This window comes from Vibrio spartinae (assembly GCF_024347135.1).
In the GTDB taxonomy this organism is placed as follows: Bacteria; Pseudomonadota; Gammaproteobacteria; order Enterobacterales; family Vibrionaceae; genus Vibrio; species Vibrio spartinae.
In genome coordinates, this window is the sequence record NZ_AP024907.1 from 1,035,046 (window position 1) to 1,265,731 (window position 230,686).

Here is a 230,686-nt window from a genome sequence, read left to right on the forward strand (position 1 = left end):
CCAATGGCTACTTTGCTCCGTGACGCTGAGTTCTCTTGAAGCGCTGGTCGCCATCAGCAGGATATCCAGTAACTCCTTCTCATTGATGGCAGTGTACGCTTTCGGCAAAAACGGGTAATCAGCGATACCGATTCGAATAATCCGATTCAAGTGACCGGAAGGCTGGAACTCATTCACCCAAGTTTGAATTTTTTCGAACAATGCCTGCGGAGACGCTTCATCGCTCTCATCGGTTTGCATGTAGTTGTGTTCCACATAGACAAGGTTGGCATCCGTAAAATGAAACAGGCGCGTGTGTTGGTTTAGTTTGTCTTTCAGGTATTCGCCAAACGCTAACTCAAGCTTGAGACCTTCCGTGTAACCATGCTCAAGATACATATTCCGCAAGAAAGGAATATCGATCATCGCGAACCGTAAACGATCACTGAGCGGTTCGTGGATTAATTCACCGATATGCCATTGCTCATAGGTATGGCTGCTCTTTTGTAAAGAAGAAGAGAGGTCTTCATTTAGCATTCGCAGATTATTCAAACGAGAGCGAGAGTGCATGAACAAGTGATTATTGAGATATTCGATCTCTTCGTTCTGTTGCCGAATGATGTGGCCACGTCGTAAAATGAGTAGAAAGAAGATGAATCCGGCCGTAAAAAGACCGTAAGCGATATTTTGTAAATACCGATAATGTTTTTCTTGCTGTTTCAGCGCCCGATCCTGACCTGCCAAATGTAATGTTTGTTCGACAAACATTTTTTGCTGTTTGAAAGCTTCTTCACTGATGTGATTCAACTGATTTTGCTGTCTTTGGCTCAATTGGTTGTACTGACGTGAGTAGTTGAGCGCCTCTAAATAGTGCCCTTGTTTCTCTGATGCCTCGGAGAGTAGCTTAAACGCCTGCATCAATGTCTGATCGTCCTGAGTCTTGTCTGCCAGCACAGTGGACTGACGTGCCAGTGCAATCGCCCGGGATGTCTCTTTTTGATAAAAAGCGATCCCGGCTTTCAGGAGAAAGGTCTGTCCTTGGAGGCGGGGAAAGTTAAATTGTTCCAGCAATGGCTCGATTGCTGACAGATAATCCTCGGCCAGCGGGTAGTTATAAAGCTGCATATAGGTTGATGCCAGACGAATCCGCACCGCGATGAAAAGCTGCATGTTGTGCTGTGTGACTGAGTGATCCAGCACATTGAGATAATAGACGAGTGCCAGATTGAACTTACTTTGCTGATAATAGATATCGCCCATTCGTTTCAGGATATTGACCAGTACGGGAGACTCCTCATAGGCGTCATAAAAGTCAGCGGCCTGAGACAGATAAAGCAGCGCTCTATCAAGGACCTTACGTTCATAAAACAGTTGTGCCAGAAGCGAGTTCGTCATCGCCAGTAATGCACTATCATTGGATTCCAATGCACTCCAATAAGCGGTCAGTAGCTCTGACAGTGCTTTATTGTAACGCTTGTGACTCAGATAGTGTTTGCCGACCTGAATATGATACTCGATCTGTCTTTTGACGGATTGCGTTTGGCTGATGTAGGCTTTGGCTGCTTCATAATGGTTTACTGCCAGTTCATTCTCATTGGATTTTGAGGCAATTTCAGCCAGAAGCATCAAAATATTATAGTGAATTCTTTTGCCAAGCTGTTCCGCATTTTTAAGCTGAGCCAATTCGGCTGCAAGTTTTTTGAGCTGAGCCCGTGCCAGTTGTGCGTCATGATTGAGGAGCCAGTTGAGACGGATTTCCAACTGACGGACTTCGATTTCCAGATAAGGTAACTGGTATTTTTGGGTTAATGCGATGGCACTTTTCAGATAGCGCAGTGCTTTATCATAATACCCTTGACGAAAGAGCGCCTGAGCCAGAATTTCCATAGCTTCAACACTCGAATTCGGTGTGCGGATGAGATTGTCAGAACTTTCATTGGTGATCTTTGACGGTGATTTCTCGTTTGTATCTGATAAGGTTCTTTTGGTCAGGTAAGCTGACGTGAGTGACTGTGCTTCCTTCGGCGAAATATCCAGAAGTAGGTTGGCTTCTTCCAGTGTGGGAGAGGTATAAACACTAGCAAACACCACATGGCAGCTACTGAGAAGCAACCATAGAGATAGCGCATTCCGGATTGTTTTGAGCATTTGAACGGTCACTCCCAGCCTGTTTACTGACGAGCCATACGTAAGACGCTGGCCGGCTGGTTGTCTTCCGTTGAACGATAAGGATTAATATCCAGTCCGCCTCGACGGGTATACCGGGCATAAACGGTCAATGACTGTGGTGCGCAATATTTCATCAAATCGGTGAAGATTCGTTCCACACACTGTTCATGAAACTCATTGTGTTCACGGAAAGAGATCAGATAACGGAGTAGTGCTTCGCGATTGATCTGTCTGCCACGATAATGGATTTCAACGCTGCCCCAGTCCGGTTGATTGGTGATCAGACAATTGGATTTCAACAGATGACTGTGCAGGGTTTCTTCAACAAAGGTCTCTGTGGTTGCCTGTTCCAGATAGGCCGCGTTGAATGCATATTGGTCGATTTCAATATCCTGCTCGTCAATACATTCACCTTCCATTGTGATGATGTGCTGATGAGTAAAATCATTGACATGTCTGAGGTTCACGGTGACGTCTTCACCGGCACAGTGAGATAAATCAGCACTGAGTCTGGCATGAACCGTCTGCCAATCGTCAAATTTTGTTTGATTCAAACTGTTTAGATAGAGTTTAAATGACTTAGATTCGATCAGATTCGGGCTGGTAGCCGGGATTGAAACGTATCCAATCGCGACCTGTGGTAACCCTTTAGTATTGAGCCATGAAAGCTCGTAAAGCGTCCAGAGATCACATCCCTGAAACGGCAGGGCTTCCGACAAATGCAGGTCATCTCGGTTCAGGCTTCGGGGGACTGCTTGCAGCAGTGAAGGATCATAATGACTTGCATAGATAGTATCTTGGCCTAACTTAAGGTCAGCCAAGGCCTCAGTATCGGAATATTTGCTCATGTTCAGGACTAAATTCGTTTAGAATACGGGGAATTTTACGCAATCCACCCGCCAATGTCATTAGGCGTGGGCTGTCTTCGTGAAATGATCGGTAAATTACCGGAGAAAACCTATCATCAACGGAGCACGATTGCTTTCCTTGGCACGGACTGAAGAAACTTTGGCACGGGCTGAAGAAAACAGCGGTATCACAGTGATAATTCGGAGAATAACATGAGTGAAATGGTTCTATCATCATCCCTGACGAAGTTTTGTCAGCGTTATTTATTGGCCTATCAACAAGAACATGGTTCTTTGCCGATTAATACCGAATTAGCGGACTGGCCGTCGCCTTGTATTGATGATAAACAAGGTGACATTGTGTATTGGCAGCCAGTCAGTCGAAGTGAACCTGCTGATTTTGCAAATGCAGAGCAGGCGATTGAGCTGAATTTTCATGAGGCGATCAAGGCATTTTATGGCACGCAGTTTTGTGCTGATATGGCGGCGCGCTGGCAAGGCGAGTCATTAACATTACTTCAAGTCTGGAGTGACGCTGATTTTGACCGATTACAGGAGAATATTTTAGGGCATTTGGTCACCCAGCGTCGTTTGAAAATCAAACCCACTGTGTTTATCGCTTCCACTGATGCGGAACTCGATGTGATTTCGATTTGTAATCAGAGTGGTGAAGTCATTCTGGAGCGTCTTGGCACATCAAAACGCGACATCCTGGCACCGACACTCGATGCTTTTTTAGAACAATTAGAACCCATGGTGTAAGTGATGTACGTTGTTGAACTCCAGTTTGAATGTTTTGATAACACAACGGTTGCTGCCGTTGAAGGGGTGATTTCCGGTTTACTGGAAGCATTACGGTTTAACGGCCAGATTCTGGGCCGGGAATTTCCCGTTGTCATGGGAGACGGTGAGTTCTTTGTCCGGGCGGTATGTGCTGAAAAACAGAGTTTGCATCCGAATTATCACTCCGCTTTTGTACGCAGATGTATTGCAAGGCTGACTGAGGCGAGTTTGCTCGCGCCGAAAGTTCGTATTCTGGGGCAAGATATTCACTCCGAGCAAACGGATCCCGATGAGCCACGTGAGTGGCAGGTGCTTTATACGACCTATGTTCATACTTGCTCACCCTTACGGAATGGTGAAACGCTCCTGCCGATACCTTTATACCGCATTCCTGCGACATTTAATGGGGATCATAAAGCGGTGATTAAATGGCAGACGGAATGGCAAGCTTGTGATGAACTTCAGATGGCCGGTGGCTGCCAGGCTGAACATGCGGCTTTAAAAGAGATGATGATGCCGGATAGTGATTTGTTTAGGCGTGGCTGGGATTTACGTGGGCGTATTGAGTATTTGACGAAAATCCCTACTTACTTTTATCAGTACCGTGTCGGTGGGACCAGTTTAGAAAGTGAACAGCATCGTTGTTGTCCGAAATGTGGCGGTGAATGGCGGTTAGCCGAACCCCTGCATGATATTTTCCATTTCAAATGTGATACATGCCGGATTGTTTCGAATCTGTCGTGGGATTACCTGAAGTAAGTCATCAGAAAAAATGAAGCAATAAAAAAGGGCATGAAAATGCCCTTGTTTGCTTGATACAAATGTTGTTATCGCGTTGACGGCAAAACTTGGTTTTACCAGCCTTTGACAACACCGTCATTGAAGATTTTCATCGCAGCATTATAGACTTCATCGGTCTGATAAGCTTTCACAAAGTTTTGTACATTTTCGTTGTTGACGTTGTTTTCACGCGCGACGATCAGATTGACGTACGGTGATTCTTTGTCTTCGACAAACAGACCATCTTTTTCCGGAGAAAGGTGTAACTGGCTGGCAAAGGTGGTATTGATAACCGCAATGGCCACATCATCCAGTGAACGAGGCAGTTGTGCTGCGTCTAATTCCAGGATTTCTAACTGCTTCGGATTTTTCACAATATCTTGTACGGTTGCTTTCAAACCAACGCCATCGCGTAAGGTAATCAGACCTTGCTGCTGAAGGAGGATCAGTGAGCGACCGAGGTTGGTTGGATCATTTGGTACAGCAATCCGATCACCTTCTTTCAGCGCATCAACTGATTTGATTCTTTTGGAGTATCCTGCAATCGGATAAACAAATGTATTACCAGCAATCTTTAATTTGTAACCCCGATCGGCAATTTGCTGATCCAGATACGGTTTGTGCTGGAATGCGTTGACATCAACAGAACCATCATCCAGTGCTGCATTGGGCGTCACATAATCGGTGAATGTGACCAGTTCTACATCAAGATTGTATTTATCTTTTGCCACTTTTTTAGCGACTTCGGCAACTTGTGCTTCTGCACCGGCAATGACACCCACTTTGATTTTGTTATTATCGGCAGTTTTATCACCACAGCCGGCCAGCACCAGTGCGGAAGCTGCCGTAGCAATCGTGAGTAACCCCTTTAGACTTAATTTCATAAACTTCTCCTTGGCTTAATCCTGAGTGATGATCATCGATCATCGATGTTTTTATTGTTTAGCTATGGTTGCTTATCTATGGTCAACCCTGCGTACGATGGCATCACCAATGGACTGAATAATCTGAACAAGAACAATGAGCATCACGACAGTCACAGCCATGACAGTAATATCATAACGGTAGAAACCATAACGAATCGCCACATCACCGAGGCCACCACCACCAACGGTTCCTGCCATTGCTGAGTAACTCACCAGTGTCACCAGCGTAATGGTGACGGCGTTAAGAATCGTTGGCATCGCTTCCGGTAACAGAACTTTGGCGATAATTTGCAGCGGTTTCGCTCCCATGGCTTGGGCTGCTTCAACGAGACCGGCAGGGACTTCCAGCAGGGCACCTTCAATCAGTCGGGCAACAAATGGAATCGCGCCGATGGTCAATGGCACGATTGCTGCTGTTGTGCCGATAAACGTGCCGATCAATAGTTTGGTTAACGGGATAATCGCGACCATCAAGACCAAAAACGGCACCGAGCGGCCAATGTTGACCACTGCGCCTAAAACACGGTTAAAGCGTCGGTTTTCCATTAATCCCCTCGGTTTCGTGATATGCAGGATAACACCGAGTGGAATGCCGACGAGAAAGCCGACCAAACCTGAGATCGCAACCATATAGACCGTTTGCCAAGTTGCATTCAAAATCAGATGACTGTTTTGACTGACCCAGTCAACGATGAGGTTAATTGACATATCCAAGGACCTCTACTTTTACATGCTGTGAACGGAGATATTCGATTGCGGCTTGAGTGAGTGCATCTTCTCCAAAGAGTTCTGCGACCAACATGCCGAATTTAACACCGCCGGCATAATCGAGATCAGAACTGAGAATATTCACATCCACATTAAAATCCCGTGAGATATGTGAAACCAACGGGGCATCAACCGTGGCACCGGTAAACTCCATTCGAACGAGTGGATAGCCACTCGGAATGCGTTCCGGATGAAGACGACTTTCATAATCTTCCGGAATCGATAAATCCAGTGTTGAACGAATAAACTGGTGAGCGAGTTCTGTTTTCGGATGGGCAAAAATATCGCTGATACTGCCTTTTTCAACCAACTCACCGTCGCCGATGATTGCGACTTCGTGACAGATACTTTTAACGACATCCATTTCATGCGTAATCAGCAAAATCGTGATATCTAACTGGCGATTAATCTGTTTGAGCAGTTGTAAAATCGATTGGGTCGTGGCCGGATCCAGTGCACTGGTGGCTTCATCACATAGCAGCACTTTGGGGTCACTCGCCAATGCGCGCGCAATGGCGACGCGCTGTTTTTGCCCGCCACTGAGGTTGGATGGATAGGCTTGTTTCTTGTCGTCAAGGCCGACAAGTGTCAGCAATTTATCCACTTTATTATGGATATATTGCTGATTATGACCCGCAAGTTCTAGCGGCAGGGCAATATTGTCAAATACAGTTCGGGATGATAACAGATTAAAATGCTGGAAGATCATACCGATATTGCGTCTGGCCTGACAGAGCTGAGCTGCGCTCAATTTGGTCAGGTCAACACCGTCAACAATGACTTCACCACTTGTGGGGGATTCCAGCATATTGACACAGCGTATCAGCGTACTTTTCCCTGCACCGGAAGAGCCGATTACCCCAAAAATAGCCCCTTGCCGGATATGGAGATTAATGTCTTTCAGAGCGAGTATTTGATTATCGCCTTGACCGAACATTTTATTGACGTGATTTATTTCAATCATTAGAAACCCTGACTAGGACGTACTTTAGTTTATTAATTGAATTCCGCCTCAGATGACGAATTGCATGCTAAGGCATGGTGTGTTGAGAGATGATATCGTATTCAACCAGAACAACACCTGCGATTTGGTAGTGGATGCTATGGCTTCATGATAATGAAGTCAATCATTTTCGACGTCTAGACGTCTAAAAGGACCATTGTCGTCATTTGTGCGGAAAAAAGCAATCAAAAAACTGAAACGCGATACAAAGGGGATTTGGGTGTATCTCCGGCAGTGAGTTTGAGTATAATAACCCACATTAATTAGTCGGATGGGGTAAAGCTTTGGCTAAACCAGCAGTGTTTCTGGATCGCGATGGTGTGATCAATATTGATAGTGATTATGTTCATGATGAACATGATTTCCACTTCATTGATGGGATTTTTGAGGCAACAAAACGCTTGAAGGATATGGGATATCTTTTAGTGGTCGTCACCAATCAAGCGGGGATCGCGCGAGGTTTGTTTAGCGAAGATCGCTTTTTGAGCCTGACTCAGTGGATGGATTGGAATTTCATTGATCACGCGGTCGAGTTGGATGGGATTTATTATTGTCCTCACCATCCAGAACATGGTCTCGGTAAATATAAGCAGGACTGCGATTGCCGAAAACCCCAGCCCGGTATGTTTATCTCGGCGCGTGATTTTCTCGACATCGATATGGCAAATTCGGTGATGGTTGGTGATAAACCATCAGACTTGATTGCCGCTCAGGCCGCAGGAGTTGGCACTTCAATTTTGGTTCGCACCGGAAAACCAGTGACTGAAGATGGGGAATCACTTGCCGATGTGGTTCTTGATAGCATCAAAGATGTACCAGCCTATCTGGCGTGATGGCTTGTTATCCGGACGCGGGACAGAAAAATTGAGTTGATATCATATTGAATGTCATAAAGCGGGGAGGCGATTGATTCGTTCGTGTCTCTTTGCTGGCATTTATCGCAGTATGAGGTCGGTATTGAATCTGGCATCGCCACAGTCATTCAATCCGATGTGGGTGAATTGCCTGAATAAAGATAGAAAAAAAGCCAGCGATATGCTGGCTTTTCTATATGGTGGAGGGGGACGGATTCGAACCATCGAAGGCGGAGCCGGCAGATTTACAGTCTGCTCCCTTTGGCCACTCGGGAACCCCTCCAGAGTTTTGTTCATGCCTGAATCAGATCAACAATGATTCAAACATTTTGAATATGGTGGAGGGGGACGGATTCGAACCATCGAAGGCGGAGCCGGCAGATTTACAGTCTGCTCCCTTTGGCCACTCGGGAACCCCTCCAGGGTGTGCACTTTGTATTGAAGACATATTCCCGAAACATCTCTTCGGTGCGGGGCGCATCATAGCAAACCTATGCAGTCTGTAAAGACTTTTCTAATAATTTATGACTGAGTGATGTCTTTTTGGACAAATGTGCTATTTCTTATTCAACATCAGGATATATAAGGCAAAATCTACGCACTTTATTGTTTATGATGAACCGTAAGTGACAGAATATCGGGATGGTTTATGATTCATCGCCAGCACAATATTGAGTACAGCCGCGCTGAGTATTGAGACGGCAATTATTGCTGGGGACAGGTAAAATAAGGATGCACAGACAATTGATGCATCAATGCATAGTTGTGTTTTTCCCACAGAAATCCCGAATTTATCCTGAATCAATAAGCAGAAGACATTGAATCCGCCTAAGCTTGAACGATGGCGGAAAAGAATCAACATTCCCAGCCCCATCAAAAGTCCTCCTGTGATAGCACAGTAAATGACATTGACATCTGTTAACCGAATGAAGTGTGAAAATAGGTCGGTAAACAAGGAGACCAGTAGTCCGGAAATCAAACTGTTTAGCGTAAACCTGCGACCAAACCGTTTCCAGGCGAGCAAATAGAAAGGCGCATTGCATAACAGATACAGCACACCAAAAGAGTAGGGCGTTAGCTGGTTGAATAATAATGCTAATCCGGCAGTCCCCCCGGTAATGGCATGTGCTGCCTGCAGAAACATAATTCCCTGAGCAACCAAAAAGCTCCCGGTCATCATGGCAATGATATCTTCCTGAAATGTGTGTTTTTCCATTGAGGGTCAAAAGTATTGGGATAATTGCGGAGAATACTAAAGAAAAGGTGATGCTTTCGGTAGCTAGCAGCAGTAAATTCAGGTAAACCTATGTCTTTGGTTCTTTACATCATGTAAACCTGAAAGTTGACACGCGTGATGCGATCATGGTGTGACTTTTCGGTATCATGAAAAAACTGCATGATAATTTGTCTATTTGGGCTTTATGACATAAATCAATTTAGGTAGAATACGCGCCAAATTAAGTGACGAAAACGTTTGCGTTAAGTCAGAATGTCGTTTTATTAAACTTTCCAGTCAATCTGAGTCAGGAGATACAGATGCTTAAGCGTGATATGAATATCGCTGATTATGATGCGGATCTTTTCGCAGCCATTCAAGAAGAAACTCTTCGTCAGGAAGAGCACATTGAACTTATTGCTTCAGAAAATTACACCAGTCCACGCGTCATGGAAGCTCAGGGTTCTCAGCTGACCAATAAGTATGCAGAAGGCTATCCAAGTAAGCGCTATTATGGTGGTTGCGAGTATGTCGATAAAGTTGAAACATTAGCGATTGAACGTGCATGTCAACTGTTTAACTGTGAATATGCAAACGTCCAGCCTCACTCCGGGTCTCAGGCGAACAGCGCTGTATACATGGCATTATTGAATCCCGGCGATACGGTTTTAGGGATGAGTCTGGCTCATGGGGGGCACTTAACACATGGGTCTCCGGTTAACTTCTCCGGTAAACACTACCATGTGATTCCTTATGGCATTGATGAAAGTGGTCAGATTAACTACGACGAAATGGAATCGCTGGCTGTTGAACACAAGCCGAAAATGATTATCGGTGGTTTTTCTGCTTATTCACAGATTGTTGATTGGGCTCGGATGCGTGAAATTGCTGATAAAGTTGATGCTTACTTGTTTGTCGATATGGCTCATGTGGCCGGTCTGGTAGCTGCTGGTGCTTATCCAACGCCGGTTCCTCATGCTCACGTTGTGACAACCACAACACATAAAACTCTGGCGGGTCCTCGTGGTGGTTTGATTCTGTCAAGCGCTGGTGAGGACATGTACAAAAAACTGAACTCTGCTGTATTCCCCGGTGGTCAGGGTGGTCCTCTGATGCATGTGATTGCGGCAAAAGCCGTTGCGTTCAAAGAAGCAATGGAACCAGAATTTAAAGCGTATCAGGAACGTGTCGTTCAAAATGCCAAAGCGATGGTTGCTCAGTTCCAAGCTCGCGGCTATAAAATCGTCTCAAATAGTACCGAAAACCACCTGTTCTTAGTTGATTTAATCGATAAAGATATCACGGGTAAAGAAGCGGATGCAGCGCTCGGTGCCGCGAATATGACAGTGAATAAAAACTCTGTGCCAAATGACCCGCGTAGTCCATTTGTAACGTCTGGTATTCGTGTCGGCACACCTGCAATTACCCGACGCGGCTTTACTGTCGATGATGCGAAAGAGTTGGCAAACTGGATGTGTGATGTTCTGGATAACATCAATGATCCAAGTGTGATTGATGCGACGAAAGCAAAAGTGCTTGAAATTTGTAAGCGTCTCCCTGTTTACGCATAAGTCGTCTTTGCATGCTGATGATAAAAATAAACCCGCTTAAAGCGGGTTTATTGTTTTCAAATAAAGTCGATTCACAACCAAGCAATAGATTCAAAAGTGTCAGTGAAAGGACAATCGCTTGAGAATCTCACCTCACCGTGAGATTAATCTTTAGAGATGCTCAGTGTTGTGCCTGACTTACATTTGAATAGGTAGTAATTTTCACTTTCAGTAAATTTGCCTAACCCTTCGCCATCACAGTAATCAATATTGATCCCGCGCATGACTTCAAGTGTGTCTTCTGATTTGAGCGCAAATTTAGAGCCGTCGGCACAGACGATGCGAACGCGTCCCGCATTATCCAGCGAGTAGACTTTCACGTCGGTATTACAAAGCTCAAAAGACGCTTCACGGTAGTTGTCTTCTTTGGTATTTGAAGCACAACCAGCGAGTGTGAGCGCGAGTCCGACAATGCCCCAGATCGTGGCCGTTTTCATCATATATATCCTTACATCGACAGTGAATTCAAGTTGTTCTCTAGACTATAGAACAATGCTTATAGATTCAATCTCATGACACAAATTATGGCAATCGTTTCACATTTGCTATGGTGGTGTTTCTGAGTGAATCAAGCATTGATGTGAGAGAGCGTGTAACGGAGAGTCATCAGGCCGATGCAATACACCGACCTGATTGGGGGGTTATTTGACTTCAACGCCTTTGGCTTGCAGATCGGCATGATAGGATGAACGAACAAATGGACCACATGCAGCATGAGTAAAGCCCAGCTCAAGCGCAATGTCTTTCAGTTCATCAAACTCTTCTGGTGGCACATACCGTTCAACAGGCAGATGATGGCGGCTCGGTGCCAGATATTGACCCAGAGTCAGCATGGTCACACCATGTGCGCGCAGATCTTTCAGCACTTCGACGATCTCTTCTTTTGTTTCACCCAGTCCCATCATCAAACCGGATTTAGTTGGGATGTCCGGGTGTTGCTGTTTGAATTTTTGTAATAACTCAAGAGACCATTTGTAATTTGCACCGGGTCTGACCTTGCGGTACAAGCGGGGCGCTGTTTCCAGATTGTGATTGAATACATCTGGCGGATTATCTTGCAGGATGGTCAGTGCTGTATCCATCCGACCTCTAAAATCGGGTACCAACGTTTCGATACGAATGTCGGGGCTGAGTGCTCGGATTTCTCGGTTACAGTCAACAAAATGTTGAGCGCCACCATCACGTAAGTCATCCCGGTCAACCGAGGTGATTACAACATATCTGAGTTTCATATCCCGGATTGTTTGCGCGAGTTTATGTGGTTCTTGTGCATCCGGTGTTAAAGGACGCCCATGCGCGACGTCACAGAAAGGACAGCGACGCGTACAAATTGCCCCCAGAATCATAAAGGTCGCGGTACCATGATTAAAGCATTCTGCCAGATTAGGACAAGAAGCCTCTTCACAAACCGAATGCAGATTATTCTTGCGCATGGCAGATTTAATATCCTGAATGCGCTGACTATCTGTCGGTAGCTTAATCTTCATCCACTCGGGTTTACGCAGTTGTTCTTTCTGTTCGGTCGGCATGTTTTTGACCGGAATCAGTGCCATTTTGTCAGCGTCGCGGTATTTGACGCCTTTTTCCATTTGAATTGGTTTGCTCATGATATTGCTTCTGTTTTGAATTCTACATGCTCGTAACCCAGTGTTGTTACAAGCGTTGTGATGAGTTGTTCTTCGACGGAGTGCATGTCGGATGGACCACCGAGTTCACTAATCTGAACCATTTCCATACCTTGATAACCACAAGGGTTGATTCTTAAAAACGGCGATAAATCCATATTGACATTCAGAGCCAGTCCATGGAAGGAGCAGCCTTTGCGAATCCGTAGCCCTAAAGAGCAGATCTTTTTATTGCCGACATACACACCGGGCGCATCGGCTCTGGCTTGGGAGTGAATATGAAATGCATTCAGGGTCTCGATGACCATATTTTCAATATGTGTGACGAGTTCTCTGACACCAAGCTTCTTACGTTTTAGATCGAGTAGAAAATAAACGACCAATTGTCCGGGGCCATGATAAGTGACTTGCCCACCGCGATCACTCTGGACGACGGGGATGTCTCCCGGGTTAAGAATGTGTTCTGCTTTTCCGGCTTGACCCTGAGTAAACACAGGATGATGTTCAACCAGCCAGACTTCATCACAGGTTGTATTCGTTCGCTGGTCGGTAAAATCGTGCATCGCTTGCCAGATAGGCTGATAGTCCTGTTGACCGAGTCGTTTAATAACGAGTTGGTTCTCCATAGTATGACTCATCCGCGATAAATAAAGTGTTTGGATTATAAACTGCTTCGAGCAATGGAACTACTCAATGATGATAAAAAAATGGCCACATCTTTAGATGAGCCATTCTAACGATTTGATTAATCAGGAAAGATTATCATTGTTATTTTTCAAAAAAAATTGAATCTTTCAACAAATAATAGCGTTTTTCGGCTGTGTATGCCGTTTTCTGTCTGCTTACAGAACCATACGTACAATATCAATCTCACCTAACTCTTTGTAGAGTGTTTCAACCTGTTCGATTGATGTCGCGGTGATATTGACGGAAACTGAATGATAGTTTCCCTTCGCGCTCGGCTTGACGCTTGGGCTGTAATCACCGGGTGCATGACGCTGTATGACCTCAAGAACCAGTTCTGGTAACTCCGGTTTTGCATGGCCCATAACCTTGTAGGTAAATGAACAAGGAAATTCAAGCAAATCTTTCAGTTTTGCATCTGAGTTTATTGTTAACATAAGTGCAACTCCGGCTGAGGTCGACAGATATAGATAAGGAGGGGAATGATACTGATTAATGACATGGATCTCAAGATGCACTTTTATGCTCGAATTGTGTGGTTTCACGCAAACTTTATCGGTTTATTGAACGATTTTAGTTATATAAAGTTAGTTGATATTATTAATGTGAATTTACTCGGATGCTGCTTCAGTGAAAGAAGTCGAGCTAAGTAAAAAATAAAGGTATAAAGATTAAGATGTTAGTAAAATACTATGCAGGTGAGTGTGTTCGACAGCGACAAGCTTTATATTGAGCGTATCGTATATGCAATCAATTGGTATGTGCTGAAACTGCATCTTGGGGTTATTCTGATAGAGATGACATTGATTTTGTCGTGAGTTTAGTAGGTTAAGAAATAATGCAGCAGATTGCTAAAAGCGCTCATCGTAGAAGGTTTCGTATTCAAGAAACATGGAAGTTTGTCCTGTTCTGTTGTGTGTATGTCATTTCCTGTGTTTCTTTTGTGGCATATCTGTATGTACAGGCGAAGCAGTCGATTGAAGATGATCTGAATAATCGGCTCTATCATGGTGCTTTGGTTGCCTCGGCAGTTCTGGGAGAGCATTACCATGATGGATTAGTTGATAAAAATTCGAAAACTGAAGCGGAAGATTGGCATGCGATTGAGCGATTGACCGAGTATAGCAGAAAGATGGATCTGACTTATATTTATACGGTGATTGAGCGGGGTGGGCAGGCGGTTCTCGTTTCATCCAGCGCGTCTGAAGATGAGTTGAAAAATAATACTTATGTCCGTTTTTTCGATCCCTATCCTGATGCCAGTCACAAATTACTCACCGCATTACATGAAAACCGTATTATCTGGGCGGATTATGATGACCATTGGGGCGACTTTCGTGCGGTTTTTGTCCCGATGCGTTCTGCAGATGGCTCGCGCTACATTGCTGCGGCTGAGATGTCGATGAGAGAGTATTACGCACACCAAAAGGCAGAGGAAGGTGAGACTCGCCTTCGATTGGCAGGGTTTTCTATTTTTCTCTTTATTAATTTCAGTATTTTGGTCGGGGTTTATTTAACGTATATCCGACATAACTTGATGCAGTTGCGCCGCAGTACAGCCGCGCTACAAGCGGCCAGAAAAGCCGCTGAGTCTGCCAACCGGGCCAAAAGTAAGTTTGTCGCGGTGATGAGTCATGAAATCCGAACACCGTTGAATGGTATTCTTGGGGCGACCGAACTTCTGAGCCATTCTCGTCTGGATGCTAAGCAACAGGAGTTTCTCAATATTATTGAGTCTGGCGGGAGTTCATTACTGGCGATTGTGAATGACATCCTTGATCTGTCGAAAATTGAGGCAGATAAAATTACTTTTGAGCCTGGCAACTTCGAGCTGCGCCCACTCATATCGACTGTGGTTGATTTAATTCGTCCACAACTGAAATCTCCAGAGATTCAACTGAGTTACGAAATCAGCGACGTTGTACCTCAATACATCCGAAGCGACCCTAAAAAACTGCAACAGATTTTGATTAATTTATTAGGAAATGCCGCCAAGTTTACTTATCACGGTGAGATTCACCTTCGCGTGAATTTAACCCGCGGTGATCGTGAGCCTCGTCTTGTATTTAAGATTAAGGATTCAGGTATAGGCATTGAACAAGAACACCTGAAACGTCTGTTCCAGCCTTTCATGCAAGTCGGCTCTCACATGGGAGGAACGGGGTTAGGTCTCTCGATTTGTAAGAGTTTTGTTGAAATGATGGGGGGAGACATTCAGGTCGAAAGTATGCCCGGACTCGGTGCGACATTTTGGTTTGATATTCCCTATCAGGTGGTCGGGCTGGGCGGTGACCAATCCGTTAAACACAGACAATCGATTCAGCACTGTACGCCGCTGAATATTCTGGTGGTCGATGATAGTTCACTGAATCAGTCATTAGCACGATTGATGTTGGAAAAATTAGGTCACCGGGTTTATACCATCGGAGATGGTACCCAAGTGCTGAAGACCGTGCAAAACAGCAATTATGATGTGATTTTAATGGATATCTACATGAGCAAGATGAACGGGATGGAAGCCACACGTGAAATTCGCCGTCAGATTGATATGAAGCAGCCTTATATTGTCGCTTACACGGCCAACGCCAGTGAAGAAGATATTGAGCAGTATAAGACCTGTGGGATGGATGACGTACTTCCCAAACCCGCACAGCTTAAAGATATCGAAAGAGTTTTACGTCGTGAGTCGCGCCTTTGGCCAAAACGGACAGTAGAGCGGGATACGTAATCGACAACCCGGGTATGAGATGGGATGGATTGTTCGATCGCTCGAAGCGCTTCACAACAAAAAAAGCCTGACATCGTATCAGGCTTTTTTCTTGAGAGTGATTGGTACATCACACGATGGTTTGGATTAGAATAACCCTTTAAATAACAAAATGATGTAATCCCATAGGCGACTGAAAATACCACCTTTGTTGACATCTTCCAGTGCGATTAATGGATATTGAGCAACATCTTTACCTTCGAGCTGATAGTACAGCTTACCGACGACATCCCCTTTTTTAATCGGTGCTTCCAGCTCTTTCTCTAAGACAAAACTGGCTTTCAGGTTTTTCGCTTGTCCTCTTGGTAACGTGACATAGGTATCTTTATCCACACCAAGTGCAACGGTGTCTTGGCTACCCATCCAGATACGCTCGTTAATAAACGTTTCTCCGGCTTTATGCGGTGCGACAGTTTCAAAGAAGCGGAAGCCATAGCTGAGCAGTTTTTTACTTTCTGACTTCCGAGCATTTGCACTTTTCGTACCCATCACGACAGCGATCAAACGCATGTTGCCTTCAGTCGCTGAGCTGACCAGGCTATAACCCGCATGGCTCGTGTGACCCGTCTTGATACCATCAACGTTCATGCTCTTATCCCAGAGCAGACCGTTACGGTTATATTGGGTAATGCCGTTATAAGTAAATTTCTTTTCAGAATAGAGTTTATACTCGTTCGGCACATCGCGAATCAGTGCTTGCGCCAAAATCGCCATATCATAAGGCGTTGAATAGTGATTGCCGTGGTCCAGTCCGTGTACGTTCTCAAAATGAGTATTCTTCATACCGATGGTGTTGGCCCAGGCATTCATCAAATCAACAAACGCATCTTCGGAACCCGCGACATGCTCAGCCATCGCCACACACGCATCATTACCCGATTGGATGATGATACCGCGGTTTAACTCTTTCACTTTCACGGTCGTTCCGACTTCGATGAACATTTTGGAGGAGTCCGGAAAGTTTTTCGCCCATGCGTTTTTACTGATAACCACATCGTCATCTGGAGAGATGTTGCCACGAGCCAGTTCTTGACCGATGACATAGCTGGTCATCATTTTGGTCAAACTGGCTGGGGGCAGTTTGGTGTTCATCTCTTTTTCTGCAAGGATTTTACCTGAATGATAATCCATCAGAACATAGCCTCTGGCTGCAATTTGAGGTGCATCCGGAACCACTATCGGAGAGGCTGAAGCAGTGAATGTGAATATTGCCGCTAAAGCAATAAAAGGGGTAGAAATCGACTTCAAAAATATTTTTTTATTCATGATAAATGCAGAATTTTACGATTAGTTATACGTATCTTAACAGAAACTCATTTTCTCAAGCCAGACCCAAAGGGCGATTCGGCCAGATTTTCCGGTATTTATTGTATCTGCCGGTGCTTCCTGATAAAGGCGGTGCTGTAGCCCAGCTGTTTCACCTGTTCCAGTGTCTGTTGTGTCTGGGAGTAGTCATGAAACGGGCCGAGAAAAACTCGGTGACTACCATTTAGGCTATCGATATAGCTGGTCACAGATAACTTCTGACTCAAATCTTGCGATAAAGTTCGGGTTCTTCCCAAATGTGTTGAAGAAGAAACTTGAATGATATAGTCAGATTGGTGTTTTTTAGGGGGAGCCGCCGCTGTCACAGTTGGGCGGTCATAAGTCAGTACCTCTATTTTGACGGGGGCGGTGCCGGTTCGGATGACGTCAAGCTTGTATGCTGCTGCATAGCTTAAATCGATAATTCTTCCGGTGTGGAAAGGTCCGCGATCATTGACGCGAACAATCGCCGTTTTCCCATTATTCGTGTTTGTAACCCTGACATAGCTGGGAATCGGCAACGTTTTATGGGCTGCGGTCATGGAGTACATGTCATAAATCTCACCATTGGAGGTTTGATGACCATGGAATTTTTTACCATACCAGGAGGCAAGTCCTTGCTCCTTAAATCCCTTTGGATTTTTGATGATATGGTATCTCTTCCCCCGAACAGTATAGTCCTTGTTTCCGCCAAGACTATAAGATTCGTATTTGGGGTGAGCATCCTCAATATTATCAACGGAGATGGGTTGTTTGGGGGCCACATCATCACGGATGTCATAACGGCCGGAAGAGCTACAGCCAGCCATAAACAGAAGGATTGCGCTATAATATAGAAGCAGTCGAATGCTCATCAGATTGCCTTTGAAAATGCTTTTCGGTGAGTATGAATTGACATCAGGATGCCAAAGCCTGCCATGAGCGTTACCATGGACGTCCCACCATAACTGATTAATGGCAGTGGAACGCCAACAACAGGTAAAATTCCACTCACCATACCAATATTGACAAACACATAGACAAAAAAGCTGAGTACAATACTCCCCCCCATCATTTTTCCGAAAGCAGTCTGGGCATTACTGGCCAGATAAAGACCTCGTCCGATGATAAACAGGTAAACGGATAGCAAAGCAACAATACCAATCAGCCCCCATTCTTCGGCAATCACGGCAAAAATAAAATCAGTATGACGCTCTGGCAGAAATTCAAGTTGTGACTGAGTCCCGTGTAGCCAGCCTTTCCCTAAAATACCACCGGAGCCAATGGCGATCTTACTCTGGATTATATGATATCCGGCGCCTAATGGGTCGGATTCGGGATTGAATAGAGTTCGCACTCGTACTTTCTGGTATTCACGCATTAAAAAGAACCACAGAATCGGCACAAAAGCCCCTGCGGAAAAGAGTGCCGCAAAGATGATCCGCCAGCTGATGCCCGCGAGGAAAATGACAAAGACACCGGAAGCCGCAATCAGAATCGAAGTCCCTAAGTCGGGCTGCTTTGCGATGAGAATCGTCGGGACAAAGACCATCACCAGAGAAACACCGAGGGTCTTGAATGACGGTGGGAGCGGGCGTTTACTGATATATCGGGCGACCATTAGCGGGACGGCTAATTTGAGTAATTCTGAAGGCTGAAAACGGATCACGCCGATATCGAGCCAGCGTTGCGCACCTTTCGATACTTCTCCTGCAATCAGAACACCGACAAGGAGTAGCACACCACAGGAGAACAGAAACGGTGCCAAAGATTCATAACTTCGGGGCGATAACTGAGCAAGGGCAACCATGATGGCAACAGCTAAGACCATCCGCATCGCTTGGCGCTCCATCATTGCCATATTTTGGCCGCTGGCACTATACATCACAACCAGCCCAAACCCCATGACCAGAAGTAGACCGAGTAACAGAGGAAGATCAATGTGTAAACGTTCAAAAAATGCCCGGCTTTGGCCTGTAGATGGATCGAATTCCATTAGTTTTTCTTCTCTTGTTGGTCTTCATCTAGAATAACGTGATCGAAGATTTTTCGCACGACGGGAGCACCATGACTGGAGCCGCCTCCCGCATTTTCCAAGACGATAGTGACAATGGCTTTCGGATGATCGACGGGGGCAAATCCAGTGAATAGTGCATGGTCGCGTAAGTGTTCTGCAAGATCGTCTGCATTATATTCTTCCCCTTCCGCGAGACCGAATACCTGAGCCGTCCCTGACTTACCGGCACTTTTATATTTGAGATGCTTGAATGCATGACGTGCCGTTCCGCGAGGACCATGATTGACCAGATACATACCATTGATTGCGATGTCCCAGTATTTTTCCGGTACGCCAGTAATGGGTGGATAGGTTTCAACTTCTGCTTTCTGCCGCTTGCTAAAGGGTTCTCCATTTTCAATGGTTGCCCGAAGGAAATGTGGCGCGAGGACCTTACCATGGTGGACTAAGACCGATATTGCTTTCGTGATTTGCATCGGTGTTGCTGTCCAATAGCCCTGACCGATCCCAACAGGAATGGTGTCTCCCTGATACCAAGGGGTTCGGTGACGAGCCATCTTCCACTCTCTGGTCGGCATATTGGCTTTACTTTCTTCGAAGATATCAATGCCGGTATATTCTCCGTAACCGAATTTTTTCATCCAGCGAGACAGCCGATCGATGCCCATATCGTAAGCGACTTGATAAAAGAATGTATCAACGGACTCTTCCAATGCTTTGGTGATGTTGACTTTACCATGTCCCCATCTGAGCCAATCTCGGAAAGGTTTAGTTTTTGAATTGGGAATTCGCCAGTATCCCGGATCATTGCGAGTAGAGGTTGGGGTGATGACCCCTTCTTGCAATGCAGACACGGCAATTAACGGTTTGACAGTGGATGCCGGTGGATAGATCCCTAACGTGGCACGATTGACCAAAGGACGATCTTTATTACTCAACAGTGCCCGATAAGCTTTGCTGGTGATGCCGTGGACAAAGGCATTGGGGTCATAGCTTGGGCTGGAAACCATTGCGAGTACACCATTGTCTTTTGGATCAAGGACGACCGCTGAGCCTCTTTTTCCATCAAGCAAATGATAGACGTAACGCTGTAAGTTGATGTCAATATTCAGTACCAGATCTTTACCCGGCACCGGCGGCACATATTTGAGGGTGCGGATGACGCGTCCACGACTGTTGACTTCAACCTCCTGATATCCCGGCATGCCATGTAGAATATCTTCGTAATAGCGTTCGATACCCAACTTACCGATGTCACGGGATGCCTGATAGTTTGCCTCTTTTGCTTCTCGTTTCAGGCGTTCAATATCGCGGTCATTGATCCGGGAGACATAGCCGATCACGTGGGTCAGCATTTTACCAAAAGGGTAGTAACGTTTCAGACGAGCCGTAACTGCAACACCCGGATATTTGTATTGATTCACCGAAAATTTAGCGACTTCTTCTGGTGTCAATTGCGTCAGAATCGGCACCGAGTTAAAGCGTCGGGTTTGACGTAATTCTTTGTGGAAAGCGGCGACTTGTTCTGGGGTAATATCAATGATTTGTCTTAATCGCTGAATGGTCGCATTCATATCATCGACTTGTTCCGGTGTAATTTCCAAATCGAAAATAGGACGATTTTCTGCCAGTAAGACCCCATTGCGATCATAAATTAGCCCGCGGTTCGGGGCGATAGGGACAATTTTAATCCGGTTATCGTTAGAGCGGGTTCTGTAATCCTGAAATTGCACCACCTGAAGGGTATACAAGTTTGCGATTAACACACCAACCAGAATGATAATCGCTAAAAACGAAATGATAGCTCTGTTCCGAAACAGATTGTCTTCTGACTTGTAGTCTCGGATCTGACTGCGTTTGAGAAGCATCTGGTATTATTCTCGATGATAAGGATGGTTGGTTGTGACGCTCCAGGCACGGTACAAACTTTCAGCCATCACAATACGGACTAAAGGATGAGGGAGTGTGAGTGGCGATAAAGACCAGCTTTGTTCTGCGGCTTGTTTGCAGGCCGGTGATAACCCTTCGGGCCCACCAATTAAGATTGAGACATTACGTCCATCTAATTTCCAGCTTTCCATCTGTTGTGCCAGTTGATGGGTATCCCAGCGTTTTCCCGGAATATCGAGCGTGACAATACGATGTCCTTTCGGAATCGCAGCGAGCATCGCTTCCCCTTCTTTATCCAGTATTCTGGGGATATCTGCGTTTTTACCACGCTTTCCGGCGGGGATTTCAATGAGCTCTAAAGGCATATCATGCGGGAAGCGGCGTTGATATTCATTGAATCCCTGTTCAACCCATTGGGGCATTTTTGTGCCCACGGCAACTAGCTGAATCTTCACGCTTTAGCTCCAGAGTTTTTCAAGCTGATAGAGCGATCTCTGTTCTTCCTGCATGACGTGTAACATCGATGTTCCCATATCCAGCACGACCCATTCTCCTTCTGAGTCACCTTCCATCCCCAGAGGGGACATGCCTAATTTTTTGGCTTCGCTGGCAACATGATTGGCAATCGATGACACATGACGTTTTGATGTTCCGGTGCAGATCACCATGTAGTCGGTGACACTTGATTTTCCGGTTACATGGAGTGCTGTGATATTTTCAGCTTTCATATCATCTGCTTTATCCACTAAAAATTTTTTCAGTTCTTCGTGTTGCAATGAAATTTCCTCTAACTTTGTCTCTACTTTCCAACGACTCATTTTTATCAGCAGATTTGAATCTCTCACGTCTTTCAAATCTGTTTAAAGTATATCATGCTTTTAATCAGGCACAGCGGGCGTCAAACCGGCTTGGGTAAATTGTAAGCTAAACGCTTGCAGCAGTGGCCATGGATTGATGTCGTAGCGCGTTTTGACCGAGAGTTCAATATGACTCAAGGCCTGAATCAGCATGTATAGTTTATCCGTACTGAGTCGGTTGAGTGCATTCACATAAAGTGAACGCTTATTTTTCCAGATGCGATGTTTGTCCATCAGTGTATGCAGCGATGCGTCTTGCTGTTGTGCATGAAGGGTGGTCAGTAAGCGCAATTCTTTCTGGACGGAACGTAACAGTAATACGGGTTCAGTACCTTCGGCTTCGAGCTGACGCAGAATGCGCTGGCAACGGTTGGATTTTCCGTCCAGCAAAGCATCTGTCCAGTTGTAGACGGTAAAATGATTATGTCGGGACAGTGAGGCTTCGACTCGGATCAGTGTCAGTTGACCATCAGGATAGAGTAGCGCGAGTTTCTCCAGACTCTGAGCAAGAGCCAGTAGGTTTCCCTCATGCCATTGTGCCAACATTTGTAACGCTTCCGGGTCGGGAACGAGTTTCAGTTTCCGGCAACGTTGCATGACAAATTGTGGCAGACGGTTGAGATCCGGTGTCAGGCAGTTCACCAAACAGCCATGTGTGGCTAAGGCTTTAAACCATTTGGTATTTTCCTGCGCTTTGGTGAGTTTATTACCGATCACAACCAGAATCGTATCCGGATGTAACATGTCTCCCAGCGCGAGTAGCTGTCCCGTTAACTGAGCATTCATATTCCCGTCAGGGAGTGTTAACTCGACCAATTGTTGGCTTGAAAACAAACTAAAAGCCTGAAAATGGTCGAAGACTTGGTGCCAATCCAGTGTACTGTCCGCCTGATAACGGTAGATTTCAGTAAAACCTTGCGCTTTGGCTTTCTGGGCAATCGAGAGCCGGGACTCTTGCAATAATAACGGTTCATTTCCGAAGAGGAGATAAACTGACATCAACTGATGTTGAAGATGTTCCGGCAATTTTTCCGCAAATATACGCATCAAAATCTCTGTCAAACTCTATTGGCTTATGGTGTGTTGATCCGTTGAAACCTCAGTGGTTGACACATGACCATGGCTCTCCCCCTGTTCAGACATGTTACGCTGGCGTGAACGCTCTGAACGTTCAGATAAAGTCAGGTCCGGTTTTAAACGAGCCATGAGACGAATAATCTGAGATGAAGCCAGTTGACGCATCTCATCAACGAGCATGGCACTTTCCATCGACTTCGCCAAAGCCGTGAGCGGGTTGTCCAGATAACTACGGGTGACCGTCGTCGTGAACGTTTTGGTACCAACATCGGGAACCGTCACTCGGAACGTCGCATTGAGTGTCAACTCTTTTTCCGCTGCGATCGTATTCTGATAAATAGACAGTGTTCTTGATGAGATAGTTTCGCTGACAAGATGTAAATTAGGAATGTCTTCCGCCGGTTCAACGATCTCAATCTCATTCAGTCTCAGCCGGTTTTTGACGATTCGGGTAAACTGACTGTATTGGTCGTAACTGGTCACCGATAGCTTATCTAACGCTTCAGGAACATCATAATCTCCCCGTAAATGAAAACCGCAGGCCGTCAACGATATCGTCAACAATGTCAGGAAGATATGTCGTAGTAATGAGGGATGAAGTGAACGCATTCGAGTCCTATTTTAATCAATTGAACAGAGATAGTTCCAGACCATCACACCGTGTGATAAACCATCGATGATGGGAAATATTCTGTCCTGAAATCACTAGAGTCAGTAAACATGATCAACATTTGTCTACTGACTCCTATTCAGTGATTGAGTTCATCACAATTCAAGATATAACGTGATGCTTTGCACCACAGACAATCTTGTTGGTACGATCTTGTTAGTCACATACCATTCGCTGTTAAAATACAATCTAATTAGTTTGCCACAATGCTCAGTAGCTTACCCGGAACATAGATCACTTTCCGGATCGTTAGACCATCGGTGAATTTCTGAACATTTTCGTCTTGCAATCCCAAACTTTCCACTTGTTCTTGGGTGGCATCTGCGGCAACGGTTAGTTTACCACGCACCTTACCATTGACTTGCAAAACAATCAGTTTTTCATCTTCGATCAGCGCTTTTTCGTCGTAGGTTGGCCAAGGGGCATGATCGAGATCCGTGCACCCTAAAGCTTGCCACATTTCGCAGCAGATATGCGGTGTAATTGGCGACAGCATCACCACAATCGCTTTGAGAGCTTCATCCAGTATGGCGCGATCCTGAGGATTTTCCTGAGGCGCTTTGCCCAATTTGTTCATCAATTCCATAATCGCGGCTATCGCGGTGTTGAACGTCTGACGGCGCTCAATATCGTCGGTGACTTTCGCGATGGTTTTATGAACCTCTCGACGGCGTGCTTTTTGTTCGTTAGTCAGTGATTGTGCTTCAACGGCAGTCGCTTCGCCTTGAGTCGTGTGTTCAAGTACCAGCTTCCAGACACGTTTCAAAAAGCGGTTTGCGCCTTCAACGCCTGATTCTTGCCATTCCAAAGTCATATCCGCAGGGGAGGCAAACATCATAAACAGTCGGACCGTATCCGCACCGTATTTATCGACCATTTCTTGGGGATCGATACCGTTATTCTTCGATTTCGACATTTTGACCATGCCGGAATGCGCCACCTGATGCCCTTTTGCATCGATAGCTGAGGTGATCCGTCCTTTGCCGTCACGCTCAATTTTTACTTCAGTTGGTGAAACCCACTCTTTGCCACCTTTTTCATTCTGGTAGCTGAATGCGTCAGCCAGAACCATACCTTGGCACAATAACTTCTTGAATGGCTCATCTGAAGAGAGATAACCGGCATCACGAAGGAGTTTATGGAAGAAACGTGAATAAAGCAGGTGCATACATGCGTGTTCAATGCCACCCACATATTGATCGACAGGGAGCCAATAGTTGGCTTGTTCAGTGTCTACGATTTGTTCTGCTTGCGGTGAACAGTAGCGAGCGTAATACCATGATGATTCCATAAACGTATCGAAAGTATCGGTTTCACGCAGTGCAGGTTGACCGTTATAAGTCGTTTCAGCCCATGTTTTGTCTGCTTTAATCGGGCTGGTAACCCCATCCATTACGACATCTTCCGGGAGCCGTACGGGTAATTGGTCGGCGGGTACCGGATGAACTTCACCGTCTTGCGTGGTGACCATTGGAATTGGCGCGCCCCAGTAACGTTGACGGGAAACCCCCCAGTCACGCAAACGGAAGTTGACGGTCTTGTGTCCTTTGCCTTCTGATTCGAGTTTGGCGGCAATGGCATCCAGCGCTTGGTCGAAGTTCAAACCATCAAACTCACCGGAATTGAATACAATGCCTTTTTCCGTATAGGCTGCTTCAGCCATATCAAGAGGGCTTCCGTCTGCTGGTTGAATGACCGGTTTAATCTCTAGCCCATATTTGGTCGCAAATTCAAAGTCTCGTTGATCATGTGCAGGGACAGCCATGACAGCACCGGTGCCGTAATCCATCAGGACGAAATTGGCAATGTAGACTGGCACTTCACGCCCATTGAGTGGGTGAATCGCCGTCAAACCCGTATCGATGCCTTTCTTCTCCATGGTTGCCAGTTCGGCTTCAGCGACTTTGGTGTTTTTACACTCTTCAATAAATTGCTCGACTGCCGGGTTATTCTGCGCCGCAATGGCTGCCAGCGGATGGCCTGCTGCGATACCGACATAAGTCACTCCCATCAATGTATCCGGACGAGTGGTGTAGACTTCCAGTGCACCATAGTTCGGTACGTCAAACTGCAACTCAACCCCTTCGGAACGACCAATCCAGTTACGCTGCATGGTTTTAACCATTTCCGGCCAGCCGTCCAGTGTATCCAGATCGTCCAGCAGCTCCTGAGCGTAAGCGGTGATTTTAACAAACCATTGCGGGATTTCTTTCTGTTCGACAGGGGTATCACAACGCCAGCAACAGCCGTTCTCTACCTGTTCGTTTGCCAGAACCGTTTGGTCGGTCGGGCACCAGTTCACGGAAGAGGTCTTTTTGTAGACTAAGCCTTTTTCATATAATTTGGTAAAGAACTCTTGTTCCCAGCGGTAGTATTCAGGGCGGCAGGTTGCAAACTCCCGGTTCCAGTCATAACCGAATCCCAGCAGTTTCAACTGGTTTTTCATGTATTCGATATTTTCATAGGTCCATGGTGCCGGCGCAGTTTTATTTTTGACTGCTGCATTTTCAGCCGGAAGACCGAATGCATCCCATCCGATGGGCTGCATGACATTTTTACCTTGCAGGCGTTGAAAGCGGGAAATTACATCACCGATCGTGTAATTACGTACATGTCCCATGTGTAGTCGGCCACTTGGGTACGGAAACATAGATAAACAGTAAAATTTTTCTTTACTAGGATCTTCTGTAACAGTAAAGGTTTTGCTACTTTCCCAATACGCTTGAACTTTGGGCTCAATTTCTTGTGGATTATATTGTTCTTGCATCGATGATGTCCGATTATCTTGGAATTTGTGAGTTCAGTTAGAACAGGTACGAATAGATCGACATAGAATACCTAAAGCGAGAGTACACAACAATAGTCAATCTAGTTTGGAAGAGGTTTGTCATGTCAAAACATAAATCGGGATATGAAACTCTGTTAAAAGAGGTGGTGGAAACCGTACAACAGAGCCCGGAAAGGCTGCAGAATGCAATCGAAACATCGGAAAAAGTGGTTCAGGCTGCGTCTGATATGACCAAAGATGAATTGGCATTGATCTCTGCCTATATGAAAGCCGATTTGCATGAATTTGCTGAACATTATGAGGAAAGTAAAAGTGGTCCTTTTTCAGTGATGATTTCTAATTCGATCTGGGAGGCTTTGGCATCGATTACGGATAGAACGGCTTTAGAATGGGCGGAACTGCAACATGAACTGGGTCATCAAGGGACGTACAAAGCAGGCGATGTGATCGGCCTTGGTGTTCTGGTTTGTGAACGATGTGGTCATAAAATGGAATATAACCACCCGACAGAAGTTATCCCTTGTATGAACTGTGGCCATGAGCAGTTCAGCCGGGTTTCTGTTCACTTAAAGTCGTGAACGGAAGGCTGAACTATGGTCACCCGCTTATGTCATATTGTCACTTATCACGAGAGCGGGTGAGGATGAATCCGAAGCATAAACTGAACGCTATCCAGCCATAAAGCGGCCACGAGCCCAACATGCGATAAGGCGTTTCTCCTTGGGTTGGCGTCAGTGTGGCTTTGAGAACACCCGCTTCAAATTGCGGCAACCGATGGGTAATTTTCCCCCGATAGTCAGTGATAGCGGTCACGCCATTATTGGTTGAACGAATCAGGGGGATTCCCAGTTCCAGTGCCCGCATTCTCGCTATTTCCATATGCTGGAGCGGGCCGATTGAGCGCCCAAACCAAGCATCGTTTGACAAGGTCAGCAGAAAATCAGTCTGATCGGTGACATTTTCTCGGATCTGTTCGTTAAATACGATTTCATAGCAAAGTGCAGCCACGAAGAAGTGACCGTTTGCTTGAATGTTCGGCTGAATATAGGGTCCCGGAGAAAATGAAGACATCGGGAGATTGAACAGTGGCGCCAGTGGTCGTAGCCACTGTTCAAACGGAACAAACTCGCCAAATGGCAGCAGATGATGTTTTTTATATTTGGGCCGGTTTGCACTTTGATATACGGGGGTGCCCTGACCAAGTGCAAGAATACTGTTATAGAATGTATGATTATCGGGTCTGGTTAATATTCCCGTGAGCAGTGCTGAGTGATTTTTTCTGGCGAGTTCATCCAGAGAGCTCAGATACGTCGGTAATTCATGTTCAAAGGCTGGAATCGCGGCTTCCGGCCAAATGATAATATCTGCATCCCAATTTTCTTGCGTGTAATCTGCATATTTCATCAGCGTTGGCCAGCGCTCACTGGGACGCCATTTGAGCGCTTGATCAATATTGCCTTGAACAAGCGCCACGGTGGTCTGACGCTCTGGTTGTGGTGATACCCAGTGAACAGCATTGAGGGCAGCTGCAATCCCATAAATACCGAATGGAACGAGTAGGGCGAGCCATTGCCGCTGCAAAGTGAGGTATGCCATTGCCGCTGAGATCAAGGCTATCGCGAGTGTGATCAGTTCGACGCCTCCGATGGGGGCATAATTTGCCAAAGGCGTATCGATTTGGCTATATCCGAGCCAGAGCCACGGAAAGCCGGTAAAGACCCATCCGCGTAACCATTCGTTCACCAGCCAAAGCGCAGGAGCGGCCAATAGGTAGCGAATTGCGGACTCTCGAGGAAAATATCGGTTCAGGGCGTAACCGAACAAAGCCGGATAAAGAGCCAGATAAGCGGAGAGCAACCCCATCAGTAGGATACTGACCACTTTAGGCACACCGCCAAACGTATCAATGCTGACGTGAATCCAGTATACCCCGTGACCGAAGAATCCGAGTCCCCAAAGCAGCCCTAGCAAGAAAGCTTGTTTCGCTGAGCGGCGGTATAACAGAAGAAATAAAAAATACAGGGAGAGGAATGCTAACGGCCACCATGCGTAGGGCGCGAAAGCAAATGAGCCGATGACACCAGAAAAAACGGCCATCAATGGCCGCATAAAACGAGAATAGTTTGGATTAGACATCAGTGATTATTGTTTAACTCGATAGGGAGTGGTTGCCGACTATATTACTATTCCTGAAACGCTTCTGAAACGGTTTCAACGTCAGGAATTGTCACTTGTAGTTGAATCACGCGTCGGTTATCTGCACTGGTTACTTTAAACTGATAGTCAGTCAATTGAACCACTTCACCCCGTTCAGGGAGATGGCCGAATGCTGTCATTACCAGCCCGCCAACGGTGTCCACCTCTTCATCACTGAAGTTGGTACCGAATGTCTGATTAAAGTCTTCAATCGTCGTCAGCGCATTGACGGCGAAAGTGTGTTTGCTGAGTTTTCGGATATCCTGTTGTTCTTCATCATCGGTTTCATCTTCGATATTTCCGACGATTTCTTCCAGTATATCCTCGATGGTAACAAGCCCGGACACACCACCAAATTCATCGACAACAATCGCCATATGGTAGCGTTCTTCCCGGAACTCTTTCAATAACCGATCGACTCGCTTACTTTCGGGAACAACAACAGCAGGACGAATAACTTCATCGATATGAAATGGTGTACATGTTGAACCGAGATATTTGAGCAGATCTTTTGCCAGCAAGATACCATCAACATGGTCTTTATCTTCACTGATGATGGGATATCGTGAGTGTTGGGCATCTGTGATGAGGGTGATGAGTTTGTCGAGGGATGCCTCTCTGTCAATCGTCACCATCTGATAGCGGGGGATCATAATATCCCGAACTCGCATTTCAGAAATTTGAATGACCCCTTCCAACATATCTTTCGTATCGTGATCGATCAGGTCATTGATTTCCGAATCCCGGATAACTTCTACCAATTCCTGTCGATCTTTGGGGTCGCCCTGAAAAAGCTGACCTAAACGTCCGAAAAAGGACTTCTTACTCGGACCTTCAGAATTCTGCGAATTGTCTTCGTTCATTGTTACTCTATTCAGTCACGCTATCAGACGTGTGATAGCACACATCGTAGAACAAGGGGGTGTTGATTCTCTGCTCTACTATTTCTCTGTTAAATATGGGTCTTGATAGCCCAATTTCAACATAATTTCTGTTTCGAGTGACTCCATTTCTACAGCTTCGTCATCGTCGATATGATCATAACCTAACAGATGAAGGCTACCATGTACAACCATATGCGCCCAATGCGCGGGCAACGGTTTATGCTGCTCATCGGATTCCTGTTCGACAACTTCGCGGCAAATCACTAGATCGCCTAACAGATCCAGTGTAACTCCCGGTGGTAATTCAAACGGAAATGACAATACATTGGTCGGTTTGTCTTTTCCGCGATATTGAGAGTTTAGTTGCTGACTTTCCACATGGTCAACAATTCGAATTGTGACTTCTGCTTGTGTCTGAAAAGGGGAGACCGCGGCTGTGAGCCAGTGAGCAAAATTCTCTTCAGAGGGAATATTTTCCGGGTGTTCTACTGCAACTTGTAAATCGAGCACAATACTCATGATTGATCAGACTCCGGTACGGTTGGAGAAGCGTCTTGTTGCTCTTCAGTCGCACGGTTTTGTTGCGTTTCCCGGCGTCTTTTCTCGTACTCTTTGCGCTCTCTTTGATCTTGTGCTTCCCATTTTTCATAAGCATTGATAATCCGGGCAACAACCGGATGACGAACGACATCATCTGCTTGGAAGAAATTGAAGCTGATTTCATTGACTTCATTCAGAACTTCTACTGCGTGACGGAGTCCTGATCTTGCACCACGAGGCAAGTCAATCTGAGTGACATCGCCTGTGATGACCGCTCTTGAATTGAAACCGATACGGGTCAGAAACATTTTCATCTGCTCGACCGTGGTATTCTGACTTTCATCTAAGATAATAAATGCATCGTTGAGTGTCCGGCCTCGCATATAGGCGAGAGGCGCTACTTCAATCACATTTCTCTCAATCAGCTTTTCAACCCGTTCAAAGCCAAGCATTTCAAACAGCGCATCGTACAGTGGACGAAGGTAAGGATCGACTTTTTGACTGAGGTCGCCCGGGAGAAATCCGAGTTTCTCACCCGCTTCAACGGCTGGACGTGTTAACAGAATACGACGAATTTCTTGTCGTTCGAGCGCATCAACGGCAGCGGCTACGGCAAGATATGTTTTTCCTGTTCCGGCAGGTCCGACTCCGAAAGTAATGTCATGAGTCACCATGTTCATCAGATATTGCGCCTGATTCGGTGTTCTGGGTTTGATCATTCCTTTCTTCGTTTTGACGAAGACTTCTTTTCCGTGCTCAAAGGAAGGTTCAGCATTCTGTTCCAGAATACCGGATTCTTTGATAGCAAGGTGAATTTGTTCAGGCTCAATATCCGGAATTTGTCCCCTGACCGGTGCCGTATTCACATAAAGCGTTTTGAGAATATCGATGGCTGCCGTTGTGGTATGTGGTTTACCGACGACGGTGAACAGGTGGTTACGGTAATTGATTTCAACGCCCAGACGACGTTCAAGCTGTTTGATATTATCGTCAAACGGCCCGCACAGACTTGCAAGGCGACGGTTATCGGATGGTTCCAGGCTGATTTCCAGTGTGATAATTTTATTACTCAATGTGACCTCTCATGATGCCATCCTCGGGTTTCCGATTTTGACCGGAAACCAGATGGGGAATTGTTCGAGACTAAGGGGTAAATGTAGCAACTCCCAACTCATTTTCTCGACGTGTCTTTTGGATCATCTCCAGCGGGGAAGTAACCACGCGTAGATCCATTTCCTGCTCGGTACGAATCAGTTCACCGCGCAGAGAGTTCGGGAAAACATCCACAATCTTGACATCAACAAACTGACCGATCAGGTCTGCTGAACCTTCAAAATTCACAACACGATTGTTTTCTGTTCTACCGCGTAATTCCATCAAATTCTTTTTCGATGGTCCTTCAACCAGAATACGTTGCTCGGTATCTAACATCAGACGCGAGTAGCGCATTGCCTGACTATTAATGGTTTGCTGTAATTCATACAGCCGCTCTTTCTTCACGGTTTCGCTCAGATCACAAGGGTAATCGGCTGCCGGTGTGCCCGGGCGAGGAGAGAAGACAAAGCTGAAACTCATATCAAAGTCTACATCTCGAATCAGTTGCATCGTGTCTTGAAAGTCTTTATCTGACTCTCCGGGGAAACCGACAATAAAATCAGAGCTGATTTGAATATCCGGACGTGCTTTGCGTAGTTTGCGAATGATGGATTTATATTCAATGGCCGTATGCGGACGTTTCATCATTGTCAAAATCCGATCAGAACCACTTTGTACCGGAAGGTGCAGGAAACTCACCAATTCCGGAGTATCTTCGTAAACCGTAATAATATCGTCGGTGAATTCCAACGGATGGCTGGTAGTGAAACGGATCCGGTCAATACCATCGATCGATGCGACTAAACGCAATAGATCTGCAAATGAGCAAATCTCACCATCATATGTGGCACCGCGGTACGCATTGACGTTCTGGCCAAGCAGATTGACTTCACGAACGCCTTGTTCGGCAAGTTGAGCAATTTCATACAGCACATCATCCATTGGACGGCTGACTTCTTCACCACGCGTATATGGCACCACACAATAAGTGCAGTATTTTGAACAGCCTTCCATGATGGAAACATAAGCTGTTGCACCATCAGCCCGAGGTTCAGGCAGACGGTCGAATTTTTCAATTTCCGGGAATGAAATGTCCATGACGGGCGCTTCGGCAGATTGAGACTGCTTAATCATTTCCGGCAGGCGATGCAGGGTTTGTGGCCCAAATATGACATCAACGAATGGTGCCCGTTCACGGATATGATCACCTTCTTGAGTGGCGACGCAACCACCGACGCCAATAACAACGCCCGGCTTATGATCCTTTAAATTTTTCCAGCGACCTAATTGATGGAATACCTTTTCTTGCGCTTTTTCTCGGATTGAACAGGTATTCAATAGTAGGACATCTGCTTCCTCTGGTTCTTCTGTTAACTCATAGCCACTTGCCGCGTTGAGTAGGTCGGCCATTTTGGATGAATCATATTCATTCATTTGGCAACCCCAGGTTTTAATTAGCAGTTTCTTACTCATCTCACTTTCGCTCGTTTTGTCTGTCTGAATGCTTTGGGGCTCATGCCCTTAGTATATACTGAAAATTACCGTACTGACGGTAAGCGGCGTATTGTACTGTTTTCAAAACCTGCTGACCAGTGTTTAACACTGATCACAATATACAAGGAAAATGGCAACCAGAGGTTTGATGTTATTTATTGTTAAATCATTCGCAATATCTTTGTCTTACTGAGTGAATGAGACAAAATCAGTTCTCAAGATGACAGTGAGTCCGTACAATCACAGGGTCAAAATTAGTCATAAGTAGTCAGCATTATGGAAACATATCAAGTTGCTGTTGTCGGGGGTGGCATGGTCGGTGCCGCTTTAGCTTTGGGGCTGGCACAGCAGGGTAAAAAAGTTGTTTTACTGGAAAGTCATCAGCCGCAGCCTTTTGATGCGACTCAGCCCATGGACGTTCGGGTGTCAGCTATCTCGATGGCCTCGGTCAAACTGCTTAAATCATTGGGGGTGTGGCAACACATTGAGTCGATGCGAGTGTGTCCCTACCGCCGTCTTGAAACATGGGAATCTGTGGAATGTAGGACCTGCTTTGATGCTCATGATATTGGGTTGGAGCAGTTGGGATATATGGTTGAGAACCGTGTTATCCAGCTTGGCATATGGCAAGCATTTCAGCAATATCCTAACTTAACGGTGAAGTGCCCGAGCCGCTTGCAAAAAATTGAGTTCGGTGAGCAGGAGAATTGTTTACATCTGGATGAAGAGCCGATGATTCATGCTCAATGGGTCGTTGGTGCGGATGGTGCTCATTCTCAGGTGCGTGATTTCGCTCGTATCGGGGTAACCGCGTGGGATTATCGTCAACACTGTATGTTGATTCATGTGAAGACCGAGCAGCCACAACAGGACGTGACTTGGCAACGCTTTTATCCATCAGGTCCGCGTTCATTTTTACCATTAAGTGGTCATCAGGCTTCACTCGTCTGGTACGATACACCCCAAAAAATTCGCCAATTGAGTCAGTTACCTTCCACTCGACTGGCGCAGGAAATTCAAGCGCATTTTCCCTCAGAACTTGGTGAGATCGATGTCGTCCAGCATGGCTCATTTGCTTTGACCCGGCGCCATGCCCATCAATATGTTGCCAAGCGCTGCGTTTTGATTGGTGATGCCGCGCATACGATTCATCCGCTGGCAGGACAAGGTGTGAATCTCGGTTTGAAAGATGTGAAATGTTTGCTCAAGCAGCTTTCAGAATCGAGTACGCTCGACGAAAGTGCGTTTGTGCGTTACGAACAACGTAGAAGGCCGGATAATTTACTGATGCAAACAGGAATGGACGTATTTTATAAAACCTTCAGCAACAACCATACACCAGTAAAAATCGTTAGAAATGTTGCCTTAAAATTGGCAAATCATTCTGGGATGCTGAAAAAACAAGTGCTACGTTATGCAATTGGCCTGTCATGAAGGGGTAATGAGATATAAAAAACGCTGCCTTGGGCAGCGTTTAACGAATGAGTATTCTCATAATGAGGTTGAATTTATTTAGTGACACGTAGTACAGGTGTTTCACCAACAACAACCGAACCAGAGAGCTTATTCAGTTCTTTGATTTCATCCATATTCGAGATCACAACAGGCGTTAGCGTTGATTTTGCTTTTTCTTCTAGAAGTGCAAGATCAAATTCAATCACAGTGTCACCTGCTTTAACAGGTTGGCCTTCTTCTGCAATACGCTTGAAACCTTCGCCTTTCAGCTCAACAGTATCGATACCGAAGTGGACGAACAACTCGACACCGTCTTCTGATTCAATAGAAAATGCATGATTTGTTTCGAAGATTTTACCAATTGTGCCGTTTACAGGAGCAACCATCTTGTCTCCAGATGGTTTGATAGCAATGCCATCTCCAACGATTTTTTCAGCAAAAACGACATCAGGCACATCTTCAATATTGACGATTTCACCAGATAACGGTGCAATAATATCAATTGCGCCTGTGTCAGCACTGTCGTCAGATACTAACTTTTTAAGTTTGTCAAACAGCCCCATTGTGTCAGCTCCTAAAGTTTGAATTTATTCTTTCGGGTTATAGTATACTAATGATATGCAGTAGGCGACCACTTTTATGCACCCACTGCAAATGCTTATATCATTATTGTGACTTTTCTGAGATAAACTTCTCTACACAAGCATCAATTTCTTCTGCGGTAGGGAAAGATAGTGCTTCTTCCGCCATCGCTTTGACTGCTTGAAAGTCTACTTCTCGAATCACTTTTTTCACTTTCGGGATAGAGATTCCGCTCATCGAGAATTCATCAAGTCCCATACCCAAAAGAAGTAGGGTTGCCCGCTCATCACCGGCAAGTTCACCACACATCCCGGTCCATTTACCTTCTGCGTGAGAAGCATCAATCACTTGCTTAATCACATTCAGCACTGCTGGAGAGAGTGGGTTATATAAGTGGGAAATCATTTCATTACCACGGTCAACCGCCAGCGTATATTGGGTCAGGTCGTTTGTACCGATAGAGAAAAATGACACTTCTTTTGCCAGATGGTGAGCAATCGCTGCTGCTGCTGGTGTTTCTACCATGACACCGACTTCAATCGATTCATCGAAATCATGACCATCTTCACGCAGTTCAGCTTTGTATGTTTCAAGCGCATCTTTTAATTCACGAATTTCTTCGACAGAAATAATCATCGGGAACATGATGCGTAGCTTACCATGAGCTGATGCGCGCAGGATCGCACGAAGCTGGTCACGCAAAATCTCGCGACGGTCCAGACTGATTCGAATTGCACGCCAGCCGAGGAATGGGTTCATCTCTTTTGGCAAGTCCATATATGGCAAATCTTTATCGCCGCCGATATCCATGGTACGGATAATGACTGACTTGCCCTGCATCGCTTCTGCCACTTCTTTATAAGCTTCGTACTGTTCTTGCTCAGTCGGCAGAGATGTACGATCCATAAACAGGAATTCAGTACGGTACAGACCGACACCTTCACCACCGTTACGCGTCACACCATCACAATCTTTCACCGTCCCGATGTTACCGCAGACTTCAACACGGTGTCCGTCAAGGGTTTCTGCAGGTAAATCTTTCAGTTTGGTCAGTTCTTCTTTTTCGGCAAAGAACGTCTCACGAACGCTTTTTGCTTCAGCGAGTTCATCTTCTGAAGGATTAATGATGATTTTATTGTTGATCGCGTCTAAAACGAGCGTGTCACCATTTTTTACATGGTTGGTAATATCATTGGTACCAACAACCGCAGGCAACTCAAGAGAGCGGGCCATAATTGATGTATGGGATGTCCGGCCACCGATGTCTGTTGCAAAACCCAACACATAATCGAGGTTGATTTGTGCTGTTTCTGAAGGCGTCAGATCATAGGCAACAAGAATGACTTGCTCATTGATTGCACTCAGATTGACAATATGGATACCTAATGCATTTTTTACAAAGCGGTTACCGATATCGCGAATGTCTGTCGCACGCTCTTTCAAGTATTCGTCATCTAATGATTCCAGAGCCGCAGCCTGCTCTTCGATGACAGTATGAATTGCGTTGTCAGCATGGAGCTTATCGTCTTTGATGAGGGCTAAAATTTCGTCTTCCAGCTCTTCATCTTCCAGCAGCATGATGTGGCCTTCGAAAATAGCTTCTTTTTCTTCGCCAAATGTCTCAAGCGCTTTTTGTTTAATGAGTTCTAACTGCGTTTTTGATTTATCACGTGCGTCGTAGAACCGTTGTACCTCAGTTTCTATTTGCGCATCTGAGATAGTGTTGGTGTTAAGGACGATTTCGTCTTCTTGAAGTAGTAATGCTTTACCGATAGCAATACCAGGAGATGCTAGGATGCCTGAAATCATAGCCATACCTTAAACTGGTCAAATTTATTGAGAGATTACAAAACTAAATGCTAACGATATTGTTAGCATTTGTCATATATCATGAACAAAAGCCATTCTACAATGATAGTAGAATGGCTTCAAAATTCAGTGCTTCGAATTATTCAAGGTGATCCATCAAAGCAACTAGGTGATCAACCGCTTGTTTCGCTTGAGCGCCTTCGGCAGCGATGGTAACAACAGTACCTTTGACAAGGCCGAGTGTTTGTAGTTTGAATAGGCTTTTCGCACTGGCACTTTTTCCGTTTGAAGTGACGGTGATTTCAGCATCAAATGTTTTTGCTTCTTTCACGAACTGTGCAGCAGGACGAGTGTGAAGGCCGTTTTCAGCAGTGATTTCTACTTGCTTCTCGTACATTGTGTATACCCCAATTTAATTTATTTTTTTCTTAGTTTAGAACCAAATGAAGCTTAGCTGTTGTCACCTTATTACGCTAGTTTGCGATATAGGTGATGATGCAGTGCTTCTTGTGTTCTTTATTTCGAACCTAAAAATAAAGCAAGTCTGATATTACCAAAGGTTGGGCAAGGATCAACAAAAAAGCCCCAATTAGGGGCTTTTTTCATAGAAAATTTGATTTCAACACATATTATTGTTGGTTCTCTTTCTCGGTAAATATCCCTGCAAATAGTGCGGTACTGAGGTAACGTTCACCGGAGCTCGGCAGAACCACGACGATTGTTTTACCTTTAAATTCAGGGAGTTCAGCCAGACGGTTTGCGGCTACAACAGCTGCACCAGAAGATATTCCAGCGAGAATGCCTTCCTCTTCCATCAGGCGACGCGCCATGTCAATTGCATCTTCAGAAGTGACGCGTTCAACACGGTCAATGAGCGATAAATCGAGGTTGCCCGGGATAAAACCTGCACCGATGCCCTGAATTTTATGCGGAGCCGGTTTGATTTCTTCGCCAGCTAAAGCCTGAGTGATGACTGGTGACTCTTCAGGTTCAACTGCAACAGAAATAATCGCTTTACCTTTCTCATCTTTAAGGTAGCGGCTGGTTCCTGTCAGTGTGCCACCGGTACCGACACCTGCGACGAATACGTCAACTTCACCTTCAGTTGCGTCCCAAATTTCAGGTCCTGTCGTTTTTTCATGAATTTCCGGGTTAGCCGGGTTATCAAATTGTTGAAGTAGCAAATATTTGTCCGGGTTACTGGCAACAATCTCTTCTGCTTTATTGATTGCACCTTTCATCCCTTTTGCCGCTTCTGTCAACTCGAGGTTAGCCCCCAGCGCTTTGAGCAGTTTACGACGCTCTAAACTCATTGACTCCGGCATCGTCAGGGTCAGTTTGTAGCCACGGGCCGCAGCAACAAACGCGAGTGCAATACCGGTATTACCGCTGGTTGGTTCAACAAGTTCAACACCCGGTTTGAGTTTGCCGGATTTTTCAGCTTCCCAGATCATGTTGGCACCAATACGACACTTCACACTGAAACTTGGGTTACGGGATTCTATCTTAGCGAGTACGTTACCCTGACTAACTTTGTTCAGACGGACGATAGGGGTGTTACCGATGGTCAGGGAGTTGTCTTCAAAAATCTTACTCATTGTTATATTCCTTTATTGCACATCTTCGTGTTGTTTTATTGAGCGAAAACACGTTTTTTGTGGGGACCCGTAGAGCATAGGATGTCCGCTAATATGATGAAAGGATTAAAAAGTTATATCTTATAGGGGTTATTGAACTTACGGTTCAAGCCATACCGCTCCGTTTGATGGTGTGGCTGGATGGTGTGGCTGAAAGTTCAATGTACCGTTCTGTTTTTTCTTGTACTCATCATCAATTTTTGCGGACTCCCATTGGCCTTAATTCTGTGCTTTAAGTGTTTCGGCTTTAAACTCATTGACCCACATGGCCGTCGCGCCACAGACGGCAGCCGGCATCACAATTAAGTTGATGATTGGGATGGTTGTAAATAGCGTGACCAGCATACCGAAGCCATAAGCACGTCCTTGTTTGCCTTTCAGTTGCATACGCATGGTATCAAAGTTGACTTTGTGATTATCAAAAGGATAGTCACAATATTGGATTGCGAGCATCCAAGCCGTGAAAATGAACCAGACCAATGGGCCAATGGTTTGTCCGATTCCGGGGATCAGCAGCAAAATAAATAAGCCAATCATCTTCGGAATAGTGTAGCGTAGTTTGCGCCATTCCCGGGCAAAGACGCGGGGGATATCTTTGAAAAAACTCCAGAGGCCTTCATTGTCGATAGCATGACCATCGAGCAGTTTTTCAACTTTCTCAGCCAACAAGCCATTGAAGGGAGACGCAATAATGTTGGCAATTGCACTGAAGAAATACATCGTTACAAAAAGTATTGACAGGACAGCCAGTGGCCAAATGATGTAGTTCAGCCATGACAGAAAGTCAGGCACATAAGACATTATGTTATCGAGCCAGTTGCTCATTTGCGTAAATACATAATAGAGTGCGCCCCCGAGCAGCAGCACATTGGCCAGCAGAGGAAGTATCACAAATCTTCTGATCCCGGGGGTGACCGCCAGTTTGATACCGAAGAAGAAATAGCCGAATCCTGAACGTTTTTTTAACGTCATTCTGTTTCCCTGTGTTGTTGTTGAAAAGAAAGTGAGGCGTTTGCATGTATTCTAACTGACCCAATATAGAATGAAAGTCAGAAAAATCCCGCAGTTCTAACATTAATTTGTTCAAATGTAGGGGTGACTTTTGCTAAAGTGTGTGGATCAGTGGAGAGAATCTCTGAGCATGACATGCTTACTTAAGCGATTCTGTTCAGAAGCAAGTTATCGGGAAGACTGAGAGTTAAAGATGCAAGAATTGCGATTCGTACTCATCATCGTTGGCGCACTCGCCATCGCCGCATTACTTTTTCATGGACTGTGGACCAGCCGGAAAGAGAGTAAATCGAAATTTGGAGATAAGCCATTAGGCAGAATAGAGGAAGCAGCATCATCGATAAAAAATACCCGAGCTTTTCCGCAGAAGAGTGAGCATAAAAAATCCCGGAAGGAGCCGGACTTTTCACTGGACGATAACACGACTGACTCATTCATGGATGACGACACGCAGTATGATAAAGTCGATCCGCTATTTTCTGGATATATGCCTGAAGAAGAGAATCGGTCATATGATTTGGAACATCAGACTATCGCTGATATTGAAGCTGAGAATGAAGCGGACATGAGTGTCGAATTGAATATTCGCCAACCGGTTGGACAAGGCGAAGATATTCCCCAAGCCGAACCAGAACAACAGACTGACAGTGGTAGGAATGAGCCGGATTATCAGGTCATTGTACTCAATGTACATTGTGCCGGCGGCGAGTCTTTTGTTGGCACCAAACTGTTTGACAGCTTGCAACAAAACGGTTTGCTCTATGGCGAGATGGATATTTACCATCGACACGCTGATTTATCAGGAACGGGCAAAGTGTTGTTTAGTGTTGCCAATATCATGCAACCCGGTACGTTGAAACATGATGACCCGGACGCATTCACCACCAAAGGCATTTCATTTTTTATGACACTGCCTTGTTACGGTGATCCGGAACAGAATTTTAAGTTAATGTTGAAAACAGCGCAGCAAATTGCGGATGATTTAGGGGGCAACGTCCTTGATGATCAACGCTTGTTGATGACCCCGGATAAACTTGCTGATTATCGGCGTCAAATTCAGGCCTTTAAAGCCCAAGCTGTTTAATTGTATAGAGATACCCAAACAACAACTTGGCTCAGTTGTTTAGGTATCTGGTGAGGAGGCTCCGGCATGGAGCCTTTTTTCATGAATCCGAGAAGTAAAACATGCAGACCATAGAACAAAAAATTCAAGAATTGCGGGACTCGCTCCACCATCACTCGATCTTATATTACGTTGAAGATAATCCATCGATTCCTGATGCAGAATATGATCGCCTGATGAGAGAACTGATCGCGCTGGAGGAAGCAAATCCCGAGTTCATTGCTCCGGATTCTCCTTCACAGCGTGTCGGTGGGATGCCACTTGATGGTTTTGAAACCGTCCAACATGAGATCCCGATGCTGTCATTAGATAATGCTTTTGACGATCAGGAGTTGGACAGCTTTTCGCGACGCATGAATGAACGTTTAGCCGGACAGCGTATTGCTCTGTTCTGTTGTGAACCCAAACTGGACGGTCTGGCCGTCAGCTTGCTTTATGAGAATGGTGTTTTGGTACGGGCTGCAACGCGTGGCGATGGTACTACCGGGGAAAATATCACCGAGAATGTGAAAACGATCCGCGCAATTCCATTAAAACTCAGAGGGGATGATTGGCCGGTTCGCATTGAAGTTCGGGGAGAGGTCTTTATGCCCAAAGCCGGATTTGAAGCACTCAATGAAGCTGCAATCAAGAAAGGTGAAAAAACGTTTGTTAACCCGAGAAATGCGGCAGCGGGTAGCTTAAGACAGCTTGACTCACGGATTACAGCAAAACGCCGGCTCAGTTTTTACGCCTATGGTATTGGTGTGGTTGAAGGTACAACACTGGCATCTTCACATTATGAACGTCTGACACAGTTAAAGCAGTGGGGGCTGCCAATGTGCCCTGAAACCAGTCAGGTTGCGAATCTGGATATGGTGAAGATGTATTATCAGGACATATTACAGCGTCGGGATAATCTGGCTTATGAGATTGATGGTGTGGTGATTAAGGTTGATGATCTGGCGCTGCAAGAACAGCTCGGATTTATCTCAAAAGCGCCACGTTGGGCCATCGCCTACAAGTTTCCTGCACAAGAAGAAATGACCCGTTTGAAAGATGTTGAATTTCAGGTCGGCAGAACGGGGGCGATCACACCTGTCGCGAAACTGGAACCGGTATTTGTCGGTGGTGTGACGGTGAGTAATGCCACATTACATAATGTCGATGAAATTGCCCGATTAGGTGTCCGTATCGGGGATACGGTGGTGATTCGTCGTGCCGGTGACGTCATTCCACAAATTGTTTCTGTTGTCATCGAGCAGCGGCCTGACGATGGTCAGGAGATAGTCTTCCCGTCACATTGTCCGATTTGTCATTCTGATGTTGAACGGATTGAAGGGGAAGCCGTTACACGGTGTACCGGAGGTTTGGTGTGTCAGGCGCAGCGAAAAGAAGCGCTGAAGCACTTTGTCTCTCGTAAAGCCATGGATGTTGATGGTTTGGGTGATAAAGTCATTGAACAGCTGGTGGATAAAGAGATGATCAAAACACCGGCTGATTTATATCGTCTTTCCGCAGGTCAATTAACCGTGCTCGACCGAATGGGCCCGAAATCCGCACAAAATGTGGTGCAAGCGTTACAACAATCGAAGTCAACTACCTTGCCTCGCTTTTTATATTCACTTGGTATTCGGGAAGTCGGGGAGGCGACAGCCAATAATTTAGCGCGGTATTTCCTTACTTTGGAGAATGTCCGCCATGCGACGCACGAGGCGTTGATTGAAGTGAATGATATTGGAGCGATTGTCGCGAGTCATATTATTGCTTTTTTCTCAGAAGAGAAGAATCAGCACGTCGTTGATGATTTGTTGTCGAGGGGGATTACATGGCCTGACATGGTTGCTGCTGAAGCGCCGGAAGCTTTACCGTTGGCTGGGAAAACGGTGGTCTTGACCGGTACGCTGACCGAGTTATCGCGTCAGGATGCCAAAGCGGCTCTGGAAGCGATGGGAGCAAAGGTTACGGGGAGCGTGTCTAAAAATACCGATATGTTATTTGCAGGTGACAATGCGGGCTCTAAACTAACCAAAGCGCAGGCGCTCGGCATCGAGGTACAATCGGAGCAAGATATGATGGCTTTGATCGCATCACTCTCCTGATCACGCCAATACACATATTGTTTCTTGGATGTGACTTGTTTATTGAATACGACTGTTTATTGAATACGACTGTTTATTGAATGTTACGGCATCGGGAGGTCTCGGTGAATATCAGTGAAGTGTCAAAGCTGACTGGCTTGACTGCCAAATCAATCCGACTTTATGAAGAAAAAGGTATATTGTCACCGCCGCTACGTGGGGAGAACGGCTATCGGGTTTATCAGCAGTCACACATTGATGATTTACTGTTGATCGCCCGGGCAAAACGGGTTGGCTTTAATCTTGAAGAATGTAAGTTACTGGTTCATTTGGCAAATGATCCAAGTCGTAAAAGTTGTGCAGTGAAAGCTGAAGCTCGAAAGAAACTGACACAAGTCACCCGCAAGCTGAATGAGTTACAGCTCATTCAGTCTCAGTTGGAACAATGGATTGCTGAATGTCCCGGTGATGATAACAGCGACTGCCCCATTATTGATGATTTAAAGGGGCAGTCCTCTCATCAGCAACCCTGAGCGTCATCATTGAGAGTTCACTCACCGGTCAGCTGTGTGAAATCAGTAGAGCATCGAATAGAGTTTGCGACGATACTGACTTGCCAATGGATTTCCTTGTCCCAATGCACTCAGAATATCCATAAACATTTTTTTCATCTCCCCATCATACGCATTGAGATCTGTGCTCAAAAATGACCAGAGAAGTGTCAGGGCTTCTTCGTCTCGCTTAACCTGATGGTATTGTGCGGCTAATTCGCAGGCGAGTTTCATATCTTGTGGAGAACGCTGCAATGCATCTTCTAGCGCAACAATTTCCGGACTATTGGCGGCTTGATGGTGTAATTCCAATTGAGCGAGCAAGCGCTTGTACTCATTATCCTGAAATTCTAAAGGAATATGTTGTAAGAGCGTTTCTGCCGCTTCAAACTGCTGGGTTTCCAATAGGCAATTGGCTAAGGCAAGTTTTACTTCACCTTTATTTTTCAGTGTTTCAGGAAGTGCTTGTAATAAAGTCAGCGCCTGAACATATTCTTGCTGTTCTATCATCGCCAGCGCTTGTTGCAAATTCATTTCGTCTTGGCTGGGAAGATGTTTCTCAAGCATTGCGGTAACTGACTCAATGCTTTGCGGACCACCCAATCCATCCACTGGACGCCCTTGAGAGAAGAGAGCCAGTGTCGGGATTGACTGGATGCCAAACTGTGCCGCGATGGCTTGTTCTTCCTGGCAATTCAGTAAAGCGAGTGTAAAAGCCCCCTGATATTTTTGTGCTAATCCTTGCAAAGGCTGGATCAGCGCTGCACTGGATTCGTCCATCGGTGCCCAAAAATAAAATAGGATCGGCGCAGAAAAAGAGCCCTCTAGTAGTTCTCTGATATTTTCTTGGGTGACATCAACGTGAAGTGGTGTATGCATACGGTGAACTTCCTGAATTCAATGGGCAATAGCATATAAGTGTGGGCGGGTTGTTAAAAATCAAGTAAAACCGACGATATCCATTGATAAATCTGCGTCAGTCGGTACTGATCCTGATGTGTATCGATTGATTTTACCAGACAGGCTCGCGATTAAAACATGATGAGAAATATCACGACAACACAAATGCTTAGCCAGTTTAGCTGATTGAGACTCATTTTTACCGATTCCAGAAATGTGGCATTCTCGGTCGAGAACAATGAGCATATTAGAAGGTGATTATGAAATAATCATGACAGCCTTCCGCGATGCTTTTTTCTCGGTCTTCTAAGCGGCTTTGTTGAGAATGTCATCAAGCCAGCGGGTTGGCAGCAGGCGTTTAAGCACGGCAAAAACTTGTGTGGGTCTGGTAATTCGATATCGGATTTTGGGCGTGGGGCTTTCTAAGGCATGAAGAATTGAAGGCAGACAGTCTTCCGGTGGCAATGTGAACCGATTGTTGGACTTTTCTTGATTCAGGCGCTCAATCTGTTGTTGATATGCTTGGGCGTGAACACTGTTTTGTGGTGTCACCCAACGTAAGAATGCCGCCAGTGCATTTTCGCGAAATTGTGTCTCGATTGGCCCGGGCTCAAGAATACTGATATGAATGTCAGTTTGTTTGAGTTCGAGACGCAGCGTATCACTCCAGCCTTCGAGTGCAAATTTTGAGGCATTATAGGCACCGCGATATTTCATCGCAGCAAATCCCAGAACCGAACTATTCTGAATGATCCTGCCATGACCTTGTCGGCGAAAGTGTGGTAGCAGTTTGGTGGTGAGATCGTGCCAACCAAAAAAATTGGTTTCGAATTGCGCTCTCATTGCCTGAGTGGGGAGGTCTTCAAGCGCACCGGGTTGACCATAAGCACCGTTATTGAACAGCGCATCGAGACGGTGATTGGTTCGTGCCATCACGTCTTCGATCGCGGCGTCAATGGTTGCCGGATTGGTTACATCAAGATGGATCGCTGTCAGGCCTTCATCTTGAAGTCGTTGTACATCTGCAATGTGTCTGCATGAGGCAATGACGTGATAGCCTTGTTGATGTAAAGCATGAGCAGTGACGTAGCCGATACCCGATGAGCATCCGGTGATGAGTATTGTTTTAGACATAGTTTCCTCGTGGGGATGCCGTCATTGCCACACCACCGATTGATGTTATGGCAATGTCTGCAAAATCTGTTTGAGTGCTGGTTCCAGATGAGAGTACTGAAATTTAAATCCGAGTTCTGTTAATTTTTTCGGCTTCGCGTGAGTGCTATCGAGCAGTAGTGTCGCTGATTCTCCCATGATCAGCCGAATTGCCCACGCAGGAACCGACATCACATGGGGTCTGTGCAGTGTTTTTGCCAGTGTTTTACTGAAGATTTTGTTCGAAACCGGATGGGGGGCGCAGAGGTTGAATGGCCCGTGAGCATAGGTGGTCGCTAATAAAAAAAGAATGCCCTGAACCATATCATAAATATGAATCCAAGGCAGATACTGATTGCCCGAGCCTATCCGGCCCCCGCAACCGAACCGATAGGGCAGCAGCATTTTTTGTAATGCGCCACCGTCTGCTGATAGAACGACCCCTGTTCTGAGTAGGCAAACCCGGGTACTTTCAGACTCAGCTTTTTTGGCGATATTTTCCCAGGTGACACACACTGAGTGAGAGAACTCATTACTTTGAACTTGCAGGCTTTCATCAATCGGATGATCTTGTTGATCACCGTAGAAACCGACAGCAGAGCCACTGATGAACACGGATGGTGGAGATGAACTGGCATGAATGAGCTCAACAAGTTTTTCAGTGATTTGCCAGCGACTCTGACAAATGGCTTGTTTCTGCGTATCCGTCCATCGCCGATCAGCAATTGGTTCTCCGGCGAGGTTAATCACAGCATCGACATGGTTGAGATCATGGAGGTTGTCTAAGCTGGCGATCAATTCAAGGGGATAATGGGTAAGATGACTGAGCTTTTCCCGAGTTTGTTTCTCTGAACGAGTCAATACAACAATTTCATGTTCATGGGTGATAAGCTGCTTGATTAATTCACTGCCGATGAGTCCTGAACCGCCGGTAATCAATATTTTCATATCCTATCCATTTCATGTTGTTCGAATATACCTGTGATGGTTTGAGGTGATTCTATCCGTTGGTTTTATTCATTACATTTCATTATATATAGAGTAATCATAAATGATTTCAGAAAGTAGAGCCGCGGAGCCGCGGAGGTGTTCGTGTTATATTTTTGTGATTGGTTCTTGGTTTTAGCCGATGAATTTAGCAAAGTCACACGCAATCTTATACGGATCTGTCATCATATAATCAAGTTGTTCCATACCATGCAGCTCGTCAAAGATGCTCGCCACAAAGACCTTTTCCTCTCGGGATGGGGGTGTCAGTTTGGCTCAAGTGAGGAGAAATGAAAGCATTCATCGCGTTACTCAGAGTCATGCTGGGAAGTTTTAAAGATCTACTCCCGATTATTTTGGTTATTGCATTTTTCCAGTTAATCATTTTGCAACAACCTCTCCCGGATTTGATTTCAATTTTGGGGGGATTGTTATTTGTTGTTCTCGGCTTGACGTTTTTTATTTTTGGTTTGGAAATGGGGTTGTTTCCGATCGGTGAAAGTATGGCTCAGGCACTTGCTAAGAAAGGGAGTTTGTTCGGGTTATTAGGGTTCGCTTTTTGTTTGGGGTTTGGAACCACGATTGCAGAGCCGGCATTGACAGCGGTTGCTGCTGAGGCTGCAAAGATCGCAGCCTCGGGTGGTGTGATTGAGATGACTGCGCAATCGATGAATGACTATACCATGGGATTACGATTAACAGTGGCCTTGTCAGTCGGTCTTGCCATTGTTTTAGGGGTCTTGAGAATTCTGAAGGGGTGGTCGATTCACTTGATGATTATCTGTGGTTATTCGTGTGTCATGATCCTGACCGTTTTCGCACCTGAAACCATTATCGGGATTGCTTATGACTCAGGCGGTGTAACAACATCGACGATTACGGTTCCTTTGGTGACCGCGTTAGGGGTTGGACTGGCCTCTTCGATTAAAGGGCGCAATCCAATGGTGGATGGGTTTGGACTGATCGCGTTTGCATCGCTGCTCCCGATGATTTTTGTGATGATTTTTGGGATGGCGATAGCATGATAACCATGACACATTTCTTTCAAGTTTTATGGACCACAATTCTGGATGTGTTACCGATTGCTGTCATTTTGTTTGTATTTCAGTTGGTCATATTGCGTAAGCCTGTTGCCCGTTTACCCCATGTGATTCTAGGGTTTGGGTACGTCATTCTGGGACTGTCTCTTTTCTTAATGGGGTTAGATGCCGCATTGTTTCCGCTGGGGGAGATGATGGCCCAGCAGTTGACCGCGCCCTCATTTCTTGCTCAAGTCCGTTTGAATGATGCAGAACTGTACCATTGGATCAATTACTATTGGGTTTATCTGTTTGCATTTTGTATCGGGTTTAGTACGACGATCGCTGAACCATCTTTGATTGCTGTTGCGATTAAAGCCAATAAAGTGTCTGGTGGTTCGATTGGTGTGAATGGTTTGAGGATTGCAGTCGCTTTAGGTGTGGCATTCGGTATTACGTTGGGGAGTTACCGCATTGTCGTGGGTGACCCGTTGCATTATTACATCATTATTGGTTATTTGCTGGTGGTGATTCAGACATTTTATGCCCCCAAGATGATCGTGCCTTTAGCTTATGATTCCGGCGGCGTCACCACATCAACGGTCACTGTACCCGTTGTTACGGCGCTGGGGTTAGGACTTGCATCAACGGTTCCGGGGCGGAGTCCGTTGATCGATGGATTTGGTTTGATCGCATTCGCTAGCCTTTTTCCCATGATATCTGTGATGGGATATGCGCAAGTGACACAGTGGTTGAATCGTAAACGCTCTCTGATGGAGAAAAAAGACAATGCGCTTTAAATTAATCGTTGCCTTTGTTGAAGATGGCAAAACAGACAAAGTATTAGACGCCGCCAGACAAGCAGGAGCGACAGGCGCAACTGTGATCAATAATGCCAGAGGAGAAGGTCTCAATCAGAAAACCACCTTCTTTGGTCTGACATTGGAGGTACAGAAGGATATGGTGCTCTTTGTCGTTGAAGAGCATTTGTCTCGTCAGATTTTGGAGACAATTAATGAAGTCGGGGAGTTTGAAACGGAGTCGGGGCAGGGAATCGCCTTTCAAATTGATATTGAAGATGTCGTTGGCATCTCTCATCAGGTTGAAAAGTTAACCAAATATGTTGAGGACGAATTATGAATAGACACGATAGTGTGAGAGTCCGTGATGTGATGACCGAGACCTATGCCCTTGTTGATGGTTTGATGACGGTCTATGAAGCGATTCGAATTGCCAAACAGCAGCAGCTCAAAGCTTTGATTGTCAATAAACGCCAAGATGATGATGAGTTCGGTATTGTACTGATGAATGACATTGCTAAAAAAGTGCTCGCCAGTAACCGTTCCTCAAAGCGGACGAATATTTATGAGATCATGACGAAACCTGCATTGTCAGTGAACCCTGATATGAAGGTTAAATATTGTGCGCGTTTATTTGAGCGGTTTGGTATCAGCCGAGCGCCTGTGATTGAACATGGCAAAGTGATCGGTATGGTTAGCTACAATAATATTGTCGTCAATGGAATGCTTGAAGAAGACGATCTTGAGTAAGAAGAGGCTCACCGGGCATGAGAGATGGATGAGATTGCCCAGAAGAGCCGTTTATCGATCAATATGACCTAAATTGCGTTCGGGATCGAATACATCCCGAACGCGTTGCTTCAGCGTCTTGGCGTCGGGAAAACCTTGGTCTTTCTGCCGTTCCCAAATCTGAATCTCATTACAGAAAATCTCGAAACGCCCGCCTGTATCCGGACAGAGCGAAACTTGCTCGATCTCTTCACTGAATGTATGGAGTAACTCTTGTGCTAACCAAGAGGCGCGCAACATCCAATTACATTGACGGCAGTAGAAAATACGAATATTAATTTTTTGCATGAATACTGTTCTCAAGTAGGGACCGTTGGGGTGACGTGATCATATAAAAATACATCTAAAAAAAGCAAAAAATCCACCCAATTTCTTTTTCTGGCTGAGCTAACGAGTCCGCGTGAATGTTTATTTCGTGATGTCTGTTACATCATTTAGGGGGCTGATTTAATCAAGCCCCCCGACTGTAACAAACTGACTTTCTTCAACAGAATTAGTTTTTAAAGAGGATGGTTGAGTCGTGATTGAGACTGGTCAGCAGCAGCGTTTTACTGTCAATGATATCAACTCGTCTGCTTTGTTGGGCATCCATTTTAAAAAACTGCTTGATCAGATTTAATTGCTTTGGCGTAAAATCTTTACTCTCGCTGGAAGAAACATCTTTAAACTCGGTCGGAGAGATCAGTAGATAGTTTTCACTGAGTTCCCAAGTTCCGGTTTCTGATATATCTATTTTACTCTCTGGTTCTTTCCCATTGGCATATAACTGAATCACGGAGACACGGATATATGTTTTGTTGGGGAGATATTTGACGTTCGAGACAACGTCAACCCGACGGAGCGGACCAACCGAGGCGACTTCATTTTTACTTTCGATCAGGGTGACGACTTTGGACTGCCATTCACTTGATATCAGCACTTGCTTGAGTTTCAGGTCACTCCCCCAGTATAGCCAAGCACTTAAAGCAATGGATGCAAGTAGCGTAAGCGTCGCGATGCGTTGGTTCATCTTTTTCACTGGCATACCTTCGAGAGATCCTCTTGATTAACAACAATATTCAAGGTGGCATTTTTGTCACTGTGTTCTATTGGGTAGATATAGTTCAGTATCATTTTGTTGTCTTGGCCACTGGTGGCAATGACCTGACTCGGTGGTGTGTCCATCGAATGCGCAGCCCGGTATTTTTTGACACAGAGTTCAATGGACGGCAGCCATGAATTTAACTCAGGATGACTTTTTGGCGTATTAATCGGAATGTCATCAATGACTGTTAAATTACGAAACTGAGAGTGAGTGGGTCCGTTATACGTGACTGCAATAATTGGTAAAATGAATGCGATCAGGAAAGTCAGTTTGGTTTTCCAACTCGTTTTTTGAGAAGCCGATTGCGTCATCGGTACAGTCTCTTGATCGGACGTGATATCGAGCGAACTTTTTTCAGATTCCGTGACAGTGCTATGTGCCGAGACAGTGCTATGTGCCGATTCGACCAAGGCACCTTCCTGAAGTGGCAGTAACGCCTCCGACTGATCTTGAGACCCATCTTTGTCTGATGTGTTCGGATTAACAGCAGGAAGTGGCTCTACGCTAGCGATCAACTGATAGCCACGTTTGGGAACCGTTTTGATATAGCGCGGTGACTTGGTGGAGTCATTGAGCATTTTTCTCAGTGTCGAAATCGCTTGGGTGAGACTTGAGTCATCGACTTCGAAACCTTGTTTACGCCACACAAAATCATGGAGCTCATTACGACGAATGACCTCATTGGGATGCTGGGCAAGCATCAATAGAATTCTACTTTCGTTACTCCCTAGCCGAATAGTCTCATTATCATTTTCTTTATCGACCAACGAGTTATTGTTGGGAACGAAAGTAAAACGTTCAGCCAGAATGAACTTTGAGCTTATGGTATTCATCAATGTCTTCTTTTTATGTGTTGAATACTGACGATTTGTTTTGTGATTATCTCAATGTCTGAGTTAAGGGCGAGTTAAGTTTTCTTGATGCCATTTAGGTATATTGAGATTTCTTGAGCACAGGATAATAAAAATTTTAGAAAAAAACACTGTTTTTAGATTGTCTAACCTTGAATTCACTTTCATGACCCACATTTTACTAGCAAGTAAGAATATTTGTATACCTTATGAATCAGTATGAGTGTATTAAGTCATGGAGCTAGTATGAGCGAAACGGTTACGAACAACAAAGAAACGCGTGGTTTTCAGTCAGAAGTAAAGCAGTTGCTGAACCTGATGATTCATTCTCTCTATTCAAATAAAGAGATATTTTTACGGGAATTGATCTCCAATGCATCTGATGCGGCTGATAAATTACGCTTTCAGGCGTTGTCAAATTCAGAACTATATCAAGGCGATGCTGACCTTGCCGTTCGTCTGTCTTTCGATAAAGAAGCGAAGACGCTAACGATTTCAGACAATGGTGTCGGTATGAGCCGGGACAGTGTGATCGATAACCTCGGGACGATTGCTAAATCTGGTACAAAAGAGTTTTTTACCAAGCTATCTGATGATCAGGTCAAAGATTCACAGTTAATTGGTCAATTTGGTGTCGGTTTCTATTCAGCTTTTATTGTCGCCGATGCTGTGACTGTCCGGACTCGTGATGCCAACCTTTCCGCTGATGAAGGGGTTTTATGGCACTCTCAAGGTGAAGGGGAATATACGCTGGAAACGATTCACAAAGAGAGTCGTGGTACGGATATTATCCTGCACTTACGTGAAGAGGGTGAAGAGTTCTTATCTGAATGGCGTTTGAAAGAGCTGGTTTCCAAGTATTCTGATCATATTGGGATTCCTGTTTATATCCAAACGGTCAAAACCGATGAAGAAGGCAAGGAAACCGGCGAAACCGAGTGGGAAAAAGTCAACAAAGCAGAAGCGCTATGGACACAACCTAAATCCGAAATCAGTGAGGAAGAGTACAAAGCGTTTTACAAACATGTGTCTCATGACTTTACTGATCCATTAGTCTGGAGCCACAACAAAGTCGAAGGGAAAAATGATTATACAAGTTTATTGTATATCCCTTCTAAAGCACCGTGGGACATGATGAACCGTGAGCATAAAAGTGGTCTGAAACTTTATGTACAGCGTGTTTTCATTATGGATGATGCTGCCCAGTTTATGCCTTCTTATCTGCGGTTTGTTCGCGGCTTGATTGATTCAAATGACTTGCCGTTGAACGTATCTCGTGAAATTTTGCAGGATAATAAAGTGACTCAGTCACTCCGTAATGCATGTACCAAGCGCGTGTTATCGATGCTGGAGCGGATGTCCAGCGATGAAGAAAAATATCAGACATTCTGGAAAGAATTTGGTCTGGTCATGAAAGAAGGTCCTGCTGAAGATTTCTCAAATCGTGAAAAAATCGCCGGATTGCTACGATTTGCCTCCACACACACCGAAAGTTCTGAGCAGAATGTCGGGCTGAAAGCGTATGTTGAACGCATGAAAGAAGGTCAGGATAAGATCTTCTATCTGACGGCGGACAGCTATGCGGCAGCGAAGAACAGTCCTCACTTAGAACAGTTCAAGTCTAAAGGCATTGAAGTTGTTCTGATGTATGACCGCATCGATGAATGGCTAATGAATTATCTCACCGAGTTTGATGGGAAGCAGTTCCAATCCATCACCAAAGCCGGACTTGATTTGAGCCAGTTCGAGGACGAAGCTGAGAAAGAAAAACATAAAGAGACTGAAGAGGCGTTTAAAACAGTCGTCGAAAGAACGCAATCTTATCTTGGTGAGCGTGTTAAGGAAGTTCGTACAACATTCAAACTTGCCTCGACGCCAGCCGTCGTGGTTACCGATGATGATGAGATCGGTACACAAATGGCGAAGTTATTAGAAGCTGCGGGGCAGGCTGCACCGGAAGTGAAATATATTCTGGAGTTAAATCCGGAGCATGATTTGGTTAAAAAAATGGCGGATGAGCCGGATGAAGAGCAGTTTGGTCGTTGGGTTGAGATTCTGTTAGGTCAGTCGATGCTGGCAGAAAGAGGTTCAATGGAAGATCCTGCTCAATTCCTGAGCGCTGTGAACCGACTCTTGACGAAGGTCCAATAAGCTTTTTAGTATTCAATAAGCCCGCACAGCGGGCTTATTTTTTTGAGTTATGTAACCTCATGAAAATAATTGATATTTTGTATCATGTTTGTCACAGAACGTCAGATATCTATTAATCTTTAGTCGTACCTAACGTTAAAAAACGAATCCTTATGGTAGAATTTCAGACTTGAATGTCTTAGGGAAGGCGTGTATTTTGCTCGCCTATTGAATGGTCTGATGACTTGAATAACACGCTTATACCGAAACTTTCCGTGACAACGTGAATGCAGTGAGTTTCGGTATAATTCATCATTTTCTAAAGAGGATTAAACATGCGCATCATTCTTCTGGGTGCTCCAGGTGCAGGTAAAGGAACACAAGCTCAGTTCATTATGGAGAAATATGGTATTCCACAGATTTCTACCGGTGACATGCTTCGTGCTGCAATCAAAGCCGGCACTGAATTAGGTAAGCAAGCCAAAGCAGTTATCGATGCTGGTCAGTTAGTTTCTGATGATATTATTCTGGGATTGATTCAAGAACGAATTGCTCAGCCTGATTGTGAGAAAGGCTTCTTGCTGGATGGTTTTCCTCGGACAATTCCGCAAGCGGATGGTCTGAAAGCTATGGGGATTGAGATCGACGATGTGATTGAGTTCGATGTCGCGGATAAAGTGATTGTTGAGCGTATGGCTGGTCGTCGTGCTCATCTACCATCCGGGCGGACTTATCATGTGGTATATAACCCACCGAAAGTTGAAGGTAAAGATGATGTCACAGGTGAAGCGCTTGTGATTCGTGATGACGACAAAGAAGAAACGGTTCTTTCACGTCTGGCGGTGTATCATGAACAGACAGCACCACTGATTGAGTACTATAGCAAAGAAGCGGCAGCAGGAAAGACCCAATATCTGAAATTGGATGGGACGAAACAAGTTGCTGAAGTCAGTGCAGATATTGAAAAAGCATTAGGATAATCCCTTCAGTTCGATGACTATCAGTCATCGATAACGGGATATTTTGACGGATTAAAATCCAGAGTCTTTTGAGGCTCTGGATTTTTTTTATTCAGCCGCTGCTCTCACTTAAAATCGTGATAGAGTGTAACTCATAGCATTTTGAAGATTATTTTACTGAATAGGTGAAATCTGACGTGATGTATCAAGCAAAAAAACAAGGTGTACTGTTAGTTAATTTGGGAACACCGGCAGCAGCAACGCCTGCTGCGGTGAAAGCGTTTTTGGCTGAGTTTCTTTCTGACCCGCGTGTTATTGATCTTTCTCCTTGGGTCTGGCGTCCGTTATTACATGGTGTGATTCTACCCATTCGTGCGCCTAAAGTTGCCCGTTTATACCAACAGATTTGGATGGATGGTGGCTCACCATTGATGGTGTACTCAATGCGTCAGCGTGACAAATTAGCGAAATTGCTTGATATGCCGGTTGAGATTGGGATGACCTATGGTCAGCCAAGTGTTCGGGATGGATTGCAACGTTTAATGGCACAGCAGGTTGAGTCTGTCACCATATTACCGCTTTATCCTCAATATTCAGGCACAACTACAGCCGCGGTTTATGATGCCGTAGCCAATGCATTGAAGTCATTTACGGTTGTCCCTGAACTTCATATCATTCGCGATCATTATCATCATCCCCTCTATATTCAAGCATTGGCGGAGCAAGTTCGGCATTCTTGGGAAAATCATGGTCGGGGAGATTACCTGCTCTGTTCCTATCATGGTATCCCGCAGCGATATGCAGATAACGGTGATGTCTATCCACAACATTGTATTGAGACGACTCGGCTACTTGCCGCTGAGTTGGGGTTAGAGACACACCAAATCGGTACGACTTATCAGTCTCGTTTTGGCAAAGAAGTGTGGTTGCAACCTTATACCGATAAGACCTTGGAAAATCTCCCCCAGAACGGTATCAAGAGTCTGGATATCATTTCTCCGGCATTCTCTGTGGACTGTTTGGAAACGTTGGAAGAAATTGCGCAAGAGGGTAAAGAGACTTTTCTGCAAGCTGGTGGCGCGGTTTATAACTTCATTGGGTGCCTGAACGATTCAGATACTTATGTGTCTTTATTTGCCGAACTGGTGAAACATTCAGCAAACAAACATGAATAATTTTTTATTCATGTACCTTCAGTAAAACTGTTGCTAGGGTTTATGTATGGGGGATCAAAGAGGTTGTCAGGATATGAAGCAATGGTATTTACTGTATTGTAAGCGAGGAGAACAACAGCGGGCCAAATGCCATTTGGAAAATCAGGGGGTTGAATGCTATTACCCAGAGATAAAAGTCGAGAAGATTTTTCGGGGGAAAAAGCAAACCTTACTTGAGCCACTGTTTCCTTCTTATATGTTTGTTTGTTTTGACTATGAGAACGGTCCTAGTTTTGTTTCAGTCCGCTCGACGAGAGGGGTAGCTGATTTTATCCGTTTCGGACAGCACCCTAAAGAAGTGAGTGCAGCGTTGGTCGAGCACTTAAAAATATTAGAATCCGACCCTCAGGCTCTTCAGCAGAGTATGCCACAGCGAGGGCAGGTCATTCGGGTGAAAGGGGGCCAATTTGCCGGGATTGACGCTATTTATCAGGAATCGGATGGAGAAACGCGTTCGATTATGTTGGTGAAAATGATTAGTCAGACCATTGCAATGAGCTTTGATAATCGAGATCTAGAGCTGTCTTAGCCAGATTTTCTTGTTGAGGCTGTCAAAGTGTCATGACCATCATCATAAAAAACAGCAGGAGAAAATCCTGCTGTTTTTTTGTGACTGCTTACTGAGCGTCGAAACTCAGTAAGCTTCCTGGTGAACGTTTTTGATAGCGCGTCCGGATGGATCAATACAGTTTTTAAACGATTCGTCCCATTCAATGGCTTTGGCCGATGAACAGGCAACAGATGGGCCTCCCGGAACACATCTTGCCGCGGATTCGAGTGGGAAGAGTTCTTCAAAAATTTCCCGGTATACATAACCTTCTTTGGTCGTCGGCGTATTATAAGGGAAACGGAACTGCGCTGTTTCCATCTGTTGGTCGGTGACTTTTTCTTCTGCGACTGATTTGAGGGTATCAATCCAGCCGTAGCCGACACCATCTGAAAACTGTTCTTTCTGCCGCCAAGCAATTGAATCTGGCAGATAATGCTCAAAGCATTCACGCAAGATGTGTTTTTCCATTTTTCCGTTACCACACATCTTATCTTTCGGGTTTAAACGCATGGCAACATCAATAAACTCTTTATCCAAGAACGGGACACGTCCTTCGACACCCCACGCTGCCAGAGATTTGTTGGCCCGTGCGCAGTCGAACATGTTCAGCGCCAGTAGTTTGCGGACGGTTTCCTCATGGAATTCGCGAGCGTTCGGTGCTTTGTGGAAATAAAGATATCCCCCGAAAATTTCATCAGCGCCTTCACCGGAAAGTACCATTTTGATGCCCATCGCTTTGATTTTGCGTCCCATCAAAAACATCGGTGTCGATGCCCGAATGGTTGTTACATCGTATGTTTCAATATGGTAAATCACATCACGGATAGCATCCAAGCCTTCTTGAATGGTATAGGTCATTTCATGGTGAACTGTACCTATTTTTTCAGCAACTTCCCGGGCGGCTTTGAGATCCGGTGCACCTTCCAGACCAATTGCAAATGAGTGCAACTGAGGCCACCAAGCTGCCGACTGCTCATCGTCTTCAATCCGCATTGCAGCGAAGCGTTTCGCGACTGCGGAAGTAATGGATGAATCCAGTCCACCGGACAGCAGGACCCCGTAAGGAACGTCGGTCATGAGCTGGCGTTTGACCGCTGCTTCCAAAGCTTGAGCCAGCTGCTCTTTATCTGTCACATTATCTTCAACGGCACTATAGTCGTTCCAGTCGCGTATGTAGTAGCGGATCGGTTCTTGATCGGATGAACCGTAATAACAACCCGGAGGGAACTCGCTAATGGTTTTACAAACCGGAACCAATGCTTTCATTTCTGAGGCAACATAGTAGTTCCCATGCTCATCAACACCTTGATAGAGCGGAATAATACCAATGTGGTCACGACCGACTAAATACTGGTCTTTTTCCTCATCGTACAGGATGAAAGCGAAGATACCGTTGAGTTCTTCGAGTAAATCAGCCCCCATATCCTGATAAAGTGCCAGAATGACTTCACAATCTGAATCAGTCTGAAAATCATATTTGTCTTCGTAACGGGCTCTGATTTCTTTGTGGTTATAGATTTCACCGTTGACGGCAAGTATATGTTTTTTATTCGGGCTGTAGATTGGCTGAGCACCACTATTCAGACCAACGATTGCCAGTCTTTCATGTGCCAGAATTGCGTGATCTGATGTATAAATACCAGACCAGTCCGGACCACGGTGACGAAGTTTTTTGGACATTTCCAATGCCAGCGGACGTAGCTTCGATGCATCGCTTTTTATATCTAAGATGCCAAATATAGAACACATACTCATTCCCTTATGATTTTTGCTTTGATTGTTAATGTGCCACTTTTTTTAGAAAAGACAACCCTTGGTTGTATGGATTTTTATTAAAAATGGATTTGATGTGTATATTTTTTAATTTATATCTGCATTTATTAGATAATATTTAATTTTGAATACAATTTGGTTGATATTTGTTCAATGGCGAACGATTGATTTAGGGGATAACTTGCTGGGGGGAGGATAGAATAAGGTAACCCAACCAGATGGGTTACCTTGATCAATGAATGTTGTGATTACTCTTCGAGAAGTTTTTGGAGTAAAACCCCATTCAGCATTGCCCGTTTTATCATGGCAAATGCGGCAATCGATGGTTGCTTATAAACCTGCGAGGCCACAATAGGCAGGTTTTTATAGAATGCTTTCAGAGATTGATTCTGTACGTTGCGCTCGATAGCCGGAAAAATCAAATCTTGTGCCGTTGTGATATCCCCTGCAATGATAATTTTTTGCGGATTAAACAAGTTGACGGTGATAGCAACAGCCTTACCTAAATGATCACCCACTTTTAGCAAAGTTTGGCGTGCCAGTTCATCCCCCTGATTGGCATGATCACAGATCTCTTTAATTGTAATCTGCTCCAATTCAGAAAGTGTTGATTGATAGCCTTGGTTCAGAAACTGTCTGACCCGTTTAACGATTGCTGGGTTGGATGCCACGGTTTCCAGACATCCGAAATTCCCGCATTGACATTGTGCTCCCAATGGATCGATCTGGATATGACCAATTTCTCCGACATTTCGGTTGAATCCGAGAAAAATTCGACCATTGACGATCATCCCGGCCCCTGTTCCCCGACCGACACTGATCAAAATCGAATCCTGACAGTCCTGACTTGAGCCGAAATAGTGTTCTGCGAGGGCGAGCCCGCGGATATCATTGCCGATAAAACACTCGACGCCAAAGTGATTTTTGATGATATCTCCCATCGCGAGTTCATCAACATCGACATTGTGCATATATTCAACCACGCCCGTTTCTGGGTTAACCAGTCCGGGGAGAACGACACCAATAGCAATTAATTGTTGAATATAAGCTTGTTTCTCTCGGATGAAATGTCGAATATAGTGCAGCAACCCTTCAATGAGTTCTTTTTGATGCAGATATTGAAACTCATGATAATCGGAAACCATTTCGTTTCCGCCCAGATCATAAAGACTGATCTGAATGTAGTCGCGGCCTAGCCTGACAGCGACGGAATGAAAAGGAAGCACTTCAGTTTCAAGAGAGATAGCCCGGCGTCCTCCGGTCGATGCCTGTTGTGCGACTTCTTTAATGAGCCCTTTTTCCAACAGTTGACGGGTGATTTTAGTGACACTGGCAGGTGCTAACTGACTGATATCTGCAACCTGAATTCGAGAGATCGGGCCCTGTTGATCGATGAGCCGATACACAGCGGCACTATTAAGTTGTTTGACTAAATCTACATTACCTTTTTGCGTATCATTCATTTGCTTATGCTGCTCGTATTGCCCATTTTTTAATCTTGTCATCGGATTGTAAAAATTTTCATCGATGATAGCCTAACCACATACTCACGGTGTTTATTGTGTCGATTTGGTTGCGTGATGTCTATGGTACTTTTCTCTATACCGGCAGACAACGGCATATTCACTGAGTTTACTTGTACGATGATGGCTGGTGTTCAAGGCAGTTCGTTGTCTGAGACCAGAATTTCCTGCCAAAATGGTAATATACTGTCTTATCGCTAAAAATAAAGTCCTCTCCGGCTCGAAGCTGCGGGAGCTGTGGCATTGGTCACTAATCTTTCGCTATCGAAGTTTACTTTTTCGCAATATTGAGCGTATGTAAATGCACATTGTGATTGAACTTCTTGCGGTAACATCCAGAGTCAAAAACCAAAAATACCGCTTTATCAATGTAAAATGATCGATCTCAGGAAATAATCTTAAGAATATCCCGGAATCATATTGTGTAATCACAAAGAATTGTGGATCATTAGGGGTGTTAATTTTTATATCCTAACAGCAAAATTATTCGCGGTGTACTTGTCTGCATTCAAACAGATGAGTCACGCTCTTGAGAATACAAAATTATTGAGGTGTTATAGATGAGTGAAGCTGAGGCTCGTCCATCGAACTTTATCCGTCAGATTATTGATAAAGATTTGGCGGAAGGCAAACATACCAGTGTGCATACCCGATTCCCACCAGAGCCGAATGGCTATATTCATATCGGACATGCTAAGTCAATTTGTTTGAATTTCGGTATTGCTCAGGATTATCAGGGCCAGTGTAACTTACGTTTTGATGATACAAACCCGGAAAAAGAGAACATCGAATATGTTGAATCGATTAAGAAAGACGTCAACTGGTTAGGGTTCCGATGGGCTGGCGAGGTGTGCTATTCATCTAATTATTTTGATCAATTGTATCATTATGCTATTGAATTAATTGAGAAAGGACTGGCTTATGTTGAAGAGCTGACGCCAGAGCAAATCCGTGAGTATCGGGGAAACTTGACTCATCCGGGAAAAGAAAGTCCTTATCGTGATCGCAGTGCTGAAGAAAACCTCGCGTTGTTTGAAAAAATGCGCACCGGTGGATTTCAGGAAGGTGAAGCTTGTTTGCGTGCCAAAATCGATATGGCTTCTCCTTTTATCGTTTTACGTGATCCGGTTTTATACCGAGTTCGTTTTGCTGATCATCACCAGACCGGTGATCAATGGTGCATCTATCCGATGTACGACTTTACTCACTGTATTTCGGATGCATTGGAAGGCATTACTCACTCTCTGTGCACCCTGGAGTTTCAAGATAACCGACGTTTGTATGATTGGGTATTGGATAACATCACCATTTCCTGCCGTCCGAGACAGTATGAGTTCAGTCGCTTAAACCTTGAATATACTGTGATGTCGAAACGGAAGTTGAATCAATTAGTGTCTGAGAAGTTCGTTTCAGGGTGGGATGATCCACGGATGCCAACCATTTCCGGTTTGCGTCGTCGCGGATTTACCCCCACATCAATTCGTGAATTCTGTAAACGTATCGGTGTGACGAAACAAGACAATATGATTGAATTTAGTTCGTTAGAGTCTTGTATTCGTGATGACCTGAATGAAAATTCGCCCAGAGCCATGGCGGTGTTGGATCCTGTCAAAGTTGTGATTGAAAATTATGACGCTGACTCCGTGGAGATGCTGGACGTCGCCAACCATCCGAATAAGCCTGAGATGGGGAGTCGCCAAGTTGCTTTTAGTCGGGAAATCTGGATTGAACGTGAAGATTTTCGTGAAGAAGCAAATAAGAAATATAAACGTCTTGTTCTTGGTAAAGAAGTCCGTTTACGTGGTGCTTATGTGATTAAAGCTGAGCGGATTGAGAAAGATAGCGCGGGTGACATTACCACGATTTACTGTACTTACGATGCCGATACTCTGGGGAAAAACCCAGCGGATGGCCGAAAAGTCAAAGGTGTCATTCACTGGGTTTCCGTCAATCAAGGTGTTCCTGCTGAATTTCGGTTGTATGATCGGCTCTTCTCGGTTGCCAACCCAGCAGCAGCAGATGATTTTACGCAAGTTCTGAATCCTGAATCTCTGATTCGCCAGCAAGGTTTTGTGGAAGCGAGTTTAGCTGCAGCTCAACCGGAATTTGGTTATCAGTTTGAACGCATCGGTTATTTTTGTGCAGATAATCGCGATTCTTCAGTCGAATCATTGGTTTTTAACCGAACTGTCGGTTTGAGAGACACTTGGGCGAAGATTGAAGCAGCCTGATATGCTTTGATGAATAAGGGAAAGCCAGCAATTTGCTGGCTTTTTACTGTTCAAATCATGCCGTTGTGACGACTTCAACTACTTCTGTCTCATGCCATTTGAGTGCGGGTGGGGAACCCGTAGTGAATTAGAAAAGTGGAAAATGTGTGAGATGCGCGCAATTATTGTAGGGAAAACAGTTTTTTTCCGGATAACCTATAGTTTTGCTGGTGTAATCCGATATATTTAACAGATTATTAAATTTACTATTACCTAAGCACATAGCTGAGCTTTATATGCGTCAATTTTTAAAACGTCTGTTGTTACCATTTGCAATAGCAGTCGTGGGTCAGGTTTTTCTTGTTCATGCAGAAGGTATTCGTCTGCTTGGGCCAACAGGTCAGGTGCAGTCATCACCCCAATATAGTGAAGCGGTGAGGTCTTCTGCTGCGCAATCAAATAATGAGCCTTCAAAATTTTATGGTCCCACTTCCGCAACAGAAACATTATGGTCTATTGCCTCAAAGCTCAGACCATCAAATCAAGTTACCGTTCAGCAAACGCTGCTTGCTCTCTATCAGTTAAATCCAGAATCATTTGAACAGCAGAATATTCACAGCTTAATGCCGGGAAGTCGGTTACGCATTCCATCTCTCGCTCAGATTCGGAGTGTGACAACTGAAGAAGCGACACGGGTCATGCAGGCTCATCAGCAACGGTTAGATCAGGCTAGTCGTCTCGCAGCAACCGCTTCATCGTCAGCGGCAAGAGCTCGCCCTGTGAAACCACCGGAGCCTGCATCTGTCAAAGCAGACACGCCACCGGCAGCACAACCTGATACGAAGCCAGCGCAGCAGACCGGTACTCAGCAAGTGAGTCCGGCGACAGAGAATATCATCCCGTCAGAACAGCCAGCTCAGACAGAAGCGCCTCAGAGCGTGCTGTCATTTTCTTCATCAGATGCGACAGGAACAGGCTCAGAAATTCTGGCCCTTGAAGAGAAAAACCACCGTTTAACACTCATGTTGTCAAAAGTGCAGTCAGAAGTGAGTGATCTGAAGAATGAACTGGGCGATGAAAATAAAGTTCGGACTGAAGTTGAAAAACTGCTGGCTGAAGAGCGCAGAAAACGTGCGGAAGCGGAGCGGATGGCTCCCACATCACTAGACAAACTATTGTCAAATTGGTGGACGGTCGGTGCGCTCGCGCTTATTCCCGGATTATTGATTGCGTTACTGGTCATGTGGTTAGTCGGTCGGAGAAGAAAATCGGATACGACGGCTGATGCATCAACTGAAATGAAGGATGTGAGTGATAAACCGATTAGTATCGGGGATGCTGCCGAAGGCAGTGATCAAGATGATGAACTTGATGACCTGTCACTTGACGATGATCTGTTTAGCACGACCAACCTTGAAGTAGAAGAGAATGAGGCTCAGGACGAAGCCGATGTTGATGATGTCTTTGCTGAACTCGACGATGTCGATCTTGATTTGGATCTGGGGGATGAAAGTGAGGAAGATCTGTTTGCCAGCATCGATGATGATGGTGACTTAGTTGATACGGACCTCGATAGTGATTTCTCTGCGAGTGCAAACGGCATTAGCGTCAACAGCGAAGATAAAGCGGTCGGTTTGGAAGAAATGGAGCGTGCGCTTGAGGATGCGTCTCTTGGTGCGGATGATGAAGAACAGGATGAGGATTTTGATCTTTCCAGTGACGATCAAGTCGGGATGTCCCAAGACGAAATTGAGACGTTGTTGGATGGTGACGCACTTGAAGATGATTTGGATACAGAGCTTGATCAATCCATGCTCGATGATTTATTGGCAGAAGAGCAAGATGATGAGTTCGATCTAGGCGATGTCGGTGTTGCCTCTGATAGCGATCTGGAAGCTTTATTTGACAGTATTGAGCAACAGGCTGATCTGGAGCAATTAGAAGCAAATAGTCAGGATGATTCATTCTTAGATGAAGCATTTGATACTGGCGCATTTGACACACTCGATACGTCCGAAGATGAATCAGAAAATGTGACAGATGAAACGACCGCGCTGCTGGATGAGTTACTGGATGAATCGGATGGCACAGACGACGAACTGAATTGGGATAAAGAGTTAGAAGATCTCGGGGGCTCAGACTTAGACGATGAGAGTGATGATGACCCGTTTGATTTTGATACGCTCGAGCTTGATGAAGATTTGGAAGCCGATACTGAACTCGGTGAAGCCGATACGACTCCGATTGATGATGGGACTGAGTTATTTGATGAATTACTAGAAATTGAACAGCACGGTATCGAGGAAGATGATGATTTTAACCGTGAAGGGTTTATTGATGATCTGATTAGTTCCGCACCGGATAAAGACCCGTTATTAGATGCAGTCGATTTTGAAGCATCTGTCTCAGCAGAAGCACCGGAAGAAGACTCGAACGATTTTGATTTCAATCCTGAAATTGAAGGAAGTGAACAGGTTGATGAAGATGATTCTGTTGCGGCGAATGAATTTGGGGTTCCGCAAGATACTGATTGGGATATTGAGGAAGAACAAGAACCGTCTTCAGCATTGACATCGGATGATGAGGAAGTCACTGAGTCTGAGTTCCCTGAATTTGATGAAACGGCCACATTGAGTGAATCCGATACATCGCCCGCTGATACGGAAGATTCAGGGCTGAGTGACTCAGCGATGACCTCTGAGATTGATTCTGACATTGATTCCGATATCGACCAGCCAAGTGAGATGCCTGAATCATCGGCAGATGCGCCAGTCATCGAAGCAGATGATGTCGCTGAAGCGGGCATCGAGACAGAGCAAGATATTGAGCCGGAAGCAACGCAAGCTGAAGCCACAGCGGAGCAACCGGAGAGCGATGATCTATCCGATTTTATCGATGATGACGTATTCCCTGAGCTCGATGAAACGGCCTTACTGAGTGAATCCGATACATCGCCCGCTGATACAGAAGATTCAGTGCTGAGTGACTCAGAAATGACCTCTGAGATTGATTCTGACATTGATTCCGATATCGACCAGCCAAGTGAGATGCCTGAATCATCGGCAGATGTGCCAGTCATCGAAGCAGATGATGTCGCTGAAGCGGGCATCGAGACAGAGCAAGATATTGAGCCGGAAGCAACGCAAGCTGAAACCACAGTGGAGCAACCGGAGAGTGATGACCTATCCGATTTTATCGATGATGACGTATTCCCTGAGCTCGATGAAACGGCCGTACTGAGTGAATCCGATACATCGCCCGCTGATACAGAAGATTCAGTGCTGAGTGACTCAGAAATGACCTCTGAGATTGATTCTGACATTGATTCCGATATCGACCAGCCAAGTGAGATGCCTGAATCATCGGCAGATGTGCCAGTCATCGAAGCAGATGATGTCACTGAAGCGGGCATCGAGACAGAGCAAGATATTGAGCCGGAAGCAACGCAAGCTGAAGCCACAGTGGAGCAACCGGAGAGTGATGACTTATCCGGTTTTATCGATGATGACGTATTCCCTGAGCTCGATGAAACGGCCACATTGAGTGAATCCGATACATCGCCCGCTGATACAGAAGATTCAGTGCTGAGTGACTCAGAAATGACCTCTGAGATTGATTCTGACATTGATTCCGATATCGACCAGCCAAGTGAGATGCCTGAATCATCGGCAGATGTGCCAGTCATCGAAGCAGATGATGTCACTGAAGCGGGCATCGAGACAGAGCAAGATATTGAGCCGGAAGCAACGCAAGCTGAAGCCACAGTGGAGCAACCGGAGAGTGATGACTTATCCGGTTTTATCGATGATGACGTATTCCCTGAGCTCGATGAAACGGCCACATTGAGTGAATCCGATACATCGCCCGCTGATACAGAAGATTCAGTGCTGAGTGACTCAGAAATGACCTCTGAGATTGATTCTGACATTGATTCCGATATCGACCAGCCAAGTGAGATGCCTGAATCATCGGCAGATGTGCCAGTCATCGAAGCAGATGATGTCGCTGAAGCGGGCATCGAGACAGAGCAAGATATTGAGCCGGAAGCAACGCAAGCTGAAGCCGCTGTGAAGCAACCGGAGAGTGATGACCTATCCGATTTTATCGATGATGACGTATTCCCTGAGCTCGATGAAACGGCCACATTGAGTGAATCCGATACATCGCCCGCTGATACAGAAGGTTCAGTGCTGAGTGACTCAGAAATGACCTCTGAGATTGATTCTGACATTGATTCCGATATCGACCAGCCAAGTGAGATGCCTGAATCATCGGCAGATGTGCCAGTCATCGAAGCAGATGATGTCGCTGAAGCGGGCATCGAGACAGAGCAAGAAATTGAGCCGGAAGCAACGCAAGCTGAAGCCGCTGTGGAGCAACCGGAGAGTGATGACTTATCCGATTTTATCGATGATGACGCGTTACCAGAATTCGACGAAACGGCCGCATTGGGTGAATCTGACACATCGCCCGCTGACGCGGATGAGTTAGTATCCGAGCAACCGGAGAGTGATGACTTATCCGAGTTTATCGATGATGACGCGTTACCAGAATTCGACGAAACGGCCGCATTGGGTGAATCTGACACATCGCCCGCCGACGCGGATGAGTTAGTATCCGAGCAACCGGAGAGTGATGACTTATCCGATTTTATCGATGATGACGCGTTACCAGAATTCGACGAAACGGCCGCATTGGGTGAATCTGACACATCGCCCGCCGACGCGGATGAGTTAGTATCCGAGCAACCGGAGAGTGATGACTTATCCGAGTTTATCGATGATGACGCGTTACCAGAATTCGACGAAACGGCCGCATTGGGTGAATCTGACACATCGCCCGCCGACGCGGATGAGTTAGTATCCGAGCAACCGGAGAGTGATGACCTATCCGAGTTTATCGATGATGACGCGTTACCAGAATTCGACGAAACGGCCGCATTGGGTGAATTTGATATATCGCCCGCCGACGCGGATGAGTTAGTATCCGAGCAACCGGAGAGTGATGACCTATCCGAGTTTATCGATGATGACGCGTTACCAGAATTCGACGAAACGGCCGCATTGGGTGAATCTGACACATCGCCCGCCGACGCGGATGAGTTAGTATCCGAGCAACCGGAGAGTGATGACTTATCCGATTTTATCGATGATGACGCGTTACCAGAATTCGACGAAACGGCCGCATTGGGTGAATCTGACACATCGCCCGCCGACGCGGATGCATCCGAAATGGCATCAGACGTTGCTCCAGAAACTGATTTAACCACCGAGTCTTCTGATTTTGTGGATGAAGAGGCTGGTCTTAAGTCTTTCCCGAAAGCTTCTCTTGATGAAGATGCACTGGGTGCGCTGTTGGATGAAAATGCTGAGCCGGAGCAGTATGTTTTTGAGCCAAGTCTAGATGCAGATCGGATTGCCAGCGCGGGGATGGATTTTGAGTCGATGCTGAGTATGGGAGGAGAAGATTGGAATGGCTTCAAGCTTTCTCCGGAACAACAGGCGTCGATTCCTGATGAAGTACCGGAAGAGGAGCTGGATGTTTGGCGAAGTGAAAATCAAACACACGAACCTCAGGCTGATTCGGAAGATTGGGAAGTTCAGGATGACTTATTCTATAACGAGTCTGGACAGCCGCGTCATTTAACAATTGATGAGCTGATGTCTCAAGTTGAAGGAAATGCACATCCTTTTGAAGACGTCGACCTTAAACTGGATGTCGGGTTAAATGAGTTCCCGGATGTTATCGGAGATATCACGAATGTTGATGTTGACAGCAATGCGGAAGCCGCAGGAAAGCTGGATCTCGCGAAGATTTATATCGAAATGAATGATGAAGCAGGCGCGGTGAAGTTGCTGGAAGAAGCAATTGTTGATGGGAATGATGATATTCGTCAGGCTGCAAAACGCTTGATTGACGAGCTGAGTCGCAGAAGTTAATTGGTGGGGCTGCGAATGACTCCCATATTGTTCTCTATAGAGATCCAAGCGATATCGCTTGTTGTTGATTAGAATTTTTTCTAATTTGCGATTATACTGCCGACCCTGTTTGACAAGAGAAGTAGATGATGAGAATCGCTTTAGGTGTTGAGTATCATGGCGCTCATTATTATGGCTGGCAGCGGCAGCGAGAAGTTCCTAGTGTTCAGGAAGCTTTGGAAAAAGCACTGAGCCAAGTCGCGAATCATCCGATAGCGGTTCAGTGTGCCGGGCGAACTGATGCAGGTGTTCACGGTACGGGACAAGTTGTCCATTTTGATACCGAGGCTCAGCGAAAAACGGCAGCATGGACGATGGGTACGAATGCGAATTTACCCCAAGATATTGCTGTACGATGGGCACAGGAAGTTCCGGATTCGTTTCATGCGCGTTTTTCAGCGACAGCGCGGCGTTATCGGTATGTGATATACAATGATAATTTGCGACCCGGCATTTTGTCGGCTGGTGTCAGTCATTATCATGGTGATTTATGTGTCGAAAGGATGCACCAAGCCGGGCAGTTGTTACTGGGGGAAAATGATTTTACCTCCTTCAGAGCCGTACATTGCCAATCTCGCAGCCCGTGGCGGAATGTTATGCATTTGCAAGTTACTCGCCACAATCGTTATGTTGTGATTGACATTAAGGCCAATGCGTTTGTACACCATATGGTCAGAAATATCGCGGGGAGCTTAATTGCTGTCGGCAGAGGAGAGCAGGAGCCTGAATGGATTCAATGGCTATTGGCAGCTAAAGATCGGAAACTTGCGGCTGCAACAGCAAAAGCAGAGGGACTTTATTTGGTTGAAGTCGAGTACCCACAAGCATTCAATCTACCGGAGCAACCTGTTGGTCCGTTATTTTTACCTGATACATTGAACGAATCGCGTTAGTCAGATTCGAATCATGAGATCAGATTGTTGTAACGTCGTTTCACGAAGGTACAACCAGTTTTTTATCAACATGCAGAGGTTTATGTGATTTAATCCTTTGGGTGTTTATTGTCGAATAATTTTCTCTTGCTGTTGCAAGGGAGGGGAGTAAGGGTCTTCCACATGAGTTGGCTTGAAAGAATTTTAGAGAAAAGCAATATTGTCAGTTCGCGAAAAGCATCGATTCCTGAAGGTGTTTGGACAAAATGTACGTCTTGTGAACAAGTCCTTTATTATGCTGAGTTAGAACGTAATTTAGAGGTTTGTCCAAAGTGTAATCATCATATGCGGATGAGTGCTCGTCGTCGTCTGGGAAAGTTTCTTGATGAAAATAACCGTCAAGAAATCGGTGAGACGCTGGAGCCACAGGACAAATTAAAATTTAAAGATTCAAAACGTTATAAAGATCGGCTTGCCGCAGCGCAGAAAGCGAGTGGTGAGAAAGATGCCTTGGTCGTCATGAAAGGTGAGCTTTACGGCTATCCTCTCGTCGCTTGTGCATTCGAGTTTTCCTTTATGGCGGGTTCAATGGGATCAGTCGTTGGAGCACGCTTTGTGAAAGCTGTAGAAGCCGCGATCGAAGCCAAGTGTGGTTTGATCTGTTTCTCTGCCAGTGGTGGTGCCCGAATGCAAGAGGCGTTAATGTCTCTGATGCAAATGGCGAAAACCAGTGCTGCGTTGGAACGTCTATCCGTAAATGGCTTACCGTTTATCTCGGTGATGACTGACCCGACCATGGGCGGCGTCTCTGCAAGCTTGGCGATGCTCGGTGATATTAATATTGGCGAGCCGAAAGCGGTCATTGGTTTTGCCGGTCGTCGAGTCATTGAACAGACGGTACGTGAAGATCTGCCTGAGGGCTTCCAGCGTAGTGAGTTTCTATTGGAGCACGGCGCGATTGATATGATTGTTGATCGTCGTGAAATGCGGTCTCAGATTGCGAGCTTGTTGGGTAAGATGATGAATTACCCAGCACAGGCAACAGAATCCGGAAATGAGAGCACTTATGCGGTACCAGAAGCCGAGAAAAAAGAGTAAAGTAGTTCTCCCATATCTCAATACTATGCTTGTTTAATGAGTCAGAACGCTATGCCACAAGCCACATCTTCGTTATCGATGTGGCTTGATTATTTATCCAGTATCCATCATTCATCCATAGATTTAGGCCTTGATCGTGTTCAGGTCGTGGCTCAGAGAGCCAACCTTTTAAAACCTGCACCAACCATCATTACGGTTGCTGGCACGAATGGTAAAGGTTCTACCTGCGCGATTCTTGAAGCTATCCTGCTTGCAGCAGGGTACTCGGTGGGCGTCTATAGTTCTCCACATCTTATCTGTTATAACGAACGTGTCCGGATCAACGGCAAAGTATTAGCCGATGACAACCATACGCGCGCGTTTGATTTCATCGAAAAACAGCGAGGCACAACGAGTCTGAGCTTTTTTGAGTTCGGGACTCTGGCTGCATTACGGTTACTGCAAGAAGCGCAAGTCGATGTCGCGATCCTCGAAGTCGGCTTGGGGGGGCGGTTAGATGCGACCAATGTTGTTGAGCATGATGTTTCGGTCGTCACGAGTCTGGCCATCGACCATATTGACTGGTTGGGGGATGATTTGGGGCAGATCGGGCACGAGAAAGCGGGGATTTTTCGTGCTGGTCAGCCAGCGGTATGCGGTGAGCCGCATCCACCAGCGACCGTTGCCGCCTATGCTGATGAAATCGGTGCGGAATTCTTTCAGATCGGTATTCAATTTAATTATCAGGTTGCAGAAGATGTATGGCATTGGCAGCATGGTGCTTTTGATCTCCGTGACTTACCGAAGCCGCAATTACCGTTACCCAATGCTGCAACTGCTTTGATGGCGCTTGGATGTGCAGGACTCGATATCAGCGATATGGATATTGTTGAGGGATTAAAGAGTGCCTCTCTGCCTGGCAGAATGCAACTGATTAGCCAGCAGCCAGTGATTATGCTTGATGTTGCTCATAATCCACATTCTGCCCAATATTTGACATCACATATGAAGCAGCGTTTCTCGGACAAGAAAATTCATCTGGTCATTGGCATGTTACATGATAAAGATATTCAGGAAACGATCACTGCTTTATCATCGGTTGTTGATCATTGGTATCCTGCTTCTCTGACAGGGCCTCGGGCGGCTTTTGCCAGCGAGTTAAATCGCTATATTCCCGTTCCGAGCCAAACCTATGAATCACCCGTTCAGGCTTTTAAAGCTGCGATGACACGAGCCAATGAAAATGATGCCATTATCGTCGCGGGGTCGTTCCACACGGTTGGAGAAGTTTTGGATTTTTGGAATAAACGAGGGGTGTAAACAGAGATGGCAAGTCGATTCCAAAGTCGTTTAGTTGGAACCGTTATATTGGTTGCACTTGGTGTCATTATTCTTCCGGATATTCTGGATGGACAAAAATCACACTACAAAGAAGATGTTGCCAGTATTCCACTGAAGCCCGATGTTGATCAAAACACGGAACAGTACCAAATTTTAGAGCCGGAAACCGATCAACTTTCCTTACCTGATTCACCAGTTACTGTGAATGAAAACGCGAATAAGGCATCATCGAATGATGCTGTTCCGGTTCAAGTTCAGGCATCATCTGAGTCAGAGGACTTTCAGAGCAGTGGTTGGATTATTCAATTGATGGCACTCAAGAATAGCGACAATGCGAAAAAGCTTGTGGCAGATTTGCAAAAACGGGGTTACCAAGCACACACCAAACAAGAAAATGGTTATACACGCGTGATTATCGGACCTGATGTGTCAAAAAGCAAAATGGAAAGACAACTGGCTGAATTGAAAAAAATTACCGGAGCAAAGGGTCAATTGCTCAAATTTAAGCCGTTAAATCCGTAAGAAAACGTTTGCGTCGTCATTTTTTCTGTTAAAATGCGCGCCATCTTAGAATGAGTGAATGTATGAACTGGTTAGATATTGTCATTTTAAGTGTGATTGCCCTGTCGGCATTGATCAGCCTGATTCGTGGTTTTGCGAAAGAGGCATTGTCGCTGGCGACTTGGCTGCTTGCATTTTTTATTGCAAGTCACTACTACCCAAAGTTGGCTGTTTATTATTCGAATATTCAGGATGACATGTTCCGTAATGGTGCCGCGATTGCGACGTTGTTTATTGCAACATTAATCGTTGGGGCGTTGGTGAATTATGTTATTGCCCAGCTTGTACAAAAAACAGGGCTTTCAGGGACTGATCGGGTTCTTGGTGTGGTGTTTGGCGGACTCCGAGGTGTTCTGATCATTGCCGCAGTCCTGTTTTTTATGGATGCGTTTACCGCGTTTCCAAGTTCAAAATGGTGGGAAAACTCACAATTGGTGCCACAGTTTCGGTGGATTATTGTGCAGTTTTTCGAACATTTGAAAACATCATCTAGTTTTCTGACCGGTACGGTCTAAACCGGCCGGTATAATGTCGCAAATCGAGGATTAAGACATGTGTGGTATTGTTGGAATTGTTGGTTCAACGCCTGTCAACCAGTCCATCTATGATGCTTTGACCGTGTTACAGCATCGCGGCCAAGATGCCGCGGGTATTTGTACCATAGATAGCAATCGTTTTCGTCTGCGTAAGGCAAACGGATTGGTTACAGATGTATTTGCTGCAAAGCATATGCAACGCCTTCAAGGAACGGTTGGCATCGGACATGCCCGTTATCCGACAGCGGGGAGTTCAAGTGCATCCGAGGCGCAGCCTTTTTATGTCAATTCCCCCTTTGGTATCACACTGGCTCATAACGGTAATCTAACCAATGCCCAGTATGTTCGAGATAAGCTGTTTGAGAAAGATCGTCGCCATGTCAACACGACGTCTGACTCTGAGGTGCTGTTGAATGTTCTGGCACATGAAATAGATACGGTTAAAGGGAATGTAACCGCAGAAGATGTCTTCAGAGCGGTTACCAGGGTGCATCGTTCGATTAAAGGGGCTTATGCTGTTGTTGCGATGATTATCGGTCATGGCATGATTGCGTTCCGGGATCCAAATGGTATTCGTCCACTGTGTTTGGGTAAACGCGATGTCGGTGGCCGAACTGAGTATATGGTTGCATCTGAGTCTGTTGCATTGGATACGATTGGATTTGAGTTTATGCGGGATGTCGCCCCGGGTGAGGCAATCTACATCACCTTTGAAGGTGAGCTTTACACACATCAGTGTGCTGATAATCCTCAACTGAACCCATGTATTTTTGAATTCGTTTATTTTGCTCGTCCTGATTCTTTCATCGACCAAATTTCTGTCTATAGTGCACGGGTCGAAATGGGCAAAAAACTGGGTGAGCGAATTCAACAGGATTATGCAGATCTTGATATTGATGTTGTGATTCCGATTCCTGAAACCTCTTGTGATATTGCCCTGCAAATCGCCCAGGCATTAGATAAGCCATATCGTCAGGGATTTGTCAAAAACCGCTATGTCGGCCGGACATTTATTATGCCGGGTCAACAACAACGTCGCAAGTCAGTGCGCAGAAAGCTCAATGCGATTCGTTCTGAATTTAAAGATAAGAATGTATTGTTGGTCGATGATTCGATTGTCCGAGGTACAACATCAGAACAGATTATCGAAATGGCTCGTGATTCCGGCGCCAAAAAAGTCTATATGGTTTCTGCTGCTCCGGAAATTCGTTTCCCGAATGTTTACGGGATCGATATGCCAAGTGCCAATGAGCTCATTGCTCACGGCCGGGATAATGAATCCATCTGCCGTCAAATCGGTGCGGATGCATTGATTTTCCAGACGATTGAAGATCTTGTCAGTGCTGTTGGTATCGGGAATCCGAATATCAGTCGCTTTGAAACCTCGGTCTTTAATGGTGAGTACGTAACCGGTGATATTGATCAAGCTTATCTGGACTATCTGGACGCGATGAGAAACGATGACACCAAAGAGCAGAGAGAGATTCAACAAGAGTTGGCAAGTCTTGAACTCTATAATGAAGAAAATTGAGCATCTCACGCTTTGTTAATCGTGACTTGTTAACAGTAACGACATTCTGTCAACAGTCACGACATCCGGTTCAGAATAAGAATTGAGTCATAAGCGTTGGTCTGTTGACCCAATGATTAAAAAAGGCTTCCGTGAGGAAGCCTTTTTTATGGGATTTATATTGAATCATTCAGTGCGATAGCGTTGATGATGTCATTACAGAACCATCGCGGCAATCCAGCCGAAGATAATTAGAGGGATATTATAGTGAATAAACGTGGGAACAACGGTTTCCCAGATGTGTTCGTGCTGTCCGTCTGCATTGAGACCGGATGTCGGACCAAGTGTTGAATCAGACGCCGGAGAGCCAGCATCGCCTAATGCTGCGGCCGTACCAACTAATGCGATTGTTGCCATCGGTGAGAAACCGAAAGCTGCCGCCAGTGGGACATAGATCGTTGCAATAATGGGAATCGTCGAAAATGAAGAGCCGATCCCCATGGTGACTAATAGGCCGACAATCAGCATCAGTAAGGCTGCTAACGGCTTATTGTCCCCAATACTATGAGAGAGTGAGGCGACGAGCGATTCGACACCGCCTGTCTGTTTCATCACTGCGGCAAAGCCAGCGGCTGCAATCATGATGAAACCGATCATTGCCATCATATGAACCCCTTTGGTAAAGACATCATGAGTCTCTTTCCAAGCGATAACCCCACCAAAAGTAAACACCATAAAGCCGGTGAGTGCACCAATAATCATCGAGCCAGTGAACAACTGCACGCTGAGGGCTGCAATAATGCCGATAGCTGCCGTCAGAATATATCGACCATTAATTTTATGCTCTGGATTGTGATGAACCTCAGTCAGTTCAGTTTTACGGTATTCTCTGGGTTTGCGATAACTAAAGAAAATTGCAATTAAAAGTCCAAAGATCATGCCTGTACCGGGGAGTAACATCGCGGTTGGGATCTGGCTTGCTGTGATATTGGCCAAACCATTCTCTTGGATATTTCTCAGGAGAATATCTTTTAAGAAAATCCCCCCGAAACCAATAGGAAGAACCATATAAGGTGTTATGAGGCCAAATGTGAGAATACAGGCAATCAGACGGCGATCTAATTTGAGTTTGGCAAAAACTCCCAATAGCGGCGGAATCAGAATAGGAATAAATGCAATATGGACCGGAATGATGTTCTGGGAAGACATGGTGACCAGAATAAGTGCGAGCAGAATGGCATATTTCAAGCCGGTTTGCGTTTCCTGTTGTTCTTTGCCATGAATTTTTCGAATGACAGTATGAGCGACTAGATCGGTCAGGCCGGATTTAGAGATGGCGACAGCAAATGCACCGAGCATGGCATAACTGAGTGCGATAGTCGCACCACCACCAAGACCACTTTCAAACGCAGCGACTGACTCGTTCAGACTCATGCCTGAAACGAGTCCACCAATGATTGCACTAAATGTCAGTGCGACGACAACGTTCACACGAAGCAGTGCCAGTATCAGCATGATACAGACTGAAATAACGACAGGGTTCATACAATTCTCGTGTTGTAGTATTTTGAATTAAGATTCGCTTTCTTCCGATGTGGTATCGGGGAGCGGCCAGCCGCCTAATGCCTGCCATTTATTGACAATCCCACAGAAGAGATCCGCTGTTTTCTGGGTGTCATAAAGGGCTGAATGGGCTTCTTTATTATCAAATGAAATCCCAGCGGTACGGCAGGCTTTTGCGAGCACGGTTTGCCCATAGGCCAGACCGCTTAAAGCCGCGGTATCAAATGTGGCAAAGGGATGAAAAGGAACACGTTTGAGATGACTGCGTTCACTGGCTGCCATGACGAAGCGATGATCGAACGTTGCATTATGAGCAACAATGATCGCCCGGCTGCATTCGGCTTCCTTTTGTTCTTTCCGCACCTGTTTATAGATTTCTTTCAGGGCTTCCATTTCACTGACTGCCCCGCGAAGTGGGCTGAATGGGTCATGAATGCCATTGAATTCCAGTGCTTCTTTTTCCAGATTGGCACCTTCGAATGGTTCGATGTGAAAATGGAGCGTGGTTGCCGGCTGAAGCTGTCCTTCATCATCCATCTTGAGTGTGATTGCACAAATCTCAAGAAGTGCATCTGTTTCCGCATTAAACCCTGCGGTCTCGACATCGATGACAACGGGCAGATATCCCCGAAAGCGATTTTTTAAACGCTGTGTGTTGTTTACTTCCGTCATTTTGACCATAACCTATATATCAGGGCTGGCATTATTGCAGATTATACGCCTGATAAAAACCGCAGATATTGATTAAAATGTTGAGAGTCATGGATTGTCACGCAGATTGGCGAGGTTTTTGCATTTCCTTTCATGTTCCAACATGATGTGGCAAGAGGTTGCCACATCGGTTGTCTGTTTAGGAACCAGATGTTTGAGAGAATAGCATGTCTATAAAGTATGGGTTGATTGCCAGTTTGGGGACGATTTTGAGTCTCTGGGGGAATGTCGGATATGCGATGCAAAAGCATTATGTGGCAACGCCCCAACAGTCAAAATGGGAGATGGTGTCCGATACACCGCTTGAGTGCCGGCTTGTGCATCCGATCCCGTCTTACGGTAATGCTGAGTTTTCTTCTCGGGCAAGTAAAAAGTTGAATCTCGATTTTGAATTGAAGATGCTGCGTCCGATGGGGGAAACCCGCAACGTATCTCTGGTGTCGATGCCACCGGCATGGCGTCCGGGAGACAGAGCGAAATCTATCTCGCATTTGAAATTTTTTAAACAGTTTGACGGTTATATCGGTGGCCAGTTAGCTTGGAATTTACTCAGTGAATTGGAGAAGGGCCGGAATCCGACATTCAGTTATCAGGAGTGGCAAGATCGGGATGATATGATTGAGGTCTCGTTGTCTTCGGTGTTATTCCACAGTAAGTTCAATGACTTTAGTAACTGCCTCAGCCGTTTGCTGCCGTATAGTTTCGAAGATATTTCATTTACGATTTTGCATTATAATCGAGACAGTGTTCAGGTGAATAAAGCGTCACAGAAGCGTTTGGCGCAGATTGCTGAATATATTCGTTATAATCAGGACATCGATCTGATTTTAGTTTCCACCTATACCGATGGTTCCCGCTCAAAGAATGAGAGTCAGAGTCTGTCGGAGAAACGCGCAGAAGTGCTGCGTGACTATTTCAAATCGCTGGGACTGCCGGAGAAGCGGATTCAGGTCGAAGGGTATGGTAAACGTCGGGTGATTGCCAATGACATGACACCGATTGGTAAAGAAAAGAATCGCCGCGTGGTGATTTCGTTAGGCCGGACACAAGTATAATTCATGAGATAAAAGAACAGGCAGCGTAATGAGCTGCCTGTTGTATGATTGACTTGTTCGTCTTGGTGAGGAGAACAATCTTTTCCTGTGAGTGGATTAACCCTGAAGACCAGCGCCCGCCTGTTTATTCTGAATTAATTCCACCATGTAACCATCCGGGTCTTTGATAAAGGCGATATGGGTTGTGCCTCCTTTTACCGGACCCGGTTCGCGAGTGACATCACCGCCTGCATCTTTGATCATCTGACAGGTCTGATAAATATCATCGACACCGATAGCAATATGTCCGTAGGCATTGCCTAAATCATACTGCTCAACGCCCCAGTTGTAAGTCAGTTCAATGACTGCACCTTCTGACTCATCGCTGTAGCCGACAAACGCGAGTGTATATTTGTATTCCGCATTTTCATTTTTACGTAGCAATTTCATTCCCATGATGTCGGTATAAAATTTGATTGAGCGTTCTAAATCTCCGACACGTAACATAGTATGTAAAACTCGATTGTTGGACATTGCTTACTCCTGAAATGACTGGATATTATTTTTTGAGTTGCCCACCTGATAATGAGCAATTGTATCAGTTTAAAGAACCTGACCGATAAGCGCAAATGGCACCCATGTTCCGGTAAAGATGTTTGTGGCGAATTGGGCGTTGAACGGACCAATGCGCTGATTTACCGGAAAAGAAACCCGTCGAATTGCGGATCGTCGGCATCAGACAAATGAAATAAAGTCTGTTTGACATGTTCGAGATGTTGCCACATTGCTTCTCTTGCAGCTTCCGGAGAACGCCTCTGTAGGGCAAACAGGATTTTCTCGTGGTCTTCCAGCCAGGCACTCCGATAATTTTCATTGGTGATACGGACATGAAGCTGACGCCACATCGGGCTTTCATCTCGCCGTTGCCAAAGCTCCCGGACAACATCGTATAGCACACTATTTTGTGAGGCATGAGCAATAGCCAAATGGAATTGTTCATCGCCATCATAATCACCATGACCGGTTTCCAGCTGCTTACGTTCAATAGCCAAGGCTTCGCGCAATGTGGAAAAATCATTTTTAGTCAGATTTGTTGCCGCAAAACTGGCAATCTGGCTTTCAATGATCTGACGGGCTTGTAACAGCTCAAACGGTCCGATATCCGAGCGCGTTTTGGGCATCGATGGCTGAGGATGTGGGGGATCTTGATGAGAGAGAGCAATGACATAAACCCCAGAGCCTTTACGCACTTCCACCAATCCTTGCAGTTCCAGCATGATAATCGCTTCTCTGACGACGGAACGGCTGACCTGCATGGCTTCGGCGATATCTCTTTCCGGAGGTAAGCGTCCACCGATGTCAAATTCTCCGGAAAAGATACGTTGTTGAAGAACCAGACCGATTTCCTGATAAAGTCGTTTCGGGGGGATAACTGAGATATTCATAGCGCCATCTCTTTGGTTATTCGGTTTTTTGTTTATATTCACACAGATCTTCAATAATACAACTGCCACAGCGGGGTTTACGGGCGATGCAAGTGTAGCGGCCGTGCAGAATCAGCCAGTGGTGAACATCGATTTTGAACGCTTTAGGCACCACTTTCAGGAGCTTTTGTTCGACTTCATCGACATTTTTTCCTGAGGCAAATCGAGTTCGGTTGGACACGCGGAAGATATGGGTATCGACAGCAATGGTTGGCCAGCCGAAAGCCGTATTGAGGACGACATTGGCGGTTTTACGTCCGACACCGGGCAGTGATTCCAAAGCCTCCCGGTTTTCCGGGACTTCCCCTTGATACTTTTCAAGTAAAATTCGGCAGGTTTTAATCACGTTTTCAGCTTTAGAATTAAATAAGCCGATGGTTTTGATATAGCTCTTCAACCCATCGACACCCAGCGCCAGAATTGCTTGCGGTGTATTGGCGACCGGATATAACTTATCGGTGGCTTTATTGACGCTGACATCTGTTGCCTGAGCGGAAAGCAGCACTGCAATCAGGAGTTCGAAGGGAGTATCCCAATTGAGTTCAGTTTGTGGTTTGGGATTATTCTCCCGTAATCGTTCGAGAATCTCGATCCGCTTTTGCTTATTCATGACGCTGTTGCTTCCAGTTGAAATGAGTATGACTGAGATGTCACGGTCATCATTCAGTTGTTATCATTATTGAGTCACTTTCGTAACCCGGGCTCTCTCAATTTGTGGTTTGGTTTGTTTGGGCTGCCGAGACGCCAGATATTTATCAATACAGCTTTTGAGGGCAATCAAAAAACCGACACAGATAAATGCACCCGGTGGGAGTAGGGCGAGCAAAAAGCTATTGTCCAGATGTAATACATCGATCCGGAGAACTTTGGCCCATTCCCCCAGTAAAAGGTCTGCACCGTTAAACAGTGTCCCGTTGCCGAGTAACTCTCGGATTGCTCCTAACACAACCAGTACGCAGGTCATGCCCGCTCCCATCCAGAATCCATCTAATGCGGAGGGTAGCACATCATTTTTAGACGCGAATGCTTCAGCGCGACCAATAATAATACAGTTGGTGACGATGAGCGGAATAAAAATCCCTAATGACAAGTACAAGCCAAACGCAAATGCATTCATCAGCAGTTGGACGCAAGTCACCAGTGCTGCGATGATCATCACGAATATGGGAATCCGGACTTCTTTCGGCACATGGTTTCTGACCAGAGAAACGGTAACATTTGAACTGACCAGCACTGCGAGAGTGGCAATTCCCAGCCCCAGCGCGTTGGTGATTGTTGAAGAGACCGCGAGAAGCGGGCACAACCCGAGCAACTGGACTAAGGCAGGGTTATTGTTCCACAAACCATTTTTCATCAAAACTTGTGATTGGCTCATGACTGGCCTCCGTGACAATTGTAAGGTTGACGATAAAGCTGCTCGCGGTTTTGATCAACAAATTGCGTGATTTTCTTGACGGCTTTGACCACAGCTCTTGGTGTGATGGTTGCGCCAGTGAACTGATCGAACTGACCGCCATCTTTACGCACTTTCCACTGCGATTCATTTTCAGCGGTCACTTGTTGACCGGTAAACGACAGGATCCAGTCACTGATACGGCGATCAATTCTATCTCCGAGACCCGGGGTTTCATGATGAACAAGAACGCGTGTCCCAGTGATCACACCTTGATTATTCACCCCGACAATCAGTTTAATCGCACCGTTGTAACCATCAGGAGCAATGGTTTCAATCGCTATCCCCGTCGGCACACCATTTTGTTTGGCGATGTAGGCATGCAGTGTCGGTTGTCCTGTTAAATAGGGAATATCTACGACAGTACACGACCCGGAAAGGACGTTATCGTGAGTTTGGGGGGGAATGACTTGAGCCAAAATGGTGAGCAGTTGTTGTTGCTCCTGTTGCTCTATTTTGTTTTGGGTCAAGTAATGGGTGATCGCTACCACACCTGTGGATACACAGGCAAAAACAGCGAGGATCACTCCGTTTTTTCGTATTGCAGTTAGCATCGTGCCCTCAGTGTCCGTAGGTTCTTGGTTGTGTGTAATAGTCGATCAACGGTACACACATATTGGCGAGAATGACCGCGAAAGCAACTCCGTCAGGGTAGCCCCCCCAGCTGCGAATAATAAAGATCATCACACCGATGAATGCGCCATAGAACAAGCGGCCTTTGACGGTGGTTGACGCCGTCACTGGGTCGGTGGCAATAAAAAATGCGCCGAGCATGGTGGCTCCGGAAAAGAGATGAATCAATGGCGATGTCGTTGTCTCGACACCAAACAGTTGACACAGACTACTGATGACAACCAGTCCGGTGAGATAAGCAACCGGGATATGCCATTGGATCACGCGAACCCGAATCAGTAACAGGCCGCCGAGCAGATAAGCGACGTTGACCCATTCCCAGCCAATCCCGGCAATCGTACCGAATTGCTTATGCGTTAAAACTTCAGCCATTGAATGACCAGTCCGAAACCCATTCTTGATGGCATCGAGCGGGGTTGCCATGGTGACACCATCGACGCTGAGCCGCAGTTGTTGTAGGGAAAGACCGTGGTCATTAAATCCGCTAAAAATAACCGAAAGAGCATCAGATAATGAGGTACTTTCCGCAGACAGTGAGTGTGGGGGAAGCCAACTGGTCATCTGGACAGGGAAAGAGATCAATAACACCACATAGCCAATCATGGCCGGATTAAACGGATTCTGTCCCAGACCGCCATAAAGCTGTTTGGCAATCACAATGGCAAAAATTAAGCCGATGACCATAATCCACCACGGTGCCAAAGGCGGAATTGCAACCGCGAGTAACCAAGCTGTGACCAATGCACTGTAATCCCTGAGAGCGTTGACGGGAGAGCGCTGACGTATTTTCATGATCAGGCTTTCCAGCCCGACTGCGACCATGATACCGAAAATGAGCTGAATGAAAGTGCCCCAACCAAAGAAATAGGTTTGTGCGATGAGTCCGGGAAAAGCCGCGATCGCAACCCACTTCATTAAGTCTGAAGTGCTACGTTTTTGATGCGTGTGTGGAGAACTTGCGATAAAAAATGCCACTACTCTTTTTCCTCCGAATCAGACGCGGATGATGATTGTGATTGTTGTTGTGCCTTTTTGGCTTTGGCTCGCGCAACGGCTGCGGCAACCGCTGCTTTTTTCGGATCCTGCGGCGTTACGGCAGCTTCAGGCTCCGAGTCGGTTGCATCGGATGGTGTTTCATCCGGCACCGGTTGCGCCTGCTGCTGCGCTTTTCTGGCTTTGGCTCGCGCAACGGCTGCGGCAACCGCTGCTTTTTTCGGATCCTGCGGCGTTACGGCAGCTTCAGGCTCTGAGTCGGTTGCATCGGATGGTGTTTCGTCCGGTGCCGGTTGCGTCTGCTGCTGTGCTTTTCTGGCTTTGGCTCGCGCAACGGCCGCGGCAACCGCTGCTTTTTGAGTGCCGTCGCTGTCTTGCTCCGTTGCCACCGAAGTGTCAGGGTTTTGCTCGGCTTCTTTTTCTGCTTGACGTGCTCTGGCTTGACGTTTGCGCGCTTCGCGGAGCTTCATCATTTCACGATTATCTGGTTCATCCGCCCCTGATTGAAGGGCGGCTTCTTGTTTCGCTTTGGCTCGGGCAATTGCTGCTGCAACCGCTGGTTTCGCCTCGGATTTCGCCTGGGTATTTTTAGACTTCACCCGTTCAATCGCAGCCGCGACAGCATCCTGTCCGCCACTTTCTTTCACCATGGCCTGACGACGGTTATCCGCCGCTTTTTTGAAGCGATTTTCTCTTTCTTGTTTCTCCCGTTCCATTCGGGCTTTTTTCTCTTCGAAACGAATTTTGGCTCGTTCAGCCGCTTCGGCTTCTTGTCTCCGTGTTCGGATTTCAGCTTTGGCCTGACGATAATATTGGACGAGTGGTATCTCACTCGGGCAGACATAAGCACATGCGCCACATTCGATGCAGTCTTTTAGGTTGAGTGTTTCGCATTTATCATATTCTTCAGCTTTTGCATGCCACTGTAATTGCTGTGGAAGCAAAGATGCGGGACAAACGTCAGCACACTGACCGCAGCGGATACAGGCTATTTCTTGCTGGTTCGGCGCAATTTCCTTTCGCGTCGGTGCAAGAATACAGTTAGTGGTTTTGGTGATCGGCACATCGGTATGAGGGAGCGTAAAGCCCATCATTGGCCCGCCCATAATCAGGCGAGGTAACCGTTTATCGGGGTGATAATGGTGTGTTTCCAACAGGTGGCGGATCGGGGTGCCTATCAATGCCCAAACGTTACGGGGGTGTTCAAATGCCGCCCCTGTCAGCGTCACGACGCGCTGAATCAGAGGTTCTCCGTGAATAATCGCTCGTTGAATTGCATAGACGGACCCAATATTTTGCACCATCAGCCCGATATCAGCCGGCAGCTTGTCTGCCGGGACTTCAAGATTGGTCAGGATCTTGATGAGCTGTTTTTCTCCCCCGGACGGGTATTTGGTCGGGATGACACGAATGACAATGTTTGTGTCGGTTGCCGCTGTTTCCAGGGCGCGAATTGCTTCCGGTTTATTGTCTTCGACACCAATGATAATGAGTTTGGGCGACAAAATATGGGCGAGGATCGCTATCCCCTGAATAATTTCCCGCGCATAGTGCTGCATCAGCACATCATCTGCGGTGATATAAGGTTCACATTCCGCGGCATTGATGATTAAGATGTCGGTTCGGGCCAGTCCGGAAAGGATTTTTTTAGCGGTAGGAAAACCTGCGCCACCCATACCCGAGATTCCAGCCTGACGAATAATGTCGATTAAGGCTTCCGGCGCGTGTAAATGATAATCAGGGTAGGCGCTATGTTGGTACCATGTTTCTTGACCGTCTGGTTGGATGACGACTGCGAGTTCCGGTAAACCGGAAGGATGAGCGGTTGTCCGCTGCTCGATGGCGGTGACGGTGCCGGATGTCGGAGCGTGCACGGGCAGATGAAACACGGACATCGATTGAGTCAGCGGTTGTCCTTTTAAGACGGTATCACCGACTGATACCAGTAGGTCTCCGGGTTTTCCGATATGCTGCTTCAGGGGAAGCACCAACTCTGCCGGGAGCGTTGCTGGCGCTGGTGGCGTTTGGTTGGATTGATGTTTATTTTCCGGTGGATGGACACCCCCCGGGAAATCCCATAACCGGCCTGATTTAATTTGTTCGATTAATGACAGCATATCAGTCTCTAGTTGTGATTATGGTTAGATAAGGAAGCGTCTTCGGTCGTTTTTGTGTCGGTCACATTGACGACAGGAATTGCATTCATTTGCCATTTCCATGTTTCAGGTGTGGTCTGAACCGGGATCATTTCAATACAATCAGTCGGGCAGGGCGCTACGCAAAGATCGCAGCCAGTACATTCGTCTTTAATCACGGTATGGAGTGCTTTGGTTCCACCAACAATCGCATCCACCGGACAGGCTTGAATACATTTGGTACAGCCGATACACATATCTTCATGAATAAAAGCGACACGCTTGACCGCATCGCTCAAATCATGGGCAGATTCAGGCACATCTACACCCATCAAATCAGCGAGCTTTTCAATCGTCGCCTGACCTCCGGGAGGGCATTTATTGACCTCATCACCGTTGGCGATAGCTTGTGCGTAAGGACGACAGCCCGGATACCCACACTGACCGCACTGGGTTTGCGGTAGAATTGAATCAATTTGATCAACGATCGGATCGCTTTCAACTTTAAAGCGAATCGATGCATAACCAAGAATTGCGCCAAAAATCGCAGCGAGCACAGCCAGTGCAATGATGGCAATAAGAATGACGTTCATTACAGTTTAACCAGTCCAGTAAAGCCCATAAAAGCAAGCGACATCAGTCCTGCGGTAATCATTGCGATGGATGCCCCTTTAAATGGCGTCGGGACATCAGAGACATTGATTCGCTCACGCATTGATGCGAACAGAATCAAGACCAGAGAAAAGCCGACCGCAGCACCGAATCCATAAATGACCGACTCGATAAAGTTGTGATTTTCGTTAATGTTTAGCAGGGCGACGCCCAATACCGCGCAGTTGGTCGTAATTAAAGGTAAAAAGATACCTAACAGACGATAAAGTGTCGGGCTGGTTTTATGCACAACCAACTCTGTAAACTGAACGACCACCGCAATCACCAGAATGAAACTCATCGTGCGTAGGTAGCCGATTCCCAATGGTGTGAGAATGTAACTTTCGACTAAGTAGGAACAAACCGACGCCAGAGTTAACACAAAGGTCGTGGCCAAGCCCATGCCGATTGCCGTTTCCAGTTTTTTGGACACGCCCATAAACGGGCATAAGCCCAAAAATTTAACCAGTACGAAGTTATTTACCAGTACCGTGCCGATGAGCAACAAAAGGTATTCGGTCATAGTTTGCCGCTTGTGATTTTAATGATCCTGTTATTATCCAGTTTTATATACGGAATAACAACCAAGGAAGTCTATGGTTTTTTCGGATGCTGTGTCTTTTGGTTATTGAGTGGCAGATTCAACCGCGGGGTTTGTTTTCGAATCAAGTGTTCACGAGGAGGCTGCATGGTAGGGACAGGACTGTGCGAAGAGCCCGGCGGCGGCGTGGAATATGTTGACCACGTTTAGTCGCACTGGACAAAAAGACTGGAGGCGCAGCGTTATGAGGTGGGGTTCTCTGCCTTCGACGAGGTCGGTAGACGACAGTTCAGTGAGGTGTAATGTCTTTCACTGAACTGTCGGTTTTAGGTTTACACGATTTTGGGCTGGCCGTCAGATGCGGTTGCACCACCGTCTACCGGGAGGTTTACACCATTGATGAAAGAGGCGTCATCGCTCGCGAGAAATGTGACCACAGACGCAATTTCTTCTGGCTCAGCAGCCCGGCCCAACGCAATCCGCTCATTGAATTTATCGCGAATATCCTGTGTCCAGCCGTTGGTCATGTTGGTTTTCACCAGACTAGGACAGACGGCATTGATCCGAACACCATCAGCACCGTGATCCAGTGCCATCGCGCGAGTCAGGTTCACAACTGCCCCTTTGCTGGCACAGTAGAATGCAGCACCCCAGTCACCGCCTAAGCCGGAAACGGAGGCTGTATTAATCATGCAGCCTTTGGTTTTCAGCAGTTCAGGTAGGGCAAATTTGGCGCAATAGACCACACCGTCAATATTGACTGAAGAAATTTTCTTCCAGTCATCGACACTGCCTTCAATGACAGACCCCGGAACATGCACACCGGCATTGTTCACCAGAATATCCAGTTTTCCGAAACGGGCGACCACACCGGCAATCAGTGCTTCCACTTTGTCTGGATCGGAGACATCAATGGTGTGAGCAGAGACACGTTGTTTATCAAAACCTTCAACGGCTTGAGCGAGCTGCTCTTCATTCCAGTCCGCCAGAGCAATGTTAACCCCTTCTGCGTAGAGGCGTTTCGCAATAGCCAGACCAATACCATTGGCAGCTCCGGTGACGAGGGCAACTTTATTGTTTAAGCCTCTCATGCTATTTCTCCTTCCAAATGATGAGTAAAAACAGGATCTTGGTTATTTTCTGTACGCGGCATCATCAGTTTGTAGTTATCGCTGTAATCGACAGGAATGGCTAAGACCGACGGGCCTTCAACGTCCATTGCTTGTTTCAGTGTCGTAACCAGTTCATGTGGGCTGGTTACAGCGAACCCTTTGGCACCGAATGATTCGGCATACGCTTTGAAATCGATCGGGCCGAATTTCACGCCAGAGAAGCGCTGGTATTTTTTCAGTTCCTGCATTTCAACCATATTGTAGGCGTTGTCGACCCACACAATATGAAGAATATTACATTTCAGCCTGACAGCCGTTTCCAGCTCCATGCTTGATTGCATGAAGCCGCCATCGCCTGAAACGGAAACCACTTTACTGCCGGGGTTCAGCAAACTGGCGCCAATCGCCCATGGCAGTGCCACGCCCATGGTTTGTTGTCCGTTGGAGACCAGCATCTGACGAGCGCGGAAACAACTCAGGTATCGGGCAATCCAGATGTGGAAACTGCCCATGTCGAGACAGAGTGTGGTATCGGGCGTAATGATCGATTGCATCGTTTTGATGAGTGTCAGTGGATGAAAACCTTGCTGGTTGTATACAGTTGGATAGGCCTTGATGATCTGGCGTTGCTGAGCCACATCTTCCAATACTGACAGCGCCATCGGAGAGAGGCGGACATAGTCAGAGATACGATTCGCCATCTGATCCAATGACTGGGCGATGTTGCCGACGATTTCCACACATGGTTGGTAGTTGTGCTGATACTCGGCCGGTTCAATGTCAAGGTGAATTACCGGACAGCGTTTACTGTTCCATAACTCGGGATCATATTCTATCGGATTAAAACCAATGGTGAGGATCAGATCTGCATCGCGGAGCAGGATGTCACCGGGCTGATTGTTGAATAAACCGACGCGACCGGCAAAGTGATGATAGTAGTTGATATCAACGGTGCCCGCTGCCTGATAGGTTCCGACGACCGGTAAATACGTTTTTTGCAGAAAACGTGTAATCGAGGCTGCGTTTTCTCTGCGGCTGGCGTGGAGGCCGAGCAAAACGACGCAGCGTTTGGCTTTACCGATTCGGTGAACGGCTTCTTCAATCGCCGTTATATCAGCACAACCGGGTTGAACGTACGCAGCAGGAATTATCGTGTCGGTCTGAGTCTGTTCGGACAAAATATCCTGAGGGAGGCTGAGGAAGCAAGATCCGGGGCGCCCTGACTCGGCAATGCGAAATGCATTGGCGATGATTTCACTGGCAGCGTCAACATGTTGTATTTCAGCACTGAACTTCGTGATCGAACGAAAAATACTGACCGTATCCATACTTTGGTGGGTTTGTTTCTGTTGGTCAGCTCGCTTGACTGCGCCACCAATAGCAATCAGTGGATCGCCTTCTGAATTTGCGGTGGCGACACCGGAGACTAAGTTGCCGCAGCCGGGACCGGAGGTCACCAGAGCCACACCGGCTTTGCCCGTTAGTCGGCCGACGACACCCGCCATAAAGGCAGCGTTGGCTTCGTGACGGACCGGGACCATTTGAATATGGGTGTCTTCGATTGCATCAAACAACCGATCGATTTTGGCTCCGGGTATCCCGAAAATATATTTGATACCGAGGGACTCCAGTTGTTGAGCAATCAACTGAGCTCCGATTTTGGTTGAAGGTTTGGATTGCATGGTTTAGTCCTTATTATTTTGCCTGACATTGTTATTTTTCCGCCTTATCGATGGCGGTACGAATATCTTCCGGAGCCAGATTCGCTTTGAGAAACTCCGTAGAAGCCGGCGTGTCGATCACTAGACGTGACACTTTGCCGATCTGGAGGAATCCGGATGAAATTCTGTAATCTTGAATGTGACCGCCTCCTTGATAGTCATCGGTTATGAAATGTTCGTGATAGCCGGGAACATTGATACCTGTGGTGTATTTGGGGCTGCGAAATCCGGCGATAACGCCTTTTCTTTGTGTGAAACGGAATGTGGGTTGTTCTTTGACGACCTCAAGCATCGGCCGGTAGGGGCGGGTTTGTTTTGGCACTGTACGGGTGCGGACAAAGTCGAAAATGCCATCAATGCGTAATGCACAGAACACATTGTCACTTGGGATCATGTCATCGATCAGTTGATGAACGGCTTCGCGGGACATCCGTGATGTCAGGGGGAGCTCGACACTTGCTTTAAAAAAGGTCATCACGGCAAAAGGGGTCTTTTGCGTCATGTCCGCTGGATTGGCTGAGCCATCAGATTTGAGCTGAAAAACGTTCTTATCAAAAGCAATGAGCTCTCCATCCAGTTGGTTGAATGTTCCCAAACCAAAATCGCCGTGTTCCAGTAACTGTTCCACGGTTGTCGAGCCTTCGTAAACGCCGGCAATCAGGGCGCTCATCAACGAAGTCTGAAAAATTTCACCATCATTGGTCACGTGATGATATTCAGTAAATTCTTTCGCAATATCGAGTGAACAGTCACACTGAGGGGTATAGAATCCGCGCATGAGTTTATCCAGTTGTGCAATCAAGTGTATATTTAGATTGACTTCTTTACCGTACTAAATCCAATATAAAAAAGATTTATTTTGATATGGAAAAGATATGGAATTCCGTTACCTGAAGTATTTCGTCGCTGTTGCCCAGACGCGCCATTTTACAAGAGCGGCTGAGCAACTCGGGATCGCCCAGCCGCCACTCAGTCAGCAGATTAAAAAGCTGGAACATGAACTAGGCGTAGACTTGTTTAAGCGTTTATCCAGAGGGGTCGAGCTGACCAAGGCCGGGGAAGTATTTTATACCGATGCTATGAGTCTTCTTGCTGATGCGGAGCGGGCAATGGCAAAAGTCAGGCAGATTGCCCGTGGTGAAAATACAGAAGTAAAAATTGGCTTCGCAACTTCCACTTCAACCAGCATTCAGGTGCTGGAAAAAATGGGTGCGCTTCAGAATGAGGGGGTCAACCTGAAGACGGCGGAACTGCCGATGTCGGAGTTGGCTGAGCAATTGAAGAACAAACAGCTCGATATTGCGATTATGCGGCTGCCCTGCTACGCCAGTGAATCTTTTGAGCGTCTAACGCTGTTTGATGACCCGTTTGTGGCGGTGATTCCTACGGGCCATCCCTTAGCGCAATTCAAGCGTATCCAGATGAAGCAGCTCCGAGAGCAGCGAATTTTACTGTTTCCGCGTGAAACCGGGCCAGCGTTGTTTGATGGTATGAATACACTGTTCGCCGATGCCGGCATACGGCTTGAGCCACAATTCTCCGCACCGCAGCTACGTACAACGATTGCGATGGCGCAGGCCGGGTTGGGCATTGCGATTGTCCCGTATTCACTGGCCGAGCATTTGGATGATTCCGCTGTTGTGGCAAGTATTGAGGATATACCGTTGATCAGCCGGATCGTGGTCGCTTGGGAAGCATCCAACCTGAATAGGCAAATGCTAAAAGTGGTGGCAAAGATCAGTAAAACAGACGGGTGAATGCAGGAAGCGAGAAAGGTTTGGGACGAATGAGCGTTCGCTGGCTGAGTGTTGGTCTCGCACATTCACCGCACTCCGCAGAGAGCTTATTGGATGTTTTGCGTCCTGTAGGAATCAAAGCCGAGCGCGCGATGTTGGTTGCTACTGGTGGCGTAAACACCCAAGGGCATGATTTTTGGGGTTGGGCTAGTATGTGGTACGATTGGATGGTTAAAAGGTAAGGAAATTGCGGTCGATTCACTACATATTAGCCAAATTATTAAGCGCAGTTGTGCATTAATAGTTTTCCAAGAGCTGATAAATACAGATCCTAAAACGGAAACTCACGGTGAACGACTGTATCGAAGAATTTGGTTTAACTGGTGCAAGAGGTGAGACGGCTTCTGGCTATCAAACCATCATGACATACAGCTTACCAGCAGCGCTGTTTGAAGGTGCGTCCGCAGAGCAAGCGTTGTGGCAAGTGTCACTGACCTTAATGGTGTATAACCAAGATACGCATGTGGCATGACCCGATGGCTGAAGTTGATGATTTGATGAGGTTTCTCATCTCCAATAACGATTAATAATTGATTAGGAACAAGTAAACGTATGAATAATTTTGAAGATGCGGTGATCTTAGGCGTTGCGGGAAACTTCGCTGGCCACTTACAGCAAGCAGGTGAGGCAGATGATTTTGCCCTCTACGGTGATGTGAACGCCAACAAACCCCAAGCATTGTTTCCCATTTATGTGCCTCGTATTGAACATCCGTATTTGTCTGCTTATCCATTAAACGCGAACACGACCAAATTGCCCAATGACATCCTGAACTTACAAATTGAGCCAGAGCTGGCGCTGGTCTGTGATGTTACTTATGAAGATAGTCAAGTCTCGCAGTTAACGCCTACGCATTTTGGCGCATTTAATGATTGTTCGATACGACGTCCGGACGCGAACAAAATCAGTGAAAAGAAAAACTGGGGCGCAGCATCAAAAGGCTTGGCGACTCAACTTATTGCGTTGAAGCAACTCACACCGAATAGTGATATCGACAGATTTAGAATCGCGAGTTTTCACAAGAGAGGGGAGCAACTGTTCGCTTATGGTGAAGATTGTGCGGTACACGAATACTCCTATTTCTATAATGATCTGTTGGAGTGGATTCGTGACCAGATGAACCATCAAGTGGATCGTGGTCCGATGGAAAATATTCACGCACTGCTTAAACAAGCAAACTTTCCTAGTCAGTTAGTGGTAGCCGTGGGAGCAACGCGTTACACCGATTATGGTGAGCAGCACTTTTTGGAAAGAGGTGATGAAAGCATTGTTGTTGTGTATGACAGTAGCCTATACCAACCACACGATGTATTCGGCATGGTACAGAAGGCGCAGTTTGGTACTATTGGTTTATCTTACGTTTGCCAAAAAGTTGTTTAAAAGAGTTGTTTAATCGTTGTAATTACATATCACGTTGATGTGTAATTCCGAACAATTAATATCAATAAACAGTATTATCTCGTCTAGGGCTTGCTGAAAGGCAAGTCTTTTTTTGCACAAAAAAAGACGTCCCAGGACGTCTTTCTTCTTGAATTTAGCTCCTCCCTATATCTAAGCCCTCACTGATCATGATGATGGGTGATGTGTCATCGTTCGTGTTTTTGTAACGTCGTTATTCCAATCAGTGCAACAACGGAAAGTAGAATGATTAAACGTCACGAGAAGCAACAACAATTTGAGGAAAGTGATGCTAATTTGATCGTTGGTAACATTGAAAAATGTCCAATATCACCTCAACAACTAGCGCTAACCACCAGCGATTCACCATACGTCGTTCAAACATTCAACAGTGGTCTGACGGCAGAAGTCTACCGTATCCGTCTTAACGGAAAGGACTACACATTAAAGAAAAAGCGTCCCGTTGCTCGAGTACAAAACCTTGATGGTCAGTTCTCTTTTCTTAATGAAGTGCAACGCCGCTCATATTTTCAACAAATTAAAGATGCGCCTCAAACATCAGACGCATTCAGATGCATCGTTGAGACGATTTACGCAGATTATCGCCTTGGTATTATTTTGTCCGATTGGATTGAGGGAGAACCAGTCACAAAGCTTACGCCATCACTTCTGTCACAGCTTTTTTCTACATTAACTGAATGTGAAAAAGTCGGTTTGTTCGAGTGGGATTTATGCGCCGGTAACCTATTAGTCGATAGCAACCAGAAATTATGGCTATTTGATTTCGGCTATATGTATGAATTTGATCCGCTCACGGAGTTTAACAGTGATGGAACAAACGCGCCTCTGTTCCAATTTTGTGAACGCTTTGAAACCCGTTTCTTCTCTGGTTGGTTACTAGAGCAAGGTTGTTCACACCGCCAGTCCATCGAGGTATTTCGTAACGTCAAACAAGCGGCAGTCAATGTTTTGGCAGAAAAGAAGTCATGGCTTCAACGCCATCGTGCCGATCGTGCTATCTCACATTTTGCAGAGGCATTAAGAGAGCAATATCTAACCGCTCTTGAAAGTGATGCGTCCTTAGAGAACTTATTTACAGTCGAGATGTTCCGCTCACATGTTTTGGATATAGAAGATGACCTCGATGGTAAAAGCTGTACGTCAACCACGATCAAACGAGTCAATACCGTTCTTGAGATGATAGAGAATTTCTATCCGCTACTTCAAGAGCAAGATGCGTTGTTTTTCCATAATGAAGGTAAAAGCAAAGAACAACTGATTAACTCATATCAGAAAAAATTAAGCTTGGTAAAACAATATCAGTTACAGCCGGATGAATGCCCGCGAGATCATGGTTAGCATCAGTCAGGATAAAATATGAAGAGAACACTATCCCTGGATATAACTAGGTTAAGATACAAAAAAAGACGTCCTAGGACGTCTTTTTTCTTGAATTTGGCTCCCTCAGCGGACGCCTAACCCAAACACTTTTGTCACAGTTTGACCTACTTGAGCTAATCAGTCATGTCGTTAATTTTTCTTCAAAGTCATTGCTTGGAAATTAATTGCAGTAAAAATTTTGCATTCATTGGTCGTTTTTTTCTAATTGGCAAAATTCATTGTAAATATCTGCAATGAGATTGAGAGTGCGCCGCTACTATCAACCATAAAATGAATCCAACTTAAGTCAATGAATGATTAATAGAGGGTTCGAAACATGAGTAATAAGTTGAAAGTAGCGATCATTGGTTGTGGTGGTATTGCAAATCAAAAACATCTACCTGCTTTGAAAAATCAATCTGAATTATGCGAAATCGTTGCTTTTTGTGATGTTGTTGAAGAACGTGCTCGTGAGGCGGCAGAACAGTTTGGTGCGGAAGGCGCAGAAGTTTACACCGACTATAAAGAGCTATTAAAAGACACCTCTATTGATGTAGTGCACGTTTGTACTCCAAACGTTTCTCACTGCCCAATCACAGTTGCTGCATTTGAAGCTGATAAGCACGTTTTATGTGAAAAGCCTATGGCAGCGACTACGTCTGATGCTGAAAAAATGATGGCTGCTTGGAAAAAGTCTAGCAAGAAATTCACTATCGGATACCAGAACCGTTTCCGCACCGATGCTCAAGCACTAAAAAAATCTTGTGAAGATGGCGATTTGGGCGAAATTTACTTTGCTAAAGCACATGCTATTCGTCGCCGTGCAGTCCCCACTTGGGGGGTTTTCCCAGATAAAGCGCAGCAAGGTGGTGGTCCGCTTATTGATATCGGTACTCACGCATTAGATATCACTCTTTGGTGTATGGAAAACTACAAGCCTGTATCAGTAATGGGTTCTGTTTTCGAAAAATTAGGTCACCTGCCAGAAGCGGCAGAAGGCAACTTATTTGGTCCTTGGGATCCAAAAGCATACGAAGTTGAAGACTCAGCATTCGGTTTTATCAAAATGGAAAACGGCGCAACTATCTTCCTTGAGTCATCTTGGGCACTGAATGTAAAAGAATCACGTGAAGCTGCTACAACGCTGTGTGGTACTAAATCCGGTGCTGAGATGATCGGTGGTATGAGCCAACAAGGTTACGACCTGATCTTTAATGAAACCACGGGTGGTATTTTGATGGAAAAAAATATCTCCGATTCAGGTGCTATTGCATTCTTCGAAAGCCAAAACGGTGGTTCGGATGCTGACAAAGAGTGTAAACAGTGGCTAGACGCGATTGTTAATGACAAAGATCCATTAGTTAAGCCAGAGCAAGCATTTGTTGTGACTCAAGTTCTTGATGCCATCTACCAGTCTGCCGCTCAAGGTAAAGAAGTTAAGTTAGGTTAAGGAGGAAGCAATGAAATTAGGATTTGTTTCTGCAATCTTAGATCAAAACAATTACGAAGAGATGATCGATATTGCTGCAACATTTGGCTACGAATGTGTCGAAGTTGCATGTTGGCCCGTAGGTAAGTCAGAGCGCCGATATGCTGGTGTAACACATATCGACGTGGAGAAAGTACTGGAAGATGATGCTTATGCATCGACAGTACTGGAGTACGCACAAAGTCGAAATATCGAGATCTCATCTTTAGCTTACTATCCGAATGCATTAGATGCTGATGAAGCTAAACGCACTGCGACGATTGAACATATCGAAAAGCTCATTAAAGCGAGCGCGAAATTGAACATCAATATGGTAACTACGTTTATCGGCCGAGACCAGTATAAAGCGGTCGATGAAAACCTAGAAATTATGGTTGATGTATGGAAACCACTGCTAGAGCTAGCGAAAGCGGAAAACGTAAAGGTCGCGATTGAAAACTGTCCAATGCTGTTTGGCAAAGACCAGTGGCCTGGTGGTCAGAATCTGATGACGACTCCAGACATTTGGCGCAAAGTGTTCGATTTGCTTCCGTACGACAACTTCGGTTTGAATTACGATCCATCACATTTTGTGTGGCAGAGCATTGATTACATCAAGCCAATCTATGAGTTCAAAGACAAGATTTTCCATGTTCATTACAAAGACATTAAAGTGTTTAAAGACAAGCTTGATCGTGTTGGAAGCATGGCTTATCCGCTGGAGTACATGTCACCGAAACTACCTGGTTTAGGTGACGTGGATTGGGGCAAATATGTAAGCGCTCTTACTGATATTGGCTATGAAGGCTTCACTTGTATTGAAGTTGAAGATAAAGCATTCGAAGGCACGACTGAAAAAGTATTGGATAGCTTGAGAATCAGCCGTCTATACATGAAACAGTTTGTAATTTAATAGGGGCAAATATGAAAAATATTAATGTTGCCATCATCGGTTTTGGTTTCATGGGACATGAACATTTATCAATGCTTAAGACAATTGATGGCCTTAATGTAATCGGTATTTCTGATATCGATAAGTCTCAATATGAAGATGTTAAAGCATCCGTTAAATATTACGAATCGAATGAAGTGCTATTCAAAGACCCTGAGGTTGACGTTGTTCTGATTTCAGCAAATAACAATCAACACTTACAGTTAGTAAAAGAAGCAGCAAAAGCCGGCAAAGATATTATTTGTGAAAAGCCTGTCGCGATGACAGTTGTTGAACTTGACGAAATGATAGCAGTAACTAAAGAACATGATGTTCGATTTACTGTTCACCACCAACGTCGTCTTGATAAAGACTACCAAATCACAAAAACAATCTTTGAAGAAGGCTTACTCGGTGATGTCTACCTTCTGAAAAATAGCCTCTACGGCTTCAATGGCAATATGCATGATTGGCATATTTGTCCAAGTGAAGGCGGTGGCATGCTTTATGACTGGGGAGTGCACTTAATCGACCAGATTCTTTGGATGATGCCTGATGCAAAAATCCAATCTGTTTACGCGGATATGCGAAATGTCATTAATGCTGAAGTCGATGATTACTTCAAAATTCTATTGAAATTCGACAACAAAGTTACGGCAGAAATCGAGTTGGGTACATACTTGTTAACGGATAAAAACCACGATAAATGGTTTGAAAGACATTGGTTAATCAGTGGTAACGAAGGTACGGCTTACGTCGATGGCTTCAACCCTCAAGGTAAGATTGTTCGTACGACTCGACTGCTTAAGAACGTTTCGAGTCGCCGAACAATGACAGCCGCTGGACCTACACGATCTTTCGGTCCTCCTGGTGAAGGTGTACTGGTTACTGAGCCGTTACCAGTGGTTGAAACAGAGCATCGCCATTATTTTGAAAACTATGTGCGAGCGTATCATGGTCAGGAAGAGTTCCTTGTTGACGTTTATGAGGCCCGCCGCGTGTTGCATCTAATGGAAATCATCCGTGTTGCAGCATCAACTGGTCATTCACAGCCATTCGAATAAACATAGAGGTTAATATGGGAATTAAAACTGCTGTAAGCCTATATAGCTTACAAGACGAATACATGAATAAAAGAATGTCTTTAGAAGACATGTTTATTTACTTAAATGAAAACAGTGTCGATGGATTTGAAATTATCCCTGACCAAATGTTGCACAACGCGCCATATTTATCTGAAGAAACGCTAGAAAATTGGCACGAACTCGTTAAGAAACATAATGTTAAACCAATTTGTGCAGACGTTTTCTTAAACACAAACTTATACAACAACCGTGAGTTAACAGAAGCGGAATGCGTGAACATTTTAATCGATGAAATTAAAATGGCGCACAAACTAGGAATTAAACTGATTCGCTTAGTTTCGGCGATTCCTGGGTTTGTTATTGAACCTTTATTGCCATATGCAGAAAAATACGATGTTCAACTAGCGTTAGAAATCCACGCAGGTATGAGCTTAGATAGTCCTGCAACGCAAGATTTCATTAAAGAGATGCAACGTGTTGATTCACCATACATAGGTTTGGTTATTGATGCGGGTATTTTCTGTCGCAGAATGCCACGTGTGTTCAATGAATACAATAAACAAGTACTTGGCGTTAACCCTAAGATTGTTGACCAGTTCAACAGCTACTTTGATAAAGGATTAGATGGCCGCCAAGCCTTCGGCGCTAATCATCAAATTAAACCTGAAATTGCAACAATTGCTACTCAGAAAGATATGCCATATATCATGTTGGCTGATGGCTATGAAAACTCACCGTATTCAATTATGGATCAATATTGGAAATACATTAAACACTTCCACTTTAAACTATGGGAGATGGTTGATGGCGAAGAGTACTCAATTGATTACTACGGTCTGTTGAAGTATCTGCATGACAAAGGATTTGATGGTTATGTAGCAACGGAATATGAAGGTAACCGTTGGACACTACCTGGTAACTCTATTCAGGAAAAAGAACAAGTTGCAGCGCACCAGGACATGCTACGTCGCCATATAAACAATATTGAGTCAGGGGATAGCCAAAATGTTTGATAACAATATCTATATCGAAGGAACATGCAAAAACATCTCAAAAGATGGTGAGGTGACTGGTTTCGAACTTCAAACTCATATTCCATATTACCGTGGAATTCCACTATCTATGGTGAATGACGTATTAGTTAAAGCACAAGGTTGTCAGATTGAACGCTCTACAATCCATTGTAGTTTAGACCAAAAACAATGGTTTACGTTAGACGAAATGCCAACAGTTACTACATATAAGTGGGAATACGGCGAGCCATTGTACATCCATGTTGTAAAATCAGGTGGTTTGGAAGTGGGTGAAAATACTGTAGAACTAACAGTCAGTGTTAGAACCGCATACATTCCAGTTCCTTTAGTCGGTGTTAAAGCATTTACACAGGTTATTCGTTAATATTTTTAGCCCTGAAGCTTTACTTTCAGGGCTTTACTAATTTTATGGTAAGACTATGTATTACGGTTTAGATATTGGTGGTACAAAAATAGAGTTCGGTGCATTTGACGAAGATATGAACCGAATTGCCACAAAAAGAGTATCCACGCCGTCTGATAATTATGATGCGCTTGTTCAGGCGATATTGGATTTGGTCGTTGAAACAGATGCAGCTTTTAATATCAAAGGTAAATTAGGTATCGGTATTCCTGGTATCGAATGTCCAAAGTCTGGTGAACTGCTGACTTCGAACATTCCGGGTGCAACTGGAAAAAATCTTAGAAAAACCTTAGAAGAAAAACTGGATAGAACCATCGCTATTGATAACGATGCGAACTGTTTTGCTCTGTCAGAAGCTTGGTCTGTCAATTCAACAGGAAATGCTTCAGTTTTAGGTCTCATTCACGGTACAGGTTTTGGCGGTGGTATTGTTGTCAAAGGTGTTATCCACAAGGGTAAAAACCATTCAGCCGGAGAACTTGGTCATACGACTATTCCACTTTCTGCCTGGAAGTTACTTGGAGAAGATGCGCCTTTGTTCACTTGCGGTTGCGGTAAACAAGGTTGTTTGGACGAGTACTTGTCTGGTCGAGGTTTTGAGCAGTTGTATAAGCACTACTACAAAGATGAAAAAAGTGCAGTCGAAATTATCGAGTTGTATAACGAAGGCAGTGTCATCGAAACTGAATTTGTAGAGATGTTTTTTGAGCTTGTTTCAATTTGCTATGCGAATCTATTCAGTATTTTAGATCCTAATATTGTTGTATTAGGTGGTGGGCTTTCGAATTTTGATGCTATTTATAAAGAAGTGCCAAAACGAATTTCTAAATACCTGTTAAGTGTTGCAAATGCACCAATTATTATGCCAGCAAAATTTGGTGATAGTGGCGGAGTAAGAGGTGCAGCATTATTGAACTATAACTAAAAAATATAGAGATTGTTGTTTTCATATAAGCGCCATTTTGCTTATATTTTCAGAAGGTAATATATTTCCTTAATCCATTGATATTAGTATTAATATCAATAATGGGTGTTGCTTTAGTTGAAATTATAATCGTAATTATATTTCATGGAATTATATTGATGTGAAGATATTCACGATTTCACTAGCTGCTTATTGAATTGGTTGTCAAAAAGGATATGATTAATAAAACAATATGTAGAGCCTGATGAAATGAATGATAGTGATTTTTTAGATTTCAAAGTGGCAGTAGAATCAAACTTATGTGAGAAAACTAGTTTCCATTCAGAAATCGAATTAGTTTATGTTATTGAAGGACACTGTACTATAACGATAGGTACAGAGAAGTTCATTTTAGCTAAAGATGATCTTATTCTAATTAATTCAAATTCATATCATTCAATTAACACCCCTAATTCTTCTTTATTAGTAAAGATAACTATAGATTATTTTAAGATCAGCAAGATACTAGAAGACAACTACCTTCTATTTTGGTGTAACAGTAAGGTGGAAAATAATTTTCGTTATAACGAAATAAAAAAAATAATCAATGAGATTGTTTTGAATTTAATAGAGGATTCTAGTAAAAATAAATTCAAATACTACTCTTTACAGTGTGAATTTATTCAAAACTTAGTTGACAACTTTAAGGTCAACACAAAAAACGCTAACAGTAATATCACAAAAGAAGAACGAAGATTATCTTTTATGCTTAATTATGTTCAGATGAACTATATGCATAAAATAACTTTATCTGATATATCTGAAAAAATTTATATGTCAGTGTCATCATTGTCTCGATTTTTTGTTAAAAATACAGGCGTGTCATTTGTTGTTTATTTGAGAGAAGTTCGGTTACAAAAATTAATTACCAGTCTTATTTATACCGATGAGCCGATTACAAGATTATCTGTAGACCATGGATTCTCTAATCCCTCTATTATGAATAAAGTTTTTATTGAATCTTATGAATTGACACCATCTGAATATCGTAAAAAATTCAGAAATAAGACAAATAATAACCTTAAAAAGGATCTAAGTTTAATTCTCCCTAAGCCAAAGGAAGAACTAAAAAAAATATTAACATCTGGTTATACCTATGAGTCAAGCGATGACCTGATTTATGTTGACGGAAAAAAACAAGTCCATCATAAAGAATGTACTACTGACATTATTAATGTTGGTAGTGCATATAACCTTTCACTGTCAGATGTTCAAAATCACACGCTGTATATTAAAAAGACACTTAATAATAAATATATACGAGTTTGGAATATCTTCTCTGATAGATTCATGATTAAAGATGATAGCCATCCAAACAGTGTCAACTTTGACAACCTTACTCGTGTACTCGATTTTTGTGTAAAAAATGATATATTTGTTTTCATTGATCTTGGTTCTCGTAGTGAAACCGCGAAAACAGGTAAAGATTCAAGTCTCTACAAAACTAATGAAACGCTAGTTTTTAATTCTCGAAGTGAATGGACAGATTTTCTAAGTCAATTTCTAAAGCATATTTTAAAACGATATGGTTCATCGATTGTTAATAAATGGGTCTTTGAAATATCATTTTATCTAAATGATCAAGTGCCATATTATATTGAAAACTATAATAAGCTAGAAGCTTGGTCTTATGGATATGAAGTGATTAAAAGTAATATACCAGACTGTCGAGTCGCAGGACCTGGTATCATACCATCGGATAATTTAATTTCTCTAGAAAAAGAAATAAAATCCATAATAAATACTGGTTGTATACCTGATATATTTACGATGATGGCATTTCCTTATACCGACTATAAGGAATCCGAAGATATCTATAGCACTCGACTTGTTAACCAGAATTTTATTAATGAAGAAGTAGAGATAATCAGAAATATATTGGATAAGTTAGAATTTGTTAACGAATTGTGGTTGACAGAATGGAGTTATAGCTTATCAAATCGAAACTGGATCAATGATAGTTGTCATAGAGCTTCCTATACAATAAAGAACATATTATCCACATATAATAATGTTGATGCATTAGGATTTTGGTATGCATCGGATTTAATAAATGTATACTATGATTCAAAATTTATTTTAGATGGTGGCGCTGGATTAATTACAAAAAATGAAATATCGAAGCCAGTATTTTATGCGTTGAGTTTTTTAACTCGTTTAGGTAAATATTTGGTCAATAAGTCTAATAACTGCATTGTTACAACAAATAATGGCCGTTCGTTTCATATAATATTACACAATAATATCGATCTTGGTCCCACCTCCTTTATAAAAGATGAAGGGAGTTATGATATAACTGATATTGAAAATTTATTTGAGCATAATGGCAATAAAAATATTTCAATAGAAATTGATAACTTGGTTGACGGTCAAAAATATCTAGTTCATCAAAAAATAGTTAATCAGAGTGAAGGCAGTGTTCTTGATAAGTGGAAAGAATTAAACTTCGATCAGGAGCTGTCTTTAGAAGAAATAAATTATTTGAAACAGGTATGTATACCAAAAGTTATAAAGTCAAGATCTTCCGTTAAGTCAAAAAAATTATCGTTAACATTTTCGCTTGGTCCTCATGAGATAAGGTACGTAAATATTAGATTGGATGACTGACTTATATTTACAAGGTTGTTTACTACGAAAATATCAACTCGACCAAGATCAGTGTTTTCAGCGTTGTTGCCTAAATCAGTTGAACCTTTTCCAAGACCTGCTATCTGATCCTTTGTGATGATTAAGGGGCTCTTCTCTCTACCATTACGTGCTCTTCAAGGTTTTATAGACGCTATCTTCGAGCTATTAGATGTTCCGCTGACACCCCCTGATTACACCTGTATCAGTAAACGCTCAAAGACGGTTAAGGTTAAATATCGTAATAAATCTAGAGGGGCGATTCGCCATATAGCCATTGATTCGACTGGCCTCAAAGTCTTTGGCGAAGGTGAGTGGAAAGTGAAAAAGCATAGGGCAGAAAAGCGTAGAACATGGCGCAAACTGCACTTAGCTGTAGATGTGGATACTCACGAAGCGATTAGTGCGGAAGTCAGTCTGGTTAATGTTGGTGATAGTGAAGTACTACCGACGTTGCTCAACCCATTGCGCAGAAAGGTCATTGCCGTCATATATGGCGTCGTTGAACTTGAAGCTGATTTGATCAACAACGCCATTTTTTCGTGAAAGTTTCGCTGAAGATGCAAGATAAATGTGACTGATATAGGTAAATAAAAATTCAGTGATAAGTATCTTGCTAATAATATTGAAGTGGTTTTAATATGCAATAAAAAGATAGGTAATGTGAAAATTACTAATTAGTATTAAAAGTGAATATATCTAATATGTTAATCATGGCTTGAATTTAAGTTATACGAGAATATAACAATTAAATTGTGTGAAAGGTTAACTATGAACTCTAATGATAGATTAGCTTCTAAGAAATCTGTGATATTTTACGGGGCTGGAGATTTTGCTTCTCAGTTAGTTTGGACATATATAGGAGCGTATTTAACGGTATTTTATACTGATATTGTAGGTTTAACCCCTTCTATTATTGCTGCGATTATGCTGGGTGCTAGAATATGGGATGCTTTTAATGATCCAGTAATGGGAAATATTGCTGAAAATACTCGTACAAAATTTGGTAGATTTAGACCTTATATTGCATTTGGATCACCACTTTTGGCTGTTTTCTCAGTATTAACTTTTACCAATCCGTTTGCAGATAATTCTACAATTCAGATAATATGGGCAACAGTAACGTATGCTGTTACTGGAATGCTATATACATTGGTTAATATACCTTATGCAGCTTTATCTGGTGTAATGACAACTAATACATATCAAAGAAATCAGATAAACTCGTCCCGTAACATTGGTATGAATTTAGGGATGATCTTTGTAAACGCACTCTCAATTCCTATTGCTATATTTTTTTCCGGGGAAGGTGCAACTGCTACAACGCAAGATGGGTATGCAATGACAGCTTTATTGTATTCAACATTGTCAGTTCCATTATTCCTCTTAGTTTTTTTTACAGCCAAGGAAAAAATTCAACCTAAAAATGAACATAAAAATAATAGTGTAAAAGTAACATTTAATAACTTGGTTTCTAATAAGTATTTAATGATAGTTACTGCAATAATGCTAATTCAAATGACTGCATTTATGGGGAGGATATCAGTTTCAATATATTATGTTATATATTGTTTAGGGTCATATTCTCTAATTGCTGTTTTCTTTACAATTCCTTCAATTGGTGCTGTGATTGGTTCTATATTTGTTCCATTTTTAGCTGAAAAATACGGAAAACGTAATGTGCTAATGTGTTCAATGTTAATTCAGGCATTAGGTTTGATTATTATATATTTATCACCATTTAATAATTTAACATATGTTTTTATTGGTTGTGTGATATTTGGTTTGTTTAATGTTGGGTTCCCGATGACTCTTTCCATGGTTGCTGATTCTGTTGATTATATGGAATCTAAAACTGGAATAAGGACTGATGGTACTGCTTATGCCACGTACGGATTAGCAACGAAAATGGGTTCTGCTATTGGAGGATCTGTTGGGATACTAATTATTGGATCTTTTGGTTATGTTGCAAATCAAAATCAAACCATGGAAGCTATTAATGGTATTAATTTAGTGGTTAATCTTATACCAGCATTATTATTTGTTCTAGCATCTGCTTTTTGCTTGATGTGGGATATAGATGATGTAGATGTGAAAGGGTTTAAGAAAGACACTAGAAACAACAAAATTGACACATTGATCAATTCGACAAAATTATAACAATAAAATAAATTTTATATTTAATCCTCTGATAAGTGAAATAGATATGAACTCAATAAATAATAAGTCAAAAATTATTTTTTTGGCAGTTACCTTTATATCGTGTAGTAATGGATTTGCCTCGGAACAATTGGAAACTTGGTCAACTAGAAACCCTGTTTCATTTTGGATTGATAGAGCTAAAGAAGATTGGAGGTATGTAGATAATCTGGATGATAACCAAAAAACACTATCTGAAAAGTTGAAGAGAATTGATATTACCGATTCTGGTGATTTTAAATATTCTTTTAATGGTACTTATAGAATACATTTTGTTAATCGATGGAATCAAAATTTTGTTGAGGGAGACCGTCAAAAAGATGAGTATCTTTCCAGGATTTTCTTAGGTTCAGAGCTGAATTATAAAGATCGGGCCAGGGTTTATGGTGAGTTAAGAATTAATAATACTAACTTCACAGATAATAGTCCGGTAGACGATGGTGGTACAGATATTCATCAACTCTTTTTAGAATACTCAAATTCTAACCTTTTCGATAAAGACTGGACTGTAAAACTTGGCCGCCAAGAGTTTCTTTTAACCAGAATGCAATTTGGTAACCGCGAACTAAGTGGTGTTCAAGCCTCTTGGGATGCTATTAGTACTCGCTTTTATGTTTCCGATGTCGAGATAGGTGCATATTGGGGAGAAGAGGTATTGCCCGTATACAAAGATGGTAGTTGGGCCGGAAATTTTGACGATAAGGGTACAGGCAATAAATCGAAAGGTATTTATGGCATTGTAGCTGGTGATTACGGGCAACTTACAGGGTATGTCTTAGATACTAAAATCTATAATTGGTCCTTCATTCATGCAAATCCTGGCTGGGAAAATATAACATCTTTGGGGTTAAATGCATTTAAATATACTCGTTCTGGTTTTGGCTATAGTGGTGATCTTATATATCAATTTGGTGATCAGGAAGGTAAGAACGTCTCTGCATATATGGGGTTTGGGACAATTAACTATAATTGGGACCTTGATTGGAAATGGCAGTTAGGAATGGTTGGCCATTATGCTTCAGGTACGAAATCTGATGACTCATCGTTACATACTTTTAATCCTCTTTGGACTGATGACATTTTAGATGCAGCGAATACCGCGGCATACAGTAATGTCATCCAAGGAGGGCCTTATTTAAGTGTTGATTATGCTCCTGCTCAAACCGTTTATTTCGGGTTTATGTCAACGTGGCGAGTATCTAAAGACGATGCGATTTATACCAAAGATCAGTCTCTGCTTTATGGTGCTGATTCAGACGAAAAGTACGCATATACACAAGCCGCTATACGTTTTCATAATTTAATAACGACAAACTTGAAATTTGACGCAGCGTTACTTTATGCTTTTGATAGCAAGTATTTGGAGGACGTAATCGATAGCAAGGTAGCCGACTCTAGACGCTGGGACATGCAGATCACATATAATTTTTGAATTATTTGGTGTTTGATTTTGTCACTTGTAGTCACATGAAGCCAGCAACAGTGTGTCGATTTACAGGCAAGTAAGAAAATTGGTTTTTGTCCACGTGAGCTAGTGCTAGTTCAATGACGTCATTATGAAAGAGTTTAGTTTCATTTAGCGTAGTGCGAGCTAGAGCTCTTAGACCATGGGAGACTATACGGCCTTTAAAGCCCTAAGGGCGATGTTAGCTGTTTGGCTGTTACTCGGCCTCATAGGTTTTTTATAGGAAGCGAATACATATTCGCTTCCACCATTTATTTTTTTCATCTCATTCAACAGATTTAAAGTCTACGGAGTTAGAGGCACTAGGTGATCCCTTCGTTTCTTCATTCTATCTGCTGGAATAACCCATAGATTTTCATCCCAATCAAGGGTTCTACCCATATTTTACGGACACATCTATAAAGAGGCATACTATGCCTAAAAGGAGTGTCTATGACCAAGCGAAGAAAATATTCTGCAGAATTCAAACGCGAAGCCGTTGCGCTGACTCAGCAACCGGGTGTGAGTTGTCGTCAGATAGCATTAGATATCGGCATCAATCCTAACTTATTAAACCGTTGGAAACGAGAGGCGGAGCAGTCACAAGATAAAGCATTTCAAGGCAGTGGCTCTCCTCGTGATGAAGAAATGGCGAGGCTAAAACGCGAATTAGCGAAAGTGAAAAAGGAACGAGATTTTTTGCGAGAAGCGGCAACGTTCTTCGCCAAAGAGTTACCGTAAGGTATCTTGCGATATCGCGTTGCCGCGATGTGTTTTCTATTCGCCTCATGTGCCGTTGTTTGCGCGTCTCTCCTAGTGGTTATTACGCTTGGGTGGAACGTCAGCCAAGTGCGCGTGCTCTTGCTAACGCAACGTTATTAAAACGAATGCGCGAGATCCATGATGATAGCGGTGGTATTATCGGCGCACCACGTATGCACGAAGATCTGCAAGCCGAAGGGTTGCAAGCGAGCTTAAATCGTGTCGCCAGGCTGATGTCAGCGAATGGACTTTATGGCAGGCCGCGTAAAAAAGGTCGAGGGGCAAAGCGACAGTCCGCACGTCCTGACGGTTTAAAGAATCATCTTGAGCGGGACTTTCATGCTTTGGAGCCGGAAACCAAATGGGTCACAGACATTACAGAAATTGGGACACTTGAAGGGAAGCTTTATCTGTGTGTGGTGCTTGACCTGTTTAACAAGCTCATCGTTGGCTGGTCGATGCATCATCGACAAGACCGTCATATGGTGATTCGAGCCGTCGAAATGGCGGTTTGGCAGCGACAGGAAAGACATCATGTTATCTTACATTCAGATCGTGGCACACAATTTACCAGCGGAGATTATCAGCGCTTTCTCAAGCAAAAGAACCTAACCAGCAGCATGAGTGCTGTAGGCCATTGTGCAGATAACGCGGCTTGTGAAGGGTTCTTCGGTGTGATGAAACGGGAACGAATCAATTATCGACAATACCGGACAAGAAATGAAGCCAGAGCAGATATTTTTGATTATATCGAACGGTTCCATAATCCAAGAATGCGACGTAGACTGGCGAATCAAGACAGCAAGTTTACGTCTTTACTAAACCGTCCGTGAAAACGGGGTAGAACCCCAATCTCATCCCAATCAATCTCATCCCAACGAGCTTGTGCTGCCTCAATAGGGCGGGTTATGGTATGTAGTTGCCATTCAATCATACATCGAGTGGTTTAGCGTTAGAGATTTGTTTATCTGTTAAAGGTTTAGTTGTTCTTGCCATGATTGGTACACCGTAAATTGGAACATACGGACAATGTACCTATTTGTGTACCTAAACTTCTAAGTGAGTACGAGTCAGGAAAAGACGTTAAGAGAATGCAATCCCTTGAAATAGCTAGGTTTAGATACAAAAAAAGACGTCCTAGGACGTCTTTTTTCTGGAATTTGGCTCCCCCTGCGGGACTCGAACCTGCGACATACGGATTAACAGTCCGCCGTTCTACCAACTGAACTAAGGGGGAATGATGAAACGGAATGGATGGTACTTATCCTGATTGAGTGTGTCAATGTTTGTACGCCAAAAAAAGGTCAGAAAACAGCAGAAAAAATACTTTACTTTCTTGTACCCCTTACGGCTCTAAGGCTTTATTTACTTATCCACTAATTTTGTGGATAAGTGTGTTGATGAAAGTTGATTAAATCTAAAGGTGTACTTTTATCGAGCAAGTTTGGATTTGGATTTGGATTATTTTTCTTTGTAACGCATTGTAATTAAATGATTTTTATATTTATTCACAGTATTAATGAATGTAATGCGAATGATAATCAAATGCGTGAAATGTTAATTTATGTGCTGATATTGGGGAAAAGTAGTGGATTGTTTTTGGGGTGAAAATGTAGGTTTTCGCGCGAGGGTAGGCAATATATCAAAACATTTTTCAGATAGCCAGATCATTTTAGGACAGTGTGATTTGTTTTGTAAAATAACTGCTTGCTACTTCGTTGGGAAGGCAGCGACAATAAGAGATATTTCTTTCCACATATCCTGTCGTGGAAGGAGCAAAGAATGACTTAATGAGATGATGCAGAGGGAAAGATGAGTAAAGCATTTGAACTGGTTTCTGCGTATCAACCTTCCGGAGATCAGCCGGCAGCGATTCAGCAACTATTAGAAGGATTGGATGCCGGTCTGGCACATCAAACATTACTTGGTGTGACGGGGTCGGGAAAGACATTTACCTTAGCGAATGTGATTGCTCAGGCGCAGCGCCCGACCATTGTACTGGCGCCAAACAAAACTTTGGCCGCCCAGTTGTTTGGTGAGATGAAGGCGTTTTTCCCGAACAATGCTGTTGAGTATTTCGTCTCTTATTATGATTATTACCAACCAGAAGCTTATGTGCCAACCACAGATACATTCATTGAGAAAGATGCTTCTGTCAATGCCCATATTGAACAAATGCGGTTATCTGCCACCAAAGCTTTACTGGAAAGGAAAGATGCCATTATTGTTGCCTCTGTCTCGGCTATCTATGGTCTGGGCGATCCCGATTCCTATTTGAAAATGATGCTCCACTTACGCCGGGGAGATGTGATTGATCAGCGGGCAATGCTTAGACGCTTAGCAGAATTACAGTATTCCCGGAACGAGGTGGGGTTTGAACGGGGTCAATTTCGGGTGCGTGGTGAAGTGATCGACATTTTCCCGGCTGAATCGGAAAGTGAAGCCGTGCGGGTAGAGATGTTTGATGATGAAATTGAACACATCAGCTTGTTTGATCCTCTGACCGGTGCCGTGATCCAGAAAGATTTGCCCCGTTATACGATCTATCCGAAAACCCATTACGTTACGCCAAGAGAGCGGATTCTTGATGCCATCGAACAGATCAAAGTCGAACTGAAAACCCGACAAGCCTACTTTATTGAGCATAATAAATTGCTGGAAGAGCAACGGATTTCCCAACGTACGCAATTTGATGTCGAAATGATGAATGAATTGGGGTTTTGCTCCGGGATTGAAAACTACTCCCGTTATCTGAGTGGGAGAAATGAGGGCGAGCCGCCACCCACATTATTCGATTATCTACCTCACGATGGGGTTCTCATTATTGATGAATCGCATGTGACGGTGCCGCAAATCGGCGCGATGTATAAAGGCGACCGATCCAGAAAAGAGACATTGGTTGAATTTGGATTTCGCTTGCCTTCCGCTTTGGATAACCGACCTTTAAAATTTGAAGAGTTTGAAGCGTTAGCGCCCCAGACAATTTTTGTATCAGCCACGCCCAGTGCTTATGAAGTGGATAAATCCGGTGGAGATATTGCGGAGCAGGTGGTTCGACCCACTGGATTGTTGGATCCGGAGCTGGAAATTCGTCCGGTTACCACTCAGGTTGATGATTTATTGTCTGAAATTCATCTTCGAAGTGCTCAAAATGAGCGGGTGTTGGTCACAACGTTAACCAAGCGGATGGCTGAAGATTTAACCGAGTATCTGCAAGAACACCATGTCAAAGTGCGTTATTTGCATTCCGATATCGATACTGTTGAGCGGGTCGAAATTATTCGCGATCTCCGCTTGGGAGAATTTGATGTGCTGGTAGGAATTAACTTGTTGCGAGAAGGGTTGGATATGCCGGAAGTCTCTTTGGTTGCGATTCTTGATGCAGACAAAGAAGGATTTTTACGGTCTGAACGCTCTTTGATCCAAACCATCGGACGTGCAGCCCGAAATCTTCGTGGTAAAGCGATTTTGTATGCCGATCGGGTCACTGGTTCGATGAGACGGGCGATAGATGAAACCAACCGCCGTCGTGAAAAACAACAGCGTTATAATGAAGAGATGGGGGTTGAGCCTCAAGCATTGCGCAAAGATGTCAAAGATATTCTGGAAATTGGCGATATCGCCAAATCAAGACATAAGCGTAAAGCTCCGCAGCGGCCGTTGTCTCAAGTTGCAGAGCCAGATTCTGCATACGGTGCTCTCACGCCACAACAGCTTGAAAAAGAGATCAGTAAGCTGGAATCCCAAATGTACCAATATGCGCAGAATCTTGAATTTGAACAGGCAGCGCAAAAACGGGATGAAATCGAAAAACTTCGCGAACAATTTATCATCAACAGCTAAACTGCATATATAGGTAAAAAATAGTAGATAAAAAAATAGCCAATAGAAAGGTATCTATTGGCTGTCAGAATGTGAATAACTTTATTCACTAACAACGTCAGTTGGCTAGGTGACCCCTGAGGGTCAATATAACTATAAGCATATACTATGCCAATTATAGACTGTCAAAATGCTTGTTTTGAGAGGTTCTTTCAAGGTTTTTTGGAAAAATATTTGCAATATGCAATTCTCGATGCGATCATTGTGCAAAATGCAATTTAAGTTGGCTAAGTTATGCAATCTGAACAATTACCACAAAAAAGTAGATATCTGCTGATGGTTGAAGATACAGCGTCTGTTGCCGTGCTGTATCGAACCTATCTTGAGCCTCTGGATATTGACATCAATATTGTCGGTACGGGGAAAGAGGCGTTAGAGAGTCTTGAAAAAAGAGAACCTGATCTGATTCTGCTCGATTTACGGCTTCCGGATATGACAGGCATGGATGTGTTACATGAGGTGAAACGGAAATACCCGGATGTTCCCGTCATTTTCATGACCGCTCATGGCTCAATTGATACGGCCGTCGAAGCCATGCGCTATGGTGCTCAGGATTTTCTAATTAAACCATGCGAAGCAGACCGATTACGAGTTACTGTAAATAATGCGATTCGTAAAGCTTCAAAAATTAAGAGTGATTCCGATGACCCGCGTAGCCAAAACTATCAGGGATTCATCGGCAGTAGTCAAACCATGCAGGCCGTTTATCGAACCATTGACTCTGCGGCAGCGAGTAAAGCCAGTATTTTTATCACCGGAGAAAGCGGTACCGGGAAAGAAGTGTGTGCTGAAGCTATTCATGCTGCAAGTCGGCGAGGTGATAAACCTTTCATTGCGATTAACTGTGCAGCCATTCCGAAAGATTTAATTGAAAGTGAACTATTCGGTCATGTTAAAGGTGCTTTTACGGGAGCAGCAACTGATCGACAAGGTGCTGCGGAGCTCGCTGATGGCGGGACTCTATTTCTGGATGAGCTCTGTGAGATGGATTTAGACTTACAGACTAAATTGTTGCGGTTTATCCAAACCGGTACGTTCCAGAAAGTCGGTTCATCAAAAATGAAAAGTGTTGATGTTCGCTTTGTCTGTGCGACAAACCGTGACCCGTGGAAAGAGGTTCAGGAAGGTCGTTTCCGGGAAGATTTGTACTATCGTTTATATGTGATCCCACTTCACCTGCCACCGCTTCGGGAGCGTGGTGATGATGTCATCGAAATTGCTTATTCTTTGCTCGGTTATATGTCCAAAGAAGAAGAGAAAGATTTTGTTCGCCTTGCCGCTGAAGTCGTGGAACGTTTTAGACAGTACGAATGGCCGGGCAATGTCCGTCAATTGCAGAATGTTTTACGTAATGTGGTTGTGCTGAATCAGGGTAAAGAAATCACGCTGAGTATGTTACCACCCCCATTGAATCAACCGAAAGAAAGTTATCTCCGTTTGGTTCAACCGATGATGGAAGAAAGGAAACCTTCAGTCCATGAAATATTTCCATTATGGATGACAGAAAAAATGGCAATCGAAAATGCCATTGACGCCTGTGAAGGAAATATTCCGAAAGCCGCAGGCTATCTGGAAGTGAGCCCTTCAACCATTTACCGCAAGTTACAGTCTTGGAATTCAGAAGAGAAAGCATAGATATGAGTGAAATCATGAATCAAGAAACGATTTCGTCATTGTCACGGGAAATAGGAGAGGAGAATATTCCTGTGCTACTGGATATTTTCCTCGGTGAATTAGAAAACTATCAGGCGACGTTATCGGAAAGTGAAGGACCAGAACAGCTTGAGCTGTTGAAAGAGATCAGTCATGCACTCAAAAGCAGTGCTGCGAGTTTTGGCGCTGATCGTTTATGTGCGATGGCGATTGACATCGATACCCGCGGGAAACAAGGATTACTGCTCAATACCAAACAGGAAAAGCAGAACTTGATCAAACAGCTCCGCGAGACATATACATCCTATATGAGTTTAGTTGAGCATGAGTCTTAGCTAACCCAATGAGCAATGATGAGTGTGATCGCTCATCATTGCGCGCTGCTGATATTATTTGTGATACAGCTCGTTGATGAGTTGTTCTTCTATGACCTGTTTTAGTTTTTCCCGTTCGTGACGCCATCCTTTATCCGGGGAGGCAAGGTTACGAGTGATAATCCGACAATCTGTGGGATGTTGGTCTGGTGGTGTCTCACATAAAATCAGATCAGCCAGTCGTCCGCCACAAGCCCGTTGGCACCAAATGAGTTTGCGGTTGAGATCCATCTTTTGAGCCGGCCCGTATTCCGGGGCGAGGTTGTCAATATAAATCAGGATGGCCCGGCGGTTTTTCGCAATGGCTTTGCCCAATTCAGGCAGTAGTAATGGCGGCATAATGCTGGTCAAGAAACTACCGGGGCCAAGCAGAATTGCATCCGCATGATCAATCGCTTCGATCGCTTCATGAGTTGCCGGTACTTGTGGAGAAAGCTCTAGCCGTATGAGTTCTTCGGTCATTTCATCCACACTGGTTTCTCCAGTGACGATGTTGCCATCTATGGTATGAGCGGAGAGATCGGCCGGGTGTTCTGACATTGGCAGAATATTGATTGATACATTCAGCAGGGTGCGAACCAAATTAATCGCTTCAAGCGGCCGGACGGATAAGTCACCTAACGCTGTTAGCATCAGATTACCTAAATTATGCCCATCAAGTTCACCTTGTCCTCGAAACCGATATTCAAACATCATCGAAGCGGTTGAGGGTTCGGTAATCAACTGGTTGATACAATTCCGGGTGTCCCCCCAGGCAATACCGCCCTGACAGTGGCGAATCCGACCTGTCGATCCCCCGTTGTCCGTTGTCGCAACAATGCCGGTTGCATTGGGACCAAAATCACGAATGGCAGCCAATACACGCCCGAGTCCATGTCCTCCGCCAATCGCAACAACTTTTTTCTCTTGATAGAGTCTTTTTTGATAAGAATTCATAGTTGTCATTATCTATAAGTGAATCGCGGTTAAGGGTAGTCGAATTTTTTGATCCAGAATACTTCTTCTGTGAAAATTTGGCTGGAATACTCAAATTTTTTGATAAGGAAGTAGGATCTGTTCAAAAAAATTTGTAAACTGAAAAACATGTTAATTGTGATGACACATGTCTCATAGTTGCCATAGCTCCGAGTTTGACGGGCTAAGTTCCGGATGGAATAGGCTTGTTAAACCTGTGGTCGATGTTGATGACCCGAGGGTGGGATTGGAAATGATCTTGCCTCCCGTGTTTGGAAAGGTGTTCCATGGCTCAATTTGAAGATAGCTTTCAGCGTAAATTTTACTATTTACGTCTGTCGTTGACGGACGTATGCAATTTTAAATGTACCTACTGTTTGCCGGACGGATATCAGGCAGAGGCTCAGCGGCCTCAGTTTTTATCGTTACCGGAAATTCAGCGGGTTGTCACCGCATTCGCAAGTTGCGGGACCTCTAAGGTGCGGCTAACCGGTGGTGAGCCGACACTCCGTCGGGATTTTACCGATATCATCAATCTCGTCTCTTCTACACCCGGCATTGAACAAGTGGCAATGACCACCAACGGGTTCCGTCTGGCAAAATCAGCAGCGGAATGGCGTCAGGCTGGGTTGACCAATATTAATGTCAGTGTTGATAGCCTCGATCCGAGGATGTTCTATCAGATTACCGGTGAAAATAAATATCGGCAGGTCATGGACGGTATAGAACAGGCGTTGGCGGTCGGTTTTTCTCAAGTCAAAGTGAACGTCGTCTTATTGAAGGGGCTAAATGACCGTCAGTTGCCCGCATTTCTGGATTGGATTCGTGATTTGCCCATCCAGCTCCGTTTTATTGAATTGATGCAGACCGGAACGATGGATGACCTCTTCCAGCGGCATCATGTTTCGGGGCAGGCCGTTTATCAGCAACTACTCGGTGAAGGATGGATCCCGAGGGTGCGCGCTTGTCATGATGGACCCGCTAAAGTTTTAACGCATCCCGACTATCAGGGAGAACTCGGTTTCATCATGCCTTATGAAAAAGATTTCTGTGCGAGCTGCAATCGCCTGCGCGTTTCAGCGAAAGGCAAGCTGCATCTATGTCTGTTTGGTGAAGCGGGGATTGAATTGCGTGATTTACTTCAGCAAGACGAGCAGCAGTCAGCACTGATTGAGCGGATTCAGCAGGCTCTGGGTGAAAAGGCCGTGAGTCATTTCTTACATGAGGGTCACGCGGGTATGACGCCCCACTTAGCATCGATTGGCGGTTAGTCCGCTTTACCGTTATCAGCCAATAATGCTGACCGGATTGGTCAGAGCGTCATCCGCTGACAACGGACGTTAATTTCAATGATGTGCCATCCGTATGGAGCAAACCGCTCATAGGGCGCATCAAGGCGAACCATGTCGATATCATCAATGATCAAAATAGGTAAATCTCTATGGGACATGCACAAACTGAATTCAGACCGGCAAAAATTGCGGTCTTAACCGTTTCTGATACGAGAACGGAGGAAAATGATACATCCGGTGGCTATTTGGCTGAACAACTTCAGCAAGCCGGGCATCAGCTCATGGATAAACAGATAGTGGTTGATGATCGTTATAAAATTCGGGCGATTGTTTCCCAGTGGATCGCGGATGAAGGTGTTCAGGTGGTTTTGATCACTGGTGGGACAGGCTTCACTTCTCGAGACAGTACACCGGAAGCACTGACACCACTATTTGACAAACAAGTGGAAGGATTCGGTGAGTTATTTCGAATGGTTTCTTATGAAGAAATTGGCACTTCGACCATTCAGTCACGGGCGCTTGCCGGCTTTGCCAACCATACGGTTATTTTTGCTATGCCGGGTTCAACGGGTGCCTGTAAGACTGCATGGACAAAAATTATTGGTCAGCAGTTGGATGCATCACATCAACCATGCAATTTTATGCCCCATTTATAAGCCGCATTGGAGTCAAACATGAGTCAACTCACCCATATTAATGCCGCTGGTGAAGCCAATATGGTGGATGTTTCCGAAAAAGCTGATTCAGTTCGTGAAGCAAGGGCCGAAGCATTGGTTTACATGGCGGAAGAAACATTACAATTGATCCTTTCCGGTCAGCATCATAAAGGGGATGTATTTGCGACCGCCCGTATCGCTGGGATTCAAGCCGCGAAACGAACCTGGGAACTGATCCCGCTTTGTCATCCACTGTTGTTATCGAAAGTGGAAGTCCGCTTGGCAGCAATCGAGACTGAATCGTGTGTCAGAATCGAATCTTTGTGTCGGTTGACAGGAAAAACAGGCGTTGAAATGGAAGCGTTGACAGCCGCATCTGTTGCCGCGCTGACGGTTTACGACATGTGTAAAGCCGTTCAGAAGGACATGGTCATCGGCCCCGTTCGATTACTGGAAAAGTCTGGAGGAAAATCAGGCCATTTTAAGGTGGAATCATGATTAAAGTACTATTTTTTGCTCAGACCCGAGAGCTCGTCGGGCAGGCAGAACTTGAATTACCATGTACGTTTGCAACCCTTGATGCGCTGAGGTGTGATTTGGCGAAGCGCTCAGAGAAGTGGGCGTTAGCAATGAACGCTGATCGTTTATTGGCTGCAATCAATCAAACCATCGTGTCACTGGATACTGCGATTGATGATGGTGATGAAATTGCGTTTTTCCCACCAGTGACAGGCGGTTGATATGGGATACTCAGTTGCTGTCCAACACGATGATTTTTGTGTTGAAGATGAATATCAGGCATTGTCTCAGGGAGACGATGCTGGTGCGGTTGTTACGTTTGTCGGCAAAGTTCGGGATATGAATCTGGGTAATCAGGTGACAGGATTACATCTTGAACATTATCCCGGAATGACAGAAAAAGCGCTGAATACCATTTGTGAGCAAGCGTTACAACGCTGGCCTTTATTGGCAATTCGCGTGATTCACCGCATCGGTGATTTGGCGATTGGTGCGCAAATTGTGTTTGTCGGTGTCAGTAGTCACCATCGCGATGCGGCATTTGCCGCCAGTGCCTTTATTATGGATACACTGAAGACTCAGGCTCCTTTCTGGAAGAAAGAGACAACGCGTAGCGGAGAACGCTGGTTAGAGAGTCGAGATTCGGATCGAGTAGCTGCTGAAAAATGGCAGTAATTTCCAACAATTATTGTGATTTAACCTCAAGTTCAATTCATTTTGTCTTTCTCTGTCTATTTTTTGTTTCTCTGTTAACAATGATGAATGAAATTGAGTGATTCTATTTAGCAATTAGCTGAAATTAGTCAACACTTACCTTAAAGGCCCAGATGATAGGCTCGAAGGAGAGAACGATGGAATCACTCAAAGTTAGACATTATATGACACAGCATTCGATTACCTTCAAAGCTGATATGTCATTATCTGCCGCATTGGAAAGAGTCATTGAGTTTAATGATTTTTTTAGTGGCCCGGTGATTGATGATCATGGCAGAGTGATTGGTTTTTTATCGGAGCAGGATCTACTTGATAAGTTGGTGAAAGTCAGTTATTTCTGTCAGGACTCCCATATGGTGGGTGACTGCATGACACAAGTGGTTGATACCGTCAGCCCTGATTTACCGGTTATTGAGTTAGCCGATCATATGCGTGATGGTCGCTCAACCTATCCTGTGGTTGAAGACGGGCGATTAGTGGGTGTGATTAATCGACGGGCTGTACTGAAAGCGATTAATAAAAACCTTCATAGTTGCTTTAAACGTCAGGTATAAATTCGGCTGCTCGGATAGTCGCATTCATTGTGTTCAATAAGCCTCGAAATGTTATTTCGCAGGCTTTTTTTGTATTCATTTAAGACTTATGTCACATATTGATGAAATATGATGTTATGTATATTCATCATGTGTGATCTAAGTTGGTTAATGGGAGCCGAATCTTGGTTAAAGTGCGATGAACATTTCATGATACTGAAGTTTGAGTATTTCAACCAAGACGATAATGAAGGAGACAATAATGTCAGATAAAGTTTTTCATCTCGGAGTCACGCAAGAAGATCTGAATGGTGCAACACTGGCGATATTGCCCGGTGACCCTGAACGCGTTAAGAAAATTGCTGACCAGATGGATTCCCCAGAATTTTTGGCGAGTCATCGTGAATTTACCCTGTATCGCGCAAAAGTTGAGGGTAAACCTGTCATTGTTTGTTCAACCGGTATCGGTGGGCCATCCACTTCAATTGCGGTAGAAGAGTTGGCACAGTTAGGCGTTCGCAGCTTCTTACGTGTTGGTACAACAGGGGCAATTCAGCCCAATATTCAGATCGGGGATATCATTGTGACAACCGGTGCTGTCCGGTTAGATGGTGCAAGTCTGCATTTTGCACCGATGGAATTTCCGGCTGTTTCAGATTTTGCCGCGATGAGCGCACTCAAACAGGCTGCTGATGACCAAGGAATCCCGGTCCATACGGGAATTACGGCTTCGAGTGACACATTCTATCCGGGTCAGGAGCGTTACGACACGTATTCTGGTCGGGTGACGCGTCGTTTTCAGGGCTCTGTTGATGAGTGGCAAGCGATGGGTGTGATGAACTTTGAGATGGAATCCGCAACGCTGTTTACGATGTGCGCCAGTTCTGGTTTGCAAGCCGGATGTGTGGGAGGGGTGATTATCAACCGAACACTCAAAGAAATCCCGGATCATGCTGTTGTCAAAGAAGTGGAAGCAAAATCAATCCGTGTTGTTGTGAAAGCTGCAGCGCTCTTGCTCGCTTGATCCTCACCTAAACTAAATTTTTCGGGGCGTCATGTGTGATAACACGTGACGCCTTTTATTGGTCTAGGCCGTGAGTAACTTTGGGAGCGGAAGGTACAGTGTCTCAATGAGCTCTCCCAACATATGATCATAAACGTGAGCAATACTCAGCGAAATATCAGCGGTCATCTGATACATGGCTTCGGGACTAATATTGTAGTCAGAGTGCTTACTCACATCTGATAAAATCGCCAGTGCTTTGGTACATATCGGGGATGAGATCGATAAAGGACTCACCATCGTCAACTGGTTCACTTTTCTCGCGAGTATGTCAGCACAGTGTTGTAAACGCGTTTGTCCTTCGGGTGTATTCATGTCTTCGATACAGATTCTGAATTGGGTCAAAGCGTCCATCGCATCAATGACTTGTTGCCAATTCATATGATATTCATCACTCAAATCTTCTCGGTTGACTTCGATTAACCAAGCGAGCATGACTTCATCCATAAGAAACATACAGTGGCGGATTGCTTTACCGTGAATCATTTGATTGCGGGAAATCGTCCGTTCCGACCAATCCTGAATGAGTGCTTTCAGTTTGAGTTGCAGCACTCGATACATTGGCCGGTTATCAAAATGAGCAATGGAAATGAGGTGTGTGGTTTTCTCATTCAGCAGTCCGGCAAGATGCTCGATTTCAACATCTCTATGCTCACCAAACATGAGTACATGGTGTGTGGCACTTCGGTGTTGGCGGCACAGATACAGCACCTGACGTAAATCAACCAGTAGTTCATACTTACGTTGCAAGGTCGACTCACGTTGTTTGGCAAGATAAAACATGAATCCGAGTATACTGACGGAAATCAGCATCGAAATAATGACAAACATAACCAACTCCTTGTTTGTAGAGAAAGGGCTTGATTTTGTGGTTGTTGAACCTTGTGCAGAATAGCGTTGCGTGCGCTAAAAACATCAGCCAATTTCATTGAAAGTAAACAAGTTTCCCCCACAAAGGTCAAGACACCTTTGTATTCTTGTCGTTAAACATAAGCAGAATTAATGCCAGATTATTTTATATTTAAAATCATAATCTTAACCTTTTATTTACAATTATAGTGCACCGTTATTGTGCGTAAATGATGATCTTGGGGAGATATTGTTTAAGCGTGTGGATGCGTATTGATAAAAAAGGCCTTACCGGTATCCGATAAGACCTTTAACAAGTTGATAACAATGCTGTTTTTACATAACGCGCATACCCGGACGGGCACCTTCGTGCGGTTCAAGTATCCAGAGCTCTTTTCCACCCGGACCCGCAGCGAGAATCATCCCTTCAGACATGCCAAACTTCATTTTTCGCGGCTTCAGGTTGGCAACCATCACGGTATATTTACCCACGAGCTCTTCAGGCTGATAAGCGGCTTTGATACCGGAAAAAACCTGACGAACCTCACCACCGATATCCAACTGGAACTTGAGTAGCTTATTCGCTTTGGGAACTGCTTCACAAGATAAGATCTTCGCAATGCGGAGATCAACTTTGGCGAAATCATCGAATTCGATTTCTGGGGCGATTGGATCTTTGCTGAGTTCCGTCTCTTCCTGAGCGGATGCCTGAATGATGGCTCTTTCGGCCTCAACCGCTTCTTTGGAAGCGTCGATCATCGCCTCAATCTGTTTCGGATCGATGCGGCTGAAGAGGGCTTTAAACGTCGCAATCTCATGATCAACCAAGGGGTGTTGGATGGCATCCCAGCTCAGCGTTTGATTGAGGAATGCTTCACTACGGGCTGCCAGCGCTGGCATCACAGGTTTGAGGTAAGTCATCAGGACGCGGAACAGGTTGAGGCCCATTGAACAGATCGCTTGAAGCTCCTGTTCTTTTCCTTCCTGTTTGGCAATCACCCATGGCGCTTTTTCATCAACATATTGGTTGGCTTTATCCGCCAGTGCGGTAATTTCTCGGATTGCCCGGCTAAACTCTCGGTTCTCATACAGTTCACCGATATGTTCAGCAGCATCAATAAATGTCTGATACAGCTCTGGTTCGACGCAAGTCGCTGCCAGTTGCCCTGCAAAACGTTTGTTGATAAAACCTGCATTGCGTGACGCAAGATTGACGATTTTATTGACGATATCTGAGTTCACCCGTTGGGTGAAATCTTCCAGATTCAAGTCGAGGTCATCAATGCGGTTATTGAGTTTGGCTGCGTAGTAGTAACGCAAGCACTCTGGGTCAAGATGGTCTAAATAGGTTCTCGCTTTGATGAATGTTCCTTTAGACTTAGACATCTTCGCGCCATTGACGGTGACATAGCCGTGAACGTACACGTTGTCCGGCTTACGGAAACCGGAGCCTTCCAACATCGCAGGCCAGAACAGGCTGTGGAAGTAGACAATATCTTTACCGATGAAGTGGTAAAGTTCAGCCTGACTGTTTTTGTGCCAGTATTCGTCAAAATCCAGATCATCGCGTCGATCACATAAATTCTTAAACGACCCCATGTAACCGATCGGTGCATCGAGCCAGACATAGAAATATTTACCGCTTTCGCCCGGGATCTCAAAACCGAAATAGGGCGCATCGCGTGAGATGTCCCACTGTTGCAGACCGGATTCAAACCATTCCTGCATTTTATTCGCCATTTCTGTTTGTAAAGAACCAGAACGTGTCCACGCTTTCAGCATGTCTGCAAATTGGGGTAAATCAAAGAAGAAATGCTCAGAATCTTTCATGACTGGTGTTGCACCGGACACGGCAGACTTTGGATTGATCAAGTCTGTCGGGCTGTAGGTTTCGCCACAGGCATCACAGTTATCACCATATTGGTCTTCTGAGTGACATTTAGGGCAGGTGCCTTTGACAAAACGATCAGGCAAAAACATTTCTTTTTCAGGATCGTACAGTTGGGAAATCGTCCGGCTGGAAATAAATCCATTGGTTTTGAGCTGTTGGTAAATCAGCGAAGAAAGTTCACGGTTTTCTTCACTGTGCGTGCTGTGATAGTTATCAAAGCTAATATCAAAACCGGCAAAATCTTGCTGATGTTCTTGACTGACCGAAGCAATCATTTCTTCTGGCGTGATCCCCATCTGCTGCGCTTTCAGCATAATCGGGGTACCGTGTGCATCATCTGCACAGATAAAGTGAATGACATTGCCGCGCAGGCGTTGGTAGCGTACCCAGATATCCGCTTGAATATGCTCCAGCATATGACCCAAGTGGATAGAACCGTTTGCATACGGCAGGGCACAAGTTACCAGTATTTTTCTTGGTTCAGTTGCCATAACTTATCTTTCGCTCTGTCTGTTATACTCGGATGGCCTCAAAATATAGTCGTATGAAAGCTTGATATGTGATTCTGAGGTTGCCGGAGTGATGTATCAAAAATTTGTGACTGCTAATACTACCTGATGACAAGAATAACGCCAAGGCGTTATTCCTTTCTCTTACAGGGGTTCTGTCTGATTTACTGTGGTGTTAGCATAGGCTTTTGGCGCAGCCCGATGAACGTGTCATCAGGCTGCGTGTCGATTGAAATCGTATCCGGTCAAGAAGGTAATCTATGCGGCAGCTTACACCTCCCCAACAACTCTGTATCTGGTTGAATCAATTTTCTCACCCTTGTTTGCATTCCGATTGGGCATCCCAACCGGGGCTGGTTTACACCCATGAAGATGACCGCTATCACATTGAACTCCCTTTTGCTGCGAATACGTTGGCGGACGAGCTACGTCAATGGATTGCAGCGCAAGACGAACGACCGGTTGCCGGTGACATTGGTGTCCACATCGTGCCGAAAACCTTGCAGACCCAAGTCGCGTCTCCCGTCAAAGGGGTCAAAAATATTATTGCAGTCACCTCTGGGAAAGGAGGCGTCGGTAAATCCACAACCGCTGTGAATCTGGCTTTGGGTCTGGCTGCCTCTCATGCCCGCGTCGGAATCTTGGATGCAGATATCTATGGGCCATCGGTTCCGATGATGTTAGGGACTGTCCATGCGGAACTGGCGGTACGCGATGAACGTTGGATGCAACCGGTTCTGTCACACGGCCTGTATTCACATTCGATCGGCTATCTGATGAGTCAGGATGATGCCGCTGTATGGCGGGGCCCAATGGCCTCCAAAGCGTTCCAGCAACTACTCAATGAGACCGAATGGCCGTCGTTGGATTATTTGGTGGTGGACATGCCCCCGGGCACCGGAGACATCCAACTTACCTTGTCACAGCAGATGCCACTGACTGGCGCAGTCGTGGTCACCACACCTCAAGATTTGGCTCTCGCGGATGCCCGCAAAGGTGTTGCGATGTTTGAAAAGGTCAATGTCCCTGTGGTCGGGTTGGTCGAGAATATGAGTTATCACATCTGTAGTCAGTGTGGTCACCGTGAAGACCTCTTCGGGACGGGCGGGGCTGAGAAAATGGCGCAGGAATATGGTTTGAGTCTATTGGCACAAATTCCATTGCATCGGCAGGTTCGTGAAGATATTGATACCGGTTGCCCAACCGTTGTCGCACGACCTGCAAGCGAGCATTCTCAGCTTTATCTGGCAATGGCTGAACGGGTTGCCAGCCATTTGTATTGGCATGGTCAGGTGATCCCGGATGCGATTCCCTTCACTCATCTGAAATGAGTTTTGTATCAAGCAGGCAGAGATTGGCTGCGTTGAATGCTACTTAGATGAAAGAAAAGATAAATTATGCTTTTTTGACCGTGTGAATCTGGTATCCGGCGGAGCTTGTCTCTATAATCACGCCGGCTTATCTGGTTTCTTTGTCAAATGTATCGAGTGAACAATCATGTCTGATCACAATCAATGCGTCATTATCGGGATTGCTGGCGCTTCTGCCTCAGGGAAAAGTCTTATCGCGAGTACCATATATCGTGAATTGCGAGCCAAAGTCGGCGATCACCAAATCGGTGTGATAACCGAAGATCGCTACTATAAGGATCAAAGTCATCTGAGCATGGCGCAGCGGGTCAAAACCAATTATGACCATCCGAGTGCGCTGGACCACGATTTGCTATGCGAACATTTACAGCAATTGGTTCAGGGAGAGTCGGTTGATGTCCCCGAATATAGTTATACCGAGCATACCCGCACAGACAATACGCAACATATGAATCCGAAAAAGGTCATTATTCTGGAAGGGATTTTGTTGTTGACTGAGCCGCGTCTGAGAGCATTAATGCACGCGACTATTTTTATGGATACACCTTTAGATATTTGTCTGCTGCGTCGTGTGAAACGTGATGTTGAAGAGCGGGGACGGACGCTGGATTCGGTGTTGAAACAGTATCAGGAAACGGTCAGACCGATGTTTTTGCAGTTTATCGAACCATCGAAACAGCATGCCGATATCATTGTGCCACGTGGCGGGAAAAACCGGATTGCCATTGATGTATTGAAAGCTCATATTGCCAAGTTACTCAAATCTTGAACCGGGTATTGCACCGACTTTCTGTTGATAGTGGAAATGGCACCTGACAGCGTGCCATTTTTATTTCCCCACCCGATGACTTTTCCTGCGATATAATTTCCTCTGACTGTGAATGACTGTGAATGACTGTATTGACGGAGAGCTAGTCTCGTCATTGAGCGGCATTTTTTGACATGAGCCTGACGTTGCGCAGAAAGAGACAAAATGCACATGGTTGTCATTTGATTATAAAATACCTATCTTAAGAAACATTCTTATCGTTCAACAGTCTTACGTTCTCTCTAAGAGATCCGGAAAATAAGTGATCAGGAAAATTGCCAATGAAAAAATTCTTCCTTGCGGTTGTGATAATTTGTGTTGTGATTGCCGCTGGTATCGTCACATTAGTCACCGTCGTTGACCCGAATCAGTTCAAACCGCTGATTGTCGAACAAACGAAAAAAGCAACGGGAATGGATGTTGTGATTGGCGGGGATATCCGCTGGCAATTTTTCCCTGCGATTGGTTTTCAGGTTGATGATGTATCGCTGAAAAATCCAACCGGCTTTCAGCGACAAAACTTACTTCATGTATCCCACCTTTCTATTGATGTGGCTGTGATGCCGCTTCTGGATAAAGAGCTGGATATCGGCAGTATCAATCTGGATGGTGCTGATATTCAGATTGAAACCTTGCGCGACGGCACCACCAATTTAGATCGTCTGCTTGATCAACAGCAAGCTCAGCAAACAGACACGGCGAAGCAGACCGATGCTGCCACGCCTGAGCAGACGACTGCAACGGATTCAACTCAGTCAACTGAGAAGGCGCCGTCATGGCAGGTTCGCGTGGCTGGCGTCGATGTTCGCGAAGCTCGTATCGCGGTACTCAATGAGGCTCAGCCAGAAAATCAACTCTCGCTTGATGATGTGAATCTGACAGTGAGTGCTTTTGCCCCGAACCAGTGGACCACCTTTTCTTGGTCTGTTCAGGGGAAACAGGCAGTGCAACAGTTCTCGGTCTCGGGAGAGGGCGAATTTCGCTTATCCGCTGATTATCGCCACTATGCGCTACGCCAGATATCTGTAAAGGGCAGCTATCAGGATGAAACGAACAATGTGCGTTCTCTGACGTTGTCTTTACCGATGTTCGAAGTTGGTCAGGATGCACCGTTTGAGGTGGCGGTTGCAGGTAAAATTGCCGACAATGACGTCGATTTTACTGGGAAAGGCACATTGAATCTGGATGCACAATATCAGCATGTCCGGGTCAATGGGTTGGATACGCAATTAAAGCTGACAGGCGCGCAACTGCCCGTGAATCCGTTGCCGGTTGCGGTACAGGGAAATCTTCGGATGAATCTGCCTGAAAGCCAGTTGGATATGAGCGATTTAAAACTACAAGTGGCGGATGTGAGACTACAAGGGAACTCGTCGCTTCATCTGGGGAATCGGCCTGCGATTCACTTCCGGCTTCAGGGCGATCAAATTGATCTCAGCCCATTTTTACCACCAGCGACGGACACTGCGGCTGCCACACAAGATGGGTCCTCCGCTCAAGCTGCGGTGGCTGCTGCGAATTCGACGACACAAGCGCCCCAAACCGCGTCAACTCAAGAACCGGATCTGACGGCGCTCAAAGCATTTGATCTCGACGGGACGTTAAATATTGCCGGGCTCAAAGCGCAGAAACTGAAGTTAAGTCACTTGGGGATCAACGTGAACCTGCGGCATGGGGTTTTGACACTTGCTGAGTTACAAGCCGATTTATATCAAGGTCATTTACAAGGGCATGGTGTTCTCAATGCCAGTGTGGCGCCCGCCACTTATCAGGTGCAGCAGTCCCTGCAAGGGATTCAGATTCAACCGGTGTTAAAAGCGGTGGCTGATAATGATCGTCTTGAAGGCAAAGGCTCAGTTGCGCTTGATCTGCGCGGCCGGGGCCTCAGTGAAAAACGCCTTAAAGAGAACATTGCCGGGACAGTGAAAGTTCAATTGCAGGATGGTGCGGTCAACGGTATCAATGTGGCTCAGGTCATTCGTCAGGGCTACGCCAAACTGAAAGGCAAACCGTTGGATGACACCAAAGGCGTGCAGAAAACAGACTTTAGTGCTGCCAGTGCAACACTCCGTTTAAGCCAGGGTGTGGCAACCATCAAAGAGAGTACGTTACAGTCTCCGCTACTGCGTGTGCATACCCAAGGTGACGTGAATTACGTGGCGCAAACGATGGATGTGCTTGTCCGCGCATCGATTGTCGGGACGCTGAAAGGCCAAGGCGGAAAAGATATCAATGAGCTGAAAGATGTCACCATTCCGATTCAGGTGAAGGGAAGCTGGACACAGCCTAAATATAAGTTGGTGTTCGATGATGTCATGAAACAGAAAGCAGAAAAAGAACTTGATAGAGGGTTGAAAAAACTGGATGGCAAAATCAAAGATGAGCGTACCAAGAAAGCGCTGAACAAGCTGCTTAAAGGACTTTTATAACGCATTCTCGCGCAAGTTCACACTCGTTGTGCCAATATGATTGCCAAGTGACAATGAAGCTGCAATCAAAAACAGGGACAGGCGAAAGTCTGTCCCTGTTGCGTTATTTATATCGAGTCACGGTTACCAGTCGATCCCTTGCTGCGCTTTTACTCCCGCTTGAAAAGCGTGTTTGACGTTTTTGACTTCCGAAACAGTATCTGCCAGATCAAGCAGTTCCCGATGTGCGCCACGGCCGGTAATGATGACGGTTTGCATCGGAGGCCGTTGTTGCAGCGCGGTGAGAACCTCTTCCAGTGCCACGTAGCCATAACTGACCATGTAGGTCAGCTCATCTAACAAGACCACGTTGAGCGTTTCATCTTGCAACATTTGCTGGCATTCTTGCCACACGGCCTGTGCGGCAGCGGTATCGGTATCTTTATTCTGGGTTTCCCAAGTGAATCCGGTTGCCATGACATGAAATGTGACGCCCAATTTTTCCAGTAGGTTGCGTTCTCCGTTATCCCATGCGCCTTTAATAAATTGCGCCACGCCGCAATTCAGCCCGTGTCCGACGGCTCTGGCAACCGTGCCGAATCCGGATGTTGACTTGCCTTTGCCGTTACCGGTAATCACGATCACAATCCCGCGTTCTTCGGTTGCTGATGCAATTTTTTCATCAACTTTTTCTTTAATTCGTTGCTGGCGTGCCTGATAACGATCAGATTGGTTATCTTCATTTGACATGGTGTCAGGTTCCTATTTCATGGGCGCAATAGCGGTATCATAGCGTAATGATGCGACCGCAAAAACCATAGCTTCAGTAGGGTCAGCCTGAATAGGCTGAGCTACCGGCAAACTTGGCTATTGGCAAACATGGTCATTGGGCTTGAAACTTGTTCGCTCAAAAACTACGAATTTGATGAAAGCATGTAACTCAAGTACGATTTAACCAATCACAAGCAATCATCACAAGGGTCATCCATGCGTCAACATCAACAATCAATTCTGGTGGTCTGTATGGGCAACATTTGTCGTTCTCCGACGGGAGAAGCCGTGCTCAAAGCGAAAGCCGAGCAAATGGGCATCGCGGTTGACGTCGATTCGGCCGGAACCATTGCTTACCATCAGGGGAACCCACCGGATAGCCGGGCGCGAATGGCCGGAGAACAACGCGGCTACAGTTTTGCCGGGATGAGCGCCAGACAAGTGACAAGCGATGACTTCGCGCGTTTCGATATAATTCTTGCCGCGGATCGGGACAACCTTGCTGATTTGCAGGCCAGATGTCCCGCAGAACATCAACATAAGTTATCGCTGTTTCTCAGTCACGGTCAGTCAACAGAAGATGAAATACCGGACCCTTATTATGGCGGCGATGCCGGATTTGAACGGGTGTTAGACTTATTGGAAGAGTCAGCAGAAGCGGTGTTAAGACAGTTATCATCCGTCACCGGATAAAAAAATCCGCCACTCTGGCGGATTTTTGCGTTTACACGGCGGACAACCTCAGGGCTTAGAAGCTGCGGCTGTATTGGAGTCCCAGCAGGACTGCGTCAGCATGTGTAGTGCCGGTAATCTTGCCGAAACTCGATTCTTCAGTGACGGAGACATCTTCACCGATTAAGTAAGTGAAGCCGAAATCGACATTCGATTTTTCATCCAAGTGATAGGTGAAACCGGCAGAAAACCACTGGCGATCTGAGTCGGGTACAGAGATCGAGCGGACATCGTCTTGTGCACTGGTGTCGTACATATAGCCAGCCCGGAGTGTCCAGGTCTGGTTCAGGAAGTAGGTACCACCCAGCGAATAATGCCAGCCATCTTTCCACTGATAATTGTTAATGATGCCACTGGTTTCGGCTGCGAGGACATCGAATTCCGACCACTTAATCCACTGAATACTATAGTGAACCGCGTAGTCGTCATTTAAACGGTGATAACCGGAGAATTCGGCAAAATCAGGCAGTGGCATCACGACTGTATCTGAGATACTGCCATTGTCTTGGGTGTACTTTGCAGATTCAACATCGCCATCCGCTTTGAGATCCGGGCTGTAGTGATAATCGACACCGAAACGGTTATGTTCATTATATTCGTATACGACACCCAGATTGTAGCCGACAGCCCAGCCGTCGGCATCAAGGTCAGTACCGACACCTGAACTCCGGTTTAGTAATTGTACTGTTGCTTGTCCCTGCGGACTGAGTGGGCGTTTGAACTTACCTTGTCCGTAGATCAGATCCAAACCGGCACCAAGACTCCATTGTTCATTGATTCGATAAGAACCGACCACACCGAAGTTGAAGCTTTTTACATCGGTTTTTCCACCGAATTCATACCCGGCATAGCCATTGTCAAATTCAGTTTTAGTCCCGAAATTTGAATAGGCATTAAGCCCCCAGGCAAATTTTTCATTGACAGGGACGACGAGATAGATATTCGGTGCAAACGAGGTGCCACCCGCATCAGAGTAGTTGGCACTGCTTTGGGTACTGGCGATTTTATTGGTGTATGTTGCATCGTCCACATCAATCAGCGTGGTGATGCTTTCAACACCCAGTGACAGGGAAACATCATCAAACAGAGCCATGGCTGCCGGGTTTTTCGCAATAACAGAGGCATTGTCTGCGATGACGGCATCACCAGCGAAAGCACGGCCGAGTCCGGTTGCTGATTGTGCATTGAGTTGAAAACCTGCGGCAAAGGACTGCTGGGCGGTCACTGATATTGCTACTGCGATCAGGGTTTTCTGAAACAGGCGCTTATTGTTCATAAGATAAATTTCCTTTTTTAACGGTCTCTAAATGGACCTTGTCCAGTAAATATCCCTAGTATTATTAGAGTATTTACTTAGTTGGCGGCTGATACTAGGGACTAGTGTAGGGCATAGAAATCCGACCAGTTTAAATTTGTGATGTAAAATTACTGATCTGGTAGCTATATGGCATGAATTGGGGTGAAAAAGTTACTTTTTAGAGTATATGCTCTATCGGGATTAGAGGGTTAAATCATCAATTTGTCATATTTCTAGTGTGAAATGATAAGGTTATAGTGATGGATATATCACACAGAGCCGTTCCCCCATCTTTATATGTAGTAAACTTTCATACATTTTTTGGGGGGTTTGCGTGCTTCTGAAAGAATTTAGGTTATTTTTCTGTAAATCAAAACAAAATTGATCTATTTCAAAAATTATTCACAGAAAGTCATTATAGTAGCTCATGTCATCTGGTTAGCCGTCAGGTTAACATGTTGAGCAAGATGACACTTCCTTTTGAAGGCTGACTTTACTTTCTCCTAATCAGGAAACTGATTTTTCAATTGGCGTAAGTTAATTGCTTTATACATTCCAACCACACAGTTTTGTGTGGTTTTTTTTTGCTTCGATTTTCATATGGGGGCTCTGCGTTGGTGATAAGCGCATGACTTTCACCCCAATACCTTTCACCTGATCACCCTTCACCCGATCACCTTTCGGCAGAGAACACCAATATTCAAAATGTGCTTAGTCACTCTTTTTGCAAAAGAAAATTTTGCAAAAGAAAATGAAGTGGTTGTTTGGCATTTGTTAACAATTTAGCTACAATCTCAACAGGTCAGACCTCTATGCTTATAAGGATATCATATGGCGACAAAGCGATGTCGGACACCGAAACTATGCCGGACACACGCAGGAGAGAGGATCGCGATTGTGAGCGGTATTCGTACCCCTTTTGCCCGTCAGTGGACAGCGTTCCGTCAGGTCACCGCGATTGAGTTAGGCACGATGGTGGTGAATGAGTTACTGCAACGCACCGGTATTGATAAGCAATTGATTGATCAAGTGGTCTTTGGTCAGGTCATCCAAATGCCGGAAGCTCCCAATATTGCTCGGGAGATTGTGTTGAATGCGGGATTAGATGTTCATACCGATGCCTACAGTGTGACACGAGCCTGCGCGACAAGCTTACAGGCATTGACCGCAGCATCGGAAAGTATCCTCTGTGGTCACACGGACATTGCAATTGTCGGTGGTGCTGATTCTTCGTCTGTCCTGCCAATTGGCGTATCGAAAACATTGGCGTCGGCATTATTAGCCAGCTCGAAAGCGAAAACGCTGACGAAAAAGATTCAGGCATTTAAACGCATGACATTGCGCGATTTATTACCGGTTCCACCCGCAATCGCTGAGTATTCTACCGGTTTGTCGATGGGTGATACGGCTGAGCAAATGGCGAAGACTTATCAAATCAGCCGCGAGGATCAGGATGAATTGGCTTTTCAGTCTCATCAGAAAGCGGCCGCAGCCTGGGAGTCGGGTAAATTAAGCGCTGAAGTAATGACTGCCTATCCGAAGCCTTATCAGGCAGTGCTGGATCAGGATAATAACTTGCGGGCAGATACCACCCGGGACGCGTATCACAAATTGCGGCCTGCGTTTGATCGTCGTTTCGGGACAGTCACCGCCGCCAACAGTACGCCCTTAACCGATGGTGCCGCTGCGATGTTGATTATGCGCGAGCAGCGCGCGAAAGAATTAGGACTGCCAATCTTAGGTTACCTACGCTCTTATGCTTATCAAGCTATCCCGGTGAAACAGGATATGTTGATGGGGCCGGCACATACGACACCGCTTGCTTTAGAAAGAGCAGGACTGACATTAGCGGATATTTCGCTGATCGAAATGCACGAAGCGTTTGCATCTCAAGTGCTGGCAAATCTGAAAATGTTTGCCAGCCCCGAGTTTGCAAAACAGATTGGACGCAGTCATCCGATCGGAGAGGTCGATATGACACGATTTAATGTTTCCGGAGGATCGATTGCGTATGGTCATCCGTTCGCGGCAACAGGTGCCAGACTGGTCACACAATTACTTCATGAGCTGAATCGCAGAAATGGCGGTTTTGGTTTGGTGACAGCATGTGCTGCCGGTGGTTTGGGCGCGGCATTGGTACTGGAGGTTGATCATGGCTGAACTGCATTATTCTGAGCAGGGAAGTTTTCATCTGACGATTGAAGACGATCTCGCTTGGCTGGCGCTGGATGTGCCAGAGGAAAGCATGAATACACTGAAAGCATCCTTTAGCGATGAGATTGATGCCATTCTGACAGATTTGTCGCAAGCGGCGCAGCGCGTTAAAGGGTTAGTGATTTATTCCCGCAAACCGGATAATTTTATTGTCGGTGCCGACATCACCATGTTCGAGCAGTGCCAATCGGCCGACGATGCTGCGAGTCTGGCAAAGATGGGGCAGGATATTTTCCACAAAATAGAAGCGTTGCCGTTTCCGGTTGTTGCTGCGATTCATGGCGCATGTCTGGGTGGCGGTCTTGAGCTGGCATTAGCGTGTGATTATCGCGTATGTAGTGATGATCCAGCCACGGCTTTGGGGTTGCCAGAAGTTCAGTTGGGCCTGTTACCCGGCTCAGGTGGTACGCAACGACTCCCGCGCCTGATTGGATTACTGCCCGCACTCGATCTGATTCTGACGGGTAAAAACGTCCGCAGTAAAAAAGCATTGAAACTGGGTCTGGTCAACGCTTGTGTTGCGCAAGATGGCTTATTGAATGCTGCGCGGATGATCATCGAAAAACCGACCAACTTTAAGACCCGCTCAAGCTGGAAAAAGCGCCTGACGAGAGGTGTGCTGGCGTTGAAGACTGTCCGCCATTGGGTGATCAAACAGGCTCGCAAGAAAGCGCAGGCAAAGGCGAAGCATCATTATCCTGCGATTGATGCCATTTTGGATGTCATCCGACAAGGCTTTGATGACGGCATGAGTGCCGGGCTGATCAAAGAGGCTCAAACGTTTGGTCGCTTGGCGATGACCAGTGAATCTCAGGCATTACGGTCTATTTTCCTCGCTACATCTGCGCTCAAACGGGAAATGAAAGCGGATGATCGGGTGAAAGAGGTTCACCATGTCTCGATTTTAGGTGGCGGACTGATGGGCGCCGGTATCGGCTATGTGACGGTCGATAAGGCGAAAAAGAGACTCAGAATCAAGGATGTCAGTCATCAGGGCGTGCTTCACGCATTTCAGTATATCTATCAACGTTTGAATAAAAAATGTCAGCGCAGGTATCTCTCTGAAGCTGATGTCCGGGCCGCAATGGCGACGGTCTCTGGCGGGATCGATTTTTCCGGCTTTGGCGAAACCGATGTCGTGATTGAAGCTGTGTTTGAAGATTTAAAACTGAAACAAGAGATGGTGGCGTCGGTTGAATCACATACCCGGGAGCACACAATTTTTGCGTCAAATACCTCTTCTTTGCCGATTCATGACATTGCGTCTCATGCTGCCCGGCCAGAAAATATTGTCGGTTTACACTATTTTAGTCCGGTAGAGAAAATGCCGTTGGTTGAAGTGATTCCTCATCAAGGGACATCCCCTGAAACGATTGCGACGGTTGTCCGGTTAGCCTACCAACAAGGGAAAACACCGGTCATTGTTCAGGACCGAGCCGGATTTTATGTCAATCGCATTCTCGCGCTCTATATTAATGGCGCGGTACAGTGTTTGATTGATGGCGAGCCAATCGAGAAAATTGATCAGGCGTTGGTCGATTTCGGCTTTCCGGTCGGTCCGATGACGTTACTTGATGAGGTCGGGTTTGATGTGGCCTTTAAGATCTCACCGATTCTCGTTCAAGAGCTGGGTGAGCGTTTCCTCACACCACCGGCATTGGCGCAGCTAATCAGCGATGGGAGAAAAGGACGGAAGTCCGGATTGGGATTTTATCGCTATAAAGGCAAGAAGAAACAGCCGGATCGTTCGATTTACCGTCAGCTAAAAATTCGCGAACAAGTTTCACTCAGTCATCACGATATTGCATTGCGCTGTGTACTTCCTCTCTTGAATGAAGCAGTGATGTGTCTTGACCAATCGGTGATTCGCAATGCTCGTGACGGGGATATCGGTGCCATTTTCGGAATTGGTTTCCCGCCGTTTTTAGGGGGGCCTTTCCGTTATATGGATCAGGTCGGGTTACAGCTGATTGTCGAGCAAATGCAGACGCTGTCTGGTGATCTTTGTCAGCCATGTCCTGCGTTAATGGCGCGTCTGGAGAATCAGCAACTGTTTTATGCAGAGGAACGTCCAAAGACAAAATGACAGGGCGGTTGAGAGCTCATGCGTGAGTCGGACAAATATGAGTGCGTTGCTGCGACTCTCCCGGAGAACAATTGGAGTGTCGATAAAGCTAGTGTATGCTAACTCGGATTGTCAAACTGTTGGCCAAAAGGACGAAAAATGGATGCATTAGAGTTACTCCTGAATCGCCGCTCCGTTGCGAAATTAGGCACACCGGCGCCAGAAGGGAATGTATTGGAAAATATTATCCGGGCGGGGCTTCGCGCCCCCGATCATGGCGGGTTAACGCCTTGGCGTTTTGTGATTGCCCAAGAGCACGGCTTAAAGAAATTGTCGGATATTTTAGTGCAAGCGGTGATTGCTGAGGGTGGCGATGACGCGCAGCTTGAAAAAGTCAAAAATGCGCCTTTCCGGGCGCCGATGGTGATTACCGTGATCGCCAAAGTCACCCCGCATGAGAAAGTCCCGGCGTTAGAGCAGCATTTATCGGCCGGATGTGCTGTGCAGGCGATGCAGATGGCAGCGCAGGCGCAGGGATTCCAAGGGGTGTGGCGCTCCGGTAAATGGATGTTCCATCCGTTAGTCCATCAGGCTTTTGGTCTGGAAGGTGATGATGAGATTGTCGGTTTTCTTTACTTAGGAACACCGCTGCTTGAGCCGATGAAAGTACCTGACCGAAACCTGTCCCGTTTTGTTGAATACTTGTAAGATAAATACAGTTATCGATGTTTTAACGCATGTTTAACAACGATATTCACAAAGTGTATTCACAAAATAGATTGACGAGCGTGAATCATCCTGATGATTTTGTGTCGGGGTGATCCACCGATTTCTCAACCGACCAGATGGCGTTATGAATCCATATGGTATGACATGATGAAATCAATAAAGAGTCTGACTTTCTCAGGCAGATGATCTTTGTGATTGTAGAGCATATAGATATCTCGGGAGTTCGCGCTCCAGTCCTCCAGAATCTGAACCAATTCACCGGTTTCCTGATATTCTTTGATCATGACGTCCGGCATGAGCGTAATACCTAATCCTTCAGAACAGGCCATACGGACGACATCCAGTGTATTGGCCTGAAACCGTCCCCGCTCATTATTGGTCACATGCTCTCCCTTGGTATTTGTGAGTTGCCATTTTAGTAACGGGCTCCCTTTCAGCAGTGAATGATGAATGAGCTCTTCTGCGTGATGTGGTGCCGGGTGTTTCGCCAGATAGGTCGGACTGGCGACCAGAATATCTTTAACTTCGTTAATTTTGCGGGCAATGAGCGAAGAATCACGTTGAGGTCCGACCCGAAAAATGACATCCCACTCGGTGGGATCAAGCTGGTCAGCATGATTGCTTGTGGTGAGCTCAAGGTTGATCTCTGGATAGTCTTGCATGAAAGCCGTAAACATCGGCATCATCATTCGTTTCGTTAGGTTTGAGGGGGCTGATATTTTTATCTTGCCTGACGCGCCCCGACATTCGTCACTGATTTCTTCAGCGGCCATTGATAAACGTTGTAAGAGAGGAGAACACTCTTTGAAGAAACGCTCGCCAGCTTCAGTCAGCGATAATTTGCGAGCATGGCGGTTGAGTAGTCTTAAGTTCAGCGAATCTTCAAGCGCCTGAATACGCCGGGTGATGGTTGCCACCGGTATCAGGGTTCTCCGTGATGTCGCTGTGTAACTTCCATTCTCGACTACCAAGCGGAATAGATTTAAATCGTCTAATTTCATAGTTTCCTGACATAACGGTTAATTAACGGGTTTCACCTGTATACACGGAACTGAATTGTCAAAGTTTGAGGCATATCAACATGTTTATCGAAAACTCATTTTCCAAACATAGTGTATATCCGTAAAAATGGCAGTGGAACATAGAATTTGAAGCTCATTTTTGCGTTTAAAAATAATATTTGTTGGGGTGCATGACTATTTGAACCGGTGTTTTAATGTATAGTATAGGATGCAAAACGAAAGTGGAATGTTTGTACTAACAGCCCAAAGCGGCTACTTTTAGTAAAAGCGATTATAATTCTCAATAATAAATTCGTGATGAGGTGTTTACCCAGCGAAGCTTTTGAACTCACTTTCTCCACATTTTGCGTTTGTGAGGCAGTTAGTATGTTTAAACCCGAATTTCCTGACTCAGAGAAATTTTCTGGGCAAACACCGTTAAGTAATAAAACGATCCTTGTTGTTGATGACGATCCGGTTTTTCGTCGGATTACCCGTGGTTATCTCGTGTCGCAAGGATGTACCGTTCATGAAGCTGAAGACGGTTTGGAAGGGCTGAAACAATTAAGAGTCCAAAGCCCTGACTTAGTGATCTGTGACATTTCAATGCCTGTTTTGAACGGGTTGGAATTTGTTGAAGAAGTGAGTCTGGGCTATCCCTGTCTACCGATGATTGTTATCTCAGCGACGGATGATATATCCGATGTTGCACGCGCATTGAAGTATGGGATTAAAGACTTCCTCTCTAAGCCGATCAGTGACTATTCTCATTTGGGACAAGCGATTAGCAACACCTTGAGTGATACGCATAGCCATATCTCGGATCAACGTGATTTTTCCAGCCAGTGGTTTCAAGTCGAAGATGGTGGTGATATTCCGGAAGAACAGGAATTATACTGGCATCTGGAATATTTACAGCAGAATTTGAGTGCTGCCAGAGAACTGCTCAATGCATTATTGCCGGAAAATGATACAAGCCAAGGCGTATGGCGATGTAGCTATCGCTTACTTCAGTCTGCCGATACCATGCCCCTTGTGTTTGATTATGCTTGGCTCATGAATGGTCAATATGCTTTCTATATTGCCGACTCAGAGTCTCAGTCGTGTGATGGCATCGCGACGACTTTATTGATCCGGGCTTTGTTCCACGACTATCTGCGCGGCCTGCAATCGGTGGGCGCTGATTTGAAAGATCTGGCGGATATCTTAGAAAAAGGAATTAGCTGTACCGAATGCGCCTGTTCAATTTCAGCCATGATTGGTATCGCAAATCTCAGTGATGGGACGTTGTCGATTTTGCCTGCGGGCATGGATTGCTTCTGGAGCAACGGTCAAAATAGTCAGCATATCGCTGGTGGTGTTTCACTCGGTGATAACTGCCGGAAAAATTTCATCACACAGGATTTACCATTGCGAGAAAGTTCCGAGATCTCTGTCAGTCGTCTCGGTATCAGTTCATTTTCACTGAATATCAGCCAAAAAACTGAAGCATAAAACGACATTACCTTTGTTTCTCATCATCGCATGACGCACTTTTCGCAGTATTCCGGTTGAGAGCCTGTTGCGAAGTCCGAAGAAAATCACTAGCATGAGCGGGAAGTGTGCCCACCCTTCGAGTGGGCGTTTGTTTTTTAGGCACCACCAATTTTGCAGTGGTATGCTTGTTTTTTACTGAGACCGCGCGAACGTCAATCAACAAGTCAGTTTGAGGCGGGTATCCAGACAAATAGACATAGATGATGACTACAGACACAATTTCACTGATTAAATCCAGCATTAAGAGTATCCCTGATTATCCGAAACCAGGCATTCTGTTTCGAGATGTCACTAGCCTGATGGAAGATGCGCAAGCATATCGGGCTACGATCCAACTGCTGGTCGAACGATATAAAGATATGGGGTTTACCAAAGTGGTCGGAACGGAAGCACGAGGGTTTCTCTTTGGTGCACCGTTAGCGATTGAGCTGGGGATCGGATTTGTGCCCGTTCGTAAACCGGGAAAACTTCCGAGAAAGACGCTTTCTGAGTCTTATGAACTGGAATACGGTATTGATACGCTAGAGATTCATGTCGATGCGATCCAAGAAAATGATCAGGTTTTGATTATTGATGACTTGCTGGCGACCGGTGGCACGATTGAAGCGACGACCAAACTGATTCGACGACTCGGTGGTAAAGCCGAACATGCCGGCTTCGTGATTAACTTGCCGGAGTTGGGCGGCGACAAGCGTTTGAAAGCTTTGGACTTAGAGATTTTCAGTATTTGTGATTTCGAAGGTCACTGAGGTTGACGATCGTTCATGCTCAGCAGAGATTTGAATGATGAACAGAAAGTGTAAACGGAATAATCGATGAGTTATCTAGCATTAGCAAGAAAGTGGCGCCCCACGCAGTTTTCTGAAGTTGTCGGACAGGCACATGTACTGACAGCTTTAGAAAATGCATTGGCACAGAATCGACTGCATCATGCCTACCTTTTCAGCGGGACGAGAGGCGTAGGGAAAACCACCATCGGACGGTTATTTGCGAAGGGACTGAACTGTGAAACTGGCATTACCGCCCATCCCTGCGGGCAGTGCGCTGCTTGTCAGGAAATTGAACAGGGTCGGTTTGTCGATTTACTTGAAATTGATGCCGCGTCACGTACGAAAGTCGAAGATACCCGCGAATTGCTGGATAATGTGCAGTATAAGCCTGCTCGGGGACGGTTTAAGGTTTATCTCATCGATGAAGTCCACATGCTGTCCCGCCACAGTTTCAATGCATTGCTAAAAACGCTGGAAGAACCGCCAGAATACGTCAAATTCTTACTGGCAACGACGGATCCTCAGAAATTGCCAGTGACCATTCTGTCCCGCTGTTTGCAGTTTCACCTAAAACCGATTGGGATCGATCATATTGAGCAGCAGCTCGCATTTATTCTCAATGAGGAGCAAGTTACAGCAGAAGCTCGTGCTTTGGGGATGATCGCTCATGCAGCCGATGGCAGTATGCGTGATGCGCTGAGCTTGACGGATCAGGCGATTGCACTCGGAGATGGGGAGATTCAGGCAAACCTTGTCTCCCACATGTTGGGAACCATTGATACTGATCAAGCGCTCCATCTTTTGCAGGCATTAAGTCACAAGCAACCTCAAACCGTGATGGCCTACGTCGAACAAATTGCGGCAAATGGCATTGCATGGGATGCATTGTTGCAATCGCTTGCCACTCAAATACATCGAGTTGCGATGTATCAAATGCTGCCTTCGACGTTAGATAAATTGCAGCCGGATGCAGAAAAAATCAAGCAACTGGCACAAGACCTCAGTGCTGAAGATGTGCAACTGTTTTATCAGATTGCACTGAAAGGACGGGAAGATTTACCACTCTCACCGACAACGCGCATTGGTCTGGAGATGGTATTACTGCGTATGATGGCCTTTCGTCCCGTCGCGGTTTCTCCTCTCCATGGTATCAGTACCGACGTGAGTGCTGATGCTGCAACGCAACAGCCAGCACCGATGGTGAATGATCATGCTCCGAGTGCGTCAACAGCAGAACCAGCCGCATCAATGCCTTCTCACACTCATCAGCCGGAATATCAACGTGAGACGTCTGATAACGCACACGCAGCACCAGATTCGGCTGTCAATACCAATCATATTTCTCAGCCACAGTCTCAGCCTGCCGCTGAAGCCGAATCACCGACTCCGGCCGATAGTGACGCGTCAGCCGCACCGACGACGGAGCATGACACCAATCCATCCACGTCACGTGTTGGCCTGAGACATCAGCTGCGTTCTCAACGCCAGTCTGCTCAGTCGTCTGGGGCATCGACAAAAGGCTCGTCTATAAAAGGCTCGTCTATAAAAGGTACTGCGACAAAAAAGTCTGAAACGGCATCAACAGAATCAGATTCAGTTTTTGAACGACTGATGCAGAAGCGAAATGATGATCTTCTGATGCCGTCGGCAGTTGATGCCGTGTTGGATGCCGAGGCTGCGGTTGATGCAAATGAGCCATATCAATGGCGTCCTACAATAGAAACCCCGGAAAAACCAGTCGATAAGTCTGTCACGCCGGCAGCATTAAAGCAGGCACTGGCGCATGAAAAAACGCCGGAAATGGCGGCCAGACTGACTGATGAGGTCATTCAAGAAGATGAGTGGGCTGCGCTTATACCGCAGTTGAATTTACCGAAACTTATCGAGCAATTAGCCTTGAATGCATCCTATCGACTGGAAGGCAATACGGTTCATTTATCATTACGCGCACATCAGGCGCATTTGAATACTGATAAATCCCAAGCTATTTTGAAAGAAGCGTTAGAACATACGCTGAGAATGACTTGTGCATTAGAGATTCGAGTGGCGGATGACGGTGTGACACCATTGGAACGACGAGAGTTGCGTTATCAAGCGAAACTGGAACAGGCGTTTGTCTGTTTGCAAGACGATCCCAATGTTCAATTTATCCAGCAACGTTTTCAGGCGCAGTTAGATCAAGAGAGTGTCCGTCCGGTTTAATTCGCTTAATTTTTTCCTGTGTTGACGTAAAAATGAGCGTCAGAATCAGGTATAAAACGTAGGCCTAAGACGGGGGTTGAATTCTCGGCAGGGAACCCCCACAGTATGTGTAATATATCAATGACAGAGAGATAACTATGTTTGGTGGTAAAGGCGGAATGGGCAACCTGATGAAGCAAGCCCAGCAAATGCAAGATCGGATGCAGAAGCTTCAAGAAGAAATTGCAAATATGGAAGTCACCGGTGAAGCTGGTGCAGGTCTGGTGAAAGTGACCATGACCGGTGGTCATAGCGTTCGTCGGGTCGAAATTGATGAAAGTCTGATGGAAGACGATAAAGAAATGGTTGAAGATTTGGTTGCTGCTGCCTTTAATGATGCTGCCCGTCGTATTGAAGAAACTCAAAAAGATAAAATGTCATCCGTGACGGGTGGAATGCAACTTCCTCCCGGTATGAAGATGCCATTTTAATGGTTCAGTAAATTCATGCGTACCAGTCAAATGCTGGAACATCTGATGGAAGCCTTGCGTTGTCTGCCTGGGGTCGGCCCCAAATCAGCACAACGCATGGCTTTTCATTTGTTACAGCGTGATCGTCAAGGGGGGCTCCGCTTAGCGGATGCGCTGAGTCAGGCAATGACTGAAATTGGTCATTGTCAGACGTGCCGAACATTTACCGAAGAAGATGTTTGTCATATTTGCAAAAATCCCAAACGACAGGAGAACGGTCAGCTCTGTGTGGTTGAAAGCCCAGCGGATATTGCAGCCGTTGAAGCAACAGGACAGTTCTCGGGCCGTTACTTTGTTCTCATGGGACATTTATCACCCTTGGATGGTATTGGTCCGGCAGATATTGGTTTGGATCTGCTCGACTTTCGCTTGCAGCAAGGTGATATTACCGAAGTGATTCTGGCGACGAATCCGACCGTCGAAGGAGAGGCTACGGCACACTATATTGCTGATTTATGCCACGCGCATCAGGTTTCAGCGAGTCGTATCGCGCATGGTGTGCCTGTTGGCGGTGAGTTGGAGTTGGTTGACGGGACGACGCTGTCTCATTCGCTCATGGGACGCCAGCGACTTTCCTGATTTTATCTCATGGTTTCAGCCATCAATCATGCGAGACATTCGCCATATCGAACTTCTCGCATGTTGCATTGATTAAGATGCAGAGATTAGGCCGCCATATTCAATTCAAACATGATCCTGCCGCGTAATCAGTGGGACTGCTTCAATGGGGAAAACGTTGTGTTTTCCAGATCACTGATGATGATCAGTGCCTCTTGATCGCTGGCACCACAGATTGCCTCATCACTTTTGAAATCACTGCATACCTGAGGACGAGCAGCGGAACCGAACAGTTTACAGAGATTATTTTCATCTAATTGGACACAGCGAACCCCGGCTGGTTTGCCGTCAGGCATTCCCGGAATCGGGGAAGAAATACTCGGTGCGATACAGCAGGCGCCACAGCCTAAGCGACATTCCATAAATCCTCTGAGAGCTATCATTTGTTCAAACTAATCGATCATAACAGACTGAATCCCGATAGGTATACGTTTATGCTTGAACTCTTTGTCTCGGGCAGGTATAAACCGTATCCAGATCCATAACCACAGAAGTACAAGTATGACTATTCCATTCTGGCAAACCAAATCATTAGATGAGATGAGCGAAAGCGAGTGGGAATCGCTGTGTGACGGCTGTGGCAAATGTTGCTTACATAAGTTAATGGACGAAGATACTGAAGACGTTTACTACACCAATGTGGCCTGTAGTTGGCTGAACAGTAAAACATGTGCCTGCAAGGATTACCCCAACCGTTTTCAATCCGGTGAGGAATGTCTGAAACTGACCCGGGAGAATATTGATGAATTTCATTGGTTACCGGAAACCTGTGCTTATCGCTTGTTAGCTCAGCATCAACCATTACCCGAATGGCATCCGCTAATCACCGGTTCTAAATCAGCCATGCACGCAGCCGGAGAGAGTGTTCGCAACAAAGTCGTTTATGAGATTGATGTGGTGAATTGGGAGGATCACATTTTGAACCACCCGACTGAACCCAAATAAGTTTTGATGCGGGCACTGAATCCGAGCAGTAATCCCCCCGTCAGACCGAGCAGGTGAGCTTGAATGGCAACCGGTGCTTCAATCAGCGCACGGGTTGTCTCAGAAGCGCCGAAATACTGCTCCCAGATAACCTTGCTACATACACCCACAACGAGTAACCAACTGCTTTTTCTGCCTTGCAAAGCTTCGCTCAGCGCGAAGCTGGCAAATAGACCATGCAATATACCGGACAGACCGACATAGAAATAAAGCTCAGTCCAGAAAAGTCCAATCCCAATGAACACACTCAATAGCAGAAGTTGTTGCCAGAGTACGCGGGCAGTGGGCCGAAAAATGAAGGTGATTAACCAGAGCGCGATCAGATTCATCGCCAGATGGACAGTATTGGTATGGGTGAAGTTTCCTGTTACGATCCGCCACCATTGACCTTGCGTGATAGCCTGTCTGTCCCAGACCAGAGCATCCGCGAGTGGAGAGAACTGAGCGAGGATACAAATGAAACTGAACAGACTAAGTATGAGATAGAGATGGGATCGCGTTATTGTATTCAATGTCAAAAAGCGCATAAGGCCTGTCTTTGCTCCACGATTGTCCCGCTGTCATCAGCAATTGAGCTTATCATCCTTCAGCATCCGACAGAAGTCCGGAAGCCGACCGGAACGGCAAGTATTCTGACTTTGTCACTAGAGAATGCTGTGTGCCTGATTGGCGAAAACTTTACTCAAGATGACACATTGAACGCCTTATTGAATGAAACGGATGTTGCACATTTTGTCCTGTTCCCCGGAGAAGGCTCTGCCAGTATCAATGACATTCCACTTCCTTCACCATCGCAGCGTTATAGAGTCATTTTGCTCGATGGAACATGGAAAAAAGCTTATAAAATGTGGCAATTATCGACCATCCTGCATGAACTCCCCAGACTGCATTTACCGGGCCCCCTCCAGAGTCGCTACCGGATTCGCAAAGCGCCGCGAGACAACTGCCTCTCAACAGTTGAAGCCGGATATCATGTCTTGTCGAACTGGCAACCCGATCAAGACTTTAGCCCGCTATTGCATAGCTTCGAACAAATGATCCAGTTCCAGCTCGCACAGATGCCACCTGAAGTCAGGCAGCGGTATTTTCACGGGACACACGTTTATCAGGGCAAACAAGAATAGGAGAATAGTGGGACACAAATTGATGAGTACGTTTGGTTCTTCGGCATCATTTAAGTGTTTTCAATGGATTTTTAAAGTGGGTTATCAAGCCGATAAGCAGAGAAAGGGTCGGGGTATTGACTGTGAATCACAGGTTTTGGAGTACGACCAAAATCCAAGAGTGAGGGAAGGTTGAACGCTTTGTGTTTATTAAGAAATATGAATGCCTATCATACGTTTGCGTTTGAGATGATGTTTAGCGAAGTTCAGACGTTCTGATGAACCAATCCAGAGTCGCGGCTTCTTTTCCAATGCAGTACAAAGGGCGAGGCATTCCTGCTGAGGCAGAGATAGGCGTGTTAAAATGTTTGGCAATTGAGGTGAGATATAACCCTGTTTATCTGCTCTGATTTGTCGTCCGACCCAGTCGACTAATTCAATATAATCTGTTAGCCGAAAAGGAATTGCATGCCTTTTCTCTTGATGTTCATATCCCATAAAATCAGCCAATTCGGGGACTTTGATTTTTCCTTGCTCGAGTGCAGTCAGTCGCTTTTTCAGGGATGTATGCTCCGATTGTTCCGGTGTTTCAGCGACACCGGCCCGAACAGGGTTGAGGTCAACATAAGCCATGGCTGCCAGTAACGCTTTGTCATCAAGTAAAGCCTGAGATTTGAATCGACCTTCCCAGAACCGCCCGGTGCATTGGTCTTCTTGGTTAGCGAGCAGGGCAATTTCGTAATTGATTTCTTTCATGAACCAACTGAGTGAATAGAGTCGCTGTCGCCAAGTTTCAATGATTTTATCACACGCTTTGTACTCTGCTCTAGAGACCAAGTGGCCGGACACAAAACGTTGGATTAAAGATGGCATCTGATGTTCTGTACACCATCGTTCAATGACTTCACGTGGGGAAAGCAACTGGCCGGCTTGTTTATCAATAAAAGTGACCAGATGATAGTGATTACTCATCACCGCATAGGCACAGATACGAATGCAATAAATTGAAGACAGTGACAGAATCCGAGATTCAACCCATTCACGGCGATGTTCATACGATTGACCGCTATAGTTATCGTATCCACATAGAAATGAGCGACGGACACAACGAGAAACGCAGTGATAATACGGTGTTACTTCAGGACAGATGAGTTGTGAACGGGCGGTAGTCATGGGCTGATTTTAGGTGATGAAAGATAAGTCAATCGTGAAGGAAGGTGTGAACAAAGAGAAGTCGAGAACCGGACTATTTCGAGTGAATGCAAATTTATATCTGATTGGTTATGCAATATTTCACCGGAATGGAGAGGATGGTTTAGGTGTGTGTCCTCTTACCCCTTACCCTCCTCTTAAACCGTCCCATTATTCTTCCCTCATCACTCTATGTTTAAAGCGTGTGTCCCCGTAAACCTTCCCCGTAAACCTTTCTTACAAAAGTTGTACAAGAAAAAAATTGTACAACTTTTTAAATTGCACTATCTTAAACTGATAAGTTATACGGAAATTTTTCTTGTACAATAAATTAAGGTCAGTTCATGGATGTCCAAACCGTTGCACTGTTCTATACTCAGCTCAATAAACATAATTTAGATGCACTGAGCGATGTCTATCACGACGCGATTGTATTTGAAGATGCGGCCCATCGTATTGAGGGGTTGACCTCCCTCTCTGACTATTTCGCCAACCTCTATCAAAATGTTGAACGCTGCAACTTTACGATTCATGAGCAACACCCGACTGATAACGGTGGTTTCTTGATTTGGACGATGCATTTGCAACATCCGAAGCTCCGTCAAGGTCAACTGGTGAATGTGCAGGGCGCGACGCATCTGCGCTTTCAAGATAACAAAGTCATTTATCACCGAGACTACTTTGACTTGGGAGAGATGCTGTATGAACAGCTACCGCTCATTGGTCGTGTGGTTCGCTGGATAAAACGGAGGTTGGGACAATGAGTGGTGTACTAATCACTGGCGCGACGTCCGGTATCGGTAAGCAGTTAGCACAAGACTATGCGCGGCAGGGGTGGCAAGTGATCGCTTGTGGCAGAAACGAAGATGTGTTGGACGAACTCAGTGAGATGAGCACTTCTATTACCCCACTGCGATTTGACTTGACTGATTTGGAGCAAACACTTGCGGTGCTGAGTGAGCTGCCATTTACTCCCACATTGTGGATCTTAAATGCCGGAGATTGTGAATATATCGACGATGGCGTGATGGACGCAAAACTCATGACACGTGTGATGCAGATTAACGTGCTCGGAATGACCAATACCATTGAGGCGATTCAGCCGCACTTAAAAGCGGGACATCGTGTGGCAATTGTTGGTTCGATCGCCAGTGAACTGGCGTTACCGCGTACAGAAGCTTACGGGGCATCCAAAGCTGCGGTTGGGTATCTGGCGAGAGCGTTACGGCTGGACTGGGCCAGTAAAGGCATTGATGTAACTTGTGTCTTTCCCGGGTTTGTCGCTACGCCACTGACCGAGAAAAATAACTTTGATATGCCGATGATGATTTCGGTAGAAAGTGCATCTCAGGCGATTCGCCGCGGGCTAGAGAAAGGCGTCGCAAATCTCTACTTTCCGGTTCGTTTTACTTGGATTATCCGTTTGTTGGGGGCGTTGCCCTATCGTTGGCAATATCAGTTCGTCAGTCGTTTTTTTGCGCCGAAAAGGACCAAACAATGAAGATTGCGATTATAGGCACGGGAATTTCAGGGCTAACGTGTGGTTATTACTTGCATGAGCAGCATGACATCACACTATTTGAGGCGAACGATTATGTTGGTGGTCATACCGCGACGGTAGACGTTAATGTGGCCGGTCAGCCCTATGCTGTTGATACCGGATTTATTGTCTATAATGACCGGACGTATCCTTATTTTATACGCATGATGAACGAAATCGGGGTCAAAGGGCTTCCGACTCAGATGAGTTTCAGTGTGCGTAATGATGCCAATGGACTTGAATATAATGGTCACACATTAACGACATTATTTGCGCAGAAGCGGAATTTATTCAAGCCGAGTTTTTATCGGTTTATCAGCGAAATCCTGCGTTTCAACAAGCTTGCAAAAGCCGCAGCAGACAATCCCCGCCAGCATTTGCAAACCCTTGGGCAGTTTCTGGTCCATCATCGTTTTTCCGAATATTTCTGTCAGAATTACATCTTGCCGATGGGTGCTGCAATTTGGTCATCCTCTTTGGCGGACATGCGCGCATTTCCGCTGATGTTCTTTCTGCGTTTTTTCATCAATCACGGTTTGTTAGATGTCACGGACAGACCACAATGGTATGTGATTGAAGGGGGATCCCGCGCCTATATTGAGCCACTGACCAAAGGCTATGCGGATCGGATTCGTCTCAGTACACCGGTCAAACAGGTAAGACGCAGTCCATTTGGCGTCGATATTAAAACCGCAAACGGTGTAGAAACATTTGATGAAGTTATTTTTGCCTGTCACAGCGATCAGACTCTTGGCATGCTTGAAGACGCCAGTCAGTGTGAAATCTCAGTGTTGTCCTCAATGGCATATCAGGCGAACGAGGTCGTCCTGCATACCGATACCCGTTTGCTTCCCAAACGTCCGGCGGCTTGGGCAGCCTGGAATTACTGGTTGGATGGTCACGAGGGTGAGGAGATGAAACTCCCGTCACTGACCTACAATATGAATATCTTGCAACACATTGATAGTGCAACAACATTTTGTGTCACGCTCAACAGCACTGAGCACATTGATCCGGACAAAATTCTACGGCGCTTCGTATATCACCATCCGGTATTTACCGAATCCTCGATTCACGCGCAGCAGCGTAAATCAGAAATCAACGGGGTCAATCATACTTGGTTTTGTGGCGCATACTGGCACAACGGATTCCATGAAGATGGGGTAAGAAGTGCGATTGATGTTATGACACAATTGCAATCGCAAGCGGTCAACAGAGACAAGGGTGTCGCATGATGACCAGTACAACGGATGTTACACGCAGTGCATTGATGGTCGGCCATATTCGTCACCGTCGTTTTACACCGATTGCGCATTCGATTCGTTCACCGCTCTTTATGCCATGTATCGATCTGGATGAGTGGCCTGCGCTACGACAACAGGTTTGGGGACTAGGTGAACGCTGGTGGCACTGGGCGCGATTTCGCCGCGCTGATTATCTGGGTGAGGGTGATTTGAAAACAGCCGTGCAGGATAAAGTGTTGCAGCTTACGGGCGAGCAAGTGCGTGGCAAAGTGTTAGCCGTGGTGCACCTGCGTTATCTGGGGCTCTATTTCAGTCCGGTTAATTTCTACTATCTCTATGATCAGCAAGGGCGCTGGTGTTATCTGCTCGCGGAGGTGAGCAATACACCTTGGAACGAGCGGCATTATTATGCGATTCCGGCTGAAAGCGGTGAACACGGAGAGAACTGGACACACGACAAAGCATTTCATGTGTCACCATTCAATCCCGTGGAACAGCAGTACCAATGGAAACTGAAACCGCTGTCTGATGCCTTGATGGTGCACTTGGCGTGTCATCGGGACACCAAGGAATTTGATGCCACTCTGGCGTTAAAAGCACAGCCCTTTACCTCAAGAAGTTTGCTCAAATTGTTGATTCGGACACCGATCATGACGGTTAAGGTACTCACTGGGATCTATTGGCACGCACTGACGCTATGGCTCAAAGGTGCACCATTTTATTCACATCCAAAATCCCGCCGACATGAGACAGATAAAAAATAGCTAGGAGAACGCGCAATGTTCAATTCGCCTTCATTAGAGATGCCTAAATCACTGACATCATGGCAGCAAGGTGCTCGAGCCATGGTACTGAAATCCTTACGCCTGATAAAAGTTGGCAGCCTGACATTAGAGGAAAATTTTGCAGGACAGGCGCGTATTTCTGATGCTGTTTCGCAGCAAAGTGCCGTGGAACAATTCGGGTTTGCGCATGACGACCAGCCACAGGCCCACATTCGGGTGAATCACCCTGATTTTTATGCCAGCGTGCTGAAAGGCGGCAGCATTGCAGCAGCAGAAGCATATATGGATGGTTGGTGGGACAGTCCCAATCTGACGGTTGTGACGGAACTGATGGCGCGTAACTTAAACGCACTGGATCAGTTGGAAGCACAAAGCAGCGTGCTTGTCCGGGCGATGAATAAAGTCGGTCACTGGCTGAAACGCAACTCGATTGGGCGTGCCAAGCAAAACATTGAAGCGCACTACGATTTGGGGAATGACCTGTATCAGACGTTTCTCGATCAACGCATGCTGTACTCAAGTGCACTCTATCTCAACACCAGCGATTCACTGGAACAGGCCCAAATTCAGAAAATGGATCGGTTGTGTCAGCAGTTACAACTGACAGCCAATGACCACGTGATTGAAATTGGTACCGGGTGGGGGGCAATGGCGATTTATATCGCGCAACATTATGGATGCCAAGTCACAACCACTACGATTTCGGAACAGCAATATGCGTATGCACAGGCCGAGATTGAGCGCTTGGGGCTCAGTGAGCAGATTACCTTACTCAAACAAGATTACCGCTTGCTTAACGGGCAGTTTGACAAGCTGGTGTCTATCGAGATGATTGAGGCGGTCGGCAAATCCTATCTGCCGTCTTATATTGCCAAATGTCAGTCGCTACTTAAACCCGGAGGACGGATGGCGATTCAGGCGATCACCATTGCCGATCAGCGGTTTGACAGCTATAGCAACGACGTTGATTTCATTCAGAAGTATATTTTCCCCGGCGGATTTCTACCCTCAATCACCGTTCTGACCCAAATGGCGACGCGGCATACGGATTTCGTCGTCCGTGATGTGTTTGATTTGGGACTAGACTACGCCCAGACGCTGGCTGACTGGCGCTGTCGTTTTGACGCTTCATGCAACAAAGTCAAGTCACTGGGTTACGACGAACGCTTTGTCCGCATGTGGCGTTACTATTTGTGTTACTGCGAAGGCGGCTTTAAAGCGCGTACCATCAGTACCATTCACATGACATTACAACGGGCACAATGATGCGTCACTTCCTACTGATTTCATTGTGGTTTGAAGCGCTCTGGCTACTCGCCGTATTAGGACAGGCGCGTTTGCAGTGGATCACCATTGGCTTGGTGACGGTCACGATGGCGTACACCGCGTTACGATACCCCCTGGCACTCGGACGCATCATGATGGTGGCAGCCATCGGCATGACGCTGGATTACATCAATCTCCATGTCGGGCTGTTTTCCTTTACCACATCCTTCCTGCCGATCTGGCTGGTTGGGTTGTGGTTTGCCTTCGCTTGGTTTGCCAGCTTTGCTATCCCGGTTTTCAGTCATCTACCGGCGTTACTCGTCTTCAGCGCAACAGCACTGGGTGGCGCACTGAGTTATTGGGCAGGGCATCGTTTTGGCGCCGTGCAATTTGAATGGTCTGTTGCGGGGGCGGTGTTCGTTCTATTTTTGGAATGGTTCGGATTGTCTTTGTTATTGATGAAGGTATTTAGGAATGCTAACCCCACGTTTAACCGCGACACTGTCTCTGACCGTGATCCTCTGGATCGCCACCGTTAATGGCGCTGAGCTTAAGGGAAAGGCATCAGCATCATGGACCGACTGGCCGATTGTCGGTCAGGCGACTTTATCTTGGTTGTGGTTCGATATTTATTCATCACAGCTTCGTACTCCCGACGGTCACTACGAGCAAGTGCCGAATGACGTCACACCACATCCCGTAGCGTTAGAGATTCGTTACTTGCGTGATATCAGCAGCAAAGATTTGCTGGAGGAAACACAAGCTCAGTGGGAGAGGCTGGGTTATGACGAGGCGCAAACTAGCGCATGGTTAACGTTGTTGGCCGAGATGATGCCCAGTGTTAAAACGGGTGAGCGTTTGGTCTATGTCTCCGATGGTCGTGCTGGGCAGCTGTATTACTTCAATCAACAGGGGCAGCAACGCCTGCTCGGCAACGTCGAAAATAAACAGATGAATGACACATTTTTGTCGATTTGGCTGTCACCGCAAGCCGAACATCCGAAACTTCGTTATCAATTAATAGGAATGAAACAATGAGACATATGGTGAAAGTGTTATCGCTGGTGATGTTGATGCTCATTGCCGGTTGTTCTGCGGATTTAAAAGCCTATCAAGCCAGCCAACCCGCTTTTGATTTGTTTGGTTATTTTCAGGGAGAAACCCATGCGTGGGGCATGGTGCAGGATTATAGCGGCAAGCAGACCCGCCGCTTTCAGGTCAAAATTAAAGGGACAGTCGCCGATGATACGCTGACTTTGGTGGAAGATTTTGTATTTCATGATGGTGAAAAGAATCAGCGTATCTGGACGATTACCCGTAGCGCTGACGGACATTATGAAGGAAGAGCCGACGATATTATCGGTGTTGCGACAGGGCATGAAATGGGAAATGCGTTACAGTGGCAATATGACTTTCTGCTCAAAACAGACGATAGTGAAATCACGGTCTCCTTTGATGATTGGTTGTTCCGTCAGGACGACAAACACCTGTTTAATATCACAAGCATTCGCAAGTTTGGTCTGGAAGTCGGACGCATCACGCTATTTTTTACAAAGTAATAGCTATTTTTTATAAAATCATAGCTTCGCCAAATAATCCCAGTCGTTCGTTCATTCAATCACACACCAAGATAACGCGTTGTTGTTGCGGGTTATCTTGGTGTGTGTCCTCCTAATGTTCTCCTAATGTTCTCCGTAATTTAAAGGTGTGTGTCCCCGTAATTTTTTAGCCAATCACCTGCTTGATGACATGGGCAAACTGACCGCGGCTGTTGTCTTCTAAATCGTGGTGGCCGTCTTGAATACACTGTTTTCCTGCGACGAAAACATCTTTAATCAGATTTTCATGGCAGGCAAATAGCCAGCGATTGATGAGGTCTGGTGTTTGACTTGACATCAACAGTGGATGTGTAGCGTCCAGCACCATAAAGTCAGCACGACATCCGACAGCAAGTCCTAATTGGATACCGCAAGCTTGATTGCCCCCGGCTAATGCTTGCGTATAGAGGTGATCTCCGACGTGATTTTGTGACTGGCTGTAGAGACGGTTACGTTGTTGGTCACGGAGTCGCTGACTATATTCCAGCAGGCGTAATTCTTCGGTGGCGGACAGGCAGACATGGCTGTCTGAGCCAATACTCCATTGCCCGCCGGCTTGGGTAAATGCCACCCCGGGAAAAATACCGTCGCCCAGATTAGCTTCTGTACTTGGACACAAACCGGCCACGGCACCGCTGTCAGCGATCATCTGAATCTCGTCACGGTTGAGGTGGGTGGCATGAATCAGGCACCAGCGTTCGTCCAGACCGACATGATTGTGAAGCCACTCGACCGGCCGTTGCTGGCTCCAGTTGAGGCAATCACTGACTTCTTTTTGTTGCTCTGCAATGTGGATGTGGATTGGCTGTCCGTGATCTAATTCCGTCAGCACTGCTTGGATCTGGTGCTGGCTGACTGCCCGTAGCGAATGAAAACAGATCCCAAGCCGATGACGGTTATCTGCGTGTGTCCCCGCAAGCTCTCCCGCCAGTTGGTGGTGTAGTTGCAGATAACTGTCTGATGAGTGAATGAAGCGCGCCTGTCCTTGATGTGGCGGTTGAGCACCGAAGCCGGCATAACTGTATAGCGCCGGAAGGAGGGTCATACCGATCCCCGTGCGATCGGCAGCATTCAGGAGTTGGTGAGCCATTTCGGCCGGATCGCGGTAAGGCTTACCAGCTGTATCATGGTGGAGGTAGTGGAACTCACCGACCTGTGTATATCCGGCTTTGAGCATATCAATGTATAACTGCGTGGCGATGACATGAACCTGTTGCGGGGAGAGTCGCCTGACAATCTTGTACATTAAGTCGCGCCAGCTCCAGAAACTGTCATTTGGGTTGAAACTGACTTCCGCCATGCCTGCCATGACCCGCTGAAAGGCGTGGGAATGAACATTGGCCAGTGTCGGTAGAACCGGGCCTTGAAGACGTCGCACACCATCCGGTGGCGTGGTATCTGTCGTAATTTGTGCAAAGTTGCCATCCACAATTTCAAACAGCACATTGTGCTGCCAGCCGGTCGGGAGCCATGCCTGTTTGGCAAAAATAAAAGTGCTGTCTTGTCGGGTTCCTGAGTGGATAGTCATCGCGTCTGTCCTCGTCACTGATGCTCGTGAGTCTATCAGAATTTATCTTGTCTATACAAGTTCTGCCCTTGTCTATGCCTGTCCTGTTAAGCTGTTCATTTTTCCGCTATAATCCGGTCTTTATGATGTCAGTGGATAGCTGTAAATAAGATGGAAAACTCAACCACCCAGATGATGTGCCACTTGTCTCAATTGATAGATGATGCGCCCGGTCCGATCTATGCCAAAGTCAAACAAGCGATTTGTCGTCAGATAGACACCGGGGAATGGCAACCGGATCAGAGAGTGCCGTCTGAGTCAGAGATGGTGAAAGCCTTAAAGGTAAGCCGTATGACCATCAACCGCGCGCTGCGGGAACTGACTGATGAAGGGGTTCTGATTCGTCAGCAGGGGGTTGGTACCTTTGTCGCGAGAAAGAAATCCCATTCAGCACTGTTTGAAGTGCACAATATTGCTGATGAGATAGCCAGTCGTGGTCATCGCCATCACGCGGAGCTGGTTGAAATCACACTGGCAAAGGCGACGATGGAAGAAGCGATGAACCTTGGGGTTCGTACCAACCACCGTATTTTTCGTGCCACGATTATTCATTTCGAGAATGATCTGCCGATTCAAATCGAATATCGCGTGGTCAATGCGGAACTGGCCCCGGATTATGATCAGCAGGATTTCCAGCACAATGGTGCTTACCACTATCTGATGAAAGTCGCGCCGATGACGGAAGGAGAGCATCTGGTTGAAGCGGTGCTTGCCTCTCCGGCAGAATGTGCATTACTGCAAATTGATGCCTCGGAGCCGTGTTTGCAGATCAAACGCCGCACATGGTGCCGGGAACAACTGGTCACCAATGCCCGCCTGATTTCTCCGGGGTCGAGATTCCAGTTATTCGGTCACTTCGAGCAATAATACTGCGCCTGCTTTGACAGACGGAAAGGATGTCAGCGTCTGTTGATGATTGGTTGATTCAATGAGCGGTTTGTTCATCTAAATCAGAGAAGCAAGGGAATATCCCTTGCTTTTTTTATGGGGTTTTGTGGTGACTCATGTGAAGAAAAACTTGCGCTGGTTACGGTTTACTTTTATTGTTTTGTTAACTTGTATAGACATGTAATGTCATGATAAGCCGGTATCGGTATCAGACCTGCAGCGCACGTGATGGAGAACATAAGCTCATGCCCGAATTAACATTACACCCCGGAAAGCTCACGCTCAGTGAGTTACGTCAAATCAGCCGGGAACCGATCAAAATCTCGCTCGACAGGCAGGCCATTGCCGCGATTCATGCCAGTACCGAGGTGGTGAACCGAGTGATTGTCGAAGACCAGGCGGTTTACGGGATTAATACCGGGTTTGGTTTATTGGCCAATACCCGGATTGCCACGGAAGATTTAGATGAATTACAGCGCAGTATTGTGTTGTCTCACGCTGCCGGGATCGGTAAATTCATGGATGATGCCACCGTCCGATTGATGATGGTTCTCAAAGTGAACAGCCTTGCCCGCGGGTATTCCGGTATTCGTCTTGCAGTGGTCGAAGCGATGATCACCTTGATTAACAAAGAAATATATCCCTGCGTACCACAAAAAGGTTCGGTTGGCGCTTCGGGTGATCTGGCGCCGCTGGCTCACATGAGTGCTGTGCTGCTCGGTGAAGGACAGGCGCGTTATAAAGGGGAAGTCATTTCCGGTCAGGCTGCATTGGCAATTGCAGGGATGGAACCGATCCAATTAGCGCCGAAAGAAGGGCTTGCCCTGCTCAATGGCACCCAAGCATCAACCGCCTTTGCGCTCGAAGGGCTGTTTGCAGCGGAAGACCTTTATGCCTCCGCTATTGTCTGCGGTGCGCTCTCCGTTGAAGCCGCACTGGGTAGCCGGCGTCCGTTTGATGAGCGGATTCACGCCGTCCGGGGGCATCAGGGCCAGATGGATGCGGCTGCGGCTTATCGGCATCTGCTGACGGAACTGAGTGAACTGGGTGAATCACATTCTAATTGTGAAAAAGTGCAAGACCCATATTCACTGCGCTGCCAGCCTCAGGTGATGGGCGCATGTTTAACTCAGGTTCGCCATGCCGCCAGCACATTGCTTGTTGAGGCCAATGCGGTGTCGGATAACCCGCTGGTGTTTGCTGAGCAAGGCGATATTGTTTCCGGGGGAAATTTCCATGCGGAACCGGTGGCTTTTGCTGCGGATAATCTGGCACTTGCCATCGCTGAAATCGGTAGTCTGTCAGAGCGACGAATGGCGCTGTTAATCGATAGTCATCTGAGTAAGTTACCGCCATTTTTGGTGGAAAACGGCGGCGTCAATTCAGGGTTCATGATCGCACAAGTGACTGCGGCAGCACTCGCCAGTGAAAATAAAACGTTTGCTCATCCGGCATCGGTCGATAGTCTGCCGACATCTGCGAATCAGGAGGATCATGTGTCCATGGCGACATTTGCCGCCCGACGACTCAAAGATATGGCGGAAAATACGCGCGGTATTCTGGCCGTTGAAATTCTGGCGGCGGTACAAGGTTTGGACTTCCGTTCCCCGTTGAAATCAACGGAGCGGCTGGAGCAAGCGCGTGCTGATTTACGTGCGCGTGTCCCTTTCTATGACAAAGACCGTTATTTCGCTGCGGATATCGAAAAAGCCAACGGACTGCTGGCGGAAGCCGTACATAATGAATTGATGCCGGCTGGTTTACTCCCAAGTGTGATAAGGGAGCATCATGAATAAACCGCTGAATTTGGATTCGCTTTGGTATGGTTTTCATGCTGCAACCATGGCGAATGGTCAATATAGTGTGATTGAAGATGCTGCGATTGGTGTGCGCGACGGGCGAATCGCGTGGATTGGCTGCCGGACGGAGTTGCCTGACTATCAGGCGCAGCAAGAACACGATTTCCACGGGGGCTGGGTCACTCCGGGTTTCGTTGATTGTCATACCCATTTGGTGTTCGGGGGGAATCGGGCACATGAGTTTGAGCAACGGCTCAATGGTATGAGTTATCAAGCGATTGCCCAGCGTGGTGGCGGGATTGCAGCCTCGGTTCAGGCGACTCGTCAGGAAACGCCTGAGCAGTTGCTGGCCTCGGCGGCCCGGCGGCTGAAATCTCTGATGTGCGATGGTGTGACCACGCTGGAAATTAAATCAGGTTATGGTCTCTCGACCGAACATGAAGTGAAGATGCTTGAAGTGGCGCATCGGCTGGCTGAACTGTATCCGGTTGATATTCGTACCACATGTCTGGCCGCCCATGCAGTGCCACCGGAGTATCAAGGTCGCAGCGATGCTTATATGGATTATCTCTGTGATGAATTATTACCGGAAATTGCCCAACGCGAGCTGGCGGATGCCGTGGATGCCTTTTGTGAAACCATTGCATTCAGCCCAGAACAGGTTGAACGTTATTTTCGCACTGCTCAGGCTTGCGGGATGCCGGTGAAGCTCCATGCGGAGCAATTATCCTCTCTGGGCGGCGCGACACTGGCGGCTCATTTTCAGGCGCTTTCTGCCGATCATCTGGAGTTTATAACTGAAACGGATGTCGCGGCAATGCGTGAGTCCGGCACGGTTGCCGTGTTGTTACCGGGAGCTTATTTCACCCTCAAAGAGACCCAACGTCCGCCCGTCGAACTGTTACGCCGCTATCAGGTGCCGATGGCGGTTGCTACCGACATTAATCCGGGCACATCTCCTGTGCTTTCACTGCGTCTGATGATGAACATGGCTTGTACACTCTTTGGTCTGACCCCGGAAGAGGCGTTAGCTGCGACCACCATTCATGCTGCACAAGCCTTGGGTTTAGCCGAGAGTCACGGGCAACTGAGTGTCGGGAAAGTTGCTGATTTTGTCTGCTGGGATGTGGCAAGTCCCGGTGAACTCAGTTACTGGCTTGGCGGTGATTTACTGAAAACACGAGTCAAAAGGGGAGCAATAAGCGATGTCGACGTCAATTGATCAGCCATTTCATTTTCGAGCCGGGCAGAGCCCGCTTTTGGTCAGTATGCCACATAGCGGGACGGCACGACTGCCGGGGATGGATGCCAAACTGACCGATGCGGCCAAAGCGCTACCGGATACTGACTGGCATTTACCGACGCTGTATGATTTCTTAACAGAAATGGATGTCAGCGTCATTCAAGCCCATTATTCTCGTTATGTCGTCGATCTTAATCGTCCGATCGATGATCAACCGCTGTATACCAGTAAAACCACAGGGTTATTTCCTGACATCTTATTCTCTGGTGAGCCTGTATTTATTGAGGGTGAAGGGTTTGATGAGGCGACGAAAGCGCGTATCAAAGCTGAAATCTGGCAGCCTTATCATCAAAAAATCAGCGAGACGCTCACGCAGATTCGGGACCGGCACGGCTACGCGATCCTGTTCGATGCCCACAGTATTGCCGCTCAGGTGCCGATGTTGTTTGACGGGACTTTGCCTGACTTTAATCTCGGAAATAACAATGGCCTTGCCTGTGCCACGACTATGCTGGAAAAACTGGCTGAGTTGGTGCGACACAGCCCGTATACCCATGTGTGTAACGGCCGTTTCAAAGGGGGATACATCACCCGTCATTACGGGCAGCCCTCAGCGCAAATTCACGCGGTTCAACTGGAGCTTTCTCAAGCGACCTATCTTGTGGACCGCCCTCAGACTCATCATTCTCAAAGCGATGCATCTGACGCTCAACCGGAGCTGGCCAAATACCAACTGGATCAGGCCAAACAGCGGCGTGTCGGGCCACTTTTACAGCAGTTGATGCAATCACTGTTGGCGCATGGCCATCCCACGGATCAAGCAGAATAAGAATTGAGGCAGGGTAAAACATGAAGGTAAATGATATGACATTGAAAGCGATGATTTTAGAAGGGATTCCTGCAACTTTGCCACCCAAGCGTGAGCGCAATGAGAACCTCAGCCATGCACCGAAAAGAAAAGCAATTCTGAGCCGCGAAGAGAAAATCCTTGCGGTGAAAAACGCACTTCGTTATTTCGACAAACAACATCATGCCGTCCTGGCTCCGGAGTTTTACGCGGAGCTGGAGACCTATGGCCGGATTTATATGTATCGGCTGATGCCGGATTACCCGATTACCGCACGCTCAATCGATGCCTTTCCACATCAGTCGCAACAGGCAGCAGCGATTATGCTGATGTTGAGCAATAACCTTGATGAAGCCGTCGCCCAACATCCGCAAGAGCTGATTACCTATGGCGGCAATGGTGCCGTGTTCTCAAATTGGGCTCAGTATCGTTTGACGATGAAATATCTGGCGGAAATGACCGATGAGCAGACACTGGTACTCTATTCCGGCCATCCGATGGGGTTGTATCCGTCACATCCCAATGCACCGAGAGTCGTCGTGAGCAACGGTATGATGATTCCCAATTATTCAAAGCCGGATGATTGGGAGAAGTTCAATGCCTTAGGGGTGACCCAATACGGACAAATGACAGCAGGCTCGTTTATGTACATCGGCCCGCAAGGGATTGTTCATGGCACCACGATCACGGTGATGAACGCAGTGAGAATGAAACGCGATCGGGATCCGGGCAAGTTACCACTGTTCGTGACTTCTGGTCTGGGGGGGATGAGTGGCGCTCAGCCTAAGGCTGCGGTGATTGCCCAAACCATTGGCGTTGTTGCTGAAATTAACCCGAAAGCGGCCTATAAACGTCATGAGCAAGGCTGGGTGGATGAAGTCCATCCGGATTTGGACGCACTGATGGAACGGATCAAGCGGGCACAAATCGATAATCAACCCGTCTCTTTGGCCTATCTGGGGAACATTGTTGACTTGTGGGAGCGACTGGCTACAGAGGATATCCAAATCGATTTAGGATCGGATCAGACGTCCCTGCATAATCCATGGGCGGGCGGTTATTATCCGGTCGGTTACACTTTTGATGAATCCAGCACGATGATGGCGCATGAACCGGCGCAGTTCCGGGTCGCTGTACAGGCAACATTGAAGCGCCATGTGGCGGCGATTAATCAATTAACGGCCAAAGGCATGTATTTCTTCGATTACGGCAATGCATTTCTGTTGGAAGCAAGTCGGGCTGGGGCTGATATTCTCAAGACAGACGGCTCGTTTAAGTATCCCTCTTATGTTGAAGATATTATGGGGCCGATGTGTTTTGATTATGGATTCGGTCCTTTCCGGTGGGTCTGTGCTTCATCTGATCCCCATGATCTGGCCATCACTGACCGGATTGCCGCAGAGATTCTGGAAGCCATGCATCAGCAGGCTCCGGCAGAGATTCGTCAGCAGATTGCGGATAACCTGTCATGGATTCAGCAGGCTGAACAAAACAAGCTGGTTGTCGGGTCGCAAGCGCGTATTTTATATGCCGATGCCGAAGGGCGGATGCGCATTGCGGCAGCGTTTAATCAGGCCGTAAAGCGTGGAGAAATCTCTGCCCCGGTGATTCTCGGACGTGATCATCACGATGTGTCCGGTACGGATTCACCATATCGGGAAACCGCCAATATTTACGACGGCTCTCGCTTTACAGCAGACATGGCGATTCACAATGTTATCGGTGATGCCTTCCGGGGAGCGACTTGGGTCAGTATTCATAACGGAGGTGGTGTCGGCTGGGGTGAAGTGATCAACGGTGGATTCGGCATGGTATTGGATGGCTCAGAGGTGTGTGATACCCGGCTGAAATCGATGCTGCACTGGGATGTCAATCATGGTATTTCTCGCAGAAGTTGGGCGAGAAATGAAGGTGCGCGCTTTGCCATTCAACGGGCGATGGCCCTTGAGCCGCGGCTGAAAGTGACGATTCCGGAAATAGCGGATGATGCACTATTGAATACGGTGGTGAAATAACACCATTCGTTCACATCCAACAGAAAGCGCCGCAGTTGCGGCGCTTTCTGATCACAGTGATTATCACCCTGATCACAGTGGCTATCACCCGGTCAAGGTGAGCTGATTCAACCTGAAATTTTATCAAAAGTGGTGGTACAGCTGTCGCAGAAAACCTCCATAAACACCGCAACTTCGGGCATGGTGGCGGTCAGTTTTTCAATGGTTCCGTCGAGCCCTTCTTTGACATGCACAAACTCATCATTGTGAAAGCGTAATTCATTTAAGGTTTTGATATAAGCTGCGAGAATATCCGCAGCTTTGACGATGGTTTTATACTCAGCATCGACATGTTTCTGCACCAGCAGACCGGTGAACTCATCACGCAAGTCTTCCGGTAGAGTATCCAGGCACTCTTGCTCGGCAATATCCTCAAGTTTTTTAAATGCAGCGGTAAATTCCGGGCTGTGGTACTTGGTCTTGGAATTGATATCCTGCAACTTGGTTTCTGATATTTCATGATAAATCGCAATCACCGCCGCTCTTTCCGGGTTCAGTTGGCCGCCGAAGCGTTTATTTTTAATCACCGTCAGCAAATGCGCGATGACAGCGACCTGATGTGAATGTTCTGAAACATTCTCTTCCTGAAAACAGTGCATCAGTGCCCAACGCTTGATCAGCGGCATTCGCGTCACCCATGCCATGAATGTACTTGTTTTTTTCAACTGACTGGTTTTTTTCAACGAACTGGGTTTTTTTTTCACTGGATTATCCTTTGCCCCTGAGGTGATATGTGTCGATGAACAAATCATCACATGTCGGTTATGGTACATGATTTGGGGGTGGTGCGTCTTACCGAGGGAATAAAAAATATGGCATAAAATGTGTCGGATAAAAGTGCATGTTGCATAAAAAACGAGAGCGGGAAATAACCAGAGGACAAGCTATCAGTGAAAAAATCAAGGCGTATTGTTTCTAATCTGGTTTTTCGCCGTGAAATATACATGCCATTATTATTCGCTTCATATTAATTAAATTTAAATATGAAATAGATTGCTCTATGGTTATATTTAAAATGTTGATCGCGGATAAATAATCAATATTTTTTAATAAAAATAGTGTACCAAATTTGAGAATGATATTGCTATTGATTTTTTTGTAACCTAATATCCATCCCCAATAAAAAAACAATAAATCCCCTTGTTGGGATCATATTTAATGCTAGGTTGTTCCCTGAATGCGAAGATGTCATTTTCAGCGATTAGTGCTGTCTAAATATTTATTTCTTGCTGGTTGTAGTTATTTTATTTCTTTTTATGCCTATAGCGATAATGGCATAGCTCCGGTTTCTCCTGCGACTCAGGCAAGTATTGAGCAGGAGCAGCGGCAACGTCTGCAAGAGATAGAGCAGGCGAAACAGTCCGTTCAACAGCTGAGTGAATTACCGACCGTGCCGCCCGCTGAGCCCTCTGGGGCGCAGCAGTGTTTTTCCATACAACACATTGTTTTTTCTGGCAATACGATATTTTCTCACCAGCAGATCCTGACTTGGATTGATTTCAAACCGGGTTGTCAGGGGCTGTCACAGATTAATGAATATCTGCGGATAATTACCAACCAATATATCAGTGCCGGGTATGTCACCTCCCGGGCTTATTTAGTGCCTCAGGATTTGAGTCGCGGTGAATTAAAAATTGTCATTCTGGAAGGCAAACTGGAAGCACTGAAATTTAATGGTCGGACGGAAGGATTTCTGAATAATGCTTTCCCGGGATTAATTGATCATTTATTTAACCTGCGTGAAATCGAGCAAGGTCTCGATCAGATCAACCGTCTGTCCCGTTATAATGCCCAGATTAAAATCAGGCCGGGCAGTAAACAGGGATACAGCATTGTCGATATTCAGAGCGACACTCGATTTTGGGGAAATACATCGGTCGGTGTGGAAAATGCCGGTCAGAAATCGACGGGAGAAACCCAGTTTCGTTATGCCTTCAATGCTGAAAATATTATTGATGCACTCGATCAGTGGTCTTTCTCCGGCAGCCGGAGTCTCGACCCGCCGACCGGTCATGCCTCGGAAAGTCTCAGCCTGAGTCTGGATGTTCCCTACGGGCGCTGGAATACCAATTACCGCACCACTTACAGCCATTACGAAAGTGGTTTTGTCAGCAATGATTTTGTGTTCGGTACTTCGGGCAAAACCAATAGCCATGATGTGACGCTGAAACGGCTGCTTGCGCGCGATGCCCAAAGTAAGTCTTTTGTGACGGTCGGTCTGAGTCACCGCCGCGAAAAAAACTATCTCATGGACAGCCTGATTATTGCCAGCTCACGCAATCTGTCATCGGCTTATGTGGGCCTCGATTACAGCACTCGGCTTGGCTCAGGGTTTCTGACCGTGTCACCGCGCCTGACCATGGGCTCAGACCTGTTTGGCGGTGAACGCAATCAACCGGGCTTCCCCAAGGCACAGTTCCGTAAAGGGACACTCACCGCCAGTTATACCCAGCCGTTTCAGTCCGGCCCGGTGTTCACCAGTACCCTATTTGCTCAGTGGAGTAACGACACACTCTATAGCAGCCAGCGCTTAAGTATCGGGGGCGAGTATTCGGTGCGTGGGTTTAAAGATGTCTCGATCAGCGGTGATCAAGGGTATTACTGGCGCAATGATCTCAGCTATCCGCTGGGCACACTGCCGTATATCGGTCAGGTCAGCGCGCAGTGGGCAGTCGATACCGGTTCAATTGTCCGGGATAAAAATGATGCGCTGGAGCGCGGCTCGCTGATGGGCACCCGTCTCGCCATCCGGACCCGCAGCCACCGGTTCAGCAGCAGTATTGCGATCGGCATGCCACTGGATGCTCCCGGAGCGCTGGATGCTGATCACTATATCGTCAATTATCGTCTGAATATCGCGATTTAAGCCGCTAGGTACAAAGCAAAGTCTACAGTAAGGTACAAAAAAAATGATAAAACCCGTCACTTTCTGGCAGCGCTCACTGGTCTACGTTATCTGCTGGACATTCAATATTCAGCCGCTGTTGGCTCATGTGATTGTGGACAACAGCCAGCACAATACCTCGGTGAATCATGCCGGCAATGGGGTTGAAGTGGTCAATATCGCCACGCCCAATGCCAACGGTTTATCCCACAACCAGTACCAGCAGTTTAATGTAGACCCGTCGGGCTTAATTCTTAATAACTCGACCGCGCAGGTCGCTCAGTCACAACTGGGTGGGTATTTGCAAAATAACCCCAACCTGCATGGTCAGGCTGCAACCGTCATTCTTAACGAAGTAACAGGTGCAAGCCGCAGTCAGTTACAGGGCTATACCGAAGTGTTCGGTCAGGGCGCCAATGTCATTTTAACCAACCCGTACGGGATTACCTGTAATGGTTGTGGTTTTATCAACACGCCCCGGGTGACCCTGTCGACCGGTACCCCGTTGATCGACAATGGCAATGTCACCGGATTTGATGTCTCCCAAGGCAGTGTCAGTATTGAAGGGCTGGGGCTTGATGCAACCCATCAGAGCTATTTTGACATCATCACCCGCACCGCACAGCTCAATGCAGAAATCCATGCCAATGACCTGAGTGTCGTTACCGGGAAGAACCGGGTCAGTTATCAGAGTAATCAAGTCACAGCCACAACGGCTGACGATCAAGACACCGCGCCTGAGTTAGCCATCGATTCTTCCAATCTGGGGGGCATGTATGCCGGGCGGATTGCCTTGGTAGCAACCGATGCCGGAGTCGGGGTGAATGTCGGCAACCTGTCGGCGAGTCAGGGCGAGATTCAGATTAGCGCAGACGGACAGGTCACACTTGGCAAATCCAGTGCCCAGACTAACTTGGCGGTTAGCAGTCAGTCCGGTGTGACATTGAAGGGGAGTCAGTATGCAAAGCAGGCGGTCTCGGTCTCGGGACAGACTGTGCATGCCGATAGCGATATATTAGCTGCCGGTCAAAGCGTCTCTCTGACTGCCGCTGATGCGGTGACACTCAATCAGAGTCTGGTTGAAGCCGGTGTTGATGCTGACGGTAACCGGCTGACGGGCGGCATAGTTAATGTGCAGAGCCATGATTTGAACATCAACGCGAGCAACTTGATCGCCAATCAGCAACTGACAACAAAAGTGCGTCATGCCACCGTAGATCAAGACAGCCTGATGTATGGTCAGGAGATGACGCTGAATCAGCTTGGCAAGCTCGATAACCGTGGTACGGTTGCGGCCACGCATCAACTGAGTGTCAATGGTACCGAGGCGAGTCTGGTTGGTGATGGTCATCTGACGGCCTCAGATATCACAATCAATAGTGACCGTTTGACACTGGATACGCATCTCACTGCCCAAACACTGGATGTGCAGGCTCGTCAGGCGCTGACGACCGATGAGCACAGTGACGTGAGCGCAGCAGAACAACTGACAGTGACGGCCGGAACGCTCAATCAGCAAGGTAAGCTGACCACCCGCGGTGACATGAATATCGATGCAACCGCTGCGACCTTAAAAGGTCATGTTGCCGCGCAAAATCTACACGTGAAGGCTCAACGGCTGACACAGGAAAGCGGCATCTTACAAGCAGGACAGGCACTGGATATCAGCGGCGGGTCGGTCACCTTGTCAGGGGACAGTGCTGCGAATACGAGTGTCGGGATTCAGGCTGATCAATTGACCCTGAACGGCACACTCCAGTCCGGTGGCGAGACCCGCCTGACAGTTGACGGTAAGATGCAGACCGGTGATGACAGTCAGTTGGTCACGCAAGGCCGATTGCTGGCAACGGTCGATGTGTTGACGCAACGCGGTACGATGCAGTCCGGTGAGGATGTCACGTTAACGGGACACACGCTCAATAACGAGGGCGATGTATCGGCGCTCGGCAATACTCATCTGACGGCACAGGCACAATTAACCAACCGCGGCACGGTGACATCCGGGCAGCAGCTCGTTATTGATGGCGGTGCGGTGACCAACAGCGGTGAGCTGTCAGCGCAGCAGGACACAAACGTGACTGTAACCGGTCAACTGGATAATCAGGCCAACGGTCTGATTTCCGGACAGGTGACCACCGTACAGGCGAAATCGGTAAACAATGCCGGGCAGTTACAGGCGCTGACCGATTTGGGGCTGACCACGGATGCACTCAATAATCGCGGGACACTCGCGGCACTCAGTGATGCAACGCTGACTGTTACCCATCATTTCACCAATCGCGGCACGGTCTCGGCAGCACATGATGCCCGTTTACTGACGGACAACCTGACCAACAGCGGCCACATTGTTGCCCGTGATAACCTGCTGATTGCCAAAGATACCAATCAATCCCGCAATACCACGTTCGATAATACTGACGGTAGCCTCAATGCGGAGTCAGGCAATCTCACCATTGCAACCCAAGGCGATCTCCAAGTCAGCGCCGGTCAACATCTCTTTGCCGGTAAAAATCTCACTCTTACAGCGGCAACACTGAACAATAGCGCGGAAATCACCGCTCAAGACAATACCCGTCTGATACTGGACGGTGTCACAACTGCACATGCCGGACTGACGAACCAAACGGATGCGCTGATTTCCGGTCAGACCACCAGCATTGACGCACAATCGGTGAACAACCACGGGCAACTTCAGGCGCTGGGGAATTTAGGACTGACCGTATCATCGCTGGAAAACAGCGGCACGTTAACCGCGTTGAACACCACATTGAGCGTCAGCGATCATCTCTTGAATACGGGAGCGGTATCCGCTGTCGAGCATGTCAGCTTGCTGGCCGCTCAGGTAGACAATCAGGGTACCGTCTATGCCGGTGCGCATCTGTTGGTCGCTGCCGATCAACAGCAAAACCGTAGTGACAGCCTGAACAATGCCGGTCGGTTTGAAACCCACAATGGCGATATTGAGATTGTTACCGACACCGTGACCCAACAACAAAGCGGCCATATCATTGCCGGCCATGATCTCCGGCTGGACGGTCATCAGTTGGATAATGGCGGAGAGCTGGCTGCGACCCATCACACCGACCTCACGCTGGATCAACATGTGTTGAACCGGGACACCGGTCTGATTTCCGGTCAGGCAACACGCCTCAATGCTCACGCTGTCAATAATCAGGGACAGTTGCAGTCTTTAAGTGATCTGGGGTTAACGGCTGAATCGTTCGAGAACAGTGGTGTCCTGGCTGGATTAGCTAATGTCACGCTGCATATCACGCACGATCTGACCAGTCGTGGTTCGGTGCTTGCCGGTAACCACATTGTATTGAATGCAGGGCGAATTGATAACCAAGGGCGAGTTTCGGCAGGCGATCAGGCGATTGTGACAGCGAAGCCATCGGCAACCGGATCCGATGTCGGTTTGACCGTAACCGCCGATACGTTGACCAACAGCGGTCAATTGCTGGCACAAGGCAACAATCAACTGACGATCAACGCCGATTTGACCAACCAAACCGGTGGCTTGATTTCCGGTCAGGCCACCACCGTCAAAGCCCGGTCGGTGACCAATGCTGGTCAGCTTCAGTCGTTGAGTGACCTCGGTTTAACGGCAAATGCATTGGCAAACAGCGGCACACTGGCCGCCCTTAGTGATATGACGCTGAATGTGGCAAATCAGCTCAGCAACAGCGGTGCGATATCAGCCAACCACAATGCCAGCCTGTTGACTGATAATCTGACCAATAAGGGGCGTGTATTTGCTGGCAATAACCTGTTGATTGCCAAAGATACCAACCAGACTCGCAATACCACCTTCGACAATACCGACGGCAGCCTCAATGCCAAAGCGGGACATCTTACGATTGCGACCCATGGTGATGTCATGGTCAGTGCAGGACAGCATTGGATGGCCGAACAGGATGTGACCTTACATGCCAACAGCCTGACCAATGACGGAGAAGTGTCTGCCCAAGGTGAGACGTCGCTGACACTCGACAACGCCCTGACTAACCACGGTTTAGTCTCCGGTCAGAGCACCACTGTGACGGCTCAGTCCGTCACCAATACCGGCCAGATGCAGGCGCTGACCAACCTCGGTTTGACGACGGATGCGCTGGATAACAGCGGGACATTCGTTGCATTCAATGATGTCGATCTGACGGTCACAGATAGGTTGCTGAATCGCGGGAGCGGGGCTGTTCTTGCAGGGGAAAATATTAAGCTGAGTGCAGCGCTGATTGATAACCAAGGGCGGGTGTCGGCAGGTGATGGGGCCATTATGACACCTGAGCAGCGAACGGCTGAACAAACAGAGTCTGATCTGATTGTAACGGCCGATACCTTGACCAACAGCGGTGAGCTGTTGGCTCAGGGCAACAATCAACTGACAATCAAGGCTGATTTGACCAATCAAACCGGTGGCTTGATTTCCGGCCAGCTCACCACTGTGAAAGCGCCTTCGGTAACCAACCTCGGTCAACTTCAGTCTTTGAGTGCTCTCGGTTTAACCGCAGATGCGCTGGATAACAGCGGTACACTGGCCGCCCTTAGTGATATGACGCTGAATGTGGCAAATCAGCTCAGTAATAGCGGTGCGATATCAGCCAATCACAATGCCAGTCTGTTGACTGATAATCTGACCAATAAGGGGCGTGTATTTGCTGGCAATAATCTGTTGATTGCCAAAGATACCAACCAGACTCGCAATACCACGTTCAACAATACCGACGGCAGCCTGACGGCGAAAGCCGGTCAGCTCACCATTGCGACCCATGGTGATGTCATGGTCAGTGCAGGACAGCATTGGACAGCCGGACAGGATGTGACCTTACAAGCCAATAGGCTGACTAATGACGGGGAAGTATCTGCGCAAGGCAATACGGCACTGACGCTGGATAATGCCTTGACCAACCACGGTTTAGTTTCCGGTCAGAATACGACGCTTGTAGCGCAGTCTGTGACCAATACCGGTCAACTTCAGTCTTTGAGTGACCTCGGTTTAACCGCAGATGCACTGGATAACAGCGGGACACTCGTCGCATTCAATGATATCGATCTGACGGTCACAGATAGGTTGCTGAATCGCGGGAGCGGGGCTGTTCTCGCAGGGGAAAATATTAAGCTGAGTGCAGCGCTGATTGATAACCAAGGGCGGGTGTCGGCTGGTGATCAAGCTATTATGACACCTGAGCAGCGAACGGTTGAACAAACAGAGTCTGATCTGATTGTAACGGCCGATGCACTGACCAACAGCGGTGAGCTACTGGCTCTGGGCAACAATCAACTGACGATCAACACGGATTTGACCAATCAAACCGGTGGCTTGATTTCCGGTCAGGCCACTACGGTGAAAGCCCAGTCGGTGACCAATGCTGGTCAGCTTCAGTCGTTGAGTGATCTCGGTTTAACGGCGGATGCGCTGGATAACAGCGGGACACTGGCCGCCCTTAGTGATATGACGCTGAATGTGGTAAACCGGCTCAGTAATAGCGGTGCGATATCAGCCAATCACAATGCCAGTCTGTTGACTGATAATCTGATCAATAAGGGGCGTGTATTTGCTGGCAATAATCTGTTGATTGCCAAAGATACCCATCAAACCCGCAATACCTCCTTTGATAATACCGACGGCAGTCTCACCGCGAAAGCCGGGCATCTCACCGTTGCGACCCATGGTGATGTGAGTGTCAGTGCAGGACAGCATTGGATGGCCGGACAGGATGTGACCGTATATGCCAATAGTCTGATTAATAACGGGGAAGTGACAGCGCAAGGTGAGACGTCACTGACACTGGATAATGCCTTCACTAACCACGGTTTAGTCTCCGGTCAGAATACAACGGTCAAATCTCAGTCGGTATCCAATACCGGCCAACTTCAATCTTTGAGTGCTCTCGGTTTAACGGCGGATGCGCTGGATAACAGCGGGACACTGGCTGCTCTCAGTGACATAACCCTAAATGTGGCAAATCAGCTCAGCAACAGTGGTGCGATATCAGCCAGTCACAATGCCAGTTTGTTGACTGACAATCTGACCAACAAGGGGGCTGTATTTGCCGGTCATGATCTGCTGATTGCCAAAGATAGCAATCAAACCCGCAATACCACCTTCGACAATACTGACGGCAGCCTAACAGCGAAAGCAGGGCATCTCACCATTGCGACCCATGATGATGTGAGTGTCAGTACCGGGCAACATTGGGTTGCCGGACAGAATTTAACCTTACAAGCCAACAGTCTGACCAATGACGGAGAAGTGTCTGCGCAAGGCAATACTTCGCTGACACTGAATCATGCCTTGACCAACCACGGTTTAGTTTCCGGTCAGAAGGCGACGATTACATCGCAGTCAGTCACTAATACTGGTCAGCTTCAGTCCTTGAGTGATCTTGGTTTAACAGCGGATGCATTGGATAACAGCGGCACACTGGCCGCTCTTAATGATATGACGCTGAATATAGCAAATCAGCTTAGCAACAGCGGTGCGATATCAGCCAACCACGATGCCAGCCTGTTGACTGACAATCTGACCAATCATGGAACTGTGCTTGCCGGTCATGATCTGCTGATTGCCAAAGATACCCATCAAACCCGCAATACCACCTTTGACAATACCGACGGCAGCCTGACAGCGAAAGCCGGTCAGCTCACCATTGCGACCCATGGTGATGTCATGGTCAGTGCCGGACAGCATTGGATGGCCGGACAGGATGTAACCGTACATGCCGACAGTCTGACCAATGACGGGGAAGTGTCTGCCCAAGGCAATACTTCGCTGACACTGGATAATGCCTTGACCAACCACGGTTTAGTCTCCGGTCAGAGCACCACTATCAGGGCTCAGTCTGTCACCAATATCGGCCAGATGCAGTCGCTCACTGATTTCGGTTTAACGACGGATGCGCTGAATAATAGCGGGACACTTGTCGCATTCAATGATATCGATCTGACGGTCACAGATAGGTTGTTGAATCGCGGGAGCGGGGCTGTTCTTGCAGGGGAAAATATTAAGCTGAGTGCAGCGCTGATTGATAACCAAGGGCGGGTGTCGGCTGGTGATCAAGCTATTATGACACCTGAGCAGCGAACGGTTGAACAAACAGAGTCTGATCTGATTGTAACGGCCGATACCTTGACCAACAGCGGTGAGCTGTTGGCACAGGGTCATAATCAACTGACGATCAACACGGATTTGACCAATCAAACCGGTGGCTTGATTTCCGGTCAGGCCACTACGGTTAAAGCCCAGTCGGTAACCAACCTCGGTCAACTTCAGTCGTTGAGTGCTCTCGGTTTAACAGCGGATGCGCTGGATAACAGCGGGACATTGGCCGCCCTTAGTGATATGACGCTGAATGTGGCAAATCAGCTCAGCAACAGCGGTGCGATATCAGCCAATCACAATGCCAGTTTGTTGACTGACAATCTGACCAACAAGGGGCGTGTATTTGCTGGCAATAACCTGTTGGTTGCCAAAGATAGTAACCAAACTCGTAATACCACCTTTGATAATACCGATGGCAGCCTGAATGCCAAAGCCGGGCATCTCACCGTTGCGACCCATGGTGATGTCATTGTCAGTGCAGAGCAGCATTGGATGGCCGGACAGGATGTGACCGTATATGCCAATAGTCTGACCAATGGCGGAGAAGTGACAGCGCAAGGTGAGACGTCACTGACACTGGATAATGCCTTCACTAACCACGGTTTAGTTTCCGGTCAGAATACAACGGTCAAATCCCAGTCGGTATCCAATACCGGCCAACTTCAGTCCTTGAACGATCTCGGTTTAACAGCAGATGCACTGGATAACAGCGGCACACTGGCCGCGCTCAACGATATAACCCTGAATGTGGTAAATCAGCTCGGCAACAGTGGCACCGTATCAGCGGATCACGATGCCAGCCTGTTGACTGATAACCTGAGCAATCATGGCCGCGTGTTTGCCGACAATAATCTGCTGATTGCCAAAGATACCAATCAAACCCGTAATACCACCTTCGACAATACTGACGGCAGCCTAACAGCGAAAGCAGGGCATCTCACCATTGCGACCCATGATGATGTGAGTGTCAGTACCGGGCAACATTGGGTTGCCGGACAGAATTTAACCTTACAAGCCAACAGTCTGACCAATGACGGAGAAGTGTCTGCGCAAGGCAATACTTCGCTGACACTGAATCATGCCTTGACCAACCACGGCTTAGTTTCCGGTCAGAAGGCGACGATTACATCGCAGTCAGTCACTAATACCGGTCAGCTTCAGTCCTTGAGTGATCTTGGTTTAACAGCGGATGCATTGGATAACAGCGGCACACTGGCCGCCCTTAATGATATGACGCTGAATGTGGCAAATCAGCTCAGCAACAGCGGTGCGATATCAGCCAACCACGATGCCAGCCTGTTGACCGATAACCTGAGCAATCATGGCCGCGTGTTTGCCGGTCATGACCTGCTGATCGCCAAAGATACCCATCAAACCCGTAATACCACGTTCAACAATACCGACGGCAGCCTGACGGCGAAAGCAGGGCATCTCATCGTTGCGACACATGGTGATGTGATGGTTAGTGCCGGACAACATTGGGTTGCCGGACAGAATCTAACCTTACAAGCCAATAGTCTGACCAATGACGGAGAAGTCTCTGCCCAAGGCAATACCTCGCTGACACTGAATGATGCTTTGACCAACCACGGTTTAATTTCTGGTCAGAGCACAACGGTAACGACTCACTCCGTGACCAATAGCGGGCAGCTTCAGTCCTTGAGTGATCTCGGTTTAACCACGAATGCACTGGCTAACAGCGGCACGCTGGCCGCGCTCAGCGACATAACCCTGAATGTGGTAAACCAGCTCAGCAACAGCGGTGCGATATCAGCCAACCACGATGCCAGTTTGTTGACTGATCATCTGACTAACAAAGGGCGTGTATTTGCCGACAATAATCTGCTGATTGCCAGAGATAGCGCTCAAACCCGCAATACGACATTTGATAATACCGACGGCAGCCTCAATGCCAAAGCAGGGCATCTCACCGTTGCGACCCATGATAATGTGATGGTCAGTGCCGGGCAGCATTGGATCGCCGGACAAGGCTTGACCCTACAAGCCAACAGCTTGACTAATAACGGGGAAGTGTCTACGCAAGGGAATACGGCGCTGGCGCTGGACAATGCTCTGACTAACCACGGTTTAATCTCCGGTCAGAGCACCACCGTGACGACGCAGTCCGTCACCAATACCGGCCAACTTCAGGCGCTCACTGATTTGGGACTGAACGCTGGTGTGTTGGCAAACTCAGGCGCTTTGGTTGCCGGACGCAATGCGGTTTTCAATATCATTCATACACTGACCAGTCACGGCAATATTTCGGCAGGCAATAATGCCAGCTTGCTGGCCGATCAGGTGAATAACCAGAATAAAATTTATGCCGGAAACAGTGTGCTGATTGCCAAAGACAGTGCGCAAACCCGCAGTAGCTCACTGATCAACAGTGGTCAGATTGATGCCAAACACGGCAGTATCACGATTGCGACGCAGGGTGATTTCACCGTTGGTGCCGGGCAGCATATCTCTGCCGGAAAAGACCTGACTCTTGTGGCAGCCGCGTTAACCAATGACGGCGAACTATCTTCACAAGGCACAACCACTATCGGCGTTGACGGAATCGGCGTTGACGGAACTGGCGTTGACGGAACTGGCGTTGACGGAACTGGCGTTGGCGGGACACTCACCAATCATACCGCCGGAATCATTTCCGGTCAGAACACCGTACTGCGTGCCGGAACAACCACCAATCAGGGGCAGTTGCAGGCACTCAATGATTTGCATCTGACCACCGGATCTCTAACCAACACCGGTTCATTGGTCGCCCTGAATGATATGACGGTTCATGCAACGGGTCATATCGATAACCACAGTTTGCTTTATGCCGGGCGGAACGGAAACCTGTTCTCTGACACCTTGACCAACTACAGCGATATTGTGGTGGGTAACGATCTGCTGATCGCCAGAGATAGCAATAAAACCCGCAGCCGTAACCTGACCAATAGCTCAGGAAGTATCGAGTCACTGGGCGGGAATATCGGTATTTACGCAGATAGTGTGCTGAATAAGCGGACTGTGTTGGATATTGTTAACCAGACTCAGGATTTGAGAGGAAATATTCCGGGGGGGGGAGGAGATATTGTACCTGCTGATTTTGATAATATTGCCGTTAAAAGAGCGTATGACAGTTGTTCCTACTGCGACAAGCCGGGGAAAAAGATTTTTGTCAATGGTAAGCCTCATATTATAGGGGAGAGTTCTGACGCACCATTTGCTCTTGATGTGACGATAGGTTCGGGTGGTTACAGTATAGGGAGGAATGGTCCAAGTATTGATTACGTTTATTATTATATTATTGGTGGTAAGACCTATTCGGCAGTTGCTTATCAGGAGAGTGAGACGCTAAAAAACGCTACCCCCCAAGGCCGGATTGCCGCAGGTAACAATCTGAACATTTATGCTGATAATTTAGCCAATGAATCAAGTTTGATTTCTGGAAAAAACGTTGCGATATCAGTCACTCATTTACTGAACCAAGGACATCAGTTTAATCGTTTTATAACCTATTTTGACTATTCGCTAAAGCCGCGGCGGGGGGGGGCATGGTTGTGGAACGTAGGTGGTCATAGTTATAAGGATGATGGATTACTATCTTTTTCTGGTATAGGGAACAGTCGTTATTCTCCAGATTCTTTTTATTTACAAGGTACACGCAGAGTTCAAGTTGGCTCAGGCTCGGTACTTCAGTCTTCTATCACCGCCCGCGATAACCTAACCCTCAACGTCCAGAACCGCACCAATAATTCAGTCATTGGGATTAATGCTGCGGGCATGCAGCCGACCCAATCGGCCCGTACGACCCGTGCCACACAAGGGCCGTTAGGGGTACAAGCCGACGTACAGACCACGCAACATACCCCGGGTACAGGTCAGGGGGTGACGTCAACGCAAGATGTGTCTGATTCAGCGCAGTCCCTCCAAACCGCACAAGGCGGCGGAATCGCTCAGGGGGTACAGGCGACTCAGGGGTCATCAGATACCACACCATCCCTCCAAACCGCACAAGGCGGCGGAACCGCTCAGGGCATACAGGTGACTCAGGGGCCGTCAGATACCACACCATCACTCCAAACCGCACAAGGCGCAGGAACGGCTCAGAGCGTCCAGATGACTCAGGGGTCATCAGATACATCCGGCACCACACCATCATTCCAAACCGCACAAGGTTCAGGAACCGCTCAGAGCATACAGGTGACTCAGGGGTCGTCAGATACATCGGGCACCGTTCAGTCACAGTCAGCAACAACACACCGTATGCAACTGACGCCGCTGGCCGATGATTCAGGCGCGGCACTTCAGTCAGGGCAGGCTCAATCGGATTCCGGTCTGGCAGCACAATCCACACCGAATATGACATCAATGACCCGTCCTGTGCCTCAGGGCGGTAAATCAGCGACAACAGTGACGCTCAGCAATAGCAGCGCTGTCACCGCACCGACGGTCAACTTACCCAATCAGAACAGCATTCCATTTCCTGACTATCGGCTGCCGACCAGCCCGCATGGTTTATTTGTCTTCTCTGACGGCCCCCAAAGTGATTATTTGATCGCAACCAACCCTGCGGTCACCAACCTGAATAATTTCCTCGGCTCGGACTATTTCAAAGACCAGTTAAATTACGATCCGGAGCAGAAAGAGAAGTTTCTCGGGGATGCCTATTACGACACCAGAACGATCACGCAGGAAATTTTTGAGCAGACCGGCAAACGATATCTGAGTGATGATATTGGCAGCGATCTGGCGCAGATGAAGCAGTTGATTGACTCGGCAGCACAGCAAAAAAATAGCTTAAACCTGCAAAATGGTGTGGCGTTAACCGATGAACAAATTGCCCGTTTGAGCCACGATATTATCTGGTATGAGCCGATTGAAGTGAATGGTCAGACGGTGATGGCACCGAAACTGTACCTCTCTTCTGCCTCACAAGACAATATTTCGAACGGGGCATTGCTTGCCGGCGGCAACGTTAATATCGGCACGGGGGATTTCGCCAACAGTGGGTCAGTCAGTGCCCGTCAAGATTTGAACATTGCCAGCCGCGGAGGCATCAGCAATACCCGCGGTACACTCAGCGCCAATAATGATCTGGCGTTGATCGCCACCGGCGATATTGTCAACCAAAGTGGGGTGATTGACGGAGACAATGTTGCATTGCTTAGTACCAGCGGCAGCATTATCAATGAAACTTTGTCAGATCAACTCAATATTGACGATCAGGGAAATAAGGTTTCATCCAATGCGGACAATATTCGCTTTACTAGCACGATACTTGATCAGACCGCTTCAATTCAGTCTTCCGGGGATCTGAATCTTCAGGCAGGTGGTTCTTATATCGGGATTGGCAGTCGGCTCTCTAGTGGCGGTGATTTAAATCTTAGTGTTGCCAATGACATTCTGCTAACCAGTCAGGAAGACAAAACATACAGCGAATATCGGGATGGTAAGGCAACGATTAAAAAATCCGAAATTGGTTACCTCGATAATGCGCTTTCGGCCGGCAATGACCTGAATATTCTGACAGGCGGTGATATGCGTGCCACCGGTGGGAGTTTGTCTGCCGGTAACAATGTGTCTCTGGGAATTGGTGGCGATCTGCGCCTGAGTGCGAATGAAACCTATTTTCTGGATAGTTACGATGCTTCCCGAAAGAAAGACATTATCAGCAGAACCCGTCAACAGGGGGTTCAGATTCAGGCTGGAAATGATCTGCAATTGACAACCGGTGGGGATGCCACACTGGTTGCTGCCGGACTATCTGCTCAGAATGACCTGACCGTGAGCAGTGGCGGCACGTTAATGGCTGTCGCTGGTGATGAAACGGATTATGAGCGGCATTACCGAAAACGCAAAGGCTTCTGGGGAAGTTCGGTCTCCGATACTGAAATTCAAAACACCCGGGCGAAAGGAACGTCTTTCTCTGCTGGTGGCTCGGTGAATATTACCAGTCAGGATAATCAGTTACATCAGGCATCGGTACTCAATGCTGGTCAGGATATTACGCTGCGTTCGACCCATGGGGTACTGGCTTTGAAATCTGCTGAAGAAAGCAGTTTCTACCGCCACGATGAGACCAAAAGCGGATTTATGGTCAAGGTCAGTGGTGAAGGTAAAACATCGACCACGCAGAAACTGACCAGTATGAGTAGCGGTGGCAAGATTACACTTGCCGGTGCACTGGGCATGGAAGTGGATTATGTTTCCACCGGAAATAATCTGGCTCGGACGTTGGATCAGCTCCCAGCGAATGGGGAATATGCATGGGTTGCTCAACTCAAAGATAACCCGAATGTCGACTGGCATGCAGTGAATGAAGCCTTTGATCAATGGTCATACAGCGATTCTCATTTGAGTGGACCGGCAGCAGCGATGATTGCCATTGCCGTTGCTGTGGCGACAGCCGGTTCTGGTGCTGCGGCAGCGGCAGGAAATATGGCTGCGGGGGCCGCCGGAAGTTCCGCAGCCGCAGCTGGTGTTTCAGCGGCAACTGCTGCATCGGTGGCATCAGTTGCCAGTGCAATGGGCAGTGCAGCATTTACTTCACTGGTGACTCAGGCCAGTATTGCGTTGGTTAGTAATCAAGGCAATCTGGGCCACACTTTCCATGATTTAGGCAGCTCGGGCAACATGAAGTCACTGGCGACTGCAGTGGTCACAGCTGGTGTGATGCGTGGGATGGATATCGCACAGTATGCCAATAGTGGTAGTGTCATGGATCAGGTGACACAACAGGTCTCACGGACAGCGGTTCAGTCTGGCGTCAGTAGCGCGATTCAGGGAGGGAGTTTCTCCGACAATTTTGCCAACGGCTTAAAACAGGCAGCAATCAACTATGCCGGAGCGAAAGTGGCTGATGGCATTGGTGACTTGGGTGCCGGGGATGTGATTGATGGCGTGACACTGGCTGAAGGCGGCTTCACCAAAGCGCTGTTGCATGGTTTGACGCAAGGCGGGCTTGCCGAATTATCCGGTGGTGATTTTGCCGCTGGAGCTGCGGGTGGTGTTGCCTCTGAAATTACGGCAGATGCAATTGGCCATACCGGATTGAATACCGAGGCACAAACTCAACTATCCGGTCTGGTTGGCGGTATTGCCGGATGGATTGCGACGGGTGATGAAAGCGGCATCTCAACCGGGCAAAGCGCCGGAGAAGGGGTATATGCTAATAATTATCTGAATCACATTGATAAAATGAATGCTCTTAAGGAGTTTAAGAAATGCGACGGTAATGATCAGTGTCAGGAGCAGGTTCGGGAAAAATATAAACAGATTAGTGAAGAGAATAATGCAGTAGCGATTCAGAATTGCCGTCGTGGAGATAGTGATGCCTGTCAGGGACATTTGTCGGAAATTGAGGCTGCGACAAGTGATAGCAATCAGTCGTTCTTTGATCGGGAATTGGATTACGAAAATGCAGCTTCTCATGAGTATATTACTAACGCTGCGGCTCAGTATGGTGTTCAAAATAATTTAAGTGGCGGTGATATAACACCTAAGAAGGCTAGTGATCTGACGGATGTTGCGCTTTCGACTATTGCCGCAATGGGGACTTCAGGGAATGGATGGAGGAGTAAATTAAAAGGTAGTGGCTCAGCCGTTGTTAAGGGGAAGTTTGCCGGACAGTCGAGTGCGCAGGGGGTGATTGAGAAGGCGGGGGATAGTAGTTTTGCTGGAAACAAACTAGTTAAGCTAGACCCTCAGGAAATTTCATTTTCTCAAGCTACCGTAGCTTATCAAAAGAAAAATTCTGAACTAAATTATGATCACCTTGTTCAGTCAATGAAGGAAAATGGTTGGAGTGGTGACCCTGTTGATGTCGTTATGATGCCTGATAGAGCGCCGACAAGTGCCGATAATACTCGTATACTTGCTGCACGGGAAGCTAACATTAAGGTTGAAGCTAATCTTCGGAACTATGATGAACCTATATCACCAGATCAGGCCCGTCGGTTTAAACTGAATGGTCAAATACCTAAAACATGGGGTGAAGCGATTGAATTTCGAGTGAAAAAACAGTCACAGATGCCGGGAGTGGAGCAGAGTTGGTCAGAACAATTCCCTTATGGATCTATTTATGACCCTGATATTACGAGATGATACTAATGCAAAAAAAATTTACACTCTATACAACTAGCATACTGCCTTCTGGTTTTAAGTATCCAGAACATTACATTCAGTTGTCTAAGGGTATTGATTTTCCTGAAAACTTTATTTGGTGGTTTGAAGATGCGAACATGGAAGGTGGGGAGCTCGCTTGGAATCTGCGAATGAAATACAAAGAGTGGAAACATATAGGTGAAAGAAATTTAATTCCCTTTGCTCAATTGAACGATGATGCTGCTTTTTTTGACGGTGATGATACAACAGGAAATCCCCGAGTCATTGTAATTGACCTAGGGAATAAACAACGATCTTATGAGCTTGAGAGTTTTGAAGATTGGCTCAATGACGCTCTTGAAGATTCAGGGATTAAGAAAGAATAAATTCAGGTAGAACATAACTTGTTAGCCAAACTCCATTTTCAGAGAGATAGAATTCATAGCCCTGCTCATACATGAGTCGGGCTTTAATCTTCAAGATAACAGGTTTACCGTATCGCTTACCCACAGATACAGCTGTCTCCGTGTCTGCAGAGAGATGGACATGCTGACGCTGCTGTGGTTTTAATCCTTGCTCGATAATACTGTCTAAAAATCGAGTCGCTGTACCGTGGTATAAAAATTCTGGTGGGACAGAAGGTTGTAGTTGTAAATCGACACGGATTGAATGTCCTTGGTTGGCTCGAATATGTTGACCATCTTCAGACATAATGAAACGTTTTTTATCATTGGTATCTACAACTTCTTGAATTAAGTCCCTATCAATATTCTCTATTTCGTTCGAAGTAGAAGCTTTATGAATCAGCTCGTCAATATTAGCCCAGCCATGAGGGTCAAGTGTTAGACCAATCGTTTCTGGTTTATGACGTAGTACAAGGCTTAAAAATTTACTGATATGTTTAAGTTGATTTTGGGAAGTCATATATTTTATTTTCTCTATTACATACTTAAGTTAGTTAATTCTTCGTTTTAAACAACCCCGTTCCACCAATCCTTTCAGCTTTTGCACCTCACCCTCCAGATATGCCAATTCTTCCACGGTAATCTCATAATGCTCCGAATAGCGGGCTTCGATATAGGCGCGTTGCAGGCGGCGGAAGCAGCGGCGGTGGAATTTGTTATCGAGCGGGAAAATGGTTGCAAATTCAGCATCGATTTGGGCGCATAGTTTGCCCAGTTTTTCGATGTTGTGGGATTTAGGTAAATAATTGGTGCAGGTGAGTAGGGTACAGGCAAACAATTTTTCAGTGACTTGGTGAAGCTGAAATGCCGCAGTCTTCAGATGATGATTTGCAGTCATGAGTTCAAAACACATAAAGAATTCGTTGGCACTCGTAAACCACTGCTCATAATGCTTACGAGCGATCTCCCGTTGCTCTGCTTCGGTTAAATCCCCCGGCTCGGCCAGCGGTTTTGGTGTGGCGGCAAACAGTTCAATCCCTTCTTCGCGGATATCTTTGAAGAAATAATGCCCTTGCTGTAGCCGTTCATTCACTTCCTGCAAATCATGGACAATCAATCCCAGCGGTGCGGCAGTGACTTTTCGGTCGATCTGCTCTTTGGCGCGTTGCCAGACCACATCTTCCTCAACCAATGCGGCTTTATTCACAATCACCAGAATGTCGTAATCACTGATATAGCCATTGATCGGATCGTTGACCCAACTGCCTTTGGCATGGCTGCCGAACAGGATGATTTTTAAGATGCGAAACGCACTTTTACTCGCCGTTTTGCCCTGAAGATAATCGTCCAGCGTATCGCGCAGAATCGTTGAAATCGTTGCCAGCTCGTGCTGTTTGGATTCAGGCAAATGGTCGAGAGATGTTTTCATAAAGCGATATTCGGTCTGTGTGGATTGAATGGTTTATAGGATAAAAGAAGCGAGCGGCAAAAAACACTGTTTGTCATGGTTTTAGATGGGTTACCTAGGGAAATGCGACGGGGTTCGGTTTTATTGGTTTGTCTGGTGATTCTTGCCGTCTTTGGCTTCGAGGCATGACGCACAATTACGTTTTTCGGTTTCAGAGGCATCAGTGCTCTGTGCGCCAGTTCATCTTTCAGAGATGAAAGACGAACCAGAAAATCTTTTTTGTTTGGCTTGGGCGTGTGCTTTCCAGAACCGGCTTTTATAGGCGTCCTGCCCGGAAAAGCCTAACCATTCATCCGTGAATGGTTTTCTTGGTCGGGTGGTTTTCCCAAACCACGGAATTACAATTTACCTTCCCAGCCTCCGGCACCGAAATATGACGCACTTTAAGGTGTGTGTCCTGATAAGCTATCAGAACAGCATTCCATTTCCTGACTATCGGCTGCCGACCAGCCCGCATGGTTTATTTGTCTTCTCTGACGGCCCCCAAAGTGATTATTTGATCGCAACCAACCCTGCGGTCACCAACCTGAATAATTTCCTCGGCTCGGACTATTTCAAAGACCAGTTAAATTACGATCCGGAGCAGAAAGAGAAGTTTCTCGGGGATGCCTATTACGACACCAGAACGATCACGCAGGAAATTTTTGAGCAGACCGGCAAACGCTATCTGAGTGATGATATCGGCAGCGATCTGGCGCAGATGAAGCAGTTGATTGACTCGGCAGCACAGCAAAAAAATAGCTTAAACCTGAAAAATGGCGTCGCGTTAACCGATGAGCAAATTGCCCGTTTGAGCCACGATATTATCTGGTATGAGCCGATTGAAGTGAATGGTCAGACGGTGATGGCACCGAAACTGTACCTCTCTTCTGCCTCACAAGACAATATTTCGAACGGTGCATTACTGGCCGGACGTAACATTGATATCGGCACGGGGGACTTCGCCAACAGTGGGTCAGTCAGTGCCCGTGAAGATTTGAAGATTGCCAGCCGCGGAGGCATCAGCAATACCCGCGGTACACTCAGCGCCAATGATGATCTGGCGTTGATCGCCACCGGCGATATTGTCAACAAAAGTGGGGTGATTGACGGCGGTGGTGTTCAGCTCCAAACGACTTCCGGCAGCGTGGTCAACGAGACGCTCGCCAATAAAACGGATTATGGCAATGGGTTTGTTAACACAGACATTGGCCCGGAAAGTTTGATTCAATCCCGAACCACGTTGGGCGTTTCTGCTGGTCAAGACATCGTCAGCCAAGGGGCAGCCATTCGGGCGGGTGAAGGTACCGTTCTGCTTGCCGGTGGGAACGTCACTTTTGGTGCGATTGCGCGTGAAACCCAACAGTCATTTCTTGGTGGAACTCGTCAGGTTATTCAAGACATTGTTCATTTAGGTTCCACGGTGAGCTCAGGCGGGGATTTAACCATTCAGGCTGGCAACAACCTTCATGCCACGAATGCAGATCTTTCGGCGCAGGGTAATCTGATATTGGCCGCAGGTCATGATATTACGTTGGATACCGCAGTCGATACTGCCTATCGTTACAGTGATGGTGGCGGTCATACACATAAACTGAGAACCACCACCAACCAAGGCAGCAACCTCTCGGGCAATGATGTGTTGCTGCAATCCGGTAATGACACCACGCTGGTCAGCTCCGGTATTCAGGCATCCGGTGATGTTGCCCTGAATGCAAAAGGCGATGTCAATATTCTGGCCGCCAACGACAGCCGCTATGAATACAGCAAATCAACCCACAAAAAATCGTTCGGCCGTTCGAAAACCACCATTCATGAAAGCCTCAATGAAACCGTCCGCGGTAGCTCGATTGCCGCTGGTGGTGATATCACTATCAAGGCACAAAAATATACCAAAGCCAAGCTGGCCGGTGGCGACAGTGATATTCAGGTGGTCGGCTCGAACCTCAATGCCGGGGATACTATCAACCTCAGTGCCGACGGCGATGTGATTCTGGCTGCGCAGCAGTACCGTGAATACGAATACAACCAGACCATCAAAAAAGGCTTCGGCGGCCTGAGTGGCAGTAACCGCGGTAATCTGGACGATGCGACGCTGCTCGAAGGTGCCAACACCATCGCGGCCAGCCATATCAATATCAACTCCGGTAACGATATCGGGGTGATCGCCAGTACCGTCAGTGCCGGTGGTGATGTCAACATGCAGGCGCTGGATGAAGTGTTGGTGACCGCAGATAACATCCTGCGCCAAACCCAGCAGTGGGATGAAAAGAGCAGCTTCCTCAGTGGCGGGCATCTGATGGAGATGTCCTCAGACCGCGAAGGGATGCAAAGCAGCACCGCACAGGGCAGCCAGATCACCTCACACGGCAACGTTAACATTCAGGGCGGCAGTGTCGCACTGGTGGGCTCGGATGTCGTCGCTGGTGAAGATACGGTCTTGAAAGCGGATACCGGTGATCTGGATATTCGTTCGGCACAAAATAGTATTCGCCAGACCTCACAGCATAAGAAAATCAGTGTGGATATACCGATTTTTGAGATGCTGAGTCACCCCGAATCGGCACTGCAAATTACCGATGGTCAAATCCGGCTGCAAATTGGTAAAGCGACCTATGATCAGGTGGATAACCAGACAACAGCCACGACGCAGACGGGCTCGAGTGTTCTTGCCAACAATGATGTATCACTCAGTGCAGCCAACGACCTGACGGTGACGGGCAGCCGGATCGCGGCAGACCAAGATGGCAGCGGTGCAGGTGATTTGAGTCTGGCAGCAGACAATATCCTGATACAGGAAGCCAAAGAGACCGAGCAGACCCAGAGTAAAGAAATTCACGGTAAAGCTGGAGCTAGTCTCGTGGTTCAGCATCAGTCTGTTGAAGTGGCGAAGGCGGTCAAAGGCGTTCAGGAAGCAACCAAAGCCCTGAAGCAGGCCAAGCAAGATTATCAACAGTACAAGAAACAACTGTCGTCACTGCAAGGCACGCTGGCGACGCTGCAAGCTGACTATGCAGCGAAAAAGCCGGGGGTTAATTTTGAGGATATCGAGGAACTACAAGACCTTGTCTCTGATCTCAAAGGCGATGAAGCATGGTATGTCTCCGGTGTCGCGCTGGCTGCGGAGAATGTCACTTCAAAAACCACGCTCTTGTACAAACAAAATCGTGCTGCGGTAAACAGTATCACTTCCGGTGCGTTTGGTTTTGATGCCGGGCTGCATCTGGATATTGATGCCAACAAACAAAACAGCCAGTCCCTTCAGGTGACGTCGGTCGGCTCTCAATTGTCGGGGCAGAATGTCACGATTGAGGCGGGTCACCAAGCCGGACAGTCAGCGACGGTACAGGGCTCTGTGGTACAGGCTGAAGACACACTGGCTGTCAGTGGCAATCAGGTGAATCTGCTGGCGTCAGATGAGCAAAACAGCAACTCAAATGGCAGCGAGTCGGCGCATGTCGGTGCTTCTGTCACGCTATTCGGGGCGAACAGCGGGATTAACCTCGATGCCAGCTATAGCCGCAATGAGACTGTATCTAACAGTCAGACCCACACCAACAGTGTGTTGAGTGCCGATCATATCCAAATTACCTCGGACGGTAATACCGATGTGGACGGTGCCAGCGTTGCGGCCAATGAGCAACTGGATATGTCGGTGGGCGGTGACCTGAATGTGGCGTCGGTACAGAATCGTTACAGCAGCACCAATCACGGCGGTTCTGTCAGCGGTGGGTTGAGTCTCTCCGGCGGGGATGTCGGTAAAGGTGGTGTTGTCACCGATTTTGCCCATGCCGGGAACTTACAGGGCGTGAATGGTGGTGTGAACCTCTCCAACGGGCGTTCACACAGCCGGGAAACCGTGCTGACCAGCATCACCGCCGGTGGTGATGCCAATATCACCGTGGGGGGCAATACCGATATCAAGGGCGCGACGATTGCGACGGTGAATGAAGACGGCAGCGACGCAGGAAAGCTCCATCTGGAAACAGGTACGCTGAGCTATACCGACCTGAGCAATACCCGTTATACCAGCAGCTTCAATGCAGGGATGAGCACGGGTGTCGCTATCGGCAAAGATAAGACCGGTTCGACCCAAATGGACAGTACCTATAACTCATCGAGATATCAGTACACCAATCAAAGCGGTTATCACAAGAGCAAAACGCTGGCGACGGTCGGACAGGGCGTGCTGCGTATCGAGGACACACACAGCAGTGATGATACCGAGCGTCTGAACCGGGATATCACCAACACGACCAAAGACCTGTACTCAGTGGATCGTCAGCAGGGCAACGTTGATGTCACGGTTGACCACCGGTGGCTGAGTGAGACGGGGCGTGCACAAATCAAGGAAGACTTTAAACGCAATGCAATCACTGGCACTGCGATTGCCGATACGGTAACGAAAAAGAGCGTAGGCTTATTGAGTGATGACGACAGTGGTGTCAGCAGCCTACGGGAGCATGTGGGACAGAAACAAGGGTTCTTTACCGCAGCAAAAACATTTGTGACAAGCGATGACAATCAGGCGTATGTCGAGACACTCAATAACCCGATTGCAACTCCGGCGCAAAAGGAGGCGGCTTATCAGGCACTGTCAGCATCCGTTGCTGAGCAGTTTGGTTTGAACCTGGCACAAGTGATGACAGCGCTGGTCAAAACAGCGAATGGTCAGTCCGCTAAAGGCGCATATGCTGAAGGGACGGTGCTCATCAATGATGCAGCGCATTACCGTCTTGAAGATATTGTCAACACCATCGGCCATGAAACCCAACATTATCTGGACGATGCTCAAAGTACCGGTACACATAATGATGCCTATAAGGCGAATCGGGAAGAGTATGCCGACACGATGGGTGAAGCCACTGAAGATTATGTTGGTTTTAACTTCGCCAATACAGGGCGCGGTGATTTCGGTGGCTGGAATTTACAGCGAGGCACAAATCGTAGTGATTTAGTCCAAGAAAATACACAAACGGCAGCGCCATTATTGCGAGACCCGACGATTGATTATCGTCAGCCGAATGCTGATGAGCGAACTGCGATTCTGGCACTTGCCGGGAATGATAAGCGCCGTCAGCAAGAGCTGAAAGAGGCCGCCTGTGCCTTGACGCATTGCTCTGCGGAATATGCAGTCGGCACAGAAAAATATAATGAAATGAAAGCCCTTGAAGAGGCTGGAGCCAGCAATCCGGAAGCACAGGAAGTGTTGTTGAAATATAGCTTCCTGAAAGTTGCCGACAATATGAACATGGCAACGGTGGTGGACAAATCATTTGGCTACACCGACAGCGATGCGCGGACGGATCGGTATCAAGCAGGTATGGATCAAGGGACTGAGAATAGTCTGAAAGCATTCAATGAGGCCTACGGAACCAATATCACTAAAGAGCAGTTTGAGTCAGGGGTTGGTTTCTTGAGTGGTCTTGCCGCTGGGTTAGGTGCGGCGAAAGGGGGCAAATATACTGGCGCAGCGACAGCAGAGGACGCAGCAGCATATAAGGCACTCAAGGGAATAGGGGAGAAAGCTGATACGGTTAGTTCGTTGTCGACAAAAGGATTGCCAACTTCAGGGAACACGTTATCCCGGGAAGAGGCATCGATCATCAGTCGGGGAAATTCTGGTGGTTCAGTGGTCGGGGCTTCTTCAGCCGAGACACCGAGTGTGAATCGTGGTAGTTTGGCGGGGAGTGGTTCTTCTTCATCGTCTCCGGCAGCGGCAATTGGTGAAGGGACGGTGCAGGCTTCAGGTGCGACGAAGGGTGGAAGTGTTGTTCCAAACAGTGCTGAAGAAGTCTCCACAGTATTTAGGGTTCAAGGTGGAACGCCACCAAAAGCTAGTAGAAATCTTGTCCAGATTGATGCTGATGGAAATCCGTTAATTAATAACACTACCCTTAACATCAGTATTGGTGATATTGAGCACGCTCGATATTTCCAAAGCTTGAGACCAGGTTCTGAGATAACTTCCTTTGATATCCCTAAATGGATGGATGATTTCATTGAGGAAAGTGCCATTCCTCAAGTGAACTATAAATCTAACCCATTGAGTCAGGGCGGTTTAGCTCCAAAAATTGTAGACCCTACAACTCCTGGACGCTCATATGAATTACCATCAATTTGGACACAATGGCTTGAAGAAACGGCAGTCAAAGGATCAGGAAAAGTTATTAAATAGGTATATTTAAATGAGCGATATAGAAGATCAAAAAGTTGTAGTAGTTGTTCGTTTTAAAGGAAAAATTTTTTGGTTTAGGAGTGATCGTGATTTATGGGTTCTCGATGTCAATAAGTGGCGTGATGAGTTTATAGCACATGGTTATGAAGTACCTGAGTTCCAAGACGATTATCGATTTGGGATTCGTTCAGTTAATCAAGAAACTGCCCAACAGTTTCTTGATAGCATGTTTGAGTTTGAAGTTCAGCGTGATGAATTGAGTATTGAGTTAGCGAATAGATTTACTACTGCAAGATCATGGTGGGATGTTTCAGATTTATTTCCAATAATGTTCGTAAATTTTGATGACTGCAAGGTTGCAGGGTTTTATCCAGATGGCACCCCGATGGAACGCTATATTCCAGATGGCTGGGAAGGTGAATTTATCGACTTTGCGAATGATTATCCCGAAGAAGTTTTTCCAACTTCCGAAAAGTTTTGGGTTCAAGGTGAGTCTGATCTATTGAAGCTATTGAATGAAAAAGGTGCCAGCAATTAAGTGTTCAAGTGCTTAAAGATATCGTCTGCAACCTCGTAGGGTTCTTCAACAGGCAGCAGCTGTTCAGCGGCTGCCTGTTCTCCTTTCTCAACCAGTGCATGGATCTCAGTCGCCAGATCAGTCACTTCAGTAATCTGCTGTATCCACTCATTCACATAAAGCGGTACAGCCTCATTAGAGAGTCCGATCTGAATAGATCGATGCTCTAGCGGCTGTAAATACAAGTCCCGTTCCGGATCCCATTGAATGCGAATCGGCGTGGCTTTTTTTATTTTTAGCCACTCATCTCTGTCTTTATATTTTTGAGCGTCATGGCTGAGTAAACTGTTTTCTAAGGCCCATTCAAAACCTCCTCGTGTAATATCAATTGCGAGTATCCGATTTTGACCAGCATCTTTCTGCCCCCAACCAGAGCGGTACATCATCCAGAGGAAAGAGGGTTTAATCCAAGTCATGCGTTCCATCTTGAATGGTGGTGATTTGAATGTACCGTGTTCAAGGGCTGAATCAGCAATTGCATCATTGTAAGCTTGGTAGACTCGAATAGTTTTATCGTCATAGACAGCTCGGATTTGTCGAATTGGAATAGTCATATTTTTTATCATCACCCAACCCTTTCCAAACAAACCCGTTCCACCAATCCTTTCAGCTTTTGCACCTCACCCTCCAGATATGCCAATTCTTCCACGGTAATCTCATAATGTTCCGAATAGCGGGCTTCGATATAGGCGCGTTGCAGGCGGCGGAAGCAGCGGCGGTGGAATTTGTTGTCGAGCGGGAAAATGGTTGCAAATTCAGCATCGATTTGGGCGCATAGTTTCCCCAGTTTTTCGATATTGTGGGACTTGGGTAAATAATTGGTGCAGGTGAGTAGGGTACAGGCGAATAAATGTTCACTTGCTTGATGGAGTAAAAACGCAGCTTTTTTCAACCAATGGTTTTGCATCGTTACTTGGTGTAAAGCAATAAACTGAACTGCACTTTCAAACCACTGTTCATAATGCTTACGGGCAATTTCCTGCTTTTCTGCTTCGGTTAAGTCCCCCGGCTCTGCCAGCGGTTTTGGTGTGGCGGCAAACAGTTCAATCCCTTCTTCGCGGATATCTTTGAAGAAATAATGCCCTTGCTGTAGCCGTTCGTTCACTTCCTGCAAATCATGGACAATCAATCCCAGCGGTGCGGAAGTGACTTTACGGTCGATCTGCTCTTTGGCGCGTTGCCAGACCACATCTTCCTCAACCAGTGCGGCTTTATTCACAATCACCAGAATATCGTAATCGCTGATATAGCCGTTGACCGGATCGTTGACCCAACTGCCTTTGGCATGGCTGCCGAACAGGATGATTTTTAAGATCCGAAACTCGCTTTTACTCGCTGTTTTGCCCTGAAGATAGTCGTCCAGCGTATCGCGCAGAATGGTCGATATGGTGGCAAGCTCCTGTTGTTTGGATTCGGGCAAATGGTCGAGAGATGTTTTCATAAAGCGATATTCGGTCTGTGTGGATTGAATGGTTCATAGGATAAAAGAAGCGAGCGGCAAAAAACACTGTTTGTCATGGTTTTAGATGGGTTGCCTAGGGAAATGCGACGGGGTTCGGTTTTATTGATTTGTCTGGTGATTCTTGTCGCCTTTGGCTTCGAGGCATGACGCACAATTTCTTTTTCCTGTGGTTTGCTTGAATTGAGGAAGGTTATCGACTCCATTTTATGGCGTGTGTCCTGATAAGGCTCTTTACTAGAATTCAATGAGAGTTTTGTGTGGTAAAATGGGCACCCGATTGACACAGAAAAAGAATCACTGTATACCAGAGCGTTTTCTGATAATGGTAGGTCAAGGTTAGAACTTGGTCGTTCGAATCTTAACTGGGAGTTATGGGGTAGCTAAGTTCTCTATTGTCTGAGAACTACGAATAGTAACGCTTCATATGGGTTTATTTTAGATGTTTGCTGAACACGATAATTATTTAATTAAGGCTGTAGATTTGTTTTGTGGGGCTGGAGGATTAACGTATGGTCTTCAGCGTTCTGGCGTTGATGTGGTTGCTGGCTATGATATAGAAGCATCTTGCAAATATGCGTTTGAACATAATAACAATGCCGTCTTTTTTGAAAAAGATGTGAGGATTGTATCTGATGATGAAATAAAACAACATTTCCAAGGAGCAGATTACTCTCTTTTAGCTGGTTGCGCTCCATGTCAGCCATTTTCTACATATTCTAGAACAAAGAAAAGATCAAACTTAGAGGATAATCGTTGGAATCTTCTTTCTAGTTTCGGACGTCTTATTTCTTTGGTTCTTCCCGATTTTGTTACAATGGAAAACGTTCCGGGGCTAGCCTCTGAACAAGTTTTCTCTGATTTTCTGATGACCCTATCTAACAATGGTTATTCGGTTGACTATGCGGTCGTTTATTGCCCAGATTACGGGATGGCTCAAACAAGAAAACGACTGGTACTTGTTGCTTCTAGGATATCAGACATAAAGCTGTTGCCACCTACACACAATACGCAAACGTACAGTTCTGTTAGAGATGTAATCGAACATTTACCAAAGCTCGATGCTGGAGAAACATGTAAAAATGATTCCTTACATCGAGCTTCCATTCTTTCCGATATTAATTTGCAAAGGATACAAGCCTCTTTGCCGGGAGGAACTTGGTTGGACTGGCCAGAAAAGCTAAGGGCGGGCTGCCATAAAAAATCTAGTGGTTCTACCTATTCAAGCGTCTATGGTCGAATGTCTTGGGATGATTTGGCTCCAACGATTACAACTCAATGTAATGGATACGGAAATGGAAGGTTTGGTCATCCAGAGCAGGATAGAGCTATTAGTTTAAGAGAAGCCGCTATGCTTCAATCTTTCCCTGAAACCTATAAGTTTCATAGCGATGGGGATAAATTTAGCATAGCTGCTTTGGCTAAAATGATTGGAAATGCTGTCCCTGTACGCCTTGGTGAGATTGTAGGTGATAGTATCAACCAATCTATAAGCACTTTATCTAAAGCTAATTAACCTGCTGCGGGGATTCTATATCCTTGCTGATTGATGAAATCGTCATAGCTTTGAATAATAAAAGATAAATATTCCTTAACTATATCGATTAGTTTTCGAAAGTCACTTGCCACATGGTTATCTCCACACTGGGTAAAGGATAGGGAGCCATGTGCCAGCTTATTTCTCACCTCTTTGATGAGTCTGATAGGTGCTTTATCATCTCTAAACTTTTCGTTAATCTTTCGGTTCAGATTTCTTGGTAGATTTAAGTTGATGCCTATACTTCCACTTAACCTTTTTATTTCTTGAGAGTCCCAGTTGCCGCCCCCACTTGGGGGGATTTTGAGTTCAATAGGCCTGATGCTAAGAACTTGCTCAAATAAGTCTATAGCTTTCTCAAATCTTTTATCGTTGCTTAATGATTCAAATGGAGAGGCTACAGATTTTACGTAGAGCTTTTTCATGTTTTCGGTAAGCAAGGTTAGTTGCCCATTAATTCCTTGGGCAGCATGCCTTTCTACAGCATCTATCAACAATGATATGGTTGACTCAATAAGATTATATAAATGTAGATAGATCCCTGAATACATTATTTTTTGTTGTTCTGGCTTTATTCTATATCCTGTACCATCAACATCAAAAACCGCTCCGCCAGAACCTACAGCCTTTTCTATATTTGACACCAGTTCAAAGTAAGTCTCAATGTCACTGATTCGCTCATCAAATGTATCTCGAACAAGTTGCACTGTTAATTCCTTCCCAATAGAACATCACAAACGAAATTAATTCGACCTCTAAGTTTTTTTATTGCATTAGCACCATCGGATCTAATTTCTTTTTTATAAGCTGAACTTTCTAACATCGAGTCAGTAATTTCTTTAGGTACATTTAAGTTTGGATCTTCTTGAAGAGCTTTATGTGAACCGATAGCTATAGACTCAAAACGAGTTCTTGGAGTTGTTTTAGCGTTTACTGATTTTTTGAAGCCTAAAGTAAAAGAGCTTTCCACAAAATTAAGCATATTCAAAAATCTAGTTTCATAGTCGTCCCTAAGCTGTGGGTTGTTTTCAAATTCTGAATTCATCTTCTTTATGTATCTAAAGATAAATGGGGATACGTCATCTTTGTAACACTCTAAACTATCAGAATAAGCGAAAAAGCGAGATAATAGTTCCTCTTGCTCTCTTTCTTTCTTTTGCTTTGCAGAAACTGGAGCTAGTTGATTAAACAATTTGTTTTGAGCCATCTCAGTTAAAAAGTCCATGAAAGGTCCTCTCAAAACACCTCTACGAACTTCTGCTGGATTTGCTACTTTACTACCGGTATTGATTCGTTCGAAGAGATCAACCCTAGCTTCTATATCTGTATCTTCAGATAAAATAATACCGCGAATAGATTTGTTTAATACTTTGCGTCTACGAGCTAAAGGGAGGTCACTGAATACTGTACCATTTAATAAAGCTAGTCTTTCTAGACCGTCTAGGCGAAGACGACTACCAAGGTACTCTTCTAAAGTTCTCAACCGCTGTGAGCCATCGACAATTTCAAGTTTACCTGTGTCATCGTTCATCCAGAAAAAGACAAAAGGAATAGGGAGGCCTATAAGAAGAGACTCAATAAATTTACATTTTCTCGGTTCATCCCATGTAAATTCTCGTTGATACTCGGGAACGGTATATTCCTGATTTGCTACTTTTTGTGCCAAAATTTCAACAGTGTATTCTGATGTGTAAAAGTCGATTTTTTTGGAATATGCTTGAATCTGTTCTTCTAGGCGTTTTTGTTCTTCTATATCCATTATTAGTTGGCTCTTTTTGTAAAAGGTTAGCTCCATATCATTGAGATGATATCAATTAATCCAACTTTGTTCATATAAAATCATGGTCAATGAGCGATTTCTTCTATCGGATTCGGGCAAATGATCGAGAGATGTTTTCATAAAGCAATGTTTGGTCTGTGTGGATTGAATGGTTCATAGGATAAAAGAAGCGAGCGGCAAAAAACACTGTTTGTCATGGTTTTAGATGGGTTGCCGGGAGAAATGCGACGGGGTTCGGTTTTATTGGTTTGTCTGGTGATTCTTGTCGCCTTCGGCCCCGAAATTTGACGCACAATTGCGTTCCTCAATTTCAGAAACATTGGTGCTCTGTGCGCCAGTTACTCTTGCCAAGATGCAAGCGTAACCAGAAGATCTTTTTTGTTTGGGCGGCGTCGCACGTTGTCCAGAACCGGCTTTTACAGGCGTCCTGCCCGGAAAAGCCTAACCATTCTTCCATGAATGGTTTTCTTGGTTAGGTGGTTGATTTGAATTGGGTGAAACATTCTTAAAAAGTCAATTTGATCACTGAACTCAGGGGGAAAAATCAGGACGATTTTTCAGGATTGCCTGAGCAGGATGCGAATCAATCCGACCCTGATTACACGCGCTGAACTCAAACTCAAGGCACTTTTGGGGACTTTTGCTGCTGGGCAAAAGTCTCTGGGGCGCTGTCGAAAATGCCATTGAAATTGATGAATGTTATTGCGTCCCAAACACCGGCACAAAAGTTTTATTTGCCTGGCCTCCGGCTCCTAAATTTGACGCACTTTAAGGTGTGTGTCCTGATAAGCTGTGGTGTTGCCTAGGGAAATGCGACGAGGTTCGGTTTTCTTTTTCCATATGTTTTAGCTTTCGGTAGGGCGTGTGTCCTCGGTAGGAGGTCTTTGGCTAAACTGGTCGGTGGTTTTTTTATTTTGTCATATCAAGCTAGTCGTTCAGTCTTCGTTGACTCGACCTCGTAAGGCTTTCTTTTGTCCCATCTTCTTTTTAGTATTTACGCGCTTGAGTTTTGATGACCAGGTTGGCTTGGTCGCTCGCCGACGCTTTTGTACCACCATGACGGATTGAATCAGCCCCTTAAGGCGTTCTAATGCATCAAGTCGGTTTTGTTCCTGCGTTCGATAGGTTTGTGATTTGATTACGACAACACCATCTTTGGTAATTCTAGAATCACTGAGAGCGAGTAATCTTTCTTTGTATACTGAGGGTAAACTCGAACGTTGAATATCAAAACGTAAATGAATGGCTGAGGATACCTTCTGCACATTTTGCCCACCGTTCCCCATGGCCCGGATAGCAGTCATTTCAATTTCCCATTCCGCAAGAATGACCGTATTAGAGATAGTTAACATGGTTTAGGCTTCGCTTATGACTATTTTATTGGTAATAATATCGTCATTTGAAACGCAACAGTAGCTTTAAATGAGCTTGTTTATACCAGTGAGAGAAAATAAGCAGAAATAAGCAAATAAGCAGAAGCAAATAAGCAAAATAAGCAGGACACGCACCTCAAGGAATGGATTTACTTATGGCGTGTGTCCTTGTAAGAATTATCCGTCCTTGTAAGAATTATCCGGTTTTATCTTTCTATATGCTTTAGTTTTCGGTAGGGCGTGTGTCCTCGGTAGGGGTTCCACAAAAAAGGCTGCCGGCATGATGGGCCGATAGCCTTGATTGTTATGCTTTGGTTTAACGGTATACATTATGGCAGATCAGATGTTCTCCATTTTCTCATGGGGGCTGAGGGTTTTTGTATATAAGGTGCCCACCGTGTATCACCGTCCAAAAAGGTTTTTTCAAATGCGAGCACGAGCGCTGCCACACCTCGACCTGATTGGGTAGGATAACCCCAGGCAAAATGACCAGCAAGACCTAATACGGCTAGAACTTTGGGGGTATTTGAAATTGATCGGTAAACGCCATCTGATTGACCCAGGCCGCCGAGAATGGTGGTATCCAGGGCACCGTTAATGATCAAGGCTGGAATTTTGATTAACCTGCCACTGGCATAAGCTGCATCAAGTAGCTCCTTCGGTGAATACCAGGAATAGATGTCAGTGTTAAACCAGGCGGTCATGTTGTGGCCAGCAAGACTTATCACTGTTTTGAGTTCGTCTCTGTGTTTGCCCGCATTAATCCAAGATGCGCCTCCGCCCATGGACCATCCCATGATTCCGACTCTGTCTGTATCCAGCTTACCTCTGAGAGGGCTACCCAAACGGGTGTTTTCTTCTCTAAGGGCCTTAACGACTCGCCATTGCTGATTGTCACGGGCTGTTACTTGGTCAAAAATGGTGGTGGTATCCATGGTGACAAGAACCATACCGTGAGATGCAAACCAGGGACCCCAGGCAGCAAAAGCGATCTGTTTGGTCATAAACGGTGGGCAGAACACAATGCCTGAATATGGTGGTTCTGCATTGGCGGGATAATATACTCTGGCTGTTGCCGGTAAGGTGACATAGGCACCGGGAAGCTCGTATGATCTGACATTATAGGGGCCTTTTCCGTCGTATAAGCCGGGGGCTTCTTCATCACGACAGATAGCTCCATCCGGGCAATTACCACTAATGTGGCTCTCGGCATGACGGCGCAGTGTAAATATCTGATTTTCCTTGCCAGTGCTGGTCGATTGCATGACGTTGGTATCGTTTTCCTCGGATAAATTATCAACATTCAGGCTCATGTCTGTGCCGCGGGTAATAATCTGATAAGTACCGTTTCCAGTTTCAGCAAATCGGAACTGTTGGCAGGCGCCACCCTCATAGCTCCATGTCTGGATATTGGCACCGACATTCGGACTGCATTTGGATACGTCGAACGCTTGGTCTGGCGCGATAACTGGTGTGATCCGGTGCCAGATTCCGTCGACGGGAGTAATGATGAATTTCTGGGATTCACCGCCCCAATAGTCATTCAGAGTAATGTTCGTACCGTCTATGGTACCCCACTGCGAGGTGTCCAGCGCCTTGCCACTTTGGGTAACGATCAAAGAATACGTGCCGTTGATAATGGCATTTTCCGCAAAGGCTCCTTTGATTCCGACAGCCATCAGCATCAGTACTATCATATACATGATGGAGGTGACTTTGATTTTATGATTTTCTTTCATGGTGTCTCCTTATTGTTTTTTATTCCAATTAAACAATTTTTTGGTAAACCAACTGAAGTTTGGATTTTGACTTTTTAATCTGTCGTTCTTTCACATACTACCAACAGATAATTAGCTAACACGCTGTTTTATATCGTATCTGTCAATGGTTCACTGCTTCATTTCGAATGCTCAAACCATGCGAAATTTTATGCAAAGGCGATAAAAATTTGGTGTAGTTCGCGAATGTTTCTGTTGACGACTTTTTAAAAGAGTCATTTTCCACGCTATTGACACAGGCATGAAAATATCTTTGGTTAAAAAATATACAATAGCTAAAACAACTATAGCAAAAGGTTGCATATCTGTAGCAAAAAGATGCATGAAGTGTGTTTCACTGTACTCATTGTGCATATTTGAATGTGATGAAATTCGCGGGCTAGGTCAGTTTTCGAAGAAAATAAGCAGGACACGCACCTCAAGGAATGGATTTACTTATGGTGTGTGTCCTCGTAAGGGGTTGGCTTCAAGTTGAGCGGGCGCCATCAGTGCAAACGCTGTACGCATTATGCGTGCTTCCTCACCAGGACTGCGACCAAACAATCGTTTGAATTCACGGTTGAACTGCGATGCACTTTCGTAGCCTACCCGCACCCCAGCACCTGCTGCAGTAATGTTGTCCCGGATCATCATCAGTCGAGCCTGATGAAGACGCACTGACTTGATGTACTGGATGGGAGACGTCCCCGCAACGGCTTTGAAATTCGCATGAAAAGCAGGAACGCTAAGTCCAGCTTCGAGCGCAAGTGAAGCCACATCCAGTGACAGGGCATAATCGAGGTGAATACGCTGTAATGCGCGCGCGATACGTCCAAAGTTACCAAGACAGGCCAGCGCAGCACGAATCGCTCCTCCCTGCTCACCCAACAGGACACGAAAAATCAGTTCGCGCACTATCCCTGGTCCCAGAACCTGAGCTTCAAGCGGGGAAAAGAGCACTTTCAGAAGACGAACTGTTGTATCTGCCAGCGTGCCGTCAAGTGGTGTGGAGACAATGCCAACGGGTGTATCTGATGCAGTTCTGGAATGATGCTCAACAGTCATAACCAGATCTGCTACAGATGTCATATCCAGACGAATGGACACGGCAAGCAAAGGTTCAGCCGGACTGGCATCCGTCTCACTTGAGAATGGCAGAGGTACTGACAGTACTAGATAGTGTAAAGGATCATAGTGGTAAACCCTGCCAGCCAAGTAGCCTCTTTTATGCCCCTGACAAACGATAACAATGCTTGGTTCATACAACACGGGAGTACGCCCAAGAGCTTCGTTAGCACGCATCAGACGTACACCGTCCAGTAATGTGCGGGTATAACCTTCATGAGGGGCGAGCTGACAAATCAGTGACGCCATTTCGGACTGTTGATACATAGAAGGGGAGTTTTCAGACATACATAAGGCCTACTAAATAGATTTAATGATTATATTTTCACTCCCTTCATGCATAAAAATCAATATGGACAATAGGATTAGGCAATGATGCAAGAGTATCAGGCCTGTCGTCGTATTTACGCCTTCCCTATGATAACTCCTGTTTGATATTTCCGTATCATTGCCGTCTTTTAATAAAAGGAGTCTTCATCAATGCAACAACAAACCTTCCCTTCAAAAGTTTGGTTTATCACCGGCGCTGCTCGTGGTATTGGTCTTTCTCTGGCACGCCAGTTGCTCGCTCAAGGGGATGCTGTAGTCGCAACTTCTCGTACTCAGGACAGCCTCCGTCAAGCGTTCGGAGGTGATAGCGAGCGACTGCTGACGCTGGAGGTGGACCTAGTGAACGAAGCGAGCGTTCAAAAAGCGATCCAAAGCACTATTGAAGTTTTCGGTCGTATTGACTTTGTGGTAAATAACGCGGGTTACGGCCAGCAGGGTACTATTGAAGCATTAACTGATAGCGAGCTGCGCCGCAATTTCGATGTTAACGTATTTGCTCCGCTGCATGTGTTGCGTCAAGCCCTGCCGCATATGCGCGCACAGCGCAGCGGCCATATTTTCAATGTGGCATCTATTGTTGGTTTCCAGGGCGGCTACTCTGGCTGGGGCAGCTATGTCGCAAGCAAATTTGCACTGGCTGGTCTTACCGAAACCCTTGCGGCTGAACTGGCAGAATTGAACATCAGAGCGACAGTTGTCTATCCTGGCCCTGTACGCACCGGATTCCTATCAAAGGAGACACTGGTCGTGGCCGAACGTAAAATATCTGACTACACCGAAGCTCAGGCTTCGCTGGATCTCCACCTAAATGGCTTAGACGGTAAACAGCCTGGCAATCCTGATAAAGTTGCTTCTCTGATATTGAAGGCTGCCAATGATGACGAACCACCAGTGCATCTTTTTGTAGGTAAAATTGCCAATGCTCTTGCTGACCAGAAAATGCAGGCAGTGAGTAAGGATCTTGATGTCTGGCGCAGTGCGTCCGATGCCACGGATTTTGATAAGTAACAGCCTACTTCTCCGGGGACATGTTAACCACACAGTCCCTGTTCCCTTCTAGAGGAAATATCATGTATAACAAAAGCCCGCCTGCGGAAAAGCGTACCGCACGAAATAAGCGGAATAAGCAGGACAAAATAAGCAGGACACGCACCTCAAGGAATGGATTCGTTCAGCGGTTGAAGTCGTTCCATTTTTTCTAAGTTAGCTCTCGAACTGCATGATTGTTTGCTCGATTTTATGTCGGGGTATTGAATAATTAAGGGCAGTTTTGCGTGCCGATAAAGATAAATCATCGGTTTGAATGGATGACGAGTGTGGCAACTGAATTGATATTGAACGGTATTGTTCAGCAAATATGAATCCCGGGCATTCTCTGCTTTTTGAGTTGTTGTTTCGCGAGATTAAGCCGTTCGGTTGAACCGACCCAGAGTCTGGGGCTCTTTTCCAGCTCGGTGCAGAGTTTGAGGCATTCCTGCTGAGGCAGAGACAACCGCGAGAGAATATTGGGTAGGCGTTGGTTAATCTCTCCGGTAAAAAATAATGCAAAAATTCCCTTTACAATCGAACAGTGTTCAATTAAGTTTGCTCTATCAATTGAACACTGTTCGATTAAATTGGAGAATAAGTATGAATAACGCTACCACTGTCAGAGGCTTTGTCACCTTCCTATGGGTTGCCTTCATGAACGCTTTTGTCGATTTAGGCCATAAAATCGTCGTGCAGAATACCCTGTTCAAGACATTGTCAGATCACCAGCAGGTGCTGATGACTGCGATCGTCAATGCACTGATTCTGCTCCCTTTTGTATTACTCTTTACCCCATCCGGTTACCTGTCGGATCGTTATGCAAAAACCAAAGTGATGAAAATCAGCGCTTTATGTGCGGTATTCATCACCCTGATGATTACCCTCTGCTATTATCAGGGCTGGTTTTATGTATCCTTTGCCCTGACGTTTATTCTTGCAGTGCAGAGTGCGCTCTATTCTCCGGCAAAATATGGTTACATCCGAGAGCTGGTCGGCGCAGAAAAACTCAGCAACGGCAACGCCTGGGTTCAGGCGGTTTCAATGATTGCCATTCTTGCCGGGAGCGCCGTCTTTTCCGCACTGTTCGAACTGAAATTATCCCCTGAAAACCCGCTTCAGCCGGGAGCGATTCTTCAGGACATCGCCCCATTAGGCTGGTTACTGGTCATCGGTTCTCTGATCGAGTGTCTGTTGGCTTTCCGCTTACCGGGAAAAGATCACTTACGGGGACACACACCTCAGGATGGCGCTCGGCATCAAATACAAGGACCAGCATTTATCTGGAAAGATTACATTCTGGGTAAAACATTAGGCCGGAATCTCACCCTCCTGTTTCAGGAAAAAGCGATTTGGCAATCAGTCATCGGCTTAACCCTATTTCTTTCGATCAGTCAGGTAATGATTGCTGCTTTCCCAGCCTACGCCAAAAGCCACCTTGCTATGGATAATACCTTTATCATTCAAAGTATTATTGCGATGGCGATTGTCGGTATGATGCTTGGTTCTTCATTTGCTTCAAAACACTCCGTCAATCACATTAATCTGGCGCTGATCCCCTCCGGTGCTCTGATTATCTGTGCCGGACTATTTCTGCTGCCACAGGTCACCTCATCGGTTTTGCTTGGCGGTATTTTCCTGACTATCGGTATCGGCGGCTCATTTATGCTGGTCCCGCTCAATGCATTAATTCAGTTCCATGCGAAAGAAGACCAGATTGGTAAAATTCTGGCCGGAAATAATTTCATTCAGAATGTCGGCATGTTGTTATGTCTGGCAGTCACGGTCGCGTTCACAACGCAGGAACTCGATGTCAGCTATATCTTGTGGGGATTATTCGGCCTTGGTGCTTTGGTTGCGCTGGCAGCCATCACTCTGCTACCGGAAGTTCTGGTCCGTTCGGTGATGACCAAATTACTCGGCCGCAAATACCGTCTGCAAGTGTTGGGGTTCAACAATCTGCCGGAAGCCGGTCAGGGAACGCTGCTGCTCGGTAATCATATCAGCTGGCTGGACTGGGCAATTGTGCAGATGGCATCCCCGAGACGTGTACACTTCGTTATGGATCAGACTATCTACCAACGCTGGTATCTCAAATGGCTGTTCGATCTGTTTCAGGTGGTTCCGATTGTTCCCGGCAAAAGCCGTGAAGCATTAAACAAGATAACGGACCTCCTGAATCAGGGTGAAGTGGTCTGTCTGTTTCCTGAAGGTCGTATCAGCCATCTCGGTCAACTGGGAGAATTTAAAAAAGGCTTTGAACGTGCCTGTCAGGATGCCCGTGGTGTGATTATTCCGTTCTATCTGCGCGGGATGTGGGGAAGTTTCTTCTCCCGTTCCAGCAAACGTCTGGCAAAAGCGAGAAAAACCGGGATAAAAAGAGATGTCATTATCGCATTCGGAACCGCGATGGACATCCATTCAACTGCCACGGAAGTGAAACAGAAGGTATTTGAAATGTCCGTCGCAACTTGGAATGAATATGCCGACACGCTGGAAACGCTTCCCGAAGCCTGGATCGCAACGGTGAAAAACCGTCCCGGCCAATGGGCAGTCGCGGACAGCAACGGTCAACCAATCACTCATAGCCGCTTTCTGGTCGGCAGTCTGCTGCTCAAACGTAAACTTCAGCATCTGCCGGGACAGAATTTAGGCTTGCTGGTCCCGACTTCCAGTGTTGGGCTGATGAGTAATCTGGCAGCGATGATGGCGGGGAAAACCGTGGTCAATCTCAATTACACGGCTTCAGCAGAAGCTCTGCGCAGTGCAAAACACAATGCGGCAATGGAAAGTGTCGTTACTTCCAGACGCTTTCTCGCCAGACTGGAAAAACGCGGCATTGACTGCCAGACCCTCCTTGACGGCTGTCATGTACTTTATCTGGAAGATTTCAAAGCCAGTCTCGGCCGGCCCGCACAACTGATGATGTTATTGGCGGTCAAAACACTGCCTGCCAGTTGGATTAGCCGATTACTCTGTCAGCAACAACAACGGGAAGATACCGCTGCAATCTTGTTCTCTTCGGGAAGTGAAGGCGCGCCGAAAGGTGTCATGCTCAGCCACAAAAATATTCTGGCCAATTTACGTCAGGTTTCGGATGTGCTGAATATCCGCAGCAACGATAAAATCATGGCGACCCTGCCACTATTCCATGCATTTGGTCTGACAGTCACCGGCATGTTACCGCTGATTGAAGGGATTCCGGTCATCTGCCATCCGGATCCGACCGATAGCCTGAATATTGCCCGTTCAGTCGCCAAATATGAAGCCACCCTGATGTGTGCAACCTCGACATTTTTAGGCATGTATCAGCGTAACCGTCGCATCAATCCCATGATGTTCAACTCACTCAGAGCTGTGGTATCCGGTGCTGAAAAATTAGACGCGAAGATCAAAGCCGCATTTCAGCAGAAATTTATGGTGCCAGTCCTCGAAGGATACGGTACCACCGAAACAACGCCGGTTGCCAGCGTCAACCTGCCGGGGCATCTGGTCCGTCGTGAAGGCTTTATTCAGGAAGCCGCCCGCGAAGGAACCGTTGGTCTGGCACTTCCCGGAACCACATTTAAGATCGTGGATCCCGTGACACTGATGCCGTTACCTGCCGGTGAAGACGGACTGATCCTGATTGGTGGCGCTCAGATCATGCAGGGCTATCTCAATGACCCGGATAAAACGGCCGAAGTCGTCGTCGAACTGGACGGCCAACGTTGGTACAAAACCGGAGACAAAGGTCATCTGGATAGTGACGGCTATTTAACTATCGTTGATCGTTATTCACGCTTCGCCAAACTGGGTGGCGAGATGGTAAGTCTGGGGGCTGTTGAACAGTGTACCCGTGAACTGCTCGATCAACCGGAATCCGGGCTGGTTGCCGTGAATCTGCCGGATGAGAAGAAAGGAGAACAGATCATCATGCTAGTTGATCTGAATTTAGAACCGGCTGAAGTGAAAAAAATCCTGATCCAGAAAGGAATGCCGTCTCTGATGCTGCCAAATAAAATCATGCAAGTCGCCAATATTCCCCTCCTGGGCAGCGGCAAGCTCGATTTCTCCGCCGCAAAAAATCTGGCACTGGCGCAAATGGGATAAATAGCACAAAACGTCAAATAAATAGGTGAACATAATGAAAACAAACAAAATCAAAGAATTAGAATATATTTTAGACATGGCTGATCTCGCTGTCCTTGCACTGTCTTCAATCTTGCTGGCTGACTATAAAGGCGTGTCTGCTTTGCAAAAAGGGATTATCGAGATCAGTAGAAAAGCAGAACAGCTGATAGAACAGGAAACTTGCATGGAACAGGCGATATAACAAATATCCTGAAGAGAATAAGCAAATAAGCAAATAAGCAAATAAGCAAAATAAGCAGGACACACACCTCAAGGAATGGATTTACTTATGGTGTGTGTCCTCGTAAGAATTCTTCTTTTTATTATCGATCAAGTCTTATTGATTACATAGAGAAAATAGCAATGACTAGGCTTCAGTTGGAACTTGAAGCATTTCATTGCCTTCTTGCATGGCATCTGAACTATGTGTTGCTTTAAAGTAAACAAAACCTAACGCGAATAGTACGACGAAGATAACCGCGATTAAGAAGTTATAGTAAACCATAGCAACCAAAGACAGTACGGCAAGGATAAGCGCTACTGCCGGCGCATAAGGAAATAGCGGTGCTACAAATGGACGCTCTAGATTCGGTTCAAGGCGACGTAGTTTGAATAATGCAAGCATTGAGACAATATACATTACAATGGCACCGAATACCGCCATGGTAACGATGTTCGCCGTCAGAGGTTGTCCTGCGATAACAATAAGGTTATCCGAGAATATGGCGGCGATCCCGATGATACCGCCGGCAAGAATGGCCCAGTGAGGTGTTTGGTATTTGCTGTTTACCGCGGCTAGTGATTTAGGTAAGAAGCCTGCGCGCGCTAAAGCAAAGATCTGACGAGAGTAACCCATGATAATGCCGTGGAAAGAGGCTATCAAGCCGAACAAGCCTAGCCATACCAACATATGTAACCAACCGCTAGAGTTACCAACAATCATTTTCATCGCTTGTGGTAGTGGATCGTTGATGTTTGACAGTTCACGCCAGTCACCTGCGCCCCCCGCAAAGAACATGACACCAATTGCCAGAACGACTAGCGTTAATATACCTGCGATAAATGCAACGGGAATCGTACGTTTAGGGTCTTTTGCTTCTTCAGCAGCCATTGATGCGCCTTCGATGGCGAGGAAGAACCAGATTGCGAATGGAATGGCGGCAAAGATACCTGATATCGCTTCGCCAGAAAATTCATTGCTACCCGCCCAGCCGTTAGCTACGAAGTTATCAATAGAGAAGCCTGGAGATACCACCCCCATGAATACCAATAGTTCGACAATGGCTAGAATTGTTACTAACAGTTCGAAGGTCGCAGCGATACTAACACCAATCAAGTTCAGTGCCATAAAAATAATATAAGCACTTACCGCAACCATTTTCGGATCCCAAGTTGGGAACTGAACATTCAAATAAGCACCAATAGCCATCGCAATCGCGGGTGGAGCAAAGACAAACTCTACCAGCGTAGCAAAGCCTGCGATGTAACCGCCAACCGGACCGAATGCACGATAGGCGTAAGCAAATGGTCCGCCAGCATGTGGGATCGACGTGGAAAGTTCGGTAAAGCTAAAAATGAACGCCGTATACATGGTTGCGATTAGAAATGTCGTAATTAAAAAGCCTAATGTGCCAGCTTGTGCCCACCCATAACTCCAGCCAAAGTATTCGCCAGAGATGACGAGTCCTACCGCGATCCCCCAGAGATGAAATTTCCCTAGCGTTCGTTTTAAGCCAGGTTTGTTGTCATGTCCCATATCAATTCCCTCTTTTCCCTGATAATAATTGTGACAATTTGAGTGCGACAGACCGTTGTGTCATGCCGACGTGAACTATATGTATGAACCTTTATGAATGATCCCTTGGGCTCATCATCTTGATTTGTCATTTAGGCACTTCCTTCTCATTCAGAAGTGCTGGTTAAACAAAATTGTTGCTGTGTTGTACTTTCTAGCTGAACGTCGTCAGAGCGGTCTTTTAGTCCTACGCCAGTCAACTGGATTCGATGAGATTCACGTAATAAGTAAAAGCATTTGTGCGCAGCTGCAGGATAATTGAGTCCTTGGGGGCGCACATTGGAAATGCAGTTGCGCAGAGAATCTTCAGTGCCGCGTTTGGGTTGCCAAGTCAGGTAAAGCCCCATGCTGTCTGGAGAACTTAAACCGGGACGTTCGCCCACAAGGAGTAAAACTTCTTTGGCATTGAGTGCTTCACCGACATCGTCGCCAATGGCGACACGTGCTTGCTCAACGATACTGAGCGGTGCGAGATTCCAATCTTTTGTCGGATCGTCGTTCAATATGGTGAGTAGCGACTCTATAAATGGTTTTGCGTGATGAGCAATGGCATAAGATGAAAGGCCATCCGCGATGACAATGGCCAAATCATAGGATTCTTGCTGATCAGCTTGACTACGGAGTTGCTGCAAACGATAGAGAGAACGTTCATCCAGTTGGCGACCAAAATCTGGACGTTGTAGGTATTCCATTCGGTTTGCTGCACCACTGTGTAAAACAAAAGCTGGCAAAAGTGGGGCAATATGTTCGCTCTGTTCAAGTTCTTCCATGAGCTGTGCTACATCAAGTGGAACATGAACCGCGTCCATCGCTTGGGCGTGAGAAAGCTGAAAACGCAGTAACTCTGCGGTTGGAATACTGGTTCCCACTCGGCCAAGACCAATGCGAGCATCGGTAAATTGGCGTAGCTTTTCCCATGGGTCTTCATGAACCAGTTTCTTCATTGGGAGGATATCGTTCATGACGCCTCCTGAATTAGCTGCAGGGGTTGAATGAACGATGGGGCAAGCTCATTGTTTAGCTGAACGTGATTATCTTGGGGTGAGATTTTCATCGCTTTCAGCCAAGCATCGAACTCAGGTGCCGGACGTAAACCAAGCACCTGACGAGCATAAAGCGCATCGTGGAATGATGTCGTTTGATAATTGAGCATGATGTCATCGGAACCAGGAATTCCCATGATGAACGAGCATTCGGCCACACCAAGCAGTGTTAGCAGGTTGTCCATGTCATTTTGGTCCGCATAGGCGTGGTTGGTGTAACAGATATCGCAGCCCATTGGTAAGCCCAATAATTTGCCGCAGAAGTGATCTTCCAAGCCTGCACGGATGATTTGTTTTCCATCGAATAAGTATTCTGGGCCGATAAAGCCAACAACAGTATTGACTAAAAGGGGGTTAAATTTACGCGCTAAAGCATAAGCTCTTGCTTCACAGGTTTGTTGGTCAAGCCCATGGTGTCCGTTTGCCGAAAGTGAACTTCCTTGGCCCGTTTCAAAATACATCACGTTATTTCCAACGGTTCCACGATTCAGGCTTAATGCGGCGTCGTAAGCTTCCGCCAGCACATTGGCATTAATACCAAATCCTTGGTTGGTTGCTTCCGTTCCACCAATAGACTGAAAAACCAGATCAACGGGTGCGCCTTTTTCAATTGCTTCGATGGTATTGGTTACATGAGTTAAGACACACGATTGAGTCGGAATTTCATAATGTTGAATAACGTCATCCATCAACTTCATCAACTTAATCGCCTGCGTGACACTATCGGTTGCGGGATTTATTCCGAAAACCGCATCGCCATTACCATACATGAGGCCATCGAAGATTGAGGCCGCAATGCCGTTGACGTCATCGGTCGGGTGATTGGGCTGAAGACGAGTAGACAGATGTCCCGGAAGGCCAATAGTATTGCGGAACTTAGTAATCACCTGACATTTCTTCGCCACCAAAATTAAATCTTGGTTACGCATGATCTTCGATACCGCTGCTGCCATTTCAGGTGTTATTCCTGAACGGACTTTTGCTAACTCAAAATCGGTGGTCGTTTCTTGTAATAGCCAATTACGAAAATCACCAACGGTTAAATGTGAGATTGTTTTGAAGGCATCGGCATCATGCTCATCGATAATTAAACGAGTGATTTCGTCTTTCTCATACGGAATTAGAGCTTCGTTGAGGAATACTCTTAGTGGAAGATCCGCCAAAACCATTTGTGCAACGACGCGTTCTTCGGCAGAGTGGGCGCAAACGCCCGCAAGTTGATCTCCTGAGCGTAATGGTGTTGCTTTCGCCATCACCTCGGCTAGAGATCCAAATTGATAGGTTTGAGTGCCTAGTTGGTAACGGTAACTCGCCATAAATACCTCGTTATCCATACAAGCAATGGGCCTAAACTTTGCTTGATACTTTTAACAGTAATTATGCGATTAACGTTCCTCGGAACTAACGAAATTGCGCAAAAATTCAAATTATTTAATTTCAATGGGTTATGGTTGTAATGCATCAGGGTAGTGCATAAATAAGGAGAGGCTGGCAAGATGAATTTTTCGCAAATGCATCATGAAAGAAATTCACTTGCACTAAAACGATGCAAGTCCTACTCATTTGATGTCAATCAGCAAGCCGAAAGTTTAGTCAAGTGGGATCAACATTATAATCAGCATAGCCAAGGCCGCTTTTCAGGTTATCTTGATGAGCTGAATTTTGGTGGTATGCACTTATTTGAAGAATATACCAACCAAACGCTGTTACAGCACTGCTGTGTCAATGAACATAATATTTGGCTTGGTTTTTCATTACAGAAACAACGCCCTAAAATTAATGGCACCCAAATTGAGGAAGGTCAATTGATGATCCGTCCATCAGGCGTTGAGTTTGAGTTGATCACCCCTAAAGAGTTTCATATCTATGGGTTGGTGCTAGATAAACGAGTGTTGCAACAAGAGTTGATTGGGCTCGATGCTGATTTATGGCTCAATGAATCAGCAAAAATTTTGGTGAGTGAGCCAAATACGAGAGTGAGTTATGAATTGGCCAAAATTATTGGTTTGATGCTGCACGATAATACGCCGTTCTCAACAGTGCTTAACCATAATAAAGGCGGCGAGCGTCTTAAACGCTTACGTCCCGTCATTAGTTCGGCTATTGCAGATTTACTGTTGCAAACCGAAACCGGGATGAGAGAAATTGAAGTTTCAGCGCCCGCAAAACGGCGTGTGTTAGAACGGATTCGAGACCATATTGAGAAAACAGGACGTTATCCTTTAACCACGACAGAGTTGTGCCAAATTGCTTACGCTAGCCGTCGAACGCTTCAATATTGTTTTGAACAAGAGTTAGGGGTATCTCCTATCCAATATTTACGTGATTGCCGTCTTAATGAAATTCGACGAATTTTACTCAATACAGAAGAAGAGGTTGTGATTTCCAACCTAGCGGTCGAATTTGGGTTCTACCATATCAGTACTTTTAATGAGCATTACAAGAAACTGTTTGGTGAAACCCCAAGTCAAACTCGACAACGTGCTCGTTTATACCATTATAAACGCTAGTTCTTTCCTTCCTATCCTACCAACCAAAAGCAGATCATGTGTCTTAAAAAAATAAGAAATAAGCAGAAGAAATAAGCAGGACACGCACCTCACGGAGTGGATTTGTTCAGCGGTTGAAGTCGTTCCAGGTTTTCTAAGCTAGCTCTCGATGTAAATTATCGGCAGAATAAGCAGGACACGCACCTCACGGAATGGATTCGTTCAGTGGTTGAAGTCGTTCCAGGTTTTCTAAGCTAGCTCTCGATGTAAATTATCGGAAAATAAGCAGGACACGCACCTCACGGAATGGATTTGTTCAGCGGTTGAAGTCGTTCCAGGTTTTCTAAGCTAGCTCTCGATGTAAATCAGAAATAAGCAGGACACGCACCTCACGGAATGGATTCGTTCAGCGGTTGAAGTTGTTCCAGGTCTTCTAAACTAGCTCTCGATGTAAATTATTTTTTGCTCGATTTTATGTCGGGGTATTGAATAATTAAGGGCAGTTTTGCATCGATAAAGATGAATCATCGGTTTGAATGGATGACGAATGTCAGCAACGGAATTGATATTGAACGGTATTGTTCAGGAAATATGAATCCCGAGCATTCTCTGCTTTTTGAGTTGTTGTTTCGCGAGATTAAGCCGTTCGGTTGAACCGACCCAGAGTCTGGGTTTCTTTTCCAGCTCGGTGCAGAGTTTGAGGCATTCCTGCTGAGGCAGAGACAACCGCGTGAGGATATTGGGTAGGCGTTGGTGAATATAGCCCCGTTTATCTTCCCGGATTTGCCGCCCGACCCAATCGACCAATTCGATATAATCCATCAGTCGGAAAGGAATACCTTGGGGGTTATCCTGATGTTCATAGCCGATGAAATTCACTAAATTGTGGGTTTCGGTTTTTCCTTGCGCCAGTGAAGTCAGTCGGGCTTTAATCGAAGTGTACTCAGACTGCTCGGGTGTGTCAGCCATATTTGCTCTGACCGGATTGAGGTCGACATAGGCCATCGCTGCTAACAGGGCTTTCTCATCGAGTAAAGCCTGAGATTTAAACCGTCCTTCCCAGAATCGCCCTCTGCACTGGTCTTCGTTGTTGGCACGGACGGCAATCTCATGATTGAGCTCTTGCATAAAACAACTGAGGGAATAGAGTCGGTGACGCCAAGTTTCAATGAGTTGGGTGCAGGCATCACGCTCAGCTTGAGAAGTCAGTTGTCCATCGAGAAGGCGCTGAATGAGCTGGGGGAGTTGATGCTCTTGTCCCCATCGTTCAATGACCTCATGGTCAGAAAGAGAGATAGCCTTCTTTTTATCGATATAGACGACCATATGGTAATGGTTACTCATCACAGCATGGGAGCAAATCCCAATACAGTAGATAGAAGCTAATGTGAAGATACGCGATTCCACCCATTCCCGGCGATGTTCATAGGATTTACCGCAATAAGGGTCATAACCACATAGAAATGAGCGACGGACACAGCGGGAGACGATGTGATAGTAGGGCGTGACCTCGGGGCAAATGAGTTGTGAGCGGGCAGTTGTCATGGATGCTCTCGGGATGATGATAGATGAGTCTTATCGTGGAGGATTGAGGCTGGATAGGGAATCGATTCAACCGCTGATTCCGAGTGAGTTCAAATTTATTGGTTATCAATGGTCAGACTGATTTCATGATGATGAGAGATTGATTAGAGCGGGTGTCCTTATTTTGTTTCTTATTTTGTTTTCGGCTCATTGGGACTGGAAACGCCGCGCGTTGACAGTCCCTCTTGAGGCGTTTGTTAGCCCGAAGTTAACGTTGCCGTAGAATTGAGTTCAATATTAGGGTGCTTAGACAAAGTAAAGCTATGGTGAGCGATAATCGAAGGTGCATCCAAATGAGTCTTACTGTGTGTTGTGTGAGCATCTTCTATCAAGGTGACTTTGTAGCCTTTGCTTGCAGCACTAAACGCCGTTCTATCTATACAAAAATCTGTTGAATAACCGCATATAAGTACATGCTCAATCCCATTTTTGTCTAGATACTCTTTTAAATCGGTATTCTGAAACGAATCTGGAGTACTTTTTCGAACCTTGTAGCTGGAAGCATTAATTGTTAAGCCTGAAAACAGTTCCCAGGCATCGCTTCCTGGCACTAGTACCCCAGGTATTTCGTGCTGTATAAATACAATCCCAATTCCAGACGAGCTAGCGTAACTCAGTAATTGCTCAATGTTACTTATTACATTTTCAGATAAATATGGTGGGTTGGTTGACCCAAAAACTCCATTTTGTACATCTATGACTAAAAGTGCCGATTTCATATTATATCCTCCTAGGGCTAACGCCCAGCACACCGGATGACAGGTTTGTCAGTCCGATGCTGCTGTTTGTTAATCATTTGAAAGCAATCCCACAATGCCGTCGGGGTAAAATGGTATATTGTTAGTTTTGATTTCTTCTTCATCAAACCATTTAACTACAAAACGTTCACCGTTAGTTTCTACCCCCACCATTTCAGTTTTATTATAGAGATCTTCGTCTTTAAACTTCGCTTCATAAACAAAGACGATTTCCTCGATAGTTTCTCGTACGCAGCCTGTTATTGGAAAGAAATAAGGAAATAAGCAGGACACGCACCTCACGGAATGGATTCGTTTAGAGGTTGAAGTCGTTCCAGGTTTTCTAAGCTAGCTCTCGAAGTGAATGATTGTTTGCTCGATTTTATGTCGGGGTATTGAATAATTAGGGGCAGTTTTGTGTGCCGATAAAGATGAATCATCGGTTTGAATGGATGACGAATGTCAGCAACTGAAAGCCTTCTCTTATCGATATAGACGACCATATGGTAATGGTTACTCATCACAGCATGGGAGCAAATCCCAATACAGTAGATAGAAACTAATGTGAAGATACGCGATTCCACCCAGTCCCGGCGATGTTCATAGGATTTACCACAATAAGGGTCATAACCACATAGAAATGAGCGACGGACACAGCGGGAGACGATTCAACCGCTGATTCCGAGTGAGTTCAAATTTATTGGTCATCAATGGTTAGACTGATTTCATGATGATGAGAGATTGATTAGAGCGGGTGTCCTTATTTTTCTTTTTTTCTTATTTTTTTTATTTTGTTTCACTTATTTTGTTTCAAGGACGGGTACAAGCACCGTCCCATTCATCCCTTTGTCCAAAACACGACGAAGGATGACGGATACTCCTCCTCGAGGGTGTTCAACGGATTTACGAGATGGAAATCAAGCCTTAGCCAATCCAATGGATAGCCAACGGGAACTCTGCTAGACTCTCGGCCAGCATGCTTTCATCGCTGATCGACTCCTCCAGCGTGGTACTTGAATGATGATGCATACGAAAGCCCTGTTACACAACCAGTCTTGGCTCGTTTGAAACTTAGGAACTCATGATGATGACTGATGAAGAAAGAATTGAATTACAAAAAAACAACCCATTACACGGTCTTAAGTTAGAAACATTACTGCAAGAGCTAGTCGATTTTTATGGTTGGGATATTCTTGATACGGCCATGCGCTTTAATTGCTTTCACACCAAACCATCGATTGCGAGCAGTGCGAAATATTTAAAGAAAACTGACTGGGCGAGAGAGAAGTTAGAAAACTTTTACCTATATCGCTTCAAACGGATGCCTCGCGCATCGAGTGAAGAGTTTGATATGTCACCACGTGCTCGCACTTTCCCACATGGCCTTCAGCCTAAAGATCCAATGCCACTGACGGTTGATTCCATTTTGAAGTCGCAAGCGAAAGCGGCATCAGCGCATAAAGAACGTGCATCACGTGAACGTCATTTTCGCAAGTAATTGGGGTGAGAACTTGAGCGGAAGCAACAAGAACTCCACACCATTGCGACAATTCTGCGCAATGCGCTGGATGATTTCTTAACAAATAAAAACGGCAGTAAGGCCGAGTTTCGCATTCTTAAAATCATTCTATTTGGCAGCCACGCCAAAGGGACATGGGTTAATGACCGACCCAATGGTTACATCAGCGATTACGATATTCTGGTAAAAATAAGCAGCAAAAATAAGCAGCAAAATAAGCAGGACACACACTTCAAGGAATGGATTTACTTATGGTGTGTGTCCTCGTAAGGGTTAATGGCGTGTGTCCTCGTAAGGGTTACCCTGATGGTCACAAATGTTTGTGTTACATTGACCCACTTAGATAGGCTGGTATTACCGCCCAGAGAGTCCGGTCACAACTATCTCAAACCGCTATTTACCAATCTTTTCTAATCAATGCAGTGTTTATCTACCCTATTGATGAATGAACTCTCATTCTGATATATATTAAGTGTTTTATAAATAAGAGAAGTTAATTGACGTGATAGTTAATGGGTTAGAAAAATGGCTCGGCGTAGGTCGTGCGGATAGTGAGTTTAGAGAAAGCTCGTTCATTTTCATTTCCTTGACGGTGCTCACGTTAATTCTTACCTTTTTTGTTTGTTACAATGTATTCGTCATTCCGTCACGATTGCTCGCAGCAATAGAAGCAATAGGGGTTCTTTTCTGCTTGTTTAGCTATTATTTCCTGTGGCAAAGTCGAGATCCTAGAGTTGCGGCAATAATTCTGGTCTCTGTGATGACTTCCATAAGCCTGTTATTTATTCTGGGTACAGGTAATGATGAATTTGCGTTGGCCTTTTGTTTCCTGACGCCAGTGATTGCCATCTTTATTCTTGGGTATAAGTTAGGTTCTCTTTTTAGTCTCGCCAATTTTATCTTTGTTGCATATATTTGTATCACTTATATGGATAACTGGTCTCCCGTCTATTTTGATACCATCAGTTTTGTTCATCTCACGACGATCTATTTCTTTTTGTTTTCTGTTTCTTACTTTTATGATGCCGGACGTCGAAGAACCATGGTTCTCTTGGAAGAATCTAATCGTCAACTGCAGGCACTTTCTAATACTGATGGGCTAACCAATATATCTAATCGTCGATTTATGGAAAAGCTGTTACTCGATTCTCAAGTTGGGCAGTGGGTTGCTATTATCGATATCGATGATTTTAAACAAGTAAATGATGTTTATGGGCACGAAGTAGGTGATAAGGTGTTGGTGAGTATTGCGAACATACTCAAAGTCAGCGTTCAGGGAATTGGCCATGTGGGACGATGGGGAGGTGAAGAGTTTTTGGTCCTCTTCACCGACGCAACTGAGGATGTTATCGAATCTCATATTCATCAATGCCAGAAATCCATCACAGATTATGATTTTGGCATAGGGAGAAGCGTCACCATCAGTTGTGGTATTGCGCCACATCTAGATAGTTTTAATACCTCGACATTCAGTCATGCTGATGAAGCATTGTATCGAGCAAAAACCTCGGGGAAAAACTGCTTTCGATTTTCGGTTGCCCATAAATTCACTGAAAATCCTATTTAGTATCAATAGAATGGAGCATTTTCACATGGCTCCATGACTTGATTGGCTGGGCCCATATGATGTGATGCTTTGAAAGCTGAATTTATGACCAACTTTTTGCACTCTTTAGGTTCATTATCGATATCAAACCATACCGTTTGTACCATTTCATTACTCATAAAATAGTAACGCCTTTGGGTTGAATCACTAATGTTACTCCATAACGTATATGAATTGACTGAATACCCCAGCTTCTTCTTCAGTTTTTCAAATAAGTTTATTGGGTACAGTTCTTCAAATGAGACCGGGACGATACATGTCGCGACCATGGCACGAACTTGAGCGACAGGATCAACGTCTTGTGCTTGCGGGTTATACATATAGCGATAAAAACATCCTCGCTCAAAGCGCTGGACAGATGTGTAACCACCGGGTACCGAAAATACAGGGTGAGGATTGCGAATATTTTTCATGAACTCGTCTAAGCTTTTCTCTGCTGTATCTTCAAGATCCTCATACTGTTCACTGAAAATGTCTGGCTTATTCCACTGATATAACCAATAGTCCATCATTTTGAGCTGGGTTTTATAATCAGGTTGGTTCGTCATGACGGTATAATTCTCATGACAATAAATTTGTATCTCGCTATTTTTGACCTCTAATATCGCTGATTTTCCTTTTTTATCGGAAATAGAGAGATGCAGAGTGGCAGGAGAGTTTTCATCACCAGGTACTTTTCCACCATAAAGATAGATTGTATTTTTTGAAAGCGATTCCACCGCTTCAGCAACGGTAGCAAAACTGTCCAGAATATACTGTCCCCAGCGTAGAACACTGAGCCCTTTTTGTTGTGGTTCTTGAGATTTGGCAAAACTACAATTGGTATCGTAAAGTGCATTGGCCACTAGTCCTTGATCATTCATGCCATCGCAAAAACCGTAGCCTTCGTTGATATCCCCAATGAGTGTTGAAACTGTGGCGTAGTTTACTTCCCACTCCAATACCTCTGTATTCTTTAATTTATTAGAGGTGTGTTGGTTAATTTGGTTGAGCTCTGCCTCGCTCATTCCAATTCGTCGTCCGTGAGCTGGATTAATGATAATGGTAGGCTCTAATGAAAACTCCCAATCCATGTTTCGTCCAACCGTAATATGATCTTTATTTATATTATTGAGTATCCGTGTGCACATCGTTCATCCTTATTAAATACATTACATCGTTATAAATATGGTTAATCATTGTGTCGTCAGCGTTGAACGGCATGGATTACATATTTTTTGAGCATTTTTTGTTATCTGTACAATTAAATAATACTGTATTTTCGAATCGTTTCTACTGTTTTGATACAATCAAGATACCTGTGTGAAAAATATGAGTGTTGGAAACGGTGCTGAGTTTCGTGCATGTGACAGGAAGTAATTTGTATTGCTTGAGCGTTCAGGCTTTCTAGAAAATGTCGCTTTATTCGATGGGTTAAATTGGTCATGAATGGATGATTAACGGATCATTAAGTCGTTTAACAGCGTTCACAAAAAGGATAGAATATGCAACTGGCATTAAATGTGACAAGGCATAGTCAATCATGAACTCAGCACTTCTCTCGCTTTTAGAAAAGAAAAGCACTTCGGAAAACGATAAATCGCAATCGACGTTGGCTGACAAACTATCAAGTGTCATGATGTTTGGCGCGACACTCGCTGTCGTTGGTGTGCTAGGGCTCGTTTACATTGCATAAATTCAAATAAAAAAGACGCGGCAAGCGTCTTTTTTATTCTCTAGAGAATCGCGCTTACTTGGTCGCTATCACTTCAATTTCTACTTTTGCATCCATCGGCAGGCGAGCGACTTCTACGCATGAGCGTGCTGGGAAAGATGCGTTGTGGCTTTCAAAGAATTCGCCATAGACTGTGTTGACGAGTGGAAAGTCATTTAAGTCTTTGACGAAAACCGTCGTCTTAACGATGTTGCTTGCATTTAAACCGGCTTCTTCAATGATAGACAAAGCATTGTTTAACGATTGCAAGGTTTGCTCTGTGATATCTTCAGGCATCTGTTTCGTTTGTGGGTTAATGGGTAATTGCCCCGAGGTCATGACCATGCCACCCAGATTGACGCCTTGTACATAAGGCCCGATTGCCAGTGGTGCCTTTGTTGTGTTGAGTATTTCTGCCATTGTAATTCTCCTCATTCGTGGTTTGTTATGGGGGTAATAAAATCGACTTATCCGCTGAATGTCGGTAATAGATTCATCATTGACATAAAGTGGAATACTGCGGTTGCGATACCAAATACGATCAGCATACCGATAATGGCGTTGCCACCCGGGGCCATAAAACCTTCTCGACCACCTTCTAAAGTTCGTGATTTACGGGCCAATAATGCTGGAATTAAACAAGCCCAGATCGTTGCTGCCGCACCTGCATAGCCAATCGCCACAACAAAGCCGAATGGGAACAATAGAGAAAGAAGAAGTGGTGGAATAAAGGTCACGGCCCAAGTTTTGGTGCGGCCTTGTTTGCTGTCTTCAAATTTAAAAAGGTCTGCCAGAAAATCAAAAACACCCAAGCCGACACCGATGAACGAAGAAAGAATGGCCGCCATTGAGAATGTGTTGATTGCGTGCGATACCTTGTCTGAATCAATCACAGAGCCTAACGCAGCCAATAGAACGTCAACATTACCACCTTGGGCAATCACTGGGCCGAAATTGCTACGTGGTAGGTTACCGTAAATACTGACCATCCATATAAAGTACAGACATAGCGCGATAACAGTACCGCCCAAAATGGCGTATTTTGCGCGATGTTCACTTCCGTAGTAACAACGCATACTGGCCACTGAGTGATGATAGCCAAATGACGTTAAGGCGATAGGTAACATGGCCATAGCGTAGGGGGCGTAATTGGATTCTTTGCTGATGCGGTCGAACAGTACGTTCGCATCGATGTTGACGGCTAAACCAGAAATACCGAATACGAAACTCAGAACCATAAAGGCAATCAAAACAATAGAGATCCTGTCGACGGCTCGCGTAGAGTGCCAAACGAAAAGAGAAAAAATAGCCACAAACAGGATTGATGAGATTTTATTATTGATGCCTAAAGCACCTTCCAAAATTAAACCTGAAGACGTGATGTAAGCATAAAGTAAGATACCGCCAACAAAATAAACCGCTAAGTTATTAATTCGGTTGACGTTATCGCCGAGAATATCTTTGGTCACCGTGTTGAAAGACACTTTAAGATCGTAGCGCTTGAATGCTTCCAATAGCATCCAACCTGAGAGTGTCATCATGATCATGGTGAAGGTAATTGCGATAAGAGACCAAGTTGTCCAAGCGCCCGCTCCCGCACTCGGTAAACCTAACATGCCAGCCCCCACACAGACGCTTGCGATGATACAAGCTCCGCCTATTAAAGATGGATTATTGTTCATAATCGTTACTCTCATTTAAGTTTCATGTTGAGGCCAAAAGCCCGCTAAATTTATAGATTTTGTTTTGCTCGATTTAGAGGGAAATAGCGCGCCAATGAGGCGCGCTTGAGTGAGTGATTATTCAATTTCTTTCAGACGAGCAGTGAAGTGGCGTAGCACGGGTGGTTCGTAGGTGAAATCCAGCCCCTTCACGTTATGAGCATTCTTTTTGACTTTCTCAAACGCTTCGATAACGAAGTCCATGTGCGTTTGAGTGTAAGTCGCGCGAGGAATCGTCAGGCGTAACAACTCAGCAGGGCAAGGGTGCTGTTGGCCCGTTGCCGGGTCACGGCCTAATAGTAACGAACCGATTTCCACCGCGCGGATACCGGCGACTTTGTAGAGCTCACAAGCCAAAGCATGAGCTGGGAATTGATGTGAAGGGATATGAGGTAATAGTTTTCCTGCATCAACGAATGCGGCGTGACCGCCGGCTTGCTGACACACAACCCCAATGGCTTCCAAGCCATCAACAAGGTACTGAACCTGACTGATACGGTACTCTAACCAGTCCTGACGCATGCCATCGTAAAGGCCGACCGCAAGTCGTTCCATGGCACCGCCTTCAAGACCACCATAGGTAGGGAAACCTTCTTGAACGACACAAAGTGTACGACATTCAGTGTAAGCGTCCATCATCGATTCATCTTTGAAACACAACAGTCCGCCCATTTGAACCATTGCATCTTTCTTCGCTGACATGGCTAAGCCATCTGCGTATTGATAAGTTTCACGCGTGATTTCTTCGATCGTCCAATCTTGGTAACCGGGCTCACGTTGTTGAATAAAGTAAGCATTCTCGGCAAAACGCGCTGAGTCCATGATGACAGGGATATCGTAACGTTGAGCAATCGTGTATACCGCTTTCAAGTTCGCAATAGAGACCGGCTGCCCACCTGCCGAGTTACAAGTAATTGTGCTGACAATGTAAGGAACGTTCGCGGGTCCCGCTTCTTCAATCGCCATTTCAAGTTTCGCGATGTCAAAGTTACCTTTGAAATCGGCATTGACAGACGTATCGAACGCATCTTCGGTATAGACGTTTTTCGCCACACAGCAGTTAACCTGAGTGTGACCTTGCGTGGTGTCGAAGAAGTAGTTAGACAGTGCCACCATTTTTGAACGGTCTAGGCCTTTTTCTTGTTCACGTTTTTTAATCAGAACAGGAATATAGATTTGTTCTGCACCACGACCTTGGTGCGTTGGAATCGTTAATTCATAACCGAAGATATCTTTTACCGCATTCGCAAGCGTGTAGTAGCTGCGGCTGCCACTGTATGCTTCGTCGCCCATCAGCATTGCGGCTTGCATTCTTTGAGTGATAGAGCCGGTGCCGCTGTCAGTGAGCAGGTCAATGAACACATCATCACTATCTAAAAGGAACGGGTTCATACCTGCTTTAAGGATGGCTTCTTCACGATGTTCACGCGTGGTACGTTTTACTGGTTCAACCACACGAATGCGAAATGGTTCTGGTAAGTGTTTAAAGTTTTCCATGATAATACCTTTGAATAAATTAATTTTCGTCAGGCGATATTATTCGGCACCCGATATATATTTAGGGTGTAAAATATCGCGCTAAATAATTAGCGATGAATTTAGAATTAAATAAATCTATTCCCAAACAACTTGAAGATTCAGGTAGGCGGCAAGTGAGCGAATCCCCATGAGCATAGAAACACTATGTGATTGGGGTGAACGAACGTAGACAACACCGCTGTAACTTCAAGTGGGACGGGTATATTCGAAATAACGAAACCACAACTTTAAATTAATAAAGATGAGTGCCAGTATCGAAAAACGATATCAATAGATTTAGTGTTGATGCTGATTGTTTAATCGATTCGAAAGAATGCAGAAACAACCAAGAAGGTTAGGCGTGTGTAAAAGAAGGTAAGATTGAGATTTGATAGTCGTGCGTGTACCAAGCTAGGGAGCTTGACCATAACTTATCTTGAATTTTTAGATTTTTACTCATATCTAAATCCGCTGTGAGTTATAGCTGGTTGACTGATAGATGGATTCTCAACCAAGTTTATTGGTAAGTAAATTGACTAAAATAATAATTGTGACTTAAGTCATTAAATTGAACATGGAATAAATTATATTTCATAAATAAACAGGTCGAGGATAAGAAATTTTATGACGGAAACAAATTGAAATAGAAAAATGCATTAAATATTAATAATCTTCTATAAAATACATCGATATTATTAATCGCTGCTTGATGCATTTGAATGCCGCTGTTCTTTTTGGCATTGAGGGTGGGGGCTTCGGTGACTTAGATATCAATAAACATCGCTGCCTATCACTCCGCTTTCAGCCGCTCACTTTGATGCACGCGCATCAAAGTTGTTTGAGGTGTGTGGCTATTCATCCTTTTGCTCCCGACTCCTACATATAGTTCGTATAAGATATTGTATGTTCATTTTTTATGTGTGTTCATTTTTTAATAATGTTCAAATAAAATGAACGGATGAAATTAATGAACAAAGGTTCAATCCTAGCCTACTTCAAAGGTAGCATACTGTGATTTTCAGTCTTCTTGGCTTAAGTGGAACCGTCCCTTTTGGGAAAAAAATAGGCAGGGATGATGAAAGTATAACGTTAGATGAAGATAGCTTTTTTATCGCCGATATTCAGAGCTTTAGTACTCGCCACCTATTCTGGTTCTATTATTGTTAAAGAGACTTCTGGTTCTACTACTGCGCAAATATTATTTCTGCCTACAGGTTTGGTTGTAACTGAACCGTTAAATAGTCCAAGAATGACTGTACGGCTTTAGGCAGTGTGCGTCCTGCTAAGACCTGTACTTCTGTGTTCCGAATGCCCATCATTTTATCGGAAATCGGGATCGCTTTAACGACGCTGTTGCTAATGAGGCGACGCACTGAAATCTCGCCAGATAGAGAAACCCCTGAACCATTGATCGTAAATTGATTGAGCGCAGACATATAAGTGCTCACCAGAGCGGCTTCGTAGCTAAGCTGCTGTTGGCTGATACAGATATCAAAGAGCTGTCTCAGCGTGGTATCTGGGTATGGTAAAGCCAATGGATAAGCGACTAATTGTGCGAGAGTAATTCGTTTTTTCTCTGCTAATGGATGTTTGGGGTGAACAATTGCCAATATCGGAGCTGGTTGAGTATGGACCACGCGCAATTCTGGCGTGGGAGTCAGGCTGAATGCGATGCCAATATCGGCATCACCATTTCGAATGGTGTTAGCAACTTCATGGGGGGAATACACGTCAAGCTTGAAGTGAATCCCTGAAAATTGCTTACGGTATTCAGCAATGACATAGGGTAGAAACTCCATTGCGAATCCCTCTGTTGTGGCAATCGATACGGTTCCCTTTTGCAATCCTTCGAGCGCGTTAATTTCACCAACGATTCTATCTGTCTCCAGTAAGACCTTTCTTGCATAAGCAGAAAGGAGTTCTCCTGCAGCACTTAAAATCATTCCTCTCGGTCTTCGTTCAAATAATGGGGTGCCTAGATGGTTTTCGAGGCCGGATATTTGCCTACTAATCGCACTTGTTGCCACATTAAGGTGCGATGAAGCTTCACTAATAGAACCACATCTCGCTACCTCAAGGAAGTAGCGTAATGCGGGTGCGGTCAATTGATGAAAGGTGGCCATAGTATTTCCTTCGAATGACTAACCATTATGGTGCCCTATTATATAGCAAGATCGTTGCCAAAAAAGCAATGAAAGTATGCTTATTCTCTAATTGTGGCATGTAAAATAATCACCTAGTATCGAATGAAGCTTAGGCGATGAGGCGTTAAATGGAGCACCTTAGGGAGCGTGAGCACTATAGCGTCAGCAAGTTTATCACTGAGGAAATAACCTGTTGGAAATATGTACGTACAGTTATTTCCGGCTCACTTCTTGCCTCTTCCTCCTTAGATACTGCCCAGAAGTCGTTTGGTGTTTAGGTTATTAAAGTAATAACTATTGGTGTAAGAGTTATCACAGTATAAGGAAATACGTATGTCTCTTTTGAAAAAAACTGGACCATTTGCTATTGCTTCGATTCTAGTCATGGGATCGCAGTCGGCTACTGCCGGTAAGTCTGATGATACCTTGGTGTATGCTTCGAACAGTTGGCCTGAAAATATCAGCCCTTATCATAATAATTTGCGTGAGGGGGTTATTCTCGGTCATCTCGCTTGGGATACCTTAGTGTATCGTGACCCTGCTTCAGGTAAGTACCTTCCAATGTTAGCGACTGACTGGAAATGGGTCGATAGCACCCACCTTGTGCTTAATTTACGCCAAGGTGTGAAATTTCAAAATGGCGATCGTTTTAGTGCACAGGATGTTGCATTTACCTTCAACTATGCACTGACTCCTGAATCTAAGGTTGTCACGCTCCAAAATATTAGTTGGATTAAACATGTTAATGTTTTGGATGATTACAAAGTTGAGTTCGAACTAGATAAGCCGTTTCCTGCTGCCTTGGAATATTTAGCGGGTCCACTACCGATTTACCCCAAAGAGTATTTTGAGAAAGTTGGATTGGTCGGATTCAATAAAGCTCCCATCGGTACGGGCCCCTATCAGATCACGAAGGTGATCAATGGGCAAGAAGCAGATATGAAATTAAATGCCAATTACTTTAAAGGTAGTCCAATTGGTAAGCCCAAAATTGGTAAACTTAAATTTGTTTTGATTCCTGATCCCGAAACACGTTTAGCTCAATTGATGACTGGACAAGTTGATTGGATTTGGCGCGTGTCTTCAGATCAGGCAGACCAATTAAAAGCGATGCCAAATTTATCGGTATTAAGTAGCGAAACGATGCGAGTTGGCTTCTTAACCTTAAATAGTTTGGGTACCGATAGAGAAAACTCCCCATTTAAAGATCTTAAAGTTCGTCAAGCTATCAATTACGCCATCAATCGAGATGGTTTGGCTAATCAACTCGTCCGGGGCGGCAGTCGTCCACTCTACACACCTTGTTTCCCTGACCAGTTCGGTTGTCAAACCGATGCGGCGGTTAAGTATGAGTATTCACCAGAGCACGCGAAAAAACTATTGGCAGAAGCGGGTTATCCCGATGGATTTGATACCGATATTTACGCTTATCGTGACCGAGATTATGCCGAAGCTGTGATTGGTAACTTAAGAAAAGTGGGGATTCGCGCTAAGCTCCATTATATGAATTATGCTGCACTGCGTGATGATATGCGCGCGGGTAAGGTTCCTATGTCATTTCAAACATGGGGGTCGTATTCAATCAATGATGCGTCGGCCATCATCAGTGTCTATTTCAAAGGTGGGTCGGATGACCAAGATAAGGATCAAGAAGTCAAAAGTTGGTTAGAGATTGCAGATACTTCGGTTGATCCCGAGGTTCGTAAAAGCTACTACAGCAAAGCGATTAAGAAAATTTCTCAACAGGCGTACTGGGCTCCAATGTTCTCCTATACCAGTAACTATGCATTTACCTCAGATTTAAATTTCACCGCTTATCCAGACGAATTACCACGTTTTTGGGAATCGAGTTGGAAATAGTCTGATGTCTTGAAGGCGTGTTAGTCAGGGCATTCGTTATTTTGATCAGTTTAAGCTGATCAATTGTAGAAATATGGAGGTACACCATGTTGGGATATTGTATGCGGCGTTTGCTGATGGCAATGAGTGTGGCATTCACCGTATCGGTTGTCTGTTTTATGCTGCTCCATCTTTCTGGTGATTTAGCAACCGCGATCGCTGGTCCAGAAGCAAGTAGCGATCAAATCGAACAGATTCGTGTTCAATTTGGCTTAGATAAGCCGATTTATGTTCAGTACGTTAGTTGGTTATGGGGGGCGCTTCACCTCGATTTCGGTGACTCCTATTATTTTCCAGAAGCGGTGATTTCTCTTATTGGTGAACGGCTACCCGTTACACTAACGTTAGGCGCGGTCGCGCTTGGTGTTGCAACCTTGGTTGCCATTCCTTTGGGGGTGATTGCTGCAATTAAACAAGATACGTGGATTGACCGTCTGGCACTACTCATCGCAGTGTTTGGACAAGCCATGCCGAGCTTTTTCTTCGGTTTAGTACTTATCATCGTTTTTGCCGTCAATCTTCACTGGTTGCCAGCCGGTGGTACCGGAACATGGCAGCATTTCATCCTGCCTGCTGTGGCTCTGGGGTATTACGCCACGCCATCGATCATGCGTTTGACCCGTACCGGCATGCTAGAAGTGTTAGGTTCAGATTACATTCGTACCGCTCGAGCGAAAGGGATCAGCGAAACACGAGTCGTCCTGAAGCATGCTCTCCGTAATGCGGTGATTCCTGTCGTCGCCTTATTGGCAGTTGAATTAGGCTTTATGCTCGGTGGTTCTATTGTTATTGAATCGGTGTTTTCTCTACGCGGCCTAGGTCAGCTTGCTTGGGATTCAATTGCTCGCAACGATTATCCGGTTGTTCAAGCCGTGGTGCTACTTATTGCAGTGTTCTATATCGTGTTGACCTTTTTGGCTGACTTACTCAACGCTGTGCTTGACCCTAAACTACGTATTGCCTGAGGAAGGAGAGGATAATGACGGTTATGACGATGCCAACACATCTCCCTGAGATACCACCGTGGCGCAAAGCAATACATCATTTGTTTGGCCATCATAGTTTGACACTTGGAACGGTCATTTTGTTACTAATAGTGGCTGGTGCGTTATTTGCGCCCCTTATTGCGCCCTATGACCCATTTGATCAAGATGTGATGCGTCGAATGCTACCCCCGTTCTGGCATGACAACGGTAGCTGGGAACATATTTTGGGGACAGATAAACTTGGTAGGGATTATTTTTCTCGCCTACTATATGGCGCTCGGATTTCTTTGGTGATTGGTTTTGCAGCTGCGTGTATTTCGGGTGTTATTGGCACGACTTTTGGCATTTTAGCGGGCTACTTTGGTGGCCGAACGGATGCCGTGATCAGTTATCTCATTACAACGCGCCTCTCTATGCCTGTGATATTAATAGCATTAGCAATGTCCTCGTTAGTGGGGGGCTCACTGGATGTCGTCATACTACTATTAGGCTTTCTATTGTGGGATCGCTTTGCTGTTGTGGCACGGGCTACGACTCAGCAGCTAAGAGACGCTGAGTTTATCGCGTCAGCGAAAGTACTCGGCGCTTCAACTCGTTACATCTTGATTCGCGAGTTACTGCCAAATATTTTAAGTCCGTTAATCGTTGTTATCACATTAGAAATGGCCCATGCCATCCTGCTTGAAGCAACGTTGTCTTTCCTCGGCTTAGGCGTTCAACCGCCATTGCCATCTTGGGGGTTAATGGTCGCTGAGGGTAAGGCATACATGTTTTTTCAGCCATGGGTTATTGCTGTTCCAGGAATCGCACTAATGATATTAGTGATGGCCATTAACCTCGTTGGTGATGGTTTGCGTGATCTCAATGCACCCACTAACCGTAGTTAAGTCGGAGGTACTATGGAAGCGTTACTTAAGGTAGAAAATCTGCGTGTAAGTTTACCAACGGCAAACGGTCAGCTAAATGCTGTACGCGGTATTGATATTGACGTTGCGAAAGGGGAGATGCTGTGTATTGTTGGCGAATCAGGTTGTGGTAAATCGATGACGTCAATGGCGTTAATGGGGCTACTTCCTAAAAAAGCTCAGGTTGACGCAAATAAAATTGAATTTGATGGTATCGATCTACTCAATGCCAATAAGAAACAACGCAGTGCGCTACGTGGGATGCGCATGTCGATGATTTTTCAAGAGCCGATGACGTCGCTTAATCCATCTTATAAGCTTGGTGACCAATTATGCGAAGGGGTCATTGCGCACAAAAATATTTCACTGGCCGAGGCAAGAAAGCGAGCCATTTATTTACTCGAACGAGCAGGTGTACCTTATCCCGAAGAGCGTCTAAATCAGTACCCACATCAGCTTTCTGGTGGCTTACGCCAGCGGGTGATGATTGCGATGGCATTGATGTGTGAGCCTGATTTAATTATTGCTGATGAGCCAACCACAGCATTGGATGTCACGATTCAGGCGCAGATTTTAAAACTGATTCGAGAGCTACAACGAGAATTTGGAGCGGCGGTTATTTTTATCACTCATGATCTGGGTGTGGTGGCCCGCATTGCTGACCGCGTTGCTGTCATGTATGCGGGGCAAGTGGTAGAGACGGGGTCGGTGAAATCAATTTTTGCTGAGCCTCAACATCCTTATACTCAGGGATTACTCAGTTGCATTCCAATTCCAGGACTTACTAAGCCGGGAGAAGCGCTAGCGACCATTTCTGGTGTGGTTCCGAGCCTAATCGGTGAGAGTAAAGGTTGTGCATTTGCAAATCGTTGTGAGCGAGGTACTGAAACATGCCGCTCTCAGTCCCCCGAGTTAATTACGTGTGGTGTTAATCATACGGTGCGATGTCCAATCGCGATACACCAGTTACAGGAGGCTTCATAATGGATTATGCGTTAGAACTCTGTTGTCTTTCTCGTCATTTTGAGATGAAAAAAGGGATGTGGGCTAAAAAAACTCGGTTTACCGCCGTAGATAACATTAACCTGAGGGTAAAGCCGGGTGAAGTCGTGGGTTTAGTGGGAGAGTCAGGATGTGGGAAAAGTACTCTTGCTAAGATGATTCTTGGCTTGCTTGAGCCGAGTGATGGGGATGTGCTGATTGCTGATAAGCAGATTGATTTATCAAACCGGATGGCGTTGGCAAGAATGATTCAGCCGATTTTCCAAGACCCATACTCATCGCTGAACCCACGCAAGAAAATCTACGATATTATTCGTTTGCCGCTTAAATTACATAAAATGGGCAGTAATAGCGAGCAAGATCGCGAAGTGCGACAAATCGCCCAAAAAGTTGGATTACCTGAACGTCTGTTGGAACAATTTCCCGGGCAGCTTTCTGGTGGGCAGAGGCAACGAGTGGCGATTGCCCGAGCGTTAATCATCAAGCCCCGAATCTTAGTGTGTGATGAGCCAACATCGGCATTAGATGTATCCGTTCAGGCGCAAATTCTAAATTTGCTGTTATCACTAAAAGAAGAGTTTGGTTTAACGTATCTCTTTATTAGTCATAACTTAGCGGTAGTAGAGCACTTAGCAGACCGAGTGGCTGTTATGTATCGAGGTCAAATTGTTGAACGAGGTGATGCACAACAGATCTTTCATCAACCTCAGCATCCATACACTAAAGCGTTATTGGCTTCAATTCTCACACCCGACCCAGACTTAGGTTTGCCAGAGCTTGAAGCGATTAGTTGGCAAGAGGCTAGCTAACGACTTGACCACAATAAAAAACTAATTATCCAAATGTAATGATCACGGACTTTGAAAAAGTCGGTGAGGAATTTCTACGCCTTGAGGAGCGCTTATGAGCCGTCAAACTGCAATTCAAAACGTAACAGAACATTATAAAAGCGGCGCCTTTATTGCTGATTTACGTCAGCGTGTGGCGATTCACAGTGAAAGTCAAACGCCAAAGGGATATCCATACCTTACCGCTTATCTTGAGTCGAATATTGTTCCGGTACTTGATTCGATGGGCTTTAGTAGTGAAATTTTTCCTAATCCCATAAGTCATGATTCACAAGCGTGGCCATTTTTGGTCGCGGAACGTATTGAAGACCCTTCGTATGTGACGCTGCTAACTTATGGTCATGGCGATGTGGTCATGGGTTACGACAATGAGTGGCGAGAGGGATTATCTCCGTGGGATATCGTGGTGGAAGGGGATTTCTGGTATGGCCGTGGAACCGCGGATAATAAAGGTCAGCATTCCATTAACTTAGCGGCATTGAATACGGTATTAGGGCAAAAAGGTAAGCTTGGGTTTAATGTTAAGATCTTATTTGAAATGGGAGAAGAAGCCGGTTCACCCGGTTTGGCTGAGTTTTGTGCGGCTAACCAGCAACGGTTGTCAGCGGATTTATTTATTGCCTCTGATGGTCCTCGAGCGGCGGCGGCGTTACCGACGGTTTTTCTGGGTTCGAGAGGGTCGCTCAATTTCGATCTCAAGCTGAAGTTACGTGAAGGTTCTCATCATTCCGGTAACTGGGGCGGTTTGTTAGCAAATGCCGGAACAAGGTTGATGCATGCATGGGCATCGTTGATTGATGCAAATGGTAAAATTTTAGTGCCAGGTTTGTTGCCCAGCGAACTGCCTCAAGCAGTAAGAGAAGCGGTGAAAGATATTCCTGTCGGAGTGGGCGATAATGACCCTATTCTCAGTGAAAACTGGGGCGAGCCAGGCTTAACGTCTGCTGAACGTGTTTTTGGTTGGAATACGTTAGAGATTCTTGCGGTAAAAGCAGGTAATCCTGACGCGCCAGCCAACGCAATTCCGGGAGAGGCGAATCTCCATGCCCAAATTCGTTATGTGGTTGGCAGTGATGCAGATAACTTTTTAGAGTCGATCCGTGAGCACCTTGCTCAACATGGCTTTGGTGATGTACTCGTGGAGGCGTCCGGTGTGGCGCGAATGGAAGCAACGCGTCTCAACCCTCAAGATCCTTGGGTTGAGTGGGTGATGGGCTCGATCTCTGAAACCACTCATAAGCGCCCTGCATTATTACCTAATTTAGGTGGTTCACTACCTAATGACTGTTTTGCCAATATTTTAGGTTTACCAACGGTATGGGTTCCCCACTCTTACCCCGCATGCTTACAACACGGACCTAACGAGCATCTACTTGGTTCTGTTGCGCTTGAAGCGTTGCAAATGATGACCGGTCTGTTCTGGGATTTAGCTGAAGTCGGTAAAGTGATTAAGGAACAACGATGATGAACTCAGACCAAATGAAAGACTGGTTGCAAGAATGGCTTGAAAACAAACAAGAGGAGATGGTGTTGTTTCTTGAAAAACTGGTCAATATTGATTCTTATAGCCACGATCAGGAAGATATTCATTTAATGGTTACAACGCTATATGACTTCCTATTTCAAGCCGGTATTCACGTTCACGTTATCGAAGAGTTTGATTCGTTAGCGGTGAAAGCCTCAGTCGGTCATGTTGCTGGGTCGTTAGTCTTTCTTACTGGCCATCTTGATACGGTATTTAAAAAAGGCACGGTCAAACAGCGACCATTTTGCCTTGAAGAAAATAAGGCTTACGGCCCAGGTGTGGCCGATATGAAAAGTGGAATTGTGATGAATGCCTTCATTCTGGTTGCGATGTCTGAACTAGATAAAGAACTGGAAAGTGGTTTGCCCTTTAGTGTGACACTCTTTGCCACGACAGATGAAGAGATTGGTTCGCCAAAAGGTCGCCATTTAATCGAAAAATACTTACCTAGTGCAGTGGCTGTGTTTAATGCGGAACCGGGACGTATCAGCGGTAATCTTGTCGCTGCACGCAAAGGTGGTGCAAGCTATCAAATTGATATCAAAGGCAAGGCCGCTCATGCGGGTGTGAGTCATGCCGATGGCATCAGTGCGATAGAAATTATGGCTCATATCATAACCAGAATTCATCAACTTACTGATTATCAGCAGGGTATTACCACGAATATTGGTGTTATTGACGGAGGGACGACACCGAATACGGTAGCCGAGTTAGCGACTGCCAAGCTCGATGTCCGTTTCATGACATTGGAACAAGGGGTTAGTACGGCACAACAAATTGAGCAGATCGTGGCACATCACGCTGTCAATGGTGCGCAAGCCAGTCTAATCCAGTTGGCAAACTTCTTGCCATTTGAGGTCAACATGAGCGCGCAGTTATTAACTATAATGCAGCAAGAAGCCCATCAGCTTGGGTTCTCAGTAGACGGTGAATATACAGGCGGGTGTTCCGATGCCGGATGGACAGCATCAATGGGAATTCCAACCATCTGTGGGACAGGGCCTGTCGGTGCTTATATGCACACAGATAGAGAGTATTGTTTGGTGGACACCTTTGTGGAGAGGGCAACGCTTGTTGCAAGGGCAACCATAGCGGTTGCCCTGAATTAGGTTTATCTGAATATATTAAATCACTCTGCAAGCAAAATCTTTGAGATAAAAACCTTCTGGATAAGCGGAGTCGGTCGGGTGATCAGCCGCTTGTTCAAACAATAGTTGCTTGATGATCTTGTTCGCTTCGGTTTTGCGTTCCGCTGCACTTATTGCTTTGGCGTTTTTTGAGGCTTTCGATCGAGTTGGAGTATTAAGTTGCGATCGCTCTTCGCTCGAATAAGTTGCATTCTTCCCAGTCTTGGGCTGCTGTTGATTTCGGCTTGCTCTTAGGCGAGCCACCGTATCTTGTACGGACTCTTTATTGCTTGGCTTATGCATAGAAAATAAGCGGAAATAAGAGGAAATAAGCAGGACACGCACCTCAAGGAGTGGATTCGCTTAGAGGTTGCAGTCGTTCCAGGTCTTCTAAACTAGCTCTCGATGTGAATTATTTTTTGCTCGATTTTATGTTGGGGTATTGAATAATTAAGGGCAGTTTTGCGTGCCGATAAAGATGAATCATCAGTTTGAATGGATGATGAATGCCAGCAACTGAATTGATATTGAACGGTATTGTTCAGGAAATATGAACCCCAAGCATTCTCTGCTTTTTGAGTTGTCATGGATGCTATCGGGATGATGATAGATGAGTCTTATCGTGGAGGATTGAGGCTGGATAGGGAATCGATTCAACCGCTGATTCCGAGTGAGTTCAAATTTATTGGTCATCAATGGTCAGACTGATTTCATAATGATGAGAGATTGATTAGAGCGGGTGTCCTTATTTTTTTCTTATTTTTTTATCCTTATTTTGTTTTTGTCTTTTATTTAACTACCTAGCACCTTGACAATTACTTATTATTACCTACTTTTTTTATATCAATTAAAAATTATTATCGGTGTAAGTGTTTATTAAATCATTTACACCCCGCCTGCTATATTAACAGTAAACACATTAATTAAAGGAAAGGAATAAATGGAAAACGCTACAAAGAATGTCGCCTTTGTTATATCAGGAGCTGCTGCATTCATACCACAAGAACTTGCTTGTATTCGAGCAATCATGGAAGCCAAGTATCCCGGGGCTACAGAAAAAATAACCCCAGCAATCCTTGCAGGAACCAGTTCTGGCTCAATATGTACAATTCTGGTCAATGGGATTATTAATGGAAAAATCACCTGGGATCAGGTGGAAAATGACATTATTCCAGCGATCAAGAATAATAATATTTACGATAATGAACTATTTCTGCAAGCCCTATTGTTTAACGCGATTCAAACCATTATTGCGGGATCAAAATCAAGTAAAGACACTATTCAGTTGTATAACGATGTCGTTGATTTATTAAAAAATTACGCATCCATGACGTGGCGGCAAGTTTTGGCGAAGTTGATTTCTATTTTTGGTGAATCGGTTAAAGAATATCAAGAAATCAGAGCCTTTGCTAACGATGTTGCCACATTAATTCAAAAGGTTAAGCACTATGATTATGAAGCGGTGAAAGCGGCTTACCAAGCCATTTTGGAGAATATAGGAAAGGGTTATGTCTTGGATACCGCTCCGCTGAAAGTCACCTTAGAAAAATATATTAATAACGAAATGGACTTCGACACCATCGACCAGCTTCCTTGCCGCACGCTTATATCAGCAGTTTCGGTAGCTGATGGCAGGGAAAAAAGATTCGATAGCACAAAAAATGACGATAAAGGCACAAATCTGGTCGATATCATTTTAGCTTCCACGGCTATTCCTGTAGCATTCCCCGAGCGTGCGGTAAACACACAAATGTATGTTGATGGTGGCACGGGCACTGATAATTTCCCTGTTCCGGATATTATGGGTACTGGAGAAAAGTTTGACGAGGTGTACGTCATTACCCACAAGAATGAGACACTGCTTGGCAAAGCTATCGCTCACAACTACACTTGGCTGCCTATCCTGTCGAATTTATTTTTTGCCTTGGCCGTTCAGGGGGGAAACACGGTAACTTACCAGATGGCTCAATCTCTCAGTATTGTTAACAATCCTCAAAATGCTTACTTATATATGCCTAATTTCGATCAGAATTTTAGTATGCTTGATTTTGACTCCATGCCGGAGCAATTAAAAGAGTCAAAAGAATATTGTGAGAACCATTCTCCTGAAAAAGTTGTTGACGTCTTAAAGCGTATTAACTTTCCAGTCCCGATCTAATTCACACCATAAACAATAGACGAATTTGGCATTGAGTATAAAATATGGGGTGTCCTGCCTTTACTGCACACTTTCGGTATAGGCATAAGATTTGGTAGGGCGTGTGTCCTCGTAAGGTTCCCGCTCGTAAGGTTCAATCATCAATAAAGCTATTGTTTAAAACGCAAGCAAACCTAAACCACCGCATTTTAGCGGTGGTTATTAAAGTTTCGCTCAATCAGTTTTTAACTTCAACCAGTGTCGAGCAATGAATTCTTTCCACATAATCATCGCCATAATCTTTATAGGTCATCCCTGATAGGTAGCTTCCTTTCGGGCAATAGGTATTCCCTGTATATTTTACATGTTCCCAACTAACACCTTTCACGGTACGTTGAGCGACTTCTAGGCAGCGAAAAGCCTCGACACTATCATCATTTGAATCCGCGTAATATAACTCAGTGATAATACTATTGTTAGGGCAAAGATAATTTTTAGAGCCCTTGCCATCCATTTGTATTTTGGTTTTTCTATAATCTGCCCATCCCCAGCTTGGTTTTTCATACTGAAATTTTTCGATGCTCCGGTCACTGTCTCCAGCACCGTATACGGCATTAATACCACCGTTTACCCCATACCAACCTGTTCCTTTGCCATTCATTTGTTTCCAATATGAAGATGCTTCCTGACCAGATTTAGTGGCGATGGAAGGGGAAGAAAAATAGTCCACTGTACTGGGGAAATCTTCATAACCTTCTTGGCTCTCGCCTGCAAATGTGTTCATCGATACGCAAAGAATTGTACCTGCCATCATGAGTTGTAATTGTTTTTTCATTTTTTTAATTTCCTTATTTGATTATCAAGAGCAAAGGCAACTAGTTGCATTTGTTCTTGTAGTCTATAAAAAAACATGTTGATTTTTGGTATCACCTTGGTATCAGTTTGGTGTTATTTTTGTTTTAATTTTGTAATGTGCAGCCTGTAATACGGACTTTAGCCCTAAAAAGCCGAATCACTATTCATAGTGTGTGAACACTTTTATTTGAGCTGAAAGCGTGAAGATACCTCGCTTAAGCTCTGACTCGTGGACTTGAGTTCCTCACTGAGTTTTTCAGTGTCGTGTACACTATGGTGAATGTCCTGAGACATTTGGTGAATCTGGTGGATGCTGTGCGCTAACTCTTTCGCTACATCCAGTTGTTGCTCGGTTGCCGCAGCAATCATGTGGCTCATGCCATCGATGGTCGTCGCAGAGGTCATGACATTCCCAATACTTTCTTGGCTGCTGCGGGCTTTTTCGAGCCCTGAGTGCATCTGATTTTGGCTGATCTCCATGGTGTTCACGGCTTGATCGGCATGGTTTTGAATGACATTAATGGTCTTATTGATCTCATCGATAGAGTCTTGCGTTTTTTGCGCTAAGGAGCGAATTTCGTTGGCAACTACTGCGAAACCCCGTCCGGCTTCTCCTGCCCGGGCAGCCTCGATAGCGGCATTGAGTGCTAATAAATTGGTTTGCTCTGTAATATTGCGAATAACTTGAGAAATCATTTCAATGCCTGCACTGTCATTTTTCAGCGCTTGAGTCACGACAGATGCTTGGGAAATGGCGCCAGAAAGCGATTCGGTTTGGTTGAGCGATGCTTGGATCACTTCTTGGCTGTTGATCGCATGATCTTTGACATCCGCTGCACTTTGGGCGGCTGTCACTGTATGCTGAGCCACGTCGGCAAAGCTGGTTTGTAATTGCGACATCGCCGATGCCACAGTGCTGATTTCGCTTTTTTGTTGATCGAGACGCATTGTGGTATTTGCCATTCTTTCCAACATGATTTGGCTGGCATTCTCGACAGTCTGAGTATTTTGCTGCACGCCCTCAGCTAATCGATAGATACCTTGTTGCATTTGGTCAAATGAATGAGCTGCGCGTCCTAATTCATCGTCAGCAAACTGGGTTAATGCTAAGCGAGTGCGCAAGTCCCCTTTTTCTACCGTATTCATCTGCTCAATCAGCACCCCCAATGGTTTATTGACCTTACGCATCAGTAAGACACCGAAAACGACCAAAAATAGCAGTAAGATTGTCCCAACGATGGCCTCAACCACAATCGCACGTTCCATGGCTCTGGATTCTTCTTCTTTCATCTGAACGCCTTGTGCCAATAACTGTTGTTGTAAGTCACTCAGCGAGTCGACAATGGTATTAAAGGGCGCGAGCATGGGGCCTAGCATTTCTGCGCGTGCTTTATCTATGTCGCCTTGGTCGATCAACGAAAGGTAGTGGTTTTGCATGTCACGATAAGCATTAATGCGCTTTTTAACCGTTTTCATAAAGGATTTCATTTCTGCCGTATCTGCCACGGCACTAAAACGTTGCAACGATGCCGCGACTTTGTTGTCGTTTTCATCGATGGTTCTTTGAATGTCCTGGTGAGCACTTGCGCTGATGGTTAGCCCGTAATCCAAGGCGAAACGACGGTAGGTGACCGTATAAAAGCGCAAATCCGAAAGGACGGATTGTACCTGTAAGTTATGGGTGACAAGCGTATTGAAGTGATCGCGTACATGACTGATTACGACAAACAGGTAGATACCGACAGCAAGTACCATGGTGATGGCGATGCCAAAACCCCATTGCATAGCTCTGGCAATTGATATTCTTGATAACATGCCTATTTCTCCTCATAGACTGATAATGAGAGGGATTATCAAGAATTTGTTTTAATAAATAAAATATATTATAGAGATTAAATCAATAGCTTTTGCCTATCAACGGCAGGGCGTGTGTTCTGATAAGACTCTCATTTGTTATTTTCAAGTGCAATAGAAAAAGGGATCTTAATCAAACTAATTGTAAGTACTAAAGCCATAATCATTGCAATATAAAATGGAACTTGCATCCCATTTAAATTAAAAATTGACTGAAGGTCATCTGTAATGATTGGTGATAGGAATTGACCTAAATATAACATAGCACTCATAATTGCCATGGCAGAGGTCATGTTCTCTTTTTTTACATGTAAAGAAATTTGTGAATTTAGTATTGGCACCATTATGCCAAGTCCTATTCCAATTGCGGCCAACCCGGAAATGACCAATAATATATTGCTAGTCATACTCAAGCAATAAAGACCAATAGTAAGTACACCTGATCCTAAAAACTTAGAATATCTATGGAATCTTTTTAGCAGTATGGATAATGTCATCCCAACAACAAATGAAACAATTGTTTGCACTGCCATTAACAGCCCTATAAAAGATGTTGGAACAAGCTGTTCATTAGACATGACAATTGCAAAATTTGAGGGTACAGTATAGAAAATTATCATAGTAATAAACATGCAAATCACATAAGGTGAAATTTTTTTAATTTCATCAATGTCAATTGTTGTGCTGCTTTTCCTTATTTCTGTTTTGGGGAGAAATATAATTACCAAAATGAGAACAACAATCCCCACTAAATAAATAAAGAAACTATAGCGCCAATTTAATGCCACTAGATATCCTGATAGCACTGTTGCTATAATTCCCCCTAAATTATTCATTGCGGATGAATAGCCCATAAGTTTTGATTGTTCTTTTTTATCGAAGTAAAAAGCAATCAGTCCAGTGGATAACGGCATGATTAGTCCAACACCGATACCTAGAACCGCTCTGAATGCTAAAACTTCATATATAGTATTTGCTAATCCCGCAGCATTTCCACCGATTATATAAAGTAACAATCCAGTGACAGCAATGGTTTTTGATGAGAATTTATTCGCAATTAAACTAAATAATAGAGATGTTAATATTATAAATAGTGCAGGAAGTGTGATTACCAGCTGAATCAATAATGTGTCTGTATTATGGAAGTACTGTGCGATCTCGCCTAACGCGGGCGCTACTGCTGCACCTGACATTACTGTGACCAAAGATAACGATAAGATCGTTAATTTTAACTTTCTCATTTCATTTGCCTTTTGTTTCTCTCAAAGCATTCTCTGACATCAACATAAGCTTTTTGATGATGACATCACGTTCCATTTCATCCATTCCTTCAGAAATAATTTCTGTCCACTTCTGAAGAACAGCAAGAACCTTTGGCTGGATTTCAATTCCTTTATTTGTCAGGCGAATATGGTACGCACGTTTATCCTCTTGACTCTTTTCTCTGAAAATTAATCCTTTCTCCTCCAGTTTTTTCATAACCCGTGTTGTGAGGGCATCATCAATATGATTTAAATCAGATAAATATTTTTGGTTACACCCTTCACCATCACCAGTGAGGTTCGCTAAATAGAAATACTCTGATGAATTGATGTTATAAGCTTTTAATTCTCTATTTATATATATTTGAGCTTGTCTATGAAGAATCGAGATCCATTTACCAATACTCTTCCTTTCAATATGTTCCATAATGAATTGCCTATTAGTTGACTAGTCAGGTATTTATAGATAATTTTACCTGACTAGTCAACTAAAATATTGGCCTTTTACATATCTTGAGATGATCGGTTATTAGATTTATGAATTATTTCATGCACATAAAGAGTGCAATAGAGGACACACGCATTTTAGATGTACTACCGCAAAAAAGTACCTGGGGCGCAGACGATCATGTTGAAGGCATTGATGAAATTGGCGTGTCCCAAATTACAACCTCAACATTTTACCTCCCCAGCCACGGGCTCCGAAAGGGAGGGCAGGGCGTGTGTCCTCGTAAGGATATGCTGACAGGAACCAAAAAAAATGCAGCCATCAGGCTGCATTTTTCGTTGTAAGTAAATGATTAATAATCGGACTCAAAAGCGCCTAAATCGGGTGCGACACCTTTGTAATTG

At 45.8% G+C, this 230,686-nt stretch carries 184 protein-coding genes, 3 tRNA genes, 6 pseudogenes and 1 riboswitch (2 of these 194 running past the window's edge); of the genes and pseudogenes, 100 read left to right on the forward strand and 93 right to left on the reverse strand.

The features are described 5' to 3' along the window. Both OCU60_RS04830 and queF read right to left on the reverse strand, forming a co-directional pair. Window positions 1-2,127 carry the 5' portion of a tetratricopeptide repeat protein gene (locus tag OCU60_RS04830; RefSeq protein WP_074374134.1) on the reverse strand. It extends 156 nt beyond the left edge of the window, so only the first 2,127 of its 2,283 coding nucleotides appear in the window; the start codon lies at window positions 2,125-2,127; the stop codon falls past the left edge of the window. Window positions 2,128-2,150: 23 nt separating this feature from the next. Then, on the reverse strand, window positions 2,151-2,996 hold the full coding sequence (gene queF, locus OCU60_RS04835; protein WP_074374133.1) for an NADPH-dependent 7-cyano-7-deazaguanine reductase QueF: 846 nt from the start codon (window positions 2,994-2,996) through the stop codon (window positions 2,151-2,153). 213 nt (window positions 2,997-3,209) lie between these two features. Here queF and syd point away from each other — a divergent pair, with 213 nt between their 5' ends. Beyond that, a complete protein-coding gene (gene syd / locus OCU60_RS04840) occupies window positions 3,210-3,758 on the forward strand; it encodes a SecY-interacting protein (RefSeq protein ID WP_074374132.1) in 549 nt (182 codons plus the stop codon). Between the two features lie 3 nt (window positions 3,759-3,761). After that, window positions 3,762-4,538 carry a Zn-ribbon-containing protein gene (locus OCU60_RS04845; RefSeq protein ID WP_074374131.1) on the forward strand — a complete coding sequence of 259 codons (777 nt, stop codon included), beginning with the start codon at window positions 3,762-3,764 and terminating at the stop codon, window positions 4,536-4,538. 95 nt (window positions 4,539-4,633) lie between these two features. Here OCU60_RS04845 and OCU60_RS04850 read toward each other — a convergent pair whose 3' ends face one another. The 3 genes from OCU60_RS04850 to metN form a co-directional block, all read right to left on the reverse strand. Further along, window positions 4,634-5,443: a MetQ/NlpA family lipoprotein gene (locus OCU60_RS04850; protein ID WP_074374130.1), complete on the reverse strand. Its 810-nt coding sequence runs from the start codon at window positions 5,441-5,443 to the stop codon at window positions 4,634-4,636. A gap of 72 nt (window positions 5,444-5,515) precedes the next feature. Continuing rightward, entirely contained in the window at window positions 5,516-6,193 is a 678-nt protein-coding gene (locus OCU60_RS04855) for a methionine ABC transporter permease (RefSeq protein WP_074374129.1), read from the reverse strand. Then, window positions 6,183-7,217, reverse strand: a complete 1,035-nt coding sequence (gene metN / locus OCU60_RS04860; protein ID WP_074374128.1) for a methionine ABC transporter ATP-binding protein MetN — start codon at window positions 7,215-7,217, stop codon at window positions 6,183-6,185. Before metN ends, OCU60_RS04855 begins: the two co-directional genes overlap by 11 nt. 323 nt (window positions 7,218-7,540) lie before the next feature. On the opposite strand from metN, the gene gmhB reads away from it, so the two are divergent. After that, entirely contained in the window at window positions 7,541-8,089 is a 549-nt protein-coding gene (gene gmhB, locus OCU60_RS04865) for a D-glycero-beta-D-manno-heptose 1,7-bisphosphate 7-phosphatase (protein WP_074374127.1), read from the forward strand. Between the two features lie 219 nt (window positions 8,090-8,308). Here the strand turns inward: gmhB and OCU60_RS04870 are convergent. The 3 genes from OCU60_RS04870 to OCU60_RS04880 form a co-directional block, all read right to left on the reverse strand. Then, a tRNA-Tyr gene (locus OCU60_RS04870) sits at window positions 8,309-8,393 on the reverse strand. A gap of 53 nt (window positions 8,394-8,446) precedes the next feature. Next, window positions 8,447-8,531, reverse strand: a tRNA-Tyr gene (locus OCU60_RS04875). A gap of 189 nt (window positions 8,532-8,720) precedes the next feature. Continuing rightward, entirely contained in the window at window positions 8,721-9,326 is a 606-nt protein-coding gene (locus OCU60_RS04880) for a YitT family protein (RefSeq protein WP_074374126.1), read from the reverse strand. 320 nt (window positions 9,327-9,646) lie between these two features. Between OCU60_RS04880 and glyA the strand changes: the two genes are divergently transcribed. Continuing rightward, window positions 9,647-10,897, forward strand: coding sequence for a serine hydroxymethyltransferase (gene glyA / locus OCU60_RS04885; protein WP_074374125.1), 1,251 nt, complete (start codon window positions 9,647-9,649; stop codon window positions 10,895-10,897). A 143-nt stretch (window positions 10,898-11,040) separates the two neighbouring features. On the opposite strand, the gene OCU60_RS04890 is transcribed toward glyA, so the two are convergent. The 4 genes from OCU60_RS04890 to ybeD form a co-directional block, all read right to left on the reverse strand. Further along, window positions 11,041-11,373 (reverse strand): hypothetical protein, encoded by a 333-nt coding sequence (locus OCU60_RS04890; protein WP_021019419.1) that lies wholly within the window; start codon window positions 11,371-11,373, stop codon window positions 11,041-11,043. 204 nt (window positions 11,374-11,577) lie between these two features. Next, entirely contained in the window at window positions 11,578-12,543 is a 966-nt protein-coding gene (gene lipA / locus OCU60_RS04895; protein WP_139302136.1) for a lipoyl synthase, read from the reverse strand. Beyond that, a complete protein-coding gene (gene lipB, locus OCU60_RS04900) occupies window positions 12,540-13,187 on the reverse strand; it encodes a lipoyl(octanoyl) transferase LipB (protein ID WP_074374123.1) in 648 nt (215 codons plus the stop codon). The genes lipA and lipB overlap by 4 nt, the downstream gene beginning before the upstream one ends. 216 nt (window positions 13,188-13,403) lie before the next feature. Continuing rightward, window positions 13,404-13,682 carry a DUF493 family protein YbeD gene (gene ybeD / locus OCU60_RS04905; protein WP_074374122.1) on the reverse strand — a complete coding sequence of 93 codons (279 nt, stop codon included), beginning with the start codon at window positions 13,680-13,682 and terminating at the stop codon, window positions 13,404-13,406. 401 nt (window positions 13,683-14,083) lie between these two features. Here ybeD and OCU60_RS04910 point away from each other — a divergent pair, with 401 nt between their 5' ends. Further along, entirely contained in the window at window positions 14,084-15,973 is a 1,890-nt protein-coding gene (locus OCU60_RS04910; RefSeq protein ID WP_083602714.1) for an ATP-binding protein, read from the forward strand. Between the two features lie 126 nt (window positions 15,974-16,099). On the opposite strand, the gene OCU60_RS04915 is transcribed toward OCU60_RS04910, so the two are convergent. The 9 genes from OCU60_RS04915 to leuS form a co-directional block, all read right to left on the reverse strand. Continuing rightward, window positions 16,100-17,278, reverse strand: a complete 1,179-nt coding sequence (locus OCU60_RS04915) for a serine hydrolase (protein ID WP_074374121.1) — start codon at window positions 17,276-17,278, stop codon at window positions 16,100-16,102. A gap of 98 nt (window positions 17,279-17,376) precedes the next feature. Next, window positions 17,377-18,171: a septal ring lytic transglycosylase RlpA family protein gene (locus OCU60_RS04920; protein WP_074374120.1), complete on the reverse strand. Its 795-nt coding sequence runs from the start codon at window positions 18,169-18,171 to the stop codon at window positions 17,377-17,379. Continuing rightward, window positions 18,171-19,292, reverse strand: coding sequence for a rod shape-determining protein RodA (gene rodA / locus OCU60_RS04925; protein ID WP_074374119.1), 1,122 nt, complete (start codon window positions 19,290-19,292; stop codon window positions 18,171-18,173). Before rodA ends, OCU60_RS04920 begins: the two co-directional genes overlap by 1 nt. Beyond that, window positions 19,292-21,181 (reverse strand): penicillin-binding protein 2, encoded by a 1,890-nt coding sequence (gene mrdA / locus OCU60_RS04930; RefSeq protein WP_074374118.1) that lies wholly within the window; start codon window positions 21,179-21,181, stop codon window positions 19,292-19,294. The genes rodA and mrdA overlap by 1 nt, the downstream gene beginning before the upstream one ends. Window positions 21,182-21,187: 6 nt before the next feature. Continuing rightward, window positions 21,188-21,658 (reverse strand): 23S rRNA (pseudouridine(1915)-N(3))-methyltransferase RlmH, encoded by a 471-nt coding sequence (gene rlmH, locus OCU60_RS04935; RefSeq protein WP_059120268.1) that lies wholly within the window; start codon window positions 21,656-21,658, stop codon window positions 21,188-21,190. 3 nt (window positions 21,659-21,661) lie between these two features. After that, the gene (gene rsfS / locus OCU60_RS04940) at window positions 21,662-21,979 is read right to left on the reverse strand and encodes a ribosome silencing factor (protein ID WP_095533331.1); all 318 of its coding nucleotides are present in this window, start codon (window positions 21,977-21,979) and stop codon (window positions 21,662-21,664) included. Window positions 21,980-22,081: 102 nt separating this feature from the next. Further along, window positions 22,082-23,107 (reverse strand): DNA polymerase III subunit delta, encoded by a 1,026-nt coding sequence (gene holA / locus OCU60_RS04945; protein ID WP_074374116.1) that lies wholly within the window; start codon window positions 23,105-23,107, stop codon window positions 22,082-22,084. Window positions 23,108-23,125: 18 nt separating this feature from the next. Next, window positions 23,126-23,746, reverse strand: coding sequence for an LPS-assembly lipoprotein LptE (locus OCU60_RS04950; RefSeq protein ID WP_083602713.1), 621 nt, complete (start codon window positions 23,744-23,746; stop codon window positions 23,126-23,128). A 254-nt stretch (window positions 23,747-24,000) separates the two neighbouring features. Next, window positions 24,001-26,574, reverse strand: coding sequence for a leucine--tRNA ligase (leuS, locus tag OCU60_RS04955; protein ID WP_074374115.1), 2,574 nt, complete (start codon window positions 26,572-26,574; stop codon window positions 24,001-24,003). A 122-nt stretch (window positions 26,575-26,696) separates the two neighbouring features. Between leuS and OCU60_RS04960 the strand changes: the two genes are divergently transcribed. Beyond that, the gene (locus OCU60_RS04960) at window positions 26,697-27,173 is read left to right on the forward strand and encodes a zinc ribbon-containing protein (protein ID WP_074374114.1); all 477 of its coding nucleotides are present in this window, start codon (window positions 26,697-26,699) and stop codon (window positions 27,171-27,173) included. A gap of 40 nt (window positions 27,174-27,213) precedes the next feature. Here OCU60_RS04960 and lnt read toward each other — a convergent pair whose 3' ends face one another. From lnt to miaB, 5 genes are all read right to left on the reverse strand, one after another. Then, window positions 27,214-28,731, reverse strand: coding sequence for an apolipoprotein N-acyltransferase (gene lnt / locus OCU60_RS04965; RefSeq protein WP_074374113.1), 1,518 nt, complete (start codon window positions 28,729-28,731; stop codon window positions 27,214-27,216). A gap of 47 nt (window positions 28,732-28,778) precedes the next feature. Further along, window positions 28,779-29,654 (reverse strand): CNNM family magnesium/cobalt transport protein CorC, encoded by an 876-nt coding sequence (gene corC, locus OCU60_RS04970; protein ID WP_074374112.1) that lies wholly within the window; start codon window positions 29,652-29,654, stop codon window positions 28,779-28,781. 78 nt (window positions 29,655-29,732) lie between these two features. Next, window positions 29,733-30,194, reverse strand: a complete 462-nt coding sequence (gene ybeY, locus OCU60_RS04975; protein WP_074374111.1) for an rRNA maturation RNase YbeY — start codon at window positions 30,192-30,194, stop codon at window positions 29,733-29,735. Then, window positions 30,191-31,288 carry a PhoH family protein gene (locus OCU60_RS04980; protein WP_074374110.1) on the reverse strand — a complete coding sequence of 366 codons (1,098 nt, stop codon included), beginning with the start codon at window positions 31,286-31,288 and terminating at the stop codon, window positions 30,191-30,193. The genes ybeY and OCU60_RS04980 overlap by 4 nt, the downstream gene beginning before the upstream one ends. A gap of 70 nt (window positions 31,289-31,358) precedes the next feature. Beyond that, window positions 31,359-32,783, reverse strand: coding sequence for a tRNA (N6-isopentenyl adenosine(37)-C2)-methylthiotransferase MiaB (gene miaB / locus OCU60_RS04985; RefSeq protein ID WP_074374109.1), 1,425 nt, complete (start codon window positions 32,781-32,783; stop codon window positions 31,359-31,361). Between the two features lie 297 nt (window positions 32,784-33,080). Here miaB and OCU60_RS04990 point away from each other — a divergent pair, with 297 nt between their 5' ends. Continuing rightward, complete coding sequence (locus tag OCU60_RS04990) at window positions 33,081-34,238, forward strand: 2-octaprenyl-3-methyl-6-methoxy-1,4-benzoquinol hydroxylase (protein ID WP_074374108.1); 1,158 nt, start codon at window positions 33,081-33,083, stop codon at window positions 34,236-34,238. Between the two features lie 74 nt (window positions 34,239-34,312). Here OCU60_RS04990 and crr read toward each other — a convergent pair whose 3' ends face one another. The 5 genes from crr to cysZ form a co-directional block, all read right to left on the reverse strand. After that, complete coding sequence (gene crr, locus OCU60_RS04995; RefSeq protein ID WP_021019441.1) at window positions 34,313-34,822, reverse strand: PTS glucose transporter subunit IIA; 510 nt, start codon at window positions 34,820-34,822, stop codon at window positions 34,313-34,315. 103 nt (window positions 34,823-34,925) lie between these two features. Continuing rightward, window positions 34,926-36,650 carry a phosphoenolpyruvate-protein phosphotransferase PtsI gene (gene ptsI / locus OCU60_RS05000; RefSeq protein ID WP_074374107.1) on the reverse strand — a complete coding sequence of 575 codons (1,725 nt, stop codon included), beginning with the start codon at window positions 36,648-36,650 and terminating at the stop codon, window positions 34,926-34,928. 139 nt (window positions 36,651-36,789) lie between these two features. After that, window positions 36,790-37,047 (reverse strand): HPr family phosphocarrier protein, encoded by a 258-nt coding sequence (locus OCU60_RS05005; protein ID WP_074374106.1) that lies wholly within the window; start codon window positions 37,045-37,047, stop codon window positions 36,790-36,792. 232 nt (window positions 37,048-37,279) lie between these two features. Next, window positions 37,280-38,248, reverse strand: coding sequence for a cysteine synthase A (gene cysK / locus OCU60_RS05010; RefSeq protein WP_074374105.1), 969 nt, complete (start codon window positions 38,246-38,248; stop codon window positions 37,280-37,282). A 258-nt stretch (window positions 38,249-38,506) separates the two neighbouring features. Beyond that, complete coding sequence (gene cysZ / locus OCU60_RS05015) at window positions 38,507-39,259, reverse strand: sulfate transporter CysZ (RefSeq protein ID WP_074374104.1); 753 nt, start codon at window positions 39,257-39,259, stop codon at window positions 38,507-38,509. Between the two features lie 232 nt (window positions 39,260-39,491). On the opposite strand from cysZ, the gene zipA reads away from it, so the two are divergent. The 3 genes from zipA (at window position 39,492) to cueR (ending at window position 43,014) form a co-directional block, all read left to right on the forward strand. Beyond that, entirely contained in the window at window positions 39,492-40,382 is an 891-nt protein-coding gene (gene zipA, locus OCU60_RS05020; protein ID WP_074374103.1) for a cell division protein ZipA, read from the forward strand. A 101-nt stretch (window positions 40,383-40,483) separates the two neighbouring features. Further along, a complete protein-coding gene (ligA, locus tag OCU60_RS05025; RefSeq protein WP_074374102.1) occupies window positions 40,484-42,502 on the forward strand; it encodes an NAD-dependent DNA ligase LigA in 2,019 nt (672 codons plus the stop codon). Between the two features lie 104 nt (window positions 42,503-42,606). Continuing rightward, window positions 42,607-43,014 (forward strand): Cu(I)-responsive transcriptional regulator, encoded by a 408-nt coding sequence (gene cueR / locus OCU60_RS05030; protein WP_074374291.1) that lies wholly within the window; start codon window positions 42,607-42,609, stop codon window positions 43,012-43,014. Between the two features lie 42 nt (window positions 43,015-43,056). Here cueR and OCU60_RS05035 read toward each other — a convergent pair whose 3' ends face one another. The 3 genes from OCU60_RS05035 to OCU60_RS05045 all read right to left on the reverse strand — a co-directional run bounded on the left by OCU60_RS05035 (window position 43,057) and on the right by OCU60_RS05045 (window position 46,032). After that, window positions 43,057-43,911, reverse strand: a complete 855-nt coding sequence (locus OCU60_RS05035) for a co-chaperone YbbN (RefSeq protein WP_074374101.1) — start codon at window positions 43,909-43,911, stop codon at window positions 43,057-43,059. A gap of 327 nt (window positions 43,912-44,238) precedes the next feature. Further along, window positions 44,239-45,066: an SDR family oxidoreductase gene (locus OCU60_RS05040; RefSeq protein ID WP_074374100.1), complete on the reverse strand. Its 828-nt coding sequence runs from the start codon at window positions 45,064-45,066 to the stop codon at window positions 44,239-44,241. Between the two features lie 45 nt (window positions 45,067-45,111). Then, on the reverse strand, window positions 45,112-46,032 hold the full coding sequence (locus tag OCU60_RS05045) for a TIGR01777 family oxidoreductase (RefSeq protein WP_074374099.1): 921 nt from the start codon (window positions 46,030-46,032) through the stop codon (window positions 45,112-45,114). A 329-nt stretch (window positions 46,033-46,361) separates the two neighbouring features. Between OCU60_RS05045 and OCU60_RS05050 the strand changes: the two genes are divergently transcribed. From OCU60_RS05050 to OCU60_RS05065, 4 genes are read left to right on the forward strand one after another with little or no spacing between them, the layout of a single operon-like run. Further along, window positions 46,362-47,096, forward strand: coding sequence for a DUF1538 domain-containing protein (locus OCU60_RS05050; protein WP_074374098.1), 735 nt, complete (start codon window positions 46,362-46,364; stop codon window positions 47,094-47,096). Beyond that, window positions 47,093-47,890, forward strand: coding sequence for a DUF1538 domain-containing protein (locus OCU60_RS05055; protein ID WP_074374097.1), 798 nt, complete (start codon window positions 47,093-47,095; stop codon window positions 47,888-47,890). The genes OCU60_RS05050 and OCU60_RS05055 overlap by 4 nt, the downstream gene beginning before the upstream one ends. Further along, window positions 47,880-48,230 carry a P-II family nitrogen regulator gene (locus tag OCU60_RS05060; protein ID WP_074374096.1) on the forward strand — a complete coding sequence of 117 codons (351 nt, stop codon included), beginning with the start codon at window positions 47,880-47,882 and terminating at the stop codon, window positions 48,228-48,230. Before OCU60_RS05055 ends, OCU60_RS05060 begins: the two co-directional genes overlap by 11 nt. Continuing rightward, on the forward strand, window positions 48,227-48,640 hold the full coding sequence (locus OCU60_RS05065) for a CBS domain-containing protein (RefSeq protein ID WP_074374095.1): 414 nt from the start codon (window positions 48,227-48,229) through the stop codon (window positions 48,638-48,640). The genes OCU60_RS05060 and OCU60_RS05065 overlap by 4 nt, the downstream gene beginning before the upstream one ends. A 51-nt stretch (window positions 48,641-48,691) precedes the next feature. Here OCU60_RS05065 and OCU60_RS05070 read toward each other — a convergent pair whose 3' ends face one another. The 3 genes from OCU60_RS05070 to OCU60_RS05080 all read right to left on the reverse strand — a co-directional run bounded on the left by OCU60_RS05070 (window position 48,692) and on the right by OCU60_RS05080 (window position 50,596). Continuing rightward, window positions 48,692-48,967 (reverse strand): SelT/SelW/SelH family protein, encoded by a 276-nt coding sequence (locus tag OCU60_RS05070; protein WP_074374094.1) that lies wholly within the window; start codon window positions 48,965-48,967, stop codon window positions 48,692-48,694. A gap of 205 nt (window positions 48,968-49,172) precedes the next feature. Next, on the reverse strand, window positions 49,173-49,688 hold the full coding sequence (locus OCU60_RS05075) for a regulatory protein ToxS (protein ID WP_074374290.1): 516 nt from the start codon (window positions 49,686-49,688) through the stop codon (window positions 49,173-49,175). A 5-nt stretch (window positions 49,689-49,693) separates the two neighbouring features. Continuing rightward, entirely contained in the window at window positions 49,694-50,596 is a 903-nt protein-coding gene (locus tag OCU60_RS05080) for a transcriptional regulator (RefSeq protein ID WP_074374093.1), read from the reverse strand. Window positions 50,597-50,860: 264 nt separating this feature from the next. Between OCU60_RS05080 and htpG the strand changes: the two genes are divergently transcribed. From htpG to rfaH, 4 genes are all read left to right on the forward strand, one after another. Continuing rightward, entirely contained in the window at window positions 50,861-52,765 is a 1,905-nt protein-coding gene (gene htpG, locus OCU60_RS05085) for a molecular chaperone HtpG (protein ID WP_074374092.1), read from the forward strand. A gap of 314 nt (window positions 52,766-53,079) precedes the next feature. Continuing rightward, window positions 53,080-53,724, forward strand: coding sequence for an adenylate kinase (adk, locus tag OCU60_RS05090; protein ID WP_074374091.1), 645 nt, complete (start codon window positions 53,080-53,082; stop codon window positions 53,722-53,724). A 179-nt stretch (window positions 53,725-53,903) separates the two neighbouring features. Beyond that, window positions 53,904-54,878, forward strand: a complete 975-nt coding sequence (gene hemH, locus OCU60_RS05095) for a ferrochelatase (protein WP_074374090.1) — start codon at window positions 53,904-53,906, stop codon at window positions 54,876-54,878. 73 nt (window positions 54,879-54,951) lie between these two features. Next, entirely contained in the window at window positions 54,952-55,446 is a 495-nt protein-coding gene (rfaH, locus tag OCU60_RS05100) for a transcription/translation regulatory transformer protein RfaH (protein ID WP_074374289.1), read from the forward strand. A 105-nt stretch (window positions 55,447-55,551) separates the two neighbouring features. Here rfaH and asnB read toward each other — a convergent pair whose 3' ends face one another. Together asnB and nagC are read right to left on the reverse strand one after the other, a co-directional pair. Then, on the reverse strand, window positions 55,552-57,216 hold the full coding sequence (asnB, locus tag OCU60_RS05105) for an asparagine synthase B (protein ID WP_074374089.1): 1,665 nt from the start codon (window positions 57,214-57,216) through the stop codon (window positions 55,552-55,554). Window positions 57,217-57,488: 272 nt separating this feature from the next. Next, window positions 57,489-58,703 (reverse strand): DNA-binding transcriptional regulator NagC, encoded by a 1,215-nt coding sequence (nagC, locus tag OCU60_RS05110; protein WP_074374288.1) that lies wholly within the window; start codon window positions 58,701-58,703, stop codon window positions 57,489-57,491. A gap of 620 nt (window positions 58,704-59,323) precedes the next feature. Between nagC and glnS the strand changes: the two genes are divergently transcribed. The 8 genes from glnS to purF all read left to right on the forward strand — a co-directional run bounded on the left by glnS (window position 59,324) and on the right by purF (window position 72,869). Further along, window positions 59,324-60,994, forward strand: coding sequence for a glutamine--tRNA ligase (gene glnS / locus OCU60_RS05115; protein WP_074374088.1), 1,671 nt, complete (start codon window positions 59,324-59,326; stop codon window positions 60,992-60,994). Between the two features lie 275 nt (window positions 60,995-61,269). Beyond that, complete coding sequence (locus OCU60_RS05120; RefSeq protein WP_261854740.1) at window positions 61,270-66,912, forward strand: FimV/HubP family polar landmark protein; 5,643 nt, start codon at window positions 61,270-61,272, stop codon at window positions 66,910-66,912. Between the two features lie 128 nt (window positions 66,913-67,040). Beyond that, window positions 67,041-67,844, forward strand: a complete 804-nt coding sequence (truA, locus tag OCU60_RS05125) for a tRNA pseudouridine(38-40) synthase TruA (protein ID WP_074375029.1) — start codon at window positions 67,041-67,043, stop codon at window positions 67,842-67,844. Window positions 67,845-68,006: 162 nt separating this feature from the next. Further along, a complete protein-coding gene (gene accD, locus OCU60_RS05130; protein WP_074375026.1) occupies window positions 68,007-68,921 on the forward strand; it encodes an acetyl-CoA carboxylase, carboxyltransferase subunit beta in 915 nt (304 codons plus the stop codon). A 36-nt stretch (window positions 68,922-68,957) separates the two neighbouring features. Next, window positions 68,958-70,220: a bifunctional tetrahydrofolate synthase/dihydrofolate synthase gene (gene folC / locus OCU60_RS05135; RefSeq protein ID WP_074375025.1), complete on the forward strand. Its 1,263-nt coding sequence runs from the start codon at window positions 68,958-68,960 to the stop codon at window positions 70,218-70,220. A 6-nt stretch (window positions 70,221-70,226) separates the two neighbouring features. Then, on the forward strand, window positions 70,227-70,763 hold the full coding sequence (locus tag OCU60_RS05140) for an SPOR domain-containing protein (protein ID WP_074375024.1): 537 nt from the start codon (window positions 70,227-70,229) through the stop codon (window positions 70,761-70,763). A gap of 62 nt (window positions 70,764-70,825) precedes the next feature. Continuing rightward, complete coding sequence (locus tag OCU60_RS05145; protein WP_074375023.1) at window positions 70,826-71,317, forward strand: CvpA family protein; 492 nt, start codon at window positions 70,826-70,828, stop codon at window positions 71,315-71,317. Between the two features lie 37 nt (window positions 71,318-71,354). Beyond that, window positions 71,355-72,869 (forward strand): amidophosphoribosyltransferase, encoded by a 1,515-nt coding sequence (gene purF, locus OCU60_RS05150; protein ID WP_074375022.1) that lies wholly within the window; start codon window positions 71,355-71,357, stop codon window positions 72,867-72,869. A gap of 195 nt (window positions 72,870-73,064) precedes the next feature. On the opposite strand, the gene OCU60_RS05155 is transcribed toward purF, so the two are convergent. Beyond that, window positions 73,065-74,393 carry a Na+/H+ antiporter family protein gene (locus OCU60_RS05155; RefSeq protein ID WP_074375021.1) on the reverse strand — a complete coding sequence of 443 codons (1,329 nt, stop codon included), beginning with the start codon at window positions 74,391-74,393 and terminating at the stop codon, window positions 73,065-73,067. A 27-nt stretch (window positions 74,394-74,420) separates the two neighbouring features. Then, entirely contained in the window at window positions 74,421-75,083 is a 663-nt protein-coding gene (rnt, locus tag OCU60_RS05160; protein WP_074375028.1) for a ribonuclease T, read from the reverse strand. Between the two features lie 284 nt (window positions 75,084-75,367). Between rnt and motY the strand changes: the two are divergent. Then, a pseudogene (motY, locus tag OCU60_RS05165) lies at window positions 75,368-76,177 on the forward strand (flagellar protein MotY); the annotation flags it as partial. 96 nt (window positions 76,178-76,273) lie between these two features. Here the strand turns inward: motY and gloA are convergent. The 12 genes from gloA to budA form a co-directional block, all read right to left on the reverse strand. Continuing rightward, the gene (gene gloA, locus OCU60_RS05170) at window positions 76,274-76,690 is read right to left on the reverse strand and encodes a lactoylglutathione lyase (protein ID WP_074375020.1); all 417 of its coding nucleotides are present in this window, start codon (window positions 76,688-76,690) and stop codon (window positions 76,274-76,276) included. 161 nt (window positions 76,691-76,851) lie between these two features. Continuing rightward, window positions 76,852-77,601, reverse strand: coding sequence for an FCD domain-containing protein (locus OCU60_RS05175; RefSeq protein WP_074375019.1), 750 nt, complete (start codon window positions 77,599-77,601; stop codon window positions 76,852-76,854). Window positions 77,602-77,617: 16 nt separating this feature from the next. Beyond that, window positions 77,618-78,250, reverse strand: coding sequence for an endonuclease III (nth, locus tag OCU60_RS05180; protein ID WP_074375018.1), 633 nt, complete (start codon window positions 78,248-78,250; stop codon window positions 77,618-77,620). 66 nt (window positions 78,251-78,316) lie between these two features. Further along, window positions 78,317-79,015, reverse strand: coding sequence for an electron transport complex subunit E (locus tag OCU60_RS05185; protein ID WP_074375017.1), 699 nt, complete (start codon window positions 79,013-79,015; stop codon window positions 78,317-78,319). Beyond that, entirely contained in the window at window positions 79,012-79,647 is a 636-nt protein-coding gene (gene rsxG / locus OCU60_RS05190) for an electron transport complex subunit RsxG (protein WP_074375016.1), read from the reverse strand. Before rsxG ends, OCU60_RS05185 begins: the two co-directional genes overlap by 4 nt. A gap of 7 nt (window positions 79,648-79,654) precedes the next feature. Then, window positions 79,655-80,701 carry an electron transport complex subunit RsxD gene (gene rsxD, locus OCU60_RS05195; protein ID WP_074375015.1) on the reverse strand — a complete coding sequence of 349 codons (1,047 nt, stop codon included), beginning with the start codon at window positions 80,699-80,701 and terminating at the stop codon, window positions 79,655-79,657. Next, window positions 80,701-82,836 (reverse strand): electron transport complex subunit RsxC, encoded by a 2,136-nt coding sequence (rsxC, locus tag OCU60_RS05200; RefSeq protein ID WP_074375014.1) that lies wholly within the window; start codon window positions 82,834-82,836, stop codon window positions 80,701-80,703. The genes rsxD and rsxC overlap by 1 nt, the downstream gene beginning before the upstream one ends. An 8-nt stretch (window positions 82,837-82,844) precedes the next feature. Continuing rightward, window positions 82,845-83,447, reverse strand: a complete 603-nt coding sequence (gene rsxB / locus OCU60_RS05205) for an electron transport complex subunit RsxB (RefSeq protein WP_074375013.1) — start codon at window positions 83,445-83,447, stop codon at window positions 82,845-82,847. Continuing rightward, window positions 83,447-84,028 (reverse strand): electron transport complex subunit RsxA, encoded by a 582-nt coding sequence (rsxA, locus tag OCU60_RS05210; protein WP_074375012.1) that lies wholly within the window; start codon window positions 84,026-84,028, stop codon window positions 83,447-83,449. The genes rsxB and rsxA overlap by 1 nt, the downstream gene beginning before the upstream one ends. Window positions 84,029-84,378: 350 nt before the next feature. Further along, a complete protein-coding gene (locus OCU60_RS05215) occupies window positions 84,379-85,137 on the reverse strand; it encodes an SDR family NAD(P)-dependent oxidoreductase (RefSeq protein WP_074375011.1) in 759 nt (252 codons plus the stop codon). Then, a complete protein-coding gene (alsS, locus tag OCU60_RS05220; RefSeq protein ID WP_074375010.1) occupies window positions 85,134-86,840 on the reverse strand; it encodes an acetolactate synthase AlsS in 1,707 nt (568 codons plus the stop codon). Before alsS ends, OCU60_RS05215 begins: the two co-directional genes overlap by 4 nt. A gap of 31 nt (window positions 86,841-86,871) precedes the next feature. Then, a complete protein-coding gene (gene budA, locus OCU60_RS05225) occupies window positions 86,872-87,657 on the reverse strand; it encodes an acetolactate decarboxylase (RefSeq protein ID WP_074375009.1) in 786 nt (261 codons plus the stop codon). Window positions 87,658-87,754: 97 nt separating this feature from the next. Between budA and OCU60_RS05230 the strand changes: the two genes are divergently transcribed. The 15 genes and pseudogenes from OCU60_RS05230 (at window position 87,755) to OCU60_RS05310 (ending at window position 105,212) form a co-directional block, all read left to right on the forward strand. Further along, entirely contained in the window at window positions 87,755-88,636 is an 882-nt protein-coding gene (locus OCU60_RS05230; RefSeq protein WP_074375008.1) for a LysR family transcriptional regulator, read from the forward strand. A 328-nt stretch (window positions 88,637-88,964) separates the two neighbouring features. Further along, window positions 88,965-89,147 carry a triphosphoribosyl-dephospho-CoA synthase gene (locus OCU60_RS05240; RefSeq protein ID WP_074375006.1) on the forward strand — a complete coding sequence of 61 codons (183 nt, stop codon included), beginning with the start codon at window positions 88,965-88,967 and terminating at the stop codon, window positions 89,145-89,147. 80 nt (window positions 89,148-89,227) lie between these two features. Continuing rightward, window positions 89,228-90,055 (forward strand): DUF5718 family protein, encoded by an 828-nt coding sequence (locus tag OCU60_RS05245; protein WP_074375005.1) that lies wholly within the window; start codon window positions 89,228-89,230, stop codon window positions 90,053-90,055. 264 nt (window positions 90,056-90,319) lie between these two features. Continuing rightward, window positions 90,320-91,432 carry a protein kinase family protein gene (locus OCU60_RS05250; protein WP_074375004.1) on the forward strand — a complete coding sequence of 371 codons (1,113 nt, stop codon included), beginning with the start codon at window positions 90,320-90,322 and terminating at the stop codon, window positions 91,430-91,432. Window positions 91,433-91,790: 358 nt separating this feature from the next. Further along, complete coding sequence (locus OCU60_RS05255) at window positions 91,791-92,903, forward strand: Gfo/Idh/MocA family protein (RefSeq protein WP_074375003.1); 1,113 nt, start codon at window positions 91,791-91,793, stop codon at window positions 92,901-92,903. Window positions 92,904-92,913: 10 nt separating this feature from the next. Beyond that, a complete protein-coding gene (locus OCU60_RS05260) occupies window positions 92,914-93,834 on the forward strand; it encodes a sugar phosphate isomerase/epimerase family protein (RefSeq protein WP_074375002.1) in 921 nt (306 codons plus the stop codon). 11 nt (window positions 93,835-93,845) lie between these two features. Then, complete coding sequence (locus OCU60_RS05265; protein WP_074375001.1) at window positions 93,846-94,916, forward strand: Gfo/Idh/MocA family protein; 1,071 nt, start codon at window positions 93,846-93,848, stop codon at window positions 94,914-94,916. A gap of 14 nt (window positions 94,917-94,930) precedes the next feature. Then, window positions 94,931-95,950: a sugar phosphate isomerase/epimerase family protein gene (locus OCU60_RS05270; protein ID WP_074375000.1), complete on the forward strand. Its 1,020-nt coding sequence runs from the start codon at window positions 94,931-94,933 to the stop codon at window positions 95,948-95,950. Beyond that, window positions 95,943-96,335 carry a C-glycoside deglycosidase beta subunit domain-containing protein gene (locus OCU60_RS05275; RefSeq protein ID WP_074374999.1) on the forward strand — a complete coding sequence of 131 codons (393 nt, stop codon included), beginning with the start codon at window positions 95,943-95,945 and terminating at the stop codon, window positions 96,333-96,335. The genes OCU60_RS05270 and OCU60_RS05275 overlap by 8 nt, the downstream gene beginning before the upstream one ends. Window positions 96,336-96,390: 55 nt before the next feature. Further along, the gene (gene nagK / locus OCU60_RS05280) at window positions 96,391-97,299 is read left to right on the forward strand and encodes an N-acetylglucosamine kinase (RefSeq protein ID WP_074374998.1); all 909 of its coding nucleotides are present in this window, start codon (window positions 96,391-96,393) and stop codon (window positions 97,297-97,299) included. A gap of 249 nt (window positions 97,300-97,548) precedes the next feature. Then, window positions 97,549-99,945 carry a GH39 family glycosyl hydrolase gene (locus OCU60_RS05285; RefSeq protein ID WP_074374997.1) on the forward strand — a complete coding sequence of 799 codons (2,397 nt, stop codon included), beginning with the start codon at window positions 97,549-97,551 and terminating at the stop codon, window positions 99,943-99,945. Between the two features lie 114 nt (window positions 99,946-100,059). Then, window positions 100,060-100,443, forward strand: a pseudogene (locus OCU60_RS05290) (IS5 family transposase); the annotation flags it as partial. Window positions 100,444-100,734: 291 nt separating this feature from the next. Continuing rightward, window positions 100,735-102,123, forward strand: a complete 1,389-nt coding sequence (locus OCU60_RS05295) for an MFS transporter (RefSeq protein ID WP_074374996.1) — start codon at window positions 100,735-100,737, stop codon at window positions 102,121-102,123. Between the two features lie 46 nt (window positions 102,124-102,169). Then, window positions 102,170-103,594: an alginate export family protein gene (locus OCU60_RS05300; protein ID WP_074374995.1), complete on the forward strand. Its 1,425-nt coding sequence runs from the start codon at window positions 102,170-102,172 to the stop codon at window positions 103,592-103,594. A gap of 465 nt (window positions 103,595-104,059) precedes the next feature. Next, a pseudogene (locus OCU60_RS05310) lies at window positions 104,060-105,212 on the forward strand (IS3 family transposase). A 9-nt stretch (window positions 105,213-105,221) separates the two neighbouring features. Here the strand turns inward: OCU60_RS05310 and OCU60_RS23005 are convergent. Beyond that, a pseudogene (locus tag OCU60_RS23005) lies at window positions 105,222-105,314 on the reverse strand (integrase); the annotation flags it as partial. Window positions 105,315-105,529: 215 nt separating this feature from the next. Continuing rightward, window positions 105,530-105,605, reverse strand: a tRNA-Asn gene (locus tag OCU60_RS05315). A gap of 575 nt (window positions 105,606-106,180) precedes the next feature. On the opposite strand from OCU60_RS05315, the gene uvrB reads away from it, so the two are divergent. The 3 genes from uvrB (at window position 106,181) to luxU (ending at window position 110,238) form a co-directional block, all read left to right on the forward strand. Beyond that, window positions 106,181-108,211, forward strand: a complete 2,031-nt coding sequence (gene uvrB, locus OCU60_RS05320) for an excinuclease ABC subunit UvrB (RefSeq protein WP_074374476.1) — start codon at window positions 106,181-106,183, stop codon at window positions 108,209-108,211. 273 nt (window positions 108,212-108,484) lie between these two features. Beyond that, a complete protein-coding gene (gene luxO, locus OCU60_RS05325) occupies window positions 108,485-109,885 on the forward strand; it encodes a quorum-sensing sigma-54 dependent transcriptional regulator LuxO (protein ID WP_074374477.1) in 1,401 nt (466 codons plus the stop codon). Window positions 109,886-109,887: 2 nt separating this feature from the next. Next, window positions 109,888-110,238 carry a quorum-sensing phosphorelay protein LuxU gene (gene luxU / locus OCU60_RS05330; RefSeq protein ID WP_074374478.1) on the forward strand — a complete coding sequence of 117 codons (351 nt, stop codon included), beginning with the start codon at window positions 109,888-109,890 and terminating at the stop codon, window positions 110,236-110,238. A gap of 54 nt (window positions 110,239-110,292) precedes the next feature. On the opposite strand, the gene yvcK is transcribed toward luxU, so the two are convergent. Continuing rightward, entirely contained in the window at window positions 110,293-111,213 is a 921-nt protein-coding gene (gene yvcK / locus OCU60_RS05335) for a uridine diphosphate-N-acetylglucosamine-binding protein YvcK (RefSeq protein WP_074374479.1), read from the reverse strand. Between the two features lie 174 nt (window positions 111,214-111,387). Further along, window positions 111,388-111,530, forward strand: a riboswitch (molybdenum cofactor riboswitch). On the opposite strand from yvcK, the gene moaA reads away from it, so the two are divergent. The 7 genes from moaA to udp all read left to right on the forward strand — a co-directional run bounded on the left by moaA (window position 111,519) and on the right by udp (window position 115,969). Then, window positions 111,519-112,502: a GTP 3',8-cyclase MoaA gene (gene moaA, locus OCU60_RS05340; RefSeq protein WP_074374480.1), complete on the forward strand. Its 984-nt coding sequence runs from the start codon at window positions 111,519-111,521 to the stop codon at window positions 112,500-112,502. Its footprint overlaps the riboswitch before it by 12 nt. A 170-nt stretch (window positions 112,503-112,672) precedes the next feature. Further along, on the forward strand, window positions 112,673-113,179 hold the full coding sequence (moaB, locus tag OCU60_RS05345; RefSeq protein ID WP_074374481.1) for a molybdenum cofactor biosynthesis protein B: 507 nt from the start codon (window positions 112,673-112,675) through the stop codon (window positions 113,177-113,179). 18 nt (window positions 113,180-113,197) lie between these two features. Next, window positions 113,198-113,677 carry a cyclic pyranopterin monophosphate synthase MoaC gene (gene moaC / locus OCU60_RS05350; protein WP_074374482.1) on the forward strand — a complete coding sequence of 160 codons (480 nt, stop codon included), beginning with the start codon at window positions 113,198-113,200 and terminating at the stop codon, window positions 113,675-113,677. Beyond that, entirely contained in the window at window positions 113,674-113,919 is a 246-nt protein-coding gene (gene moaD / locus OCU60_RS05355; protein WP_074374483.1) for a molybdopterin synthase sulfur carrier subunit, read from the forward strand. Before moaC ends, moaD begins: the two co-directional genes overlap by 4 nt. 1 nt (window position 113,920) lies before the next feature. Beyond that, window positions 113,921-114,373 carry a molybdopterin synthase catalytic subunit MoaE gene (moaE, locus tag OCU60_RS05360; protein ID WP_074374484.1) on the forward strand — a complete coding sequence of 151 codons (453 nt, stop codon included), beginning with the start codon at window positions 113,921-113,923 and terminating at the stop codon, window positions 114,371-114,373. Between the two features lie 176 nt (window positions 114,374-114,549). Further along, a complete protein-coding gene (locus OCU60_RS05365) occupies window positions 114,550-114,966 on the forward strand; it encodes a CBS domain-containing protein (protein WP_074374485.1) in 417 nt (138 codons plus the stop codon). Between the two features lie 241 nt (window positions 114,967-115,207). Further along, window positions 115,208-115,969 (forward strand): uridine phosphorylase, encoded by a 762-nt coding sequence (gene udp / locus OCU60_RS05370; RefSeq protein WP_074374486.1) that lies wholly within the window; start codon window positions 115,208-115,210, stop codon window positions 115,967-115,969. Between the two features lie 63 nt (window positions 115,970-116,032). Here udp and OCU60_RS05375 read toward each other — a convergent pair whose 3' ends face one another. Continuing rightward, window positions 116,033-116,839, reverse strand: coding sequence for a hypothetical protein (locus OCU60_RS05375; protein ID WP_074374487.1), 807 nt, complete (start codon window positions 116,837-116,839; stop codon window positions 116,033-116,035). 354 nt (window positions 116,840-117,193) lie between these two features. Then, window positions 117,194-119,239: a methionine--tRNA ligase gene (gene metG / locus OCU60_RS05380; RefSeq protein ID WP_074374488.1), complete on the reverse strand. Its 2,046-nt coding sequence runs from the start codon at window positions 119,237-119,239 to the stop codon at window positions 117,194-117,196. Window positions 119,240-119,517: 278 nt separating this feature from the next. On the opposite strand from metG, the gene apbC reads away from it, so the two are divergent. The 3 genes from apbC to OCU60_RS05395 all read left to right on the forward strand — a co-directional run bounded on the left by apbC (window position 119,518) and on the right by OCU60_RS05395 (window position 123,864). After that, window positions 119,518-120,588: an iron-sulfur cluster carrier protein ApbC gene (gene apbC / locus OCU60_RS05385; RefSeq protein WP_074374489.1), complete on the forward strand. Its 1,071-nt coding sequence runs from the start codon at window positions 119,518-119,520 to the stop codon at window positions 120,586-120,588. A 166-nt stretch (window positions 120,589-120,754) separates the two neighbouring features. Further along, complete coding sequence (gene udk / locus OCU60_RS05390) at window positions 120,755-121,396, forward strand: uridine kinase (RefSeq protein WP_074374490.1); 642 nt, start codon at window positions 120,755-120,757, stop codon at window positions 121,394-121,396. Window positions 121,397-121,716: 320 nt separating this feature from the next. Then, complete coding sequence (locus tag OCU60_RS05395; protein WP_074374491.1) at window positions 121,717-123,864, forward strand: AsmA family protein; 2,148 nt, start codon at window positions 121,717-121,719, stop codon at window positions 123,862-123,864. A 123-nt stretch (window positions 123,865-123,987) separates the two neighbouring features. Here OCU60_RS05395 and cobO read toward each other — a convergent pair whose 3' ends face one another. Then, window positions 123,988-124,593, reverse strand: coding sequence for a cob(I)yrinic acid a,c-diamide adenosyltransferase (gene cobO / locus OCU60_RS05400; protein WP_074374492.1), 606 nt, complete (start codon window positions 124,591-124,593; stop codon window positions 123,988-123,990). Between the two features lie 237 nt (window positions 124,594-124,830). Here cobO and OCU60_RS05405 point away from each other — a divergent pair, with 237 nt between their 5' ends. Continuing rightward, entirely contained in the window at window positions 124,831-125,307 is a 477-nt protein-coding gene (locus OCU60_RS05405; RefSeq protein ID WP_095533338.1) for a low molecular weight protein-tyrosine-phosphatase, read from the forward strand. 55 nt (window positions 125,308-125,362) lie between these two features. Here OCU60_RS05405 and OCU60_RS05410 read toward each other — a convergent pair whose 3' ends face one another. After that, complete coding sequence (locus OCU60_RS05410; protein ID WP_074374493.1) at window positions 125,363-126,622, reverse strand: outer membrane protein transport protein; 1,260 nt, start codon at window positions 126,620-126,622, stop codon at window positions 125,363-125,365. 852 nt (window positions 126,623-127,474) lie between these two features. Between OCU60_RS05410 and fadI the strand changes: the two genes are divergently transcribed. The 3 genes from fadI to OCU60_RS05425 all read left to right on the forward strand — a co-directional run bounded on the left by fadI (window position 127,475) and on the right by OCU60_RS05425 (window position 131,630). Further along, complete coding sequence (gene fadI, locus OCU60_RS05415) at window positions 127,475-128,803, forward strand: acetyl-CoA C-acyltransferase FadI (protein ID WP_074374494.1); 1,329 nt, start codon at window positions 127,475-127,477, stop codon at window positions 128,801-128,803. Further along, window positions 128,796-130,943 carry a fatty acid oxidation complex subunit alpha FadJ gene (fadJ, locus tag OCU60_RS05420; protein ID WP_074374495.1) on the forward strand — a complete coding sequence of 716 codons (2,148 nt, stop codon included), beginning with the start codon at window positions 128,796-128,798 and terminating at the stop codon, window positions 130,941-130,943. The genes fadI and fadJ overlap by 8 nt, the downstream gene beginning before the upstream one ends. A gap of 138 nt (window positions 130,944-131,081) precedes the next feature. Continuing rightward, window positions 131,082-131,630 (forward strand): NAD(P)H nitroreductase, encoded by a 549-nt coding sequence (locus OCU60_RS05425; protein WP_074374496.1) that lies wholly within the window; start codon window positions 131,082-131,084, stop codon window positions 131,628-131,630. A gap of 143 nt (window positions 131,631-131,773) precedes the next feature. Here OCU60_RS05425 and OCU60_RS05430 read toward each other — a convergent pair whose 3' ends face one another. Further along, window positions 131,774-132,652: a LysR family transcriptional regulator gene (locus OCU60_RS05430; protein WP_074374497.1), complete on the reverse strand. Its 879-nt coding sequence runs from the start codon at window positions 132,650-132,652 to the stop codon at window positions 131,774-131,776. Window positions 132,653-133,039: 387 nt separating this feature from the next. On the opposite strand from OCU60_RS05430, the gene OCU60_RS05435 reads away from it, so the two are divergent. The 5 genes from OCU60_RS05435 (at window position 133,040) to recR (ending at window position 138,248) form a co-directional block, all read left to right on the forward strand. Continuing rightward, window positions 133,040-134,146 carry a response regulator gene (locus OCU60_RS05435; protein ID WP_074374498.1) on the forward strand — a complete coding sequence of 369 codons (1,107 nt, stop codon included), beginning with the start codon at window positions 133,040-133,042 and terminating at the stop codon, window positions 134,144-134,146. Window positions 134,147-134,391: 245 nt separating this feature from the next. Next, a complete protein-coding gene (gene apt / locus OCU60_RS05440; protein ID WP_074374519.1) occupies window positions 134,392-134,937 on the forward strand; it encodes an adenine phosphoribosyltransferase in 546 nt (181 codons plus the stop codon). 66 nt (window positions 134,938-135,003) lie between these two features. After that, a complete protein-coding gene (dnaX, locus tag OCU60_RS05445; protein ID WP_074374499.1) occupies window positions 135,004-137,160 on the forward strand; it encodes a DNA polymerase III subunit gamma/tau in 2,157 nt (718 codons plus the stop codon). A 137-nt stretch (window positions 137,161-137,297) separates the two neighbouring features. Further along, window positions 137,298-137,630 (forward strand): YbaB/EbfC family nucleoid-associated protein, encoded by a 333-nt coding sequence (locus tag OCU60_RS05450; RefSeq protein ID WP_074374500.1) that lies wholly within the window; start codon window positions 137,298-137,300, stop codon window positions 137,628-137,630. A gap of 15 nt (window positions 137,631-137,645) precedes the next feature. Beyond that, window positions 137,646-138,248 (forward strand): recombination mediator RecR, encoded by a 603-nt coding sequence (gene recR, locus OCU60_RS05455; RefSeq protein ID WP_074374501.1) that lies wholly within the window; start codon window positions 137,646-137,648, stop codon window positions 138,246-138,248. Between the two features lie 128 nt (window positions 138,249-138,376). Here the strand turns inward: recR and OCU60_RS05460 are convergent, their stop codons facing one another. Next, complete coding sequence (locus OCU60_RS05460; protein WP_074374502.1) at window positions 138,377-138,649, reverse strand: YkgJ family cysteine cluster protein; 273 nt, start codon at window positions 138,647-138,649, stop codon at window positions 138,377-138,379. Window positions 138,650-138,788: 139 nt separating this feature from the next. On the opposite strand from OCU60_RS05460, the gene OCU60_RS05465 reads away from it, so the two are divergent. After that, window positions 138,789-139,232, forward strand: a complete 444-nt coding sequence (locus tag OCU60_RS05465; protein ID WP_074374503.1) for a YcgN family cysteine cluster protein — start codon at window positions 138,789-138,791, stop codon at window positions 139,230-139,232. Here the strand turns inward: OCU60_RS05465 and rrtA are convergent. Continuing rightward, window positions 139,199-139,798, reverse strand: a complete 600-nt coding sequence (gene rrtA / locus OCU60_RS05470; protein WP_074374504.1) for a rhombosortase — start codon at window positions 139,796-139,798, stop codon at window positions 139,199-139,201. The two genes, OCU60_RS05465 and rrtA, sit on opposite strands and share 34 nt — an antisense overlap. Between rrtA and OCU60_RS05475 the strand changes: the two genes are divergently transcribed. Beyond that, a complete protein-coding gene (locus tag OCU60_RS05475; RefSeq protein WP_074374505.1) occupies window positions 139,760-140,395 on the forward strand; it encodes a tRNA-uridine aminocarboxypropyltransferase in 636 nt (211 codons plus the stop codon). The genes rrtA and OCU60_RS05475 overlap by 39 nt on opposite strands. A 189-nt stretch (window positions 140,396-140,584) precedes the next feature. Here the strand turns inward: OCU60_RS05475 and OCU60_RS05480 are convergent, their stop codons facing one another. Continuing rightward, on the reverse strand, window positions 140,585-141,547 hold the full coding sequence (locus tag OCU60_RS05480) for a transposase (RefSeq protein WP_074374506.1): 963 nt from the start codon (window positions 141,545-141,547) through the stop codon (window positions 140,585-140,587). Window positions 141,548-141,909: 362 nt separating this feature from the next. Here OCU60_RS05480 and OCU60_RS05485 point away from each other — a divergent pair, with 362 nt between their 5' ends. The 8 genes from OCU60_RS05485 to OCU60_RS05520 are packed head-to-tail and all read left to right on the forward strand — an operon-like array spanning window position 141,910 to window position 147,959. Continuing rightward, window positions 141,910-142,329, forward strand: coding sequence for a nuclear transport factor 2 family protein (locus OCU60_RS05485; protein WP_074374507.1), 420 nt, complete (start codon window positions 141,910-141,912; stop codon window positions 142,327-142,329). Continuing rightward, window positions 142,326-143,066, forward strand: coding sequence for an SDR family oxidoreductase (locus OCU60_RS05490; RefSeq protein ID WP_074374508.1), 741 nt, complete (start codon window positions 142,326-142,328; stop codon window positions 143,064-143,066). The genes OCU60_RS05485 and OCU60_RS05490 overlap by 4 nt, the downstream gene beginning before the upstream one ends. Beyond that, entirely contained in the window at window positions 143,063-144,340 is a 1,278-nt protein-coding gene (locus OCU60_RS05495; protein WP_074374509.1) for an NAD(P)/FAD-dependent oxidoreductase, read from the forward strand. Before OCU60_RS05490 ends, OCU60_RS05495 begins: the two co-directional genes overlap by 4 nt. Beyond that, window positions 144,337-145,113: a DUF1365 domain-containing protein gene (locus OCU60_RS05500; protein WP_083602736.1), complete on the forward strand. Its 777-nt coding sequence runs from the start codon at window positions 144,337-144,339 to the stop codon at window positions 145,111-145,113. The genes OCU60_RS05495 and OCU60_RS05500 overlap by 4 nt, the downstream gene beginning before the upstream one ends. A 15-nt stretch (window positions 145,114-145,128) precedes the next feature. Then, complete coding sequence (locus OCU60_RS05505) at window positions 145,129-146,400, forward strand: SAM-dependent methyltransferase (protein WP_074374510.1); 1,272 nt, start codon at window positions 145,129-145,131, stop codon at window positions 146,398-146,400. Beyond that, window positions 146,397-146,939, forward strand: a complete 543-nt coding sequence (locus OCU60_RS05510; protein ID WP_228448986.1) for a DUF2878 domain-containing protein — start codon at window positions 146,397-146,399, stop codon at window positions 146,937-146,939. Before OCU60_RS05505 ends, OCU60_RS05510 begins: the two co-directional genes overlap by 4 nt. Continuing rightward, window positions 146,875-147,438 (forward strand): chalcone isomerase family protein, encoded by a 564-nt coding sequence (locus OCU60_RS05515; protein WP_074374512.1) that lies wholly within the window; start codon window positions 146,875-146,877, stop codon window positions 147,436-147,438. Before OCU60_RS05510 ends, OCU60_RS05515 begins: the two co-directional genes overlap by 65 nt. After that, window positions 147,435-147,959 carry a DUF3833 domain-containing protein gene (locus OCU60_RS05520; protein ID WP_370738698.1) on the forward strand — a complete coding sequence of 175 codons (525 nt, stop codon included), beginning with the start codon at window positions 147,435-147,437 and terminating at the stop codon, window positions 147,957-147,959. The genes OCU60_RS05515 and OCU60_RS05520 overlap by 4 nt, the downstream gene beginning before the upstream one ends. Before the next feature lie 166 nt (window positions 147,960-148,125). Here the strand turns inward: OCU60_RS05520 and OCU60_RS05525 are convergent, their stop codons facing one another. After that, window positions 148,126-149,526, reverse strand: a complete 1,401-nt coding sequence (locus tag OCU60_RS05525) for a formimidoylglutamate deiminase (protein ID WP_074374513.1) — start codon at window positions 149,524-149,526, stop codon at window positions 148,126-148,128. Window positions 149,527-149,676: 150 nt separating this feature from the next. On the opposite strand from OCU60_RS05525, the gene hutC reads away from it, so the two are divergent. The 5 genes from hutC (at window position 149,677) to OCU60_RS05550 (ending at window position 156,357) form a co-directional block, all read left to right on the forward strand. Beyond that, on the forward strand, window positions 149,677-150,432 hold the full coding sequence (gene hutC / locus OCU60_RS05530) for a histidine utilization repressor (RefSeq protein WP_074374514.1): 756 nt from the start codon (window positions 149,677-149,679) through the stop codon (window positions 150,430-150,432). 266 nt (window positions 150,433-150,698) lie between these two features. Beyond that, window positions 150,699-152,249, forward strand: a complete 1,551-nt coding sequence (gene hutH / locus OCU60_RS05535) for a histidine ammonia-lyase (protein WP_074374515.1) — start codon at window positions 150,699-150,701, stop codon at window positions 152,247-152,249. A 10-nt stretch (window positions 152,250-152,259) separates the two neighbouring features. Further along, complete coding sequence (gene hutI, locus OCU60_RS05540; RefSeq protein WP_074374522.1) at window positions 152,260-153,474, forward strand: imidazolonepropionase; 1,215 nt, start codon at window positions 152,260-152,262, stop codon at window positions 153,472-153,474. Then, window positions 153,458-154,324: an N-formylglutamate deformylase gene (hutG, locus tag OCU60_RS05545; RefSeq protein WP_074374516.1), complete on the forward strand. Its 867-nt coding sequence runs from the start codon at window positions 153,458-153,460 to the stop codon at window positions 154,322-154,324. The genes hutI and hutG overlap by 17 nt, the downstream gene beginning before the upstream one ends. Window positions 154,325-154,344: 20 nt before the next feature. Then, window positions 154,345-156,357: a urocanate hydratase gene (locus tag OCU60_RS05550; RefSeq protein ID WP_205410529.1), complete on the forward strand. Its 2,013-nt coding sequence runs from the start codon at window positions 154,345-154,347 to the stop codon at window positions 156,355-156,357. 107 nt (window positions 156,358-156,464) lie between these two features. Here the strand turns inward: OCU60_RS05550 and yfbR are convergent, their stop codons facing one another. Continuing rightward, on the reverse strand, window positions 156,465-157,100 hold the full coding sequence (gene yfbR / locus OCU60_RS05555) for a 5'-deoxynucleotidase (protein ID WP_228448990.1): 636 nt from the start codon (window positions 157,098-157,100) through the stop codon (window positions 156,465-156,467). A 473-nt stretch (window positions 157,101-157,573) separates the two neighbouring features. Here yfbR and OCU60_RS05560 point away from each other — a divergent pair, with 473 nt between their 5' ends. Genes OCU60_RS05560 through OCU60_RS05570 form a run of 3 tightly spaced genes read left to right on the forward strand, consistent with a single transcriptional unit; the run spans window position 157,574 to window position 174,865 of the window. Continuing rightward, window positions 157,574-159,262: a ShlB/FhaC/HecB family hemolysin secretion/activation protein gene (locus OCU60_RS05560; protein WP_083602737.1), complete on the forward strand. Its 1,689-nt coding sequence runs from the start codon at window positions 157,574-157,576 to the stop codon at window positions 159,260-159,262. A 43-nt stretch (window positions 159,263-159,305) separates the two neighbouring features. After that, the gene (locus OCU60_RS05565) at window positions 159,306-174,479 is read left to right on the forward strand and encodes a two-partner secretion domain-containing protein (RefSeq protein WP_261854741.1); all 15,174 of its coding nucleotides are present in this window, start codon (window positions 159,306-159,308) and stop codon (window positions 174,477-174,479) included. A gap of 5 nt (window positions 174,480-174,484) precedes the next feature. Then, the gene (locus tag OCU60_RS05570; RefSeq protein ID WP_139302174.1) at window positions 174,485-174,865 is read left to right on the forward strand and encodes a hypothetical protein; all 381 of its coding nucleotides are present in this window, start codon (window positions 174,485-174,487) and stop codon (window positions 174,863-174,865) included. On the opposite strand, the gene OCU60_RS05575 is transcribed toward OCU60_RS05570, so the two are convergent. Together OCU60_RS05575 and OCU60_RS05580 are read right to left on the reverse strand one after the other, a co-directional pair. After that, entirely contained in the window at window positions 174,852-175,403 is a 552-nt protein-coding gene (locus tag OCU60_RS05575; protein ID WP_074375070.1) for an RNA 2'-phosphotransferase, read from the reverse strand. The genes OCU60_RS05570 and OCU60_RS05575 overlap by 14 nt on opposite strands. A gap of 30 nt (window positions 175,404-175,433) precedes the next feature. Beyond that, window positions 175,434-176,312 (reverse strand): HEPN domain-containing protein, encoded by an 879-nt coding sequence (locus OCU60_RS05580; RefSeq protein ID WP_074375071.1) that lies wholly within the window; start codon window positions 176,310-176,312, stop codon window positions 175,434-175,436. A 412-nt stretch (window positions 176,313-176,724) separates the two neighbouring features. Here OCU60_RS05580 and OCU60_RS05585 point away from each other — a divergent pair, with 412 nt between their 5' ends. After that, window positions 176,725-182,508 (forward strand): hemagglutinin repeat-containing protein, encoded by a 5,784-nt coding sequence (locus tag OCU60_RS05585; RefSeq protein WP_074375072.1) that lies wholly within the window; start codon window positions 176,725-176,727, stop codon window positions 182,506-182,508. A gap of 10 nt (window positions 182,509-182,518) precedes the next feature. Continuing rightward, window positions 182,519-183,046 (forward strand): hypothetical protein, encoded by a 528-nt coding sequence (locus OCU60_RS05590; protein ID WP_021021972.1) that lies wholly within the window; start codon window positions 182,519-182,521, stop codon window positions 183,044-183,046. Here OCU60_RS05590 and OCU60_RS05595 read toward each other — a convergent pair. Together OCU60_RS05595 and OCU60_RS05600 are read right to left on the reverse strand one after the other, a co-directional pair. Continuing rightward, complete coding sequence (locus OCU60_RS05595) at window positions 183,043-183,639, reverse strand: DUF4291 domain-containing protein (protein WP_205410548.1); 597 nt, start codon at window positions 183,637-183,639, stop codon at window positions 183,043-183,045. The genes OCU60_RS05590 and OCU60_RS05595 overlap by 4 nt on opposite strands. A gap of 11 nt (window positions 183,640-183,650) precedes the next feature. Then, the gene (locus OCU60_RS05600) at window positions 183,651-184,526 is read right to left on the reverse strand and encodes a HEPN domain-containing protein (protein WP_074375074.1); all 876 of its coding nucleotides are present in this window, start codon (window positions 184,524-184,526) and stop codon (window positions 183,651-183,653) included. Window positions 184,527-184,986: 460 nt separating this feature from the next. Between OCU60_RS05600 and OCU60_RS05605 the strand changes: the two genes are divergently transcribed. Further along, window positions 184,987-186,060, forward strand: coding sequence for a DNA cytosine methyltransferase (locus tag OCU60_RS05605; RefSeq protein WP_074375075.1), 1,074 nt, complete (start codon window positions 184,987-184,989; stop codon window positions 186,058-186,060). On the opposite strand, the gene OCU60_RS05610 is transcribed toward OCU60_RS05605, so the two are convergent. The 5 genes from OCU60_RS05610 to OCU60_RS05630 all read right to left on the reverse strand — a co-directional run bounded on the left by OCU60_RS05610 (window position 186,057) and on the right by OCU60_RS05630 (window position 192,404). Beyond that, complete coding sequence (locus tag OCU60_RS05610; RefSeq protein WP_074375076.1) at window positions 186,057-186,788, reverse strand: MAE_28990/MAE_18760 family HEPN-like nuclease; 732 nt, start codon at window positions 186,786-186,788, stop codon at window positions 186,057-186,059. The genes OCU60_RS05605 and OCU60_RS05610 overlap by 4 nt on opposite strands. Window positions 186,789-186,790: 2 nt before the next feature. Beyond that, a complete protein-coding gene (locus tag OCU60_RS05615) occupies window positions 186,791-187,840 on the reverse strand; it encodes a DUF262 domain-containing protein (RefSeq protein WP_205410549.1) in 1,050 nt (349 codons plus the stop codon). 956 nt (window positions 187,841-188,796) lie between these two features. Then, window positions 188,797-189,213 carry an alternative ribosome rescue aminoacyl-tRNA hydrolase ArfB gene (arfB, locus tag OCU60_RS05620; protein WP_074375078.1) on the reverse strand — a complete coding sequence of 139 codons (417 nt, stop codon included), beginning with the start codon at window positions 189,211-189,213 and terminating at the stop codon, window positions 188,797-188,799. 350 nt (window positions 189,214-189,563) lie between these two features. Continuing rightward, the gene (locus OCU60_RS05625) at window positions 189,564-190,973 is read right to left on the reverse strand and encodes a poly(ethylene terephthalate) hydrolase family protein (RefSeq protein ID WP_074375079.1); all 1,410 of its coding nucleotides are present in this window, start codon (window positions 190,971-190,973) and stop codon (window positions 189,564-189,566) included. Between the two features lie 474 nt (window positions 190,974-191,447). Next, a complete protein-coding gene (locus OCU60_RS05630; RefSeq protein WP_074375080.1) occupies window positions 191,448-192,404 on the reverse strand; it encodes an AraC family transcriptional regulator in 957 nt (318 codons plus the stop codon). Between the two features lie 192 nt (window positions 192,405-192,596). Here OCU60_RS05630 and OCU60_RS05635 point away from each other — a divergent pair, with 192 nt between their 5' ends. The 3 genes from OCU60_RS05635 to OCU60_RS05645 all read left to right on the forward strand — a co-directional run bounded on the left by OCU60_RS05635 (window position 192,597) and on the right by OCU60_RS05645 (window position 197,787). Further along, window positions 192,597-193,454, forward strand: a complete 858-nt coding sequence (locus OCU60_RS05635; protein WP_074375081.1) for an SDR family oxidoreductase — start codon at window positions 192,597-192,599, stop codon at window positions 193,452-193,454. A 621-nt stretch (window positions 193,455-194,075) separates the two neighbouring features. Then, window positions 194,076-197,564: an acyl-[ACP]--phospholipid O-acyltransferase gene (locus OCU60_RS05640; RefSeq protein ID WP_074375082.1), complete on the forward strand. Its 3,489-nt coding sequence runs from the start codon at window positions 194,076-194,078 to the stop codon at window positions 197,562-197,564. A 34-nt stretch (window positions 197,565-197,598) separates the two neighbouring features. Then, window positions 197,599-197,787 (forward strand): hypothetical protein, encoded by a 189-nt coding sequence (locus tag OCU60_RS05645; RefSeq protein ID WP_074375083.1) that lies wholly within the window; start codon window positions 197,599-197,601, stop codon window positions 197,785-197,787. A gap of 165 nt (window positions 197,788-197,952) precedes the next feature. Here the strand turns inward: OCU60_RS05645 and eat are convergent, their stop codons facing one another. The 3 genes from eat to OCU60_RS05660 form a co-directional block, all read right to left on the reverse strand. Continuing rightward, on the reverse strand, window positions 197,953-199,341 hold the full coding sequence (gene eat / locus OCU60_RS05650) for an ethanolamine permease (protein ID WP_074375084.1): 1,389 nt from the start codon (window positions 199,339-199,341) through the stop codon (window positions 197,953-197,955). Window positions 199,342-199,487: 146 nt separating this feature from the next. After that, window positions 199,488-200,342: an ethanolamine ammonia-lyase subunit EutC gene (eutC, locus tag OCU60_RS05655; RefSeq protein ID WP_074375085.1), complete on the reverse strand. Its 855-nt coding sequence runs from the start codon at window positions 200,340-200,342 to the stop codon at window positions 199,488-199,490. Further along, the gene (locus tag OCU60_RS05660; RefSeq protein ID WP_074375086.1) at window positions 200,339-201,739 is read right to left on the reverse strand and encodes an ethanolamine ammonia-lyase subunit EutB; all 1,401 of its coding nucleotides are present in this window, start codon (window positions 201,737-201,739) and stop codon (window positions 200,339-200,341) included. The genes eutC and OCU60_RS05660 overlap by 4 nt, the downstream gene beginning before the upstream one ends. 180 nt (window positions 201,740-201,919) lie before the next feature. Between OCU60_RS05660 and OCU60_RS05665 the strand changes: the two genes are divergently transcribed. Continuing rightward, the gene (locus OCU60_RS05665; RefSeq protein WP_074375087.1) at window positions 201,920-202,933 is read left to right on the forward strand and encodes a helix-turn-helix domain-containing protein; all 1,014 of its coding nucleotides are present in this window, start codon (window positions 201,920-201,922) and stop codon (window positions 202,931-202,933) included. Between the two features lie 561 nt (window positions 202,934-203,494). On the opposite strand, the gene OCU60_RS05670 is transcribed toward OCU60_RS05665, so the two are convergent. The 3 genes from OCU60_RS05670 to OCU60_RS05680 form a co-directional block, all read right to left on the reverse strand. Further along, complete coding sequence (locus OCU60_RS05670) at window positions 203,495-204,457, reverse strand: transposase (protein WP_261854742.1); 963 nt, start codon at window positions 204,455-204,457, stop codon at window positions 203,495-203,497. Window positions 204,458-204,693: 236 nt separating this feature from the next. Then, window positions 204,694-205,215, reverse strand: a complete 522-nt coding sequence (locus OCU60_RS05675; protein ID WP_074373656.1) for a cysteine hydrolase family protein — start codon at window positions 205,213-205,215, stop codon at window positions 204,694-204,696. Between the two features lie 69 nt (window positions 205,216-205,284). Next, entirely contained in the window at window positions 205,285-205,527 is a 243-nt protein-coding gene (locus tag OCU60_RS05680; RefSeq protein ID WP_139302127.1) for an NUDIX hydrolase, read from the reverse strand. Window positions 205,528-206,320: 793 nt separating this feature from the next. Here OCU60_RS05680 and OCU60_RS05685 point away from each other — a divergent pair. Beyond that, complete coding sequence (locus tag OCU60_RS05685; protein ID WP_074373947.1) at window positions 206,321-206,731, forward strand: VF530 family protein; 411 nt, start codon at window positions 206,321-206,323, stop codon at window positions 206,729-206,731. A 523-nt stretch (window positions 206,732-207,254) separates the two neighbouring features. After that, complete coding sequence (locus OCU60_RS05690) at window positions 207,255-208,319, forward strand: GGDEF domain-containing protein (protein ID WP_074373658.1); 1,065 nt, start codon at window positions 207,255-207,257, stop codon at window positions 208,317-208,319. Between the two features lie 2 nt (window positions 208,320-208,321). Here OCU60_RS05690 and OCU60_RS05695 read toward each other — a convergent pair whose 3' ends face one another. Further along, window positions 208,322-209,488 carry a linear amide C-N hydrolase gene (locus OCU60_RS05695; protein ID WP_074373659.1) on the reverse strand — a complete coding sequence of 389 codons (1,167 nt, stop codon included), beginning with the start codon at window positions 209,486-209,488 and terminating at the stop codon, window positions 208,322-208,324. Window positions 209,489-209,880: 392 nt separating this feature from the next. Here OCU60_RS05695 and OCU60_RS05700 point away from each other — a divergent pair, with 392 nt between their 5' ends. Beyond that, a complete protein-coding gene (locus OCU60_RS05700) occupies window positions 209,881-210,033 on the forward strand; it encodes a hypothetical protein (protein WP_159439473.1) in 153 nt (50 codons plus the stop codon). Between the two features lie 54 nt (window positions 210,034-210,087). Here OCU60_RS05700 and OCU60_RS05705 read toward each other — a convergent pair whose 3' ends face one another. The 4 genes from OCU60_RS05705 to OCU60_RS05720 all read right to left on the reverse strand — a co-directional run bounded on the left by OCU60_RS05705 (window position 210,088) and on the right by OCU60_RS05720 (window position 215,413). Next, window positions 210,088-210,471 carry a Rid family detoxifying hydrolase gene (locus OCU60_RS05705; RefSeq protein ID WP_074373660.1) on the reverse strand — a complete coding sequence of 128 codons (384 nt, stop codon included), beginning with the start codon at window positions 210,469-210,471 and terminating at the stop codon, window positions 210,088-210,090. Between the two features lie 47 nt (window positions 210,472-210,518). Then, window positions 210,519-211,733: an aromatic amino acid transporter gene (locus OCU60_RS05710; RefSeq protein ID WP_074373661.1), complete on the reverse strand. Its 1,215-nt coding sequence runs from the start codon at window positions 211,731-211,733 to the stop codon at window positions 210,519-210,521. 117 nt (window positions 211,734-211,850) lie between these two features. After that, complete coding sequence (gene tnaA / locus OCU60_RS05715; RefSeq protein WP_074373662.1) at window positions 211,851-213,269, reverse strand: tryptophanase; 1,419 nt, start codon at window positions 213,267-213,269, stop codon at window positions 211,851-211,853. A gap of 1,229 nt (window positions 213,270-214,498) precedes the next feature. Beyond that, a complete protein-coding gene (locus tag OCU60_RS05720; protein ID WP_074373663.1) occupies window positions 214,499-215,413 on the reverse strand; it encodes a LysR family transcriptional regulator in 915 nt (304 codons plus the stop codon). Between the two features lie 354 nt (window positions 215,414-215,767). Here OCU60_RS05720 and OCU60_RS05725 point away from each other — a divergent pair, with 354 nt between their 5' ends. The 7 genes from OCU60_RS05725 to OCU60_RS05755 all read left to right on the forward strand — a co-directional run bounded on the left by OCU60_RS05725 (window position 215,768) and on the right by OCU60_RS05755 (window position 223,708). Then, window positions 215,768-217,294: an ABC transporter substrate-binding protein gene (locus tag OCU60_RS05725; RefSeq protein ID WP_074373664.1), complete on the forward strand. Its 1,527-nt coding sequence runs from the start codon at window positions 215,768-215,770 to the stop codon at window positions 217,292-217,294. An 86-nt stretch (window positions 217,295-217,380) separates the two neighbouring features. Further along, window positions 217,381-218,298 (forward strand): ABC transporter permease, encoded by a 918-nt coding sequence (locus OCU60_RS05730; protein ID WP_074373665.1) that lies wholly within the window; start codon window positions 217,381-217,383, stop codon window positions 218,296-218,298. Between the two features lie 14 nt (window positions 218,299-218,312). Then, complete coding sequence (locus OCU60_RS05735; RefSeq protein ID WP_074373666.1) at window positions 218,313-219,206, forward strand: ABC transporter permease; 894 nt, start codon at window positions 218,313-218,315, stop codon at window positions 219,204-219,206. Between the two features lie 12 nt (window positions 219,207-219,218). Continuing rightward, on the forward strand, window positions 219,219-220,208 hold the full coding sequence (locus tag OCU60_RS05740) for an ABC transporter ATP-binding protein (RefSeq protein WP_074373667.1): 990 nt from the start codon (window positions 219,219-219,221) through the stop codon (window positions 220,206-220,208). Next, on the forward strand, window positions 220,208-221,035 hold the full coding sequence (locus tag OCU60_RS05745; protein WP_205410505.1) for an ATP-binding cassette domain-containing protein: 828 nt from the start codon (window positions 220,208-220,210) through the stop codon (window positions 221,033-221,035). Before OCU60_RS05740 ends, OCU60_RS05745 begins: the two co-directional genes overlap by 1 nt. A 94-nt stretch (window positions 221,036-221,129) precedes the next feature. Continuing rightward, a complete protein-coding gene (locus OCU60_RS05750; protein ID WP_074373669.1) occupies window positions 221,130-222,539 on the forward strand; it encodes a M20 family metallopeptidase in 1,410 nt (469 codons plus the stop codon). Further along, the gene (locus tag OCU60_RS05755; protein WP_083602689.1) at window positions 222,536-223,708 is read left to right on the forward strand and encodes a M20 family metallopeptidase; all 1,173 of its coding nucleotides are present in this window, start codon (window positions 222,536-222,538) and stop codon (window positions 223,706-223,708) included. The genes OCU60_RS05750 and OCU60_RS05755 overlap by 4 nt, the downstream gene beginning before the upstream one ends. Before the next feature lie 15 nt (window positions 223,709-223,723). On the opposite strand, the pseudogene OCU60_RS23010 reads toward OCU60_RS05755, so the two are convergent. Next, a pseudogene (locus OCU60_RS23010) lies at window positions 223,724-223,810 on the reverse strand (SAM-dependent methyltransferase); the annotation flags it as partial. Next, window positions 223,808-224,029 (reverse strand): annotated as a pseudogene (locus tag OCU60_RS05760) (transcriptional regulator); the annotation flags it as partial. The pseudogenes OCU60_RS23010 and OCU60_RS05760, both read right to left, overlap by 3 nt. A gap of 637 nt (window positions 224,030-224,666) precedes the next feature. Between OCU60_RS05760 and OCU60_RS05765 the strand changes: the two are divergent. After that, window positions 224,667-225,884 (forward strand): patatin-like phospholipase family protein, encoded by a 1,218-nt coding sequence (locus tag OCU60_RS05765; protein ID WP_074373670.1) that lies wholly within the window; start codon window positions 224,667-224,669, stop codon window positions 225,882-225,884. 217 nt (window positions 225,885-226,101) lie between these two features. Here OCU60_RS05765 and OCU60_RS05770 read toward each other — a convergent pair whose 3' ends face one another. From OCU60_RS05770 to OCU60_RS05790, 5 genes are all read right to left on the reverse strand, one after another. Further along, entirely contained in the window at window positions 226,102-226,698 is a 597-nt protein-coding gene (locus tag OCU60_RS05770; RefSeq protein WP_074373671.1) for a hypothetical protein, read from the reverse strand. Window positions 226,699-226,901: 203 nt separating this feature from the next. Further along, window positions 226,902-228,533, reverse strand: coding sequence for a methyl-accepting chemotaxis protein (locus OCU60_RS05775; protein WP_074373672.1), 1,632 nt, complete (start codon window positions 228,531-228,533; stop codon window positions 226,902-226,904). Between the two features lie 131 nt (window positions 228,534-228,664). Beyond that, on the reverse strand, window positions 228,665-229,813 hold the full coding sequence (locus OCU60_RS05780) for an MFS transporter (protein ID WP_074373673.1): 1,149 nt from the start codon (window positions 229,811-229,813) through the stop codon (window positions 228,665-228,667). 1 nt (window position 229,814) lies between these two features. Further along, entirely contained in the window at window positions 229,815-230,261 is a 447-nt protein-coding gene (locus OCU60_RS05785) for a MarR family winged helix-turn-helix transcriptional regulator (RefSeq protein WP_074373674.1), read from the reverse strand. A 373-nt stretch (window positions 230,262-230,634) separates the two neighbouring features. Continuing rightward, a protein-coding gene (locus OCU60_RS05790) for a right-handed parallel beta-helix repeat-containing protein (protein WP_205410506.1) crosses the window boundary here: on the reverse strand, window positions 230,635-230,686 show its 3' end. It continues 1,262 nt past the right edge of the window; only the last 52 of its 1,314 coding nucleotides appear in the window; the start codon falls outside the window, past its right edge; the stop codon is at window positions 230,635-230,637.

What these genes read in the sequence shown, in the direction of transcription:
- OCU60_RS05005 (WP_074374106.1), bottom strand. Translation starts at nt 37,047, where the DNA reads ATGTACGAGAAGCAAGTAGAAATCACTGCTGAAAACGGCCTTCACACT.
- OCU60_RS05155 (WP_074375021.1), bottom strand. Translation starts at nt 74,393, where the DNA reads ATGAACCCTGTCGTTATTTCAGTCTGTATCATGCTGATACTGGCACTG.
- OCU60_RS05590 (WP_021021972.1), top strand. Translation starts at nt 182,519, where the DNA reads ATGAGCGATATAGAAGATCAAAAAGTTGTAGTAGTTGTTCGTTTTAAA.
- OCU60_RS05685 (WP_074373947.1), top strand. Translation starts at nt 206,321, where the DNA reads ATGACTGATGAAGAAAGAATTGAATTACAAAAAAACAACCCATTACAC.
- OCU60_RS05640 (WP_074375082.1), top strand. Translation starts at nt 194,076, where the DNA reads ATGAATAACGCTACCACTGTCAGAGGCTTTGTCACCTTCCTATGGGTT.
- OCU60_RS05525 (WP_074374513.1), bottom strand. Translation starts at nt 149,526, where the DNA reads ATGACTATCCACTCAGGAACCCGACAAGACAGCACTTTTATTTTTGCC.
- ptsI (WP_074374107.1), bottom strand. Translation starts at nt 36,650, where the DNA reads ATGATTTCAGGCATCCTAGCATCTCCTGGTATTGCTATCGGTAAAGCA.
- hemH (WP_074374090.1), top strand. Translation starts at nt 53,904, where the DNA reads ATGTATCAAGCAAAAAAACAAGGTGTACTGTTAGTTAATTTGGGAACA.
- mrdA (WP_074374118.1), bottom strand. Translation starts at nt 21,181, where the DNA reads ATGCTTCTCAAACGCAGTCAGATCCGAGACTACAAGTCAGAAGACAAT.
- OCU60_RS05695 (WP_074373659.1), bottom strand. Translation starts at nt 209,488, where the DNA reads ATGTGCACACGGATACTCAATAATATAAATAAAGATCATATTACGGTT.
- hutH (WP_074374515.1), top strand. Translation starts at nt 150,699, where the DNA reads ATGCCCGAATTAACATTACACCCCGGAAAGCTCACGCTCAGTGAGTTA.
- OCU60_RS05405 (WP_095533338.1), top strand. Translation starts at nt 124,831, where the DNA reads ATGCGTCAACATCAACAATCAATTCTGGTGGTCTGTATGGGCAACATT.
- OCU60_RS05215 (WP_074375011.1), bottom strand. Translation starts at nt 85,137, where the DNA reads ATGAGAGGCTTAAACAATAAAGTTGCCCTCGTCACCGGAGCTGCCAAT.
- OCU60_RS05450 (WP_074374500.1), top strand. Translation starts at nt 137,298, where the DNA reads ATGTTTGGTGGTAAAGGCGGAATGGGCAACCTGATGAAGCAAGCCCAG.
- OCU60_RS04915 (WP_074374121.1), bottom strand. Translation starts at nt 17,278, where the DNA reads ATGAATAAAAAAATATTTTTGAAGTCGATTTCTACCCCTTTTATTGCT.
- OCU60_RS05675 (WP_074373656.1), bottom strand. Translation starts at nt 205,215, where the DNA reads ATGAAATCGGCACTTTTAGTCATAGATGTACAAAATGGAGTTTTTGGG.
- eat (WP_074375084.1), bottom strand. Translation starts at nt 199,341, where the DNA reads ATGGGACATGACAACAAACCTGGCTTAAAACGAACGCTAGGGAAATTT.
- OCU60_RS05595 (WP_205410548.1), bottom strand. Translation starts at nt 183,639, where the DNA reads ATGACTATTCCAATTCGACAAATCCGAGCTGTCTATGACGATAAAACT.
- rrtA (WP_074374504.1), bottom strand. Translation starts at nt 139,798, where the DNA reads ATGCGCTTTTTGACATTGAATACAATAACGCGATCCCATCTCTATCTC.
- OCU60_RS04910 (WP_083602714.1), top strand. Translation starts at nt 14,084, where the DNA reads ATGCAGCAGATTGCTAAAAGCGCTCATCGTAGAAGGTTTCGTATTCAA.
- tnaA (WP_074373662.1), bottom strand. Translation starts at nt 213,269, where the DNA reads ATGGAAAACTTTAAACACTTACCAGAACCATTTCGCATTCGTGTGGTT.
- hutC (WP_074374514.1), top strand. Translation starts at nt 149,677, where the DNA reads ATGGAAAACTCAACCACCCAGATGATGTGCCACTTGTCTCAATTGATA.
- rfaH (WP_074374289.1), top strand. Translation starts at nt 54,952, where the DNA reads ATGAAGCAATGGTATTTACTGTATTGTAAGCGAGGAGAACAACAGCGG.
- glnS (WP_074374088.1), top strand. Translation starts at nt 59,324, where the DNA reads ATGAGTGAAGCTGAGGCTCGTCCATCGAACTTTATCCGTCAGATTATT.
- moaA (WP_074374480.1), top strand. Translation starts at nt 111,519, where the DNA reads ATGGCTCAATTTGAAGATAGCTTTCAGCGTAAATTTTACTATTTACGT.
- asnB (WP_074374089.1), bottom strand. Translation starts at nt 57,216, where the DNA reads ATGTGTTCTATATTTGGCATCTTAGATATAAAAAGCGATGCATCGAAG.
- OCU60_RS05070 (WP_074374094.1), bottom strand. Translation starts at nt 48,967, where the DNA reads ATGCAAAAAATTAATATTCGTATTTTCTACTGCCGTCAATGTAATTGG.
- OCU60_RS05585 (WP_074375072.1), top strand. Translation starts at nt 176,725, where the DNA reads ATGACGCACTTTAAGGTGTGTGTCCTGATAAGCTATCAGAACAGCATT.
- OCU60_RS05075 (WP_074374290.1), bottom strand. Translation starts at nt 49,688, where the DNA reads ATGAACCAACGCATCGCGACGCTTACGCTACTTGCATCCATTGCTTTA.
- OCU60_RS05230 (WP_074375008.1), top strand. Translation starts at nt 87,755, where the DNA reads ATGGAATTCCGTTACCTGAAGTATTTCGTCGCTGTTGCCCAGACGCGC.
- OCU60_RS05435 (WP_074374498.1), top strand. Translation starts at nt 133,040, where the DNA reads ATGTTTAAACCCGAATTTCCTGACTCAGAGAAATTTTCTGGGCAAACA.
- OCU60_RS05505 (WP_074374510.1), top strand. Translation starts at nt 145,129, where the DNA reads ATGTTCAATTCGCCTTCATTAGAGATGCCTAAATCACTGACATCATGG.
- OCU60_RS05300 (WP_074374995.1), top strand. Translation starts at nt 102,170, where the DNA reads ATGAACTCAATAAATAATAAGTCAAAAATTATTTTTTTGGCAGTTACC.
- OCU60_RS05460 (WP_074374502.1), bottom strand. Translation starts at nt 138,649, where the DNA reads ATGGAATGTCGCTTAGGCTGTGGCGCCTGCTGTATCGCACCGAGTATT.
- OCU60_RS04890 (WP_021019419.1), bottom strand. Translation starts at nt 11,373, where the DNA reads ATGAAAACGGCCACGATCTGGGGCATTGTCGGACTCGCGCTCACACTC.
- OCU60_RS05490 (WP_074374508.1), top strand. Translation starts at nt 142,326, where the DNA reads ATGAGTGGTGTACTAATCACTGGCGCGACGTCCGGTATCGGTAAGCAG.
- OCU60_RS05730 (WP_074373665.1), top strand. Translation starts at nt 217,381, where the DNA reads ATGTTGGGATATTGTATGCGGCGTTTGCTGATGGCAATGAGTGTGGCA.
- OCU60_RS04855 (WP_074374129.1), bottom strand. Translation starts at nt 6,193, where the DNA reads ATGTCAATTAACCTCATCGTTGACTGGGTCAGTCAAAACAGTCATCTG.
- purF (WP_074375022.1), top strand. Translation starts at nt 71,355, where the DNA reads ATGTGTGGTATTGTTGGAATTGTTGGTTCAACGCCTGTCAACCAGTCC.
- lnt (WP_074374113.1), bottom strand. Translation starts at nt 28,731, where the DNA reads ATGTCTAATCCAAACTATTCTCGTTTTATGCGGCCATTGATGGCCGTT.
- OCU60_RS05285 (WP_074374997.1), top strand. Translation starts at nt 97,549, where the DNA reads ATGAATGATAGTGATTTTTTAGATTTCAAAGTGGCAGTAGAATCAAAC.
- OCU60_RS05520 (WP_370738698.1), top strand. Translation starts at nt 147,435, where the DNA reads ATGAGACATATGGTGAAAGTGTTATCGCTGGTGATGTTGATGCTCATT.
- OCU60_RS05485 (WP_074374507.1), top strand. Translation starts at nt 141,910, where the DNA reads ATGGATGTCCAAACCGTTGCACTGTTCTATACTCAGCTCAATAAACAT.
- OCU60_RS05635 (WP_074375081.1), top strand. Translation starts at nt 192,597, where the DNA reads ATGCAACAACAAACCTTCCCTTCAAAAGTTTGGTTTATCACCGGCGCT.
- OCU60_RS05425 (WP_074374496.1), top strand. Translation starts at nt 131,082, where the DNA reads ATGGATGCATTAGAGTTACTCCTGAATCGCCGCTCCGTTGCGAAATTA.
- OCU60_RS05050 (WP_074374098.1), top strand. Translation starts at nt 46,362, where the DNA reads ATGAAAGCATTCATCGCGTTACTCAGAGTCATGCTGGGAAGTTTTAAA.
- adk (WP_074374091.1), top strand. Translation starts at nt 53,080, where the DNA reads ATGCGCATCATTCTTCTGGGTGCTCCAGGTGCAGGTAAAGGAACACAA.
- OCU60_RS05575 (WP_074375070.1), bottom strand. Translation starts at nt 175,403, where the DNA reads ATGACTTCCCAAAATCAACTTAAACATATCAGTAAATTTTTAAGCCTT.
- udp (WP_074374486.1), top strand. Translation starts at nt 115,208, where the DNA reads ATGTCAGATAAAGTTTTTCATCTCGGAGTCACGCAAGAAGATCTGAAT.
- holA (WP_074374116.1), bottom strand. Translation starts at nt 23,107, where the DNA reads ATGCGTATATTTGCGGAAAAATTGCCGGAACATCTTCAACATCAGTTG.
- OCU60_RS05270 (WP_074375000.1), top strand. Translation starts at nt 94,931, where the DNA reads ATGGGAATTAAAACTGCTGTAAGCCTATATAGCTTACAAGACGAATAC.
- OCU60_RS05750 (WP_074373669.1), top strand. Translation starts at nt 221,130, where the DNA reads ATGAGCCGTCAAACTGCAATTCAAAACGTAACAGAACATTATAAAAGC.
- OCU60_RS05410 (WP_074374493.1), bottom strand. Translation starts at nt 126,622, where the DNA reads ATGAACAATAAGCGCCTGTTTCAGAAAACCCTGATCGCAGTAGCAATA.
- OCU60_RS05395 (WP_074374491.1), top strand. Translation starts at nt 121,717, where the DNA reads ATGAAAAAATTCTTCCTTGCGGTTGTGATAATTTGTGTTGTGATTGCC.
- apt (WP_074374519.1), top strand. Translation starts at nt 134,392, where the DNA reads ATGACTACAGACACAATTTCACTGATTAAATCCAGCATTAAGAGTATC.
- fadI (WP_074374494.1), top strand. Translation starts at nt 127,475, where the DNA reads ATGGCGACAAAGCGATGTCGGACACCGAAACTATGCCGGACACACGCA.
- OCU60_RS05660 (WP_074375086.1), bottom strand. Translation starts at nt 201,739, where the DNA reads ATGGCGAGTTACCGTTACCAACTAGGCACTCAAACCTATCAATTTGGA.
- cysK (WP_074374105.1), bottom strand. Translation starts at nt 38,248, where the DNA reads ATGAGTAAGATTTTTGAAGACAACTCCCTGACCATCGGTAACACCCCT.
- OCU60_RS05785 (WP_074373674.1), bottom strand. Translation starts at nt 230,261, where the DNA reads ATGGAACATATTGAAAGGAAGAGTATTGGTAAATGGATCTCGATTCTT.
- uvrB (WP_074374476.1), top strand. Translation starts at nt 106,181, where the DNA reads ATGAGTAAAGCATTTGAACTGGTTTCTGCGTATCAACCTTCCGGAGAT.
- OCU60_RS05375 (WP_074374487.1), bottom strand. Translation starts at nt 116,839, where the DNA reads ATGTTTGTCATTATTTCGATGCTGATTTCCGTCAGTATACTCGGATTC.
- OCU60_RS05045 (WP_074374099.1), bottom strand. Translation starts at nt 46,032, where the DNA reads ATGAAAATATTGATTACCGGCGGTTCAGGACTCATCGGCAGTGAATTA.
- folC (WP_074375025.1), top strand. Translation starts at nt 68,958, where the DNA reads ATGAGTCAGAACGCTATGCCACAAGCCACATCTTCGTTATCGATGTGG.
- OCU60_RS05560 (WP_083602737.1), top strand. Translation starts at nt 157,574, where the DNA reads ATGCGAAGATGTCATTTTCAGCGATTAGTGCTGTCTAAATATTTATTT.
- accD (WP_074375026.1), top strand. Translation starts at nt 68,007, where the DNA reads ATGAGTTGGCTTGAAAGAATTTTAGAGAAAAGCAATATTGTCAGTTCG.
- truA (WP_074375029.1), top strand. Translation starts at nt 67,041, where the DNA reads ATGAGAATCGCTTTAGGTGTTGAGTATCATGGCGCTCATTATTATGGC.
- OCU60_RS05080 (WP_074374093.1), bottom strand. Translation starts at nt 50,596, where the DNA reads ATGAATACCATAAGCTCAAAGTTCATTCTGGCTGAACGTTTTACTTTC.
- luxU (WP_074374478.1), top strand. Translation starts at nt 109,888, where the DNA reads ATGAGTGAAATCATGAATCAAGAAACGATTTCGTCATTGTCACGGGAA.
- OCU60_RS05665 (WP_074375087.1), top strand. Translation starts at nt 201,920, where the DNA reads ATGAATTTTTCGCAAATGCATCATGAAAGAAATTCACTTGCACTAAAA.
- dnaX (WP_074374499.1), top strand. Translation starts at nt 135,004, where the DNA reads ATGAGTTATCTAGCATTAGCAAGAAAGTGGCGCCCCACGCAGTTTTCT.
- leuS (WP_074374115.1), bottom strand. Translation starts at nt 26,574, where the DNA reads ATGCAAGAACAATATAATCCACAAGAAATTGAGCCCAAAGTTCAAGCG.
- moaC (WP_074374482.1), top strand. Translation starts at nt 113,198, where the DNA reads ATGAGTCAACTCACCCATATTAATGCCGCTGGTGAAGCCAATATGGTG.
- OCU60_RS05570 (WP_139302174.1), top strand. Translation starts at nt 174,485, where the DNA reads ATGCAAAAAAAATTTACACTCTATACAACTAGCATACTGCCTTCTGGT.
- OCU60_RS04950 (WP_083602713.1), bottom strand. Translation starts at nt 23,746, where the DNA reads ATGCGTTCACTTCATCCCTCATTACTACGACATATCTTCCTGACATTG.
- syd (WP_074374132.1), top strand. Translation starts at nt 3,210, where the DNA reads ATGAGTGAAATGGTTCTATCATCATCCCTGACGAAGTTTTGTCAGCGT.
- OCU60_RS05725 (WP_074373664.1), top strand. Translation starts at nt 215,768, where the DNA reads ATGTCTCTTTTGAAAAAAACTGGACCATTTGCTATTGCTTCGATTCTA.
- OCU60_RS05515 (WP_074374512.1), top strand. Translation starts at nt 146,875, where the DNA reads ATGCTAACCCCACGTTTAACCGCGACACTGTCTCTGACCGTGATCCTC.
- OCU60_RS05060 (WP_074374096.1), top strand. Translation starts at nt 47,880, where the DNA reads ATGCGCTTTAAATTAATCGTTGCCTTTGTTGAAGATGGCAAAACAGAC.
- moaD (WP_074374483.1), top strand. Translation starts at nt 113,674, where the DNA reads ATGATTAAAGTACTATTTTTTGCTCAGACCCGAGAGCTCGTCGGGCAG.
- OCU60_RS05630 (WP_074375080.1), bottom strand. Translation starts at nt 192,404, where the DNA reads ATGTCTGAAAACTCCCCTTCTATGTATCAACAGTCCGAAATGGCGTCA.
- alsS (WP_074375010.1), bottom strand. Translation starts at nt 86,840, where the DNA reads ATGCAATCCAAACCTTCAACCAAAATCGGAGCTCAGTTGATTGCTCAA.
- lipB (WP_074374123.1), bottom strand. Translation starts at nt 13,187, where the DNA reads ATGGAGAACCAACTCGTTATTAAACGACTCGGTCAACAGGACTATCAG.
- OCU60_RS05780 (WP_074373673.1), bottom strand. Translation starts at nt 229,813, where the DNA reads ATGAGAAAGTTAAAATTAACGATCTTATCGTTATCTTTGGTCACAGTA.
- OCU60_RS05040 (WP_074374100.1), bottom strand. Translation starts at nt 45,066, where the DNA reads ATGTCTAAAACAATACTCATCACCGGATGCTCATCGGGTATCGGCTAC.
- OCU60_RS05615 (WP_205410549.1), bottom strand. Translation starts at nt 187,840, where the DNA reads ATGGATATAGAAGAACAAAAACGCCTAGAAGAACAGATTCAAGCATAT.
- metG (WP_074374488.1), bottom strand. Translation starts at nt 119,239, where the DNA reads ATGGCAACTGAACCAAGAAAAATACTGGTAACTTGTGCCCTGCCGTAT.
- corC (WP_074374112.1), bottom strand. Translation starts at nt 29,654, where the DNA reads ATGAACGAAGACAATTCGCAGAATTCTGAAGGTCCGAGTAAGAAGTCC.
- zipA (WP_074374103.1), top strand. Translation starts at nt 39,492, where the DNA reads ATGCAAGAATTGCGATTCGTACTCATCATCGTTGGCGCACTCGCCATC.
- OCU60_RS05740 (WP_074373667.1), top strand. Translation starts at nt 219,219, where the DNA reads ATGGAAGCGTTACTTAAGGTAGAAAATCTGCGTGTAAGTTTACCAACG.
- recR (WP_074374501.1), top strand. Translation starts at nt 137,646, where the DNA reads ATGCGTACCAGTCAAATGCTGGAACATCTGATGGAAGCCTTGCGTTGT.
- OCU60_RS05430 (WP_074374497.1), bottom strand. Translation starts at nt 132,652, where the DNA reads ATGAAATTAGACGATTTAAATCTATTCCGCTTGGTAGTCGAGAATGGA.
- OCU60_RS05720 (WP_074373663.1), bottom strand. Translation starts at nt 215,413, where the DNA reads ATGGCCACCTTTCATCAATTGACCGCACCCGCATTACGCTACTTCCTT.
- rsxC (WP_074375014.1), bottom strand. Translation starts at nt 82,836, where the DNA reads ATGCTGTCATTAATCGAACAAATTAAATCAGGCCGGTTATGGGATTTC.
- OCU60_RS05035 (WP_074374101.1), bottom strand. Translation starts at nt 43,911, where the DNA reads ATGCATACACCACTTCACGTTGATGTCACCCAAGAAAATATCAGAGAA.
- OCU60_RS04880 (WP_074374126.1), bottom strand. Translation starts at nt 9,326, where the DNA reads ATGGAAAAACACACATTTCAGGAAGATATCATTGCCATGATGACCGGG.
- queF (WP_074374133.1), bottom strand. Translation starts at nt 2,996, where the DNA reads ATGAGCAAATATTCCGATACTGAGGCCTTGGCTGACCTTAAGTTAGGC.
- glyA (WP_074374125.1), top strand. Translation starts at nt 9,647, where the DNA reads ATGCTTAAGCGTGATATGAATATCGCTGATTATGATGCGGATCTTTTC.
- udk (WP_074374490.1), top strand. Translation starts at nt 120,755, where the DNA reads ATGTCTGATCACAATCAATGCGTCATTATCGGGATTGCTGGCGCTTCT.
- nth (WP_074375018.1), bottom strand. Translation starts at nt 78,250, where the DNA reads ATGAATAAGCAAAAGCGGATCGAGATTCTCGAACGATTACGGGAGAAT.
- ybeY (WP_074374111.1), bottom strand. Translation starts at nt 30,194, where the DNA reads ATGAGTATTGTGCTCGATTTACAAGTTGCAGTAGAACACCCGGAAAAT.
- moaB (WP_074374481.1), top strand. Translation starts at nt 112,673, where the DNA reads ATGGGACATGCACAAACTGAATTCAGACCGGCAAAAATTGCGGTCTTA.
- OCU60_RS05175 (WP_074375019.1), bottom strand. Translation starts at nt 77,601, where the DNA reads ATGAATATCTCAGTTATCCCCCCGAAACGACTTTATCAGGAAATCGGT.
- yvcK (WP_074374479.1), bottom strand. Translation starts at nt 111,213, where the DNA reads ATGAATTCTTATCAAAAAAGACTCTATCAAGAGAAAAAAGTTGTTGCG.
- nagC (WP_074374288.1), bottom strand. Translation starts at nt 58,703, where the DNA reads ATGAATGATACGCAAAAAGGTAATGTAGATTTAGTCAAACAACTTAAT.
- luxO (WP_074374477.1), top strand. Translation starts at nt 108,485, where the DNA reads ATGCAATCTGAACAATTACCACAAAAAAGTAGATATCTGCTGATGGTT.
- OCU60_RS05770 (WP_074373671.1), bottom strand. Translation starts at nt 226,698, where the DNA reads ATGAAAAAACAATTACAACTCATGATGGCAGGTACAATTCTTTGCGTA.
- miaB (WP_074374109.1), bottom strand. Translation starts at nt 32,783, where the DNA reads ATGAGTAAGAAACTGCTAATTAAAACCTGGGGTTGCCAAATGAATGAA.
- OCU60_RS05185 (WP_074375017.1), bottom strand. Translation starts at nt 79,015, where the DNA reads ATGAGCCAATCACAAGTTTTGATGAAAAATGGTTTGTGGAACAATAAC.
- rodA (WP_074374119.1), bottom strand. Translation starts at nt 19,292, where the DNA reads ATGGAATTCGATCCATCTACAGGCCAAAGCCGGGCATTTTTTGAACGT.
- OCU60_RS04850 (WP_074374130.1), bottom strand. Translation starts at nt 5,443, where the DNA reads ATGAAATTAAGTCTAAAGGGGTTACTCACGATTGCTACGGCAGCTTCC.
- OCU60_RS05625 (WP_074375079.1), bottom strand. Translation starts at nt 190,973, where the DNA reads ATGAAAGAAAATCATAAAATCAAAGTCACCTCCATCATGTATATGATA.
- OCU60_RS05510 (WP_228448986.1), top strand. Translation starts at nt 146,397, where the DNA reads ATGATGCGTCACTTCCTACTGATTTCATTGTGGTTTGAAGCGCTCTGG.
- eutC (WP_074375085.1), bottom strand. Translation starts at nt 200,342, where the DNA reads ATGAACGATATCCTCCCAATGAAGAAACTGGTTCATGAAGACCCATGG.
- ligA (WP_074374102.1), top strand. Translation starts at nt 40,484, where the DNA reads ATGCAGACCATAGAACAAAAAATTCAAGAATTGCGGGACTCGCTCCAC.
- OCU60_RS05055 (WP_074374097.1), top strand. Translation starts at nt 47,093, where the DNA reads ATGATAACCATGACACATTTCTTTCAAGTTTTATGGACCACAATTCTG.
- OCU60_RS05645 (WP_074375083.1), top strand. Translation starts at nt 197,599, where the DNA reads ATGAAAACAAACAAAATCAAAGAATTAGAATATATTTTAGACATGGCT.
- OCU60_RS05600 (WP_074375074.1), bottom strand. Translation starts at nt 184,526, where the DNA reads ATGAAAACATCTCTCGACCATTTGCCCGAATCCAAACAACAGGAGCTT.
- OCU60_RS05710 (WP_074373661.1), bottom strand. Translation starts at nt 211,733, where the DNA reads ATGAACAATAATCCATCTTTAATAGGCGGAGCTTGTATCATCGCAAGC.
- OCU60_RS05265 (WP_074375001.1), top strand. Translation starts at nt 93,846, where the DNA reads ATGAAAAATATTAATGTTGCCATCATCGGTTTTGGTTTCATGGGACAT.
- OCU60_RS05565 (WP_261854741.1), top strand. Translation starts at nt 159,306, where the DNA reads ATGATAAAACCCGTCACTTTCTGGCAGCGCTCACTGGTCTACGTTATC.
- crr (WP_021019441.1), bottom strand. Translation starts at nt 34,822, where the DNA reads ATGGGGCTGTTTGACAAACTTAAAAAGTTAGTATCTGACGACAGTGCT.
- OCU60_RS04990 (WP_074374108.1), top strand. Translation starts at nt 33,081, where the DNA reads ATGGAAACATATCAAGTTGCTGTTGTCGGGGGTGGCATGGTCGGTGCC.
- lipA (WP_139302136.1), bottom strand. Translation starts at nt 12,543, where the DNA reads ATGAGCAAACCAATTCAAATGGAAAAAGGCGTCAAATACCGCGACGCT.
- cysZ (WP_074374104.1), bottom strand. Translation starts at nt 39,259, where the DNA reads ATGACGTTAAAAAAACGTTCAGGATTCGGCTATTTCTTCTTCGGTATC.
- OCU60_RS05705 (WP_074373660.1), bottom strand. Translation starts at nt 210,471, where the DNA reads ATGGCAGAAATACTCAACACAACAAAGGCACCACTGGCAATCGGGCCT.
- ybeD (WP_074374122.1), bottom strand. Translation starts at nt 13,682, where the DNA reads ATGTTAACAATAAACTCAGATGCAAAACTGAAAGATTTGCTTGAATTT.
- OCU60_RS04920 (WP_074374120.1), bottom strand. Translation starts at nt 18,171, where the DNA reads ATGAGCATTCGACTGCTTCTATATTATAGCGCAATCCTTCTGTTTATG.
- OCU60_RS05700 (WP_159439473.1), top strand. Translation starts at nt 209,881, where the DNA reads ATGAACTCAGCACTTCTCTCGCTTTTAGAAAAGAAAAGCACTTCGGAA.
- OCU60_RS05775 (WP_074373672.1), bottom strand. Translation starts at nt 228,533, where the DNA reads ATGTTATCAAGAATATCAATTGCCAGAGCTATGCAATGGGGTTTTGGC.
- OCU60_RS05480 (WP_074374506.1), bottom strand. Translation starts at nt 141,547, where the DNA reads ATGACTACCGCCCGTTCACAACTCATCTGTCCTGAAGTAACACCGTAT.
- OCU60_RS05605 (WP_074375075.1), top strand. Translation starts at nt 184,987, where the DNA reads ATGTTTGCTGAACACGATAATTATTTAATTAAGGCTGTAGATTTGTTT.
- rsxB (WP_074375013.1), bottom strand. Translation starts at nt 83,447, where the DNA reads ATGAACGTCATTCTTATTGCCATCATTGCACTGGCTGTGCTCGCTGCG.
- OCU60_RS05250 (WP_074375004.1), top strand. Translation starts at nt 90,320, where the DNA reads ATGATTAAACGTCACGAGAAGCAACAACAATTTGAGGAAAGTGATGCT.
- OCU60_RS05140 (WP_074375024.1), top strand. Translation starts at nt 70,227, where the DNA reads ATGGCAAGTCGATTCCAAAGTCGTTTAGTTGGAACCGTTATATTGGTT.
- OCU60_RS05065 (WP_074374095.1), top strand. Translation starts at nt 48,227, where the DNA reads ATGAATAGACACGATAGTGTGAGAGTCCGTGATGTGATGACCGAGACC.
- OCU60_RS05260 (WP_074375002.1), top strand. Translation starts at nt 92,914, where the DNA reads ATGAAATTAGGATTTGTTTCTGCAATCTTAGATCAAAACAATTACGAA.
- hutG (WP_074374516.1), top strand. Translation starts at nt 153,458, where the DNA reads ATGTCGACGTCAATTGATCAGCCATTTCATTTTCGAGCCGGGCAGAGC.
- OCU60_RS05755 (WP_083602689.1), top strand. Translation starts at nt 222,536, where the DNA reads ATGATGAACTCAGACCAAATGAAAGACTGGTTGCAAGAATGGCTTGAA.
- OCU60_RS05365 (WP_074374485.1), top strand. Translation starts at nt 114,550, where the DNA reads ATGGAATCACTCAAAGTTAGACATTATATGACACAGCATTCGATTACC.
- metN (WP_074374128.1), bottom strand. Translation starts at nt 7,217, where the DNA reads ATGATTGAAATAAATCACGTCAATAAAATGTTCGGTCAAGGCGATAAT.
- OCU60_RS05255 (WP_074375003.1), top strand. Translation starts at nt 91,791, where the DNA reads ATGAGTAATAAGTTGAAAGTAGCGATCATTGGTTGTGGTGGTATTGCA.
- moaE (WP_074374484.1), top strand. Translation starts at nt 113,921, where the DNA reads ATGGGATACTCAGTTGCTGTCCAACACGATGATTTTTGTGTTGAAGAT.
- OCU60_RS04845 (WP_074374131.1), top strand. Translation starts at nt 3,762, where the DNA reads ATGTACGTTGTTGAACTCCAGTTTGAATGTTTTGATAACACAACGGTT.
- arfB (WP_074375078.1), bottom strand. Translation starts at nt 189,213, where the DNA reads ATGTTAACTATCTCTAATACGGTCATTCTTGCGGAATGGGAAATTGAA.
- OCU60_RS05735 (WP_074373666.1), top strand. Translation starts at nt 218,313, where the DNA reads ATGACGGTTATGACGATGCCAACACATCTCCCTGAGATACCACCGTGG.
- budA (WP_074375009.1), bottom strand. Translation starts at nt 87,657, where the DNA reads ATGCGCGGATTCTATACCCCTCAGTGTGACTGTTCACTCGATATTGCG.
- OCU60_RS05275 (WP_074374999.1), top strand. Translation starts at nt 95,943, where the DNA reads ATGTTTGATAACAATATCTATATCGAAGGAACATGCAAAAACATCTCA.
- fadJ (WP_074374495.1), top strand. Translation starts at nt 128,796, where the DNA reads ATGGCTGAACTGCATTATTCTGAGCAGGGAAGTTTTCATCTGACGATT.
- OCU60_RS04960 (WP_074374114.1), top strand. Translation starts at nt 26,697, where the DNA reads ATGTCAAAACATAAATCGGGATATGAAACTCTGTTAAAAGAGGTGGTG.
- cobO (WP_074374492.1), bottom strand. Translation starts at nt 124,593, where the DNA reads ATGTCAAATGAAGATAACCAATCTGATCGTTATCAGGCACGCCAGCAA.
- OCU60_RS05500 (WP_083602736.1), top strand. Translation starts at nt 144,337, where the DNA reads ATGATGACCAGTACAACGGATGTTACACGCAGTGCATTGATGGTCGGC.
- OCU60_RS05765 (WP_074373670.1), top strand. Translation starts at nt 224,667, where the DNA reads ATGGAAAACGCTACAAAGAATGTCGCCTTTGTTATATCAGGAGCTGCT.
- gloA (WP_074375020.1), bottom strand. Translation starts at nt 76,690, where the DNA reads ATGTCCAACAATCGAGTTTTACATACTATGTTACGTGTCGGAGATTTA.
- OCU60_RS05245 (WP_074375005.1), top strand. Translation starts at nt 89,228, where the DNA reads ATGAATAATTTTGAAGATGCGGTGATCTTAGGCGTTGCGGGAAACTTC.
- apbC (WP_074374489.1), top strand. Translation starts at nt 119,518, where the DNA reads ATGCGGCAGCTTACACCTCCCCAACAACTCTGTATCTGGTTGAATCAA.
- OCU60_RS05745 (WP_205410505.1), top strand. Translation starts at nt 220,208, where the DNA reads ATGGATTATGCGTTAGAACTCTGTTGTCTTTCTCGTCATTTTGAGATG.
- OCU60_RS05465 (WP_074374503.1), top strand. Translation starts at nt 138,789, where the DNA reads ATGACTATTCCATTCTGGCAAACCAAATCATTAGATGAGATGAGCGAA.
- OCU60_RS05145 (WP_074375023.1), top strand. Translation starts at nt 70,826, where the DNA reads ATGAACTGGTTAGATATTGTCATTTTAAGTGTGATTGCCCTGTCGGCA.
- OCU60_RS05580 (WP_074375071.1), bottom strand. Translation starts at nt 176,312, where the DNA reads ATGAAAACATCTCTCGACCATTTGCCTGAATCCAAACAGCACGAGCTG.
- rnt (WP_074375028.1), bottom strand. Translation starts at nt 75,083, where the DNA reads ATGACGGAAGTAAACAACACACAGCGTTTAAAAAATCGCTTTCGGGGA.
- OCU60_RS05495 (WP_074374509.1), top strand. Translation starts at nt 143,063, where the DNA reads ATGAAGATTGCGATTATAGGCACGGGAATTTCAGGGCTAACGTGTGGT.
- OCU60_RS05475 (WP_074374505.1), top strand. Translation starts at nt 139,760, where the DNA reads ATGGGATCGCGTTATTGTATTCAATGTCAAAAAGCGCATAAGGCCTGT.
- OCU60_RS05120 (WP_261854740.1), top strand. Translation starts at nt 61,270, where the DNA reads ATGCGTCAATTTTTAAAACGTCTGTTGTTACCATTTGCAATAGCAGTC.
- rsxA (WP_074375012.1), bottom strand. Translation starts at nt 84,028, where the DNA reads ATGACCGAATACCTTTTGTTGCTCATCGGCACGGTACTGGTAAATAAC.
- nagK (WP_074374998.1), top strand. Translation starts at nt 96,391, where the DNA reads ATGTATTACGGTTTAGATATTGGTGGTACAAAAATAGAGTTCGGTGCA.
- OCU60_RS05670 (WP_261854742.1), bottom strand. Translation starts at nt 204,457, where the DNA reads ATGACAACTGCCCGCTCACAACTCATTTGCCCCGAGGTCACGCCCTAC.
- rsxG (WP_074375016.1), bottom strand. Translation starts at nt 79,647, where the DNA reads ATGCTAACTGCAATACGAAAAAACGGAGTGATCCTCGCTGTTTTTGCC.
- OCU60_RS05550 (WP_205410529.1), top strand. Translation starts at nt 154,345, where the DNA reads ATGAAGGTAAATGATATGACATTGAAAGCGATGATTTTAGAAGGGATT.
- OCU60_RS05295 (WP_074374996.1), top strand. Translation starts at nt 100,735, where the DNA reads ATGAACTCTAATGATAGATTAGCTTCTAAGAAATCTGTGATATTTTAC.
- htpG (WP_074374092.1), top strand. Translation starts at nt 50,861, where the DNA reads ATGAGCGAAACGGTTACGAACAACAAAGAAACGCGTGGTTTTCAGTCA.